Genomic DNA, 203059 nt, shown 5'->3' with positions numbered 1-203059 from the left:
GGCTGTACTCGCTGACCGAACCGGCCTGGCTCGGCGACGACGTTCCGCGAGGCGAGCGCGAGCACCAGGTGCGCCAGTACGGAGCCAGGCGGCTGTGGGAGGAGTTCGAGACCGCCTACGCCTGGTGGACCGCAGCGGGCCAGCCGGGCCAGCACCGCGCGCAGGGTGCGCTCGACAGCGGCGACCAGGCCCGGCTGGGCGCCGGTCTCGCCGGCACGCAGCTGGGCGGCGAGCAGCCCGGCGAGGGCATGCGCGGTGGCGGCCTCCAGCGGCGGCGCGGCGGCCGGATCGGCGGCGCAGAACTCGGCGTGCAGGGCGGCGAGTTCCTCCGGCGGCGGGACGGCGCAGCCGTCGGCGTCGTGCAGGGGGCAGAGCAGTCCGTAGTCCGGCAGCCGGGTCGGCGCGGGGAGCAGCTCCTCGTCGGCCGCGGCGTCCGCACCGCCCGGCAGCGGCGGCCGCAGCAGGACGGCGGCGAACGGGACGAAGGGGTCGGGCAGCGGCAACTCGGCGGTCTCGGCGCGCAGGCAAGCCGAAAGCAACTCACCTCCGGCGCCGAGGAGTTCGTCGATCCGCTCGGCGATCCTCGGGGTGACCCGACGGGCGCCGTGCTCGATCTTGCTCACCGCGGTGTGGTCGTAACCGATCCCGGCGCCGAGCTGCGCCTGGGTGAGCCCGGCCCGGCGCCGCCAGTGCCGCAGCCGGGCGCCGAACTCCCGCCAGGCGCCCGGGCCGTGGTCTCCGCGCTCGGACGGGGGCCGCGGCTCCCGCGCCGCCGCCGAGGCCGAAGGGTTCCGGTACACGGGCTGCCTCCCCGGAGACCGGCCCCGGAGCGGGGCCCTGCGACGAGTCCGACGAGCAGGACGGTACTCGACGGCTCCCGCCCCGTACACGACGTGGTCTCAACCACTTGAGCGAAACCCCAGCTTGACGCGAAACGGCACCTGCACCTTGACGGAATTTGCCAACCCTATGCCCGGCCCGCACCAGCCATTGACCCGAGCATGACGCCATGTGAGTGTTCGGGCACCCGAGCGCGGACGGCCCGCACGGCCGTCCCCCAGACGCGGCCTGCGGTGCGCCACCAGCCTTGCCGTCCGCGGTCGAGGACCCCCACATGCGAGGAGCCTCGATGCAACGCAGAGTTTCCCCAAGGCGGTTGCTGACCACGGCGACCACCCTGGCCGTGCTGGCCGGCCTGGTCGGCGCCACCGCCGGGACGGCCGCCGCCGCCCCCACCCCCTCCCCCGCACCCAGCGCCCTGGCCGCCGCCGTCAACGCCGCCGACGCGGCCGCCGCGGCCGGCACCGACGCACTGGCCAAGGGCCCCGGCGAGGCCTACGAGCGCCACACCGTCACGCCCTGGCTGAACGGCCTCTACTCCGTCTCCTACGAACGCAGTTACCGAGGCCTGCCGGTGATCGGCGGTGATGCCGTGGTACTCGCCGACGGGCAGGGCAAGGTCCGCGGCCTGCAGTCGGCGGCCACCGGACCGGTCGGCGGCTCGACGACCCCGCAGATCAGCGCGGCCGACGCGGAGAGGACCGCGCGCACCAAGCTGCCGACCGTGGACAAGGTGGACTCCCGCCGCCTGGTCGTCCGGGTCAAGGACGGCACCAGCCGGCTCGCCTGGGAGACCGTCCTGACCGGCCGCACCGCGAGCGCTCCCAGCCACCTGCACGTCTTCGTCGACGCCGCCACCGGCGAGGTGGTCGACAGCTACGACGACGTCGAGGCCGGCACCGTCAACAGCAAGTGGAACGGCCCCGGCCCGCTCACCATCAGCACCACCAACTCCGGCGGCTCGTACTCGCTGCGCGACCCGAGCCGGCCCGGACTGTCCTGCTCCGACAACGACACCGGCCAGGTGTTCACCAAGTCCTCGGACTCCTGGGGCAACGGCAACCCCGCCAGCCGGGAGACCGGCTGCGGCGACGCCATGTGGGCGGCCCAGAAGGAATGGGACATGCTCCGCGACTGGCTCGGCCGCAACGGCCACGACGGCAACGGCGGCAGCTGGCCGATCAAGATGGGCCTCAACGACGTCAACGCCTACTGGGACGGCAGCTCCGTCTCCATCGGCCACAACCAGGCCGGCCAGTGGATCGGCGCCCAGGACGTCGTCGGCCACGAGTTCGGCCACGGCATCGACCAGTACACCCCCGGCGGCGCCAACAACGAGAACGGCCTCGGCGAGGGCACCGGCGACATCTTCGGCTCGCTCACCAAGGAGTACAACAACGAGCCCGCGCCCTACGACTACCCCGACTACCAGGTCGGCCGCCAGATCAACCTGGTCGGCCAGGGCCCGATCCGCAACCTCTACCAGCCCTCGCTGGTGAACAACGACCCGGACTGCTACTCATCCTCGATCCCGAGCACCGAGGTGCACGCGGCGGCCGGTCCGCTGAACCACTGGTTCTACTTGCTGTCCAACGGCTCCAGCCCGGGCAACGGCAAGCCCACCAGCCCGACCTGCGACGGCTCCACCGTCACCGGCATCGGCGCCAAGCAGGCCGGCCAGGTCTGGTACGGCGGCATGCTGCTCAAGACCAGCGGCATGACCTACAAGCGCTACCGCACCACCACCCTGACCGCGGCCAGGAACCTCGACCCGAGCTGCACCTTCTACAACCGGACCAAAGCCGCCTGGGACGCCATCAGCGTGCCCGCGCAGAGCGGTGACCCGACCTGCACGCCGTCCGGCAACAACGACTTCTCGCTGGCGCTCGGCCCGGCCTCCGGCTCGGTCCAGCCCGGCTCGTCGACCACCGCGACCGTCTCCACCGCCGTCACCTCCGGCACCGCGCAGACCGTCAACCTGACCGCCACCGGCGCCCCCACCGGGGTCACCGCGACGCTCAACCCCTCCTCCGTGCAGGCCGGTTCGTCCGCGACGCTGACCCTGTCGGCCTCCTCCGGCGCCCCGGCCGGCACGTACGTGATCACCGTGACCGGCACCGCCGGCGCGGCCACCCACACCGCCCAGTACACCCTGACCGTCGGTGGCGGCGGCACACCCGGCGGGCCCGCGCCCGACATCGACGTCGCCAAGATCCAGGCCGACCTGGCCCAGCTGAACACCATCGCCAACCAGAACGGCGGCAACCGCCGGGCCGGCAGCGCAGGGCACAGCCAGTCCGTGGCGTACATCAAGGGCAAGCTCCAGGCCGCCGGCTTCACCGTCAGCGAGCAAACCTGCACCTCGTGCACCTACCAGTCCAACAACCTGATCGCCGACTGGCCCGGCGGCCCGTCCGACCAGGTCACCATGCTCGGCGCCCACCTGGACAGCGTCTCGGCCGGCCCCGGCATCAACGACAACGGCTCCGGCTCCGCCGTCCTGCTGGAGAACGCCCTCGCGCTCGCCCAACAGAACCCCACCCTGACCCGGCACGTCCGGTTCGCCTGGTGGACCGGTGAGGAGCAGGGCCTCCAGGGCTCGCAGTACTACGTCGGCCAGCTGAGCTCCGCCCAGCGCTCGGCGATCAAGGCCTACTACAACTTCGACATGGTCGGCTCGCCCAACGCCGGCTACTTCATCAACAACCTCACCTCCGCGGCCTCCGCGCCGATGAAGGCCTACTGGGACTCGCTCAACCTCCAGCCGGAGGAGAACGTCGAGGGCCAGGGCCGCTCCGACGACTACTCCTTCCAGCAGGCCGGCGTCCCGACCTCGGGCTACGCGGCCGGCGCCAGCGCCGTCAAGACCTCGGCGCAGGCGGCCAAGTGGGGCGGCGCGGCGGGCCAGTCGTACGACTCCTGCTACCACCAGTCCTGCGACACCACGAGCAACGTCGACGCCACCGCGCTCAAGCGCAACGCCAACGGCGTGGCCTACACCCTCTGGAAGACCTCGGTCGGCGGCACCACCCCCGCCAACGACTTCTCCCTCTCGGTGAACCCCGCCACCGCCACCGTCAAGCCCGGCGCCTCCACCACCGCGACCGTCGCCACCTCCGGTTCGGCCCAGACGGTCAACCTGACCGCCACCGGCGCCCCCGCCGGGGTGACGGTCTCCTTCAACCCGTCCTCGGTGCAGTCCGGCACCCCGGCCACGATGACCGTCGCCACCGCGGCGTCCACCGCCGCCGGCACCTACAGCATCACCGTCACCGGAACCGGCTCCGCCACCCACACCACCAGCTTCACCCTGGTCGTGGGCGGCGGGAACCCCAACCCCGGCAACGCCTGGACCCCCGGCACCACCTACCAGGCCGGCGACATCGTCACCTACAACGGCGTCAGCTACCGCTGTGTCCAGAGCCACACCGCCCAGGCCGGCTGGGAGCCGCCGATCGTCCCGGCCCTCTGGGAAGCGGTCTGAGCCACACGCTCCGACACCACCTGAACCGCTGCGCCGCGGCCCGTCGAGGGGGACGGACCGCGGCGCAGCCGTGGGCGGGGCAGCCGCCGTCACCCGGGGTGGAAGACTGGTGCGGGCGTAACCGTAGAGCTGACGCCACGCCAGTAGCTGCGAAAGGAAGAAGCCGTGACCACGGACGCCATCCCGGTACCCGAACTGGCCCCTGAGGCCGTCGAGCAGTGGCGCGCCGAGGAGGCCCAGCTGGTCGAGTTGCTCGCCCGGGCCCAGCGCGGCATCGGCGGAATCGCCGCCTTCCGGCTCGGCCCCACGCCGACCGTACTGGTCACTGACCCGGCCGCGGTGCAGCACGTGCTGGGCCGCCACCCCGACCGGTACGTCAAGCGCTCGCACCGGGCCCGGATGCTGGTCGGCAACGGCGTGCTGTCAGCCACCGGTGACGCCTGGAAGCGCCAACGGCGGCTGCTGCAGTCCCAGTTCACGGGCCCGGGCATGCGCCGCTACGAGCGGCGGATCGCCGCCGCCGCGCGCCGGACGGCGCAGCGCTGGGAGGGGTACCGGCGCAGTGGGAAGACCTTCGACGTCGGCGAGGAGATGCGCGGTTTCGCCCTGGACACCGTCTGGCGGGCGCTCACCGGCCTGGAGCTGGACGACCGGACGGACACCGAACTGCGGTCGGTGGAACGGGTGGTGGCCGCGATGCCGACCCTGCCGACCAACGCGGCCGACGCCCGGGACGCCGTCGCCGAGGACCTCGCCCGGATCGACGCCGTCGCCCGCGCCGCGATCGAGGCGGCCCGCACCTCGGACGCCCCGGAGCCGGGGGTGCTGCGCGTCCTGATCGACGCTGCCGAACAACACCCCGAGTACACCGACCAGTTGATCCGCGACGAGCTGGTCACCCTGCTGGTCGCCGGCCACGAGACCACCGCCACCACCCTCACCTGGCTGTTCCTGCTGCTCGACGGCAACCCCGGGGCGCGCGACGCCGACCCGCACGCCCTGGTCAGCGAGACCCTCCGGCTCTACCCCTCCGCCTGGATGCTCCCCCGGCACGCCGTCGAGGACGACGTGATCGCCGGCCACCGCATCGCCGCCGGCACCGACGTGCTGGTCTGCCCGTACCTCACCCACCGCGACCCGGCCCTGTGGCCCGACCCGGAACGCTTCGACCCCACCCGCTTCTCCCCCGGCGCCACCCGCCCCACCCAACTCGGCGCCTACCTCCCCTTCGGCCTGGGCGCCCGCGCCTGCCTCGGCACCCAGTTCGCCCTCCGGGAGACCACCGCCCTGCTGGAACTCCTGCTACCGCTCGGCCCCTTGGAGTTCCAGTCCCGCCCGGACGGCCAGGCCTTCAGCATCACCGTCCGCCCCGACGGCCCGACCCCGGCAGTACTGCGCCCCGCCCCCTGAGCCGTTCGCCCGAACAGTGGATCAGGACTCCTCGAACGGCCCGTTACGGCCACCGGCGCGGCGGCGTCGGCTCGACTGGCGGGCGGCCCGTCCCGCTGGCCCCCGCCGCCCAGAGCCGCCCCCGGCCAGCAGTCGGATCCAACGGTGTCGGCTCGCACAGGAATTCACGGGTGCAGCACTCCAAACGGATCTCGTCGATCGCGACGGCGGTGACGCGACGCCTGAGAGCCGGTCAGGAGCGCTTTCCCCTCCACCCTCGGGGAAGATCCCCTTTCCGCCCCGCAGATCCCCTCGGGGTTTCCCCTGAGGACGCCCCTGAGGCCGACCGGTCAGAGCAGCCCGTTGCCGGACCGGCGCCGCTCGACCGCCCGGACCAGGTCGGTGCCGATCTCCGAGAGGAAGGACGCGGCCGTGTCGAGCCGCTGTCCGGCGGGCGTGGCCGCGCCGAGCAGGTCCGCGCCGTCGCGGGCGAACTCGGCCAACAGGGCGTTGCGTTGGGCGCTGGCGAGCATCGAGCGGTACCAGACGTCCGAGTCGATCGCGTACTGCTCGCGGCGGCCGTGGCCGTCCCGTTCCCGGCGGATCAGTTCCTGGTCCTCCAGGTAGCCGACCGCCTTGGATACCGAGGCCGGGCTGACGCCGAGCCGCTGCACCAGCTCGGCGGCGCTCAGGGTGCCGCTGTCGGTGACGTACAGGCAGCTGAGGACCCGGGCCACCATGCGCGGCAGGCCGAGCTGCACCAACAGGGCGGCGAAGCGGTCGGCGAACTCCGCGACGGCCGCCTGATCACGCCCGTCCGGCACCGTCGCAGTGCCCCCGGCGGGCCGGACCGCGCCCGGTCGGCGGCGGGCCCGGCGGGCGGTGGCGCGCTGGGCGGCGTGCGCACGGTAGCGGCCGGGTCCGCCGTTGCGCGCGATCTCCCGGGTCACCGTGGAGGTGGGGCGGGCGATCAGCCGGGCGATCGCGGCGTAGTCGAGCCCTTCGGCGAGGCCGGTGGCGATCGCGACACGGTCCTGCTGGCTCAGCCTGGTGCCTGGCACGGGTGGCTCCTTTCGTCGGGCCTCGGGACGAGTATCCGGCCGCCGGGGACGATTGCAATCATGATTGCATTCATCGACAGTCTCGTTGCAATGATTGACCGTCACTGACCTGCGGATTGAGACGAATCCGGACAATCACATGTTGAGAGATTCCCGAATTCGGCCGTACGTTCTCCACCGACGACGAAAGCCCGACACACCCCGGGGGGACCCACCATGAAGAACATCACCCGCGCCGCTGTCGCCACCGTTGCGGCCTGCACCCTGCTGACCGCCGCCCCGACCGCCTCCCTCGCTTCCGCCCCTGCCACCGCCTCCGCCGGCGGACACCAGGGCCTGCAGGCCACCCTCGACCAGGCGGTCACCGCGGCCGGTCTGCCCGGCGCGATGGCCGAGGTGCGCAACGACGGCGCGACCTGGTTCGGACAGGCGGGCACGGCCGACCTGAACACCGGCCGGCCGCTGCGCCCGCAGGACCGGTTCCGGATCGGCAGCACCACCAAAACCTTCGTCGCCACCGCGCTGCTCCAGCTGGAGGCCGAGCACCGGCTGAGCCTGGACGACAGCGTCGAGCGGTGGCTGCCCGGCCTGGTGGACGGCAACGGCTACGACGGGTCCCGGATCACCCTCCGCCAGTTGCTCAACCACACCAGCGGAGTCGCCAACTTCGCGGTCGCCGACCAGGTCAGCAAGGACTTCCAGGGGCTGCCCTTCCTCCAGCACCGCTTCGACAGCTTCACCCCGCGCCAGCTGGTCCGGCTCGGGACCAGCGTGAAGCCCGACTTCGCCCCCGGCACCGACTGGCGGTACTCCGACACCAACTACGTGCTGGCCGGCCTGGTCATCGAGCAGGCCACCGGGCACAGCCTCGCACAGGAGATCACCGACCGCTTCGTGAAGCCGCTGCACCTGAAGAGCACCTACGAGCCGACCGGCGACGACACCGGGATCCACGGCCCGCACGGCCGCTTCTACTCCAAGCTCGGCTCGATGGACGCCCCCACCCTCCCCGAGTACGACGTCACCGAGCTCAACCCGTCCTGGGGCTACGGCTCCGGGGACCTCATCTCCACCACGGGCGACCTGAGCACCTTCTTCCAGGCGCTGCTGGCGGGCCGCCTGCTGCCGCCCGCCCAGGCGGCCGAGATGTTCACCATGCAGGACCCGGGCAACGCGTGGATCCCGCAGTCCCACTACGGCCTCGGCGTCGCCTCCCTCACCCTCTCCTGCGGCCAGGTGTGGGGCATGGGCGGCGCGATCAACGGCTCGTGGTCCTACACCTTCGGCACCCGCGACGGCCGCCACCTGCTGTCCGCCGAGGTCAACGGCGACTGGGCCGACAGCGAGCAGTGGGGCCCGATCTCGGTCTTCACCAAGGAACTGGAGGCGGAGTTCTGCGGCAGCACCGGCGCCTGACGCGCGGAGGGTGCCGGAACGAGCGTGGCCGCTCCCGAACCCGGGAGCGGCCACGCCGTCAGTGCAGGGACACTGCCGAGCTCAGAGCTCAGAAACCGAACACGTCACCCGTGTACTTGGTCAGCTCGCTGCCGTTGACGTAGGTGTGCGACCAGTTGACGCCGGTCGCGCCCCAACTGCCGTGCGCGGTGGCGGTGACCGGCGCCTGGAGGGCCATGACCATCCAGGTGGGGTGCACCAGCAGCTTGCTGAAGTCGCCGTTGAAGCCGACCAGTTCACGGCAGGCCGCGTCGGGGCTGGTGACGGTGCCCGTGCCGGTGACGGAGGTTAAGCCGGAGTCGCCCTGGACCGCGGAACAGGACAGGTCGGCCGAGGTCGTGGTGCCCGTGGAGTCGGTCTTGGTCAGGTGGACCGAGCCGAGCAGGACGGTGTCCGTGGTGGCGGCCTGAGCAGTGCCGGCCATCAGGATCGCCGAGGCCGCGCCGGTCGCCAGCAGGCTGGCGACCGTCATGGTGATGCGTCGCATTCGTGGTGCCTTTCCTCTGCGTTGCCCGGGTCTTGTGTTTCCGGGCAGCTGTGGGCGCTACGCAATCAACCGAAGTTGTGCGAAGCGTTTCGATGATATGAACGCCCATGTCAGGTTCATGCAAAACACTCACCGTTGTGGCGCAGCTCACGCCTCGAAAGCGACCCTGGGTACCCCGGCGTTCCGCGCGAGGAAGTGCGGCAGATCGGCGAACCCACGCGCACCGTCGATCGCCCGGCCATACCGACGAAACGCCGCAGTCGGCACCCGAGCCGCAGCCCCTCGGCGACGGGCGGGCGTCACGGACGGGACAGGAGGAAGCACTCCAGTTCCGTGCCGTACCAGCGGCTCGTCCGGCCCTGCACCCGTTCGCCCGCCGCGAGGCCGTCTCCGTGGCGGATCCGGCGCGGCTGACCGTACTGCGGATCGCCGCTTCGCTCCGGGGAGCGGGGAGCGAAGCGGCCGCCCGGCGGCACCTCAGTCCAGGCAGAACTCGTTGCCCTCGATGTCCTGCATCGAGATGCAGGAATCGTGGCCGTCGTACAGCAGTTGCACCCGCACGGCGCCCAGCGCGAGCACGCGTTCGCACTCGGCCTCAAGTACGGCCAGGCGTTCCTCGCCCACGAGCCCCGTACCGACCCGCACGTCGAGGTGCACCCGGTTCTTGGCGACCTTCCCCTCGGGGACGCGCTGGAAGTACAGTCGCGGACCGACCCCCGTCGGATCGCTGCAGGCGAACCACGAACCCCGCTCCTCAGGGGGCCGGGAATTCTCGTAGTCCTCCCACGTGGCGAACCCGTTCGGTGGCTCCGGCGGGACGTACCCCAACACCTCGCACCAGAAGCGGCCGACGCGCTCGGGTTCCGCACAGTCGAAGGTGACCTGGAACTTCCTGATCGTTGACATCGGGCCACGATACTGGCGCGTGCTGCCCACCGGACCTGCGGACCGCGCGTCAGGCCGACGCGTTCACCGCCCGGCCGAGGTGCCGGGCGAAGAACCGGACCGCACTCTCGACCTCGAAGCGCGGCAGCTCCTTGTGCTTGCCCGAGTTCACGTGCAGGGACTTCTCCGCCGAGGCGAAGGCCTCGAAGAGCGCCAGACCCTCCTCGCGGGATATGTGCTCGTCGTCCCACTGGAGGTCGAACTCGACGGGAACGGTGATCCGCTTCGCGTACTCGGCCAGCACGTGGGGCCAGTGCTGGCCGAACACCGCGGCCGTGATCCGGGGCTCGGCGGCCACGAACGGAACGCCGATCGCGGTGCCCATGTTGATGCCCCAGAAGCCGACCGGGCCGTCCGTTCCGATCTCCGGCAGCTGCTGGAGGGCGTCCAGCAGCGCCCGGTACTCGGGCACGGCGAGCTTGGCCAGGTGGTCGTTGTAGCGGACCACGATCGGCCCCTCCGGCTCACCGGCCGCCCGGGCCGCGAACAGGGCGGCTGTCTCCCGCTCGTCGTGCTCGGTGCGCGGGCGGTCACCGTGACCGGGCGCGTCGAGGACGGCCACGTGGTACCCGCAGTCGCGCACCAGGTGCGCGGCCCGGCCGGACATCGCGGGGTGCTTCTTGTGGTTGCCGCCCCCGTGGGCCTGAAGGACGAGGGGCGCGTGGTCCGCACCGGACTCGGGGGACCAGAGGACGCCGGGGACGCCGTTGACGGTGAAATCGCGTTCGACGATTCCGTCGGTGGTGGACTCGGCGGTGAGAAGGAAAGCGTTCATGGCAGTTGCCCTTCGAGAGTGTCTTGTCGAAGGGGCGCTCCCGGCGAGATCTACATCAATCGCCAGTCGTGACGGCAAGGGGGAGCACCCGTATCGGTACAGCGTTCACGGGTCTCACCTCCTCGGGTTGTGTCACGGTCGATTGAGAAGCTATCAGCTGGATCTCCGGCTCTTCCACCCATTTATGTCCCCACGAGCCGCCCCTGCGGCCCTCCGCCCCACGGAGCGAAGGGCCGCAGGATCAGGCCTGCACGACGACCTGTTCACCCTCTCCCTCCGGTGTCTGGAAGTCGGCCAGGTAGCGGTCGAACAGCGGCCGGTCCACGGTGACGGCGTTCGCGCCGTCCTCGCCGTTCCGCACCGCGAGGCGGCGCACCAGGTCCAGCGCGTAGGTGGTCTTGCCCGACCCCGGCGGGCCGCACATCAGCACCACCGTGCTCGTGCCGGATCCGGGCCCGTGCGCGGCGTGTTCCCAGAGGTCCAGTCCCGCCCGGAGGAGTTCGCGGACGGCTGCGGTCTCCTCCTCCGTCCAGGCGTCCTCCCCCGCGGTCGGGTCGAGGGCTGCGCCGCCGAAGAGCTTTTCGTAGGCGCTGTCGTGGATCGGTCCCTGGCCGGGAAGGGTCGGTCCGGCCTTCACGCTGCGGGAGAGGTCTTCGAAGAAGTTCCACGCGTCCAGCAGCTGGCCCTCCGCGGCCGGGCCGAGCTCCGGATGTTCGACCCACCGCCGCACGCGGCGCAGTTCGAGGGTGCCCTCGCCCTCCCAGGTGAGTTCCCAGCCCTTGCGATCGCAGTACTCCTGCAGCGGCGCGAGCTCCTCGAACGCAAGGAGCTTTCCGCGTTCGTCGACGAGGAGCGCATCGGGGGCGTCGCCCTCTCCTGGCCGCCAGATCAGCGTCAAGTCCCCTTTCCCGGTCACGATGCGGTACGGGAAGTAGTCAGCCATGCGGGCCTCCCTGATGCCGTGGCGCGGTACTCGCCGCCGCGTTGCCGTCCATCGGTCGAGCAGGCTGCAGCTTCCCACCCGCGAGGTTCTCGGTGGAACGGAATTCGCGGGGGCGAGCGGAGGCGAGCGGCGGCGAATGCGAGCGGGGGCACCCTCCGCTCAGTGGCGGTGGTGGTTGTCGGGCTGGGCAGGGTCTCCCGGGTGTTCCAACCCTTCGACCAGGGTGAGGCGTTGGGCACGTTCACGGTCGAGCCAGCGGACGAAGGCGACGCGGCGGGCAGCATCCCGGAGTGCCGGCGCCGGGTCGGGGTCCTGGGGAATGGCGAGGGTGGCGAGGAGCAGGGCCGTCCAGGGGCCGACGGTGACCCACTCGCCGGGTGGGGCGGTGCGGAGGGCTTCGGCGAGGGCCGTCGGGAGGGTGTCGGGGTCGGCCTCGAAGGTGCCGTCGGGGAGGACGAGGTGCCAGCGGGTGACCGGTGGGCGGCCGGTCAGCGCGCGGTAGTGGGCGACGTCGGCCGGTGAGGGCTCGACCTCGGCGGTCACGGAGTCGTAGACGGCGCGGACGGCTGCGCTGCCCTCGTAGGCGGCCGCGGTGATGGAGCCGAGTTCGACGGCGGCCCGCTGGTCGAGCCGGGCGGGGCCGGGTGCGGTAACGGACGCAGGGCCGGGTGCGGTAGCGGACGCGGCGACAGATTCGGTGCCGGACGCGGTGACGGACGCGGTGACGGGCAGCTCGCGTTCCGCGGCGACCGCCTCGCAGAGGGCCTCGGTCAGCAGCACCTGGGCGACCCACCTGATGAGCTGGCGGTCCTCCGAACTTCCCGGCCGGGGCAGGGCGGTGGAGCGTGGACCGTTCCGGAGGGCGGCGAGGCGCTCGTCGAGGGCGGTGCGGGGCAGGGGGCGCCCGTCGAGCAGGCCGAGGATCATGCTTCCACCACCAGGGCGACGGTCGGGGCGTACTGGCAGCGGCCGAACCACATGACCTTGGCCAGCGCCCAGTACGCGCCGGGGTCCATGGACTCGGGGGCGGCGACGGCGAAGTCGACGGTCACGGAGGCCCCGGCCGGGACGGTGAAGCCGCGGACCGGGTCGGCGACCGCCTCCCAGGTGCCCCAGGGGGAGACCAGCTGGAGCTCGCCCCGGATCTCGCCGCGCGTCCGGTTGGTGAGGGTGAGGCCGAGGCTGGTGCGGCCGCCGGGGGCCAGGTGCAGGGACTCGGCGGTGACGTCCACGGACAGGCCGGTGTCCCGCGCGGTCACGGCCTTGGTGCCCTGGGCGGCGGTCCAGTCCTCGGGGGTGTCCCCGGGGACGGGCAGCAGCTCGGGCAGGTCGCCGACCGCGATCGTGACCACGTCCTCGATCTGCTGGCCGTCGTGCTCGATCCGGACGGCGGCGAAGTGCAGCCCGCTCTCGGCGTCCGACGGCGGGGTGAGGGTGACCGCGAAGCGCAGGTGGCCGCCGGGCTCCAGGCGGTACGGGCGGCTGCCGAGGCCGGTCGTCCAGCCCTCGGGCGGGAGGACGACGGCCGTGCCCTCGACGGCGGCGTCGCGGAGCTGCGAGGAGAGGGCGACCGAGAAGGTCACCGCCTCCCCCGCCGTCCGCAACAGCCCCGGCGAGGCACCGACCGACACCGGCAGGTAGCCGAACGGGGCCGGGCCCCGGTTGTGCAGCCAGTAGCGGGCGTGGACGGGCTGGGCGGGTTCGGCGACCGGGCCGAGCACGGGCCCGTCGGCCGGGGCGGCCAGCGCGGGGACCGCAGGAGTCGCCAGCAGCGTGGCGATCTGGGAACCGGCGAGGTCCAGGATCTCGGCCGCCTCCCCGAGCGGGCGTTCCAGCAGGTCGGCCGGCCGCACTCCGTCCAGCCCGAGCGCGCCGCCGAGGCGGGCCGTCCGCCCGAGACCGGTGGACTCGACCAGCCGGACGGTGAGGTCGCCGCCGGCCGCGCGGTCGCTGAGATCGGGCGCGGCCGAGCCGTGGGCGATCGGGTTCCCGGCCGGCTTGAGCGCGCCCAGCAGCACCTCGCGCTGGGGCTCGACCCGCAGCCAGGACAGGGTGGCCGGCAGCGGCCCCTCCTGGGTCTCCACGACCCTCGCGTAGAGCGGGTGGTTGAACTCCTGCCCCCGGGCGGGCAGGGTCTGCGCCCGCCAGTCGCCGTCGCCGCCGACCAGCGCGTAGCTGAACTCATGGGTCCAGTGCTGCAGTTGGAAGGAAGCACCGTCCGGCAGGGTACGCCGGGGCGGGTCGATCCAGACGCCGGACGGCCAGCCGGTGCAGGAGCGCATCAGCGAAAGGTGCAGCGCACCGGTGGTGTCCACCGCGAAGCCGGGCAGGCCGAAGCTGAGCAACGCCACGGTGTGGTCGGCGAGTCGGTCCGGGACCGGAGAAGGGCAGACGGCGGTGATCCGCGCGTCCGCGAGGTCGTCCACCAGGGCCGGTACGTCGGAGACGACCAGCGCGGGCAGGGCGCGCAGGTCCCGCAGGTCGGCGTCCGGCCGCCACACCTCGGCGAGCGGCGTCAGGGCCGGCACCCACACCGCGCCGTGCGCCTTCAGGACCGCCCCGTACTCCTCTCCCGCCCGATCGATCAACTCCTGTGCGGCCTCGTTGTCCTCCGGTCCACCCACGACGATCCGGAAGTCCGGCAGGTTGGAGTCGACGTCGAGCCAGCCGTACCGGGCCCAGTCCGCCCCCGAGGTGGTGGCGGTGACCCCGACCCGAGCGAGCGCGACCACCAGCGGGCGGGCGTCGGCCGAGTCGTCCAGGGAGGGCACGACGACCTCGGCGACCCCGAGTGCCCGGGCGCCGGTCACCTTCCCCGCCGCGTCGGTGAGCACGGCCCGGGCGGTGGCGCCCAGGCTGAACCAGGTGTTGGCCGGATTGTCCAGGGTCCAGGGCGCCTGCGCCGAGTCGACGTCCGGCATCGCGAAGCCGCGCCCGATGACCGCTCCGGCGACCTCACTGACCGGCAGCCCGCCCGGCACGTCGACCGGGAAGCGCAGCCGCAGGAGCCGGTCGGCGCCGGAGTAGTCGACGAGCCTGGTCCGGCAGTCCACCCGGTCCAGGCCGCGCCACAGCGTGACCGTCTGCTCGTAGCGGACGCCGTCGACCGTCCCCCCGATCACCAGCCGCTCACCGAGCGGTCCGGTCTCCCTCCGGACCTCCCCGGCCACGGCGCCCGAGCCGAGCACCGGGCCGCTCGGCACCAGGTGCCAGGGGCCCTCGCCGAAGTCCGGGTGCTGCGGGTACTCCTCGTACACCCGCAGTTCGTTGCCGAGGCGGCCTTCCTGGATCAACTCCCTTTCGTGCAGCCGGTCGTACACCGAGCTGAGGCCGCCGCCGCGCGCCGGTTCGGCCGTCACCCGGTACCGCCCGCTGGTGATCACCGCACCCTCGGCAGCCGTCCACGCCGGGTCGGCAGAGCCGTCCACCAGCCACCAGGTACGCCAGCCGAGCGCGGGGACGTCCTCGGCGAGGAAGCGCAGCGTCCCCCGGTCGACGGCGCTCGGCACGGGCGTGCCCGTCTTGTCCAGCACCCGCGCCGACCGCAACCCGTGGGGGAGTTCGACGGCCACCAGGTCCGTCCGGTCGAAGGAGAGCGTGTTGGTCACCACCACCGCCGACCCGAGGCCCGCCGCAGAGCTACCCACCGCCGACCCGACACCCACCGTCGAGATCCGTGCCGTCAGCGCGTCCAGCGCCGACTCCCGGACGGCCGACGCCAGGTCGTACGCTTCCCGCCAGCCGCCCAGCAGGTCCAGGTAGACCTGGTCCGACTCCGAGCCGGTGATCGCGTCATGGTGCGCGCCGTAGGCGAGTTGGCGCCACACCTTGTCGAGCGCGGCCCCGGGGTAGCGCCCGAGTCCGTTCACGGCGGCGAGCGCCGCGAGCTTCTCCGCGTCCACCGCCGCGACCTCGCCCGCGCGTTGGGCCTGCTTGGTGTCGATGTACGAGACGTCCTTGCCGGTGTACACCGGGTTCATGTCGCGGGTCTGCGGGCTCGGTCGGCCGCCGGTGGCGTCGAGTTCGGCCCGGACGGCGTCCAGGAAGTCGCGCGGGGTGGCACACACGAAGCGCGGCCACAGGTACTTGGCGGCCCAGGAGCGGTGGATCTCGGTGACCCACTTGTTCGGCGGGGTGTAGTCCGTCCCCACCGGCAGCAGCAGGTTCTTCGTCGCCCCGACCGGCTTGAGCTTGCGGTACAGCTCGTACACGGCCTGCTCGGCGGTGGCGAGGTCCGGGGAGGAGTCCATCCACCAGCCGGCCGAGTAGTGGTGGGGCATGTAGTGGGTGAGCACGCCCGCCCCGCCGGGCGCGATCCACTCGAACTCGCTCGGGAACTGCATCACCCGGGCGTCGTCCTTGGCCTCGCGGAAGTTCTTCTGGATCGGTCCCCACTGGTGGAACGGGCCGCGGGCCCAGGCGCTGCCGGTGAGGCCGGCCGCGGCGAGGTGGCCGGGGAACTGCGGGTCGTGCCCGAACACGTCGAGCTGCCAGGCGGTCTGCGGGTCACCGCCGAGGATGTCACGCTGGTAGCCGATGCCGTAGACGATGTTGCGGATGGTCGTCTCGGCACCCGTGAGGTTGGTGTTGGGCTCGTTGTAGGTGCCGCCGACGAGCTCCACCTGCCCGCGCTCCAGCAGCAGGCGGAGCGTTTCGCGGCGCTCCGGGTGCTGGTCGAAGTACGGCTTCAGGTAGTCGACTTCGGCGAGCACGAACTTGTACACCGGGTCCCGCAGTGCGAGGTCCAGGTGGGCGTCCACGAGGGCGAAGCCGTTGCGCTCCCAGAGCGGCCGGGTGGTGGCGTCGGCGGAGAGTAGTTCCCAGGGGGAGGTGTAGGCGGCCTGGGTGTTCCACCACACCGGGTCGTAGTGGAAGTGGGAGACCAGGTGCATCGTCCAGCCGGGCTCCGCGACCTCGAGGACGGCCGGCTCCTCACTGGTCGATGCCCGTACGGTCAAGGGAACTCGGTCCCCCGGCGAGGCGGCGGTGATCTCCAGGGGAACGTCGACCGGCCCCGTGCCGGTCGCCTCGCCTCGGACGCCCGTTCCGCTGACGGTGATCCGGGCGGCCGGGCCCTCGAGGGTCACCCGCAGCACCTGGCGCGGGGCGTCCTCGGGGCCGACGAAGAGGTCGGTGCTCTCGACGGCGGTGATGGTGGTGACCGGCACGGGGGTTGGTCCTTTCCTCGGAGTGCCGCCGGGGCCGGGGCCGAGGCCTACTGGCCCCAGGCCTCGAACTCGTAGATACGGGCGGCCGGATCGCTCGCCTGGGTGGGCCGGGTGACGACCAGCCGGACGTAGCGGGCGGTGGTGCTCACCGGATGGGTGGTGGTGGCCGCGGTGTTGCCGGTCACGCTGGCGGCCGTCGTCCAGGGGTCGGTGGACCTGGAGCGGACCTGGATGGAGAAGTCACGGGTGTTGTAGGAGGCGCTCTCGCCACCCGCCTGGGCGTGCTTGACCACGAACCTGTCCAGCTTCTTCGCCGAACCGAGGTCCACCTCCAGCCACTTGGCGGAGGTGAGGGTGCACCACTTGTCGCTGGTTCCGCCGCTGACGCTGCCGTTGACGGCCTTGGCCGGGCCTTCGTCGGCGTTGCACTGGCCGGAGGCGGTGGCGGGGCGGTTCAGCGCCAGATTGGTGGAAGCAGGTGACGTACCGCCCCAACCCACTTCCGTGGAAGCGACGTTGGAGTGGCCGTAGGTGGTGGACACCGCCTCGACGTCCAGCGTCGTACTGGTCTCCCCGCCCGCCCGGTCGAGCCGTCCGACGAAGTAGGCGTCGTTGGGCGTGGCCCCAAGGAAGGTGCGGCTGCCGTCCGCGTTGCGCCGGTACACCTCGTAGTGGTGGACGTTGCCGCCGGGCGCGGCCGTCCAGGAGAGCCGCAGCGACTGGCTGGCGCCCGCGGTCACGTCGCTCGCGCCGAGGACGGTCAGCCCGCCCGGTGCCGCCGGTTTCTCCACCGAGCCGTCGTGGAGTGCGACTTGGCCGACGCGCAGGTCGTAGGCCGGGTCCGGGTCCGAGGTGCCGTCCACCTGCAGCGCGAGCTGGGAGATGGTCCGGCCCGCGTACCGGGAGAGGTCGAGGGTGTGCCGCTCCCAGCCCGTCCCGGCGTTGTCCCCGACGTCCACGGTGGTGAAGCTGCCCGGGGTGTCGGTGAAGGAAACCGCCGCCTTCAGCCTGGTCGGGCCGGCGGCCGGGGTCTTGACCACCAGGTCGAGCCTGGTGTTCGCGGCGACCGGCAGGCTGGTCTGGTAGAGCCGCACGGTGTTGGTGGAGTCCAGGGTGCCGCTCAGCCGCAGTGAGGAGCCTCCCTGGTAGGAGTCGGTGAAGTCGATCGACGGACTGAGCTTGCTGCCGGTGGAGTCGACCACCCATCGGTAGGTCGGCGGGACGTCCTGCAGCGAGAGGTTGTTCCAGCCGCCGGTGGCGACCCGGGTGCCGGCCGCGTTGTAGAAGTCGCCCTGGCCGGTGTCGAAGTTGGTGACGAAGGGCTTGGCGGTGATCGGCGAGGACTCGGCGACGTAGCCCGCCAGGCCCGGCCAGCTGCTGGAGAGGTCGGTGTCGGACGGGTCGTTGTTGGCGCCGACCCAGTAGCGCGCGTCCTTGGCGTAGAAGTCGGCGCGGTCGGTGGCGGACTTCCAGGTCCACTCCGGGCGGTAGAGGCCGAGCGAGGTGGTGTGCGGCCGACCGGCCGGGAAGAGGGTGTTCCAGTCGACGGAGGTGTTGTAGCCGTTCGCCTCGGTGTCGATGCCGGAGTACAGGTCGTACTCGCTGCGGCCGAGTTGACGGGCCAGGACGCGGGAGGAGTCCAGACCGGGGGCCGTCCAGCCGAAGTTGAGGAACATCGAGTCCGAGGTGCGCTTCGGACCGTCCTGGAGGAAGGGCGAGTTGGCGGAGGTGAGGGCGTCCTGCCAGTCGACGGCGCCCGAGGTGGTCATCGCGTCGTACCACATGAACTCCGTGCCGCTCTTCGCCCTGGTGTACTGCATCAGGTTGCGCACCTCGGTCGCGAGGCCCGAATCGCCGCCGCCGGTCTCCTGGTTGACGAACCAGCCGTCGAAGCCGTAGTACTGGGCGGCCTGCACCAGCTTGTCGGCGACGGGGTAGTGGTCGCCGGTCTTCTGGACGAAGTCGCGCACCCACTGGAGTCGGCCGCCGTACGCGGCGGGCGGGAAGAAGACGGTGCCGTAGACCTTGACGCCGTTGCGGTGGGCGGCGTCGATCACGGTCGGATTCGGCGCGAGGATCAGGCCCTCACCGGCGGAGCCTCCCCAGAACACCAGCTTGTCGACGTACTGCCAGTAGCCGAAGGCGTAGTAGTTGGGGTCGGCGGAGCCCTGGGAGGGGTTGTTGGAGGTGGGGGCGAAGGACACCAGCGAGGCGATCTTCCCTTCGCCCGGCCGGGCGTTGGGGTTGGCCGCCAGGGCCGGGTCGCTGGTGCGCGGCCGGAGCGGGACGCGGGAGCGGTTGAACCGGGCGTCCGGGTCGGTGGCCGGGTCCCAGTTGAGGATGGTGCCGGGGTACCAGTACGAGGCGTAGGGCTGGTTCCCGGGGGCGGCGGCAGCCGGCGGGGCCGCAACCGGAGCGGCAGGAGCGGCATGGGCAGCCGGTACGACGCCCAGCGCGGCCGTCGCGAGCGCGGCGCTGAGCAGCAGGGGGAGGCGTCTGGACATGCGGTGGCTCCGATCGAGCGGAGTGGGTGGGGCCGGACCCACCGGCAGCGGCAGGCCCGGGTGCATGTGGGCGTGGCGGTGCTCATCGAGGGGAATGCAGCAGGAGTGCAGCAGAGTGCAGCGAACATGACAGCGAGCGGTGCGCGGGCCGGACCCCCCTCGGCGCAGCGAGGCTAAACCGGTTCAGAACCCGTGTCAACGAATCGCGCAGCAACCACACCCACCGGTGACGGCGGCGAGGTGGACTCCCGTACGGTCAGCCGGGGCGTGGGCATCTGCAGGTCCCGCCCGGGCCCGGCTCCTTCCACCGCCTCCAGCAGGCTGCGCGCGACCTGCTCCCCGAGCGCGAAGGTGTCCCGGCTGAGCGCGGTCAGCGGCGGGTGGACGATCCGGGCGAGCACCGAGTCGTCGAAGGAGACGATGGACAGCTCCCCGGGCACCGCGACGCCCATCTCCCCCGCCACGCCGAGCCCGGCGACGGCCATCACGTCGCTGTCGTAGACGATCGCGGTGGGCCGCCCGGCCCTGGAGAGCAGCGTACGGGTGGCCGCCGCGCCCTCGGCGTCGCTGAAGTCGGTGGGCACCGACACCGCCTCCAGCCCGAGCCGGCGCGAGGCGTCGCGCAGCGCACGGATCCGCCGCTGGGTGTGCTGGAAGTGCGGCAGCCCGGCGAGGTGGGCGATCCGGCGGTGCCCGATGGCGGCCAGGTAGTCGACGATGGAGAGCATCGCCTCCCGGTCGTCGGCCCAGATCCGCAGCTGGTTGCCGCCCTTGCCGGGGCCGCCGAGGACGACGGCGGGCAGCCCGAGTTCGTCCAGCACCGGCAGTCGCGGGTCCCTGACCTGCAGGTCCACCACGACGAAGCCGTCGACCCGGTGCTCGGAGGCCCAGCGCCGGTAGACCTCGATCTCGGCGGCGGTGTCCTCGACGACCATCAGGTGCAGCGCCACCGAGCTGGCCGAGAGCACCGCCTGCAGCCCGGAGAGCAGGTGGCTGAAGAACGGCTCGACGCCGATGGTGCGGGCGGGGCGGGCGATCACCAGGCCGACGGCGTCGGACCGGGCTCCGCCGAGGGCGCGAGCGGCGTGGTGGGGCCGCCAGTTCATCTCCTCGGCGACCCGCAGGATCCGCTCCCTGGTCTCCTCGCTGACGCCCGGTCGGCCGTTGAGCGCGAAGGAGACCGCGCCCTTGGAGACCCCGGCCCGGCGCGCGATGTCGGCGATCGTCGGTCTGCCCACGGAATCCGACTCCTTCTCTTGACAGCCAAGTTTAGGCCGGAGCATAGTCCCTGCCAGAGCTAGACCGGTTTAGTAGTCGTCTCCGAAACACGACCCGACCGAAGAACCCACCCACCCACCCCCGAGCTCGGCGCGATCCCCACCCACCCGCAGGACCGGGAGACCCTCATGCGAAGAATCTGGGCGGCACTGACGACGACGGCCCTCACCGCCGCGGCCCTCACCGGCTGCGGACTCGGCGCCGGAGACAGCAAGAACAGCGACAGCGTGGCGAGTGCGGCCGCCACCGGCGAGGTCAAGGGCAAGGTCTCGATCCAGACCTGGGCGCTCAAACCGAAGTTCACCGACTACATGCAGGGCGTGATCGACGGCTTCAAGAAGAAGTACCCCGGAGTCGAGGTCGACTGGCTGGACCAGCCCGGCGAGGGCTACTCCGACAAGGTGCTCAGCCAGGCCGCCTCCGGCACCCTGCCCGACGTGGTCAACCTCCCGCCGGACTTCGCCTTTCCGCTCGCGAAGAAGGACGTCCTGCTGGACGTCGCCAAGGCCGACCCCAAGCTCGCCGACGAGTACGTGGCCGGCGGCGTGGAGGCCTACCGCTACAACGGCTACCAGGGCACCTTCGGCTACCCCTGGTACCTCAACACCGATGTGGACTACTGGAATTCCGACCTCCTCGGGAAGGACGGCCTGGACCCGAAGAAGCCCCCGACCAGCCTCGACGAACTCATCGCCCAGGCCCGGGTGATGAAGGAGAAGTCCGGCGGCCAGGACTACCTGATGAGCCGCAAACCCGGCCTCGGCGACCTGTACGACATCGGCGTGAAGATCATGGCCGACGACGGCAAGTCCTTCACCTTCAACACCCCCGAAGCCGCCGCCTTGCTCGACAGGTACCGCGACGCCTTCAAGGAGGGCCTGATGCCGAACGGGGTGCTCACCGACACCTACGCCGGCAACTCCAAGCTCTTCAGCGCCGGCACCGTGGCCTGGACCACCGGCGGGGGCAACTACATCACCAGCCTCGCCACCGACAATCCCACCCTCGCGCCGAAGGTCGTCGCCTCCCCCGCGATGGGCACCCCGCCGCTGTACGTCCAGGGCCTGTCCATCCCCAAGAGCACCAAGAACCCGGCCGCCGCGGTCGCCCTCGCCCGCTGGGTCACCAGCCCCGAGAACCAGGCCGCCTTCGCCCACCTGACCAGCGTCTTCCCGTCCACCAAGGCTTCCGCGAACGACCCGTTCTTCAGCAGGAGCGACGGCACCAACGCGGGCAACGCCAAGGTGATCGCCTTCGACTCGCTCGCCAAGGCCAAGCTGATCCAGCCGGTCGAGGTGGACGACGCCATGGGCACCGTCGTCAAGCAGCAGTTCGCCCTCGCCATCAGCGGCCGGAGCAGTTCCAAGCAGGCCCTGGACACGGCCGTCGCGCAGTGCGACAAGCTCCTCAAGGGCTGACCCCACCACTCCCGGAGCCCCTACCGGCGAAGCGGCGGGCCTCCCCGCACCCGCCGCTCCCGGGGAACGACCCGACCCCGGGGTCCCGGGCCCGTACCGTTCCCGGCCCGTACCGTTCCCGGCCCGTACCGCCCGAGGCCCCCACGCGGTCCGCACCTCCCCGGCCACGGGACGGCCCCGCCCCAGGAAGGCGACAGCATGACCCACCGGCGTTGGTTCACCCCCTGGCTGCTCGCCGGGCCCGCGATACTCTGGCTGGCCGTCTTCAACCTCTGGCCGGCCGTCAACACGGTGATCCTCTCCTTCACCAACGCCAAGCCCATCGGCGGCGGCCGGTTCACCGGCCTGGAGAACTACGGCCGCCTGCTCGACGACGCCCAGCTCGCCGACGCCCTGCTCAACAGCATCGTCTTCATGCTGGTCTGCCTCCCCCTCCTCACCGTCCTCCCCCTGCTGCTCGCCCTGCTCGTCCAGCGCCGCATCCCCGGCATCACCTTCTTCCGCACCGCCTTCTACACCCCGGTGATCGCCTCCGCCGTCGTGGTGGCGCTGATCTGGGGCTGGGTGCTGGACGACCGGGGGCTGGTCAACGGCCTGCTCGGGCAGAGCGGCCTCAGCCGCTCCCCGGTCCCCTTCCTCACCGACCGCTGGCTGCTGCTGTTCAGCGCGATCGCCCTGACCGTCTGGAAGGGCCTGGGCTACTACATGGTCATCTACCTGTCCGCCCTCGCCAACGTCCCGCGCGAACTGCACGAGGCGGCGGCCGTGGACGGCGCGGGCCCGCTGAGCCGCTTCCGGCACGTCACCCTCCCGGGGGTGCGCCCGACCATGGTGCTGATCTCCGCCCTCATCTCGGTGAGTTCGCTGCGCGTCTTCTCCGAGCTCTACGTGCTCTCCAACGGCCTGGGCGGCCCCGGCGGTCGCGACATGTCGGTGGTGATGCTGATCCAGATGTACAGCCGCGGCTTCAACGGCCACCTGGGCTACGCGTCCGCGCTCAGCCTGCTGCTGTTTGTCGTCACCCTCGGCCCGATGCTGTTCCTGCTGCGGCTGAACCGGAAGGCGGCCTGACCCGTGACCACCGCCCGCGAACCCGGAACCACCGCCGGTACCGAGCGCGCTCGCACCAAGCCCGTTCGCACGAAGCCCGCTCGCACGAAGCCGGCACGCGGCTTCAACACCCCCTCCCCCGCCCGGACCGCGGCCCGCTACCTGCTGCTCGTCCTCGTCCTGCTCCTGGTGACCGGCCCCTTCCTGTGGCAGCTGTCCACCTCCCTCAAGGGCGCCACCGAGGACGTCTACTCCCGCACCCCGAGCTTCCTGCCCGACCATCCCACCATCGGCAACTACGGCCAGGTCGCCGACGCCATCCCGGTGTGGACCTACGCCCTCAACTCGGTGATCGTCGCCGCCGTCTGCATCACCGGCAACGTGGTCGGCTGCACCCTGGCCGGCTTCGCCCTGGCCCGGCTGCGCTTCCGCGGCGCCAAGCTGGTCCTCGGCCTGTTCCTGGCCACCCTGGTGCTGCCCGGCGAGGTCACCATCGTCTCCCAGTACGTGCTGGTGCGCGGCCTCGGCCTGGCCGACAACCTGCTCGGTGTCTCCCTGCCCGGGGCGATCGCCATGCTCAACGTGCTGCTGATGCGCACCGCCTTCGCCGCCGTGCCCGCCGAGTTGGACCAGGCCGCGCTGGTCGACGGCGCCGGCGTCTGGCAGCGGCTGTGGCACATCGGCCTGCCGAACGTGCGCGGCATGCTCAGCGTGATCGTCATCTTCACCTTCATCGGCGCCTGGGACGACTTCCTCTGGCCGCTGATCGTGCTCAACGACCCGCAGAAGTACACCCTCACCGTCGGGCTCCAGTACCTCGACGGCACCTTCTCCGCCAACCCCCGGCTGATCGCGGCCGGCACCATGATCGCCTTCCTGCCGATCGTCGTGGTGTTCGCCCTCTGCCAGCGCTTCTTCTTCAAGGGCGTCGAGGAGGGAGCCGTCAAGGGATGAGCCCACCTCCCCTACGCCACCGCCCAGTTGAGGAAGCCCCCGTGACCACCACTCCGCAGGCTCCGCGTTTCGGCGTCAACTACACCCCCAGCGCCGGCTGGTTCCACCACTGGCTCGACTTCGACCTCGACGCCGTGCGCGCCGACTTCGACTCCATCGCCGCCCTCGGCCTGGACCACGTCCGGGTCTTCCCGCTCTGGCCGCTGTTCCAGCCCAACCGCACGCTGATCCGCCCGCGCGCCGTCGAACAGCTGACGGCCCTGGTGGACGCGGCCGGCGAACGCGGCCTGGACGTCGCGGTGGACGGCCTCCAGGGCCACCTGTCCAGCTTCGACTTCCTGCCGTCCTGGACGCGGACCTGGCACCGCCGCAACATCTTCACCGACCCCGAGGTCCTCGACGGCCAGGCCGCCTACCTGCGCACCCTCGCCGGGGCGCTGCGCGAGCGGCCGAACTTCCTCGGGATGACGCTCGGCAACGAGATCAACCAGTTCTCCGGCGGCCCGCACCCCGACCCGGACGAGGTCACCCCCGCCGAGGCCGAGGCCTGGCTGCGCCGGATGCTCGCCGCCTGCGAGCGGGGCGCGCCCGGACGGCTGCACCTGCACGCCTCGTACGACGCGGCCTGGTACCTGGACGGGCACCCGTTCACGCCCTGGCACTCGGCCCGCCTGGGCGCCGCCACCGCCGTGCACTCCTGGGTGTTCAACGGCACCGCCCAGCGCTACGGCCCCCACTCCACCGCCACCGCCCAGCACGCCGCGTACCTGGTCGAGCTGTCCAAGGCCTGGGCCGACGACCCGGGCCGCCCGGTCTGGCTGCAGGAGGTCGGCGCGCCCGCGCCGCACATCACCGCCGAGGACGCGGCCCGGTTCACCGGCGCCACCGTCGACGCCGTACTGGACTGCCCGGACCTCTGGGGCGTCACCTGGTGGTGCTCCCACGACGTGGACCGCTCGCTCGCCGACTTCCCCGACCTGGAGTACAGCCTCGGCCTGTTGACCACCGAGCGGGCGGTCAAGCCGGCCGGCGCCCGGCTCGCCGGAGCCGTCGCCGAGGCCCGCCGCGACTGGCAGCCGCCCCAGCCGCGCAGCACCGCCGTGGTGGTCGCCACCGGGGACGAGGTCACCTCGCCCCGCCGGGCGGTCTGCGGCCCCGGCGGCCCGGTGTACGAGGCCTTCATGCACCTCGCCGAGGCCGGCGCCCGGCCGACCACCGTGCTCGCCGAACGCGCCGGGGACCGGGCGCACCTGGCCGCGCGCGGCATCACCGAGGTGGTCCGCCCCTCCGACGTACGTTCTCTCTAGTCAGCGCTGTCCCTCGCCACGCAACGGAGCCTGCCGACATGCACGATGACCGCACCCTCGTCGAGTCCCGCCTCAAGCGCGTCCTGGAGGAGCGCATCCTCCCGGCGGTCTACCCCGAGTCCGTCCCGCTGGAGGTCGGCATCTGGACCGCCCCCGGCGAGCCCGTCCCGGTCGCCGAGGGCCTGGCCGCCCCGCGGACCCCGATCGCGGTGGGTGACGCCTGGGGAGCGCCCTGGGGCACCAGCTGGCTGACCGTCTCCGGCACCGTGCCCGAGGCATGGGCGGGCCGGACGGTCGAGGCGCTGATCGACCTCGGCTTCGACGCCAACATGCCCGGCTTCCAGTGCGAGGGCCTGGTCTACCGCCCGGACGGGAGCCCGGTGAAGGGGCTCAATCCGCGCAACCAGTGGGTGCGGATCGCCGCCCCGGCGGCAGGCGGCGAGCAGGTACTGCTGCACGTCGAGGCCGCCGCCAACCCGGTCATCCTGGACTACCACCCCTTCCTGCCCACCGAGTTGGGCGACCGGGAGACGGCCGGGAGCCGGCCCCGGTACAGCCTGGCCCGGATGGACCTCGCGGTCTTCGACGACACGGTCTGGCAGCTGGCGCTCGACCTGGAGGTGCTCGGCGAGCTGATGGCCGAACTGCCGGTGGACGGCGCCCGCCGCTGGGAGGTGCTGCGCGCGGTGGAACGGGCCCTGGACGCGATCGACCTCCAGGACGTCAACGGCACGGCAGCGGCCGCCCGTTCCGAGCTCACGGCAGTGCTCGCCGCGCCCGCCGTGCCGTCCGCGCACCGGATCAGCGCGATCGGCCACGCCCACATCGACTCGGCCTGGCTGTGGCCGCTGCGCGAGACGGTGCGCAAGGTGGCCCGCACCACCGCCAACATGACCGCGCTGCTGGAGGACGAGCCGGACTTCCTCTACACCATGTCCCAGGCGCAGCAGTACGCCTGGATCAAGGAGCACCGCCCCGAGGTGTACGCGCGGGTCCGCAAGGCGGTGGCCGAGGGCCGGTTCGTACCGGCCGGCGGAATGTGGGTCGAGTCCGACACCAACATGCCGGGTTCGGAGGCGATGGCCCGCCAGTTCGTGCACGGCAAGCGGTTCTTCCTGGAGGAGTTCGGGATCGAGAACCACGAGGCCTGGCTGCCGGACACCTTCGGCTTCACCGGCGGCCTGCCGCAGATCATCCGCAACGCGGGCTCCAAGTGGCTGCTGACCCAGAAGATCTCGTGGAGCCAGGTGAACAGGTTCCCGCACCACACCTTCCTCTGGGAGGGCATCGACGGGACCCGCATCTTCACCCACTTCCCGCCCGTGGACACCTACAACTGCTCCATGAAGGGCAGCGAAATCGCCCACGCCGCAAAGAACTTCAAGGACAAGGGGGTGGCCCGGCACTCTCTCGCGCCGACCGGCTGGGGTGACGGCGGCGGCGGGACGACCCGTGAGATGGTCGCCAAGGCCGCCCGGCTGCGCGACCTGGAGGGTTCGGCCACCGTCCGCTGGGAGAAGCCCGCCGAGTTCTTCGCAAAGGCCGAGGCCGAGTACCCGGACCCGCCGGTCTGGGTCGGCGAGCTCTACCTCGAACTCCACCGGGCCACCCTGACCAGCCAGGCGAGGACCAAGCAGGGCAACCGGCGCAGCGAGAACCTGCTGCGCGAGGCCGAACTCTGGTGCTCCACCGCCGCGTTGCGCACCGGCGCGACGTATCCCTACGAGCAGCTGGACCGGATCTGGAAGACCGTGCTGCTGCACCAGTTCCACGACATCCTGCCCGGCTCCTCGATCGCCTGGGTGCACCGCGAGGCGGAGGCCACGTACGCGGCGCTGGCGGAGGAGCTGGAGGGGCTGATCGGCGCCGCCCAGCAGGCGCTGGCCGGGGCGTCCGGGGGCGGGCGCGAGCTGGTGTTCAACGCGGCGCCGCACACCCGCTCGGCTGTCCCGGCGGGCGGGGCGGCCGTGGTGGCCCCCGCGGCGGCGGAGTGCACGGTGGCCGAGCGGCCCGAGGGCGGCTTCACCCTGGACAACGGCCTGCTGGAGGTCACCGTCGGCGCGGACGGCCTGATCAGCTCGGTGGTCGAACTGTCCAGCGGCCGGGAGGCCGTCGCCCCCGGCAGCCGCGCCAACCTGCTGCAGCTGCACCCCGACTTCCCCAACATGTGGGACGCCTGGGACGTCGACCGGTTCTACCGCAACACCGTCACCGACCTGACCGGCGTGGACTCCCTCACCGCCGCCGCCTCCGCGGGCAGCGCAGCTGTCCGCGTCGCCCGCTCCTTCGGCTCCTCCACCGTCGTCCAGACCCTCACCCTGCGGGCCGGCGAGCAGCGCCTCGACATCGACACCGAGGTCGACTGGCACGAGACCGAGAAGTTCCTCAAGGCCGCGTTCCCACTGGACATCCACACCGAGCGCTACGCCGCCGAGACCCAGTTCGGCCACCTCCACCGGCCCACCCACACCAACACCAGCTGGGACGCCGCCAAGTTCGAGGCCTGCAACCACCGCTTCGTCCACCTGGAGGAGCCCGGCTGGGGCGTGGCGCTGGTGACCGCCTCCACCTACGGCCACGACGTCACCCGCACCGTGCGCCCGGCCGACGGCGGGACCACCACCACGGTCCGCTTCTCGCTGCTGCGCGCCCCGCGCTTCCCCGACCCGAGGACCGACCAGGGCGCGCACCGCTTCCGGCACGCGCTGGTGCCCGGCGCGGCGATCGGCGACGCCGTCCGCGAGGGCTACCGGATCGGCCTGCCCGAGCGGCGGGTCACCGGGACCGCCGAGCGCGTCGCGCCGCTGGTCGAACTGGACAACGACGCCCTGGTGGTCAGCGCGGTCAAGCTCGCCGACGACCGCAGCGGCGACCTGGTCGTCCGGGTCTACGAGGCGGGCGGCGGCCGAGCCCGCGGCCGGCTCACCACCTCCTTCCCACTGGCGGGTGCCGTCCCCTGCGACCTGCTGGAGCGGCCCTGGGACGGCACCCGCGGCGAGGTGTCGGTCGAGGACGGCGCGGTGCGGCTGGCCCTGCGCCCGTTCGAGCTGGTCACCCTGCGGCTGAGCGCGGCCCGCTGACCGACGGACCCGGCCCGTCGACCGGCGTACCCGACCCGTCGGTCGGCCGGCCCGCCGACCGACGTACGGTAAAGGCGCCCCGGCCCCGCGCGGCCGGGGCGCCGCCCCTGCGACCCTCCTGGAGCCCGCCATGCCGCTCACCCCTCTGTTCGCCGCGGTCGACATCGGCGGCACCAAGATCGCCGGGGCACTGGTCGACGGCGACGGACGGCTGCGGCACCGGCTCCAACTGCCCACACCGGCAACCGAACCCGGCGCGGCCGTGCTCGCCGTCGTGCACAAGGTTCTGGACCAGCTCGCCGGTACGCCCGACTGGTCCGCCGTAACGGCCGTCGGCATCGGCAGCGCCGGCCCGGTCGACCTGGCCGACGGCACCGTCAGTCCGGTCAACATCCCCGGCTGGCGCGGCTTCCCGCTGGTCGCCGAGGTCACCGCGCACCCGGCGGTGGCCGCCCGCTACCTGCCCGTCCGGCTCGCCGGGGACGGCGTGGCGATGGCCGCCGCCGAGCACTGGCAGGGTGCGGCCCGGGGCGCCGACAACGCGCTCTGCCTGGTGGTGTCCACCGGCGTCGGCGCCGGGCTGGTGCTGGACGGGGCCGTCCGGCCCGGCCCGAGCGGCAACGCCGGGCACCTCGGCCACATCACCGTCGACCTGGACGGCGAGCCCTGCCCGTGCGGCTCCCGCGGCTGCCTGGAGGGCCTGGCCAGCGGCACCGCGATCGCCCGCCGGGCACTCGCCGACGGCTGGCGGCCGCCGGGCGAGGACCGCACCGCCCGCGCGGTGGCCGTGGCGGCCGCCGGGGGCGACCCGGTCGCGCTGGCCTCCTTCGACCGGGCCGCCCAGGCGCTGGCCGCCGGGATCGCCGCGACGGCCGCCCTGGTCGACCTCCACCGGGTGGTGGTCGGCGGCGGCGTCGCCGCCGCCGGGGAGGTGCTGTTCGCCCCGCTCGCCCGCCATCTGGACTGCTACGCCGCCCTCTCGTACGTCCGCGGGCTGGACGTGCGCCGCGCCGAACTCGGCACCGACGCCGGGCTGATCGGCGCGGCCGCGCTCTGCCGCTGAGCCCTGCCGGTCCCGGGCCGTACGGGCCGCGGGGCGACTTGGCGGGCCGCCGCGGCGCCGCACGGCAGCTGCCGGCCGTCGGCCCGGAGGCGGACCGATCGGCAGGCTCCTGCACCGGGTTGACCGTGCCCCGCGAGGGCGGCCGGGTCCGGCAGCGGCGTCCGCCCGGCTCAGGCCGGCAGCGGGTGCCCGAACAGCAGGTCGTAGCCGTCGGGCAGTTGCTCGATCACCTGGTCGATCAGCTCCCCCGGGACGAGGTCGGCCACGGTGCTGAGCACCGCCCCGATGTCCCACTGCGCCGTCGCCGGCGTCGCCCCGTCGATCCAGCCGACCACCGCCTCCACGAAGCGCTCGGCGGTCAGTGGCTCGGCGGCCGGCTGGGCGTCCCGGAGCAGCGAGGCGTACGTCCCGGGCAGCGCGTCGGCGAGGGCCAGCCGCTCCGCGCCCACCAGGTGCTCGCCCAGCAGGCCGAGCACGACCCGGGCGGCGTGGTCCGCCTCCGCCTCGCCCCGGTACTCACCGCGCTCCACGACGCGGGCGAGGAAGTCCTCCCAGGAGATGGTCATCGTGTTCTCCTTCCGGTCGGCGGAACCGGACCGGGCAGCGGCGGTCGATGGTCGGTGGGGCCTGCCGCGTCGCAGCCCGTGACCGCCGGGGGACGTACCGGTTCCCGTGCTGCTCAGCGTACTGCGGTCCGGCCGGGCCGGGACCACTGCCCGGGCGTGGACCGGGACCGGTCGGACGGATCGACGCCGTTGTCGACCACGCCGCCGGCCCGCACCGTCACCTGCGCGGGAACCCCCAGGTCAGCCCACCGAGGCGCGCACTCTTCTGCGCGAGCCGCGCGACGCACCCACCCCCGCACCGGAACGAGCCGCCGTCCGCTGGGCCGGCGCCATCGGCTGCGCGACGGCGACCACGGTGTCGCGACGCGTCGGGTCCGGCACCCGGCCGACGGCCGGGTCCGACATAAACGCCGACAGAAAGCGCCGCTCGCTCTGGCTGAGTTTGCGCGAGCGACCGGATTCCCGGTCCCGCGCGACCACCACGGTCCGCGCCCGCATAAAGGTGAGCGGCTCGCGACAGACATTCACCTCGACATGGGCGGAACTCCGCCCGATGCGTTCCACGGTCAACCGTACCGACAATGGCTCGGGGCGGTGGTGCAGCTGTTCCAGATAATCGATCTCGTGTCGGGCGATAATGAACCCGGAGGGGAACAGGGATTCCCGCACGGCGGTCGCGTGGTGGCAGAACAGGTCGTAAATCCCCTCCTGGATGTAGCCGACCAGCCGGGCGTTGTTGATGTGCCCGTTCTCGTCGACGTCGCTCCACCGGGTGGGGCACGACAGCACGTGCACGCCCGGGTACAGCGCGCTCACTGCTGCGTCAGCCCGGCGCCGGCCCCGGCGGGGAGCAGTGCCCGCTGCAACCTGGCGTAGTAGCCGGAGTGTTCGGCCGCCATCCGGGCGGCCGTCCAACCCTCCTCGGCGGCTTCGGCGGCCGCCTGGACGACCAGGCTGTCGAGCGCCACGTCGACCGACCGGCAGAGTTCGGCGACCGCGGCCAGACGTTCGGTGACATCGGCCGCACCGGCCGCGTTTCGGGCCGGAAAGGCCGCCAACGATTCGACTGCGAGCTGCAGGTCGTCGACGACGTCCGACCGGATCTCCTCCGGTGAGTTCCGCATTCTTTTCTCCAGGACCAATTCGGGCCGTTACGGCCCGGTAACTGACGTTCGAATACACCGCGATCGGTGCCGGCCCCCCGACGCCATCGACGCTATCCCAGTCGACGCGGGTCCGCAGAAGGTTTTCGGACGGTGACGGGAAACTGACTTCCATCGGAGTAGTTTGCGGGAGTACACAATATGCCCCGTCAGCCGAACGCGGTAAGCAGAACGGGTGGTATCGCCGACCCGCCGAGCAAGATCGACTACTGCCCGTCACAAATCTGCTACCGGGCTCCCCACCACCGCGCCTTGTACAGGAGGGTGCCGCGCAGGATCCGCACTCCCTCCGGCCGGTGCAGCCGGATCACCGAGGTGCACCAGTCGCACGGCGCCTTGTGGTCGGGCGCCACGGTGAGCAGCCGGCCGGTGCCGGGCTCGTCGCCGATGCTCTTGACGTCCCGCTCCGCCGCGGGATCGGCCAGACGGACGGGCGTGAAGCGGTCGGCGGCCGGGTCGTACTGCCACAGGCCGCGCAGCGTGCTCAGCCAGAACCGGCCGGGCGCGGCCCGCACCGGCGCGAGGTCGTGGCCGCCCACGTCCGGCAGCGGGACGGTGCGGACGGCGGTCAGCGTGGGTGCGGCCGGGGTGCCGCCCACCCGCAGCGCGACCAGCGCCCCGCCCCCGAGCGCCCAGAGCAGGCCGGACCGCCCGTCGAGAGCCACCCCGTGCGCACCGGGCAGCCCGAACTCGGTGTACGCCGTGGCACGCGGCCCCTGCGAGGCCGCGTACAGCCGCACCCAGCCGCTGCTCGCCACCACCGCCACATTGCCGTCCGGGAGCAGCTCGATGCTGTGCGGGTTGGCCCTCGGGCCCAGGTCCGCCGCCCAGCGGGTGCGGCCGGTGGCGGTGTCGACCACGGCGGCGAGCCCACCGCCCGCGGTGGTGAGCAGGTAACGCCGGCCCCGCAGGGTCCGGCTCTTCGCCTCGTCCGGATTCGACCAGCTGCGGGCCGGCGAGAGATCGGCGACGTCCGCCGCCCGGTCCGCGGACCAGGACCACACCACCGGCAGCCGGTCGGGCCCCTGGTAGGCCATCAGCTCCCGACCGCCCAGCAGCACGAACACCCGGCGGGAGCCCTGGTCCGCGACCACGACCCGCCACCTCGACGACCCGGCCTCCGCCCGGCCCGCGGGCGCGCAGAGCAGCAGGGCCAGGCCCAGCGCGGACAGCGTTCTCCTCAGCACATCCCCACGCTGTCGGCTTCCCGGCCGCCCCGCAGCCCGGCTCGGCCGAACGGCGCCCTGGCGTGGGCAGCCGCCCCGTCAGTCCTCCAGGAGCTCCAGCACCCGCGTCCAGCTGTACGCCCCCGGAGCGAACTCCGCGATCCGCACCCCCATCCCCCGCAGCCTGGTCAGACTCTCCCCGTACGCCGGATGCGCGGCCTGGGCCGCGCTGAGGCACGGCTGGACCGCCACCGGAATCCCCCACCCGTACGACTCGCAGAGGATCCCGAGCGCGAGGGTGTCCGAGATCCCGGCGGCCCACTTGTTGATCGTGTTGAAGGTCGCCGGAGCCACCACGAGCGCATCCGGATCCGGCAACGGTCGAGGCTCCCCGGGCTTCCGCCAGGCCGAGCGGATCGGGTACCCCGTCTGCCCCTCGATCGCCGCGACGTCGATGAACCCCATGGCGAGTGGCGTCGCCACCACCCCCACCTCCCACCCCCGCTCCTGCGCCGCCGAGACCAACTCACCCACCCCACCGGCAACCCCGGCCGCACACACCACGACGTACAGCACCGGCTTCCCCGCCACGGCCATCTCCCCGACTCCCCTCAACCCACCGGAACAGCACCACCCGCCATCCAGTGTGCCCGCGCCGTTCCGCAGTCGCGCACGGCCCGGAGCCCGCCCCCAGCTACGACCGGGGGCGGGCACGGCGGCTGGCGGGAACGTCAGCCGATGGTCGATCCGGTGACCGGTTCGGACAGCGAGAGGGTCTTGCCGTTCGCCCCGGACCTGACGAACTGCCAGGTGAGGCCGTTGATCACGCCCTTGCTCAGCGGGGCCAGCTTGGCGAATGCGGGCTGGCTGAGGTCGATGTGGGTGGAGTCACAGGACGGACACTGGTCCTTCACCGGGACGGTGACGGTCTTGCCCTGGTACGTGACCTTGACCGAAATGCCCTTGCAGAGAGGGTCGTTGTTGGGGTTGGCGGAGGTCCACCAGGTGTGGGAGACGGCGACCAGCATCTGGTCGGAGGCGTTGATCTGGGTGCCGCAGGCGCCGTAGCCGGCGTCGTTGTAGTAGGTGGCCTTCCCGCTCATGGGCTTGTTGACCGGTATCGCGGCGCTGGCGGAGCCGGCGGTCAGGGCGATGAGGGCGGCGGCCGCGAGCGGGGCGCCTGCGAGGATCCTGAGGTTCGTGCCGATGGCGCGCATGGTTCGTTCCCTCCGGTTCGACGAACCGGGCTAATCATGGGCATGACAGGCCGAAGTAGCCAAAGTTGCACCGCAGTTGGACGATCCGAATCGCCGATGCCCGCCCGGTGAAGGGAACGTATGCGTTCCACCTCGGCATGGTCCAGACCTCCCGGGTGTTGTCATGAACACAAGGCAAGGATCTTTACCAATGCCGCCGAAGGAGCGAAGATACGTGACCGCGCCACCACCCATGGCGTTGACGGGGCGTCATCCCGCTCGCTCCGGAGGCCGTCCCATGCGCACCACACTCGCCGCCGCCCTGCTCCCCGGCTCCGCCCTGACGCCGATCCTCGCCGTCTCCCCGGCGGCAGCGGCACAGACGACGGTGCCGCGCGCGGTGAACCAGGGCTACAGCATCCCGGTCGGCGGCATCACCGATCTCGGCGCGCTCCCCGTCCTCGGCAGCCTCGGCCTGGACTTCGCCCGCCTGCTCGGCCAGTAGGGGGCCGCACCCAGGCCGAACGGCCCCCGATTCGGGAAGATCACGAACCGGCACCACCCACTCGGGTTACGCTCGACCCGCGCGGCGCGCCGCCGCGCTGTCGACCGAGGGGGAACGCGTGATCGGGGACCTGCTGCCGGACGTCGTGGTGACCGAGGTCGCCTACCACGACCCGTCCGAGGCCCGGCTGGAGCCGGCCGAGGAGGAGGTGATCGCCCGGGCCGTGGACAAGCGCCGCCGCGAGTTCACCACCGTGCGCCACTGCGCCCGCACCGCCCTGGCCCGCCTCGGCATCCCGTACCGCCCGCTCGTCCCCGGCCTGCGCGGCGCGCCGAGCTGGCCGGACGGCGTTGTCGGCAGCCTCACCCACTGCGACGGCTTCCGCGCGGCCGCCGTCGCCCGCGCCGGCACCCTGGCCTCGGTCGGCATCGACGCCGAGCCCGCGCTGCCGCTGCCGGAGGGCGTCCTGGAGAGCATCGCCCTGCCCGTCGAGCAGGAGCGGCTGGCCGCGCTCGCCACCGAGCGCCCGGGCACAACGTGGGACCGCATCCTGTTCAGCGCCAAGGAGTCGGTCTACAAGGCCTGGTTCCCGCTGACCGAGCTGTGGCTGGACTTCCACGAGGCCGAACTCGACCTCTCCCCCGACGGCACCTTCTCCGCCCGCCTGCTGGTCCCCGGCCCGGTGGTCGGTGGCCGACGCCTGGACGGCTTCGACGGCCGTTGGGCGGTCCGCGACGGGCTGCTCGCCACCGCGATCGCCGTCGCGCCGTAGCCGCAGCCGCCGCCGTTCATCGTGGGACCGCGGCCGCAGCCGAGTCGCCCGGGCATATCCTCGACCGCGTGACGGTGACTTATGTGATCGACGGCTTCGAGATCGACACCCTGGAGGACTTCTGGGACGTGGTCGGGCAGGCGATCGGCGTCGACGGCTACTTCGGCCACAACCTGGACGCCTTCGCCGACTGCCTGGGCGGCGGCTACGGCACGCCGGACGACGGCGACTACGTCATCGAGTGGCGCCACCACGAGCTGTCCCGCCGCCGGCTCGGCTGCCCGGAGACCGTCCGGCAGCTGGAGCTGCGGCTCGCCAGGGTCCACCCCACCAACCGCGAGCAGGTCGCGGCCGAACTGGCCGCCGCCCGGGCCGGCAAGGGGCCGACGGTCTTCGACTGGCTGGTCGACATCATCGAGGAGCGCCACCCGGGCGGCCTCCGCCTGGCCTGACGCTCCCCGGCGGCCTCCGTCCGGCCTCACGCCCCGGCGGCCTCCGACCGGCCTTACCCCCGGCGGCTACATCACGTCCGACAGCCGGACGAACCGCCGACCCGCCGCCAGCAACCCCGGCACCGCCGCCGCCACCCCGGGGGCGGTGCCGCCGCCCGGGCGGTTCATGTGCCCGATGACGACCGCCCCGGGCGGTGCCGACGCCACCTCCTGCCGCACCTCCGAGGCCGGGAGCGTCGCCCCGCCGTCCCCGTTCACGCTGAACCCCACCACGCGTTCGCCCAGGTCGGCGACGACCCGGGCGGCGACGTCGTCGTAGTGCGCGGTACCGGAGCGGAAGAACCTCGGCGGGTGACCGAGCAGCCCGGTCAGCTTGTGGGCGTTGCCCACGACCTCGTCGTACACCTCGCCGACCCCGCCGGTGCCGGCGATCCCGTACGCCGAACGGCCGGTCACCGAGAGCGGGCGGTGGACGGTGCCGTGGTTGCCGATCTCGAACAGCCCGTCGGAGGCGAGATGCTCGAAGACGTCCGGGTTGGCGTCGATCCAACGGGCGTTCAGGAACAGCGTGGCCGGGACCTTCCTCTCGCGCAGGAAGTCGATCAGGTCGGCGTCGTAGCCGTTCCCACCTGGGCCGCCGCAGGCGTCGAAGGTCAGCGCCGTCGCGCGCTCGCCCTCCGGCAGCTCGGTGATCACCCCGGAGACCCGCAGCCCCCACTCGGTCGGCGCCAGGGCCCCGTAGCGCTGGACCATCCCGGCCCGGCTCGGCTCCCGCGCCGCCGCCGCCGTCGGCGCGGCAGCGGAGGCCGTGGCCGACGAAGCGGCCGACGGAGTGGCTGACGCACCCGCAGACGCCCCCACAGACGCACCCGCCCCCGTCGCGGACTCGGCGGACACCGCCCCCGAAGCGGACGCTGTCGGCGAGACCGCCCCTTCGCCCTCCGCGCCCCGCATCGCCCGGCACCCCGCCAGCGGGCCCCCGGCCGCCAGGGCCGCCAGCAGCGTCCGCCGACTCAGTGCCACACCAGCCTCCCGACCGACCCATCGCCACCTGTCATCCGAACCGACCACGTGACTATGAACCGACCATCCGTCACTCTCCGCAACTCGCCCCGCCGCTGCCCGGACACCCTTCACCGACCCGCCCCACCCCGGTGAGCCCCGCCTCACCCCCGGTTCACCCCCCGGGGTAGACGAGCCGGCGAACCCGCCCGCCCCAGCCCGGAGGCACCGATGCCCACCGACCCAGTCGACCCGGCCCGCGCCACGGACCCGCCACGCTCCACCGGCCCGACGCACCCCGCCCGCCACGACCTGCCCCGCCGCGACCTGCTCCGCACCGGCCTCGCCACCAGCGCCGCCACCACCCTCGGCCTCGCCGTCACCACCGCGACCGCCGGCCCCGCCCCAGCAACGCCCGCCCAGCCCCCACCCAACGGCGACCGCACCCTCACCCTCACCGGCCGCCTCCCCACCGGCGCCCCCGACTTCGTCCTCCTCCCGGTCGAAGTCCCCGAGGGCGTCCGCGAGATCGCCGTCTCCTACCGCTACGACAAGCCGCAGGTCCCCGCCGGCACCCCCGGCAACTCCTGCGACATCGGCATCTTCGACGAGCGCGGCACCGACCTCGGCGGGGACGGCTTCCGCGGCTGGTCCGGCGGCTTCCGCACCGAGTTCGCCCTCTCCCGGGGCGCTGCCACCCCCGGCTACCTCCCAGGCCCGATCAACCCCGGCACCTGGCACATCGCCCTGGGCCCGTACCAGGTCGCCCCGCAGGGCCTGGACTACCACGTCCAGGTGACCCTCCGGTTCGGCGCGCCGGGGCCGGAGTTCACCCCGCACTACCCGCCGGAGCGGGCCCGCGGCCGCGGCCGGGCCTGGTACCGGGGCGACTGCCACCTGCACACCGTGCACTCCGACGGGCGTCGCCTGCCCGAGGAGGTGGCCGCCGGTGCCCGGGCGGCCGGCCTGGACTTCATCGTCTCGACCGACCACAACACCAGCTCCTCGCACGCCGTCTGGGGCCCGCTGGCCGGCCCCGACCTGCTGATCGTCACCGGCGAGGAGGTCACCACCCGCAACGGCCACTGGCTGGCCCTGGGCCTGGAGCCCGGCCGGTTCGTCGACTGGCGCTACCGCTCCCGCGACGAGGAGTACCCGCGCTTCGTCCGCCAGGTCCACCGCTCCGGCGGCCTGGTGGTGCCCGCGCACCCGTACTGCCCGTACGTCGCCTGCCAGTGGAAGTTCGGCTACGAGCAGGCCGACGCCGTCGAGGTCTGGAACGGGCCCTGGACGTACGACGACGAGTCGGCCGTCGACACCTGGGACTCCGGGCTCGCCGTCGCCCTGCGCGGCGGCAACGGCAACAGCGGCCGCTCCTGGCTGCCCGCCATGGGCAACAGCGACGCCCACAGCGACCCGCAGGTCATCGGCCTGCCGCACAACGTCGTCCTCGCCGGGGACCTCACCCGGGACGCGATCCTCGACGGGCTGCGCGCCGGGCGCAGCTGGCTGGCCGAGTCCGCCACCGTCGAGCTCGACCTCACCGCCACCGGGAACGGCCGTCAGGCCGGCATCGGCGAGGAGCTGTCCGTCCCTGCTGACGCCCCGGTGGACGTCCGGCTCACCGTCTCCGGCGTGCCCGGCGGCACCGTCCGCCTGATCACCGACGAGGGGCAGATGCACCAGGAGTCGCTGCCCGCCGGCGGCTCCGGCACCGTGGTGTGGCGCACCACCGCCTCACTCGCCGCGTACGTCCGCGCCGAGGTGCGCCACCCGAGGGCCGACGGCACGCCCGGCAAGGGCAACTCGATGGGCGGGGACCTCCCCTGGGGCCCGATGGCCGCCCTCACCAACCCGATCGTCCTGCGCACCGAGGACCGCTGAGGGCCGCCCCCGGCCCACTCCCGCCCAGCCCCGCCCCGGCCGGGGACCTGCCAGGGACCTGCCGCGGACCTGCCCGGGACGGGGAGGGGGGACGACTCGGAGCACCCGTTTGGACTAGGTTGATCCCCGAAACGCATCAGTCGTAGGGACGAGGCGGTCGGCTGTCCGCATCCGGGCCGACCGGCTCCTTCGCACTCCCACCGTCTCGCCCCGGCTGCCCGACCGAACCGACCGACCCCGTCCGTCCCCGGCCCGCGAAGGGATCAGCAGCTGTGAACCGTACGACCGTAGGTGGGCCGGAGCTCGGGGGCGGCCGGGGCGCCGGGGGCGTCCTCCTCCTCGTCGACCCCTCCGGGGCCGGGAACAGCCCGGTCGCGGGGCTGCTCGCCCAGGAGCTGCACCCGAGCGTCCACCTGCGGACGGAGGACTTCCTCCAGGTCATCCGCAACGGCCAGCTGCCGCCGCACCTGCCCGAGGCCGCCCGCCAGAACGCCACCGCCCTGGCCGCCGCCGCCCAGGCCGCCTTCGCCTACGCCACCGGCGGCTACCAGGTCGTCGTCGAGTGCGCCGAGGCCCCGGCCTCCCTCGACACCTTCCGCCGCGAGAGCCGCACCACCGGCTCCGCCCTCCACTACGTCGTCCTCACCACCGCGGCCCCCACCACCCCGCACGAACTCGACACCACCCCCCTCACCCCCGACACCACCACCAAGTCCGTCCTCACCGCCCTCACCACCCGCACCCACCTCCTCGGCTGGTGACCGGGCGCGGGCGGACAGGCCCTACGCCACCCCCTACGCCCCGACCACGCCGTCGATGGCCTCGCGCAGGAAGTCGGCGTGTCCGTTGTGCCGGGCGTACTCGTGGATGAGGTGGAGCATCACCAGGCGCAGCGACACCTCGGCCTCCCAGCGGGGCTGGTAGCCGGTGACGTCGAGCGAGGGGGCGGCGAGTTCGATGCGTCGGGAGTGCTCGACCTCGGCCCGCCAGGCGGCGAAGGCCTCGGCACGGGTGGCCCCGGTCGCGTCGTAGGCCACCTGGTAGTCGCCGTCCTCGGACCAGACCAGCGGGACGTCCTCCCCGTCGATCACCCGGCGGAACCAGGTGCGCTCGACCTCGGCCATGTGCCGCACCAGCCCGAGCAGGCTCAGCGTGGACGGCGGGCTTGAGCGTTCCCGCAGCTGTTGGTCGGTCAGGCCCTCACACTTCATGGCGAGGGTCGCCCGGTGGAAGTCCAGGAATCCGCGCAGCATCTCGCGCTCGCCGCCGGTCAGCGACGGTACGGGTCGGTTGTCGGTGCTCATGGGGGGTGCTCCTCGTGGTCGGCGGTTCCCGGCGGACTGTAGCGAACGACGGGCCCGTCCCGACACCGCGTTTCCGAGCCCCGGCAGCCCCTTGATCGACACCCGACCCGTCGTCCCACACCGCTACGGCCGACCCCGAACCCCCACCGTCACGTACCGTGTTCGGACCGCCACCGGTTTGGGTACGTACCTCGGCGCGCCCGACCGCCGGGCGCCCACCGAGCAGGAGACCCGACGGCCCATGGACCACAACCACATCCCCCCGACGGTACGCCGGACGTACGGCGCCGACGATCTCAGTACCGCCCCCTCGTTGGGCGGCGGGACACCCTTGCACCCTAGCTGACCTGCTCTCATCCCAGAACCGGCATCACGAGACTCGTCCCACCCTGCTCCACAAAGCCCCCAACCACACGCCACCCCGAGGAATCGAAGGCCATGAACCAGGACCCCATCCCCCCGACCGTGCGCCGGACTTACGGCGCCGAAGATCTCTCCAAGGCGGCCAGCTTCGGCGGCGGATTTATCAACTTCGGTGACTGGCAGGGTATCGACCTCACCGCCCTCACCCCCGAGGACCGGGTGCGCAGCCAGGAGCAGTTGTACCGGCGGGTGCTGCGTGCCTTTCCGGAGCCGCGTGAGCGGCTGCGGCTGGCGGAGGTGGGCTGCGGGCGCGGGCTGGGTGCGGCCCTGGCGCTGCGGGAGTTCCGCTTCGCCTCGGTGACGGGCGTGGACATCCACCCGGACCAGGTCGAGCGCGCCCGCGCCGTCAACGCCCGCGCCCAGGCCACGTATCCGGACCGGCTCGCCTACACCATCGGCTCGGCCGACGAACTCCCGTTCCACGACGCCTCGCTGGACGGCGTCTACTCGGTCGAGGCCGCCCAGCACTTCCGCCGACTCTCCGGCTTCGCCCGCGAGGCCGCGCGCGTCCTGCGCCCCGGCGGCCGCCTGGTCGTCACCACCTTCTTCGCCACCCCCGGAGACGAGATCACCGAACGCCTCAAGCTCCTGCTCGCCAGCTTCGCCGACGGCCTCGACGTCCCCCACACCCTCAACGGCTTCACCACCGACCTCACCAACGCCAGCTTCACCGACGTCACCACCGAAACCATCGGCCCCGACGTCTGGCCGGGCCTCGACCGCTACCTCGCCGACACCGTCCCCACCGACCACTGGACCCGCAACTTCCTCCCCGCCTGGCGCCACGGCCTCCTCGACTACCACCTCATCACCGCCACCCGAGCCGCCTGACCCCGGCCATATTCCGCCACGGGCCTGTCCGCAATCACCTGGGACAGGCCCACACCGAACCAGGCACTTCACTGACCCACGCCCCTTGACCCCCAGCGGTCGAAAGGGGGTGACGGCTCGTCCGCTCAGTCCAGAACCCGCAGGTCAGGGCCTGCCACATCCAGGCCGCATGACGCCTGGTGCCACCTCATGACACCCAGTCCGTGAGAGGCGCGTGAGAGGTGGCAGACGACTGGAGCCCCGAGAGTGACGTGCCTCACAACTGCGTACGACTCGCTTCCGGCTGTTTCCGCCCGCCCGAGGACGGCCGGAGAACGACACGGTCGCAAACTTTGGTGGCGGCGATACGACATTCACCTGTCGCCGAGTTGATCGCGGCATTCGTAGACCGCCGCCCATCTCCAAGGTCCTCGCCACCCAGCCGGTCAGATCCTCTGTCGACGTCCGCTTGGATTGACACCCCCAGTTGTTCGGCTTCCGGAAGCCGGCCGGGAAGAACCACATTCCGCGTCCGATTGCCCCAGCGGCTTCGAGTGGCGCCGGGCGCGTGCACCGGGGGCAGATCAGCCGAGCTTCCAGAGCGTCAGCCCGCCGTGGTCGTCGACGGTGGTCCAGGAGCCGTCGCCGCGCAGCCGGGGCTCGGCGGCGAGACGGCCCCGGATCGCTCCGCTGGCGAGGTCGACGACGTACGGAATGTTCCACTCGTCGTCCTCGGTCTCGCCGGCGACGGTGATCACCGCAGTGGCGGCATCAAGGTAGCCGCCGCTCCACGCGATGTGGGGCTCTTCGACCTCGTCGTTGTCATCGGTGCTCCCGTCCTCGTCGGCTGCCGCGGGAGTCAGGAAGCGCTCGACGGCGAAGCGGCACAGCTCGGTGCCGTCGGGGAAAGCGTGGAAGACGGCGTCGTCCTCACCGTGTCCGACGGTCATGAACTCCCGCCCGTCGGGGGAGACATCGATCAGGCAACGGTCATCCCACGGGTAGGAGTGGACGCTGATCGCGTCTCCGTCCAGACGGCCGTGGAAGAGGAAGACGCCGTCCTGGCCTTCACCGACGTCCAGGAGCATGTGAATGCCGTCGGGGTGGGCCACCTGGTGGGCGCCCTGCCCGACCGTGGGCAGGGCGTATTCGGCGATCACCCGCCCGTCGGCGGCGTCCACGACCAGCCAGCGGTCTCCGCCGTCACCCCGGCCCAGCATGGCGTCCGGCCGAAAGATCCACACCTGCGAACCGTCCAGCGAGAAGGCGCAGTTGGCGAGCCCGATCGAAGAGTGCGCCGGCGGCGTGAAAGGGATCCGCCAGCGCACCGCGCCGTCGGCGTCCAGGCACATGGCCTCGTGCTGGGTGGCAACGACGACGCAGCCAGCGTCGGGCGCGAGAGCGGCGCCCCACGCGTCACGTGGGCGATCGCCCAGTCGGAACACCGCACAGGGCGCGACGGGCTCGTCGCCGGCAGCCGAGAAGTCCACCGCGAACAGAGTCCCGTCCAACGCCCACGACACCGGGCCGGGCCCGGACGGAACCACCGAGGCAACCGCTGGGGACGATGCCGTTTCCGGCGTCAACGGCTTGGTCGTGGCGATCGGTCGAACGGGCAGCAGCGTCATGGGGTGAAAGGTATCGGGCCGCCCCGACAGGCCAGGCCAGGCCAGGGGAGAATCCGGGTACACGGGGTGGCACGCAATGGCAGCATGCAGCCCCTGTCGGGAGCCGAACCGCCCGACCTGAGTGTCGTCGCCGTGCATGCAGTACACGGTCAGGGCGACGGTCGCCCGCAGCCAATTCGTCTCCGAGACGGCGATTGCGTACGAGCTGTCCGCTGGTGACCAGCCATCCGGCAGGTGACGCTCATGATGGATTCCTGGGCCGCCTCCACCTGCCGCAGGCATTTTCTCGGCGGCGGCGAAAATGAGATTTCGCGCTGTGCGGGATGTGCCGTAGAGTCGGTGTCACCGACGCGGGGTGGAGCAGCTCGGTAGCTCGCTGGGCTCATAACCCAGAGGTCGCAGGTTCAAATCCTGTCCCCGCTACTACGCAACAAGGCCGGGCCCGTCGCACACAGTGCGACGGGCCCGGCCTTCGTGTTGGTTCGGTCAACAATCGATGGCGGTGTCGACCTCGATTCGTCAGCGGTGAGCGGGCCGTGATCATCCTGGCGCTTTGCCCGTAATTTCCCCGTTAATGGAACGCCGGGCATGCCGACGCGAACTCCTCGACCGGACGCTGATCTGGAACCAGCGCCATCTCCTGCACGTACTGCGGGAGTTCGAGGACCACTACATCGCCCACCGCCCCCACATCACGCACTCCACCAGGACACGTCACTGACGCCACGGCCCGTCCCGATCGCCGATCCCGGGCGGATCCCCCGGCTGGACGTCCGCGGACGCGACCGTCTCGGCGGCACCCTCCACGAGTACCGGCATGCCGCATGACCTGCACGGACTAACTCATCGGCAGCCACAGGGGCGGCGCGCGCCGGAAGACCCCCGGCAGGGGCCGCATCATGCGCCGTCCGCCGTGCCAAGCGGCGCCGCCGTGCCGAGAGGTCGGTGATCAGTCCGCCGTGGCGATCAGCGGCTGGAGCAGGACGTCGGGCTGGGCGCGCTGGAAGGCGTTCAGGTGCCACTTGTCGGCGAACAAGGCCAGCAGCACGTCGTCCGAGCGGCGGGTGAGCACCTCGCCGTTGGTCAGGCGGGCTTTGGCCAGGGCTGCGGCGCCGTCGGCGTCGGTGATCCGGGCCAAGCGGTAGGAGAGCTGGTCGAGGGCGATCGGGGAAGAGAACTCGTGCTCCATCCGGTGCAGGATCACGTCGAACTGCATCGGGCCGACCGCAGCCATGACCGGCGCCTGGTCGCCACGCCGGTCGGAGACCAGCACCTGGATCACGCCTTCCTCATCGAGTTGGGCAACGCCCTTGCGGAACTGCTTGGAACGGCTGATGTCCTTGGGCCGTGCCACCGCGAAGTACTCGGGGGCGAAGGCGGGCAGCGGGGGAAACTCGGTCTTCTTGCCGGTGTAGAGGGTGTCGCCGACCCGCAGCGCGCTCGCGTTGATCAGGCCGACCACGTCGCCGGGGTACGCGGTGTCGACCACGGTGCGCTCGGCTCCGAAGACGGTGTGCGCGTACTTGGTTGCGAAGGAGCGGCCGCTGGCCGCGCGGGTGACGTGCATGCCGCGCTCGAAGACGCCGGAGCAGACTCGAACGAAGGCGATCCGGTCGCGATGTGCCGGGTCCATGTTCGCCTGGATCTTGAACACCAGGCCGGAGAACTCCTCGCCGACCTCGCGGCTGCCGCCCTTGGCCAGCGGGCGGGGCCCGGGAGCCGGAGCGAGGTCGACCACGGCGTCCAGCAGGGGCTTCACACCGATGTTGGTCAGCGCGGCACCGAAGAAGACCGGGCTGATCTTGCCGGCCTCGAAGGCTTCCTGGTCGTAGCCGGGGCCGGAGGAGAGCACCAGCTCCAGTTCCTCCAGCGCGGTCGTCCAGGCTTCGCCCTCCTGCTCGGCGGCCTTCTCGGAGGTGAGCTGCTCCTCGAGGGCGGCGTGCGTGCCGGCTGGCACCTTGGTGTAGCGCAGCATCTGCTCGGTGTTCCCCGCTTCGACCAGGCCGCGCAGGTTGCCGGCGTTGCCGACCGGCCAGACGACCGGGACGGGGGTGATCCCGAGGTGCGTCTCGATGTCCTCGAGCAGGGTGAGTGCATCCCGGCCGCGCCGGTCCCACTTGTTGATGAAGGTGATCACGGGGACGCCGCGATGGCGGCAGACCGCGAAAAGCTTGCGGGTCTGCTCCTCCAGGCCCTTGGCCGCGTCGACCAGCATGATCGCGCAGTCGACGGCGGCCAGCACCCGGTAGGTATCCTCGGAGAAGTCGGCGTGGCCGGGGGTGTCGACCAGGTTCATCACGTGGTCGCGATAGCCGAACTGCAATGCGGCCGAGGTCACCGAGATACCGCGCTCGCGTTCCAACTCCATCCAGTCGCTGGTCACGCCGCGTCGGTCACCCTTGGCGTGCACCGCGCCGGCAGATGTGATCGCCCGCGCGTGCAGCGCCAGCGCCTCGGTGAGCGTGGACTTGCCCGCGTCCGGATGGCTGATCACGGCGAAGGTCCGTCGGCGGCCGGCCTCAAGAAGGACCTGCGGGACGGGGACGGACTGTACAGTGCTCACGTGTTTCCTCGGGTACGCATCGGCAGCAGGCCGGGTGACGCCTCTCCGTACCTGGTGAGCCGGGGATCAGGTCCACAGGCCCAGGAACCGATAATAGGCCGCCGGACGGAATGACCCCGAAATTCCCCTTTGTCGACTGCTGCCCCGGCACCAGCCGGGAAAACAGCCGAACTGCCTTCCCCTGATGGCCGACCACATCGCACCGCGCGAATGGACCGAGGTCGGCGAACGCGGACGCCGCAGCGTCCCCAAGACCAAGCTCGTGATCTTCCTCGGCGCGATCCTCGAGGACGCGACCGCACAGGAACGCCAGCTGTTCCTGTCGCATATGCCCGCCCCGCCCGGGTTCTGTGGCGCACCCTCGGCACCCGCCTCTACGGCCGCACCACCACCCGCGTCCGCCGGAGCAACACCGCGGTCCCACGGGCGTAGCGACCGATCCCGCCTGTGGGAGGGCGGACGCCAACCCTTCCACACGGCACCGGCGGGGAATCAAGGTGAGCAGGTCCGGCAACACCTGTATCCGGGTGGCCGTTTTCAGGGATCGCCATCACCCCGAACCACCGCGGCTGCGCCATGTCCGGGACCGGCTCACCACCAGGCCCCACCGCCCCGGTCTCCTCCACCTGAACGGTGGTAGAGACCGGCACGGCTCCAGCCTCGGATACCGTGTTCCTACACGGGGTGCCATAACGGATGTGGCGCCCCCTACGGAGGTAGCCAGCGTATGAGTTCCAAGCGCAGCCAGAATCCAGCCCTGCCCGTCCTCGACGACGCATACCGGCTCGCGTCGGTCAAGGACACCGAAGAGTCCACCCGCGACTTGGCCGCACGGCTGGCCACCACCGAGCTGCGCCGCGTCTCCCACCCCGGCCGGGTCACCTGGGATCCCATCGATCAGGCCGATCCCGTACCGGCCCCGCCGACTGTGGTCGACGGTGACGGGGACCTGTGGCTGCGGGACCGGGGCACCGGCACCTGGACCATGCCCGAGTTCGACCCGAAGACGTTCCCGGCCCGCTGTGGCGAGGTTCTGACGTGGAATCAGCTCGCCTGTGAGTACGGCCCGCTGACCGCACTGGCCAACGACCGCCACATCGGCGGCGGCCGCCGCCGCCGATGACCGCGCCGCCCTCTGAGTAGACCGCACCCCGGAAGGACACCGACGCGGCCCTGACAGTGGCCCTTCTCCCCGACCGGGCGCGGATCGGGCAACACGGTCCGGCGGTTGTCCTGGCCGTGCGCCCGCTTCGAGGTGTTGCGTGAGCCGGCGGGCAAGCGAACCGCCGCCACGGGATGCCTGACCTGACTGGTGATGCCCTGGGAGCAGGCCCACAGCAGCGGCCGAGGCGGAGCACACCTGCTCCCTGGTGGGGCCGCTGAGCTGCACTGATCTTCGTGGAGTCCTTGAAGCCTGGGTTACGGTCCAGGCGTAAGGAGAGCCACAGCAGTGCCAGCACCACGCAAGTACTCCAATGCCGCGTAGTTAACGTGAATCCGCAGGTTGCAAGTCCGCTTCGTGTAGCGGTTCTTGCTGGTCGGGCGGGGCCCAGTCGGGTGCAAGGATGTAGGTCACGGGGGCTGGCTTGAGGAGCATGCCCTCCTTGACCGAGCGGCCGAGTGCGGCGCTGACGCCGCGGTGGCTGGAGAGGCCCAGCTGCTTGGCGATCTCAGCCGCGCGCCAGGCCCGGTCGGGGTCCGTACGCATGATCTGGAGGGTCCGGTCGAGCGCCCCCGCCGTCCCCCTGGACGCCGGCCTCACCGCCCTTGCCCAGGTCGCCGCCGCCCAGGCCGCTCTGCCCCTCGAAGACCTGTGCCGGACCCTGGCCGACGCCCACCTCGGCGACGGCCGCGACGACATCGCCGTCCTCGCGCTGCGCACCCCGCCCGCCGGGCCGACCCACGGGACACCGGTGACACACTCCCGGGCCCGGTGAGAGGACGCACCCCGCCCGCGGGTCGGCCCGCTGCCGGCGCTCAGTGGTGGTCCCTGAGCGCCTCATCCGGGCCGCCTGCACCCGTGTCCATGATCTCGGCCGCTGCGCGGGAGTGCGGCGACCCGGCTCGGCCTATCGGGTCTCCGGCGGGCGGCCATCGTGCTGCCCGGTGGTGTCGATGGCATCGCGCAGGGCGGGCAGGTCCGCGATGGCGGCCTGCTCGGCGAAGCAGGCCAGCAGCCGGCGGAGGACCCGCTCGTCCCGGTCGCGGACGGCTTCGGCGATGGCCGCCACAAGCGACGCCTGTGTATGCGGGTCGGGGGTGCGCACCTGCCGCGCGGTTTGCCGCGCTTCCAGCGCTCGCCTCCTTCTCACTCGTCCTCCTGGCCGCCTTGTGCGGCGTCCTCCGCCCTGGCGCGACTGCGGCGGCCGACCGCCCCGCCCTGTGCGGGGCGCAGAATACCTCCCCGACCGGCATCGAAAAATCTATGCCAGCCAGAGTAGACATTGCCGCGCACCGTAGTTAGTGTTTCTCTCGTAGACGAGGTCAAGTGGTACCCGCCAGACATGAACTGGCGGGCAGCAGGACAGAAGTTCGCAGATAGGAACGGTTGCAGGGTCCTGAAGCCAGGGATGGTCCATCAAGGCGACAGGGTCGGCAGCCGGGCCTGGCGGCCCGCAGACATCAGGGATCGCCACCGAGCGGTACCGCAGTTCAGCAGGACACGCCGGGCAGGTGGGCGTGAAGAAGGTGACGCAAAAGGCGGCCCGGTCACGGAGTCACGGAGCCACAGCAGGTGCAGGACGGCGACGGGACTGGCGACCGGGCCAGGTGGCCCGCAGGCATCAGGGGCCGCTACCGAGCGGTACCGAGTTCGGCAAGTGCATTACCAGCAGGTGACGTCGAGTCAGGCAATACCGGCAGTCGCAGTACGCGGTATCCCAGTGAAGGCGCCAGGCTGCCGGCGCGCGTACTGGGAGTCCGGCAGCGGGGCTCCAGGCCGAGTGGTTGAGCAGGACGGGCCACGGGGCTGGCCGCCGGAACCGGCGGACCGCAAGGACCGCAAGGACCGCAAGGACCGCCACAGCAGTACCGGATAGTTGGCACTACCACGCAGTTCGCAGTACCAGCAGTTCAGCAGGTCGCAGTACCCGGAAGTTGGAAGTACCCGCAGTTCGCAGTAATTCGGTCAGTACAGAGGATGAACGGAGGGGACAGAGCGCCATCAGGATCGCCCGGCCCGTGAAGCATCAACCGGGCGGATTCCGAAGACCCCCAAGGCAAGGACGGTGGTTTCCGGTCACGCATACGCGATCCCCGCACGCCTCCACCCCCGGGGCGAGGCGGACACAAGGAAGCCGGCCACAGGGCCGACAGATGGTGTAAAACCCTTCGGGGCCCCGGGAGCCGAAACGGCCCCGGGGCCCCTCAGCGCGTCCACCGACACAACAAGAAGAGGTGCAGTGACCACAGCAACCATCCGACCGCACACCCCCGACTCCCTCGACGACGACGACTACCCCGCCTACACCATGGGCCGCGCCGCCGAGATGACCGGCACCACCCCCGGCTTCCTGCGCTCCCTCGGCGAGCATGGCCTCATCACACCGCTGCGCTCGGAGGGCGGACACCGCCGCTACTCCCGCTACCAGCTACGGATCGCGATGCGCGCCCGCGACCTCGTCGACCAGGGCACCGCCATCGACGCCGCCTGCCGCATCATCATCCTCGAAGACCAACTCGAAGAAGCGCTGCGCATCAACGAGCAACTGCGCTCCTCCCAGCACGGCCAGGAACCCGCCGCCGACACCTGACCCGCCCACCCGCCAGGGCGACGAGACCGGCCCGCGGTGGGCGACAGCCGCGCACCGCCGGCCGCCCCGGAGACGAGTCCCCGCTCTGGTGCACCGGACGACCGTCGCGCACCGTTCCGGCCGCGCGGCACCTGCCGCACCGGTCGCGGCCCTGCTGCACCGCCCCGGCGCCGACCAGGCGCTGTGTGAGTTCCACCCCTGCGGAAGCCGCTTCCGGGCCGCGGGATTCCGGGGGTCGTGTGAGGCCGCACCGACCTGCGCGTCCACTGCCCGGAGGGCCTCCCCTGGCGGGACACGGGGCCGAAAGCAGCGGTGAGGGATACTGCGAGCGGACAGGCCGATGGCCGGCGCGTCGGCGCCGGCGGGACGGTCCTAGAAGCTGAGTAGGCCGATTGCGTGGCCGTCATGGTCCACCACCGGCCAGACGTCCAGGCCTCGGGCGCGCATGGCAGCAGCCGCCGCGTCTGCGGGCATGTCGGCGGTGGCGAACGGGGCGCGGTCGAGGACGATGTCGCGCACCGGGGTCCGCTCGGTGTACCAGGAGCGGGCCTGGAACGGCGCGAGGTGCAGGCGCGTCAGCAGCCCCGCACAGCGGCCGTCGTCGTCGCGAACCAGGAGGTGGTCGACGCCGGAGCTCTGCAGGATGTCCATCGCCATGTCGACCATGACGTCGTCACTGACCTGCAGCTCAGGGCATGTCATGAGGTCGCCGACCGTGGCGGCGGTCTCGGTACGTTCGAGGGTAATGGTCATGGGCAGACTCCTTCGCGTATCCACCGCCGGGACCGACGGTAGGCAGAACGCTGACGGTGGGACGGCCGGCAAGTGCGCCGGAGCGGGCCGAGAATGCTGTTCGCTTGGTGAGCGGTGGAGCCGGGACCACGGCGGCAGTCCCGGCCCCCACGTACGCGCTAAGCGGCGAGGGCGACACGGCGCGGTGCCCGGCGGCGGCCGGAGGAGCCCTTGCTGTCGCGGCCCGTGGCGGTAGCGCGGGTGTCGACTCCCGCGTGGGGCGGGCGGCCGCGGCGCCCGCGGCTCGTGGACGCGCTGCGGCGGGGGCGTTCGACGACGGGGACGGCGATCACGGTCGGGATGCCCGTGGGCACCCGAGCGCCGGTGATGCGCGCCAGGTCATCGTCACCGGCGCTCACGCGGGTGGTGACGGGGGTGATGGCGGCCGTGGCCATCATGCGGGCCATCGCGCGGCGCTGGTTGGGCAGCACCAGGGTGACGACGGTGCCGGACTCACCGGCGCGGGCCGTGCGCCCACCGCGGTGCAGGTAGTCCTTGTGGTCGCTCGGCGGGTCGAGGTTGACGACTAGGTCGAGGCCGTCGACGTGGATGCCCCGGGCAGCGACGTTGGTCGCGATCAACGCGGTGACCTGACCGGTGCGGAACTGCTCCAGGGTGCGGGTGCGCTGCGGCTGGGACTTGCCGCCGTGCAGGGCGGCTGCCTTCACCCCGTTGGCGAGCAGGTCCTCCACCAGGCGGTCGGCGCCGTGCTTGGTGTCGGTGAACATGATCACGCCACCCTCGCGGGAGGCGATGTGTGCGATCGTGGCGGCCTTGTCGGAGTTCTGCACGTGCAGCACGTGGTGCTCCATCGTGCTGACCGCGCCTGCGGACGGGTCCACCGAGTGGGTGACCGGATCCTTCAGGAACCGCCGGACCAGGCGGTCGACGTTGCGGTCCAGGGTGGCGGAGAACAGCATCGTCTGGCCGCCCTCGGCGACCTGGTCGAGGAGCTCGGTGACCTGCGGCAGGAAGCCCATGTCGGCCATCTGGTCGGCCTCGTCGAGGACCGTGATGCCGACCTCGTCCAGCTGGCAGTCACCGCGCTGGATCAGGTCCTTGAGGCGACCGGGGGTGGCGACCACGACCTCGGCCCCTTGGTTCAGGGCGTGGGCCTGGCGTCCGATCGACATCCCGCCGACCACGGCCGCCATGCGCAGCCGCAGTGCGTGGGCGAACGGGGTGAGGGCGTCGGTGACCTGCTGTGCGAGCTCGCGGGTGGGAACCAGCACGAGGGCCAGCGGGCGGCGCGGCTCCGCGCGCCGGCCCGCGGTGCGGGCCAGCACAGCGAGGCCGAACGCGATGGTCTTGCCGGAGCCGGTGCGGCCTCGTCCGAGGACGTCACGTCCGGCCAGCGAGTTCGGCAGCGTGGCGGCCTGGATCGGGAACGGCGCGGTGACGCCCTGCCGGGTCAGCACCGACAGCAGCGCCTCCGGCATGTCCAGCTCGTCGAACGCTTCGACGGCCGGCAGCGCCGGGGTGGTGCTCACCGGCATCGCGAACTCGCCCTGCAGGGGGGAGCCCTGACGGGAGTTGCGGCCGACGGCGGGCCGGTCGCCGTAGAAGGAGCTGCCGCCGGAGCGGGATCCGTAGGAATTTCCGGAGCGGGCGGAGCCCGAGGAGCGGGAGTTGGTGTTGCGGTACGGGGAGCGACTGGAGCGGTTCATGGGAAACCTTCCTGGGGCGGCGCGTCACGAGGCGGCTCCGCAGCGCGGGGCGCCGGCAGGAGATCGCGAGGAACGGGCCGAAAGTATGGAGAGGGCGGGGCGTGGACGGTTGAAACCGTGCGGCACGTCACCTCAGGTCCGCGCTCACCGCGAAGGCAAGGAGCGAAGATCCTCGAACCGTGGGTGTCACGGCAGGGCGCCGATCCGGACGCGGCGCGGGACGTCTCGCGTGGGGATGGCCGCCGGTGGCGGAGCCAGGGGGCCTGAACGGCCGGGGATGTGCATCGTGGCGCAATGCCGAGGGGCCCGCACCGGGCATCATGTACGCGGTGCGGGCCCCTCGCTACCAGGCGGGTGCCGTGGCAAAAAACTACAGCGGACGAATGTTCTCGGCCTGCGGGCCCTTCTGGCCCTGCGTGACGTCGAACTCGACCTTCTGGCCCTCGAGCAGCTCACGGAAGCCGTTGGCGTTGATGTTCGAGTAGTGGGCGAACACGTCAGCGCCGCCACCCTCCTGCTCGATGAAGCCGAAGCCCTTTTCCGCGTTGAACCACTTCACAGTGCCATTAGCCATAAAAGAATCTCCTTCAAGGGGCTGTCCGAAACCCGCACAGCGCGGACTTCGAGTCGCCGCGATGAGCACCCACCCGGGGAAGAGCCGGGAAACAAAAAGGCGCCTGCGAAACATCAGCAGGCGCACACAAAGTTCATGGGAACCACTACTGCAACTAAAACTACTCTAGCAGGTCCAGGCCCGCGACGGGCGGAAATTCCACCCCCGGTTCTGCAGGGCCCTTCCCCCGGGACCGCAGGTCGCGAGGCAACATGACCGTCAACACACATGAGAAACAGCCTAGTTGGCCTGGAAGCTCTGCCCTCTCGACGCCCGCGCCCCACCCTCCTCGGATGGGCGAGCCCCACGGGCGCCAAGGACGGACCTGCCCCGCCGCGCCGGCCACGCAGCGCGCCCATCGGCGCCATCCGTGATCATTGCGGACGGCGTACGCGAAATTCCTGCCGTGGCTCAGAAATTAAGCGCACCAGAAGACCAGCTCCCGCGATTTTCAGCGCATACTGCAAGGAATGACACGATCTGTAGCAGTCCGCCGCATCCTGCCCACCAGCCCCTTCAAGGCCCGGATCGAAACGCCACGCAAGCACTTCACCGTCGGAGACCGCGTCACCCACGACACGTACGGCCTCGGCCGGGCCATCGAGGTCGAAGGAGACAGCGATATCGCGGTCCTCGTCGACTTCGGATCTCGGCGCGAAAGCATCACCCAGCCCTACGCCACCATGTACAAGCTCTGACCCGAGACCGACGCGGTTCTCTGAGGCGGAGGGTACGCGCGACGCCGAGCTGGCCGAGCGTCCCCTCCGAATCGCATGGGCGCCCGCCACAGCGCCTCTGATCTACCGGCCCTTGCCGACGCCATCACCCTCATCACGAGCGCGCCTCTGCGCGACCAGCTGTCGAAGGCGGTGGACGCAGCCCTGCGACGCACGCCGTGAGCAGTCCATCCGCCTCCGTCCGGTGCCCGGGCTCTCACCGCGAGCCGCAGGTCAATGGCCCAATTCCGCTTTGGTGATCGCATGGTGGTCGCAGCCAGTCATTCGGACGCGAAATCTGTAGCCTCCCCGAGTTGATCAAGGAGTGGGGACCGCAGGAGGTAGCTGACACCCACTCAGGCCCGCCGCCCGCTGGAACAGTCCACGCCGCGGGTTCCACGAGCATGCTGTGCCGTTCGGAAACTCATCGCTGCTACTCGGAGTGGATGTGGCGAGCCGTCACGACCTCCTGGAACCCTGTCCGAGTGATCGTCTCACTGGTCTACAAGGTGGCGCGGAAGCTGCTCGCGGTTCCGGCAGTGCTGCTGCGTCGGGACGCGGCCAAGGACGCCGAACTACTGGTGCTGCGGCATGAGAACGCGGTGCTGCGCAGGCAACTCACCGCACCAGTGCGGTACGAGCAGGCGGACCGGCTGTGGTTCACGGCACTGTCGTCGCTGATCCCCCGGCGCCGGTGGGCGCAGGTGTTTCCGGTGACGCCCGGGACACTGCTCGCGTGGCACCGAAGGCTGATCGCCCGGAAGTGGGACTACAGCAAGCAGCGGGGCAGGCCCGGCAGGCCGCCGACCGCGAGCGCCGTGAAGGCGCTGGTGTTGCGGCTGGCCAACGAGAATCCGCGTTGGGGCAGCCGTCGGATCCAGGGCGAACTGGTCCGCCTCGGGCATCCGATCGGCGCGACGACGGTCTGGGAGATCCTGACGGCGGCGGGCATCGATCCGGCCCCGCGCCGCGGTGGGCCGACGTGGCGCGAGTTCCTGACCGCGCAAGCCGAGGGCCTCATCGCCTGCGACTTCGTGCACATCGATCTGGTCGACCTGCGCCGGGTGTACGCGCTGGTGTTCCTCGAGCACGGCACACGGCGGTTGCACGTCACCGGAGTGACCGCCCACCCGACGGCTCCCTGGGCGGTGCAACAGGCGAGAAACCTCGCAGTCGAGCTGGACGTCCGGCTCGACTCACTGCGCTTCCTGATCCGCGACCGGGACGCGAAGTACACCGCGTCGTTCGATGCGGTCTTCGAGGCTGAGGACGTGGAGGTCATCAAGTCGCCGCCTCGTGCGCCGCGAGCGAACGCCCACTGCGAACGGGTCATCGGAACGCTGCGGCGCGAGGTCCTCGACCACCTGCTGATATGGAACGAGACTCACGCCCGGCAGGTCCTCAACACCTATGCCCGGCACTACAACCGCCATCGCCCACACCAGGCTCGGGGACAGCTCCCTCCCCTCGCCCAGGAGCACCCGGTGCCAAGAGCCGGCCTGGCCGCTCACCGGCTCCTCCGCGCGCGAGTGCTCGGCGGCGTCATCAACGAGTACCAATATGCGGCCTGACCAGCAGCGACGAGTTTCCGAACGGCACAAGATCGGACATACAGGCAGAGTGCACACATATGGCCACCAGCGCACGACGCCGAGCAGCATCAGGCCCCGGCACAGGACCGTGAAGCCGTGAGACGAATGTGAGAGGCACACCCCGGAACACGCCGAAGGCCGCCTCCTCGCGAAGGAGGAAACGGCCTCTGACCTGCGACAACGGAGAGAACTCCAGTCGGGACGACAGGATTTGAACCTGCGACCCCTTGACCCCCAGTCAAGGGGTTCACTTATTGTCAACAGTCGAGACCCTGAGGTCTCGGCCTTCCTGTTGCTCGACCACCATGAAGTGAAAGTGAATTGGGACTTCTCTGCGAAAGCGATGCCGCAGGCTGCTGACGGTGGCTCACTGTTTACTTTGCACGCAAGTGTCCGTTTCGGATCACCAGCGCCCATAGGCGCTCATCAGGTGCGGTCCCAAAATGGTCCCCAGACCGACTACCCCACCGCAGGTACTGCCTGTGATCGATATCTGTCGTGCTTTCAGCAAGCAGCGTCACGCCTGCCCGACTGTCCTTGCGCCGATGTCGTCAGCCGGCCCACGGGGCCGGCGTCTGCGGGCGGATCATGGTCGCTTACCCCCTGGCTACGGATGGTGATCTTCCGCGCGGTGTGTCGTCTTGAGCGTGTCTTCGCCAGATGGTTCTGACGTGCCTCGCGCACCGCCCAGCGCGCTCTGCCGCCACACCCGACGTGGCAGCCACTCTTGCCCAGAGTCACCATCCAGTCCGAGAGAAGGGGAAGCTCATGGGACAGCGTGCGCAGCGGGGTCGGGTCTACCGGCGGTGTGGTTGTACGGACGGGAACGGCAAGCAGCTGGGTCTGTGGTGCGTGCGGCTGCTCGAGGAGGCGGGTCACGGGTCGTGGACATACTGCGTCGACCTGGCCCCGGAAGAGGGCGAGCGCCGCACCCGCCGGCGCGGCGGGTTCGCCACCCGGGCCGAGGCGGCGCGGGAGATGAAGGCGGTGCTGGACGGTGAGTTGCGGGGCGTCTACGAGGACCGCCGCACCACGGTGGCGAGCTTCCTGCGCCAGTGGCTGGCCACGAAGAAGGAGGAGCTCGCCCCGAACACCTACGCCGGCTACGAGGCGCGCGTCGAACGAGACCTCATCCCCGCCTTCGGCCACTACCGCCTCCCGGACCTGCGCCCCCAGCACATCGAGCGCTGGATCGCCGCCCAGCGCAAGGCCAAGCGCGGCAAGGTCACCGTCTACAGAATCGTCTCCACCCTGCGCAACGCCCTCAACGCCGCCGTCCGCGCCTGGGGACTGCGCTACAATCCGGCCAAGCACTCCGTCCCGCCCAGGCCCCGCGCCGCCGAGCGCATCTGCTGGCCTCCCGAGCAGGCCGCGGCGTTCCTGCAGCAGGGTGTGGAGCAGTACGCGGACCAGCTGACCGATCTGTTCGAGGTCATGCTCGGCACCGGCATGCGCCGCGGTGAGGTTCTCACCCTGCACTGGTCGGACGTCCACCTCATGGACCGCAAGCTGTTCGTCCGCTGGACCCTGGCCGCGATCGACAACGGGAAGATTCATCTCCGGGAGCCGAAGACCGAGGCGGGCCGGGCCTGGATCAGCCTCTCCCCCAGGGTCATGGCCGCCCTCCATCGCCAGGCCGCGATCCAGAAGCGCCACACTGCGGCCAGCATCATGATCGCCGAGAACATCCCCATCGCCGTCATCTCCAAGACCCTGCGGCACTCCACCATCGCCACCACGATCAACCTCTACGGCCACCTCCTCAAGGACTCCGCCGACCAGGCCGTGCTCGCGTTGGCCCAGGCGCTCGACCGGGCCGCCGCCGGGCAGAGTCCGGTCCCCGGGCCTGGCGAGGTCCTCCGGCGGGCGGCGTAGCCACACGTCGAACGGCTTCGGTGCTGCGGATTGGATTCGGGTGGGGCGTCTTTGGCCGGGCTTCCGGTCAGAGACGCCCGAGCGTCGCGTCGGCAGCAGGGGTCTCATCCTCGTCGGAGTCCGGGCGGAGCACGTCGAGGAGGTCGTGCGCTGCCCAGTCCGGGAGGGTCATCGCCGGCGGGACCGACAGCCGGGCTTCGCGCCGGAGGGATCCCTCCTTGAAGGCTGAGGAAGTGGAGGTCATCAAGACGCCACCTCGTGCTCCGCGAGCGAACGCCCACTGCGAACGAGTCATCGGAACCCTGCGTCGAGAGGCCCTCGACCACCTACTGATATGGAACGAGATCCACGCCCGGCAGGTCCTCGACACCTACGCCCGGCACTACAACCGCCATCGCCCACACCAGGCTCGAGCACAGCTCCCGCCCCTCGCTCAGGCGCCCCGTGCCAAGAGCCGACCTGGCCGCTCACCGGCTCCTCCGCACCCGCGTGCTCGGCGGCGTCATCAACGAGTACCGATACGCGGCCTGACCAGCGGCGACAAGATTCCGGTCGGCACAGGCATCGACACCAACACGCCGCCCCGGGAGGTCCCCAACGGGTGCCACGATGGCGCTCGAACCCGTCACTGCCCCAAGCGAAGTGAGTCATACCACGACAGCAGGTTGATCGGTGATATGACGGAGTCGAGCTGGAGGTGGTCCGTCATGACCCGGTACTGCGTCGACCCTGTTCGACACGAACTCATCGCCACCTGGGGAACCGGCGAGGGCGACCTTGCCACCCGCATCGCCACCGTCCCGACCGGCACGGACCTCGCCGCGCTGTCCCGCCTAGCCGGTGCACTCACCCAGCTGTCGACAGCGGCCTGGCGCACCTACACCCACCCGGCCAGCGCCGCCGACTCATTGGAGGTCAACAGCGAGGGCTGGCGTCGGGAAGAGGAACGCAAGGCGTTCGACGAGGTCACCGCAGCCGTGACCACGCCGAACCTCCCCCAGGGCGGCTCGATGATCGTCGAGTACAGCCCGGTGCTGGAGAACGCGCACCGCGTCGGCCGCGCCCTCATCGCCCTGGACATCCCGGATTTGACCGAGGCGATCCGCGCCGAGACCACGGTGGAGCTGGCCGCCGTCGAGAGCGCCGAGCTCGGCGACCTCACCGGACGGGCCCAGCAGGCCGTGCTCCTCAGCCGCGAAGGCGCCTCCCCCGCCCAGGTCTCCGCCGCCGACCGGCTCCTGCAGGAGGACCCGTTCGGCCCGGCCGCGCTCTACTCCGACATCGACCCCACCGCCGCAGCCGTGGCAGCCGCCCACTGGCTCTACGCCGCCGCCGAAGCCGTCTCGGAGGCATCCGGGTACGCACCCACCGAGGTGATCCGGGAAGCGGACAACATCGAGGCACTCCCCCACGCGACACCCACCCTCGTCCTGGAACTCCTCGACAACGGTGTCTCCCCCTACGACGCCGTCACCGGGCTGGTGCGCCATGCCATGCGGGTCGCCGACGGCGTACTGCCCGACCCGGCCGCTGTCCGCGAGCAACTCGACGAGGACGAGGAGATGATCATCGAGTACGACGACGATTCCGAGGAGGCGGACGACGTGCTCACCGGTATCCGCCTCACCCCGCTGGACCCACGACGCCCCGCCCACGACCTCCTCGAAGACCTCCTCACCGGCATCAACGGCTGCTGGCTCCTCCACCAGGAATACGCTGAGGACGAGGATCGGGACGACGACGAGGAAGAATCGGACGACGAGACAGCCGAACGGCACCAGCACCACAGCCGCGCCCAGTTCGCCGCACTAGTCCGCGCCATCGCCGCAGACAACCGCGACCGACTCGTCTGACACCGCATCCACCCGGCAGCCGACGGCGCTCATACCCGGACCAACCGCCGCGCCAGGGTCGACTCCACCCCGTGACAAGCAGCTCCGAGCCCACCCCGACGGCTCGGCACAACCGCGTCAGCAATCAAGAGTGTGACGGGCAGCGCGTCAGCCATCCAGCCTCTTTGGCAACTCAGAGCGACAGCACCCAACCTGACGGCAATCGGACGGCAGCCTCCAGACGATCAACGTCCGCCCCCGAGATCGGCCCGGTATTACTCAGAGTAGTCAGACCAGCCCCCCCCCGGCCCAGGGCCGTCCCAGAGCTGCCGGCAACGTGGCCAGTCGCCCGCCCCAGCCGATTCCCTTCTCGCTGCGGACGCGGGAGAGCTCGCGGCGCTGGACGGTCGGCACGTCGGGGGTGGCGGGCGTTCCTGTGCTGCCGGAGCAGGTCGCCCATGGTGCAAGTGCCGGGTTTCGCGGGGCGGTTCTCGTGCCCCAGGCCCGGCTTCCGCGGCCCGATGTGAACTGGTGCCGTTCCCGAGGAATCCTTGAGTCAACGGACGCGTGAAGCGAGATGATCAGCATGGACACACCAGCGACGGGTGAGGGCCATCCCGGTGGCTCCTTCGCCACGGGTGCGGCCGTGGCCACCGCGGCTCCGGACGGAGCACTGACGGGCTGGAGTACCGGCGCACAACGGCTGCTCGGATACTCCGACTCCGAGGCCGTGGGCCGGCCCGCAGCGGATCTGCTCGCGTCGCCCCTCCCTACATCCGCTCGCGAGCGGCTGGCCGGGCAGGAGGGCTGGGTCGGACCTGTGGTCCTGCGCCACCGCGACGGCCACCCCGCGGAATGCCGACTGTGTGCCCGTCCGCTGCCCGCCGGTGACGGCCAGGCGGGCTGGCTGCTCGAGGCCGCCCCACTGGGGCAGGATAACGACCGCGAGAACGATCCGCTGCTCCACTGGTCATTCGACCAGTCCCCGCTCTCTCTGGCGATCTACGACACCGAGGGCCGGTTCGTGTACGTCAACGAGGCCATGGTGCAGCAGCTCGGAGCCCCGGAGGGGGAGCTTCGCGGGCGCCGGATCACCGAGCACATGCCGGATCCGCTGTTCGGCGTCCCCCAGCGGAGTGTCGAGCGAGTGGCGGCGACCGGTCGGCCGGAGCACCTCGAGAACTACCTGCGGGTGCCGGGAGAGGCCTTCCCGCACGCCTGGATCGTCCACTTCACGCCGCTCAAGGACCCGGCGGGGCTGGTGCACGGCGTGCAGATGACCGCACTCGACTTCTCCGAGCAGCACGCGGCCCGCGAACGTCTGGCGCTGCTCGACGAGGCCGGCAGGCGGATCGGCAGCACCCTGGATGTGGCCCGCACTGCCCAGGAGTTGGCCGACGTGGCCGTGCCCGCCTGCGCGGACTTCGTTTCGGTCGACCTGCTCGATGCCGTGCTGCACGGGGATGAGCCCGCACCGATCCCCACCGACCGCCCCCTGGTTCTGCGGCGCGTGGCCGCCTGCTCCGATGTGCCGGGTGTCGTCGCGGTCGGCGATCCGGCCCGCTATCCGGAGTTCTCACCGCATACCCTCTGCCTGGCCACCGGCCGGGGCACGGCGCACCGGATTACCGATCCCGAGATCGTCCGTTGGCTGGCCGAGGACCCGGACCGGGCCGCCTGGATACGCCGGCACCGTGCGCACTCGCTGCTCGCGGTACCGCTGCGTGCCCGCGGTACGAACCTCGGCGTCGTCCTCTTCACCCGTCTGGACCCGTCCGCGCCGCCGTACGGGCGGGATGACCTGCCGATCGCCGAGGAACTGGCGGCGCGCGCCGCGGTCTGCATCGACAACGCCCGCCGCTACACGCGCGAGCACACCACCGCCCTCACACTCCAGCACAGCCTCCTGCCACAGGGGACTCCCGAGCAGGCCGCCGTCGACATCGCGGGCCGCTACCTGCCCGCGGACTCGAAGGCCGGCATCGGCGGTGACTGGTACGACGTGATCCCGCTCTCCGGCGCCCGGGTCGCCCTCGTCGTCGGCGATGTCGTCGGCCACGGCATCCACGCCTCCGCCGCCATGGGCCGCCTGCGCACCGCCGTACGCACCCTCGCCGACGTCGATCTGGCCCCGGACGAGCTGCTCGCACATCTGGACGACCTCGTCATCCAGCTCGGCACGGGGAAGGAGTGCGCTGACGCGCCGCCCGGAGAACTCGGAGCCACCTGCCTGTACGCGGTCTACGACCCCATCTCCCGCAGGTGCTCGCTCGCCAGCGCCGGCCATCCATGGCCCGCTCTGGTGACCCCTGACGGCACCGTGGACTTCATCGAACTGCCCACCGGCCCGCCACTGGGCCTGGGCGGGCTGCCGTTCGAGACCGTCGAAACCGAGCTCCCCGAAGGCAGTATCGTCGCGCTGTTCACCGACGGCCTGATCGAGGCCCGCCACCGCGACGTCGACACCGGCCTGCACGCGCTGCGCGCGGCCCTCGCCGGCCCTGTCCCCTCGCCGGACACGGCCTGCGACCTCGAAACCCTCTGTGACGCCGTCCTGAAGACGATGCTCGACGAGCGGCCCGCCGACGATGTCGCACTGCTGATCGCCCGCACCCGCGCCCTGGACGCCGGGCACGTCGCCTGCTGGGACCTGCCCGCCGATCCGGCCGTCGTCGCCGAGGCCCGCACGCGGACGACCGCACAGCTCCACGCGTGGAAGCTGGACGAGCTGGCCTTCGTCACCGAACTCGCGGTCAGTGAGCTGGTGACCAACGCGATCCGGTACGCCGCCCCGCCCATCCAGCTGCGGCTCATCAAGGACCGGACGCTGATCTGCGAGGTTTCCGACGCCAGCAGCACCGCACCGCATGCGCGCCGCGCCCGCATCTTCGACGAGGGCGGACGCGGCCTGATGATGGTCGCCCAGCTCACCGAGCGCTGGGGCACGCGGCACACCGGCACCGGCAAGACCATCTGGGCCGAGCAGCCCCTCCCCCGTCTGCGCGCCCAAGCCCCGACCTGACCCCGGATCCACACAGCCGTAGTCGACACGTACCGCTCTGCGGTCCTTCGAGGCCGGATCGGCGGCAAATCCCGCTGACCGGCCGGAGTGATCACCAGGTGGTCGGCAGCGTGGAGACGCCGTCCGCCACCGCAGGAACCACTTCGCGACGGACAGCACGAGCGAGGACGTCGAGCCCGGCGACCTGAACCCGACCGGTGACACCGTCGTCCCCCGCTTCGCGGACCTGCGTGTGAACGACGGCGGCAGAGCCTCGTATGCCTCCGCCATCGCCAAGCAGCACCTCGAGGTCACCCGTATCCACAAGAGCCCGCCCGGGCCCGGCACACTGGTCGGGCTCCGGGCGAGCGTGAGTCCACTCCGGTGAGAAGCGTCAGGAGAGCAGGCCGTTGTAGTCCGGCAGCTTGGAGGTCTTCTCGGCGTGGCCGCCGTTCAGGTCGGTCTTCGCCGGCGGCAAGGCCGTCAAGACCATCGTCGGCGCCCTGCCGAAGGACGAGCTCAAGCGGAACCTCGTCGACTTCATCGGCTGACCGCCCCGCACGTGGGGCCGCACCGGCCCCGGTCGTCAACCCACTCCGCGGGCCGGTGTGGGCGCCCGGCGCCCACACCGGCCTGCACACCCGCACGGCGAGCAAGAGCCCCAGAGAGGACATGAGGGCAAGGATGCGTATCGAGATCTGGGCGGACGTGGTCTGCCCCTGGGCCTACATCGGCAAACGCCGACTGGAGGCAGCCATCGCCGACCCGGCGCTGTCCGCCCGCGACATCGAGGTCGTCTGGCGCCCCTACCGGATCGACCCGACCGCCCCGCCCCAGGCCGCCCCGACGGAACCGGCCCAGCGCGACCCGATGGTCGACGACGCCGCAGCCCGGTGCGTGGTGGACCCGCCGACCACAGGGAGCTCGGGGACGGCAGACGACCGGGTGCCCATCTCCCGAATCGCAGCCACGGAAGGACTCGGACCGAACTGGGGCCCGGCCTGGCGATCCAGCAGCCACGACGCCCAGCGCCTCCTCGCCCTCGCCCACGAGCACGGCGGCAGCACACTGCAGGACACCGTGGCCGAGCACCTGATGCGGGCGCACTTCGTCGAGGGCCATGACATCAGCGCGCGTGAGACGCTCCGGACCATTGCGGCCACCGCCGGATTCGCCGAAGCCGCCGCGCTGCTCGACACCGACGCGGCCGACCGCACCGTCCGGGAGCTTCGCCTGGTCGGCAAGGCGCGGGGTATCAAGACCTCCCCGACGATCGTCGTCGGGGCCCGGGCCCTGGCCGGCGCCCAACCACCCGACGTCATCGCCGACTTCCTCGCCACCGCAGGCCCCGAACGCGACGTACCCGAAGAGGTCGGGCGCCTGCGCTACGCCGAGTCCCTCCTGGAACGCGCGACCCGCTCGGAGCGCTCACCTTGCTCCAACCGCTGCTCGACGATCACGGCGACGAGCTCAGCGTACGTCGCCTCGCCGCCCGCGCGTACTTCACCTCCGCCCAGCTCGGCCGCGCCCGGCAAGCTCTGGAACAGCTGGTCACCGACCTGCCGGACGACTCCTACCTCCGGCTCATGCTCGGTCGCACCCTTCAGCGCCTGAGCTTGCACGAGCAGGCCGCTCCGCACCTGAAGGTCGCTGCTGCCATGACGCCGGAGTTCGCCTGACCGGACGACAACCGATCACCCGCGCTTCGAGCGATGCGGGGCACGCCGCCGGCCCCGGCCGTCGGGTCAGCCATCGGTGGCGTCAGCTGCCGTAGACGCCGGCCTCGTACAGCGAATAGCCCCAGTTGGTACCGCGCTGCAGCCCGTGGATCCGCACGTGGCGCGCTGACGTTCCGGTGAACTGCGCGGTGCCCAAGCCGCCGTCACCGGCGGTCGTGGGTGACCCGCTTGACCAGGCTCGGGGCCCCGAGATCGATCCGGGGCCACATGAGCGATCAGGAGAAGGGCATCGCATTCCTCGCGTTGCGGCACCAGTTACTGGTCCTGCAACTCCAGGTGGGCACGCCATCGTTCACTGACACCGACCGCGCGACGCTCACCGGCCCGCTCCACCGCCTCCCGAGGGACAGACTGTGCCAACTCCTGACCCTGGTGCGCCCGGACACGATTCTCCGCCGGGACCGCAACCTGCCCAAACGGCGCCACACCGCAACCTGTGCGCCGAAGCGGCGCGGACGCCCACCCACCCTCCGCTCGATCCGCGCCCTAGGGCCGATGCGCAACCGGTCGGACACCGGTCCTGGCAGCCAGGAGTCCGCCCCCCTCACCGACATGGCGACCGCGGCCGGAGCCTGACCGCATCTTCGCGAGAGGCCCAAAAGCATCTTCCCCAGAGGGTCTTGGAGCCCGCCTTCGGACGCTGCCCTTGCCGATAACCTCATCCGCCCTGGTGAGGGCCGGTGAGCGGTGATCCACCAGATGTCGACCGCGTTGCCGAGTCGGCGCTCTGGCGAGACTGGCGATTGGCCCGGCATGGTGATCAACGTGCTGCTGCGACTGGCCTATCTGGGTCTAGCGGGTCGGCCTGCTGCGGCCGGCCGTCGAGGGCGGCCCGGGCTGGCAGCCGGTCCGATCCATCTCCCCGACCACGGTGATCGCCATCCGATACGCGCCCCGGGTCGCGCCGGGAACCGCCCCGGACGTATACGCCCCTCGGTGGCGGGTGAACCGTTGTTCAGCCGCCACCGATCCGTGGTGTCCTCGGAGGATGCGTTCGCGTCCACAAGCAGCGAGGCGGGGCAATCTCACGATCTGGTTGCAGGATTGCTGCCTCGAGGCTTGCGTCAGCTGGTCATGGTGACCGGGGGCGGGGTCCAGGTGCCGTCGAGGACACTGGGCTTGGGCCAGTACATACGCAGCATCAGGGAGAACTGGCCGCTGGGTGCGGGTAGCCAGTTGGACTGCTTGCCCGCCGGGGCGTCGTGCTGGATGTAGATGTCCATGGAACCGTCAGGGTTGAGAGTCGGCTTGACGGTGTGCCCGACCTCGTAGCGGTTGATCGGGTTGGGGACCAGGAAGCCGGATGCGTCGTACATCGTGAGGGACCAGAAGGCGTTCACCGGCGGGGTGTGGCCGGGGGCGAAGTGGATGACGTACCGGTCGGCTCCGGTCAGCGGCTTGCCCTGGCTGTCGGTGCGGGTCAGCGGATAGACGGCGTCCTGGGGGAGGTTGGCGCCGAGTCCGTACCAGGCCGTGACCGCGCGCAGCATGTAATCGGTGCCGTAGTCGCCCAGGTTGCGCATGACGCGCCAGCCGTTCGCATTGTTTCCGGACGTGGCGAGTGCGGCCTGGATCTGCTGCTGGGCCGCGGGTACGGCCTGGCGCAGGGCTCGTGCTGTGGCGGGGCCCTTGGCGTTGATGTCGAACGGCCGGCCGGGGACGATGCCCAGGCGGGCCAGGGTGGCCGCCATGGGGGCGTCCTTCTTCGCGGGCGGGTTGGTGGCCATGGCCGAGGCCAGCTGGGAGAAGAAGCTCTGCGCGTTCATTTCGGCGACGCGGGTGGCCGGCGCTGTGGCGGGGACGGTCGGGTCGACGTGGCCTGCGGGCGGGGTGTAGGGGTGGCCGTAGGCGCTCAGCGGTTCGAGGGTGTAGTGGCTCACCAGGGCCTCGACGGCGGGCAGGTCGGAGGGGCCGTTGTACTGGGTTCGGCCGATGATCCACGCGGTCTGGGTGGGGGCCTTGATCTGCTTGACTCCGGCGGGCAGCCGGCCGTGCCAGCCGGGACCGGTGATGGCGAAGTCGCCGGCCGCGCTGCCGGTGGTGCGGGTGCCCGGGGAGGCGAAGACGTCGGTCCAGTCGTCGAGCATGGGCATCAGGAAATACCGGCCGTGGGTGTCCGGTACATGGAGCACGGTGGGCCCGGCCTTCAGGTCCAGCCACGCCGAGGTGTACAGGGTGTCGACGTTGGGGGCCACCACGGTGTGGAACTGCGGGCTTGGAGTGGTGTCCGCCTTGGCGAACTGGTTCACCGGTGCTCGCATGGTCGCCGGATCGGGCTTGACGACGTTGGTGGACGCCTGCTCGGTGGCCCGCATCAGGACCAGCGGGTAGCCGTATACATACGCGTTGACCGCGTCGGCGGTGGTGGTGCTGGCGGCGGGAGCGGGCGAAGGCTGTGCCGCGCTCGCCTGGGCGGCGGTTGCCGGCCCGGCGGCCAGCACGAGTGCCGCCGCCCCCACGCAGGCGGCGGCACCCCAACGTCGGGGTTGACGCGTTGCGTTCATAACGGTTGTTCCTCACAAGACAGTTGTCAGAGTTGACGGCACCCCGTGGCTGCAGCGGCGACGCTCGAACTTCAGCGCCGTGCAGCGACGTTCTCGGGTACCCGGGCGCGCGGTCGGAAGGTGCTCCGCATGAGGACGGGCGGGCGTGACCGACCGCCAGGCGAGGCAAAACGTCGGCGCACCGAAGGACGGTTAGCGAGCTTGCGCGCCCCGCGGCGTACCCGGCGAGGGAGAGAACCCATGCCATCCCCATCGGCTCGTTCCAGCATTCATGACCCATCACGACCGTGCGGGACGAAGATCCGATCGCCCGCGCTTCACTGTCGCCCCCCCGAGGGGCCAGGGCAATCGGCGGGGAGGACACTCACGACGGCATATCGTTGTGACGTGTCACAACGAAGCGGGTCGCCACATGAGGCACCGGAGTCCGGCGAGGACATACGCGAGCAGGCGGTCCGACTGGTCGCCCGCCTCGAACCCCGGATCAACCAGCTGGCCAGGCTGGTCGTCGAGCGCCAGCGGGCCCAGGTCCCCGGCTTCGACCGACTCCCCGACGATCTGCAGGACCTGGAGGCCGCCTCGACCGCCCGCCAGGCGATCCGCGACTTCCTGCGCTGCACGCAGGGCCTCGCCGACGCCGAGGCCGAGGTGTTCCGGGAGCGCGCCGCCCAGCGTGCCGCAGAAGGCGTCCCCCTGATCGGGCTGATCAAGTCGTACCACGTCGGTGCCGAGGTACTGACCGACGCGCTCTGCGCCGCCGCCCGCTCCGGAGAGGACGCCGCCCTTCTCTGGCTCGTCCGCCGGCACTTCAGGGCCGTCAACGCCATGGTCGAGCAGGTCACCGAGGCGTACCTGCTGGGGGCGGCCGACCAGCAGGCGGCTGGACGCGAACTGGCCGCGGCACTGATCCGCGGTGACGCGCCACAAGAGGTGGCCGCCCGGTACGGTCTGCCTCTCGAACCCGGCTACCTCGTGCTCAGCGTCCGCTCCCCCACACCTCAGGAGCCGGTGGCCGCACGACGACTGCTCCACCAGGTCCTGGGCCGGCTCGCGCCCACCGCGGCAGGCCGAGCGCTCAGCCTGCCGGACGAACAAGGCGGCCACATCCTGCTCCCCCTCGGCACACCCCACGCCGACCTCGTCCGACACCTGTCCACCGGCCTGCCCCGCCCGGCGATCGCCGGGGCCGCCCTCGCGGCCACCCCCCAGGACGTCCCCGCCGCCGCCGAACAGGCCCGCCGGATCGCCGCCATCGCCCGCACACCCGGCGTGCACCGACTCCAGGACGTGCTACTCGACTACCATCTAGCCGGATCCAAGGACAGCGCCGCCGAGCTGTCCGCACTCCTCGACCCCCTGGACCGCCACGCCGGCCTGGTCGAGACCGTCGCCGCGTTCCTCGACTGCGACCTCGACCGGCGCCGCACGGCCCAAGCGCTCAACGTCCACCCCAACACCGTCGACAACCGCCTCGCCCGCGCCGCCCAACTGACCGGCCTGGACCCACACACCACCCACGGCGTGCAGCATTTCGGCGCTGCCCTGACCCTGCGCCGACTCGCTGAAGGCTCGGCAACCGGCCGCATACCTGGCTCAGCCGTTGAGACGAACTGGCCAGATGGAGGTCAGGGCATGCTGCCCTGGGGGCCGGCTGGTGGGTGATCACCTCTCGGTGGCGAGGTCGGAGACCGGTTGCCCCCGCCTCGAACGAGCCCGAATGACGGGGACGCATCCTTGTCGGTCAGCGTCGAGGGCGACGAGTCTCACCGGTTCACGTCATTCCCGCGGTTCGCGGGGTCAGGGCTGCACAGCCAGCCATTGATGGCGAAACGGCTGTCCGCGTACTGCTTGCTCGGGCAGCTGACCGGACGTACCTCGTGCCAGGCGGCGGGGCGGAAGAACACGATGCTGTCGTGCTCGGGCTCCCAGTCCCGCCAGGTGCGCTCCTTCCACTCTCCAGTTGTCTCGATGTGCAGCGGCAGGGCGGCGTCGAACACTCGCAGCTCACCCCCGCCGAAAGGCCGGGGTTTGCGATGCAGGTAGTAGACGAACGTGAGCAGGCGCCGGGGAGCGTACTCGGCGCTGGTGTCCTGGTGCGACCGGTAGAAGTCGCCGTCGTTGTGGACGTTGAGGCTGTAGCTGGGTTCGGTGTACTGGCAGGAGACTCCCAGCGTGTGCTCGACCGCCTCCAGCACCTCGTCGATGGCTGCCAGCAACTCGGGCGCGGCGAAGTCCTGGCGCGAGCGGGACCGGCGAATGTCCGGGACCACCTGCTGGTCTTGAATCATGGAGGGCTGCAACGCGTCGCCGGCGGAAGCGATGGCGCGTTCCAGTAAGGCGCCGGCCGTCCGCTCGCCCAGGAACTGAGTGATGCGACAGACCGTCACCGGAAGCCGCCAGATCGCGTCGGTACACACCGCCGACCGCTGATCCTTCGCCTCGGATGATCCCGTCACAGTGTCGTGTCGTGCCGAGGTGTCCTGTCTTGTCATGGTGTCCCGCCTTCTCGGTCGCGACGAGTGTTCCGCAGGGGCCGACTTCTCCAAGTCCTCCCGGGGAGCGGGCGGCGACCGTCACGCGGCCTCGGGCGTGTTCATGCTCGCGGCTTCTCGCAGACGATCCACTTCGGCCGTGAGTTCTTCCACGCGGCGGTGCAGCGCCTGGACACACACCAGGGCGACGCCGAGGCCGTCGACGACGGAGATGGTGGTGTCGTCCCGGTTGAAGCCGAAGGCAGCGTGCCAGTCCTGGGCCATCGGCCCGAGATGGCGCACGTCTTCGGGCTCCCAGAAATAGCGCCAGGTACTGACGGGCAGCGCGGCCACCGTCTCCAGGACCGCGTAGCCGTTTACCGCACCGACCGGGGCCACAGCGCCACTCTCCCGCGCGCCGGCCGAACGACGGGCCGGGACACTTTGATCACCCGCCCGGGAGCGTCGGCGGAAGACCCGCATCCTCACCGACTCCAGTCGACCGGGACCACGTCCTGCTTGAGCCCGCGGTCACTGCAGATCTGGCACGGGGAGTTCGGGACACCGGGGCCCTGGTCGGTGCCGACGGTGATCGCTCCGTGGGCCCCGACCGGGGCGTGGACGCCGTCGCCGACCAACGCGGCCTCGTAGCCGCCCAGCAACTCCTGAAGGGTTCCGGGACCCAGGTCCTCCGGAGCGGTGATCGCGGCGATTCCGGTGTCGTCCGTGTACGCCATTCCCAGCGTCCGGCCGCCCATGGTGGCGAACACGATCTTCGCACCGCGGATGGGCTCCCCGGTCACCGCGTCGGACGCCGCCGCGTTGATGTTCTCCAGTTGCATCTGGGTGACATTCAAGGTGGCCTGGCTGGCCGTGAGCCTGGTCGGCTTCAGGCTGGGGCATTGCGCCCCGCTGCTGCACGACGTGGCCGACGGGGTGGTCGCAGACGCGGTAACACCGCTCCCCGCGCCCAGCGACGCCAAAGCCGCGGCCATCACCGCGACGGTCTTACGACCTACAGAACTCATGTCCACTCCCATGGGAACTACCCGAGCGTGATCCGCACCAGCGCATGACGGCCAAGACGGCCTGGGCACGTGCAGCACGCGACGGGGTGCCGTCCTCCTTCGGACGACGCAACCGAGCGTAACCACGCCCACCTGGCCCAACCAGCCGACAAGCACGAGTTCGCACCATCTGATGAACCGCCAGCAGGACGGTGACGAAAGCGATCGACGCACACAAACCAATGAGCGAACGCCGAAGAACGCGCCGCAACCGACCCACCGCCGCACAACCGGGTGGGAGTGCCCACCCCCAAGGAGAGCGGGCCGGGCCCGACAGCACACAGGGCATGATTACGCAGTGTTTGCAAATTGGTTCTCTGGGTAGTGGCGTGAGAGAGTCGGCCGCGATCATGCGCGGCCGACGACGACCGGCTGGAGAACTCGTGGCGTACCCAAGGGACTTGCCCCCGGTCGGCTTGGAATCCACGATGCGGGCCTCCGCGGTCAACGCAGCGCTGAAGATCGGCGATCTGGGAACCGTCACCTTGGACCTGACGGGCTGGTGCGAGGTCCGAGTTGAGGCCGACCTCGGGGCGGGCTGGGCGGCGTGAGGGTCAGGGTCATCGGTTTCGGGGTGACGGCCGACACCTCCGACGTCGGCGGGGTCACCATCGCCCAGTCCAACAACGACACCGCGCCGTTGAGCCTGCTGGAGGCCGTCTCGGATCGGACCTTGCGCACCACCCCGTTCCTGGACTGGACGATGTCGATCGAGGAGCCCCCGGGCGGCGGCGGGAGGCTGGAGTTGTCCAACACCCAGACGGTCGCCCTGGTCAACGACCATCTCACCCTCTTCCCGCCGCAAGGCGATGTCTACCAGCTCCAGCAGCCCGTCGACCACACGCCGGCCGGCGGCCCGGCCGGCCAGGTCGTCGCCACGCTGCTGCAGTTCCCCGTCACCCTCACCCAGAGCACCTGACCGGCACCACCGCGGGCCGAGACCGCCACGGGCAGCCCCCGACCCGCGGTGCGCTGTCGCCATCAGCACGACATCCCATACCTCGTCAGCAGGAAGGCAGACACAATGAGCGACGAACAGGCCCAGCTGATTTACGGCCAGGGACAAGAGGCGTGCCCCGACGGGACCTTCTGCCTCTACCGCGCCACCAACTTCAACATCGGCCAGACCCCCGGGGTCGGCGACAAGATCCTGGCCATTCCGCTGGGCACGTACGTCAACGACTTCTCCGTCTACGGCTTCGACCACAGCGGTGACGGGGTGAGCAGCGTCGTCAACAACACCGACGCGGACAACGCGCTCTTCTCGGCCGCCGACCAGCGGGGGCACTCGCTACCGGTGGACCGCAGGTCTTCGATCGCGAACCTGGCGCGGATCGCCATGGCCGACAGCCCGAACGGCAGTTGGAACGACCAGGCCCAGTCAGCGCTCGCGGCCCCCTTCCTGGGGAACCTGGTCGTCGAGCAGGAATGCAAAGGCAAGTGGCAGGACTGGGAGAGCCAGAAGTGGATCTACTCCTACCGGATCACGGTACGTGCCGAGGAGACTCGCGTCGTGAAGTGGGCCCTCGGCTTCGGTGACCTGCCCGAGGGAACCATCCTGTACAAGGGCTTCACCGACGTCTTCTGGGGTCAGGTCCTGAGCGACGGCACCGACGGCAGTGTCCTGCTCGCGTCCCCCGAAGGCGGCGGGCACACGATCGACCCCGGCACCGACCTCCTCATCGACATCCAAGTCCTCTACCCGAACGAAGACCGCGCCCACGAACACCTCACAAGCCTGAACGCCCAGCACCTCGGCTAAGGAGTGCCCGGACGGGAATGGAGGTCAGCCGTCCTGCTGACCTCGCCCCCGTCCGGCGGCCACGATCGGACGCTGCCGCCTGCCGGCTGGCCTCCGACTTTCCGGTCAGACGCTCATCGCCTCGACCAAGGGGAATCCATGGAACTCCACGACATCACACCCACCCAAATGCCCGCTGAGTCCGGCCAGCCACCGACCGCGGTCAAGGTACGGGAGGTACCCGCCGCCATCGAGGCGCGCGAAGCCCTCCTTGCCGCAATCGCCCAAGAGGCCCGCACCGTGGTTGACAAGCAGCCCGGGCAGGCATCCAGCGCGCTGGTCGAACTCGCCCAGGCATACAACCTGCTGGCCACCACCTCGGTGCCGGTGACCACCGACGGCACCAGCGCCCTGACACCCGTGCAGAGCAGGGCCGGCGGCCACCAGGTCGGGATGTGCCTGGAACTCGAACCGTAGAGTCACCCCAGAGGAACGGGCCGCCCAACCAAGCCGAGCGCTGCTATGGCAACGCCGTACGGTCCGTTGCCGACCCGACGCCCTCTGGGGGCGGTGTCCACCGCACAAACCTGATATCCCTACACGCCGCCACGCTGCTGCCGCTGACCAGCGGCAGCACGCCACAGATCACGAACTACGCTGCCGGTCCGGGGCTGCAGTCTGAGTAGAGCGGGAAAGCTCAGCCTCTGAGGCGTCAAGGGTTGCAGCAGTCTTCGCCGGGTCCGTGAGGGCCTGGCGAGGAAGGGAACGCGGGGATCGGCTGCAACGGTGGTGGCGCAGCCAACACCCGAGAAGCCCCACAGGCATGTCGGCAGGTTCGAACTCCTCCTCTAGCGATCGTCCGCGGGCCATCCGATGGTCCGAAAGACGGCGACGGGTCCACGCAGTCCCGCCGGTGCCTCACTGCAGTCCTTGACAGTGATCACGGACGCGACGTCAACCACGCTGTTGCGCGCTGAAAGGAGACGCTGGCCCAGTTCTTGCTGTTCTCCGAGGACTGGCTCAGCGCTCAATGACTACAGGCGACGTACCCGAGATCGCTGACACGCCCTCAGCCAAGGAGTTGGATGGAGTGCCGAGGGTGGGGTCCCAGGGGTCGGTGCGGTGTCTGATGGAGGTGACGCCGTGTTCGTCGTGGAGGTGTTCAGGGATGGCGTACCGCATGACCCGGCCGCGGGTGAGGGAGCTGATGAGCGCTGCCCGCGGGGCCCGGTCACGGAGCACCAAACGGGATGAAGTAGAAGTCCGCCGGCCGCGCCGTCGTCCTCGGCCTGTGCGTCCTTCCCGATCCGTGTTTCGAAGTCGGCCAGGTTCTCCACGCCCTTGATCGCGAACCGCACGCCGGTAAAGGCGGTCCTCCACCGAACCATGACACGCGGCCCCGCCGCAGAAAAAGGCCGTTCCCCGCATCGCTGCGGGGAACGGCCTTCCGGCCTGCATGAGCGTAACGCCGACCGGGGCAGCAGGATCTGAATCTGTACCCCTTCCCCCCATTCACCCTGTGATCTTTCCCGCCGAAAAGGCGGACAATTTTTCGATCACGAGTCGCAGAGCCAGGGATCCTGCCTCAGTGATCTGCATATTCGCCTCCTCGCGATCGTCCTACCGGTAACTTCTCCCGGCACTTTCGAGGATACTCCTTACTGCAATAATTCGAGCCCACCATGCACATTAATATTTGAAAATTCCGCCGCGTGGAGTTAGCCCAGAAATTCCACCCGAGAGATTTCCTGCGCCTCACCCCACAGTCGCGGGATCCCCCCTGGCCGAGGTGTCGCGAAGTGCCGGTGAGTCGTACGCCGATCCGCGTGGAACCAGCCAGGCGGCGAAGTCGGCCCGACGGAGAGGACCGCTACGGGCAAACCGGGGTGCGTGGCGGAGTTCGAGACGAAGGTCGACCAGCGGCGACCCATCGACCACCCCTGCTCACCCCGCCCATCGACCACCCCTGCTCACCCCGGAGGGCGGGGCTGCGGCCGGAGTACGGTGGAAGAGCGCACCGTCCACGAGCTGCAGACTTCTTCGGCGCCCGGGCGGTAGCACGTGGCCGTCGACGAACGAGCCCGAGGCAGGTGTCTCGACATGACCGCGACCCCCGATCCCGCCGCCACCCAGCCACCTGGGCCAGGGCCGACGGTCCGCCTGTCACTGACACCCGAGGGCGCCACGCGCGGCCGGCTGGACGGAGCATGGTGGCCGCGCTCGCACGATCTCCTGCGCGAGCTGCCCCCGCTGGCGGCAGCACTGGACCCCACGTGGGGGAAGGTCACCCGTGTCACCGTGAATCCGACGCACTGGCCGGTCATCCCCCGACGCGTCCAGGTCGCAGGCCACGTCATCCACGTCGGGTGGTTCGAACAGGAGCAGGACGCGGACGAGGTGATCGTGTGCTCCTTCACCCCTCTGCGCCTGGAGCTCCTGGTGATTCCCCCCGAGGCCGAAGCCTCCGCCGCCGAGTGGCTGATGACAGCGGCGTCCGACCCGGCCAACACGCGCACCGGCACCGACCTCCTGACAGCCGCGGGCGCGCCGACCGCAGACCCGCGGGCAGACGGGTGACGCCGTTCACCAGCGGACACACCACACCGACCATCGTCGGCCCCGGCCCTCCGCCCCCGGCCGGCTGCGGGCTGCTCCGGCTACTTGCGTGACCACTCGGTCCCGGCCTGGGGCTCGCCGACCGTGTGCTGCCCCTCCCAGACCCGGACCCTGATCGCCGACCGGTGGCCGTACCGGGTCGCCCTGCCGGCACACCGGGCAGATGGCGGCGGCACACGTCGGAGGGAGAATGGGAAGTGCCCACCGACATCGGAGGTTGCCGATGTTCGAGCGGCCGACATCCGGGAATGGCGCGGCCCTCGACGCGGTGGATGCCGACCGCCACAAGATCGGCACGCTGGAACCCGTCTACGTCGACACCGCGACGGATCGGCCGGCGTTCGCCATCGTCACGGTCGGGCTGCCCATACGCCTCCGCCTGGTCTTTGTTCCTCTCGCCGATGGTCGGCGTGTCCGACGGCGGGCCTACCTGTCGAACTCGGCCCAGACGGTTTTGCCGTGGCGGTGGGGCGCGGTGCCCCAGCGGTCGGAGGTCTGCTGGACGATGAAGAGTCCGTGTCCTCCGGGCAGGCCGGGGTGGCGGGGCCGGCGCGGTGCGGGCAGTGCCGGTGAGCGGTCGCTGACTTCGATGCGCAGGCGGGCCGCCGAGGCGTGCAGGACCAGTTCGAGGGGGCCGTCGGCGTGGACCGCGGCGTTGGCAACGAGTTCGGTGACCAGCAGGACGATGTCGCTCGCGCGGTTCGGGTCGGGCCAGGACCAGTGGGCGAGGGCTGCGGCGGTGAAGGTCCGGGCGTGGGCGACCGGCCTGGGCAGACCGGTCAGTGGCAGGCGCCGCCGCTGACCGTCGATCGGCAGAGCGGCCGCGTCAGAGACCACCGGCGTGTCGCCGAGGAGTTCCCGGCTGGGGTTCATGAGCGGCTGTCCCTTCGACTCGACGCTCTTCCTGACCGGGTGCCCTGCCGTGGCCGGAGCATGCGGGGGTCATTCGATGCGATGACCGGACGGCCGGCCCGCCCGGATGGAGGCTGGTGTCACCGGGGCGCCGAGAGCGCCTCGTCAACAGAAGTATGGAGGGAGAAGACGCTGTTGGCTCCCGTGATGTCCAACAATCTCATGATCGCATGTGATGGTGCGGCAAGACGGAACGGGATGCCGGCCGTGGACGCGTTCATGCGGGTCTTCAGCAGCAGGTTCAGGCCGGAGGAGTCGCAGAAGCCCACGTGCTCGAGGTCGGCCACCAGCAGCGTGGGGCGCGACACGGTTGCTCCTTCCAGCGCCGTCCTGGCCTCGGTGAGGGTTTCGACGTCGAGGTCGCCTGTCAGACTGCACACGGCGGCCCCGTCCGCGGTGCGCCGCACCTGGACTGTCAGGCCGGTCGCAGTGGTTGGCGCCGACGGCGAAGCAACAGTCGTTTCCTGGGCTGGCATCATCGTCCCCTCCACCGGTTCTCTTCAACTGACCATATGCACGGCCGCCCGGCGAACCAAATCGCCGTTGTACGGCGTGCGTCGCGCGCGGGTGCCTTCTCGCTTCGGTACCGCTCACGCGGCATTCAGGCCGTCCCGCAGTTTCTTCAGGGTACGGGTGAGCAGTCGGGAGACGTGCATCTGGGACAGGCCGAGCCGTGCGCCGATCTGTGACTGGGTCAGTTCGTCGGTGAAGCGCAGGGAGAGGATGAGCTGTTCGCGCGTGGAAAGTCGGGCGATGAGGGGTTTGAGTGCCACGAGGTTCTCGGTGAGGTCGATCGCGGCATCCTCCTGGCCGAGGCGGTCGGCGAGGGGGCTGCCGCTCTCGTCGTCATCGGCGCTGCCGAAGTCGAGGGATCCCGTGGTGCGCGCGTTGGCGGCCGTGAGGCCCTCGATCACCTCCTCCTCGGACAGGCGGAGGTGACCGGCGAGTTCGGCGACGGTCGGTGCACGGTCGAGCCGTGTCGTGAGGTCGTCCTGGGCCTTGGCGAGAGCGATGCGAAGTTCCTGGAGCCGGCGGGGGACGTGGACCGCCCAGGTGGTGTCGCGGAAGTGGCGGCGGATCTCGCCCAGGACGGTCGGGATGGCGAAGGTGGAGAACTCCACGTCACGGTCGGGATCGAACCGGTCGATCGCCTTGATCAGGCCGACGGCACCGACTTGGAGCAGGTCCTCCTGGGGCTCGCGCTGAGCGTCGAAGCGTCGGATCACGTAGCGGACGAGGGACAGGTTGAGCTCGATCAGGGTCGAGCGGACGTAGGAGTACTCGCGGGTGCCCTCTTCGAGGGCCGCGAGCCGCCTCAGCAGCATCCGCGTGAGTTCCCGCGCGTCCGAGGGCGCGACGTCGCGGGGGCTGTCCACGCCGGCCAGTTCCGGCGCGACGTGGCGGCGGATGGCGTTCGTGGTGTCGGCCGGCCGGGCGGCCGGCGCGGGTGCTTCGGTTCGCGTCGTCATCGGTGTTCCTCTCCGAGCCGGGGCAGGCCCGTTCCCGTCTGCCCCCGACCGCCGTTGTCATGCGCGCACGCCGCGTGAAGGTCTTGCGGAGTTCTGGGGAGCACGGCTCATTCGGCTTCGCCGGTGGGGCCTTCGTCCACGCAGATGCCGATCAGGCAGGTGTCGTCGTCGGTGTCCGCAGGGCTGTAGCGCAGCAGGTGGTCCAGCGTGGCGTCCAGGGCCGCGTGGGCGCTCTGGGCGGGGCGGCTCGCCTTCTCCGTCAGGGCGACGAGGGTTTCCAGGGACGCATGTACGGACTGGTCGCGTCGTTCGATGAGACCGTCGGTGAACATGACCAGGGTGTCGCCCACGTCGAGCTGGGTCTCGTGCTCCTCGTAGTCGGCGTGGTCGAGCGCACCGAGCAGGATGCCACCGATCTGGGGGAGGGTCTCCGCGCGGCCCTTGCGCAGCAGGACGGGCGGCGGGTGGCCGGCGCGGGCCCAGCGCAGCCGGCGGGTGGCCGGTTCGTAGAGCCCGCAGACGGCGGTGGCGGTGACGTTGTCGGTGAGGTGGTGGGTGACGCTGTTGAGCCAGCTGAGCAGTTGGGCCGGGCCGGCGCCGGTGGCGGCCAGGCCGCGCAGGGCGTTGCGCAGGGCGACCATGCCGGTGGCGGCGTCGATGCCGTGTCCGGCGACGTCGCCGACGCACAGCAGAACGTTGCCGGAGGGCAGGGTGAGGGCGTCGTACCAGTCGCCGCCGACGAGGTGGTCCTTCTCGGCGGGGCGGTAGCGGACGGCGACGTGGAGGTCCGGCAGGTCGAGCGGGCCGCGGGTGGGCGGCATGATGGCGTGCTGGAGCTGGAGGGTGAGGCGGCTGCGTTCGGCGGCCTGCTGTTCGCTGTGGGCGAGTTGGTCGCGGGTGGCGGCGAGTGCGACCTCGGTCCAGTGCTGGGCGGAGACGTCCTGGTAGGCGCCGCGGACGATGCGCACACCCCGGTCGGGGTCGTGGACGGGTTCGGCCACGACCCGGATGTGGCGGGTGACGCCGTCGGGGCGTTGGAGGCGGAAGGCGGTGGAGGCGGGGCGCTGGTGGTGCAGGAGGGTGCGCAGGAAGCGGTCGATCGTGTCGCGGTCGTCGGGGTGGGCGTGCTCGCCCAGGTGTTCCAGGGGGATCGGCTGGGCGGTGGGCGGCAGTCCGTACAGTTCGAACAGGGTGTCGTTCCAGGCGATGTGGCGGTCGCGGAGGTTCTCCTCGAAGCCGCCGATGCGGCCCAGGCGCTGCGCGTGCTGGAGGAGTCGGGCGACGGGGGTGGTGCCGTCCTCGAGCCGCCAGATGACCAGCACGTGGTGGCCGTGGCGGCTGATGCTGACCTGTCCGTGGGTGTGCAGGGGCACCCCGTCGACCATGGCGGCCAGGCGCATGCGCTGGGTGCGGAAGGGCTCGCCGGTGGCGTAGACGTGCTCGACCTTTACTGCCAGGCCGCCCGGCTCGGCCGCGAGGGGATAGGCCTCCAGCAGTCGTGCGCCGAGAACCGTGTTGGTGGGCCTGCCCGCGAAGTCCACGAAGGCGGGGTTGACGTCGCGTACGACGAATTCGAGAGGTACCTCGGTACTGTCCGGTGCCAGGCACAGGATCAGGCAGGGGTCGAGGACGCCCGCGGTCAGTCTGCGCAGGGCGTCGAACTCCGTGTCGGCCGCGCCGGCGTCCGCTTCGTCGTCGGTCCAGGTCTCCAGTGTCGCGGCGGCCAGCTCCGCGAGGGCCTCGACCTGACGTTGCAGGGGCCGGGTCTGCTCGGGCAGCGCGTCGTGCCAGCAGATCTCCAGCACGCCGATCAGGCGGCCGCCGAGCCCGGCCGGTACCGCGAGCCTGCCGCCGGTGAACTCGTGCTGTCCGATGGAGGGCAGCGAAGCGCCGGCGAGCTCGGGGATCGCGGCGGTGGCGCGTTGGTCGAGGGCGTGCCGGGCCGGTGTGAAGACCCCGGGGGGTACGTGCCGCCAGCGCTGGGCCTCGGCCGGGCCGAAGCCGGCACTGCCGCGCAGTGACAGCGACTGGTCGGGGTGGGCCGCCCAGATGGCGACGGCGCCCGCTCCCAGGGGGCGCAGGGCGTGTTCGAGCATCGAACGGGCCGCGGCCTCGGTGTCGGGTGCGGCGATGGCGTGTGCCTGCGCGGTGCGAAGGCGCAAGGCGACCGGGTCCGTGCCGTCGGCGGAGGAGGCGACGAAGGTACGGGCCACGGCGGAGATCCGGTCCGATGCGGCCTGGTTGAGAAGGTCGGCGGCGAAGTCGAGGACCGGGACGCCGGCCTGCTCGGACAGAGAGGCCAGTTGGACGGACGCCTCGGTGGGACCGCACTGCAGGCGCTCGACGAGCATGCCCACGGCGAGCTCGATCAGGGAACGGCCGGCCGCGTCGGAGTGGGCCTGGGCGAGTTCCTCCCGCAGGCGCTCCACGGTTGCGGCCAGCCGGCTCAAGCCCGGGTCGCGGACGCTGCCGTCACGTTGCGGTACTACCTGCACGGCTGCGGGTGCGGCACTGCCGCCGGCCGGGACGGAGTCGAGGGGGCGGTTCATGCGTTCTCCTGCGCGCTGCTCGCGGCGCTGTTGGTGGCCTGCGCGGGGAGGTGGCTCTTGATGCGGACGATCAGCTCGTCGGCGTCGACGGGCTTGGTGACGTAGTCGCTGGCCCCGGAGGCCAGGCTCTTCTCCCGGTCGCCGATCATCGCCTTGGCGGTGACGGCGATGATCGGCAGTCCCTCGTGCTCGGGCATGGCGCGGATGGCTGCGGTCGCGGTGTAGCCGTCCATCTCGGGCATCATCACGTCCATGAGGATCACGTCGATCCCCGGATGGGCGGCGAGGCACTCGAGCGCGGCACGGCCGTTCTCGGCCTGGAGGACGTGCATGCCGTGCAGTTCCAGGATCCCGGTGATCGCATAGAGGTTGCGGTCGTCGTCGTCGACTACCAGGACGGTCCGGCCGGTCAGCGAGGAGTCGATGTCCGGGCTCCAGTCGGACTCCGTGCGGCGGGCGAGCTGGGGGATGTCGCCGGGGCTGTCGGTGCTCATGTGGAGGGCGATGCGCTCGCGCAGCTCGTCCAGGCTGGAGATGACCTCCACCCTCCCGGCGCCGCCGGGGAGGTCCTCGTCGGCGGCGATGGCGCGGCCGCGGTGCGCGAGGATCGGGACCGCGTGCAGAGCCGGGTCGGCGTGCATTTCCCGGAGCAGCTCCAGGGCGGCGCCGTTGGGCATGTCCAGTTCCAGTACGACGCAGTGGCAGGGCCTGGTGGCCAGGGTGGCCGCCGCCTCCTGGGCGCCGACCGCAGTGATGATCTCCACGCCGTGCTGCGAGGTTCGTGGCAGCTCGGCGATGGCGCTCTCGGCCACCATCCGCAGCAGGCCGTTCGGACGGCCTTCCACGACCAGCAGGCGCCGCGGCTGCCCGTCGGTGGGAGCACTCGGCGCGTGCGCCGTCTCGGCGGCCGGCGGGGCGTCGCCGTCCTCCAGGACCTCGGGGGCCGACATTGCGGTGCCGGTGGCGGTGGTGTCGGGGTGTTCGGCCGGGAGGTAGAGGGTGAAGGTGCTGCCGCGCCCCGGTGTGCTCTCCACGGTGATCGCGCCGCCGAGCAGGAAGGCGATCTCACGGCTGATGGACAGCCCGAGGCCGGTGCCGCCGTACTTGCGGCTGGTGGTGCCGTCGGCCTGCTGGAAGGCGCCGAAGACGGTCTCCAGGTGCTGGGGCGCGATCCCGATGCCGGTGTCGGTCACGCGGAAGGCGAGCACCGGGCCGCCGCGCCGTACGCCGTCGGGCAGTTCCGCGTCGGTGGCGGGCTCGATGCGCAGCTCGACCCTGCCCTGTTCGGTGAACTTGACGGCGTTGGACAGCAGGTTGCGCAGCACCTGGCGCAAGCGGTAGTCGTCGGTGAGGAGCTCACCCGGGACCCCCGCGGCCGTGTGCACGGCGAAGGCGAGGTTCTTCTGCCCGGTCAGCGGGCGGAAGGTGGCCTCGACGTAGTCCAGCAGCGCGCGCAGCGGCACCGCGTCGACGTTCAGGTCCATCTTGCCGGCCTCGACCTTGGACAGGTCGAGGATGTCGTTGATGAGCTGGAGCAGGTCGGAGCCGGCGGAGTGGATGATGCCGGCGTACTCGACCTGCTTGGCGGTCAGGTTCCTGGTGGGGTTCTGGGCGAGCAACTGGGCCAGGATGAGCAGGCTGTTGAGCGGCGTGCGCAGCTCGTGGCTCATGTTGGCCAGGAACTCCGACTTGTACTTCGAGGCCAGCGACAGCTGGTGGGCGCGCTCCTCCAGTTCCTGGCGGGCCTGCTCGATCTCCAGGTTCTTGGTCTCGATGTCGCGGTTCTGCGTGGCCAGCAACTCGGCCTTCTCCTCCAACTCGGCGTTGGAGGCCTGCAGTTCCTCCTGCCGGGCCTGCAGTTCCCCGGAGCGGGCCTGGAGTTCGGCGGCCAGCCGCTGGGACTCGCCCAGCAGCTCGTCGGTGCGGGCGTTGGCCACGATGGAGTTGACGTTGACGCCGATGGTCTCCATCAGCTGGTCCAGGAAGTCCCGGTGGACCTGGGTGAACGGCTGGACGGAGGCCAGTTCGATGACGCCGAGGACCTGGTCCTCGACGACGATCGGCAGCACCACCAGGGACAGCGACCCTGCTCGCAGCAGACCGGAGGAGGCGACGAGGTACTCGGCCGGGATGGTGTCGACGCTGATGGTCCGGCGACTGCGCGCAGCCTGGCCGACGAAGGACTCGCCCAGGCGGAAGCGGGTGGGGCGCTCGCCGTCAGGGAAGGCGTAGGAGCCGACGAGTTGCAGGACGGTGCCGTCGGGGCCCTCTTCTGCGAGGTAGAACGCGCCGCACTGCGCTTCGACCAGCGGGGCGAGTTCGTCCATGACGGACTCCGCGACGACCGCGAGGTCGCGCCGGCCCTGCATCAGTGCGGAGAAGCGGGCGAGGTTGGTCTTCAGCCAGTCCTGTTCCTCGTTGGCGCGGGTCGTCTCGCGCAGCGACTCCACCATGAAGTTGACGTTGTCCTTGAGGTCGGCGACCTCGCCGGAGGCGTCCACGGTGATCGAGCGTGTCAGGTCGCCGGCCGCGACGGCGCTGGTGACCTCGGCGATCGCCCGGACCTGCCGGGTCAGGTTGCCGGCCAGCTCGTTGACGTTCTCGGTCAGCCGCTTCCAGGTGCCGGAGACGCCCTCGACCTCGGCCTGGCCGCCGAGCCGCCCCTCGGTGCCGACCTCGCGCGCCACCCGGGTCACCTCGGCGGCGAACGCGGAGAGCTGGTCGACCATGGTGTTGATGGTCGTCTTCAGTTCGAGGATCTCCCCGCGCGCGTCCACGTCGATCTTGCGCGTCAGGTCCCCGTTGGCCACCGCGGTGGTGACCTGGGCGATGTTGCGCACCTGGCTGGTCAGGTTGTGCGCCATGAAGTTGACGCTGTCGGTCAGGTCCTTCCAGGTGCCCGCCACGTTCGGCACCCGGGCTTGACCGCCCAGCGTGCCCTCGGTGCCGACCTCGCGCGCCACCCGGGTCACCTCGTCCGCGAACGCGGAGAGGGTGTCGACCATGGTGTTGATCACACCGGCGAGCGCCGCGACTTCTCCCTTGGCCTCCACCGTGATCTTCTGTGAGAGGTCACCCCTGGCGACGGCGGTGGCGACCTGGGCGATCGAGCGGACCTGGCCGGTCAGGTTGGACGCCATCACGTTGACGTTGTCCGTCAGGTCCTTCCAGGTACCGGAGACACCCCGCACCGTCGCCTGGCCGCCCAGGTTGCCCTCGGTGCCGACCTCCCGGGCCACCCTGGTGACCTCGTCGGCGAAGGCGGAGAGCTGGTCGACCATCGTGTTGATGGTCTCCTTCAGTTCGAGGATCTCCCCGCGCGCGTCGACGCGGATCTTCTGGGTGAGGTCGCCTTCGGCCACGGCGGTGGTCACCGACGCGATCGAGCGAACCTGCGCGGTGAGGTTGTCGGCCATCACGTTCACCGACTCCGTCAGATCGCGCCACGTGCCCGACACGTCGCGCACGTCCGCCTGGCCACCGAGCCGGCCCTCGGTGCCGACCTCCCGGGCCACCCGGGTCACCTCACCCGCGAACGACGACAGCTGGTCGACCATCGTGTTGATGGTCGTCTTCAGCTCCAGGATCTCGCCCCGGGCGGTCACCGTGATCTTCTGCGACAGGTCACCCCGCGCGACCGCCGTGGCGACCTGGGCGATCGCCCGCACCTGGCCGGTCAGGTTGCCCGCCATGAAGTTCACCGAGTCGGTGAGGTCGCGCCACGTCCCCGACACGCCCTTCACATCGGCCTGGCCGCCGAGGATGCCCTCGGTGCCGACCTCCCGGGCCACCCGGGTCACCTCACCCGCGAACGACGACAGCTGGTCGACCATCGTGTTGACGGTGTTCTTCAGCTCCAGGATCTCCCCGCGCGCATCCACGGTGATCTTCTGCGAGAGGTCTCCCTTGGCCACCGCAGTGGCGACCTGGGCGATGTCGCGGACCTGGGTGGTCAGGTTGCCCGCCATGGCGTTGACGGACTCGGTCAGGTCCTCCCACGTGCCGGACACGCCCGGCACCTGCGCCTGCCCGCCGAGGCGGCCCTCCGTGCCGACCTCCCGCGCGACCCTCGTCACCTCCGAAGTGAAGTGCGACAGCTGGTCGACCATGCCGTTGAACACGGTCGCGATCTCACCCAGCACGCCGTCCGCGTCGCCCGGCAGCTTTGTGCTGAAATCACCGTCCCGCACCGCCGTCAGACCAGCCAGCAACAGACGCAGCTCCGGCTCACCGGCAGGCCCCGCCGCGTGGCTCCCTCCGTCGGCGCGCTGGAAACCCTTCGGTGGTGTCGAGCCAGCCATCGAACATCGCCTCTCTGCCGCACATCCAAGGTCGTCCCCGCCGGCCCTCCCCGGACACCGGGCGAAGACATGGCGGGCACCGCGTACCGGTCGGAGGCTACCGCTAACGGGGTGAGAGCAGAAAGAAAGCATGGTTACTCTCAGTAGCGATGTTGTGTCGAAATACTGCCCCGCCTGTCTGCGGGCAGCCCGCTGCGCCTGCCGGATCTGCAGGACCCTGCCGGTGGTGCGCGTGGGAGTACAGCTCGGCACTGACCGCGGCGGACGCGGGCCGCTCCTCCTCGCTCGGATCAGCGACCGGCCCGGCCTCGGCGGTGTACCAGCGGCGCTGGAGTTCGAGCAGGTCAGCGGGGGAATCGGTATCGGGTACCGGCACATCGTCGATCGCACACCCGTACGGGCAGCGGCACGGACCCGTTCCCCCGGACGGCGGATGCGCGGGGGCACGCGCCCGTGGCCTCTCCTAGCGTCGGTGGCATGACGACGGAGAACACGACGGTGGTGGGGGTGCGCTCGGCGGAGGAGGTGTTCACCGCCCTGGAAGAGCTGGATGCGCGGTGCCGGCCGTTCACCGACTACGAGCAGGGACTGCTGGAGGCCTACCGCTGGGCGGTGGGCACTCGGACCTCCGCGCCGGTGACAGCCGCTGCCACGGCGGGCCCGTGGGGGCCGTGCCGGGCGCAGCTGCTCGCCGAGTGCCAGGCGGCGGCCGTGGCGCTTCGAACGGGAGCGGACCGGACGGAAGCGGCGCGGGCGGCGGACACCGATCGGATGCTGGGCCTCTACACGGGGCTGGCCTGGCTGTGCGGCCACCACGACGAGCGCCCCTGACGGTGGCGCCCGCCGCCGGCCCCGGCCGTACGGGGGACGGTCCCGGCGGCGGGTCAGCCGGGCCGACGGTCCGGACGCCTACCCGCGCCGGATGCTGGTGTCCGGCAACAGCGACCGGTTCCGCAGGCGGCGGGACGCCGCTCTGACGGGCCGCCACCCCCTCCTGCTCACCACCTCCGGCGGTCCGTCCGTCACAGGTCCAGGTCGGGGTGGAGGCGGGAGACCGTCCACACCCGTCGACGACACAGGGCCAGCGAGGTGAGGGCCAGGAACAGGACGCCGAAACCCGCCAGGACTGCGAGGTCCCGGGTGAGGTGGGAGGCCGGGCCACCGCTGATCGTCACCCGGAGCCCGTCGACCAGGTAGGTCATCGGCAGGAACGGGTGGACCGTCTGGAACGGCGCCGGGGTCGTCTGCATCGGGTACAGGCCGCCCGAAGCGGTCAGTTGCAGGATGAGCAGGACCAGCGACAGCACGTCACCCGCCGTACCGAACGCCGTCCGCAGGCAGTGGTCGACGGCGACGAACGCGGCGGCACCGACCGAGAGGAGCAGGACGGTCTTCCAGGGGGCCTGCGCGTGCAGCCCGAGGCCCGCGCTGACGACGCCGTAGAGGATCAGGGCTCCGAGTACGCCCAGCGCCGCGGCCGGGAGCCAGCCCGCAACGGCGAGGGTGGAGGCCCGGGTGCGCGCGGCCAGCGCCCTGGTGTTCACCGGTCGCAGGAAGAGGTATGCGAAGAGGCCGAACACCCATAGCGCGATGCCGAAGAAGAACGGGGCCAGCCCGCGGCCGTAGACGCCGGCTGGGTGGAGGTTCGACCGGTCGATGTCGACGGGCGTCCCCAACACCTTCGACGCATGGTCCACTTGTCCGGAATCCAGAACGGGGACCTGCTTCCTGCCGTCGTCGATCAGGGTGGCCAGCGTGGTGGCGCCGGTGTGGGCCTGGTCGGCGGCGGTCTTCAGCGCCCCGGATCCCTGCTGGAGGGCGGACAGACCCGCGGACACGGTGGTGGTCCCGACGGCGATGCTCTGGGCGCCGGAGTCGACCAGGGCCAGCGGCGTCTGCGCGTTCTGGGCGGACTGCTGGGCGGCCGCGGCTGTCTTCTGGAGGGCGACGGCCTGCTGGCGCGCCGCGTGGGCGTTGCCGCTGGCGGTGGCAGCGTGACCGTCGATCTGGCCGGCGACGGTGTCGGCCGCCGTCATGTCCTGTTTGGCGCGCTGGAACACGGGGTCGTCACCCAGTCCCGGGTGCGCCTCGGCCAGGCGGTCCAGATCGGCCACCGCCTTGGCGGTTCCCTGCTTCACCGTCGAGGTTGCGGTGTGGACGGCGTCCACGCCCTGGGAGACGACAGTGGCCGCGCTGACCACGGCGTCGGTGGCCGTGCTCAGCTGCGGCGCGGCCTCGGTGAGGGCGGCGGCCGCCGCGTGCACCTGGGCCGTGGCCTGGCTGAGCTTCTGGGCGCCGTCGGCGAGCTGGGTGGAGCCGGACTGCAGCGTCGCACCGGCACCGGCGGCGGCGGAACTCCCCTGCTGCGCAACGGTGGTGGCGTTCACGAGCCCCTGCGCCGCCTGTGCCGCCGTGTTCAGCTTTCCGCCGATGTCCGCGAGCCGGCCGTAGACGCCGCGGACGTACGCCTCGTGCGCGGCGGAGTTGACCTGTTCCTGCAGCTTCGTCTGGACGACCTCGGTCATGACGCCGGCGATGTAGTTGTTGGCGTCGTTCAGCTGGATGTGGATCCGGGCCTGTTCCGGTTGTGCGTCGGGGCCGGTGGCGAGGCGGGCACTGAAGTCGGCGGGGATCCGGACGGTGAACGCGTAGCGCCCGTGCTCCAGGCCGGTGCGGGCCGCGGCGTCGTCGACGAACGCCCAGTCGAACTCCCCTGAGGCCTTGAGCTCCGTCACGACCTGGGCGCCCGCGTCCACCCGCTGTCCCTGTCGGGTCTCGGCCGGCCGGTCCTCGTTGACCACCGCCACGGGGATGTGCCCGGTCTTCCCGTAGGGATCCCAGTTCGCCCACAGGTACATGGCGCCGTACAGCAGGGGGACCAGACACAGCACGAGCGGGACGAACCGCCTCAGCGGGCCCCGGAAGCCGCGCAGTTCCAGCACGGCGAGCCTGATCGCGGTCATGTGCCCTCCCCCTCCCGGGACGCGCGGGCGTCCCCGTCCTCCGGTCCCCGCCGTCCGAGCACCCGCCGGGGGCTTCGCGCCGAGACATCCGGCTCGTCCGCCGGCGCCGGCCGCTCGGGCAGACGGCTCCGCCGGGGCAGGGCCACCAGCCCCGGCGCGGGGTCGAGGCCGACCCCGGGGTCGGGCGGGTCGAGCGCACCCGCCACGACGGTGCAACCGACCCCGAGGACCAGGCCCACGAGCTGCCACGCCCGGGTGCGCTCCTCCTCCGGGCACCCACGGTCAACGTCGTCCGCAACGATCACGGCGGGACGCGTGGCCAGAGCGAGTGCGAGGGCCACGCCCAGGGCCTCCACCGGCGGCAGGTCCCGCACCAGCGTCCGGCGGTCCACGTCGACGCCGAGGACCGAGAACGCCTCGTCCAGCCGGGCGCCGCCCTCCCGGCGGCGGCCCAACCACCGGCGCTCGGCCGCCAGTTCGCGCACCCGCAGGTCCGGGTCCAGGCCGACGGCGGGCTCCGCACGGGCCACCGCCACCAGTTCCCTGACGCGACGGCCGCCCCGGGGCAGGGCGTGACCGCCCACCCGGACCGCTCCGCCGTCCAGCCGCATCCGCCCCGCGAGCGCGAGCAGCACCGTGGTGCGGCCCGAGCCGCCCGGCCCGTGGACCACCAGCAGCCCGCCGGGGTCCACGTCCACGTCCAGATTCTCGAACACCGCTCCCCGGGGCCCGCGCACGCTCGCCCCGCGCGCGACCACGTCCACGCCGGCAATCTCCACCCCCAGCCGGTAACCCGCCCGTGCCGGGACATGTCTGTCAGACCGGTCACATTCCCGCGGCCGCGAACGCCGGGCACCCGCCGGGGGGAGTCCGCGGCGGGCCCGCGGAGCAGCGACGGAGCAATGCCGGCGACGGGTGACGCCGCCCTGCGCGGAACGGACGGTCGGGGCCGGGCGCCAGGGCCGCTCCATGACCTGCCGTCAGTCCGCCTGGTGATGCGGCGCGATGGTGATCAGGGGGTGGAAGTGGGCGGGTTCGGCGGGTTCGTCGACGGGTGCGCCGCCGACATCGATCCACGCGTGGGCACGGAACCGGGCGGTTCGCGGTGCGCCGCCCGGGCGAGCTCCGCGACCTCGTCGACGGTCCTTCCGGTGTGCAGGGCGAGGGTCCGTGCGATGAGGTCGGTGAGATCGGGCCAGGGCATGTTCCCGTGCGCGTTGTACAGCGCGACCAGGCCGTGCAAAGCGGTCCAGAGCAGCAGGCCCGCCTGCCACTCCTGCTCGGGCCCGCGCGGCCCCTGGCCTTCCTGGCCTTCCCGGCGCCCCGGCCGCTCCTGCCGGACGCTGGCCAGCGAGGCGACGACGGATCCCAGCAGTTCCTCTCCCGCACCGTGCGCGTTGGTGGGCACCAGCTCGGCGGGCATCCCGCCACCGAAGAGCGTGCGGTACTCCCCGGGGTGGTCGACCCCCCAGTGCACGTAGGCGGCGCACCGGCCCACCAGGTCCGCCAGCGGGTCGTCGGCACCCTGCGCCGCCGCGTGCATGACCGCCGCGAGTTCGTCGTAGCGCAGCCGCAGCACGTGCTGGACGAGCGCGCCCAGGTCCGCGAAGTGCCCGTAGATGCTCGCGGGGGCGACGCCGACCTCGCGGGCGACCTGCCGGAGGGTGAGCGTCTCGGGGCGTTCGAGCGTGGCCAGCAGCCGGGCGGCGGCCTCCACCAGTTCGACCTTGAGGGCCTGCCCCTGTCCCCGGGGGTTCCGTCGGCGCGGGACGGCCTCTCCGCTGCTCACAGGCGTACTCCCGGCGTTCGGCAACACCCGTTCACTCTACCGCCGCCCGCGCGCCCGCCTCCAACTCAGCCTGCCGCCAAGCCGCCCCGCCTTGACAGGCGATTACCAACACTTGTTCACTTACATAACCAACAGGTGTTCAGTCATCGGGAGGAAGCATGCGCATCGCCGTACTCGGGGCGACCGGCAGGGTCGGGCGCCTCATCGTCGAGCAGGGCCTTCAGCGCGGGCACGAGGTCGTCGCGCTGGTCCGCCGGCCGCAGACCGGCGCGGTGCACGGACGGCCTGACGTCGAGGTCCGCCGGGCCGACGTCACCGCCCCCGCCGCGTTCCCGGACCTGACGGACGTCGACGTGGTGCTCTCCGCGCTCGGCATCGGCAAGGGCGACGGCCCGGGAGCGCTCGTCGCCGGCGCGAGGGTCCTCGCCGAGGTCCCGGTGCGCACCCTCTGGCTCGGCGCGCTCGGCTCCGGCCCCTCCGTCGGCGCCGGCGGAGGGATCTACCAGTGCATCATGAAGGCGTTCGTCGGCGAGGAGCTGACGGAGAAGGCCGCAGCGGACGCGATCGCCCTCGACGGCGGCGCGACCGTCTTCCACGCCCCCGACCTCTGGACCGGCGGCGTCAGCACCGGCCGCCGCAACATCCCGCTGGAGGACTACGCCAAGCCCCTACTGCCGCCGCACGCCTCCCGGGCCACCGTCGCGGCGCTGATGCTCGACGAGGCCGAGCGGCCGACCCGCGGAGCCAGGATCCTCGTCCCGGTGGGACGCGTCTGATGCGCGGCTACATCGCAGTTGAAGAGGCCATCGCAATCCCGGGCCTCGCCGACCGACGGCCGCCGTTCCCGATGCCGGACAACATCGAACCGGCCTTCCTCGCCGACATGGCCGCACGGCTCCCCGACGTCATGCGGTACCGGCTGCCCGACATGGACGCCAACGGCATCGCCCTGCAGGTGCTCTCCCTCACCGTCCCCGGCATCGAGGCGGAAGCCGACCCGGCCCGCGCGGTGGACAACGCCCGCTACGTCAACGACAGCCTCGCCGGGATCGTCGACGCCCACCCCGGCCGGTTCGCCGCCTTCGCGGCGCTCCCGCTCCAGGACCCGGCCGCCGCCGTCGCGGAACTGCGTCGAAGCGTCGAGGGCCTCGGGTTCAAAGGCGCGCTCGTCAACGACCACATCCAGGGCCGCTACCTCGACGACCCCGCCTTCGACCGGGTCTGGGCCACCCTGGGCGACCTCGGCGTACCGCTGTACCTGCACCCCGGCATGCCGCCGGCCGACCGCTGGCACGTCCTCGACGCCCACCCCGAGCTGGACGGCGCGCTGTGGAGCTGGCAGGCCGCCACCGGCGGCCACGCCATGCGCGTGGTCATGTCCGGGGTGTTCGACCGGCACCCGGACGCGACGATGATCCTCGGGCACGCCGGCGAGTTCCTCCCCTTCCAGCTCTCCCGCTTCGATTCCCGCTACGCCACCCTCGCCGTCCCGCAGCGGCTGCGGCGCGAGCCGTCCCGGTACTTCGGGACGAACGTGCTCGCCACGACCAGTGGCGTCCTGTCCCCGGCGGCGATCGAAGCACTCGTGCGCGTACTCGGCCCGGACAGCGTGCTGTTCGCCGCCGACTACCCCTACGAGAGGACGAGCGCGGCCGTCACCGCACTCGAACGCACCCGCCTCCCGGACGCCGACAAGCAGAAGATCGCCTCCGGCAACGCCCGCCGGCTGCTGCGCCTGTGACCGTCCTCCGGTCCAACTGCCGTTCGTGCCCCAGCCGTTCACGCCTCCGGATGAGCTGGCGTCCGCCCCCTTGTCAAAGGTCGGGGGAGTTCCCTGACGTGATGCCTGTCCGAGCCGTCCGGGTACCGGAGGGGCCCACCGCACCGGGCGGCGACCGGGCTCCGCCGCCGGTACGGCGACCACCGGCCCAGGCCGGCGGCCCGTCGACTGGTCCGGTGGGCCGGCTGAGGCGGTGTGAGCCGACCACTGCATCGCGGTGCCGAAGAGCGGGGAAGGCGCCGAGGGGGCAAGGGGGTTGCTACGAGCCCCCGACCTCGGAGGACGGCGGGAAGCGGTGCCAGACCCGGTGGCCGGCGAGCAGTTCGATGAGCGGTCCCATCGCCTCGTCCGGTCCGAGGCCCGCGAGGACGCCCGGGGCGTTGGTGGGGATGCCCGCGGCCTGCAGCGCGCTCTGCCCGCCCGCCACGGCGACGAGGGGCTTGGAGTGCCGGTAGGCCTCGGTGAGCATGAGCACCAGGCGGGGGTCGATGCCGGAGGCGTCCGGCTTCGGGGCGCCGGCCTTGGCGTCGCGGGCGGGGTTCGCCCCCCGTGCCGGGCCCGGGGCGCCGACCAGGACGACCGCGTCGAACTCCACCGAGCGGGCGGTGTCGAAGGTCCGCTGCACGGCCAGGGGTTCGCCGTCGCCGGCGGTCCGGAGCTCGCCCCCGGCGCCGGCGATCACCAGGGGGACCAGTCCGGCCGAGAGCACGGCCCGGCGCACGGTGGCCAGCGATCCGTGGTCGGTTCCCGCGACGAGGCCCACGACCCGCCCGTCCACCGGCCAGGTCCGGCCGAGCTGGGAGAGGGCGGGGCTGGGCCGCACCTGAGCGGGCGGCTCGGTGGGCTCGGGCGCGGGCAGGCCGAGGCCGGCGGCCACCTGGGCGCACAGGTCGGCGTCGATCCGGGCCAGCACCTGGAGACCGCGCTCCTTGACGGCCTGCTCGTAGCACTTGCCGAGTTCGAAGGTGTACGCGGCGATGATGTGCTCGCGCTCCACCGGGCTCATGCTCGCCCAGAACAGGCGCGGCTGGCTGAAGTGGTCCGCGAACGAGGCCGGGGCCTCGCGCACCTTGGCGGCGGCGGCCACCGGCGTCGGGTACTCGATGAAGGCGCGCTCCGCGGCCCCGGCGAAGAACGGGCAGCCGCCGTCGAGCGAGTTCGGCTTGTACGGCGCGACGCCGGAGTGGACGGCGTGCTGGTGGAACCCGTCGCGCAGCATGTCGTTGACGGGCGCGTGGGTGCGGTTGATCGGGATCTGGGCGAAGTTCGGGCCGCCCAGCCGGGTGATCTGGGTGTCGAGGTAGGAGAACAGGCGCCCCGACAGCAGCGGGTCGTCGGTGATGTCGATCCCCGGCACCAGGTGCCCGGGGTGGAAGGCGACCTGCTCGGTCTCGGCGAAGAAGTTGGTGGGGTTGGCGTTGAGGGTGAGCAGCCCGACCGGGCGCACCGGTGCGAGTTCCTCCGGCACGATCTTGGTCGGGTCGAGGAGGTCGATGCCCTCGAAGGTCTGCTCGGGGGTGTCGGGGAAGGTCTGGATGCCGAGTTCCCACTGGGGGAAGGCTCCCGCCTCGATCGCGTCCGCGAGGTCGCGGCGGTGGAAGTCCGGGTCCGCCCCGGCGACCAGCTGGGCCTCCTCCCAGACCATCGAGTGCACGCCGAGCTTCGGCTTCCAGTGCCACTTGACGAGGGTGCTCGCACCGTCGGCGTTGACCAGGCGGAAGGTGTGGATGCCGAAGCCCTCCATGGTGCGGAACGAGCGCGGGATGCCCCGGTCGGACATGTTCCACAGGGTGTGGTGGGTGGCTTCGGTGTGGAGGGTGACGAAGTCCCAGAAGGTGTCGTGCGCGGACTGGGCCTGCGGGATCTCCCGGTCCGGGTGGGGCTTGGCCGCGTGGACGACGTCGGGGAACTTGATCGCGTCCTGGATGAAGAACACCGGGATGTTGTTCCCGACCAGGTCGAACACGCCCTCGGAGGTGTAGAACTTGGTCGCGAAGCCGCGGGTGTCGCGGACGGTGTCCGCCGATCCGCGGGAGCCGAGCACGGTGGAGAAGCGCACGAACACCGGCGTCTCGACGTCCTCGGCGAGGAACGCGGCCTTGCAGACGGCTGCGGCCGTCCCGTACCCGCGGAAGACACCGTGGGCGGCCGCGCCCCGGGCGTGGACGACGCGCTCGGGGATGCGCTCGTGGTCGAAGTGGGTGATCTTCTCGCGCAGGTGGTGGTCCTGCAGCAGCACCGGGCCGCGGGGGCCGGCCTTGAGGGAGTGGTCGCCGTCGGGCAGTCGGGCACCCTGCGCGTTGGTCAGGAACTGGCCGTCCTGGGACCGGGCGGTCGCCCCGGCACCCGTGTCACGGCCGGTCGCGGTGACCGGCCGGGGCGCGGCCTGGTCCGGCTTGGGGGGCAGCGGACCGGTCGGGTCGACGGGCTCCGCGACGCTCGGCGGGGCCGCGCCGGGCGCGCCGGGGACCTCCGGACGTTCCGCGGAGGCGGCGTTCTGGACGACGTCCACGACCTTGTCGGCGATCTTCTTCAGCGGGCCGGGCTCTTGCATGCGATGGACTCCTCGTTGTCGGGACTGCCCTCCTCGGGTAACCCCGGCCGTCAGTGCGCAAACGGCGCGCCGGAGATCCGGCCCCTGGCGCCCGGCGCGTTCCCGCGACCGGCGGCATCCGGGCGGAGCACCGGTGACCGCGCCGGAAGACCGGCGGAAGAACTGCGGCGGCCCCCGCCACCGGAGCCCCCGGGGAAAGCGGCCGTCGGCCGGCCGCCCGGCGGTTCAGCGGGAGGTTTCCTCGACGGTGACGCGTACGCTGCGCAGTTCGGGGTCCGCGGTCGTCCAGGCCTCCGGTGGCCAGCACGTCCGCGCGGAACACGTCCGCTCCCAGCGCCCGCAGGGTTCGGGGGTCGACGCCCCGGCCCTGCCTGTGGCCGGGCGGGGTGAAGGCGGTCAGCGGATTGTCCTGGAAGGCGGCGAGGGCCTCCAGAACGGGTACCTGTGACTGGTCCGTGGGCGGCGTCTGCCCGGGCCCCCGCGCGGAAAACGGTGCCGGCTCACCGCTCACCACCCACGGCTCACCGCTCGTCCGCGAACGCGGCGGCAGGCCCCCGGCGCACCGGTTCGAACCCGAACGTGCGGGTACGCGCAGTTCGTGCTCACCATCGGCGTGGAGGAGGAGTACCTCCTGATCGACCCCGTCACCGGCGTGCCCGTCTCGCGGGCATCGCGCGTCGTCCAGGCGGCCGCGCGTCGGTCCGCCCTCACCGAGGGTGAGGTCCAGCGCGAGGTGAGCCAGGCCCAGCTGGAGGTCGCCACACCCGTCTGCCGTTCCCTCGACGAGGTCGGCGGCCATCTGCTGCGGCTGCGGCTGTCCCTCGGGGAGGCGGCGGAGGCCTGCGGGTGCCGCCTCGCCGCCGTCGGCTCGGCGCCGTTCGTCGACCGACTCGCCGTGCCCGTCACGCCCACCCCCCGGTACCTGCGCATGCGTCGTCAGGCACCGGCCCTCACCGACGAACAGTTGATCAACGGGATGCACGTCCACGTCGGTGTTCGAGATCCCGACGACCGTGTCACCGTCCTGAACGCCCTGCGGCCGTGGCTGCCGGTGCTGACCGCACTCGCCGCGAACTCGCCGATGTGGCGCGGCCGTGACACCGGGTTCGCCAGCTGGCGGACCATCGTCTTCGACCGCTGGCCGGTGGCCGGGCTACCCCCGCGGTTCACCGACGCCGCCGACTACGACCACCGGAGCGGCGAACTCGTCCGCACCGGCCTGATCGGCGACACCGGCCAGCTCTACTGGCAGGCCCGGCTGTCCCAGCACTACCCGACGGTCGAGGTCCGCGCGATGGACGTCCAGCTCCACGTGGACGAGGCCGTCCTGTTGGCCGGTCTCGTCCGCGCGCTCGCCGCCCGCGCCCTGGAGGGCGCCGGTCCGGCCTCGGACCGGCCTCCGGAGTTCCTGCGGGCCACCGCGTGGTACGCCGCCCGCCATGGTGCCGTCGGCACTCTCCACGACCCGCTCAGCAACCGCATGCTCCCGGCCCGCGAGGTGACCGCCGGTCTGCTCGCGCACCTCGCCGGTCCGCTCAGGGAGAGCGGTGACCGCGCCCGCGTCGCCCGCCTGATCGAACAGCTCCACCGCGGCGGCAACGGCGCCGTCCGCCAGCGCCGCGAACTGCGCCATCACGGACGCCGCGGCCTGATCCGGGCGGTCGTCGACCAGACGGCGGGGGTGTGACTGCGAGCCGCCACGGAGGAGCGATCGCCTCCCCCGGACGGTCAGGCGTCCGGCTGGGTGACCGTGAGCCCCCAGTGCACGTCCGGCGCCGACGTGACCACCGCCACGTGGACCGCGCCCCCGACCAGGGACCGGCCGCTCAGCCAACGACCGCCGCCGCCGACGCCCCCGCCGACGCCTCCAGCGCCGCGAGCCGCCGCAGGCTCGCCCGGCGCTGCACCGCGGCCAGGCCGGTGGACGCCGCACCGAGCGCCAACCAGCCCGCCGGGCCCGCCGCCATCACCACGCCGGTCAGCAGCATCGGCCCCACCGACTTCTGGACCGACTGGGACATCCCCGCCACCCCCAGGTAGGAGGCCTTGGCCCGCGGCGGCGCCAGGCTGACCGCCAGCTCCCAGGAGCTCACCGAGCGCATCAGCTCCGCGAGGGTGACCAGCGCCGCGGCGGCCAGCAGGACGAGCGAGGCGGTCAACGGCCCTCCGCCGGTGGAGAGCGCGATCAACGCGCAGCTCGCGAGCAGTGTCAACCCGTACCAGCCGACCGCCGTGGTCGCCCCGCGCGGGTTCTCGGCCCAGGCGGAGACGCGCAGTTGCAGCACCACCACCAGCACGGTGTTGACGGTCAGGAAGGCCGGGACGACGGCGTGCGGCGCCCCGGTGTGGTGGATCAGCCACAGTGGCAGACCGACGTTGAGGACCGAGTCGTCCAGGCACATCGGCAGGTCCAGCAGGACGAACAGCAGGTAGCCGCGGTCGCGCCAGGGGCTCGGTACGGCCGCGGGCCCGCCGCCGGCCGCCTCCTGGGCGGGCGAGGGCACCGCCGCGACCAGGCCGCGCCCCGCCGGCTCCGCCGTGCGCCGGATCAGCGCGGCCGCCAGCAGGTAGGAGAGCGCGTTGGCCACGATCAGCGCCCGGTACGCGGTCGTGCTCCCGACCGCCAGACCGATCGCCGCGAAGCCCGTACCGACCGCGTAGCCGCCGTTGGCCACGCTGCGGAACAGCGCCTGGTACGTGGCCCGCCGCTCGCCCGCGATCCGGGTGGCGAACAGCATCTCCAGGGTCTTGGCCCCGCGCTCGGCCAGGCAGGTCAGGGCGACCGACAGCAGCAGCGCGGCGAAGTGGTCGACCACCAGCAGCAGGCCCATGGTGGCCACCCGCAGCAGGTGGCAGCCGATCAGCAGTCCGCGCACCGGCAGCCGTTCGGCCGCCCGACCGGCCAGCGGCGAACCGACGATCCCCGCGACGGCGCCCACGCCGAGCAGCAGCCCGAGCCGTCCGGCGTCCATCCCGCACACGTAGGTGAAGTACAGCACCGAGGCGGCCGCCCACACTCCGCTGCCGGTCCGGTCCACGCCCTGTGCGAGCAGCATGATCCGCGCGTCCCGCCCACCCGGCGGCCGCCGCAGCTGCGCCCACAGTCCGTTCCCCCGCATGACAGGCCCTCGTTTCGCGTCCACCATCAATCTCGACATCAAGATACTTCACGTCGAGATAGTTCCGGAACCCCGGTCTGGACCCCAGCCCGGCACCCTCGGCCCGGAACCCCAGCCGGAACACCGGACGTCGCTGCGCGAGCGCGGACCGCCCCGCGACACCCGGCAGCCCGTGCGCCACACTCCCCCCAGCGGCACCCGCGCCCCCGACGCACCGGCACCGACGTCCCGAACCACCGTCCAACGGCGGGCCACGCGCCGACCACACGCCAACTGCTGGAGACCGCGTCCTCGTCCGGCCGGTCCGGCTCCGGACCGGCCACCTGGGGCCAACGGGCCATTGGGGACGCCGTCCGCCGACTGCCCGGCCGACGCGCCGCCATGCAACATCGTCACCGCCGCCCCCCCCCCTGGACCCGGGCCCGCCCCTTGCCCGCCCCGCTCGACGCCCTTTCCGCACGGTCACCCAGTGGCCGATCCGGGTGGGCGTGGTGACGGCGGGCGGCCTGTTCCACCTCCCGGGCGCCACCGCCGAGTTCGGCGAATGGCGGAATTCCTCTACGGTGTCGAGGAGTTGTCCTCACCGAGACCTCGCGCGCCGCCCCGACGGTCCGCCCCGGAGGTTGAACCTGACACCAGTGTCAGGTTCTACGGTACCGGCATGACGACCACCACCGAATCGCTGCTCAGCCCGTACCGCCTCGGCGAGTTCGACCTGCCCAACCGCGTCGTGATGGCCCCGATGACGCGCTACCGGGCCGCCGAGGACGGTACGCCGCTGCCCATCGTCGCCGAGTACTACGCCCAGCGCGCGAGCGCCGGCCTGATCGTCACCGAGGGCATCTGGCCCAGCCGGGAGGGGCAGTCCGGCTGGCGCCTGCCCGGCCTGGAGACTGCCGCCCACGTGGCCGGCTGGCGCACCGTCACCGAGGCGGTGCACGCGGCCGACGGGCGGATCGTCGCCCAGCTGATGCACGGCGGCCGCCAGGGCCACCCCCTGAACCGGCTGCTCGGCGACGTCCCGGCCGGCCCCTCCGCCGTCCCCGCCCCCGGCCCGGTGCACGTCCGGGACGGCGGCAAGGCCGAGGCCGTCACCCCGCGCGAGATGACCCGCGCCGAGATCCGGCGCACCGTCGCCGACCACGTCACCGCCGCCCACAACGCCCTGGCGGCCGGCTTCGACGCCGTGGAGTTGCACGGCGCCAACTCCTACCTGATCCACCAGTTCCTCGCCGACAACACCAACCTGCGCACCGACGAGTACGGCCCCGGCACCCTGGAGAACCGGCTCCGCTTCCCGGTCGAGCTGGTCACCGCCGTCGCCGAGGCCGTCGGCCCGCACCGCCTAGGTCTGCGACTCTCCCCCGGCAACCCGCAGTTCGGCATGTACGAGGCCGACCCGGCGCCGGTCTACCGGGCGCTGCTGGCCGAGCTCGACGGCCTCGGCCTGGCCTACCTCCACCTCACCGACAACGACGACTACCCGGCCCTGGCCGCCCTGCGCCCCCGCTGGTCCGGCCCGCTGATCGCCAACGTGGGCGAGAACCGCGACGCCACCGACCGCGCACGCGGCGAAGCGGTGCTCGCCGCCGGACTCGCCGACCTGGTCTCCTACGGCCGCGCCTTCATCGCCAACCCGGACCTGCCGGAACGATTCGCCGCCGGAGCCCCGCTCACCCCCGTCGACGAGACCCACCTCTACGGCCAGACGGCCACCGGCTTCACCGACTACCCGAGGCTCACCGACCAGCCGACTCCCGAGCGCCCGACGCCCTCCGAGCGCCCGAAGGCCCCGCACCGCGTCTGAGCACCACGGCCGCGACCGTGGCCCAAACCGGTTGACACCCGGTCATAGCCTGGAGTCCATGCGGATCCTCGTACTCGGCGGTACCTCCTTCGTCGGCCGCGCGATCGCCGCCGACGCCCTGCACAGCGGCGCCGAGGTCACCCTCTTCAACCGCGGCAGGACCAACCCCGGCCTCTTCCCCGAGGCCCGCCACCTCCTCGGCGACCGGGACACCGGCGACTACACCGCCCTGCGCGAGGGCAAGTGGGACGCCGTCGTGGACGTCAGCGGCTTCCGCCCCCGCGAGGTCGACCAGGCGATGGACGCCCTCGGCAACCGGGCCGGCCGCTACCTGTTCGTCTCCAGCCACGCGGTCTACCGGCGGGGCGGACTCGCCCCCCACTCGGACGAGTCCGCCCCGCTGCGCGCGCCGCTGCGCGATGCCGAGGAGCTGACCGAGGCGACGTACGGCCGGCTCAAGGTCGCCTGCGAGCGGGACGTCACCGCCCGCTACGGCGACCGGGCGACGATCGTGCGCCCCGGCAAGGTGGCCGGTCCGTACGACGAAGGCCGCGGGCTGACGTACTGGGTGCGCCGGGCGGCGCGCGGCGGCCGGATCGCGCTGCCCGCACGCCCCGAACAGCCCGTCCAGGTGGTCGACTCGCGCGACCTGGCCCGGCTGGTGCTCAGGCTGCTCCAGGACGAGCGGCCGGGCGCCTTCCACGCCGTCGGCCCGGCCGAACCGACCACCCTCGGCGGGCTGATCGCCACCTGCGCCGAGGTCGCGGGCAGCGAGATCGAGATCGTCCCCGTCCCCCCGGAGACCGCCCCGCCGCCGTTCTTCCCGCTGGTCCGGGCCGAGCGGCTCTGGCCCGGCCAGCAGCGCGACCCGGCCCTGGCCCGCGCGGCCGGACTGCCCGCCACCCCGCTCGCGGTCACCGCCGCCGACGTCCTCGCCTGGGACCGCGGTCGCGGCGAGCCACCGCTCGGCCACGGGTTCACCCCCGAGCAGGAGGCCCGCATCCTGGCGGAGACGGACGGCCGGTGACCACCGGACCGACCGCCACGGCCGACGACCGCCCCAGCCCCGCGGTGGGCTGACGCAGGGTCCCCCCTCCTGACCGATTGTCAGTGCCACCCGCTATGGTCGGGCCCGAACAAACAGACCACACCGGTACGAATCCGCACCGGCACGCCCAACCGCACACCGACCGCACCCGACCGCACGCCACCGCGTGCCCCGCACCGCCACCAGGGGGGACCATGACCACTCCGGGCACCAGCCCGCTCACCACCGCCGACCTCGTGGACGGCTGGCGCCGGGTCGGCGTCCGCCCGGACATGGCACTGATCGTGCACTCCTCGCTCTCCAGCCTCGGCCGGGTCGAGGGCGGGGCGGAGGCCGTGGTGGCCAGCCTGCGCGAGGCCGTCGGGCCGGGCGGCACCGTCGTGGTGCCCACCTTCACCAGCGGCACGGTCTGCGACCCGGCACCCGACCACGCCGGCCTGCCCACCCCACGGATCGCCGAACTCCGCGACGCCGTACCGCTGTTCCACCCGGACATGCCCTCCCGGATGGGGGCGATCGCCGAAGCGCTGCGCGCCCTGCCGGACAGCCTGCGCAGCACCCATCCGCAGGCCTCGGTCGCCGCCGTCGGCGCGCACGCCCGGGAGGTGACCGCCCGCCGCTCGTTCGGCTTCGCCGTCGGCCGGGAGTCCCCGTTCGGCGCCCTGCACGACCTCGGCGGGTACGTGCTGCTGGTCGGCGTCGGGCACAACCGCAACACCTTCCTGCACTACGCGGAGACCTTCGCACCCAACCGCCGGCTCAAGCTCCGCCGCTTCCCGATGGCCATCCAGGGCGAGCGGGTCTGGCTCGAAGCGCCCGACGTCGGCAACGACAACGACACCCACTTCCCGGTGGTGGGGCGGGAGTTCGAGGCGCGGGCCGGCATCCGCGAGGTGCTGGTCGGCAACGCGCCCTGCCGGCTGGTCCCGGTGCGCGAGCTCATACCCTTCGCCGTCCGCCGCCTCACCGAGCTGCTCGCGGCGGACGGCCCCGGAGCGGCGTAGCCCGGCCGACCGCCCGGCCGGGACGGAAACCCCGTCCCGGACGGCCGGGCGACCGGACCACGCCCGTCACCTCACCGGCAGCGCCGGACAGCGGGCCGTCAGTGCGCCTCGTCGTGCACGGAGTTGGTCTCCTGGATCTTCTTCCAGGACTTCGGCTCCACCGGCAGCTGCTGCCCGTCACCCTGTCCCGCGTCCGCCCGCGCACCCGGCGCCAGCGAGGCCGGGGCCGCGGCCCCCTTCGCCACCGGCCCGACGGCCGGCTTGGCAGCGGTGAACAGCCAGGTGTTGAAGAGGTCCCCGAGCTTCTGCCCGGACACCTTCTCCGCGTACGCCTGGAACTCCGGGATGGTCGCGTTGCCGTACTTGCGCTCGGTGGGCCAGCCCTTGAGGATCCGGAAGAACTTCTCGTCCCCGACGGCGTTGCGCAGCGCCTGGATGGCCACCGCGCCCCGGTCGTAGACGGCGCCGGCGAACTGGTTGTCCGCGCCCGGGTCTCCGGGCTTGACGGACCAGAACGCGTCGTCGGCCGGGTGCGAGGCGTAGACGTAGTCGGCCAGCTCCTGTGCGGTGCCCTCGTTCTCGTGCTCGGACCAGAGGAACTGCGCGTACCGGGCGAAGCCCTCGTTCAGCCAGATGTCGCTCCAGCGCGAGAGCGAGACGCTGTCGCCGTACCACTGGTGGGCCAGCTCGTGCACGACCACCGAGGTGTTGGCACCCTTCGAGAACTGCCGGGGGCTGTAGAAGACCCGGGTCTGGGTCTCCAGGGCGAAGCCGGTCGGGACGTTGGGGACGTAGCCGCCGACCGAGCTGAACGGGTAGTCGCCGAAGTAGCCGCTCAGCCAGTCCACCAGCTCGCCGGTGCGCTCGACGCTGGAGCGGGCCGCGTCCGCGTTGTCGCCGAGGTCCTTGCTGTACGCGTTGTAGACCGGCAGCCCGTTGGCCGTGGTGTCGGTGCTGATGTCGAACTTGCCGACGGCGAGGGTGGCCAGATAGGTCGCCTGGGGCTTGTTCTCCCGCCAGTTGTAGCGGGTCCAGCCGGCCTGCGAGGTCGTGCCGGTCAGGATGCCGTTGCTGATCACCTGGTTGCCGTCGGGCACCTGCACCGAGACGTCGAAGGTGGCCTTGTCGCTGGGGTGGTCGTTGCTCGGGAACCACCACCAGGCCGACTCGGGCTCGCCCGCCGCCACCGCGCCGTCCGGGGTGCGCAGCCAGGCGGTGAAGCCGTACTTCTTCACGGTGGACGGCACGCCCTTGTAGCGGACGACCACGGTGGCCTGGCTGCCCTTGGCCAGCGGGCGGGCCGGGGTGATCTGCAGTTCCTGCTCGCCGCTGGTGGCGAAGGTCGCGGGCCGCCCGTTGACCCGCACCTCGGAGACGTTCAGCGCGAAGTCGAGGTTGAACCGGGAGAGGTCCTGGGTCGCGGTGGCGAGGATGGTGGTGGTGCCCTCCAGTTCGTCGGTGGCGGGCTGGTACTTCAGCCGGATGTCGTAGTGGGAGACGCGGTAGCCGCCGTTGCCGTAGGTCGGGTAATAGGAGTCGCCGACCCCGGCCGCGCCGGGTTGGAAGTCGGCGGCCGAGGCGGGGACGGCCAGGAACAGGCTCAGGGCACTGGCAGCAGAGACGATCAGCCTCTTGCGCAACGTGGTCCTCCAGGATCACCGGAACGATGGGTCGGTTCGATCCTTGTCCCGGCGGCCCGCGGTCCACTCCCGGATAGTGAGATGTTCATGAAAAGAAACGCGCCGAAATGACGGCGCCGCGACGCCGTCACGAACCCCACCCGTCACACCCGTGCGGCGGCTCCGGCAGCTGCCCGCCGGAGGCTCAGCCCCCGAGCGCCACCGGCGCCCGCACCAGCGAGCCGTACTCCGTCCACGAGCCGTCGTAGTTCTTCACGTGCGGGTACCCGAGCAGTTCGGTGAGCGCGAACCAGGTGTGCGCGGACCGCTCGCCGATCCGGCAGTAGGCGATCACCTCACGCTCCGCCCCGACGCCCTTGCCCCCGTACAGCGCCCGCAGCTCCTCCGCCGAGCGGAACGAGCCGTCGTCGTTGGCCGCCTGCGACCAGGGCACGTTGACCGCGCCGGGGATGTGCCCGGGCACCTGGGCCTGCTCCTGCGGCAGGTTCGGGGGCGCGATCAGCTCGCCCCGGAACTCCGCCGGGGAGCGGACGTCCACCAGCACCGCGTCGGCGCCCGGCTTGGCGAACACCTCCGCCTTGGCGAGCACCTCGTCCCGCATCGCCCGCAGCTCCGGCCGTTCCGGTCCGGTCAGCCGGTAGGGGGTGTGCTGGTAGTCCATCACCTCGTGGGTGAGCTCCCGCCCCTCCAGCTCCCACTTCTTGCGCCCGCCGTCCAGCAGCTTCACCGGCCCGAAGCCGCGCAGCCGCAGCAACCAGTAGGCGTAGGCGGCGAACCAGTTGTTGTTGCCGCCGTACAGCACCACGGTGGTGTCGTCCTCCACCCCGGCCGCCCGCAGCAGGTGCTGGACGCCCTCGCGGTCCGCGTAGTCGCGGCCGACCTGGCTGTGCAGGTCGGTGGCCCAGTTCCAGCCGACCGCCCCGGGGATGTGGTCCCGTTCGTAGGCGGTGGTGTCCTCGTCGACCTCGACGACCCGGATCGTCCCGTCGTCCAGGTGGTGGGCCAGCCACTCGGTGCGGACCAGCGCCTCGGGGTGTGCGTAGCCGTTGCCGGTCATCCCAGGCCCTCCTTCACTCCGCCCAGGCCCCCACCGCCCGACCGCGGACACCGGCGCCCGGGCCGGACAGTTCGACGCTACGCCGACCGCCCGGCCCGGGCCACCCCGCGGTCCGCGTCGCTCAGGAGAAGATCACCGAGCGCAGCTTCAGCCTGTCGCCGAGGATCTTTCCGGGGTTCATCACGTAGAAGGTGTCACCGTTGCAGTCGAAGTCCAGGAACACCGTCGCCGTCGAGGTGGTGAGGTTCTCCGGCGCGAAGGCCGGGTCCTTCTCGGTGGCCCCGAAGAGGTTGATGCACTTGCCGCTCTGCGGGTCGGCGATCCCGGCCGGCACCCCCGGCCCGACCTTGTAGAGGAACTCCCCCACGGCCGCGTTGGCGGACATCGGAACGGCGAGGACGAGGGCGACGGCACTGGCGACGGCGAGCGCGGCATTGCGGAGACGCATGAGCAAGGGCCTTTCAGGCGGTACACAGAGGTACCTGAGGAATTGGTGCGAGATCACCCTAGACGCCAAAAAACCGAAGAAACGGTTCCGCTGATTCATTCGATCGGGCGGTTTAAGCGGCAAAGCCGCTACCTGCCCAATCGGCATATGCCGCCGATATCCCGGACCGTTCGCCTTTCAGTTCGGCGGCGCCGTGAAGAGGTACCCGGAATCGATCAGCGTCGGCAGGTAGGTCTTCAGCGCCGCCACCGTCTGCGAGCGGTCCCCGCCGCCGTCGTGGTTGAGCACGATCGCCCCGGGCCGGACCTCCTTGAGGATCGTGTCGATGATCGCCGGTGTCCCCGGCCGGGACCAGTCCCTCGGGTCCACCGACCAGCCCATGTTCCGCAGGCCGAGGTCGGCGGCCACCTTGAGCGACACCGGCGACCAGTCCCCGCCCGGCGCCCGGAACCAGGTGGTCAGCCGCCCGGTGGTCCGGTGCAGCAGGTCGGAGGTGCGCTCCAGCTCGTCCCGCACCGCGCTCTCCGGCATGTGCCGCAGGTCGGGGTGGGTCCAGGTGTGGTTGGCGATGTGGTGACCGCGGTCCGCGATCTCCCGCACCAGGGCCGGGTGCTCGACGGCGTTCTCGCCGATCAGGAAGAAGGTCGCCCGGATCCCGTGCTGCTGGAGCAGGTCCAGCACGGCGGGTGTGTACTTGGGGTCCGGCCCGTCGTCGATGGTGAGCGCCACCACCCGCTGCGCCGGGTCCAGCTCGTACACCGGCCTGCTCTCGGCCTCGCTGAGGGACTTGCGGACGGGCTGAACGCTCGACTCCGAAGCCGAGCCGGAGGCGGACGGCGGCGCCGGGGACGGCACCGGGGACGACGCGGACGGCGACGGCGACCCCTCTGCGGGGACCAGGACCTCCTGCGGGCCCGCAGCGGCTTCCGGCCCCGTCGGGGCGTCCCCGCTCCAGGGGCTCCTGCAGCCGGCGGCCGCGCCGAGCAGCGACATCCCGGCCGCGACCAGCAACAACCTGCGCGAACTGAACTGAGGGCTCACCGAAGACTTAATCTGACGATCAGACAGCATTCTTAATGCTTGCCCCGCCGCTCGCCGCCGCTCCCGATCACCACTCCGACGGCCCACAAAGCCGACCGGAAGGGCCGCCGACACCCCGCTCCCCCAGCCCGTCGACACTTCTTCCCGGACCGGACGCCCGGCTTCCCGTCAGGACCGCTACGCTGTGCCTTCCCCAGTGTGATGATCTGCCATCAGAGGACGTGGCCATGACGACAAGTCAGGACTTCCCCCAGCCGGGCCCGCAGGACGACGACGCCGCCGAGCTGAGCCAGTGGGAACGTTTCGGCGTCGACACCACCGCCCCGCACTCCGCGCGCGTCTACGACTACTGGCTGGGCGGCAAGACCAACTTCCCGCCGGACCGCGCCATGGGCCAGGCCATCGAGCAGGCCGTGCCGAGCGTCAAGGAGATGGCCAAGGCCAACCGCGCCTTCCAGGGCCGGGCCGTCCGCTACCTCGCCCAGGAGCACGGCATCCGCCAGTTCCTCGACCTCGGCACCGGCATCCCCACCTCGCCGAACACCCACGAGATCGCCGAGGCCGTCAGCCCCGGCACCCGGGTCGTCTACGTCGACAACGACCCGATCGTGCTCGCCCACGCCCGCGCCCTGATGGTCTCCAGCCCCGCCAGCCGCACCACCTACATCCACGCCGACCTGCGCAAGCCCGAGGAACTGTTCGCCGACCCGGCGCTCACCTCCACGCTGGACCTCACCCGGCCCGTCGGCCTGCTGATGATCGCCGTACTGATGCTGATCGCCGACGAGGACGACCCGTGGGGCCGGGTCGCCGCGCTGCGCGACGCCCTGCCCGTCGGCAGTTGCCTCGCCCTCACCACCCCCACCCAGGACTTCGACCCCGAGGCGGTCGGCAAGGTCGCCGAGGCCGCCCGGGCCGGCGGGATGACCCTGGTGCCGCGCGGCTACGACGACGTGCTCCGCTTCTTCGACGGCTGGGAGCTGGTCGAGCCGGGCGTCGCCCCGGTCCTGGCCTGGCGCCCGGACGGCGAGCCCCCGGCCGATCCCAAGGCGGCCTACTACTGGGGCGGCGTCGCCATCAAGCGCTGATCCCCGCGCGACGCGGCTGTTGGAGCGCGCCTCACTTCAACAGCCGCGACAGCCGCCGGTCTGCCAGCGGCTTGCCCCTGGTCTGACAGGTCGGGCAGTACTGCAACGAGGAGTCCGCGAAGGACACCTCCCGCACGGTGTCCCCGCACACCGGACACGGCTGACCGGTCCGCCCGTGCACCCGCAGCCCCAGCTTCTTCTCCGCCTTCAGCTCCCCCGCCGCCAGTCCGCGCGAGCGCTCCACCGCGTCCCGCAGCGTGTCGCCGAGCGCCTCGTACAGCCGCGCCGTCTCCTCCTCCGTCAGGCTGGACGCCAACTTGTACGGCGACATCCGAGCCGCGTGCAGCACCTCGTCCGAATAGGCGTTGCCCACCCCCGCCAGCACGCTCTGGTCCCGCAGCACGCCCTTGAGCCGCCGGCGGTCGCCCCGCAGCAACGCCGCGAAATCCTCCAACCCGAAACCGGGATCCAGCGGATCCGGCCCCAGCCTGGCCACCCCGGGCACCTCCGCCGGGTCCCGTACCACATGGACCGCGAGCCCCTTCTTCGTCCCCGCCTCGGTCAGGTCGAACCCGTCCCCCGCCCCGCCCGCCAACCGCACCCGCAACGCCAGCGGATTCTTCGCCCCCGGCCGCGGCGGCTCGACCGGCAGAGCGTCCTTCCACCGCAGCCACCCCGCCCGAGCCAGATGGACCACCAGGTGCAGCCCCTCCGCCTCGATGTCCAGGAACTTGCCCCGCCGCCTCACCGCCTTGACAGTCCGCCCCTCCAACGCCGTCACCGGCGGGTCGTACGTCTTCAACGCACTGATCGCCACCGGCTGCACCCGAGCGATCACCCGCCCGCTCAACCGCTCGGACAGGAAGGCGCTCAGCGCCTCAACCTCAGGCAGCTCCGGCATGAGCCCAGTCTCCCCCACCCCCGCCGCAACCGCCCGCCCGCCCGTAACACCCCCCGGCGCGCCCACCAAGCACTCCCCACCCCCTCCACCGCCCCGGCGTCCCCCACCACCCCCCTTTGCCTCCCCCTGCTCAGAAGAGGAGGCTGGGACCGGAGGAGGCCTCCATGACCACCCTTGAGGAACAGATCGACATCGCCGCCCCCGTCCTCGCCGCCTGGGAGCAACTGCACCGGGTGCACGAGTACCCGCAGTTCGTCGACGGAGTCCGCAGCGCCCACTCCCACGGCCGCAACCTCGCCCACCTCGGAGTCCGGGTCGGCGGGTCGGAGTGGTCGGTGGACACCGAGATCACCGACCGCGGGCGGGGCCGGGTGATGGCCTGGCGGACCCTGGACTCCGTCCACCTCCGCGGTGCCTTCGCGCTGCTGCCGCTCGACCCCCGGCACACCCGGCTGCAGATCCGGGTGGAGTACGACCCGGAGGCCCTGCACCGCGAGTTCGGCGGCCCGCGCGGCTTCGCCCAGGCCGGCGCGATCGAACGCGCGGTACGCGACGACCTTGAGCACTTCCGAGAGCTGGTCGAAACCCGCGTGAGCGCCGCCGACGGCCATCCCGCGACCGACCCCCACCACCCGTAAGAACCACATAAGCCCAGCTCAGCACGGGTGGTGAGGCTGTTCACAGCCCCCGCCGACCAGACCGTTCCGCTTTCCGCCTGTGGCAGACTCGGATGCCATGGACATCGGCCCGGTCACCAGGACGCTCCGCGCGGCGGTCTTCGCCGCGCTGGTCGTGCTGCTCGCCGGGCTCGGTCAGGTGCTGGTGACCGGCCGGTCGCTGCCGGTCGGCACGATGGGCCTGGCCTCGGTCGCCGTCTTCGCCCTCGCCTTCGCCCTGGCCGGCCGCGAACGCGGCTACCCGGTGATCGCGGCGGCGTTCGTGCCGCTGGAACTCGCTGTCAGCACGCTGTTCGACTTCGCGCAGCGCTCCTGCCCCACGCTCCCGCCGGGCGCCGGGCACGGCTTCCGGCCGCTGCTGTGCGGCGGTGGCTCGCTCGGCGGGTTCCTGCTCGGCCACGGCGTGTCCGAGCAGACCGGCGTCCTGCTGCTCCTGCTGCTGCACACGGTGATCGCGCTGGCCGGGGCGTTCTGGCTGCGCCGCGCGGAAGCCGCGCTGAGCGGCCTCACCCGCGCGCTCCGGGTGCTGGGCGAGTTCCTGCACCGGCACCTGCCGGCCGCCGCCCGCTGGCTGCGGCTGCTCCTCGCGCCCGTTCCGGCCCGTCCGGTGGTCCGGGTGCCCTTCCCGAGCGCCAGCCGTTCGATGGTCCCGGCCGAGGACGCGGTCGTCCGTCCGGCCGTCCGGCGCGGTCCGCCGGTGTTCGCCCTGGCCGTCTGAGCCCGGGCCGTCCCAGGGCACGTCCCCTGCGTCTCGGCGTCCCTCAGCGGTCGTCTCTCTCCCCGCGCCGACCCGGTCCCGGACCCGGACCCGGTCGCGCCGCCTTCCCGCACGCCCGAGAGCACAGGACGACACCTCATGAGCAACACCCGCAAGACCGATCAGAAGACCAACGCCACGGAGCGCATGCGCGCCGCCCGCGCCCAGGCCGAGCGCTCGGACCGGATCCGCCGCCGGGTGGTGGTCGGCGGTGCCTCCGCCGCCGTGCTGGCCCTGGCGGCCGGTGTGGCCTTCGCCGTCGGCGGCTCCTCCGGTTCCTCCTCGGACGCCGCCGCCAGTGGCCCGCTGGTTGCCCCCGCCAACACCACCGGTCCGGACGGCACCGTGATCACCTACGGCAAGGCCGACGCGCCGCACACCCTGGAGATCTACGAGGACTTCCGCTGCCCGTTCTGCGAGCAGCTGGAAACCACCACCGGCAAGAGCGTCCAGCAACTCGCCGACAACGGCACGTACAAGATCGAGTACCACCTGGCGACGTTCCTGGACAAGAACCTCGGCGGCAAGGGCTCGCGCACCGCGCTCGCCGCGGCCGGCGCCGCGCTGAACGAGGGCGTGGACAAGTTCAAGGCCTTCCACGACGTGCTGTACGCCAACCAGCCGGACGAGCGCAGCGACGCCTTCGGCGACGTCAACCACATCCTCGACCTGGCCGGCCAGGTGCCCGGGCTGAAGACCGACGGCTTCGTCAAGGCCGTCCAGGAGGGCACCTACGCGCCGTGGGCGGCCAAGGTGAACGAGGAGTTCAACAAGAGCGACGTCACCGGCACCCCGACCGTCAAGCTCGACGGCAAGAAGCTGGACGTCCTCACCAACGGCAAGGCGGCCTCGCCCGACGAGTTCACCGCGATGGTCAAGCAGGTGACCGGGTGACGGCCGCCGCCCCGCGGTCCATCGGCGCGAGCCGTCCGTTCGCCTGGCTGCTGCTGGTCGGCGGCGTGGTCGGGCTGTTCGCCTCGACGGTCCTCACCCTGGACAAGATCCGCCTGCTGGAGGACCCGTCGTACGTCCCCGGCTGCAACATCAATCCGATCATCAGCTGCGGTTCGATCATGCGCAGCGACCAGGCGTCGGCCTTCGGCTTCCCCAACTCGCTGATCGGCCTGGTCGCCTTCGGCGTGGTGGTCGCGATCGGCGCCGGGCTGCTCGCCGGGGCGTCGTACCGGCGCTGGTTCTGGCTGGGACTGCAGGCCGGGACAGCCTTCGGGATCGGCTTCGTGACCTGGCTGATGTATCAGACGCTGTACCGGATCGGCGCGCTCTGCCCGTACTGCATGGTGGTGTGGGCCGCGATGATCCCGCTGTTCTGGTACACCACCCTGCACAACCTGCGCTCCGGCGTGATCCCGGTGGGCCGGCGGGGCCGGGTGGCGGTACGGGAGGCCGCGCGCTACCACTGGGTCGTCCCGGCGCTGTGGTACGCGGTGATCGCGCTGCTGGTGCTCAACCGGTTCTGGTACTTCTGGAGCACCCTGGTCTGAACCGACCGCCCCCGGGCGCGGCGGCGCACCGCCACCGCCACCGCGCCCTGCTCCGAACTTCAGTCCTCGACCGGCTCGAAGGTGTGGCGCTCGACCTCGGCGAGGAGTTCGGCCCGCCGCCGGTCGTCGATGAATGACGCCCGGAAGGAGTTGGCGGCCAGCCGGCGCAGGGTCTCCTGGTCGAGGGCGAGGGCCTGCCGGACGGCCCGGAAGTTGTCCTCGACGTAGCCGCCGAAGTAGGCCGGGTCGTCGGAGTTGACGGTGACCAGCAGTCCGGCGTCCAGCATCTCGCGCAGCGGGTGGTCGGCGAGGGTGTCGACGCAGCGCAGGCGGACGTTGGAGAGCGGGCAGAGGGTGAGCGGGATCTGTTCGCGGACCAGGCGGGCGACGACCTGGCCGTCCTCCAGGCAGCGCAGCCCGTGGTCGATCCGCTCGACGCCCAGGACGTCCAGCGCCTCGGTGATGTACGAGGCCGGCCCCTCCTCGCCCGCGTGGGCGACTCGGCGCAGCCCGGCCTCGGCCGCTCGGCGGTAGACCTCGCGGAACTTGGCGGGCGGGTTGCCCACCTCGGCGGAGTCCAGGCCGATGCCGGAGATCCGGTCGAAGTAGGGGCGGGCGGCCTCGAAGGTCTCCAGTGCGGAGTCGGCGGACTCGTCGCGCAGGAAGCACATGATCAGCTGGGTGCTGATGCCGTACCGCTCCTCGCTGTGCGCCAGCGCCCGGGTCAGCCCGTCGACCACCACGCCGAGCGGTACTCCGCGGGCCGTGTGCGCCTGCGGGTCGAAGAAGATCTCCGCGTGCCGCACGCCCTGCTCGGCGGCCCGGGCCAGGTAGGCGTCGGCGAGGTCGGCGAAGTCCTGTTCGGTGCGCAGCACGGCCATCAGCGCGTAGTAGAGGTCCAGGAAGGACTGGAGGTCGCTGAAGGAGTACGCCTTCCGCAGCTCCTCGGTGTCGGCGTAGGGCAGCGCGACGGAGTTTCGGGCGGCGAGGGCGAAGGCGAGCTCGGGTTCGAGGGTGCCTTCGATGTGCAGGTGGAGTTCGGCCTTGGGAAGCGGCATGTGTGGTCCGTCCGAGCTTTCGGGTGGTGAATCTGAGGATGCGGAAGGATTCATCCTATGATCTTCCCGTTCTCTGGGGGTGTCGTGGGCAGCTCCCGGAGGCTGCGCAGCGGCGAGAACAGCGGCAGGGTCCCGGTCAGCGTGAGCAGGCCGGTCATCACCCACATCGTCGCCCGGAGACCGATCAGTTCGCCCAGTGCCCCGCCGGTCAGCGCGCCGAGCGGGATGGTGGCGTGGACGGCGAACATCGCGCCGGCCGACACCCGGGTGAGCAACTCGGGCGGGGTGTAGGACTGCCGGAAGCTGCCGAGCACGATGTTGCAGAGCACCACCGCCGCGACCACGGCCAGCGACCCGATCACGTACAGCACCGTCCCGGCGCCCGGCCCGGCCAGCGGCATCAGCAACCCGAACGGGGTGACGGTCAGCAGCACGATCCGCGTCCCCCGCGCCGTCCCGAGCCGGCGGCACAGCGGGCGCGCGGCCAGCGAGCCGAGCACGCCGCCGACCGCGGCGGCGGAGGCGAGCGCGCCGACCCAGCCGGGGGCGATCCCGGCCGACCGGACCAGGAACAGCGGCAGGATCGACTGGTAGCCCATCAGGGCGAAGTTGGCGGCGGCGCCGAAGCACAGGAAGGCGCGCAGGTACGGGTCGCGCAGCAGGAAGGACAGCCCCTCCCGGACCTGTCCGAGCAGGTCCGCCTGCTCCAGGGGCGCCGGCGCCGACCGGGCGCGGATCCGCAGCAGGGTCGCGGCCGCGACCAGGAAGCTCACCGCGTCGACGAGCAACCCGCCCGCCGCGCCCAAGAATTGGACGATCAGCCCGGCCAGTCCGCGCCCGGCGACCTCAGCCGCCGAGCCGCCGCCGGTCAGCTTGGCGTTGCCCTCGATCAGGCCCTCCGGGGCCACCAGTTCGGGCAGGTAGGCCTGGTCGGCGGCGTCGAAGAACACCGAGCAGACACCGCCGAGGAAGGCCACGGCCAGCAGCTGTGCCATGGTGAGCCCGCCGAACCAGCCCGCCACCGGCACGCTCGCGAACAGCGCGGCGGAGCCGAGGTTGCAGCCGATCATCACGGCCCGCCGGGGCGCCCGGCCGACCCACACCCCGGCCGGCAGGCCGAACAGCAGCCAGGGCAGCCAGATCGCACCGGTCAGCAGACCGGTGGAGAGCGGCCCGGCGCCCAGGGTGAGCACGGCGACCAGCGGCAGCGCGACAGTGGTGACGCTGCTGCCCAGCCGGCTGACGGTCTGCCCCGCCCACAGCAGCCGGAAGTCCCGTTGGGCGAACAGCCCCCAGCAGGAACGGACTTGCGGGTGTTCGGGCGGCGGGGCGAGGGTGGCGGTCACGGCTTGGCCGGGACGCTGTGGGCGAAGGCGAGGACGGTCTCGCGGTCCTGTCCGTCCTCGGGCACCGGCCGGTGCGCCCACTTCTGGATCACCTCGTGGAGGTCCGCGGCCAGTTCCCGGGCCTCCTCCGGGGTGAGCCGCAGCCAGGCCTGGGTGGCCACCGAGGTGCCGTCCCGCCAGTCGGGCCCGTAGCCGCCGCGCCGTACGGCCCATTCCCGGACCAGCTCGACCTGGCGCTCCAGCAGGATCGACCCGGCCGCGTCCGCGACGGCCTCGGTGACCGGGTCGCCGTCGAAGTGGGCCCTGGTCCAGCTGAGTTCGCGGTCGGCCAGCCGCCACCAGCGCTCCCGCCGGTCCCGGGCGAGCCCGGGCGCCTCCTCGATCAGTCCGCTCTCGGCCAGCACCTTCAGGTGGTGGCTGACGTTGCCGACCGCCTGCTCGGTGCGTTCGGCCAGCTTGCCGACCGTGGCCGGGCCGTCGACCTTGAGCACGTCGATCAGCCGGCGGCGCAGCGGGTGGGTGAGGGCGGCGAGCACCCGGGAGTCCTGGATCTCCCGGGCGCCGCGCGGGTCGTCGGTGGTGCCGGGCGTGCGGCCCGTGGTGTCGTCCATGCCGGGAGAATATTCACAAGAACTCTTGTACGACACCGCTTTTACAACATCTCTTGTGCACTGCCGCCCGACCGAACGGGTGTACCGGCACCGGACACCGGGCACCCGGTAGAAGGGGCATCCTGTCGAGGAGGTACCGAGATGCGGCACGTCAACGACCCGCACATCCGACCCGAGGGCATCTCCCCGCACGCTCTGGGCAACGACACCCTGCTGCACGAGCTGGAGCAGCTGCACCGCACCCGCCACGAGACCTTCCTGTACGGCTCGGAGGAGGCGCTGAAGCGGCACACGCTGCGCACCGGGGAGCTGGAGGCCGAGTACCTGCACCGCTTCCCGGGCCGCCATGTCACCGCCGCCCGGACCAGGGCCGGCGCCCGGGCCAGGGAGGCGGCGGCCCGGGTGGAGTCGCTGCCGGAGTAGCCCCGGAACGGCGAACACCGCGGCCCGGCGGGACACGCCGGGCGGCGGTGGCGTGCCCGGGGCCGGGGCGTCGGGGAGGGTGTGAGGACAGACGCACCGGACCCGAACCCCACTGGGAGCCCGCATGCCCATCGCCAGCGTCAACCCCGCGACCGGCGAGATCCTCCAGACCTTCGAACCGCTCGACGCGGCCGGGATCGAGCAGCGACTGGCCCGCGCCGAAGCCGCCTTCCACGGCCACCGCAGCACCCCCTTCACCGCCCGCGCCGAACTGATGCACCGCGCGGCCGACCTGCTGGACCGGGACCAGGAGACCGTCGCCCGGACGATGACCGAGGAGATGGGCAAGCCGCTCACCGCCGCCCGGGCCGAGGCCGCCAAGTGCGCCAAGGCGATGCGCTGGTACGCCGACAACGCCGAGGCCCTGCTCGCCGACGAGCACCCGGCCCAGGCCGACGTGACCGACAGCGGGGCCACCCGCGCCTACGTCCGCTACCGCCCGATGGGCCCGGTGCTCGCCGTGATGCCGTGGAACTTCCCGTTCTGGCAGGTGATCCGCTTCGCCGCGCCGGCCCTGATGGCGGGCAACGTGGGCCTGCTCAAGCACGCCTCCAACGTGCCGCGCACGGCGCTCGCGATCGAGGAGCTGTTCCAGCGGGCGGGCTTCCCGGAGGGCTGCTTCCAGACCCTGCTGATCGGCTCGGACGCGGTCGAGGACGTGATCCGGGACCGCCGGGTCGCCGCCGTGACCCTCACCGGCAGCGAGCCGGCCGGGCGGGCGGTGGCCGCCGCCGCGGCCGACGAGGTGAAGAAGGCCGTACTGGAACTGGGCGGCAGCGACCCCTACGTGGTCCTGCCGAGCGCCGACCTGGAGGCCGCCGTGGCCACCGCGGTACGGGCCCGGGTGCAGAACAACGGCCAGTCCTGCATCGCCGCCAAGCGCTTCATCGTGCACACCGACGTCTACGACCGCTTCACCTCCGCCTTCACCGAGGCGATGCGGGCACTGCGGATCGGCGACCCGATGGACGAGGGCACCGACGTCGGACCGCTGGCCAGCCGCCAGGGCCGGGACGACCTGGAGGAACTGGTCGAGGACGCCCGCACCCACGGTGCCCGCGTCGAGTGCGGCGGCGACCGCCCGATGGGCTGGGACACCGGCTGGTTCTACGAGCCGACCGTCCTGACCGGCGTCACCCCGGCGATGCGGATCCACCAGGAGGAGACCTTCGGCCCGGTCGCCACCGTCTACCGGGTCGCCGATCTGGACGAGGCGCTGGCGCTCGCCAACGACACCCCGTTCGGGCTCAGCTCCAACGTCTGGACCACCGACCGGGACGAGCAGGAGCGCTTCGTCCGCGACATCCAGGCCGGCGGGGTGTTCTTCAACGGCATGACCGCCTCCCACCCGGCGCTGCCCTTCGGCGGCGTCAAGCGCTCGGGCTTCGGACGGGAGCTGTCCGGGCACGGCATCCGGGAGTTCTGCAACGTCACCACGGTGTGGATCGGCTGAGCCCTCCCGGACACGCCGGGACTCCCGGCCGGGTCAGGAGGCCGCCATCCGGTGCCTGCCCCGGCCGGGAGTCACCCAGCGGGCGACCATGCCGACCAGCGCGATGAAGGTCAGGAACCAGAAGAAGGCCATCAGGCCGAGCATCGGGTCCCAGCCCGTCTGGACGGCGACCATGCACAGCCCGATCGAGAGCGCGACCATGAACGTCACCACGGTCGGACTGAGGCTGAGCAGCCAGTGCCAGGCCCGCTGTCCCCGGCTCGGGTTACGGGGGGCGTCGGGGCCGGTGTCGAGTTCCTTGTAGGTGAGCAGGTCCATCTCGGGATCGCCTCCAGTGCTGGAGAGGGGGACAGCCCGGCCCGCACGGTCACGAGGCCTTGCGCGGAGCCGTGGACTTGCGGGTGGTGGTCTTCTTCTCCGAGGAGCCCTTCTTGCCGGCCCCGGTCTTCGCGGCCGTGGTCTTCGCGGCCGCCGCCTTGGAATCCGCGGTCTTCGGGGCCGTGGTCTTCGGGGCCGTGGTCCTCTTCGCCGCGGCGCGCTTGCCGGGCGCCGGCTTCTCCTCGTCCGGCTCCTCCGCTTCCCCGGGCCGGGCGCCCGGAGCCCGCCCGCCCTTGGCCTGCTTGAGGCTGCTGCGCAGCGCCTCCATCAGGTCGATCACGTTGTCGGGCGCCTCCCCGGCCTCCTCCTCGTGCGGGACCTCGACGCCCTCCAGCCGCGCGGTGATCACCTGCTGGAGCGCCTGCTGGTAGTCGTCGTGCAGCTGGGAGAGGTCGAAGTCCTCGGAGAGGGTGTCCATCAGCGAGCGCGCCATCTTCAGCTCCTGCGGCCGCACCGTCACGTTCTCCTCGGGTGCGATCCCGGCCGCCGGGCGGACCTCGTCGGGCCAGATGCAGGTCTGCAGCACCAGCGTCCCGTCGTGCACCCGCAGTACCGCGGGCGACTCCCGGGTGCGCAGCGCGATCTTCGTGACGGCGATCTGCCCGGACTCCACCAGGGCGTCGCGCAGCAGGGCGTACGGTTTGGCGGCGGCCTTGTCGGCGACGCCGACGTAGTAGGCCTTGGAGAACATCAGCGGGTCGATCTCGGTCGCGTCCACGAAGGCCAGCACATCGATGATCTTCTTGCTGGGCAGCGGCAGGTCGGCGAGGTCGTCGTCGCTGAGCGTGACCGTCCGGCCGTCGGGTGACTCGTAGCCCTTGGCGATCTCGGCGTACGGGACCTCCTTCTCCTCCCGTTCGCAGTACCGCTTCATCCGCACCCGTCCGCCGTCCTTGGCGTGCACCTGGTGCAGCGGGACGTCGTGCTCCTGGGTGGCGGAGTAGAGGTGGACGGGGATGCTGACCAGACCGAAACTGATCGTCCCCTTCCAGGTCGTCTGCATGGAGTGGCTCCGAGAACATCGAAGTGCCCCGAGACTCCCACTGTGCCCGGGTTTCCCACGATCGGCCACAGCGCGCCGTCCACGGGCCTTCGCGACCCCCGGACCTACTGACGATGTATCAGATCTGAGCTTTTCATGCCACCTCCACACCCGCCCTGACCTGGGCTTTTGTGTTCGGTAAGCGAACAGTTATCAAACCTTTGTTCCGATACTCGGGCGTAGAAGTTAGGTTGCACCGCAATGCGCGGATCTGTCCCCCACCCTGCGGCACGACGAGCCGAGGGTCATGCCGCGCCGGAAAGGCAGAGGACCCCCTCCATGAGTGCGGACACCAACAAGCAGGCGGCGGACACCACCGACGTCCCCCACCCGCTCGGCCCAGTCGGACACGGTGGCGACGGCCACCTGAAGGCCGGGCTCAAGAACCGCCACCTGTCGATGATCGCCATCGGCGGCGTGATCGGAGCCGGCCTGTTCGTCGGCTCCGGCGCCGGCATCGCCTCCACCGGCCCCGGCATCCTGCTCTCCTACACCCTGGCCGGCGTGCTGGTGGTGCTGGTGATGCGGATGCTCGGCGAGATGGCCGCGGCCGACCCGCAGAGCGGCTCGTTCTCGGCGTACGCGGACCGCGCGCTGGGTCGCTGGGCCGGCTTCACCATCGGCTGGCTCTACTGGTTCTTCTGGGTCGTGGTGCTCGCGGTCGAGGCCACGGCCGGCGCCAAGATCCTCAACACCTGGGTGCCGGGCGTGCCGCAGTGGGGCTGGGCGCTGATAGTCATGGGCGTGCTGACCGCCACCAACCTGTTCTCGGTCGCCTCCTACGGCGAGTTCGAGTTCTGGTTCGCCGGGATCAAGGTGGTCGCGATCGCCGCGTTCCTGGTGATCGGCACCCTCGCCGCCTTCGGCCTGATGCCCGGCACCCACGCGGTCGGCACCTCCAACCTGACCGGTCAGGGCGGCTTCCTGCCGCACGGGGTGGGTGCGGTGTTCACCGGCATGCTCACCGTGGTCTTCGCCTTCATGGGCAGCGAGATCGTGACCCTGGCGGCCGGCGAGTCCGAGGACCCGGAGAAGGCGGTCAGCAAGGCCACCAACAGCGTGATCTGGCGCATCGGGATCTTCTACCTGGGCTCGATCCTGCTCGTGGTCACCCTGCTGCCCTGGAACTCGGCCGAGGTCAAGGCCAGCCCGTACGTGGCCGTGCTGGACCACGTGGGCATCCCGCACGCGGGCCAGGTGATGGATGTCATCGTGCTGACGGCCGTGCTCTCCTGCCTCAACTCCGGGATGTACACGGCCTCCCGGATGGCCTTCTCGCTCGGCCAGCGCGGCGACGCCCCGAAGGCCTTCGCGACCGTGACCTCGCGCGGCGTACCGCGGGTGGCGATCCTCTCCTCGGTGGTGTTCGGCTTCGTCGCCGTCTTCTTCAACTACACCTCGCCGAAGACCGTGTTCGCCTTCCTGCTGAACTCCTCCGGAGCCATCGCACTGTTCGTCTGGCTCGTCATCTGCGCCACCCAGCTGCGGATGCGCAAGATCATCGAGCGCGAGATGCCCGAGCGGCACACCGTCCGGATGTGGCTGTACCCCTACCTGACCTGGTTCGCCATCGGCATGATCGGCTTCGTCGTGGTGTACATGTTCACCGACCACGACGGACGCCAGCAGATGTACCTGTCGCTGGTCGCCGCGGCGATCGTGCTCGGCGCCTCGGCCGTGGTGGGCCGGCGGCGGCGGGCGGCGGTGGCGGCGGAGTCCTGACCCGTCCGCGCCGCGCCGGAACGCCGGGCCCGGGAGCCGTTGCGGAGGCTCCCGGGCCCGGTTGCCGTTTGCGGCCGCCCCCGCGACCCCGGCCGGCCGCCACGGGCCCGTCACACTGCGTCGAAGTCGGCGCTGCCCGCATGTGAGCCCGCCCACAGGGGGTTTCGCATCTACGGCCCCGGATAGTGGACACGAGCGCCGCACCGGCCGGAAGACCCCGGCCGCCGCACCCCGGCCGCCCGAGCGGCAACCGTCCCCGGCCTCAAGAACGCAGGCCATCGACTCTTCCGACGCCGTCTTCCGCCGACGCGGTCGGCCCGCGACCCCCAGGGGTCGAAAACGGACAAACCTCCACAAACTCTCCGGCTCGCCCGGTCACGCCCGCCCCGCAACCACTACGGGGCGTAGTAGCGAACGCCTTTGCCACCCGTCCCCAGCCCTGCCAAGAATGGCCCGTCGCCAGGCAGCGCCGGCCGGTCAGCCCGCCGCGCGCAGCCCGCCCGCCCCGCCGTCACCGCCGGGGTGCCACGGCCGTCCCGGACGGCCTCGCGGGCCCCGCTCACCCGGAGCCCACGCGAAGCCCCGAGCCCGGTACCACCGGCACGGCCCCCGACGGAAAAGGATTGTCCGCTTCATGCAGCTCAGCCATGCCCGCCGCAACTCCCTGATCACCGGCGTCGCCACCATCGTGGTCGCGAGCGCCGCCACCGCCGCCCTCGCCATCCCGCAGACCGCGCACCACGCCGAGGCCGCGGCCCCGGTGGCCGCCGTCTCGGTGGACGGCAAGCCGGTCGGCGACCAGGGCCAGGCCGACGCCGCTGCCGCTGCCGAGAAGGCCGCCCAGGACGCCAAGGCGGCCCAGGACGCGCAGGCCGCCCAGGCCGCCCAGGAGGCGCAGGCGAAGGCCCAGGCGGACGCCGCTGCACAGGCCCAGGCCCAGGCCGACGCGAAGGCCCAGGCGGACGCCAAGGCCCAGGCGGACGCCAAGGCCCAGGCCGACGCCGCCGCCTCCCGCTCCCAGCAGCGCCAGAACCTCAACAGCTACTCCGGCACCCCGCAGCAGATCGCCGCGCAGATCGTGCCGGCCGGCCAGCTGCAGTGCTTCAGCAACATCGTCTTCCGCGAGAGCAGCTGGAACCCGCTGGCCGTCAACGCCTCCTCCGGCGCCTACGGCCTGGTCCAGGCGCTGCCCGGCTCCAAGATGGCCTCGGCCGGCGCCGACTGGCGCACCAACCCGGCCACCCAGATCAAGTGGGGCCTCGACTACATGAACAGCCGCTACGGCAGCCCCTGCTCCGCCTGGTCGTTCTGGCAGGCCCACCACTGGTACTGAGCCGACCCGGCTCTGCCCTCCGTACACGCCCCAGGCCCGCGACGCGCTCCGCGTCGCGGGCCTCGCGGCGTTTCAGGTCGACGTGTGCACGCCCAGAAGGCGACGTGAAGATATGGCGCACGCTCGTACTATTTGGTGCCAATTGTTCTGAATTACGGTCCGTCAGGCCTTTGCCACGATTCGCGCGCCCTCTTACGCTCCGGCGTCATGCCCTCACCCCTGATCAGCGTCGTGCTCCCCGCCTACGACCAGCACGGACAGCTCGCCGACTGCCTGGACTCGCTACTCGCCCAGTCCCTGGCGAACGTCGAGGTGATCGTGGTCGCCGACCGCTCCCCCGAGACCGCGGCCGGGCTCGCGGACTCCTTCGCGGCCCGACACGCGCGGGTGTCGGTGCTGCACCTGAACGCGGCGGTCGGGGTCGGGGTGAGCCGGAACGCGGGCGCGGCGCGGGCCTCCGGCGACTACCTGCTGTTCCTGGACGCCGACCACCTGCTCCCCCGGGACGCCCTCCAGGCGCTCGCCGACCGGCTCCAGCAGACCGGCCCGGTCGACGTCCTGCTGTTCGGCCACTCCCGCCGCCACAACGACCGGGACTGGCCGGGCGGCGCCGAGACCCTGCTCGCCGAGGCCGGCCCCGAGGCCTTCGCCCCCTTCGACCGCCCCGAGCTGTTCGGCGCGCCGCCGCTGATCTGGGACCGACTGATCCGCCGCGGCCACTGGCAGGAGCTGGGGCTCACCTTCCCCGACGGCCGGTACGAGGAGGTCCCGGTCGTCCACGCCGCACTGCTCGGCGCCCGGAAGGCCGCCGTGCTGGCCCGCGAGTGCGTCCAGCTGCGCCGCCGGGAGACCGTCCACCCCGCCGGCGGCCCCGGCAGCAGCGTCTTCGACCTGTTCGACCAGTACGAGCGCAGCTTCGCCCTGCTGGAGGACCAGCCGCACCTGTACGCGGTGCGCGACGCCCTGTTCGTCCGGATGATCCGGCACTACCTGTTCGTCTTCGACCTCGCCGGCTGCGTCACCCGCGCCGAACGCCCGCAGTTCTTCCACCGGGCCGCCGAGCACCACCGCCGCTTCATGCCCCCGGGCCACCGCAAGCCGGGCGGGCGGCTGGGGATCAAGTTCTCCCTGCTGGCCAGCGGCGCCTACCCGGCCTTCGAGGTCGCCAAGCTCTCCCACATCGCCCGCGGCACCCTCACAGGGCGGAATTAGCGGATCCGGGACGACGCTGCGGAGCAAGCGGGCCATCATCCGATCGAGCTACATCGAGGACACCGCGCTCCACCCCCGTCGTGCCCGGTACCCGTGCGGCGTGGCGGCTGCGATCATCGGCGGAGCCGTTGCCGCACCCGCTCGGGAGGTCCCTGGTGAGCCGTCCGTCCGCCGCCCCCGGGGCCGAACTGGCCCGTGAGCTGGCCGCCGTGCTGCGCGGGGAGGTCCGCTTCGGGGCGGCCGAGCGCACGGTCTACAGCCACGACGCCTCCAACTACCGGCACTTGCCGCTCGGTGTGGTCAAGCCCGCCGACCCGGACGACGTGCGCACCGCGCTGGCGCTGTGCCGCCGGTACGGGGTGCCGGTGGTGGCGCGCGGGGCCGGGACGAGCATCGGCGGGCAGGCGATCGGGCCCGGCGCGATGGTGCTGGACTTCCGCCGCCACCTCGGCTCGGTGCTGGAGATCGACCCGCAGGCCCGCACCGCCCGCGTCCAGCCCGGCACCGTGCTGGACGACCTCCAGCGCGCCGCCCGGCCGTACGGGCTGCGCTTCGGCCCGGACCCGTCCACCCACAGCCGCTGCACGATCGGCGGCATGATCGGCAACGACTCCTGCGGCGCCCACTCGCTCGCCTGGGGCCGCACCGCCGACAACGTGGAGCAGTTGGAGCTGCTGCTCGCGGACGGCACCGAGCTGACCGTGGGCGGGCGGCTGACCGGCGCCGAGCGCGCGGCGCTGCGGGAGGCGCCCGGGCGGGTCGGCGAGCTGCACACCCGGCTCCAGGAGTTCACCGACCGCAACCTCGCCGTCATCCGCCAGGGCATGCCCCAGCTGCCCCGCCGCACCTCCGGCTACCCGCTGGACGCGCTGCTGCCCGAGCACGGCCACGACCTGGCCCGGGCGCTCACCGGCACCGAGGGCACCTGCGCGCTGCTGCTGGGTGTCACCGTCCGGCTGGTCGAGGTCCCGCCCGCCCGCGCCCTGGTGGTGGCCGGCTACCCGGACGAGGGCGCCGCCGCCGACGCCGTCCCGGCGCTGCTGCCGTACGGTCCGCTGACCGCCGAGGGCATGGCGGCCGACCTGATCGCCGCGCTGCTGGCGGCCGGCCCGCGCCCGCCCGCGCTGGACCGGCTGCCCGCGGGCCAGTGCTGGCTGTTCCTGGAGACCGGCGGCGCCACCGCGCTGGAGGCCTACCAGGCCGCCCGCCGGCTGGCCGACGCGGTGCGCCGCGAGCGCTCGGCCGCCGTCGCGCTGGTCACCGACCCGGTCGAGCAGCGCCAGCTGTGGGCAGTCCGGGAGGCGGGCGCCGGGATCGTCACCCGGCTGCCCGGCGGGGGCGAGGCCTGGCCCGGCTGGGAGGACTCCGCCGTCCCGCCCGAGCGGCTCGGCGACTACCTGCGGGCCCTGCGCGCCCTGCTGCGCCGGCACGGCCTGCGCGGCGTCCCGTACGGGCACTTCGGCGACGGCTGCGTACACCTGCGGATCGACTTCCCGCTGGACCGGCCCCAGGGGGCGCCGGTCTTCCGGGAGTTCCTGGAGCAGGCCGCCGATCTGGCGGTCTCCCACGGCGGTTCGCTCTCCGGCGAGCACGGCGACGGGCAGGCCCGCGCCGAACTGCTGCCGCGCATGTACCCGCCCGAAGTCATCGCGCTGTTCGGCGAGTTCAAACGGATCTGGGATCCGGAGAACCTGCTCAACCCGGGCGCCCTGGTGGATCCGCGCCCGCTCGACGCCGACCTGCGCTTCGTCACCTCCCCGCGCCGCCCGCTGCCGCTGGCCCTGCCGTACGAGCAGGACGGCGGGAGCCTGGTCAAGGCGGTCCACCGCTGCGTGGGCGTCGCCAAGTGCGTGGATCCGACCACCGGGGTGATGTGCCCGAGCTACATGGCCACCGGCGAGGAGCGGCACTCCACCCGGGGCCGGGCCCGGCTGCTCGCCGAGATGCTGCGCGGCGAAGCGATCCCGGACGGCTGGCGCTCGGCGGAGGTGCGGGAGGCACTGGACCTCTGCCTGAGCTGCAAGGGGTGCGCGAGCGACTGCCCGGTGCACGTCGACATGGCGACCTACAAGACCGAGTTCCTGTACCAGCACTACCGGCGCCGGCCGCGCCCGCTGTCGCACTACTCGATGGGCTGGCTTCCGCTGTGGCTGCGGGCGGTCGCGCTCGCGCCGGGGGCGGCCAACTCGCTGGTCCGCTCGCCGGCGGGCGCGCTGCTCAAGCGGCTCGGCGGGATCGACAGGCGCCGGGTGCTGCCGGTCTTCCCGCCCGAGACCTTCACCCACTGGTACCGGCGGCACCGCGCCGCCCACCCGGCCCCGGCGGGCGCGCGACCGGTGGTGCTGTGGCCGGACACCTTTTCCAACCACCTCCAGCCGAACGTGCTCCGCTCGGCCGTCGAGGTGCTGGAGCACCTGGGCTTCGACGTCCGACTGCCCGAAGGACCGGTGTGCTGCGGGCTTACCTGGTACTCGACCGGCCAACTCGGCACCGCCCGAAGGGCGTTGCGGCGCAGCCTGGGCGCGCTGGCCGCCACCGGGGTGCCGGCCGACACCCCGGTGGTCGGCCTGGACCCCAGCTGCACGGCCACCCTGCGCGAGGACCTGCCCCGACTGCTCGGCGCGGACGGCCGCCCGCCCTCCGAACGGACCCGCACCTTCGCCGAGTTCATCGACGAGCACGCCCCGGACGCTCCGCTCCCGCACGTCCGGCTGGACGCCGTCACCCAGACCCACTGCCACCAGCACGCGGTGCTAGGCAGCGCGGCCGATCGCCGGGTCGAGGCCCGACTGGGCCTGCACAACCGGGTCCTGGACTCCGGCTGCTGCGGGCTCGCGGGCAACTTCGGCTTCGAGCGGGGCCACTTCGAGGTGTCCGAGGCGATCGCCGAGCGGGTGCTGCTGCCCGAGGTCCGGGCGGCCGGACCCGACACGGTGGTGCTGGCGGACGGCTTCAGCTGCCGCACCCAGATCGCCCAACTGGCGGACGGGCGGCGGGCCCTGCACCTGGCGGAGCTGATCGCCCGGGAGCTGCGGGCCGACGGGTAGCTGGAGCGGTCATGCGTGCGCGGCGAGGAAGGCCCCGGCGTGTGCCGCGGTCTCCCCCCGGGTCGGGTGGCCCGCCGCTGCCCGGCCGGTCTCGCCGTCGGCCCCGGTGGCCGGCCGGCGCCAGCCGCCGGAGGTCGCGTCCTGGGTCAACTCCGTGGTTCCGCCGAACAGTTACCGGCGGAACCGGTCCGAACTGAGCGACGGGTTCGAGCCCCGCCGCTCGGGCGCGAACGGGATCCCGGAGGAAAGCGCACGGTAGCCGACCACCAGCGCCTCCCCCAGGAAGCCGACGCCGATCGACAGCTGGACCGGTCGGGCCCCCGGCGCCAGGCCGTTGCGCTCGGCGAGCACCGCGAAGCCGGCCATCACGGCGAGCGAGAGCACGGCGACCAGGAAGGTCCAGCCGGTGTAGCGCTGCCACAGCACCCCGTCGCGCTCATCCAGCCGGATGGTGGCACCGCGCAGCGCACCGAAGGCGGTGCCGAGCGCGGCACCCGCCGCCACCCAGACGCAGTCCCCCGTTCGGAGGCCGTGCTCCTGCGACAGCGCCCACAAGCCGAGGCCGGTGAGCACCACCGGCGGCGCGAAGAGGTCCCTGGCGTTGAGCGGCTCACCGCGCAGCCTCCGGACCACCACCACGACCACCACGGCGGCGATCAGCGCCATGTGCATCCAGGTGTTCATCCCTGCTCCCCGAGTTTTTATAGCTTGACCGTGCTAAATCAGCAATTTAGCCCGCCCGTGCTATAACGGCAACATGCCGAAGATCGTCGACCCCGTCGAACGCCGCCAGGCCGTAGCCGACGCCGTCCTGCGCGTCGCCGCCCGGGAGGGCCTGGAACACGCCTCGCTGCGCAACGTCGCCGAAGAGGCCGGACTCGCCGTGGGCTCGGTGCGGCACTACTTCGCCGGCAGCTCCGAGCTGATGATCTTCGCCATGCAGGAGCTGGCGCGCCGAATCGACGCCCGCGTCCGGACCCATGCCCGCGTCCTGCTCGACCCGGAGCCCGCCCCCGGCGCCGACCGTCGCGAACAGACCGTACGGCTGCTCGCCGAAACCCTGCCGCTGGACGCCGAACGCCGGGAGGAGTCCGCGCTCTGGCTCTCCTTCGTCACCGCCGCCCGCACCCGGCCCGAACTACGGACCCGCGCCGTCGAGTTGCAGGCGGGTTTGGACGCGCTGGTCCAGCGGGTCCTGATCGAGACGGAACGCTCCGGCGCCCTCACGCCCGGCCTCGACCTCGAACTGGAGACCCGCCGCCTCTCCGCCCTGCTGGACGGCCTCACCCTCCAGGCCGTCCAGCACCCCGACCTGGTCGGGCCGGACGAGCTGCGCGCGGTGCTCCGGCGCCACCTGGACACCCTCGCCGGCTCCTGACATCGCGCCAACCCTCCCGGCACAATGGCGCGATGACCCTCACCCCCGCCGAGGCGGACAAGCTCCTGGCCGACAACTTCGCCCCCTGGGTGCAGGTGCTCGGGCTGACCACCACCGAGACCGGCGAGCGGCACGCCGTGCTGCGACTGCCCTGGTCCGAGCAACTCGCCCGCGAGGGCGGCGGCCTGTCCGGCCAGGCGCTGATGGCCGCCGCCGACACCGCCTGCGTGGTCGCCCTCTCGGCGGCCCGGGGCGGCTTCGCGCCGATGACCACCGTCCAGCAGTCCACCAGCTTCCAGCGCGCGGTCAGCGGCCGCGACGTCCTGGTCCACGCCGTGGTCACCAAGCTTGGGCGCCGGATCGCCTTCCTCGACGTCACCCTCACCGCCGAGGGCACCGAGGAGCCCGCCGCCCGGGCCACCTCCGTCTACGCCCTGGGATGACCTCCCCACGCGACCGGCCCCGGGCGCGAGCCCGGGACCGGTCCGGCCGGGTCAGCCCTGCAACGCCTCCTTCTTGGGCGGCTCCTCCGCGCACACCGCCGTGACGAACTCCGCGAGCCGCGCCTGCGGCAGGCCGCGCGCGATGTCGGCCTCGCTGATCATGCCGACCAGCTTGTGCTCCGGGTGGCTGATCACCGGCAGCCGGCGGACCTGGTACTGCTCCATGACGCGCAGCACCTGCTCGCAGTCCTCGTCCGCCTCCACCGTCATCGGCCGCCCGAGCGCCAGGTCGCCCGCCGTCATCTCCGCCGGGTCGCCCCCCTCCGCGACGCAGCGCAGCACGATGTCGCGGTCGGTCACGATGCCCAGCAGCTTGTCGTCCTCCCCGCAGATGGGCAGCGCGCCCACATGCCGTTCCCGCATGATCCGGGCGGCGGCCGCGAGCGTCTCGTGCTCACGGATGCACTCCGCGCCCTGGTGCATGATGTCGCTGGCTCTGGTCATGGTCCGCCTCCTGACCTGGCTTGCTCCCTCTCGTCCATCGTGGTCCGGGCCGGTGCCGCACGCCACCGGGCACCCCTCAGGACGTGCTTCCCGGCTCCGTGTGCTCCTCCGGACCATCGTTCCCGTCCGACTCCACCCGACCGCCCTCCCGGTCCCCGCCCTCCAGCGGCGAGCGGGACAACACCTCCTCCAGGGGTGGGAGTTCGTGCTTGGACTGCTCGCGGTCGAGCTCCGGCTCCGGCACCTCACCGCTCTCCACCGCCTCCTCCGCGGACTTCGCCGCGGCCGCGACCGCGGCGGCCGCCAGCAGGTCCCGCTGCTGGGACTCCGTCGCGCTGTCCAGGAACCGCAGCAACTCCACCGGGAACGGCAGCACCAGCGTCGAGTTCTTCTCCGCCGCCACCTCCACCACGGTCTGCAGCAACCGCAGTTGGAGCGCCGCCGGGGTCGCGCTCATCACCGCCGCCGCCTCCGACAACCGTTCCGAGGCCTGGTACTCGCCGTCCGCCGTGATGATCCGCGCCCGCCGCTCCCGCTCGGCCTCCGCCTGGCGCGCGATCGAGCGCTTCATCGACTCCGGCAGTGCGACGTCCTTGATCTCCACCCGGTCGATCTGGATGCCCCAGCCCAGCGCCGGGCTGTCGATCATCAACTCCAGCCCCTGGTTGATCGGTTCGCGGTTGGCCAGCAGGTCGTCCAGTTCACTCTTGCCGATGATCGACCGCAGCGAGGTCTGCGCGACCTGGGAGATCGCGAAGTTGTAGTCCTGCACGTTGACCGTCGCCTTCACCGGGTCCTGCACCTGGAAGTAGACCACCGCGTCCACCCGCACGGTCACGTTGTCCCGGGTGATGCCCTCCTGCGCCGGGATCGGCATCGTCACGATCTGCACGTTCACCCGGCGCAGCCGGTCCGCGATCGGCATCAGCGCGACCAGCCCCGGCTTGCGGACCTCCTCACGCACCCGCCCGAAGCGGAACACCACGCCCCTCTGGAACTGCTGGACCACCCGGATGCTCAGCCCCGCCCAGACCACCCCCAGCCCTACCAGCCCCCCGAGAGCCCCCAGCACCGCATCGACGATCATCGCGGCCTCCTCGCGGCCTCCGCGCACACCAGCCGGTCCGGCCACCGGCGACCGGACCGGCCGGGGCCGCCGGAGCAACTGATTCCACGCTACGCCTGCCCGGCAGCGGCCGGAGCCTCCCCGGGACCGGCCGGCAGCGGCCGGAGCGATCGGGCCGACGGCCCTAGGATCGAGACCATGCAGCTGGTCCCCGCCGACGACCCGAGCCACCCCCACCACCCCGCCGAGGCCGCCGCCCGCGCCACCGGACTCATCGAACTCGACCGCGTCGTCACCGACTGCCGGGCCTGCCCCCGGCTGGTCGAATGGCGCGAGGAGGCCGCCCGCACCAAGCGCCGCGCCTACCAGGACTGGGACTACTGGGCCCGCCCCATCCCCGGCTTCGGCCCGCCCGAGGCCCCGCTCGTCCTGGTCGGCCTCGCCCCCGCCGCCCACGGAGGCAACCGCACCGGCCGGATCTTCACCGGCGACCCCTCCGGCGACCTCCTCTACGCGGCCCTCTACGAGCTCGGGCTCGCCAACCGCCCGCACTCCGTCCGCCACGGCGACGGCCTGGAACTGTACGGCGTCCGGATCACCGACCCGGTCCGCTGTGCCCCACCCGACAACAAGCCCAACACCGCCGAACGCGACACCTGCCGCCCCTGGATCACCCGCGAGATGCAGCTGCTGCGCCCCACCGTCCGGACCGTCGTCGCACTCGGCGCCTTCGCCTGGCAGGCGATGCTGCCGGTGGTCGCCGACGCCGGCTGGGTGGTCCCCCGCCCCCGCCCGGCCTTCGGCCACGCCGCCATGGCCACCTTCCCGGCCCGCGACGGCGGCCCCGACCTGCGGCTCTACGGCTGCTACCACGTGAGCCCCCGCAACACGAACACCGGCCGCCTCACCACCGCCATGCTCCGCGACCTGCTCCGCGAGGCGGCCCTCTCGGCGGGGCTCAGGCCCCGCTAGCGCCTCAGTCGAACCGTCGGACGGCCGTGATGCCGCCGTCCACCGGCAGCGCCACCCCCGCGACATAGGAAGCCCGGTCACTCAGCAGCCAGGCCGCCGCCTCGGCGACCTCGGCGGCCCGGCCCGGCCGGCCCAGCGGGGTCGAGCGGGCCACCGGCGCGGCGAACTCCGGCCCCGCCTCGAAGTACGGCTCGCTCCCCGGCGTGCGCACCACCCCGGGCGCGACGGCGTTGACCCGGATGCCCTGACGGGCGCAGTCGGCGGTGGCCGCCTTCACCAGTCCGGTCAGCCCGTGCTTGGCGGCCTGCTGGGCGCCGTCGCCGAAGCCCCCGACGAGCGCCCCCACCCCGGAGTTGAGCACCACCGCACCACCACGCCCGCCCGCCCGCCCGCCGCCATCGCCCGCAGCCAGAGTCAGCTGCCGCGCAGGTTGAGTGCGTGGCTGTCGTCCCACTCGGCTTCCGAGCGCTCGGCCAGCGGCACGGGCGGCAGGCCGTTGCCCGCGTTGTCGAAGGCCGCCGTCCAGGCGTCCGAACGCCTCCAGCGCCGCGTCCACCGTCCGCTGAGCGCCGTCGGCTGTGATCAGGTCGGCGGCGACCGCCACCGCCCGCGCGCCCCCGGCCCGCAGCTCTGCGGCCAGCGCCTCCACCTCCGGCCCGGAGCGGGCGGCCAGCACCAGCAGCGCGCCCTCCCGGGCGAACAACCGGGCGGCGGCCGCGCCGATGCCGCGCCACGCGCCGGTGACGACCACCCCCGGGCACGGGCGCACCTCGCAGGCCGGTCACCGGCGCGCCTGGTCCCCGCCGTGCGACGCACACGTCGCAGCGCCGCGTGCCGTTCCGCCGGGATCCGCCGGGATCCGCCGGACACGCCTAGCCGAACCGGGTCAGCTTCCGCTTCGCCGCGTCCGCCCACACCTGCGTCAGCCGGGCGCGCGCCGCCTCCGCCTCCGCGAGCTGGCCCGCGTAGAGCACTCCGTAGGCGAAGGGCTCGCCGCCCTCGGTGGCCCGGTCGGCCAGGGCCGCGGCGGCGACCACCGCGTCCTGGTGTTCGCCCAGCAGTTCCTGGACTGCCTTCATCCGCTCGGTGTAGCACTCCGCCGCCGGGCCGACGGCGAGGGCCGCCGTCTCGCCCGCGTAGCGGGCGCGCTTGGCGGCCTTGCGGACCTCGTGCAGGGCCCGGTCGCGGTGCGCGGGGTCGGCGGCGAGGGCGAGACGGAGGCGTTCGGCCGTGCGGCGCTGCTCGTGGGCGGCGATCCGGGAGAGTTCGGGGGCGGCGGCGCGGGCGGCCCGGGGGCGCAGCGGCGGGTCGGCGAGCAGGGTGGTCAGGGCCGTGGCGAGGGCCCGGCGGCGGGGGCTGTCGAGGGCGGCGACCACCTCGGGCCTCACCCGGCGGTACTCAGCCTCGCCCCACTGTTCCAGCGCGTCCGCGACCCGCTCCGGTCCGCAGGCCGCGGGCAGCTCGCGGGCCCGGGCGGCCAGCCGTTCGGCGAGCACCTCGCGGTCCCGGGCGCGGCCCAGCGCGGCGCCCAGCCAGCGCAGGTCGGCGACGAGGGCGTCGGTGGCGCCGGGGGCGAGCAGGCGGCGGAAGGTCCGCAGGGCGCTGCGCAGCCGCCGGCAGGCGACCCGCATCCGGTGGACCGCGTCGGGTGCGTCCGCCCGGACGGCGTCGTCCAGTCCGGCGAGCACCACCGCCTGGGCCTCGATGCGGTCGAGCAGCACCTGTCCGACCGTGGTTTCGGGTCTCGCCATGCGCGTGCACCCCCTCGCCGGGTCGCCTTCCAGGCTAGTCGCGCGGGTGCGGCTGTCGACTCGACGCTCGGCTGAGGGGGCGTCACCCGGGCGCCGTACCGGTACGCGGTCTCGTGTCCGCCGCAAGGGGCATGGCATACTCCGGGGCGTGATGACCTCCACCCATGCGACCAGGGCCCTGCGGGCCGCGGTGTTCACCGCGCTCGCCGTGCCGATGGCCGCGCTGGGTCAGGTGGTCATCACCGGTCGCCCGCTGCCGCTGTCGCTGGTGGCCACGGCGAGCGCCGTCGTGTTCCTGGTCTCGGCCGTGCTGGCCGGCGGGGAGCGGCGGCTGCTGCACATCTCCGCTGTGATGGTGCCGGTCGAGCTGTTGCTCAACACCACCTTCAACCTGGGCCAGACCGGCTGTGGGCCGGTCCTGTCCGAGCACGTGTCCGCGCGCGGGGTGAACCTGCTGGTGTGCGGCGGCGGTTCGGTGGACGGCTCGCTGCTGGGCGCCCCGCTGGGGCACGCCGGGCAGTTGGCGCCCGCCGCGACCCAGCTGCTGCTCCTGCTGGTGCACCTGGTGATCGCGCTGGCGGCCTCGGCCTGGCTGCGGCTGGGCGACTCCGCCCTGTCCGGCCTGGCGCGGGCACTGCGCGCGCTGCGCCAGTCGGTGGCCCGCCCGCTGCGGGCGCTGCTCGTCCTGCTGCTCCCCGCCCCGGTGCGCCCGGTGCTGCGGGTGCCACTGCCGGTGTCGGACCACGAGCGGCCGCGCCGCGAGGACGTGGTGCTGAGCCCGGCGCCCCGGCGTGGTCCGCCGGTCCTCGCGCCTGCCTGCTGAGCGCGTACCCCGCTTCCGTCAGCACGTTCCGTGAGCACGTTTACGTGAGCACGCTTCCGTAAGCGCTTTCCGTACGCCCCAGGCAGTGCGCACGACTCCCGCGTCACTTGCCCCCGCCGCACCCGTGTGTGCGGCCACCCGCGCGCACCCGCGCGCCGCGTACAGGAGTTGACTTCCCCATGGCCCAGGACAAGAACAAGAAGCGCGTCAGCGCCCGCGAGCGCATCCAGGAGGCGCAGCGCCGCGAGCAGCAGGCCGCCAGGCGCCGGCAGCGGATCGTCGTGTCGGTCTCGGCCGTCGTCGTACTCGCCCTGGCGGGCGGTGTGGCGCTCGCGATCAACACGGGCTCGAAGAACGACGACAAGGGCGCCGCGGCCGCCTCCGCGGCCCCGCTGGTCGTCCCGGCCAACGCCACCGGTCCGGACGGCACGGTGATCACCTACGGCAAGGCCGACGCCCCGCACACCATGGAGGTGTACGAGGACTTCCGCTGCCCGGTCTGCAAGCACTTCGAGGCGGCGAACGGTCAGACTGTCAAGGAGATCACCCAGGACGGCCAGATCAAGGTGGAGTACCACCTGGCCGCGTTCCTGGACAAGAACCTCGGCGGCAAGGGCTCGCGCACCGCGCTGGCCGCCGCCGGCGCCGCGCTGAACGAGGGCGTGGACAAGTTCAAGGCCTTCCACGACGTGCTGTACGCCAACCAGCCGGACGAGCGCGAGGACGGCTTCGGCGACGTCAACCACCTGCTGGACCTGGCGGGCCAGGTGCCCGGGCTGAAGACGGACGCCTTCGTGAAGGCGGTCACCGACCGGACGTACGCGCCGTGGGCGGCGAAGGTGGCCGACGCGTTCAACAGCAGCCAGGTGACCGGCACCCCGACGGTCAAGGTGGACGGCAAGCCGATCAACCTGTTCACGGGCAACGCCCCGGCGTCTCCGGAGCAGTTCACCGCCCAGGTCAAGCAGGTCGCCGGCCTGCAGTAGGCCGCCCCGCACCGCACGGCACCACCGGTCCGGCCGAACTCCCGGCCGGACCGGCCCCTCCCAGCCAGCCCCGGAGTGTGCTGTCATGACCGCGACCACCGCGCACCTCTCCCGTCCCGCCCCCGACGCCGCCGGCCCGGGCCCGATCGGCGCGGGCCGGGCCCTCGCCCTGCTGCTGTTCCTCGGCGGGCTGGTCGGCCTGGCCGCCTCGGCCGTGCTGACCTTCGACAAGCTCCGCATCCTGGAGAACCCGTCGTACGTCCCCAGCTGCAACATCAATCCGATCATCAGCTGCGGTTCGGTGATGCGTACCGAGGAGGCCGCGGTGTTCGGCTTCCCGAACTCGCTGCTCGGCCTGGCCGCCTTCGGCGCGCTGGCGGCGGTCGGCGCGGGACTGCTGGCCGGCGCCGCCTACCGGCGCTGGTTCTGGCTGGGCCTGCAGGCCGGGACGACCCTGGGCATCGTGTTCACGCACTGGCTGATCGACCAGTCGCTGTACGGCATCGGCGCCCTGTGCCCGTACTGCATGGTGGTCTGGGCGACGACGGTGGTGCTGTTCTGGTACACCACGCTGCACAACCTGCGCACCGGGGTGATCCCGGTCGGGCCGCGGATGCGGACGGTCGTCCGGGAGGCGGCGCGCTACCACTGGGCCCTGCCGGTGCTGTGGGCGGCCGTGATCGCACTGATGGTGCTCAACCGGTTCTGGTACTACTGGAGCACCCTGCTCTGACCGCCTTCCCGCGGGCTCACCCCACATACCCCGCCGAATGCAGCAGCGCGGCTGCGCCGGTGCGCCGGGCCTCCAGGGCCGCGGTGAGCCGGCGCGCCGCACAGGGGTGCAGCAGGGTGGCCGCCCGGGCGGGGCCGAAGTAGCCGTGGTCGGCGATCTCCTCCGCCTGGAGCCGGACCACCGCCCCCGGCTCGACCGCGCCGCCGTCGAACATGAAGTGCACGGCCGGATGGGCGTGTTGACCCTGATCGGGGATCGCCTCGCGCCACTCCACCACCAGCAACCGCAGGTCACGCGCCACCAGCCCGGTCTCCTCGCGCAGTTCCCGGGCCGCGCACCCGGCGGGCCCCTCCCCCGGGTCCATCCCGCCACCGGGAAACTGCCACTGGTCGCGGTAACTGGCCTTCAGCAGCAGGACCTTGCCCTCCCGGTCGGTGAGCAGCACGCTGCAGCCGATGTAGGCGCGCACCATCCGGGAGAGCCACTCCTCCTCCGAGAGTTCCCAGGTGTCCGTCATCGCGCTTCCTCCGCCGGCCGTCCTCCGTCGCGGCCACCCTGCCCCGGTCGCCGCTGCGCGAAAGGTGGTTCGTACCTAATCCACCCGATCGGGTACTACGCACGCCTCACCCGAAGACGGCCCGCCGGAAGGCGTTGCGCAGATCGGTGAGGGACTGGGTGATCCGGCTGTGGTGCACCTGGTTGGTGAGCAGCAGGGCCCAGCGGCCGAGTCGGCGGGAGACCCAGATGCCGGTGCCGGTGAAGCCGTAGTGGACGAAGGTGCCTTCGGCGGGGTCGGTGCCGGGGGCGTACAGCCAGGACAGGCCTCGGGCGGGGGCGAGGCCGCCGGTCTGCTCGCGCAGCGACTCGGTGATCCACGCTTCGCCCCAGGGGAGTCGGAGCGGCGGGGCGAGCAGGGCGGTGAGGAAGCGGGCCAGGTCGGGGGCGGTGGAGAAGGCCCCGGCGTTGCCGGAGACGCCACCGAGCAGCCGCGCGGAGGGGTCGTGCACCACGCCGCGCAGGTGGGCGCCGGTCGACCGGTCGAACTCGGTGGGCGCGGTACGGGCGGTGGCCGCGGCGTCGAGCGGCCCGTAGCGGGTGTCGGTCATGCCCAGCGGCCGCCAGGCCCAGCGCGCGGCGAGTTCGTCCAGCGGGGCCCCGCCGAGGTCCTCGACCAGGTAGGTGAGCAGCACGGCGGCGCGGTCGGTGTACTCGACGGCGGTTCCCGGCGCGCGGTGCAGCGGGGCGGTGATCACCCCGGCCCGGATCGCCGCCGGCGCCCGCCCGTAGAGCTGCTCGAAGCGGGTGTAGGGAAGCATTCCGGCGGTGTGGGCGAGGAGTTGACGGACCGTCACCGCACCGACCGAGTGCCCGGCGGCAGGCGACCACCAGCGGCCGAGCGGCTCGTCCAGCGGCAGCCGCCCGTCTTGCCGGAGCGCTCCGGCGCAGGGCCAGAGCGCCACGATCTTGGTGAGGCTGGCGAGGTCGTACAGCGTGTCCGGCCCGGGGGCGAGCCGCGCGTACGGGCCTCGCCCGAGCGCGCCGTGGCTGCCGCCGCCGAGCGTGCCCCCGGCGTCACCGGCGGCCCAGACGGCGCCCGCCCCGACGGTGCGCACGCCCTCGCGGACCAGTAGGTCCAGCTCCCCGCCGGGCGCGGCCAGGGCGGGGAGCCGTGCGGCGTCGGGTGGTTGGTGGTTCACCACCGGTGTCTACCCGGCGCGCGCACCGCTCAGACCGCCGGTACCCGGACCCCGGGCTCCCGGACGGCGGCCGGTCAGACCGCCGCCGGGAGCTCCTTGCCCATGCAGATGCTCTGCGCGTGGTCCTTGTAGATGCCGAACTTGCGGATCGCCGCGTACCCCTCGGAGCCGTACAGCGCGATCGCCTCGGGCTGCTCGGTACCGGTCTCCAGGATGAAGCGGGTGCGCCCGGCCTCGACGGCGGTCTCCTCCAGCCGGCGCAGCACCGCCCGGGCCAGACCCCGGCCGCGGGCGTCGGGCACCACGAACATCCGCTTCACCTCGGCGTCGCCGTCGCGCAGCCCGTCCGGACCGGCCTGCTTGGCCCGCCAGCCGCCGCAGGCGACCGGGCGGCCGTCCAGGTAGGCGATCATGAACAGGCCGGCCGGTGCCTCGAAGTCCTCCGGGTGCATCACCGTCTCGTCCGGGTCGCCGTAGCGGCGGACGTACTCCTGCTGCACCTCCGCCGAAAGGGCCTGGGCGTCGGGGTGGGCGTACCCGGTGATGCGGAACTCGACGGTGCCGGTGTCCTTGGTGGCGGTGCTCTCCATGGTGGAAGAGCCTACGGCTTCGGTTCAGCGGCTCTCGAACCGGGCCAGCAGCTCGGTCTTGCCGAACATCGCGGCGGCGTCGACGGCGGACGGGACGCCGGCCCTGGGATCGGCGCCGTCGGCGAGCAGGGCGTCGACGACGTCGGTGCTGCCCTTGAAGACCGCTCCGGCCAAGGGGGTCTGACCCTTGTCATTGGCGCGGTTCGGGTCGGCGCCGCGCTGGAGCAGGGCTTCGACGGTGGCCGCGTGGCCGTGGTAGGCGGCGAGCATGACCAGGGTGTCACCGCTGCCGCTGGTGAGGTCGGCGGAGACGCCCGCGTCTACGGCGGCGGTCAGGGTGGCGGTGTCACCGGCCCGGGCCGCGTCGAAGAGCTTCCCGGCGAGCGCGATCACCTCGGCGTCGGGGGCATCGGTCATGGCGGACTGCCTTTCCGGAGGGCTGGCGGGGTTCGTGCGTACCGCACCGTAGCGGGCGACGCCGGACCGGGCCAGCCGGCGTCCGGATTCCGGATGACGGCCTCACCGGCACGGGACGCGGTACGACGTGCGGCCGGGCGGGCCGCACGGCCGTTCGAGCGAACTTCCGGGACCCCCCGGAAACCTCCCACCCAGCCCCCGGGAATGCCTTGCGGCACCGGATCCACGCGGCGTCCGTGCGGCACCGGGCCCCCACCCGGGCCGATCCGCCCGCCTCCTCCGACTTCCCGGCGGCATCGAACGGCAGAACCACCCATTTGCGCCGTTCCATCATCTATTACTTTTTGTCACGATAAGGGCACCTTAAGTAACACTGTCCCCCGTCCCCTCCCCGAGGAGCAGAAGTGGCCCTCTCGATTTCCGGCATCGTCCTGTTCGGCACCATCGCCTTCCTGTTCTTCCGCAGAGACGGACTAAAGGCCTCCCACGCCGTCGTCTGCTCCCTCTTCGGCTTCTACGTCGCCGGCTCCTCCATCGCCCCGAGCATCACCGCGGGCAGCGCCAGCCTGGCGAGCCTGCTCGGCGGCATCAAGTTCTAGGCGCGCCGCCACTCCCCCACCGGCCCGGGCGCGGATCCCACCGCCCCGGGCCCCGTCGTACCACGAGCAGTCCCCCTCTCACCCCACCCGTCCCACTCGACCGGGGAGTCACGGAATGCCGCTCAACCGCCATCTCACCAAGGGCCGCGAGATCGCCCGAACCGCCGGGGACCACGCCACCGACATGTTCGCCCCGCTCGCCGTGATCGGCCGCGGCCTGCGCCACCACGCAGGCTGGGCCTGGGAGCGCTGGCAGGCCACCCCTCAGGAGCGCCGCGGCCCGACGCTGTTCCTGTCCGCCGCGATGCTGCTCGGCATCTACCTGCTGCCGCACGGCCTGCTGTTCGCGCTGGTCGCCCTGATGGCCAGCGCCGCCTGGGCCGGCCGGACCCCCAAGGCGACGCCCGCCCCGCCCACCCCGGACGTGGCCGACGTCAAGCTCGGGGCCCTCTACGCGGCGCTCACGCCGTACCTGTGCGGCCTCGAGGACGCCAACCCGCTCTACCACTTCGAGGGAAGCTACCAGAAGGCCTTCAGCTCCTGGGAGTTCGACGGCGAGGGCCGGCTCTCCCGGCTGGAGCTGAGCTACCCCGCGTACTTCACCGACACCGAGCCCACCGCCCGGGCCCGGATCGAACAGGTCGTCCAGGGCAAGGCCGGGCGGGCCCGGGAGTACCGCTTCGACTGGGACGAGGAGTCCAACCGGCTGCGGATCACCGCGCTCACCCCGCTGCCCACCGACGTCGTCGCCCAGCGCTTCGTGGCCGCCCCCGGCGAGATCGTGCTCGGCTTCACCGACGAGGACGGCACCGCCCGCACCATCCCGGTCACCCGGGGCGGCGTGATCACCCAGCAGCCGCCGGTGGTCTGGCGCACCGGCCCGCGCTCCTCCGAACCCCACCTGCTGGCCCTCGGCGTCGCCGGCTACGGCACCTCCAGTCTGATCCGATCGATCGCGCTCCAGGCCCTCCCGTACGCCGACCTGGTGGTGATCGACGGCGCCGGGACCGGGGAGCACGCCTGCCTGGTCAACCGGCCCGGCGTGCACACCGTGGAGACCAGCCTGCACGGCGCACTGGCCGCGCTGACCTGGGCCGCCCAGGAGACCCAGCGCCGGCTGACCGCGGTGAACGCCGCCCGGCACACCGGCGCCAGCCTGCCCGAGGACGTCACCCGGCCGCTGTGGCTGCTGCTGGACCATCCGACCGAGCTGAGCGAGCTCGCCCACGCCGAGGGCCGCCCCGACCCGCAGGACCTGCTGGAGCTGTCGCTGCGACACGGCCGGGCCGCCCGGATCACCGTGGTGATCGCGGACGACGTCGAGGCCCGGGAGCGGATCACCCCGACCGTCCGTGCCACCACCCGGGCCCGGGTGCTGCTCGGTCCGGCCGGGCCCGAGGAGGCCCGCGCCGCGCTCGGCGCACCGCTGGACATCGCGCCCGCCGCGCACGCCCCGGCCGGCCGCGGCTACGCACGGATCGGCAACGGCACCCCCGTCCGGCTCCAGGTGCCGGCCACCGTCGACCCGCTCGACGACGACGCCCCGGCCCAGTTGCGGGACGCCGTGATCGCCCTGCTGCCGCACCGCGACAGCCGGACCGAGGCGGCCGCCGCACCGCCCCGCCCGGACCGCCCGCCGGTGGTGACGGCCGACGGAGCCGCGCCGCCGAACCACTCGGTCGACCTCGGCAAGGCCGAGCCGATGATCCGTTCCCGACCGATCTCCTGATCCCGCGGGAAGCGGGGTCGGCGGACGGCCCCGAATGCCCTGCCGGTACGCTCGTCACAGAAAGTCCCCACGATCGCCAGATGTGAAATAGGTGACACCTGGGGTGATATCACCGGCCAGATGTGACAAATCGGGCGCCGGTGGGTACAAACAGGGGCGGCACGACAGACGACGCATGTCCCGGGACGGGAATCTTCGTCGGAAGCCGAGCGTTGACCGAACGACGAAGAACAGCGACCACTAGTCCTGTGGGCCATAAGCCCGGGAGGCACGATTCATGAGCGAGCGAGCTCTCCGCGGCACGCGACTCGGGGCCACTAGCTACGAGACCGACCGTGGTATCGATCTGGCTCCCCGCCAGACCGTCGAGTACGCATGTCAGAACGGACACCGATTCGAGGTTCCTTTCTCGGTCGAAGCGGAGATCCCCCCGGTGTGGGAATGCCGCTTCTGTGGCCAGGAGGCGGCACTTCTCGACGGTGACGAACCTGAGGAGAAGAAGGTCAAGCCCACGCGCACCCATTGGGACATGCTGATGGAGCGCCGGACGCGCGAGGAGCTGGAGGAGGTGCTGGCCGAGCGGCTGGCCGTGCTCCGCTCCGGTGGGATGAACCTCGCGGTGCACCCGCGGGACACCCGCAAGAGCGCCTGACAACACCTCGCTCCCGCCGCGCGCGGGAGGACGCGAAAAGGGACCCTGGTCGCCAGGGTCCCTTTCGCGTTGTCCGGGGCCTGCGCGTTGTCGCGGGCCGTTCCCGGCAGGGTCAGCCGTTGATCGGCGGGCGGTAGGTGGTGTCCGGGCCCTGCGGGCCGCGCGGGCCGTTCTCCGGGTCGACCACCTCGCCCTGGATCACCTTGCCGTCCGGGCGGTGGATGCGCAGCTGCTCCTGCAGCCGCATCGCGTCCGCGAACGGGTCGGTGCCCACGGCAGAGGCGCTGCGCACCGCCTTGTCCGCGACCTTGCGGCCGACGGCCCGCCACAGCGCCCGGGTCGGCGGGAACAGCAGGGTCAGGGCGACCAGGTCGGACAGGAAGCCGGGGACGATCAGCAGCAGCCCGGCCAGGACGGTCATGCTGGTGCCGGTCTGCCGCTGCTGGGACTGCGGGTTCTTGCTCTGCTCGATCGCGGCCGACAGAGCCTTCAGCCCGGCCCGCTTGATCAGCGAGCCACCGGTCAACCCGCCGACGACGAGCAGCAGCAGGACGGCGAAGCCGCCCAGCCAGGACCCCACCAGGACCAGCAGCCAGATCTCCAGCACCAGCCAGGCGGTGATCAGCAGCGGCAGCACCCGGCGGAGCCTGCTGCGCGGGGCCGGACGGGCGGGGGTAGCTTGCTGGGTCACGGTACGAATCCACTCCAAGCGGTGCTCTGCGCGCCGCCCGGGAGGTCCGGGCCGGCTACGGCACCACCCGGTCCAACGCTCCCCCGGCGGCCGGTGTTCCGGCCTCCACCTTCCGGCGGCGGCCGACCAGGACGGCGGCGCCGCAGGCCAGCAGGCCGCCGACGGCCAGCGTCCACTCCGGGAGGGCGCCGACCCGGTCGGCCACCGTGGTGCCGTCGCGCAGCGGCACGGTGGCCGACAGCTCGGCCGGGGTGAGTTCCGCGGTGCGCTGCTCGACGGTGCCGTCCGGGGCGATCACCGCACTGATGCCGCTGGTGGCGGCGATCAGGACGGCCCGCCCGTGCTCGACCGCGCGCAGCCGGCTCATCGCGAGCTGCTGCTCGGGCTGCCCGGTCCTGGCGTAGGTCGCGTTGTTCGTCTGGACGACCAGGACGCGGGCGCCGCTGTCCACGGTGTCCCGGACTATCTCGTCGTAGGCCACCTCGAAACAGATCACGTCGCCGATCTTCGCCGGCCCGAGCTGCATCACGCCGTTGTGGTCGCCGGGGTAGAAGTCGCGGGCGACCCGCTGGAGGCGGGTGATCACCTTCATCAGCTGGGCGCGGAACGGAACGTACTCGCCGAACGGGACGGGGTGCTGCTTGGTGTAGGAGGCGCCGGGGCCGGTGACCGGGTCCCAGACGATGCCCTCGTTCTGGACGTGCTGGGCGTCCGGGCCGTCCACCAGGGTGCCGACCAGGGTGGGCACGCCGACGGCCTGGACCGCCTCGTCGATGCGCTGACGGGCCAGCGGATCGCTGAACGGGTCGAGGTCGGAGGAGTTCTCGGGCCAGATCACCACGTCGGGGCGCGGCCGCTTGCCGGCCTGGATGTCGGCGGCGAGGCGCTCGGTGGCCGAGGCGTGGTTGTTGAGGACCATCATGGGGCGGCCGAGGAAGTCCATGCCCGGGTTCGGTACGTTGCCCTGGACGATGGCGACCTTGACGGTGTCGTCCGCGGCGGTGGGCACCGGGACGAGGTAGCCGGCCAGCAGCGCGGCCACGGCGCCCAGGCCGCCCAGCGCCGCCGTCCTCGGGGTCCGGCCCGGCCCGCGCAGGCGCAGCGCGGCCCAGGCCAGCAGGGTGCCGGAGAGCGCGACGGCGAAGGTCACCAGCGGTGCGCCGCCGAGCGCGGCCAGCGGGGTGTACGGGGTGGCGGTGTTGGCGAAGGCGAGCCGGCCCCAGGGGAAGCCGCCGAGCGGCAGCCGGTCGCGCGCCCACTCCTGGGTGACCCACAGCGCGGCCGCCCACAGCGGCCAGCCGGGCAGCCGGGAGGTGAGGGCCAGTGCGCCGCCGAGCAGGGCCAGGAACAGCGCCTCGACGACCGACAGGCCGACCGTGGCGTCCCAGCCGACCACCCGGAGCCAGCTGAGCAGCATCAGGAAGAACGGGAAGCCGAGGGCGAAGCCCGTCCAGGCGCCCTGGCGGAAGGTGCGGCCGCGGGTGAGCAGCGAGAGCGCGGCGACGCCGAGCAGCGACAGCGGCCACAGGTCGTAGGGCGGGAAGGCGAGCGCGAGCAGCAGGCCGGCCAGTGCGGCGAGGCTGGTGCGCGGCAGCCCGGCTCGGACCTTCGCGAGCGCGCGGGCGCCGCGGCCGGGCTTCGGTGCCGGGTCCTGTGGCTCAGGAGCGGTCCCGGACCGCTCCTGGGTGACGGGAATGGCCACCGGCGCACCATCTTCCTGGGGCTTGCTGTTCGGACGCTGTGCGAAGAAGGTACCCCGGAACGTCGGTGCGGCGTGAGGTGAGGGTGGTAGCGCCCGACCGGGCCGTCAACGCTCGGCGTAGACGAAGCGCCCCAGCGGCCAGTGGTCGGTGAGCCAGGCGGAGACCGCCCGGTACAGCGGGGCGTCGAGCTCGGCGCGGTCGGCGCGGACCCAGGAGCTGACCGAGACGACGGACGGGTCCTCGCGGTCCGGGTAGACGTAGACGCAGCCGATCACCTCGTCGCGGTCCGGCTCCAGGACGGTGTAGGTGAAGCCCCTGCGGGCGTCGAAGTCGGCGGCGTGGCGGCGCAGGTCGGCAAGGTTGCGCTCCAGGGGCATGCCGTCGGCGGGCGGCCAGCCGCGGCCGGCCCAGCCGGGGGTGGCGCGGATGTGCTCGATGCTGCTCGTCCAGGCGGCGTGGTCGGAGGCGTTGTGCTGCTCGCCCAGGGACTCCAGGCGGAACTCCGGGGCGAGCAGCTCGCGCGGGACGGTGAAGTCGGCGGGTACCAGCGGGTCGGTCGTCATGTGGTCAACCTAGGGAGCACCGCCCCGCTCGCTCATCCGATTTACCGCTCGCACCGGGTTCTACCGCTGGTACACCGTGCGACCGCGGACCACCGTCCGCAGGCAGAGCGGCAGTTCGCGGCCCGGGGTGAGGTCGGGCAGGCCGGGGGTGCCGGAGCGCGGGTCGGTGGACCAGCCGGCCACCCGGGAGTCGGGGGCCTGGACGACCAGCTCGTCGGCGGCCCAGATCGCGTAGTTGGCGACCGCGCCGGGCACCAGCACGCCGTCCTGGTCGCGGCCGATCGCGCGCCAGCCGCCGCGGGTGTGGGCGGTGAAGGCGGCGCGGACCGAGATCCGGTGCTCCAGGGTCCGGTGGAAGGCTGCGGCACGGACGGTGCCCCAGGGGTCGAGCGGGGTGACCGGGGCGTCCGAGCCGAAGGCCAGCGGGACGCCGGCCCGCAGCAGCGCGGCGTACGGGTTGAGGCCGGCCGCCCGCTCGGCGCCCAGGCGCTGGACGTACATGCCGTCCGGGCCGCCCCAGGCGGCGTCGAAGGCGGGCTGGACGGAGGCGGTCAGGCCGAGCTCGGCGAAGGCGGCGATCGCCTCGTCGTCCAGGGCCTCGGCGTGCTCGACGCGGTGGCGCAGCGCCCTGACCCGGTCGGTGCCGACCCGCTCGCCGGCGGCTCGCACGCCCTCGATCACGGCGGCCACGGCGGCGTCGCCGATGGCGTGGAAGCCGGCCTGCAGTCCGGCCTCGGTGCAGGCGGCGACGTGGTCGGCGACCTGCTCGGCCGTCAGGTAGGCGGTGCCGGTGTGCTCGGCGTCGGCGTAGGCGGCGTGCAGGCAGGCGGTGCGCGACCCGAGCGCGCCGTCCACGAAGAGGTCGCCGGCGGCGCCCACCGCGCCGAGCCTGCGGGCGGTCTCGATGCCGCCCAACTCGCCCCAGTAGCCGAAGACTTCGGGTCCGTCGCCGTCGGCGGCCAGGGCCAGCAGGGCGGCCAGGTCCGCCTCGGAGGAGATCTCCGGGCCGGCGCACTCGTGCAGGGCGCCGATGCCGAGTTCGGCGGCGCGGGCCAGGGTGGCGCGCTGGGCCTGCCGGCGCTGCTCGGGGGTGAGGTGGGCGAGGGCGGTCCGCCGGACGGCGTGGTGGGCGTCCTTGGTGAGCGGGCCCTCCGCGTCGTGGCCGGGGCGCTCGGCGAGGCTCTCGGTGAGGGTGCGCAGCGCGGTGGTGGCGAGCGCGGAGTGCACGTCGGTGCGGGAGAGGTAGAGCGCGGCGCCGCGGGCGGCCTCGTCGAGTTCGGCGAGCGTGGGCGGGCGGCCCTCGGGCCAGCCCGTCTCGTCCCAGCCGTGGCCGATCAGCACGCCGCCGGTCTCCGTCCGGGCCTCGACGAAGGCGGTGACGGCGGCCAGGGCGGCGGCCAGCGAGGGGCTGCCGGTGAGGTCGAGGCCGGTGAGCGCCAGACCGGTGGCGGTGGCGTGCACGTGGGCGTCGACGAAGGCGGGGGTGACCAGCGCGCCGTCCAGCTCCACGATCTCGTCGGCGGTGCCGGCGTACGCCTCGGCGGCGCCGTCGCTGCCGACCCAGGCGATGTGCCCGCCCTCCACGAGCATCGCGGTGGCGAAGGGGTCGGCGGGGCTGTAGACGGCGCCGCCGCGCAGCAGGACGGTCCGGGAGGTGCGTTCGGTCATGCCGCTAAGTCTGCACCCCTCCCGTTCCTGGTCAGAGCTTCGGGGGTCGGGCCTCGTAGGGAGTGGAGAGGACGACGGTGGTGCGGGTGGAGACTCCGGCGGCGCTGCGGATGCGGGCGAGCAGGTCCTCCAGGTCGCCGGGGGCTCCGACGCGCACCTTGAGGATGTAGTTCTCGTCACCGGCCACGCTGTGGCAGGCCTCGATCTCGGGCAGGCCGGAGAGCCTGTCCGGGGTGTCGTCCGGGGCGCTGGGGTCGAAGGGCTTGACCGAGATGAACGCGGTCAGCGCGAGGTTGACGGCGTCGGGGTCGATGATCGCGGTGTAGCCGCGGATCACCCCGCGCTGTTCGAGGCGGCGCACGCGTTGGTGCACCGCCGAGGTGGACAGGCCGGTGGCCTTGCCCAGGTCCGTGTAGCTCATCCGGCCGTCTTCCAGGAGCAGCTGGACGATGCGTTGGTCGAGATCCTCCACAGTGCGCAAACCTACCGGGTCGGGAGCACGGGGGGCGCACGGTGGTGGCACACAGGGGGAACTGAGGTGTCACGCGGGCAATTGCCGGGTGAATGTGGCGGGCGGTGTGGCCAAGGACACAACCGGGTGCATCACGGTGCACAACTCCGCAGGGTTATGAGCCCGGGCGGCAGGGAAGTGCTGGTTGTGGCCCTGAGCGACCACGCCGGGCCCGATCCTAGGGGGATCCTCATGCCTGCTACTGACCAGCGCGTGCTGGCCGCCGACGAGACCGACGATACGACCGGCCGCAACGACCTCGCGGTCGATCACATGCCGGGCACCGACCCCGGCGAGGTCGAGACCTGGGACATCTTCCGGGTCCACTGCCCCGAGTGCCGTCGCCCGATCGCCCTGGTGGCGGACGAGGAGCGGCTGCCGCAGCACGCGCTGCTGCCCACCGCCTGGAACCCCTTCGCCCCCGCGATCTGCCCCGGTTCGGGCGCGCCGACCGACGACCTGGCCGAGGTGGAGACGCCCGAGGACGCCGAACCGCCCGGGTTCGACGCGCTGTTCAAGCTCCCGAGCGGGCTCGACTGGCGCACCCAGCCGTTCTCGCACGCGCTGGTGCACCGCCCGGTGCGCAGCGCGACGGCCGCCGTCACCGCCCCGGCCAGGGCCGCACGGACGGTCGCCGCGGCCGCGCCGCTGGTCACCATCCCGGAGCAGCGCCGACGGCTCGCGCGGCGCTGACTCCCGCTGCCCGCAGGCGCGTTGGCGTTCCGTCGAAATCGCCTCCGGCCGTCACTCCGCACCCTGGAGTGACGGCCGGAGGCCGTATCGGGGAAGGGCGCCGGGCAAGCCCTGGGGCCGTGCCCGGCGGGCAGGCCTAGCCCTTCGTGAGGTGGCGGCCGATCACCAGGCGCTGGATCTGGTTGGTGCCCTCGACGATCTGCAGCACCTTGGCCTCGCGCATGTAGCGCTCGGCCGGGAAGTCCTGGGTGTACCCGTAGCCGCCGAGCACCTGGACGGCGTCGGTGGTCACCCGCATCACCGCGTCGGTGCAGAACAGCTTGGCCATCGCCGCCTCCTTGGAGAACGGCCGGCCCGCGTCGCGCAGCCGCGCGGCGGCGAGGTAGAGGGAACGCCCGGCCTCGATCTGGGTGGCCATGTCGGCGAGCATGAAGGACAGGCCCTGGAACTCGGCGATCGGGCGGCCGAACTGGCGCCGGGTGCGCGCGTAGTCGACCGCGAGGTCGAGCGCGGCCTGGGCGACGCCGATCGCGCAGGCGGCGATGCCGAGGCGGCCGGAGTCCAGTGCGGCCAGCGCGATCTGGAAGCCCTGGCCCTCCTCGCCGATCAGCCGCTCCCGGGGGACCCGGGCGCCGTCGAAGTGCAGTTGGGCGGTCGGCGAGGAGCGCATGCCCATCTTGTGCTCCGGCGGGGCGGCCGACAGGCCCTGCTGGGCGCCGGGGACGAGCAGGCAGCTGATGCCCTTGGGGCCCTCGGCGCCGGTGCGCACCAGGGCGCTGTAGAAGTCGGCCTGGCCGCCGTGGGTGATCCACGCCTTGGTGCCGTTGACGACGTACTCCTCGCCGTCCAGGTCGGCGCGGGTGCGCAGGGCGGCCGCGTCCGAGCCGGACTGCGGCTCGGAGAGGCAGTAGGCGCCGAGCTGCTCGCCGGAGAGCATGCCGGGCAGCCACTTCTCGCGCTGCTCCTCGCTGCCGAAGGTGGCCAGCGCGTGGCAGGAGAGGGTGTGCACGCTGACGCCGAGGCCGACAGCCAGCCAGCCGGACGCGAGCTCCTCCAGGACCTGCAGGTACACCTCGTAGGGCTGCTCGCCGCCGCCGTACTTCTCGTCGTACGGGAGGGACAGCAGGCCGGCCTCGCCGAGGGTGCGGAAGGCCTCCCGGGGGAAGCGGCCGGCGGCCTCGTCCTCCGCCGCGCGCGGCTGGAGCTCGCGCTGGACCAGGTCCCGGGTGAGGCTCAGCAGTTCGCGGGCCTCCTCGCTGGGCAGCTGGCGCTCCACGGCTTTCACGGGGGAGGGGGTCATGGCGGGGGTCGCCTCCTCGATCGGGCGCCGGCCCGGGGTGGCGGGTCCGGCGCGGGTGTGGCAGGTCGGCCCGACCGGCACCGGGTTGCGGTGAACGGCCGTTCACAGGCGTGGCGAAGGCGAGTATGCCCGAAAGCCGCGCTGCCGTCACGACCAGCACAGATGAACTGTCCGCAGTGGTTGGCTACGGCACCGTAGGGTTGACGTTGTGGCTGCATCCGGAACCGCCTCCTCCCACCGCCCGCCCGTTCCCGGCAACGCGCTGACCGGGCCCGGCGCCCTCGGCTCGGCCGGTTCGCTCGGCACGCTCGGCTCGGCCGACGCCCTCGATGTGCCCGACGCGGTCGGTGCGCTCGCCGCAGAACTGCGCGCGCTGCCGCCGTCCTGCGGGTCGGTGCGGCTGGTCGCGGTGGACGGGCACGCCGGCTCCGGCAAGACGACCTTCGCCGGGCGGCTGGCGGCGGCGCTCGGCGGCGCGCCGGTGGTGCACCTGGACGACCTTGCCACCCACACCGAGCTCTTCGAGTGGACCGGGCGGCTGCGCGAGCAGGTGCTGGAGCCGCTGGCGGCCGGCCGGGACGCCGAGCACCTGGTCTACGACTGGACACTGCGCCGCTTCGAGGGCGCGGCCCGGGTGCCGCTCGCCCCGGTGGTGCTGGTGGAGGGCGTCGGCGCGGGGCGCCGGGAGGTGCGGCCGTGGCTGGCCCGGGTGATCTGGATGGAGCTGGAGGCCGCCGTGGCCCGGCGGCGCGGCGAGGAACGGGACGGGCCGGAACTCGCCGGGTTCTGGGCCCGTTGGGCCCGGGCGGAGGCGGCGCACTTCGCCGTCGACCCGAGTCGGCCGTACGCCGCGACGCGGGTCGACGGGGTGACCGGGCGGATCCTGCCGGGCACCGTCGGTGAACCTTCAACTAGCCCCTTGACCTGCGACATCACCAGGATTTAGGTTCTCCTCAGCCGCCGGAACCCACCGTTCCGGTGCCTCGGACCCGGCGCCCCCGGCTTGTTCCCCCGTGAGCCGGGGGCGCCGTCCGGTCCCCTCTGCCGACCGTTCCGGTCAGCGGTGTTTCGGCCATCCACCCGCCCAACCACCGTGCGCGCGATCGCATTTGACCCCGTACGGCACCCTTCCGGATCAGCCCCGCGCCGGTACGATTCCCTCAGGCGCATATGCGCCCCGGGGGCTTCCGACCACCGGCCCGGCTGCGCGCTGCGATCCGTCGGCCGGGCCCCGGGCCACACCGCGGGGGGCGTGAGTGACGACGGTGGACAGTTCCGACAGCACGGCGGGCGGCCCGGACCGGCTCGCCGACCGGGCCTGGCTGCGCGCCATGGACGCCTACACGGCGGGCGCCTACACCCGGGCCGAGGAGGAGTTCCGGGCGGCCGTCCGGCTGGACCCGGGCATGGCCGACGCCTGGCTCGGGCTGCACGCGCTGCGCAGCGACACCTCGGCGGCCCTGCTGGCCATGTACCGCAACCAGAAGCGCTTCGGCGAACAACGGCGGCTGCACCGGCGCCCGCTCAGCTCCTGGTACTGGCTGGGCTGGTGGGTGCAGCCGGTGCTGGAGGACGCCCGCGACCTCGCGCTGGCGCACGCCTCGCACTGGCTGGACGGCCGCCACCTGGCCGAGCTCGACCGCGCCCTGGAACAGTGCCCGGCGCCGAGCGAGGACCCGTCCGCGCAGTTCCTGTACGCCTGCCGGTCCTATCTGCTCAAGGACTGGGAGCAGTTGATCCGGGACACCGACCGGCTGCTGGACGACCCGCTGCTGGGCATCGAGGCCGGACTGTTCGCCGGCATGGCCCGGGTGCGGCTGGACATGTGCGCCCAGGCCCAGGGCCCGTTGGCCGCCTCGCTGGCGCGCTGCCGCTCCGAGCAGCCGCAGCGCAAGGAACTGCGCTACTGGCTGGCCCGGGCGTACGAGGGGGCCGGGCGCAGTGCGGCGGCGCTCCCGCTGTACCGGGCCGTGCACCGGGCGGATCCGGCGTTCATGGACACCTCGACCCGGCTGGCGGCGATCTCCGCGGAGGACGCGCTCGCGGACGGGCTGCTGGCGGGCGGGTGCTCGGGCGGGCCGGAGGCCGCGGGGGTGGACGCTCCGGAGCCGGACGTCGTGGGGCTGGACGGCACCGGGCTGGACGACAGCGGGCTCGGCGGCAACGGGCTCGGCGGTGCCGGGGCCGGCAGCGACCAGGGCTACCAGGACGACCCCGGGTACGTCGAAGGGCCGCTCTACGACGCCGGGTTCGGCACCGGATCCGCCCTCGCCGGCGGCGGGCCCTCGGTGGACGCCAGGCTGGTGGACGGCCCGCTCGCCGAATCGGAGCCGGACGCCCCCGCCCCGCCGGACGGCACGCCGCAGACGGCCGGTGAGCGCTCCGGCTCGGGCGGCCCGGCAGGCCCCGCCACGACCCTGCCGCTGCCGGTACGAGGGGAGACCCAGGCCCGTACCGCTCCCCCGCCGGCGCCCCGCCCCGCGGGCGACGAACGGGAGCTGGACGCGGCACTGGCCGAACTCTCGCTGATGGTGGGCCTGGAGCCGGTCAAGCGCCAAGTACGGGCGCTCTCGGCTCAGTTGAGAATGTCCCGGCTGCGTGCCGAGCAGGGGCTGCCGGTCCAGCCGCCGAAGCGGCACTTCGTCTTCTCCGGCCCCTCCGGCACCGGCAAGACCACCGTGGCGCGGATCCTCGGCCGGGTCTTCCACGCCCTCGGACTGCTCTCCGGGGACCACCTGGTGGAGGCCCAACGAGCGGATCTGGTGGGCGAGTTCCTCGGCCAGACCGCCGTCAAGGCGAACGAACTGATCGACTCCGCGCTGGACGGCGTGCTGTTCATCGACGAGGCGTACAGCCTCTCCAACTCCGGCTACACCAAGGGCGACGCGTACGGCGACGAGGCGCTCCAGGTACTGCTCAAGCGGGCCGAGGACAACCGGGACCGGCTGGTGGTGATCCTGGCCGGCTACCCCGAGGGGATGAACCGGCTGCTCGCCACCAACCCCGGCCTCAACTCCCGCTTCACCACCAGGGTCGACTTCCCCAGCTACCGGCCGAACGAACTGACCGCGATCGGCGCGGCGCTGGCGGGGCGGGACGGCGACGGCTGGGACGAGGACGCGGCGGAGGAACTGGCCAGCATCTGCACCCACGTCGTGCGCGAGGGCTGGATCGACGAGCTGGGCAACGGCCGGTTCATCCGCACCCTCTACGAGAAGTCCTGCGCCTACCGGGACCTGCGGCTGTCGCTGCTGCGCGAGCCGCCGGGCCGGGAGGACCTGGCGACCCTGCGGCTGCCGGACCTGGTGCAGGCGTACGGGGAGCTGATCGACGGCCGGGGCTGACGTCAACTCCCCCTCTCCCTTCAGCTCTCGAGCAGCTCCGCCTCCCGCGCGGGGTCGAGCCCGACGCTCGGCCGGTCGGCCCGCTGCGGGGCGTCACCGCCGATCGAGCGCAGCCAGGCCCAGGTGTCCTCGACGGTCTCGGCGACCGGGCGGCAGCGCAGCCCCGCGGCGACGGCGCGGGCGACCGAGCAGCCGTGCAGGTAGTCGTACAGCTCTCCGGGCGCCAGCCAGACCGGCAGTTCCGTCCACGGCTGGACGCCCGCCGCCAGGATCCGCTCGGGGTCGGTCCAACGCAGTTCGGCGTCCGAGCCGGTGGCCCGGACGCAGGCCTCCAGCAGCCCGCCCATGGTGGTGTGACCGGCCGGGCTGACCACGTTGTACGGGCCGCCCAGCCGGGCCGCCACGGCGTCCAGGGTCCAGGCGGCGAGGTCGCGGCCGTCGATGTACTGCAGCGGCAGGTCTCGGGGGCCCGGGGCGAGCACCGGGCCGCCTCGGGCGATCCGGTTCAGCCACCAGGGCAGTCGGCCGATGTCCTCGTACGGGCCGAGGATCAGCCCGGCGCGGACCAGCAGGGCGCTCCCCCCGAACTCCTCCTCCAGGGCCAGTTCGGCGCCGCGCTTGGCCTCGGCGTAGGGCACCTCGCCGGTGAGGTCCGGGGCCGCGGGCACCACCGGGGCGGTCTCGTCCGCCCCGGGGCGCAGGGGGTAGTCGTACACCGACCGGCTGGAGACGTACGCGTAGTGGCCGACCCGGCCGTTCAGCCGCCGGGCGCTGGCGCGCACCGCCGCCGGGGCCCAGGACCAGGTGTCCACCACCGCGTCCCACTCCCCCGTGCCGAGCGCCGCCAGGCCGTCCTCGGCGGTGCGGTCGCCCAGCAGCACCCGCACGCCCTCGGGGGCGGGCTGCGTGCCGCGGTTGAGGGCCGTCACCTCCCACCTCCGGGCCACCGCCTCCTCGGCGACGGCCCGTCCGACGAACTTCGTCCCACCCAGCAGCAGCAGTCTCATGCCGACCACCCTCCTCCAGGAGTGGCCGGCACGGGAACCGCTGCCTGCTGTGGGCAGAATCGCCGTCGGCGAACGGCGGCGAACGGCGGCGAACGGCGGCGAACGGCGATCGACGAACGGCGGCGAACGGGGTCAGGCTCAGTTCGTCCGGTGGTCCGGGTCGTGCATCTCGCCGACCAGTTCCTCGAGGACGTCCTCCAGCATGACCGCGCCGATCGTGCGGCCGTCCTGGTCCAGCACGGCGGCCAGGTGGCAGGCGGCCCGGCGCATCGCACCGAGGGCGTCGTCCAGCGGGAGGCTGCCGCGCAGCACCGTGATCGGCCGCCAGAGCCGGGCCGGGACGGGCGCCGACGGATCGTCCACGTCGAGGATGTCCTTGAGGTGCAGGTAGCCCAGGTAGCCGTGGCCGGCCGGGTCGCCGTCGGTGACCGGGAAGCGCGAGAAGCCGGTGCGCAGGGCGAGCTCCTCGACCTCGGCGGCGGTCACCTTCGGGTCCACGGTGACCAGTTGCTCGGACGGCAGCAGCACGTCGGTGACCGGACGGCGGCCCATCTCCAGGGCGTCCTCAAGTCGCTCCTGGCGGTCCTCGTCGAGCAGGCCGGCGTCCCGGGAGTCGACCAGCAGGTACATCAGCTGCTCGGTGGTGAACACCGACTCGACCTCGTCCTTGGCCTCGACCCGGAACAGCCTCAGCACGCCGTTGGCGAAGGCGTTGAGCAGCCGGATCACCGGGGCGAGCCAGCGCGCCAGCCGGTCCAGCGGCGGGCCGAGCCAGAGCGCGGCCCGCTCCGGGCCGGCCATCGCCATGTTCTTCGGCACCATCTCGCCCATCACCATGTGCAGGAACACCACGAGGGCGAGCGAGATCCCGTACGAGAGCGCGTGCATCAGACCGGGCGGGACGCCGATCGCGTGGAACGGGCCCTCCAGCAGGGCGGCGATGGTCGGTTCGGCGAGCGCGCCGAGGCCCAGTGAGCAGACGGTGATGCCGAGTTGGGCGGCGGCCAGCATCGCGGAGACGTTGGACAGCGCGTGCAGCACGGTGCGGGCGCGCTTGTGCCCGGCCTCGGCGAGCGGCTCGATCTGGCTGCGGCGCACCGAGACGACGGCGAACTCGGCGCCGACGAAGAAGGCGTTGCCGAGCAGCAGCAGCACGGCGAGGAGCAGTTGCAGGACGGTCATCGGACGTCCTCCGCTTGCTCGCCGAACAGGCCGGGCGCGCTGGTGCGCTCCACCCGGACCTGGCTGGTGCGGTGCCGGTCGACGCCGGTCACGGTGAGCCGCCAGCCGGGCAGCTCGGCCTGCTCGGCCACCTCGGGCAGCTTGCCGAGCAGGTCGGCGACCAGGCCGGCCAGGGTCTCGTACGGGCCGTCCGGGGCGTTCAGGCCGATCGCCTCCAGCTGGTCGAGCCGGGCGCGGCCGTCCGCCTGCCACACGGGCAGGCCGTCGACGGACGGCAGCGGGAGCAGGTCGGGCTGGTCGGCCGGGTCGTGCTCGTCCTGCACCTCGCCGACGATCTCCTCGACGATGTCCTCGACGGTGACGACCCCGGCGGTGCCGCCGTACTCGTCGACCACGATGGCCATCGGCTGGAGGCGGCGCAGCTGGTCGAGCAGCCGCTCGGCGGGCAGGGTCTCGGGCACCAGCAGCGGCGGCGAGGCCAGATCGGCGACCCGCACCTGGCCGCGCCGGGCGGCCGGGACGGCGAGGGCGTCCTTGAGCGTCACGATGCCGGTGACCTCGTCAACGGTGTCGGCGTAGACCGGGAAGCGGGACAGGCCGGTGGCCCTGGTCAGGTTGATGACGTCGGAGGCGGTGGCGTCGCGCTGGAGGGCGGAGACGTCGATCCGCGGGGTCATCACCGACTCGGCGGTGAGGTCGCCGAGGCCCAGGGTGCGGACGAACAGGGTCGCCGACTCCTCGTCTATCGCACCGGCCTTGGCCGAGTGCCGGGCCAGCGAGACCAGCTCGGCCGGGGTGCGGGCGTGCTCCAGCTCCTCCTGCGGCTCGATGCCGAAGGCCCGGACCGTACGGTCGGCGGCGCCGTTCAGGAAGCTGATCAGCGGGCGGCAGACGAAGGAGAAGGCCATGTGCGGGGCGGCGACCGCGCGGGCCACCTGGAGCGGGCGGGAGATCGCCCAGTTCTTCGGGACCAGCTCGCCGATCACCATCTGGACGACGGTGGCCAGCACCATGCCGACCACCACGGCGACGCCGCGGGCGGCCGGGTCGGGCACCCCGATGCCCGACATCACGGGCTGGAGCAGGGTCGACAGGGCCGGCTCGGCGAGCATGCCGACCACCAGCGAGGTGACGGTGATGCCCAGCTGGGCGCCGGAGAGTTCGAAGGAGAGGTGCCGCAGCGCCCGGGCGACGCGGCCGGACTTGGCGTCCCCGGCCTCGGCGGAGCGTTCGACCGCGCCGCGGTCGGCGGTCACGAAGGCGAACTCGGCGGCCACGAAGAGGCCGTTGGCGAGGATCAGGAGAACGGCTGCGAGCAACAGCAGCCAGGCGGTGATCACAGTGCCGCCTGCCTTCCGGGGGTCGGAAGCGAGGCGGCGCAGGTACTACTGGACGGATCGTCCATCGAGGGGGTGTGTCACTCCTCAAGTCGCTCGAAGCGCGGATCGGTTCGAGTGGGGTCGTTTTCGGACAGGGCTTAGCTTTGCCCCGCTTTTACCAGCGTAGACCATACCGGCGCGGTGGTAGGAAGCGTGTTCGGACCCACTGGGGACACTGGCCGGGGGGCGGTGGCCCGGAGGCGGTTGGCCCGGGCCCCGGGGGACGGTGGCCCGGGGGGGGTGGCCCGGGGGCCGGTGGCCGCCGTGTGCCGTCAGACCTGGGCGTGGTGCTCGACCAGGTCGCGCAGCGCACGGGCGTCCGCGATCGCCTGGGCCTTGCCGACTCCGGACTGGATGCCGACCGCGGCGAGTGAGGTGCCGTCGGCGAGGTCGAGGGTGGCCCACGGGTCGCCCTGGCGAAAGTTGACCCGGACGATCTCGGCCCAGGCCAGTCGGCGGCTGCGGACGAAGTTGACCACCGTCACGCCCTCCGCGTCGGCGCTCACCCGCGGACGGGCCAGCATCAGGCCCACGCCGGCGAACAGCACCCCGCTGGCGATCATCATGATCCGGTCGTTGAGCTGCCAGCTCGCCGGGAGCAGCATCGCCAGCACGACGAACAGCGCCACGAGCAGGGCGCAGACCGGAAGCAGCACCACCCGGGTGCGGCGGGGCGCCCAGGTGACGGGGATCTCGACGGGCGGGGTGGACACGTGGGGTCTCCGGTGGTTCTCGGGCCGGTGGTTCGGGATCCGGTGGTTCCGGGTCCGGTGGTTCCGGGTTCGCGACAGCACGAGGGCGGGGACGCCGGTCGGCGTCCCCGCCCCATTGAACCGTTCTTTACCCGCGGATGTGCGAGCAGGCCGTGCGAGCCGCACCCGCGCGCAGGTCGCGGGGCACCTCGTGAGAGCAGGTCAGAGGCGGCAGGCGTGGATGTTGGTGACCAGGATCGCCCGGGCGCCGATGCCCCACAGGTCGTCCATGATCTGCTGGGCCTCCTTGCGGAGCACCATCGAGCGGACGGCCACCCAGCCCTCGGTGTGCAGCGGGGAGACGGTCGGCGACTCCAGGCCGGGGGTCAGCGCGACGGCGGCGCCGACCTTCTCGGCGCGGATGTCGTAGTCCATCAGCACGTAGCGGCGGGCCACCAGCACGCCCTGCAGGCGGCGCAGGAACTGATCGACCCGGGCGTCCTCGCCCGCGCCCTTGGGGCGGATCACCACGGCGTCCGAGATCAGGATCGGCTCGCCGAAGACCTCCAGGCCGGCGTTGCGCAGGCTGGTGCCGGTCTCCACCACGTCGGCGATCACGTCGGCGACGCCCAGCTGCACCGCGGTCTCGACCGCGCCGTCCAGCTTGGTGACCGTCGCCTTCACCCCGTGGTCGGCCAGGTGCTGCTCGACCAGACCGGTGTAGGAGGTCGCGATGCGCAGGCCCTCCAGGCCCTTCACGTCCTTGACGTCCACGCCCTCGGGGCGGGCGAAGCGGAAGGTCGACCCGGCGAAACCGAGGGCGAGCACCTCCTCCGCGTTGGAGTGCGAGTCCAGCAGCAGGTCGCGGCCGGTGATGCCGACGTCGAGGCGGCCGGAGCCGACGTAGACGGCGATGTCCCGCGGGCGGAGGAAGAAGAACTCGACCTCGTTGTTGGGGTCGACGAGCACCAGCTCCTTGGGGTCCTTCCGCTGGCGGTAGCCGGCCTCATGGAGCATCTCCGCCGCGGGACCCGAGAGCGAACCCTTGTTGGGGACGGCGATGCGCAGCATGGGAGGTTGCTTCCTTACCTGTTGGGAGCGGTGTGCTCGGGGAGCCCGGGCGTTCTGCCGGCTGTTCTTCCGGGTGTTCTGTCCGCCCGGTGTTCTAGAGGTACTTGTAGACGTCGTCCAGCGTCAGCCCGCGGGCGATCATCATCACCTGAAGGTGGTACAGGAGCTGCGAGATTTCCTCCGCCGTCTGCTCGTCCGACTGGAACTCGGCGGCCATCCAGACCTCGGCGGCCTCCTCGACGACCTTCTTGCCGATCGAATGGACGCCCTGCTGGACGAGCTGGGCGGTGCGGGAGGACGAGGGGTCGCCGGTGGCGGCCTTCTGCTGGAGCTCGGCGAAGAGCTCCTCGAATGTCTTCGAAGCCATGATGGGACTCACCATACGGCGTGCGGGCTGACTGGCGGTAAACGGTCCCGGACCGTGGACGGTCGGCTGGACCTCCGCGGTCCGGGACCGGTCACCCGTGCTCAGTGGAGGTCGCGGAGGGTCACCGCGGTCGCGACGGCGGCGGTGACGGCCTCGTGGCCCTTGTCCTCGGCCGAGCCCGGCAGGCCCGCGCGGTCGAGCGCCTGCTCCTCGTTGTCGCAGGTCAGCACGCCGAATCCGACCGGGACGCCGGTGTCCACGCTGACCTGGGTGAGGCCGGCGGTGGCCGCCTGGCAGACGTAGTCGAAGTGCGGGGTGCCGCCGCGGATCACCACGCCGAGGGCGACCACGGCGTCGTAGCCGTGCTCGGCGAGGCGCTTCGCGGCGACCGGCAGCTCGAAGGTGCCGGGGACGCGCAGGACGGTCGGCTCGGCGACGCCCAGTTCCTTGAGCGCGCGGTGGGCGCCGTCCAGCAGGCCGTTCATCACCTGGTCGTGCCACTGGGCGGCGATGACCGCGACCTTGAGGTCTGCGGCGCCGTCGATGGTCAGCTCGGGGGCTCCGTGGCCGCTCATGTCGGTGTTCCGTTCTGTCGTTTCGGTGGTCGTTGAAGGGCGGGGCGGGGCGGGCGGCGGCGGAGGCAGCGGCGGGGTGCGTCAGGCGCCGAGCGTCAGGAGTCGAGGCCGGGCAGGTCGTGGCCCATCCGGTCGCGCTTGGTGCGCAGGTAGCGCACGTTGTGCTCGCCCGGCGCGATCTCGACCGCTTCACGCCCCTTGACCTTGAGGCCGTGGTCGGTGAGTGCGGTCAGCTTCTGCGGGTTGTTGGTCAGGAGGGTCAGCGAGCGCACGCCGAGGTCCGCCAGCATCTGCGCCGCGATGCTGTAGTCGCGGGCGTCGGCGGGCAGGCCGAGTTCCAGGTTGGCGTCGACGGTGTCGCGGCCCTGCTCCTGGAGCTCGTACGCGCGCAGCTTGTGCGCCAGGCCGATCCCCCGGCCCTCGTGGCCGCGCAGGTAGAGCACCACGCCGCGGCCGGCCTCGGCGACCCGCTGGAGCGAGGCCTCCAGCTGGGGGCCGCAGTCGCAGCGCAGGGAGCCGAAGACGTCACCGGTCAGGCACTCGGAGTGGACCCGCACCAGGACGTCCTCGCCGTCCGGCAGCCGTCCGTCCGCCCCGAGGCCGCCGGCCACCAGGGCGATGTGCTCGACGCCGTCGATGGTGCCCTGGTAGCCGACGGCGGTGAACTCGCCGTGCGCGGTGGGCAGGGCGGTGACGGCGGCCCGGTCCACGTGCAGCTCGGTGCGGCGGCGGTAGGCGATCAGGTCCTCGATGGAGATGATCGCCAGGCCGTGCTCGCGGGCGAAGGCGACCAGTTCGGGCAGCCTGGCCATGGTGCCGTCGTCGTTGACCACCTCGGCGATCGCGCCGGCCGGTGCCAGCCCGGCGAGCCGGGCGAGGTCCACGGCGGCCTCGGTGTGCCCGGGGCGGACCAGCACGCCGCCCTCGACGGCGCGCAGCGGGAAGACGTGCCCGGGGCGGGTGAGGTCGCCGGGCTCGGTGCCGGGCGAGGACAGCAGCCGTACGGTGCGGGCGCGGTCGGCGGCGGAGATGCCGGTGTCCACACCCTCGCGGGCGTCCACCGAGACGGTGTAGGCGGTGCCCTTGCGGTCCTCGTTGACCTGGGTCATCGGCGGCAGCTTGAGTCGGTCCAGCTCCGCGCCGGTCATCGGGGCGCAGATCACGCCGGAGCTGTAGCGGATGGTGAAGGCCATCAGCTCCGGGGTGGCGGCGGAGGCGGCGAAGACGAGGTCGCCCTCGTTCTCGCGGTCCTCGTCGTCGACCACGACCACCGCGCGGCCGAGCGCGATGTCGGCGATCGCCCGCTCGACCGGGTCGAGGACGAGCTCGTCACCGGTGCTGTCGGGGTGGGTCTGGTTCGCGGTCATGCCGTGGCTCCCTGCGGGACGTTGGAGGACGTGGCTCGCGGCTCACGGGTGCTCAGCCACCAGGAGCGCAGTCCGAGCAGCACCAGGACGAAGTAGACGGAGTAGGTCAGGCCGGAGAAGGTGTAGCCGCTGTTGAAGGCGAACGGGACGCCGACCGCGTCGACCGCTATCCAGGCGAACCAGAACTCCAGCCAGCCGCGCGCCTGGGCAACCATCGCGGCGAGCGTGCCGACGAAGATGTAGGCGTCCGACCAGGGGCTCCAGGACAGCTTGGGGTACGCGGTGAACAGCAGGGCCAGGCCGACGGTGCCGACCGCGGTGCCGGCCACCAGGGCGGCCCGCTCGGGCCAGCTGGCGAACCGTACGGCGATCGTCCCGGTGTCGCGGCGGCCGCGGCGCCACTGCGCCCAGCCCCAGGCCGCGGTGACGATGACGATCAGCTGCTTGCCGATCAGACCGGGGACGTGGCCGCCGAGGTAGGCGGTGATCAGCACGACGCCGGAGAGGAGTTGGACCGGCCAGCTCCAGACCGAGCGGCGCCAGCCGAGCGCCAGGCCGCCGAAGCCGAGCAGGTTGCCGATCATGTCGGCCCACTTCACGTGTTCGCCGAGGACGGTGAACGCCTCGCCGCTGAGCCAGCTCACTTGCTCTCCCCCGTGGAGTCGGAAACCGGAAGGTCCGGGATGTTCGGCAGGTTCGGGATGTTCGGCAGGTTGGGGAGGGTGCGCGATTCGAGCAGCCGCTCCACGTACTTGGCGAGCACGTCCACCTCGAGGTTGACGCTCTCGCCCAGCGCCTTGGCACCGAGCGTGGTGAGCGCGAGGGTTGCCGGGATGAGGCTGACGGTGAAGCTGTCGCGGGCCGCCTCCACGACGGTGAGGCTGACGCCGTCGACCGTGATCGAGCCCTTCTCCACCAGGTAGCGGGAGATGGACTCCGGCAGCGAGAAGCGCAGCACCTCCCAGCGCAGGTTGCCGTCCGCGTCGCGCTCGCCCGGCTCACGGCTCAACAGCCGTCCGGTGGCGTCGACATGGCCCTGGACCAGGTGGCCCCCGAGCCGGGCGCCGAGCGCCATCGCGCGCTCCAGGTTGATCGGGGAACCAGGCTTCAGCTCGCCCAGGCTGGAGCGGTGCAGCGTCTCGGCCATCACGTCGGCGCTGAACTCACCGGTCTCGGCGGCCAGTTGCTCGGGGGTGTCGACGACGGTCAGACAGACTCCGTTGACCGCGATGGAGTCCCCGTGGCGCGCGCCGTCACGAACAACCGGACCACGCAGGCGGATTCGCGAGGAGTCGCCGATCTCCTCGATCGACACGACCTCGCCGAGCTCTTCGATGATGCCGGTGAACACCCGGGTCTCCTCGCGCTTGGGGCGCGGACTCCGGGGCGGCAGAGGGAGATGACACGGACGGGCACCGGTGCGCGGACCCGCGCACCACCCGTCGCCGGGGGTACCGGAGCCGCCGGGAGATCGCTCACCCGGCCCGGGAGACAGTGCTCCCGCCGTTCACCTGACCGTGGCCCTGCCGATCTCACGATGGACGTCGATGGACCACGGGTACTGCTCTTCGTCCGCCCGCGCACGCCTCCCATCCGGACTTTAACCGTCGGTCCAGGAATTTCACCTGGTCAACCGGCCGCTGGCTGCGGACGGGTCGCGGACTGTAACCGCCGGTTCGGATTTTCACCGACCCCGGAGTGCGCTGAACGTCACTGCTGTTGACGACATTGTGCCACGCGGGACGCGAGCCGAGGGAGAGTGTTCCGCTGTGGCCTGTTTCACGGTCCTGCGGGGAATGCCGACGGCACTCCGTGCTCGGCACTGGTGGCGCCGGTGTGCGGGCAGGGCGAGGCTGGTGGTGGGGCAAGCTTCGGATCGGAGGCGGCGACGATGAAGTTCATGGACGTCCACCGCGGGATGACCGGGATCACGGCGGAGCAGTTCAGGGCGGCCCACGCGGCCGACGCGGCGATCGAGGGCGAAGAAGGCGTGCACTTCGAGCACGCCTGGGCGGACCCGGAGTCGGGCACGGTGTACTGCCTGTCCGAGGCGCCGTCCAGGGACGCGGTCCAGCGGGTGCACGAACGTACCGGGCACCCGGCGGACGAGATCCACTCGGTGCCGCTCTCGGCGTGAGGGACCGGGGATCCAGGGCTCGGCTCACCCCGGTTCATCCGGGAACTCACTCCCGGTTCAGGCGGTTTTCGGGGGCTTTCAGAGGGTGGCTGGTGCGGTGATCGGCATGAAGTGGGTGACCTCCGGCGGGTGCATGAGGTAGTGCAGTTCGCCCTCCGACCAGACCGGTCGGATCCGCCACATCGGCCCTGCGTATCCGCGCAGGGCCTCCTCGTCGCGCCAGCGACTGACCACGAGCACCCGGTGCCCGTCCTCGGCCACCGAGCGCAGCAGTTCACCGCCGAGGCAGCCGTCCGTCCGCCCGAGCTGCGGCAGCACCTGACTGGTCAGGTGGGCGCAGAACTCCTCGATGCGATCGGCCGTGACCTGCCCGGCCCAGATTCTGATGATCACGGCCACCACCTCCGGCTGGCTGGAGTCCCTGGCCCCATTATCAGCGGAAAACCGCTGGTGGGGAGGGGTAGGGCGGCTGTTTCACGGAGAGTGGTGGAAACCGGGGCGGGTCGAGCCGCCGTGGGCGCGGGACGGCTGCCGCGGGCGGAGCGGTGTCGGGATCACGAACCCGGGCCGGCGGCTCGGCGAACGGCCTCGGCTACATTCCCGGGATGACCCTCACACCGGACGCCACCGCACCGTCAACCGCCGCTTCGGGCAAACCGAACGGCCTGTTCGCCGCCCTCCGCGCGGGAGCCCTCACCGACCCGGCGCAGCTGCGGGAGGTCTACGAACAGCCGGGCGACCACGCGCGCCGCAAGCAGGTCGACCGCCTGCACGAGGTCGCCCAGCGGCTCATAGCCTGCTCCTCGCTCGTGTTCGTCGCCAGCTCGGACGCCGCCGGGCGCTGCGACGTCTCCCCGCGCGGCGGGCCGGCCGGACTGGTCTCGGTGCTCGACGAGTACACCCTGGCCATTCCGGACGCCACCGGCAACAAGCGGTTGGACACCCTCCACAACATCCTGGAGAACGGCCGGGTCGGGCTGCTCTTCGTCGTACCCGGCCGGGACACCACACTCCGGGTCAACGGGCGCGCCTGCGTCTCCACCGACCCGGAGCTGCTGCGGCAGCTCACCGCCGTCGGCAAGCCGCCGCGCAGCGCGATCGTGGTCGCCGTCGAGGAGGTGTACGCGCACTGCCCGAAGTCGCTGCTGCGGGCTTCGGCGTGGAAGCCGGAGAACTGGCTGGCGAAGGACGCGCAGCCGAGCTCGGCGGAGGTGACGCTGTCGCACCTGCGGGACGACTCGCTGACCGTCGAGATGATCGAGCAGGCGGAGCGGGAGGCGCTGCTGTACCGGTACGAGTAGGAGGCCGGACTTTCGAGCGGGCGTGCCGCGCTTCTCGGCGTGCGCCGCTGCCGCTGCCGCTGGGCCCGCCCCGCCGCTGGTCGCGGTGGGGCGGCGGCGCGGGTGCACCCGGTCGACGCCGGACGGGTGGAGGCCCGGCGCGCCAGGGTCTGCGGGGACGCCGGGAACGCCGCCCCTGGCTTGAATGGACGGATGGACTGCGTGTTCTGTGCGGTGGTGGCGGGTGAGGAACCCGCGCACCGGGTGCTGGACGACGGGACGGCGGTGGCCTTCCTGGACCGCCGGCCGCTCTTCCCCGGCCACGTTCTGGTGGTACCGCGCGCCCACCACCGGACCCTGGCGGACCTGCCGGCCGAGGAGGTCGGGCCGTTCTTCCTGCGGGTGCAGCGGGTGGCGGCGGCGGTCGAGCGGGGACTGGGCGCGGCGGGCAGCTTCGTGGCGGCGAACAACCGGATCAGCCAGTCGGTGCCGCACCTGCACGTGCACGTGGTGCCGCGCAATCCGAAGGACGGGCTTCGCGGGTTCTTCTGGCCGCGGGGGAAGTACCCGGACGAGGCGGGGGCGGCGGAGGTCGCGGCGCGCCTGCGGGCGGCGCTCGGGGAGGCGTAGGCGGGACCCCGCACGCCCCCGGAACCCCCAATACGCACTCCTTCGGAAGCCACTTCCGCCCAAGCTCTTGACAGGTATAGACCATTCCGCTTGAGTCGGTGCCAGCCCCGTACCGGCCCGCACCACCCCGGTCGGCCGTCCCCCACGACGCGCCCCCGCGGGGCCCGGCTCCCCTGCCCCGACCAGGTCCCTGTCTCGACGACGTGCGGCCCCCACCGCACAAGGGGTGATGACGTGTCAACCAAACGCCTGCTCGCGCTGCTGTCCGCCGTGGTCACGGCGCTCGCACTCGCGGTGCTCCTCCCGGCCTCCGCCAGCGCCGCCGTCTGCGGCACCCCGTGGAGTTCCGGCGCCGTGTACACCGGCGGCGCCGCCGTCTCGTACAACGGGCACAACTGGACCGCCAAGTGGTGGACCCAGAACGAGCCGCCGAGCACCGGCGGCTCCGGGGTCTGGGCCGACCAGGGCCCCTGCGGCGGACCCACCGGCCCCGGCCCGACCCCCACTGCGACCCGGACGACCGACCCGGGCGGATTCCCGGTCAGCCAGGCGCAGTTCGACCAGATGTTCCCGAACCGGAACCCCTTCTACACCTACCAGGGCCTGCTGGACGCGACCAGCGCGTACCCCGGCTTCGCCGCCACCGGCAGCGACACCGTACGGCGGCAGGAGGCCGCGGCCTTCCTCGCCAACGTCAGCCACGAGACCGGCGGACTGCTCTACGTGGTCGAGCAGAACACGTCCAACTACCCGCACTACTGCGACACTTCGCAGCCGTACGGGTGCCCGGCCGGGCAGGCGGCGTACTACGGGCGCGGACCGATCCAGCTGAGCTGGAACTTCAACTACAAGGCGGCGGGCGACGCACTCGGCCTCGACCTGCTGAACCACCCGGACCTGGTGCAGACCGATCCGGCGGTGGCCTGGAAGACCGGCCTCTGGTACTGGAACACCCAGAACGGCCCGGGCACCATGACCGCGCACGACGCGATGGTCAACGGGCGGGGCTTCGGTGAGACGATCCGCAGCATCAACGGCGCGCTGGAGTGCAACGGCAACAACACCGCGCAGATGCAGCACCGGATCAGCCTGTACCAGGGCTTCGTGCAGATCCTCGGCACCATGCCCGGGGGCAACCTGAGCTGCTGACGGCGGGTCCGCGGCGGGGCGGGTCCGCCGTCCGCGGCGGGCTCGGTGTCCCGGGCGGGTCCCGTGGCGGGCGGGTCGAGGCGCTGCCGGGTGCGGCGCGTCGGGCTGCCCGCCGTTCCCGCCGCGCTCTGCCTACTGCTCCGGGCGGCGTGGGGCGTACACCCGGGGGAGCATCCGGAGTGATCGAAATCGTTTTCCGGGCTGACGACCTCGCAGGTCACGGCCGCCTAGGCTCGCGCACATGAACGAACTCGCCAGCCTCGTGGAGCAGACCGCCGCCCGGCTCGCGGCTCGGCACGTCGGTGTGGTGGTCGCCGGGCTGGCCGGTGGCGCCCTGGAGATCCACGGCGCCGGGCGGACGGGGCCCGGCGGCGGGGTGCCCGGGGCGCACACGCTCTTCGACATCGGTTCCGTCACCAAGGTGTTCACCTCGCTCGTACTCGCCCGGCTGGCGCTCGACGGTGCGGTGGGGCTCGACGAGCCGCTCGCCGAGGTGCTCCACGGCCCGGCGGCCGTCCCGGTCCGGAACGGCCGGCCGATCACGCTACGGCACCTCGCGACCCACACCTCGGGGCTCCCGCGCCTGCCCCGGGGCATGGCGCTGCGCGCCCTGCTCCGGCCCAACCAGCCCGATCCGTACGCCCATTGCACCACCGAGCGAATACTCTCCGGACTCGCCCGGACGAGACTGCACTCCGCCCCCGGGCGCAGCTTCCGCTACTCCAACCTCGGCGCCGGGCTGCTCGGGATGGCCCTCGCCCACCGGGCCGGCACCGGGTACGACGAGCTGGTGGCGCGCGAGGTCTGCGCGCCGCTGGGGCTGGCCGACACCTGCCTGCGGCCGGGCACGGAACAGTCCGAACGGCTGGCGCGCGGCCACGCGCCCGGCGGGCGGCCGGTGCCCTCCTGGGACTTGGCGGCGCTCCCGGGCATGGGCGGCCTCCGCTCCACCGCGGCCGACCTCGCGGTGCTCCTGCGCGCGCAGTTGGCCGCCGAACGCGAGCCCGACGCGCCGCTGGCACCGGCGATCCTGCTCACCCGGGAAACCAGGCACCGGGTCAACCCGTTCGCCTGGGCGCACCTCGGCTGGCTCGGCCACCGTCTGCACGCCCAGCAGGGCAGGCACCTGCAGCTGTGGCACAACGGGGGGACGGGCGGGTTCAGCTCCTTCGTCGCGTTCGACCCGGAGAAGCAGGTGGGAGTGGTGGTGCTGGCCAACACCCGGCGGTCCGTGGACCCGGCGGGCACGGCGCTGCTGCGTCGACTGCAGATCGGGTCCGGCGCAGCGAGGAGCTGACGGTCGCCGTCGCTGTCGCCTCCGGTGCCGCCGCTGCCGCACATGGGCCGAACGGCACCCCCACCCCGGACCCACTTCGGCCGTTTCGGTCGAAAAGGTGTCGATTGGCACTGTTCCAAAGGGTAGTAGGCAATCGAAACTGGTGATCCGACAGCCGCAGTTCCGGTTGGGGAGACCGCCGAGTGCAAGGAGGCCGAAGTGGCGATGGTGTGGTCGCCGGGGTGGGCGCGATCGCTCGTGGAGGGCGGCCAGGCCCGGCGCGAACCAGCCGGTCCACTCGGGCCGGTGGTGCGGGTGCACCGGGGCTTCCGGCCCGTCCCGCGGCGGGCACGGGCGTGGCTGGACGCCGTTGCGGCGCTGCTGGCACTCGTGCTCTGCCGGTCGCTCGGCGAGTGGTGGCCAGCGCCCGTGGTCGCGGCCGTCGCGGTGGTGGCCGTGAGCGGGTACGGGCGGCTGCGACCCGCGCCCCGGCTGCGTTCCGTACGGCTCCACCAGGGCGGGCTGGCACTGGTCGGAGCGGACGGCAGCGAACGGCTGCTGCGCTGGGGCGAGATCGAGGCCGCCGAGTACGCCCCGGGCGGGCAGCGCGGCGAGCCCGAGCGTGGTCGAATATGGCCGGCGGGCGCGGACGAGCCCCTGGTGCTGGCACAGTTGCGCGGGCTGGACGGACTGTTCCGGGAGGTGGACGAGCGTCTCTCCCCCGGCCTCCGGGCCGCCCTGCACGAGGCGCTGCGCACCGAGGGGAGCGTCCGGTTCGACCGGGGGCGGCTGACGGTGACGGTCGGCGGGCTGGTGCACCGGCCGCCGCACCCGCTGGCCGCGACGGAGGCCTACCGCTGGGCGGAGGTGCACTCGGCCCGGGCGTCCGACCTCGGGGAGCTGGAGATCCGGACACACTCGGCCGGGTTGCCGCTCACCCTCCCGGTGCCCAACGCCCGCGCGGCTGCGGAGTTCCTGGAGGAAGTCCGGGCCCGGAGCACCGGGTGAGCGCTTAGCGGGCTTCTCGCCCCACACCCGCCAAGCCCTGATCGGGCGCCACGGCATCGACCCGGCCCGGTCGACGACCTGATCGGCGACTGACTCGCGGCGGGGTTCCCGGGGCCTCCCCGCAGGCCGTGCACTTCGCGCCGCAGGGGTGATCGTCGGAGCGGCGGCGGCCTGCGGCATCGAGACGACGAGCCGGGTGCCGATGTGGTCCAACGTGCCGCCGGGGGCGGACCCGTTCGGCGCCTCGGTCGCGGCCCGCTACCTGGGCGGGCCCGTCGCGCAGGCGTCAGCGCCGAGCTGATCGCGGCCAAGTGGTCGCTCTCACGGGAGGCGATGGACGAATTCGCGGCCCACTCGCCCACCAAGGCGGCCCGGGCCCACGTGCGGGCGGGTTCAGCGACGAACTGGTCCCGGTGCCGACGCCAAACGGCCTGGCGACCACGGACGAGTCGGTGCGCACCCCGGCACCTCGCCCGAAGCGCTGACCACGCTGGTGCACGAACCGCCCCGCAGCGGCAGGCGGGTCCTGCCACACTGCTCGACGGGCCGACCGCCGCCAACCCGGAGGTCCGGTTCCACTCCTGACCGCGCACGCGCCCTGGCCCGCGAGGCCGTCGGCTACCTGTCGACGGCCTCGCCGGCGGGGCGCCCCCGGCAGCGCCCCGCTGTTACGCCGCCGCCGAGGCGATCGGTTCGAGCAGCAGGTGCGAGCGGACCAGCGCGCGGGAGACCGGGTCATCGCGGTGGCCACCGGTGTGGGCGGGGTTCGGGCGCATGACGACCTCGGCCGGGGGGACGGGCCCGCCGCCGCACTTGGGGCAGGCGCCGACGAGGTCCAGGTCGGTGCCACAGCGCGCGTGCGCGAAGAGGTGGTGCGGGCCGCCCTCGGTGGCGTGTCGGCCGCCCCAGCGGCTCAACTGGTAGAGCGGCCCCCAGAGTTCGAGGCCGGTCTCGGTGAGCAGGTAACCGTGGCGCAGCGGCGCCTGCTGGTACGGCTCCCTGCGCAGCACCCCGGCCGCGACCAGGGCGTTGAGGCGGGCGGTGAGGACGGCGCGCGGGATGCCGAGGTGGGTGAGGAAGTCGTTGAAGCGCTGCACGCCGTAGAACGCGTCGCGGACGATCAGCAGGCTCCAGCGCTCGCCGACCACCTCCAGGGCGCGGGCCAGTGCGCAGTCCTGCAGTTCGTAGTCCGTTCCCAGCGCCATGCGGGCCAGCGTAGTCCACCGTCCAGGTGGGTTCAATGAACAGACCAGCGGTGGTAGCGTGCTGTCCGAGACGAAGGTTCATTCACCAGACCTATTGGTTCAGCCTCCGGAGGGAACACCCATGCCCCCCGCACCACCGCCCGGTTCCGCCACCGCCACCGCCACCCCGGCCGTCCGACCCGGCGCGACCCTGGCCGTCACGGCGACCGCGACCGCGCTGACCACCGTCGCCTACACGGCCCCCACCGCCTCGCTCGCCGCCACCGCCCAGGCCGCCCACCTCGGCGCCTCCGGCCGCACCTGGATCCTCACCGGCGCCCTGGTCGGCATCTCGGCGCTCCTCCTCACGGCCGGCAGCGTCGCCGACGACCACGGCCGCAAGCGGGTCTTCACCTTCGGCGTGCTGCTGTTCGCCGCCGCCGAGGCCCTCGCCGCACTTGCCCCGGGCGGCGCCGTCTACCTGGCCGCCCGCGTACTGCTCGGCGTCGCCTCGGCCGCCGTCCTGGCGCCCGCGCTCGGCCTGATCAGCCACGCCCACCCGCCCGGGCCGGGCCGGATCCGGGCCCTTGGCATCTGGGGCGCGGCCGTAGGCCTCGGCATCGCGGTCGGGCCGGTCTACGGCGCACTCGTCCAACAGTGGTTCGGCTGGCGCGCGGTCAGCGGCGGGCTCGCCGTGGTCTCGGCCGCCGTGACCGCCTGGGCCGCCGCCTGCCTCACCGAGTCCCGGGCCGAGCGGCCCCGTGCGCTCGACCCGTACGGCGTCCTGACCCTCACCACCGGCACCTCCCTGCTCATCGCCGGTCTCGCCGAGGGCCGCAGTGGCTGGGGACGGCCTGTTGTGGTGGCCCTGCTGGCGGGCGGGGTGGTGCTGCTCGCGGCCTTCACGCTGGTCGAGGCGAAGGTCCGGGAGCCGATGCTCGACCTCTCCCTGTTCCGCAGCCCCGGCTTCACCGCCGCGACCGGCGGCGCCCTGTTCACCGGGCTGTCGCTGGTCGGCTTCATGAGCTACCTGCCCACCCTGCTCCAGGGCGTGCTCGGCCTCTCCGGCCTCGCCGCGGGCGGAGTGCTGGCCCTCTGGTCCGGCCTATCCGTGCTCTCCGCCCTCCAGGCCCGGCGACTGGCCGCCCGCTTGTCCGCCACCTCCCAGGTCGCCCTCGGCCTGCTGGTCTGCGGCCTCGGCGAGGGCGGACTGTACGGGCTCACCCCCGACTCCAGCTGGCTCCGCCTGGCCCCCGGCCTGGCGGTCGCCGGCATCGGCAGCGGCGTCCTCAACGCGGCCCTCGCCCGGCTCGCGGTCAGCAGCGTCCCCGCCCACCGGGCCGCCATGGGCTCGGGCGCCAACAACACCTCCCGCTACATCGGCTCGGCCCTGGGCGTGGCCGTCACGGTTGCCGTCGCCGGCTCCGCCCGCCCCACCACCCTCGGCCCCGCAGCCGCCGCCCACGCCCTCGCCACCGGCACCGACCGTGCCGTCCTGGTCGCCGCCGCCCTCTGCCTCATCGGAGCCGCCCTGGCCCTCGCCGCCCGCACCGCCGAATCCCGTCCCACCCCGCAACCCGCGCCCACCACCCCCACCCCCGACCACGCCACCACCCGATGACGCAACACGGGAAGTCGAACCCGCCGACTTCTCAGACACAAGAACCCCTGCAGGCGGGAAAACGAGTGGATGTGTCTGCCCGCCCGACAAACCCGCACACCCCGGGTCAGCGCAGGAAGTCGAACCAACCGACTTCTCGCGCACAAGGACCCGCGCAGGAGCAAGACGGGGAAGGTCAACACCCACGGAGGCATGAAAAGCCGGGCGAGGCGCACTCCCCGTCCCAGCGAACCCGCGCGTCCCCAGGCCGAGCCGACACGGGAAGTCGAACCGCCCGACTTCCCGCGTAAGACGAACCGCGTTGCGACGCGGGAAACCGCACAGGCCACGGCTCGCGGGCCAGGCCGAACCGACTTAGGAAGTCGAACTCGCCGACTTCTCATATGAAGTCGCACAGGCACCCATACCCCATCAGCTGGTCAATCGGCGCTCTGCCCCGCCCGGTGAATCTTCTTCGGCTGTGGGCACGAGGGCCAGCGCTCAGTCAGCCGGGGCTGCGGCGACCTCGGGCGTCCGCTCGGCCGGGGGGAGACGCCGGGCCCGTGGGGGTTGTTAGAGGTCGCTTCCTCTGGTGGCCAAAGGCGTTGGGCCAATATTGCTGCCACGCTCATCTGCTTCCGTCGCCTGCTGGTCCGACTGGCGCTCACCAGGCCACAACGCTGGGTCGGATCGTGGGCAGGGCCCACGGTTCCACTGCGCCGCTGACCAGGTCGGCCAGGAACTGAACGGCCCCACCGGTGTAGTGCCACCGCGCGGAGCTCCGCGAGGCGACGGTGACCGTCCAGTCCTGGGGCCTCGCCGGGTTGGTGGTCCACAGGAAGAAGTCCCCGCGATTCGAGTCAGCCCAGGGAGGCAGACCGCCCGGGGCGGGATGGGCGTGGAGCGGCACAGCCGGCTCGGCTTCCTCGCACCACTCCGCGATAATCTCCAGCGTCTCGCGTGTTCCCTGCACCCACGAGTGCTCACCACCAGGATCCGGACCACCGACACCAAGGAAGTCGCCGAGCACGAAAGGCGGGTAGAGCTCACACAGGAGCCTGGAATCGGCCGGCAAGGCCACCCCCAGATCGGCTTCCACGACCTGCCGGCTGATGCTGCTGGGTTTCGGAAGGCGCAGTTCGGCCAGACCCGGTACCGCGCTTTCCAGCTCCCCGACTATCTCAATGGGGTCGGTCATACGCCGGACCGGTGCCTGGGTACCAGCAAAATCGTCCATGAGATCAGACGGTCAGAGCGAAGTCTCCCCATCTGGGGCGGGCTCACCTGCAGCCAAAGGAAACGACGTCTTAATCGTCCGCGGGGCTCGGCCGGAGGGCCGGCGCTGTCGCTCCGGCGGCGTGCAGGCGGCCGGTCGGCCGGGGGGCTCTTCGCGTGTGGAGGGGGGCGGGTTCGTCGGGGTTGGGAATTCCCCGTGGCGCGGTGCGCGGGAGCTGGTGGTCGGACGACAGGGGGCTGCTCGACTCCCCTGTGTTCGTGCCGGGTTGCTCCCTGAGGGCGGGGAGTTCGGCTGTCGCGGCGGAGAGACGCCTGGTTCGCGGCGCTGGTGACGCTTCGGTGTCGCGTCGTGTCCGAGTTCGATGAGCGACGCGTGGGGCCTGCGTGCGAGGATGACAGGGCTGGTGGGAACGGGTTCCCGGGTGGTTGGGCGGTTCTCTGGCCATGGTGAACGACGACGGACAGCGCCGGGCGGATCCTCAGCAGGACGCCCTGCTGATGGTACCGATCGCCACGGCCCTGATCGAGGCCGACGGGCGGATCCTGCACTGGAGCGGTGACGCTGAGGCGCTGCTCGGCTACCGTGCGGACGAGGCGGTGGGCGCGAAGGCGGCCAAGCTGTTGACCTCGGACGAGCAGCGGCCCGAGGTACTGGAGTTGTTCGGGGAGATCCTGGCCGGCCGCGAGTGGTCGGGGGTGTTTCCGGTCCGGCACCGGGACGGGCATCTGGTGAACCTGGAGTTCCGTACGCATCCGGTCCAGGGGCCGGGCGGGGCACCCTTGGTGCTGGCGGTGGCCTCCGAGGTGACGACGCTGCGGCGGATCCAGGCGGACCTGGCCGTGCTGGACGGTTTCTTCACCCAGTGCCCGGTCGGTATGGCCGTCTTCGACACCGATCTGCGCTATGTCCGGCTGAACGAGGCGCTGGCGAGGGGCAACGGCCTGCCGGCCGAGGCACACCTGGGCCGCCGGGTGGCCGAGGTGCTGCCGGGGAGCAACGCCGCGGAGACCGAGGCGGTGATGCGGCAGGTGCTGGCGAGTGGCGTGCCGGTGGTGGACTTCCGTACGCACGGCCGCACGCCGGGGGATCCGCGGCGCGACCGGGCCTGGTCCGCCTCGTACTTCCGGCTGGCCGACCAGGGCGGCCGGGTGCTCGGGGTGAGCGCGACGATCATCGACGTGACGGAGCGCTACCGCGCCGAGGCCCGGGCGGCCCGGGCCCAGGAGCGGCTGTCGCTGCTGGTGGACGCGACCGCCTCGATCGGCACCACCCTGGACCTGCGGCAGACCGCCCGCGAGTTGGCCGACGCGATGGTGCCGAGGGTCGCGGACCTCAGCGGGGTGTTCGCCCTGGAGGCGCTGATCGCCGGGCGCAATGTCGAGCCGGCCGCCCCGGACGCCCCGCACCTGGTGCGTCGCCTGGCGCTGGCGACGTCCGACCCGCTGTACCCGGCCGGCGCCCTGCCGGTGGACTCGGTCTACGAGCTGCCGCCGGACTCTCCGTACGCCCGGGCGCTGATCACCGGGCGGACGGTGGTGGTGCCGTCCTGGGAGCTGGTGCCGCTGGCCGACGCTCTCAGCGAGAGCCGCCGCCAGGCGGTCCTGGGCGACCGCCCGCGTTCGGTGCGGATCACGCCGCTGGTGGCGCGCGGCACCACGCTCGGCATGGTGGTGTACTCGCGGCGCGGCGAGCGGGAGTCCTTCGCCGAGGCCGACATCACGCTCGGTGACGAGCTGGCCTCGCGCGCGGCGGTCGCGATCGACAACGCCCGGCTGTACCTGCGCCAGCACCAGACGGTGCTGGCCCGGCAGCAGGCGTTGCGCGAGGCGAAGGCCGCGCAGGAGCGGCTGGCGCTGGTGAACGCGGCGTCCGCCCGGATCGGCACGACGCTCGATCTCGACCGCACCGCGAACGAGTTGGCGGAGGTGGCGACGCCCCGGCTGGCCGACACCGTGGTGGTGGAGGTGCTGGAGGAGCTGGTCCGGGGCGAGCGCGAGGTGCGGCCCCCGGCGGACGGTTCGGCGCTGCTGCGGCGGATGGCGTTCCATTCGGTGCGCGGCTCGACCCTGGCCCCGATCGAACGGCTGGGCGGGGTGCACCGCTTCCTGCCGGGTTCGCCGTACGCGTGGAGCCTGGCGCACCGCAAGCCGGTGCTGGTGCCCCGGATGGACGAGGAGGGCATGGCCTGGTTCGCCGAGGACCCGGTGCGCACCGCCGCCGTACGGGAGCAGAACGTGCGCTCGTTCATGGTCGTTCCGCTGATCGCGCGCGGCAGTCCGGTCGGCGTCGCGGGTTTCTACCGGACCCTGGTGGAGCGTCCGTACGGGGACGAGGACCTCGCGCTGGCCGGCGAGTTGGCGGTGCGGGCGGCGGTGTCGATCGACAACGCGCTGCTGTTCACCCGCGAGCGCGACGCGGCTGCCGCCCGGCAGCGGGCGCTGGACGAGGCCTGGGCCGCCCAGCAGCGGCTGGGTCTGTTGAACGAGGCGAGCAACCGGATCGGCACCACCCTCGATCTGCACCGCACCGCGAGGGAGTTGGTGGAGGTGGTGCTCCCGCGCTTCGCCGACTTCGTCACGGTGGACCTGCGCGACGCGGTGCTCGGCGGCGAGGAGCCGGGCCCGGTGCCGAGGGACGGTTCGGTGCTGATGCGGGCGGTGGCGGTCGGCGAGTCCGCGCCGGACGGCAGCATGACGGCGGCCGCCGACCAGGTCGGTGAGACCTCGCAGTCGGCCGAGGTGTACGCGCAGAGCCTGCGCACCCGGCACTCGATCCTGGTCTCCACGGTGACCGAGGAGGAGCTGCGGCGGATCGTCGCCTCCCCCGACCGGGTGCAGCCGGGACTGGCCGCCGGGGTGCACTCGTACCTGATGGTGCCGCTGGTGGCGCGCGGACTCGTGCTGGGCGGTGCGGAGTTCGTCCGCACCCACAATCCGGTGCCGTTCGGGCCGGCGGACCGTTCACTGGCCGAGGAGCTGGCCGCGCGCACCGCGCTGGCGATCGACAACGCCCGGCTCTACCGCCGGGAGCGGGACACCGCGCTCACCCTCCAACGCAGTCTGCTGCCGCAGGAGATCCACCGCACCATCGGTCTGGAGCTCGCCTACCGCTACCTGCCCAGCAGCGTGGTCAGCGAGGTCGGCGGCGACTGGTTCGACGTGGTGCCGCTCTCCTCCGGGCGGGTCGCGCTGATCGTCGGCGACGTGATGGGCCACGGCATCCGCGCCGCCGCCACCATGGGCCAACTCCGGACGGTGGCCCGGACGTTGATCACCCTGGAGCTCAACCCGACGCGGGTGCTGCACCGGCTGGACGAGGCCACCGTGGCGCTCGGCGAGGGCCAGTTCGCCACCTGCGTCTGCGTGGTCTACGACCCCGCCGACCGTAGCTGCACCGCCGCCTGCGCCGGTCACCTGCCGCCCGTGGTCGCCGACACCGAGGGCAACGCCCGTCTCGTCGACCTGCCGCCCGGCGCGCCGCTGGGCGTGGGCGGAGTCCCCTTCGAGAGCGTCGAGTTCACCCTTCCCGAGCAGGCCATCCTGACCCTCTACACCGACGGCCTGGTCGAACGCCGGGGCCGCGACCTCGACGAGGGCCTGCAACTGCTCTGCCGTACGGTCGCCGACCGGTGCCACTCGCTGGAGCAGACCTGCGACGCCGTCCTGACCCGGCTCACCGGGCGCACCGCCGAGGACGACATCGCCGTCATCATGGCGCAGGTCCGCCCGGAGGGAGCCGACCGGATCGCCTCCCTGCCGCTCACCGGTGACCACGCGATGGTCGCCCACTCGCGCCGCTTCACCCGGGAGACGCTCAGCGCCTGGGGGCTGACCGCACTCACCGACTGGGCCGAGCTGCTCACCAGCGAGCTGATCACCAACGCCCTGGTGCACGCCGGATCCCCCACCCAGCTTCGCCTGTTCTGCACCCGGGTGCTCACCGTGGAGGTCGCCGACCGGGAGAGCGGGACACCCCGGCTCCGCCGTGCCCGCAACGAGGACGAGGGCGGGCGCGGCATCCACCTGGTCAACGAACTGGCGCACCGCTGGGGCAGCCGCCGGACGGCCGACGGCAAGGTGGTCTGGTTCGAACTGGAGCTGCCACCGGGCTTCCCGTCTGCATGAACAACCGACCGTTGTCGGTGCGGGCCGGGGGTTGTTGGCCACCGGTACGGCCGGTGGCCTTTGCTGGTGCCACGGCGGGAGAGCCCCGACCGGACGGACCAGAGGAGCCCACCATGCAGCAGACCGACGCCCGCACCGTCGTCACCGAGTACGTCACCCGGCTCGCCGCGGGCGAACGGGACGCCGCCATCGCCCTGTTCGCCGAGGACGCCACCTGGACCTACCCGGGCAACCTCGAACTCTCCCGCACCTGGCACGGCAAGCAGGAGATCTTCGGCGACTTCCTCGGCCAGGTCGGCACCCTGTTCGCCCCTGACGGCCTGCCGACCCTCACCCTCACCCACGTCCTCGCCGACGGCCCGCAGGCGGTGGCCGAGTGGACCGCCGTCGGGAAGGCCGCCAACGGCGCCGCGTACGAGAACCACTGCCTGGGCGTGTTCACCGTGGAGAACGGCCTGATCACCGCCGTCCGCGAGTACCTGGACACCCACCACGTGGCGCAGACCCTGCTCGCCTGAACGGCCTCTGCCGGGCCGGCACCGAGATCGCCTGCCCACCCGCGGGGCAGGCCCTGCCGCTCCCCGGTGCCGTCCCCGCAAACGTGCTGCCGGCGGCGGCCTCGCCGCGCACCCGGTGACCGGCTGACCTGCTCAGTCCGGCAGCAGCAGGTTGACGTCGCCGAACTCGTGCCACAGGTACCGCTGTCGGACGGCCTCCCGGTAGCAGGCCGTCAGCAGCGGGCGGCCCGCGACGGCTGCCAGCATCAGCAGGTGGGAGGCGCGCGGCTCGTGCCAGCCGGTGAGCAACCCGTCCACCCCGCGCACCCCGCGCTCCGGGGTGATCACCAACTCCGTCCAGCCGTCCGCCTCCTGGAGCGTGCCGTCCGGCCCGACGGCCGACTCCAGGGCACGGACGACGGTCGTGCCGACGGCGATCACCCGTCCGCCCCCGGCCCGGACGTGGCCGACCAGCCGGGCGGTGGTGGCGGGGACGCGGAAGCGCTCCGCGTACGGGGCCTCGTGCGCCTCCGGCGAGGCCACTCCGGTGTGCAGGGTGACGGGAGCGACCAGCACGCCCCGACCAGCCAGCCGGGCCACCACCGTCGGCGTGAACGGGCGCGCTGCGCTGGGCATTTCGCTGCTGCCCGGCACGCTCGCGAAGACCGTCTGGTAGGCCTCGATCGGCCAGTCGCGGTCCACGTAGCCGTACCGGATCGCCCGTCCGTGCAGCCTCAGGTACGGCAACAGGGTTGCGGGCAGCGACAGTTCGGCGTACCAGAGGCGGTCGGTGAACGGCTGCACCAGCTCGGCCGCCCCGCCGGCCGGCAGTGCGACGTGCAGTCCCGGCCGGGCCGGTGACTCCTGCGGCGGGTAGTAGGAAGCTGCCGAGCCCGGCACCGGTCGGCGCAACTCGACGAGGTGGGAGCCCCGTTGGTCCGGCTGTGCGGAGGACAGGTGCAGAGCGACCGGGGTGCCGTCGGGCAGTCGGCCCGGCAGCGCGGCCGGGAGGGTGCCCGAGTTGTTGACCACCAGGAGGTCCCCCGGGCGCAGCGCTTCGGGCAGCTCGGTGAAGCGGCGGTGTTCCACGGCGCCGGTGGCGCGGCGGCCGACCAGCATCCGTACGCCGTCCCGGGCGCCGCCGCGCGCCTCGGCCGGTGCGCGGGCGGAGAGTTCGGGCGGGACGGTGACGTGGAGGTCCAGTTCGGTCAGGGTCGTCATCGCCCACCCCGGTCGGCCACCGGCGCCGCCGCGAGGTCCTCGGCGCGGTAGCGCCCGGAGGGGGCGCGGTCGCGAAGCAGGCCGATCAGGACGGGCGCGACCTCCTCGGGCAGCGGTTCGCCGGAGATGTCCTCGCCGGGACTGGCCTCCTGCAGCATTCGGGTGCGCATGTTGCCCGGGTCGACCGCCCAGACCCTCACCTGGGGCTCTTCCCGGGCGAGTACGGCCGTGGCAAGGTCGAGCGCCGCCTTGCTGGCGCCGTACCCGCCCCAGCCGGGGTAGGCCTCCACGGCGGTGTCCGAGCTGATGTTGAGGACGGCGCCGGAGTGGGCACGCACTTGGGGCAGGACGAGTTGGGTGAGGGCGATCGGGGCGAGCGCGTTGACCTCGAAGAGTTCCAGCAGGTCCGGCAGCGGGAAGTCGGCCAGCCGGGGCAGCGGTTCGGTGCCCGGAGTGACGGCGCCGTTGAGCGAACCGGCGTTGTTGACCAGCAGGCTCGCGCCGCCGAGGCCCTCGGCGGCCTCGGCCAGATGGGCCCGGTGGTCGTCGTCGACGATCGAGCCGGGCAGGGCCACCACCTTGGTGACGGCGGCCAGGGCGGTTTCGGCCTCGGCGAGTTCGGCAGCGCCGCGGGCGGTGATCACCAGCTGCCAGCCCTCGCCGGCGAGGGCGTGCGCGAGGGCCAGCCCGAGGCCGCGGGAGGCGCCGGTGACCAGTGCGACGGGCGCGAGGTGGGTGTGCTGTGCTGCGTTCATGCCCCCACGATCGCGCCGCGTGGCCGGGCCGCGGATCGGCCACCGGGCCCGGGACCCCGTCGTTCGTTCGGCCTAGTACTGCCAGGGTTCTCGTACCCGGGTTCGGCTCACCGGCTCCGCCTCGTCCTTCGTGGTGACTGACGCGGGCCTGGTCCGGCCGGACGGGACGCCGCACCCGGTGGTTGTGCCCTCCAGGTCGTCCTCGGTCAGACCGCCGTCCACGGGGCACGGGCGCCCCCGCCACTGATCAGCCCGGATGAATTACCGGCGGTGCGGCGTCTCCACCGGTGTGTGCGGCCGACCGATCGGGTACCGGTGGTCAGTCCATTCCGTCCGCCTCACCCGTCCGGCCCGCACGGCCCAGACCCGGAGGTCCGCATGTCCACCGACTCCAGCGCGCGGAGCTGCCCGTTCGACTTCGCCGAAGCCCTTGAGTTCGACCCGATCCTCCGGCAGCTCATGAACGACGCACCGGTCAGCCGCATCCGCCTGCCCTACGGCGAGGGGGAGGCTTGGCTGGTCACCGGGTACGACGACGTACGCACAGTGACCACTGATCGGCGTTTCAGCCGCCACGCCATCGTCGGCCGGGACTTCCCGCGCATGACTCCCGAGCCGATCGTCCAGGCCGAGGCGATCAACGTCATGGACCCGCCCGCCAGCGCCCGCCTGCGCAGCCTGGTGTCCAAGGGCTTCACAGCCGACCACATCGAGCGGATGAGGGACCGTACCCAGCACGTGGTGAACGAGCTGCTGGACCGGATGCGGGACCAGGGTCCCCCCGCCGACCTGATGGAACACCTGGCCCACCCGCTCCCGCTGATCACGATCTGCGAGGTCCTGGACATCCCCGAGAGCGACAGCGCACAGCTGCGCGCCAACGCCCGGACGATGATGAACATGGACCTGGACAACAAGCCGGCCGCGGTGCGAGCCAAGGCCGACCTGCGGGCGTACTTCGCCGAGCTGACGGCCGAACGGCGCAGGAACCCCGGTGACGACCTGATCAGCGCGCTGGCCACGGCCCGGGACGGGGACGAGGTCCTCGACGAGCAGGAACTCACCGTGATGGCCATGGTCCTGCTGATCACCGGCCAGGACACCACGACGTACCAGCTCGGCAACCTCTCGTACACCGTCCTCACCCGGCCGGACGTGCGCGCCGTCCTGCGCGAACGGCCCGAGATGCTCACCCAGGTGATCCATGAGATGCTGCGGCTCATCCCGTTCCGCAAGGGCGTCGGCATCCCCCGGGTGGCCCTCGAGGACGTGGAGCTGAGCGGGGTGACGATCCCGGCGGGGGACATCGTGCACGTCTCGTACCTGACCGCCAACCGGGACGCCCGCAGGTTCGAGCGGCCCGACGAGCTGGACCTGGAGCGGACCGGCCCGTCCCACATGACCTTCGGCTGGGGCGCGCACCACTGCCTCGGCGCACCGCTGGCCATCACCGAACTCGAAGTCGCCATCGGGACCCTGCTGGAGCGCTTCCCCAGGATCGCGCTGGCGAAGCCGGCCGCGGAGCTGGCGTGGAACACCTCGTCGATCTGGCGCTATCCGCTCGGGCTGCCGGTCACCTGGTGACGGCGCCGCACGCCCCGGCGCTCGCCCGCCGCCACCTCGCTTCCGGCTTACCGCGCACCTCGGCACGCACCTCGCAGTGTGCGGGTCGAGGTGCGTGCCGGACCCACCTTCCATAGATTGGGCTGACGTGGCCCGAACCGACTCGCGGTCGGCGCAACCACCCGCTCAGCGAGCATCCGATCCTCGCTCTGCCGACTCGTCCGCCGCGCTTTCGGGCCCCGCCCGGTGAGTCCCGCCGCCGCGCCGGTCCCCATGTGTCCGGCTACAGCGGCTGCCGTCGAGTGCTGGAACTCCCCGCCCCGCCGGGGGCTCACCGGGAACTCCGCCCGTCTGGAGGAAGTCCCATGGCCGTTCTGTGCAAGCCGGCGATAGCTGTGCCGGAGAACGTCATCACCAACGAGGAAACCCTCGAACTGGCACGCAGGCTCCACCACGACCATCCCCAGCTCGATCTGGCGTTGCGCCTCATCAAGAACACCGGGGTGCGGACGCGGCACCTGATCCAACCCATCGACGTGGTGCTGAAGCACCCGGGCTTGGACGAGCGCAGCGCCATCTTCGAGGCGGAGTCCAAGGCCCGCGTCCCGGAGGTGGTGGTCAGGGCCCTCGAAACAGCCCAAGTGGAGCCGTCCCAGATCGACCTGATCGTCTACGTGTCGTGCACCGGCTTCATGATGCCGTCGCTCACGGCGTGGCTGATCAACAAGCTGGGCTTCCGGCCGGAGACCCGGCAGCTGCCGATCGCGCAGCTGGGCTGTGCGGCCGGCGGCGCGGCGGTGAACCGGGCTCATGACTTCTGCTCGGCCTACCCGGGCGCCAACGTGCTGATCGTGGCCTGCGAGTTCTGCTCGCTGTGCTACCAGCCCACCGACCTGGGCGTGGGGTCGCTGCTGTCCAACGGCCTGTTCGGCGACGGGCTCGCCGCCGCCGTGGTCCGGGGCGAGGGTGGCACCGGGATCCGGCTGGAGCGCAACGGCTCGTACCTCATCCCGAACACCGAGGAGTGGATCTCCTACGCGGTCCGCCCCACCGGATTCCACTTCCAGCTGGACAAACGGGTGCCAGGGACGATGGAGCCGCTCAGCCCGGCCCTGCGTGCGGTCGCCGAGCAACACCAGTGGGACGTGGGCATGCTGGACTTCTACATCATCCACGCCGGTGGTCCGCGGATCCTGGACGACCTGAGCCGCTTCCTGAAGGTGCCGCCCGAGGCGTTCCGCTTCAGCCGAGCGACCCTCACGCAGTACGGCAACATCGCCAGTGCGGTCGTGCTCGACGCCCTGGCCAGGATGTTCGACGAGGAGTCGGCCCTCGACGGCCACCACGGGCTGATGGCCGGGTTCGGCCCGGGTATCACCGCCGAGATGTCCCTGGGCACCTGGGCCTCGCCCGGTTCCTGACCACGAAGTCGAACCGTTCCCCCATCCGATCGTTCGTCCGGCCGCCGGCACACCCCTGGCGGCCGGCCCGGACGGGAGCCGGCCCCCGCGCCGCCGGAGCACGACGCGGGGACCGGCTCCCGCCCTCGCTCCGGGCTCTGGAGGTGCCTGTGAAGACCGAAGACGCGACCCCCGGGAACCCTGTTCCCCCCGCCCTACCGCGACGACCGCTGCTGGCGGCGGCCGGACTGATGCCAGTGCTGGCCGGTCTGGTGGGGGCTGCGTGCACGACGTCGGCCGCGGCCCATGGTTCGGGCGGCATGGGGCCCGCCCCCACCCCGGTGACCACCAGCGAGGCGGACTGGAGCGACGTCGTGCGCGCTCTCGGCCGCCCGGGCGGCCTCATCCGCTCGACCTACCACCACACGCCCTTCCCGCGGCACGACCTGCACGTGGTGAGTCGCGGCGTCGTCATCACCCCCGGGCTCGCTCTGGGCTCGCACGCCTCCTTCGCCCGGTACGACGACGGCAGCACCCTGATGATGGGCGACCTGGTGGTGACCGCGGAGGAGCTGCCGGCGTTCACCGACGCGCTCCAGGCTCAGGGGATCGCCCTGACCGCCCTCCACAAACACCTGCCGGGGCAGCGGCCGGAGGTCTGGTGGACCCATGTCTGCGCACACGGCCACGACGCCGTGGCGCTGGCCCGCGGCCTGCGGACCGCGCTCGACCGCACCGGCACGCCGGCACCGCGACCGCACCGACCGCACCGACCACACCGACCCCTCGATCTGGACACCGCCGGCATCGACGCCGCACTGGGTGCTGCGGGCAACAGCAGCGAGGACGTCCATTCGTGCATCTTCCTGCGCCGCGAGACCGTCGTCGACGAGGGGCACGTCCTGCCACCCGGCCTGGGCGCGACCTCGGCCTTCAACTTCCAGCCGCTCGGCCGGGGACGGGCCGCGCTCAGCGGCGACCTCGCCATGGTCGCCACCGAGGTCCAGGAGGTCCTCGCGCTGCTGCGGCGGGGAGGCATCGAACTCGTCGAGCTCCACAACCACGGCCTGACGGACGAACCGCGCCTCTTCTTCATCCACATCTGGGCCGAGGGCGATGCCGTGGACCTGGCCAGACGGGTCCGTCCCGCGGTCGCGGCCACCAATGTCGTACCGGCCACCACCTGACCGACCGGTGGGGATTCCCGGCCTTCTCCGTCGGGTCCGACGCGTGTCGGGCCCGACGCGCGCGGCCGGACGCCCAGCCCGCGCCAGGCGCTCGCCGCCGCACGAGTTGGCCACCGAACGTCCCGGGAACGCCGGCCGCCCCGGGGATGCCGGGGTTCACGCGCGGATGCGGTCGCGGTGCAGAGCGCGCGAAGCCCGCTGATACTGAGCCAGCGGGGCGGTTACCGAGCGCGGCGTGAGCCGCACGGTCAGCCACCGTCAGGCCCGCGCCCCCTCATGTGCGCGGCAGCCGCTGGGCGGGGCGGCCGGCGACCACGGCCGGCGATCATCTGCCCGGCGGCACACCGACCGCCGGGTCCCGGACAGAGAGACCGAGGATGCTGAACCGACGAAACCTCCTCAGGGCCGCCACCTTGGGCGGCCCGGTGGCCCTCTTCCCATGGGGCCTCATACCGAACCTGGCCCAGACCGCGCCAGCCGCACCGACGGCCGCTCAGGCCCGCTCGGGAGCCAGGGGGCGGGCCGCCCGGATCGTCCCCTTCGCCCACGCCATGCAGGTGCCCCCGGTGCTGAGCCCGGTGTCGCGGACGGATTCCTCGGACCTGTACCAGCTCCGGATGGCCGAGACCGAGGTGGAGATCGTCAAGGGGCTGCTGACCACCGTCCGGGCCTTCGGCGGCTGCTTCCCGGGGCCGACCATCCGGGCTGTCAAGGGCCGGGAGGTGGTGGTCCAGCAGACCAACGACCTGGACGTGCACACCTCCGTCCACCTGCACGGCGGCCACGTCCGGTCGCAGTACGACGGCCTGCCGATGGACCTCGTCGAGCCCGGCGAGACCCGCGAGTACCGCTACCCCAACGAACAGGTGGCCGCCTCGCTCTGGTACCACGACCACGCGCACGGGCTGGAGGCCGAGAACGTCTACCGGGGCCTGGCCGGCGCCTACCTGCTCAGCGACCCGCACGAGAGCGGCCTGCCGCTGCCGGGCGGCGAGTACGACATCCCGCTGCTGATCCGGGACGCCCGGATCGAGACGGACGGCAGGCTGGTCTACACCGACCCGTACGAGTGCCCGCACATGCTGGTCAACGGCAAGGAGCGGCCCTACTTCGAGGTGGCGGCGCGCAAGTACCGGCTGCGGGTTTTCAACGTCTCGCCCAACCGCCACGTATCGCTGCGCTTCGCCGACGGCGCGCCGTTCACCCAGATAGCCTCCGACGGCGGACTTCTCGCCGGCCCGGTGGAGTTGCACGAGCTGACCCTGGCCGGCGCCGAACGCGCCGAGATCGTGGTCGACTTCGCCCGCTACCCGGTCGGTGAATCGGTGGTGCTGGAGAACACGGCCGCGCTGGAGACCGAGCGGCCCGAGGTGCTGCGCTTCGACATCACCCGGACGGCCGAGGACCGCAGCCGGGTACCGGACGTCCTGGCGACCCTGCCGCCGATCCCGGAGGCGACGGTGCACCGGGACTTCTGGCTGACGACCTTCCCTGACACCAGGATCAACGGGCGCAAGTACGACCCGGACCGGACCGACGTGCGGACCACCGTCGGCACCAGCGAGATCTGGACGATCCACAACCACCTCACCCGCCGGCCGGCCGGGGTCTTCCACGCCCCCCACTCCTTCCACACCCACCTGGTGCGGTTCCGCGTCCTGGACCGTGACGGGGAGCCGGTCGGCCCGGCCGAGGCAGGGCTGAAGGACACCGTCGCGATCCATCCGGGCGAGAGCGTCCGGATCGCCATGACCTGGGGCGAGTACCCGGGCGAGTACGTCTATCACTGCCACCACCTGGTGCACTCCTCGCACGGCCAGATGGGCCGGATCGACGTGCTGCCCTGAGCACCGGGAGGCCGCGCCGAGGAGTCGGACGAGTCCTTCGCCGGCGCATCCCCGTCCTCGTCCCCGGACGCCCCGGCGTCCGGGACCGGCCGGCGGCAACGCGGTGCCACAGCCGGCACCACCACCGGCACCGCGTCGCCCTCCGGGTCAGCCCCCGTCCGGGATCCCCCTTAGCTGCCCGTGATCACGGTGGCCCCGTCGTTCGCCGAATCCGGGGTCCGTGATCGAACTCCCGTCCCCGGGCGGTCGGGAGGAGTTCGAGGACGGACACTAGGACGCGCCGAGGGCCCAGCCCTCGGGGTCGGTCCAGGCGGCCAGGGTGCGGCGGCTCTCGAAGCGGCGCTCGCGGCCGGTCAGGGGGTCGGTGAACTCGACGACGGAGGAGAGCAGCTGGAGCGGCCGACGGAAGTCGTCCGGGGCCGGTTCGGTCAGCACCACCGGGTAGACCGGGTCACCGAGGATCGGCACGCCGAGGCCGCACATGTGCAGCCGCAGCTGGTGGGTGCGTCCGCTGAGCGGGCGGAGGCGGTAACGGGCGAGGTTGTCGCGGTGTTCGAGCAGGTCGATCCCGCTCTCGCTGTTCGGCGGGGCGTCGACCTCACGGGCGGCGATCACGCCCCGTTCCTTGACGATGTGGCTGCGGACGGTGCGTGGCAGGCTCAGCGCCGGGTCGTAGCGGGCGACGGCCTGGTACTCCTTGCGGACCAGCCGATCGCGGAAGAGCGTCTGGTAGGCGCCGCGGTCCTGCGGCCGGACCACGAACATGGCCAGGCCGGCGGTGAGCCGGTCGAGCCGGTGGGCGGGGCTGAGCGCGGGCAGGTCGAGGGTGTGCCGCAGCCGGGACAGCGCCGTCTCGACGACGTGCCTGCCGCGCGGGGTGGTGGCCAGGAAGTGCGGCTTGTCGACGACGACCAGGTGCTCGTCCCGGTGCAGTACCTCCAGCTCGAACGGGACGCGGACCTCGTCCGGCAGGTCCCGGTAGAACCACAGGTGCGCGCCGGGCCGGAAGGGCGCGTCGGGCGCGACCGGCCCGTCCTCGCCGACGATCTCCCGCCCGTGCAACGCCGCGTCGATCCGCTCGGCCGCCACCGTGGGCAGCCGCTCGACCAGATGGGCACGAACGGTCCGCCAGGGCCCCTCGGCCGGGAGCCGCAGGTGCACCGGGTCCACGCCGTTGCGCTGCGGGAGGGGGGAGGCCGGGCGGCGGCTCTTGCGTCTCATCTCGCCGCCCAGCCTAGTCGGGTACGCCCGGCCGTCTCCCGTCCGAGGTGCCGCCTGCGGGGGCACGGACCAGAGTGGACCCTAGGACCGCTCTGCCCTGGAGGACGCGTGACCGCCGACGACGGCCCGGCCGGTGTGCCGCCGCTCCATCTGCCGCGACGCACCCGGCTGCTCCTGTACGGCGCCATCGCGCTGCTGGTCGGCGCCGTCGTGGCCGATCTGGTGACCGGCCCCGGCACTACGCTCTCCCCCGTCCTCGCGGTAGCGCCGGTGCTGGCCGGAGCGACCACCCGGACGGCCCGGGTGCCGCTGATCGCCGGGGCGATCGCCGTCCTCGCGGTCGGGCTGCTGGAGACCACCAACACCGACCTACCGACCGAGGTGCACGTCACCGCGCTGATCACGGTGCTCGCCGCGACGTTGGCCAGCGCCGCCAACGTCGTCCTGGTGGCGGCCCGGGAGCGGCAGTTGTACCAGGTCCGGACGGTGGCCGAGGCGGCGCAGCGGGCCCTGCTGCGACCGCCCGCCGGGCGGATCGGACCGCTGAGACTGGCCGTGCGGTACGTCGCGGCGGCCGCGGAGGCACGGATCGGCGGGGACCTGTACGCCGTAATGGAGACGCGTTTCGGGGTGCGGATCCTGCTGGGGGACGTGCAGGGACACGGGCTGCCGGCGGTGGAGACGGCGGCGGACGTGCTGGGCGTGTTCCGGGAGGCGGCACGGACCGAGCCCGACCTCACCCGAGTGGCGGAGCGGATGGACGCGGCGCTCGCCGCGCGGTCTGAGGACGGGCGGTTCACCACCGCGCTGCTGCTGAACGTGGCGCCTGACCGGGACACGGTGACGATCGTGAACTGCGGCCATCCCGACCCGCTGCTGCGCCGCGGGGGCAGGGTGAGCGATCTGGAGCCGCCATTCCCTGCGCCGCCGCTGGGCCTGCTCGGTCTGACCGGCAGCGGCTACCCGGCGGGCCGCTTCGAGCCGCGGCTCGGCGACCTGCTGCTCCTGCACACCGACGGCGTGTCCGAGGCCCGGGACGCCGAGGGCCGGTTCTACCCGCTGGCGGAACGTCTGCCCTGCCTGCCCGCGGGAAACCCGCAGGACCTGCTGGACGCCCTGCTCGCGGATGTCCGCGGCTGGGTCGGGGAGGCCGGACTGGCCGACGACGCGGCCCTGCTGGCGCTGCTCTGGGAGCAGTGAGGCCCCGCACCGGCGGCGGGCGACGGGCTGGGGCGCGACTGTCAGTACCGTGTGCCAGGCTTCACGCAGGTCGACGATCTGGCGACCGTCCGCCGCGACGGTGCGGACGTACGGGCCGACGAGGGGAGCGTGTCATGGGTGCGGTGGCGAGCGGGTCGTTCGAGCTGACGGCGTTCGAGCCGGTGGAGACGGAGGAGCACGAGGGCGCCTCCTTCGGGCGCGTCAGGATCGCCAAGACCTTCACCGGCGGGCTGAACGGGCGCAGCGAGGTGCGGATGCTGTCCGTCGGCGGCGCGTCGGGCGGGCCCGCCTCGTACGTCGCGGTGGAGCACGTGACGGGCGAACTGGACGGGCGCGCCGGCTCGTTCGTGCTCCAGCACGCGGCCTGGGACACCACCGGGGTGACGATACGCGTGGTGCCGGGCACGGGGGCGGGCGGGCTGGCCGGAATCACCGGCGAGTTCCGGTTGGCCGTCGACGAGTCCGGCACCCACACCTACGTGCTGGAGTACGAGCTGGGCTGACGTCCGCCGCGGCGGGCGGGCGGTGGCTCACGCGTACCGGATCGGCTGGGTCGCCTCCTGGCGCTGGATCGCGGTCCGGACGGCCGTGACGAAGCTCCAGAACAGCGGCAGCGTGTTGGCTCCCGCGTCGGCCCGGGCGTTCCTGGTCGGGGCGAACATCGCGGTCCGCAGCTCGGTGGTCAGCTCCAGCTGGGCGCCCGTGCCGAGCAGTGTGCGGTTGCAGATGTTCTGTGGGTCGTCTCCGGCGAGCTGCTGCCCACCGGAGACGTTCACGGCCCGGATGCCCGCTGCGGCGAACTCCTCCATCAGGTACAGGCGGAGGCCGTGGTTCAGGCCGCCGAGCAGCACCGCCCGGGTACCGGCCTCCAGGCCGGCCGTGGCGGTGGTGCAGCCGTGCAGCGACAGCACGTTGAGGCTGTCGGAGCACATCGCGCGGGCGACGGTGTCGTCGCAGTGGTTCGAGCTGACGTGCAGCGCGCGGTTGCCGGAGGAGCGCAGACCCTCGAACATCCAGTAGTCGTGCACCGGCCCGGTGGCCGGGGTCGGGGCGAGGTCGGCGGGGTGGTAACCGGCGACGGCCAGGCACAGCTGGGAGGTGCCGCCCTCGATTCCGCCGCCGTGCGGGGCGACGACGGTGGTGCGGACGAAGGCCGTACGGCCCTGCGGGCACTGGTTGTCCAGGTGCCGGCGGTAGCGGAGACCGTAGTCCACGCCCTCGGCCAGGGTCGGGTCGGCGTACAGAGCCGCGTTGGAGGGGTACAGGTCGGCGGCGATCCGGGTACGGCGGGTGATCGGGATCGGAACCATGGCAGGAGGTGGGGATGTACGGGGCAGGCGAGGCACAACCGCGGAGCGCCGCCCGGGTTCAGGTTCACGCCGCTTCGAAGCGGCGTCGGTCGGCCTGATCGTGTGACAGCGGCTCGACGAACGCGCGCCGCGCCGACAGGCATATCTCCACGCTGCCACGATGATGCGATCAGTGCACGATCAGCCTCGGAGGGTGGCGTATGCCCGGTACAGCGACGGCCCGAGCGGTGACGGCCCGGGCGGTGACAGCCCGTACAGCCACGGCACGGACACCGGTGACGATCGAGGAGGTGGTCGACCGGCTGCGGGAGATCGCGGCGGCCCTGCCCCTCGCCGACGGGGTGGCGGTCTTCAACCGGCTCTACCTCACCGTCACCGAAGCGGTCCGTGACCGGCTCGCGGACGGGTACTTCGCCGACCCGCCGGCGATGGCCGAGCTGGACGCGGTGTTCGCCGGGCGGTACCTGCTGGCCGTGGCCGCCGACGGGGCCGGGCAGCAGCCGCCCGCCTGCTGGCGGCCGCTGTTCGCGCTGCGCGCCCACCCGGGCGTGCATCCGCTGCAGTTCGCGCTGGCCGGGATGAACGCCCACATCCAGCACGACCTGCCGCTGGCGGTGGTGGACCTCTGCCGCCGGCGGGGCTGTGAGCCCGCCGACGTCGAGCGGGACTACCACCGGATCAACGGGGTGCTGGCCGAGGTGGAGTCGGTCGTCCGGGAGCAGTTGCTGCCCGGGCCCGAGCTGCTGGACTGCGCCGAGCCGCTGACCCACCTGCTGGGGGCCTGGTCGGTCGAGGCCGCCCGGGAGGGGGCCTGGTCCGCCGTCCGGGCCCTCTGGGAGCTGCGCGGGCTCCCGGCCGCCACCGGGGCTTTCACCGCGGCGCTGGACGGCTCGGTCGGCCTGCTCGGCCACGCCCTGCTGCTGCCGCTGGTGCCGTACGAGCGCTGCGCCGGGAGAACCGGGCAGAACGAGCAGCACGGCAGGAGCGACGACGCCCCCGGCACGACCGCGGCCGCCCGGCTCCCCGAAGCGGGGTGCCGGGCGGCCGCCGGGACGGGCGCGGGCGATCAGGCCCAGCTGGAGTGCAGCGGCTTGCCCTCGGCGTAGCCGGCCGCGCTCTGGATGCCCACGATCGCCTTCTCGTGGAACTCCTCGAGGCTGCTGGCGCCCGCGTAGGTGCAGGAGCTGCGCACACCGGCCACGATCGAGTCGATCAGGTCCTCCACGCCCGGGCGGGCCGGGTCGAGGAACATCCGGGAGTGCGAGATGCCCTCCTCGAACAGCGCCTTGCGGGCCCGGTCGTACGAGGAGTCCTGGGCGGTGCGGTTGCTCACGGCACGGGCCGAGGCCATGCCGAAGCTCTCCTTGTACTGGCGGCCGTCGGCGGTGGTCTGCAGGTCGCCCGGGGACTCGTAGGTCCCGGCGAACCAGGAACCGATCATCACGTTGGAGGCGCCGGCGGCCAGCGCCATGGCGACGTCGCGCGGGTGGCGCACACCGCCGTCGGCCCAGACGTGCTTGCCGAGCCGGCGGGCCTCGGCGGCGCACTCCAGGACGGCGGAGAACTGCGGGCGGCCGACGCCGGTCATCATCCGGGTGGTGCACATGGCGCCCGGGCCGACGCCGACCTTGAGGATGTCGGCGCCCGCCTCGACGAGGTCGCGGACACCGGCGGCGGAGACCACGTTGCCGGCCACGATCGGGATCTGCGGGTCCAGGCCCCGCACCGCGCGCAGCGCGCTGATCATGCTCTCCTGGTGGCCGTGCGCGGTGTCGACGACCAGCACGTCCGCGCCGGCCTCGATCAGCGCCTTGGCCTTGCCCGCGACGTCACCGTTGATGCCGACGGTGGCGGCGATCCGCAGCTTGCCGTTCGCGTCCACGGCGGGGGTGTACAGGGTCGCGCGCAGCGCGCCCTTGCGGGTGAGGAGGCCGACCAGCTTGCCCTCGCGGTCGACGACCGGGGCGAGCTTGCGGTGGGCCTCGGTGAGCTTGTCGAAGGCCGCGCGCGGGTCGATGTCCTCGTCCAGCACCAGCAGGTCGCGGGACATGATGTCGGCGAGGCCGGTGAAGCGGTCGACGCCCTGGCAGTCGGACTCGGAGACCACGCCGACCGGCTTGTCGTCCTCGACCACCACGAGGGCCCCGTGGGCGCGCTTGTGCAGCAGCGAGAGCGCCTCGGCGACGGTGGCGCCGGGGGTCAGGGTGATCGCGGTGTCGACCACCAGGTGGCGCCGCTTGACCCAGGAGATGACGTCGGCGATGACCTCGGTCGGGATGTCCTGCGGGATGGCGACCAGGCCGCCGCGGCGGGCGACGGTCTCGGCCATCCGGCGGCCGGCTATGGCGGTCATGTTGGCGACGACCAGCGGGATGGTGGTGCCGGTGCCGTCGTTCGAGGAGAGGTCGACACCCTGCCGGGAGCCCACGGCGGAACGGCTGGGGACCATGAAGACGTCGTCGTACGTCAGGTCGTACGAGGGCTTGAGGTCGTTCAGGAAACGCATGAATGGGCTCTCTGGCTGGGAGAAATTACACCTCGGGTGCGGGTGCGGCAGGGCCGCCGGGGCGCACTCGGGCGCCCTGCACCCAGCATTCGATTCTCCGTGAGCACCGGCTCAAAAGCCAGTTCGAGGAGCATTGCTGGGGGTGTGCACAAACCATGATCAATGCTTCGCGTGTAGACATGGACGAACCTCCAAACGCCCTGGCCCGCCCTCCCCCACGTCGGTCTTTCGCCCCGGACCGGGCCGCTCCCGTAGCATTCACGCGGTAACGGCGAGGCGACTGGGAAGCGGCAGCGGGCGTGAGCATCGAGCAGACGGACATCGAACAGGGTCAGAACGAGGAGGAGATCGACTACGGTCCCGGCCTCGACCCCGAGCGGCTGCGGCTCTGCCTGGAGGTGCTCGCGGACCTCGACGAGCTGCACGTCGACCACCCGGACGCGATCACCGTCCGCAAGGCGGTCGGCGGCATATTCCGGACGCTCAAGCAGCGCCGCCGCCAGGAGACCCGGGCCCGCAAGACGGCGAACGACCGCGAGGTCACCGCCCGCACCGCCACCGGCGCCCCGACCCGGATCGACGACGAGACGGCCGGCGCCTTCGGCCTGACCACCGTCACCACCACCGAGATCGCCGGCATCCTGGAGCGGCCGCGCTCCTGCTACACCTGCAAGACCCGCTACGTCGAGGTCGACGCCTTCTACCACAACCTGTGCCAGAAGTGCGCTGTCCTGAACCGCTCCCGCCGGGACGCCCGGGCCGACCTCACCGGCAAGCGCGCGCTGCTGACCGGCGGCCGGGCGAAGATCGGGATGTACATCGCGCTGATGCTGCTGCGCGACGGCGCCCACACCACCATCACCACCCGGTTCCCCAACGACGCGATCCGCCGGTTCAAGGCGATGCCGGACAGCGCCGAGTGGATCCACCGCCTCAAGATCGTCGGCATCGACCTGCGCGACCCGGCGCAGGTGATGGCCCTGGCGGACGAGGTCGCCGCGGACGGCCCGCTGGACATCCTGATCAACAACGCCGCGCAGACCGTGCGCCGCCCGCCGGAGTCCTACCGCGAGCTGGTCAACGCCGAGTCGGCCCCGCTGCCGGCCGGCGAGCTGCCGCAGGCCACCACGATCGGCCGCTTCAACAGCGGCACCGTCGACCTGCCCGCCCTCCCCCGCCAGGCGAGCGGCGGCGAGCAGCGGCTGGCCGCCGAGGACGTCACCTCGCTCGCCCTCGTCACCGGCTCCGCCACCCCGGCCCGGATCGAGGCCGGCACCGCGATCGACGCCGGCGGCCTGGTGCCCGACCTCGCGCCCACCAACAGCTGGGTGCAGACCGTGAGCGAGGTCGGCCCGGTCGAGCTGCTGGAGGTCCAACTCTGCAACTCCACCGCGCCGTTCATCCTGATCAGCCGACTGCGCCCGGCGATGGCGGCGTCCGCGTCGCGCCGCAAGTACGTGGTCAACGTCTCCGCGATGGAGGGCGTGTTCCAGCGCGGCTACAAGGGCGCCGGCCACCCCCACACCAACATGGCCAAGGCCGCGCTCAACATGCTGACCCGCACCAGCGCGCAGGAGATGTTCGAGACCGACGGCATCCTGATGACCGCCGTCGACACCGGCTGGATCACCGACGAGCGGCCGCACCCGGACAAGATGCGGCTGGCCGACGAGGGCTTCCACGCCCCGCTGGACCTGGTCGACGGCGCGGCCCGGGTGTACGACCCGATCGTGCGCGGCGAGGCCGGCGAGGACCTGTACGGCTGCTTCCTCAAGGACTACGAGCGCGGCAACTGGTGACCGCCCGAAGGAGATGACGGCGAAGTGACGACCGCACCGGTGCTCGGCGCCGGGATCATCGTGCCCACCGGGGACGGCCGGGTGCTGGTCGGCCGGCGCACCACGACCGGCGAGCCGCCGACCTGGAGCCTGCCCGGCGGCAAGGTCGACCCGGGCGAGTCCTTCGAGCGGACCGCGGCCCGTGAACTCGCCGAGGAGACCGGCATCGTGCTGCCCGCCGAGGCGATGCGGGTGCTCGCCGTGCACCTGGACCACGAGCTCGGCCGGCCACGGCTGACCGCCGCCGTACTGGCGCCGCCCAGCCTGGCCGAGGCGGTGGTCACCGAGCCGCACGCCTGCGCCGGCTGGGAGCGCTTCCCGGTGGACGCCCTGCCGGAGCCGATGTTCTACCCGTCCGCGCTGGTCCTCGGCAGCTGGCTGCCCGGGCTCGACGGCGTGCGGCGGGAGGGGACGCACGGCTACCCCGTCGCCCGCTGATCCGCGGGCGGCGAGGTCACCGCGTCACCAACTCCGGTGCGGAGTTCAGCCGTTGCGGGCCGACTCCGGCCCGGTGATCCGCCCGAGAAGCGGCAGCGTGGAGGCGATGATCGCCAGCGATGCGGCCAGCCCGAAGCCGACCAGCCCGAAGTACGTCAGGCCGGGCGACACCAGGTCGTAGCTCATCTGGGCTTTGAGGAACATCGCCGCCGCAGCGAAGCCCGTCCCGATCGCGAGCGCCGACACCGCCAGCAGTGGCAGCGCGCTCTCCAGTCCGACCACCCTGCGCAACAGTTGCAGTGGCGCGCCGGTCAGTCGCAGCATCGCGAACGGGCGCCTGCGGTCGGACAGTCCGGCCACCACGCTCACCGCGAGGCTGCACCCGGCGATCGGCAGGGTGGTCAGCAGCACCACGTTCGCCAGCTGCCGCCAGCTCTGGAGCTTCTTCTGCCCCTCGGAGGCCCAGTCCTCGGCCAAGCGGGGCTCGTAGGTGGGAAACTCCTTCATGAACAGGGTCCGCAGCTGTTCCTTGGCCGTCTCGGAGCCGTCGGTGGTCGCGTAGAGCATCCGCACCGGGAGCTCGGCCACCTCGGCCCCGGAGATCGCCGCGGCCGGCCACTCGTGCCCGCTGCTGTCCGTCAGGTCGACCAGCTGGTAGGGGTCGACCGCCGCGACGGCGGCTCCGGGCGCACAGTGGCCGATCACGGGGATCCGCGCGAGTTCCGCGCAGTCGACCAGGCTGGGCACCATCCGCCGCTCGCCCTGCTGGAACGCGCCGATCCGGGCCGGGTTGTCGTGGATCAGGGCGATCCCCTGGAACCCGGGAACGGCCCGGGCCCGGGCCAGCACCCGGTCGGGCACGGAGGGCAGCGTGACCGCGTCCTCCTTGTTGCCGAACGGGACGTCCACGATCGCCTTGCGCACCTCGGGGGCGCCGTTCAGCGTGCTCTGGTTGGCGTTGATGGTGCCCATGATGGCCAGGGTTCCGGTGGTCACGAACAGCGCCAGCACCAGGCCGGAGACCGAGCGGAAGCCCGCCCTCGGGTCGTCCGAGAGGCGGCGCATCGCGATCAGTGAGGCCGGCCGGCCGGTCCGCCGGGCCACCGCCTGGGCGGTCGCCATGGTGAGCCACGGACCGGCGGTCATCAGACCGAGCATCACCAGCACGAAGCCGGTCAGGTACGCCGCGGACTGCCCGTTGGTGGTCGCCGGCTTGCTGCCGACGAAGTAGCCGAGCTCGGCGAGGCCGGCCACCAGCGGGATCAGCCGCCAGGGGCTCGGCGGCTTCGGGGTGACCCGGCGGGAGACCCCGAGCGGCGAGATGGTGACCCGGCGCAGGGCGAACCGGGCCGCGAGGGCCGCCGCCGCAGGCACGCCCAGCACCGTCACCGCGACCTGCGGCAGGGTCAGGCTCAGGTCGGAGGCGAAGAAGCGGTCGCCGGTGAACGGCACCTCGGCCACCACCGGTTTCAGCGCGAAGTACAGACCGAAGCCGACGGCCGTGCCGATCACCGCGGCCACGGTGGACTCGACGGCCGACATCACCGACACCTGTCCCGGCGTCGCGCCGACCAGGCGCATCGCGGCGTAGCGCTGCTCCCGGGTGGCTGCGGACAGCCGGGTCGCGGTACCGATGAAGATCAGCACCGGGAAGATCAGCGCGGCGGCCACCACGGTGAGCACCAGGACCATCCGGTCCCCGTGCACGCCCGCGCCGTAGCAGGCGGACTCGCAGTCGGTGGGCAGCGCGGTGGCGACGCCGGTGACGGTGGTGGCCCGCGGCAGCGCCCCGACCTCCTCCACGGTCCGGCCGACGACCACGGCCAGGCTGTCCGGGGAGGGCAGCCCGTCGTCGCCGAGGGTCCCGGCGAGCCGCCCGGGGAAGCGGTCCCCGAGCTCCACGGCCGGGGTGTCGCGCATCAGCTTCTCCAGCGCGGGCGAGGCGTAGTACTCGCCGGGCGCGGGCAGTCGGCCCAGGCCGGGCACCACCGGCGAGTTGGGCCCGGTCGGGGCGAGATCGGCCCGGAAGACGGTCTTACCCCGGTAGTAGTCCACCCGGGCGCCCCACCAGAGCGGGTCCGCCGAGGTGGCCGCCGTCGCGCCCTGGACGCCCGTGTTCATCCAGACCTGCCGCTCGTTGGCGCGGTCGATCGCGTTCATGCTGGAGAAGGTGGACAGCAGCAGCCCGACCCCGATCGCGACCGCCGCCGCGATCATCAGTAGCCGGGCCACGGCCTCCCGGCCGCCGCTGAAGGCGAGCCTGAGCGCGAAGGGGATCACGGGGCCACCGGTCCGGCGGAGAGCGTACGGGCCTGGCCGTCGCGGACGATCGCCTCGCGGTCGGCGTAGGCGGCGACCCTCGGCTCGTGGGTGACCAGGATGACGGTGGTGCCCTGCTCCCTGGCCGCGGCGACCATCAGCTCCATCACCTGCTCGCCGGTCAGCGAGTCCAGCGCGCCGGTCGGCTCGTCGGCGAACAGCACCTGCGGACGGGCCACCAGGCCGCGGGCGAGCGCGACGCGTTGGGCCTGACCGCCGGACAGCTCACCGGAGCGGCGGTTCTCCATGCCGTCCAGACCGAGCCGGGCGAACCAGGGGCGGGCCTGGGCCAGCGCGGCGCCCCGGCGCACGCCGTTCAGCAGCAGCGGCAGGGCGACGTTCTCCTCGGCCGTCAACTCCGGAACCAGCTGGCCGAACTGGAAGACGAAGCCGAACTGGTCCCGGCGCAGGGCGCTGCGTCGCGCCTCGCTCATGCTGTCCAGGCGCTGCCCGTTGAACAGCACCTCGCCCGCGTCGGGCACCAGGATGCCCGCCAGGCAGTGCAGTAACGTCGACTTGCCGGAGCCGCTGGGGCCCATGATGGCGAGCACCTCGCCGGCTCCGACGGACAGGCTGGCCCCGCGCAGAGCGGGCGTTTCGCCGAAGGCGAGGGCGAGGTCGCGGGCCTCGATCACCGGGGTCATGCGCGCACCTCCGCGGCGAGCGCGTCGAGCCGGGCGACCGTGAGGTCGATCCAGCGCAGGTCGGCCTCCAGGTGGAACAGGCCGTGGTCGGCGAGCAGGGCGTCCACCAGCGGTCCGCCGCGGCGCAGTTCGGTGAGTTCGCGCATCCGGCGCAGGTGGGCGGCGCGCTGGGTGTCCAGGTACTGCTCGGCGTCGCGGCCGAGCATGAGGGCCAGCACCACCTTGGTGAACAGCACGGACTGCAGGTTGGGTTCGGGCGCGACCGGGTCCCGGAGCCAGGTCTCGAACTCGGTCGCCCCCGTCTCGGTGATGACGTAGCGCTTGCGCTCGGGCCCGTCGCCGGGTTCGGCCTCACCGGCCATCACCTTGCCGTCGCGGGCCAGCCGGCCGAGGGTCGCGTACACCTGGCCGTACGGGAGGGGCTTGCCCCGGCCGAAGAGGGAGTCGTAGTCGCGCTTGAGGTCGTAGCCGTGACTCGGCTCCCGCTCCAGCAGCCCGAGGAGGGTCAAAGGAACACTCATGGGGAGGACCATACACCAGGGATATACACCGAGTGTATATCTGCGAAGGGTACGGAGCCGACCTGGCGAAACGTCAACTCGCTGCAAGCGGAGGGCAGGAGGCGGCCGCACGACCGCCCCCTGCTCCGCACCACCGGCCGGAACCCCCACGGTCCGACCGGGCCGACGCCGCGCCCAGGCACGGGGGCGCGACCGGACCCCAGCCTGCCCGCCCTGGGGGCGGCTGCCGAGGGCCGAACGTCCCGGGTGATCAGGGCCCGAGGTGCTACGAACGCGCACCACTCTTGTGCGAGGGGGGCGATCGGGTGGAAATTGGGTGACGAAACCCCGTACGCGCCCGCGTCCTTGAGGAGACCTCAGCGTGTCCAGCACATCCCGCCCGGCCAGGCCCGCGTCGCTCCCGCGGCGAACCGGCCGAGGGCTGCGGCGGGCCTTCGGTGCCCGGCACGAACCGTTGGCCCGCCCCCTCGACCGGGCCCGCGCCCGCGCCTGGCTGCTCACCGTCCTCGGCGGCTTCCTCGCCACCGCCCTCGCCGTCGGCGGAGCGCTGCTGTTCTACCGCTCCACCGCGCCGCAGGCGGACGCCGACCGGGCCCGGCTGCACCGGGTCGACGCCGTGGTGACGGCGGCAACCGAACACGGCGTCACCACCGGCAGTCGCTTCTCCGGCGGCTACGGCAGCCGGGTCGACGCCGAGGCCTCCTGGACCTACCCCGGAGCCACCCGGCACACCGGCATCGTCCAGGCCCCGCGTGCGGCAACCACCGGAACCGTCGTCCCCATCTGGGTCGACCCCGCCGGGAACGCCAGCACTCCCCCGGTCGACCGCGGCGCCCTCGCCGTCTCCGCCGCCTGTACCGGCACCGGCGCCCTCCTCACCCTGTTCGCCTTCCTCGCCTTCGCCCTGCGCCTGCGCCTGAACGTGCTCGACCACCGCGCCGAGGCGGAGTGGACCGCCGGCTGGGCCCGCCTGGAACCGCTCTGGAGCGGCCGTGCGGGCAACCGCCTGGAGGACTGAACCTCAGCGCCGTCGCGTCCAGGCCGGCGCCGGGTTCGGCCTGGCCGCGTGGTGGGTGAGGGCGGCGACGGCGACCAGCAGGGCGAAGGCCAGGGCCAACGCGACGGGGACGGAGGCGTGGAGGACGAGCAGGGCGCCGAGGAGGGCGCCGGCGAACATCCAGACCGCCGAGGCCAGGCGGCGGGAGCCGGTGAGGTCCGCGGCGAGGGCGGTGAGGGTCATGGTGAGCACGGTGGTGGGCAGGTCCGGGACCTTGAGCGAGCGGGCCACCGCGTTCTGCCCGCCCATGGCGAGGGCCAGCAGCCCGATCAGGGTGTAGCGGGCCGACTCGGAACTGTGGCCGACCGCGGCCGCCAGGAGGACGCTCACGGCGACGAAGACCGCCTGGACGGCGATGGCGACGGTCAGCAGGCGGCCCCGGTGGCCGGGCAGGTGCCGGGAGAGGTGGCCGCCGGCCAGAGCGCCGAGCAGGAACGCGGCCAGGGCGGCCAGCGAGGCGGTGGCGGACAGTCCGGGGGCGCCGGCCAGGGCGAAGCCGAGGAACACCACGTTGCCGGTCATGTTGGCGACGAAGACGTGCCCCAGCGCCAGGTAGCTGACCGCGTCCACCACCCCGGTGACCACGGTCAGCACCAGCAGCATCGGCACCAGCGGCCCGTGCTCGGGGTCGACTTTCAGCATCGGGCCTCCCGGAAGGTTCGTGTGACGGTCCTTCCGTTCTACACCGACAGGCCCTGGGGCCCGTCTCCGAACTCCTGTCGTCCGCCCCGCGGACGCGAGTTCGAAGGCAGACCCTACGCCAGCGCCGGGTTGCCCGGCTCGTCCGACTCGTCGTCCAGGTGCCAGTGGAGGTCCCGTACGCCGGGCTCCAGGGACAGCCGGGTGACGACCTGTTCGAGGGCCGGGGCGACCTGGCCGTTGATCGCCACGGTGGCCCGCAGGCTGGTGGCGTCACCCTGGTCGGTGCGGCGGGCGCGCAGGCCGGTGGGGGCGAGGCCGGAGGCGGCCAGGGCCTGGAGCAGCAGGGCGCGGATGTGGGTCTCGGACTTGCGGTCGCACTCCAGGTGGACGGTGGCCCGGGAGGTGGAGTCCGGGTCACTGCCGGCCTGCGGGGCCCGGTCGAGCAGCCGCCCGGCGGGGCGCAGCACCAGGTGGACGGCCAGCACGGCGAGGGTGCCGAGGACGGCGAGGTCCAGCTTGCCGGAGGCGGCCAGCACCCCGACGGCGGCCGAGCACCACAGGGTCGCGGCGGTGTTGAGGCCGCGCACGCCGGCGCCGTCGCGCAGGATGACGCCACCGCCGAGGAAGCCGATGCCGGAGACGACGTAGGAGGCGACCCGGGTGGGGCTGCCGGTGTCGCCGACGGCCTCGCTGTACAGGACGAACAGGGTGGCGCCGGCGGCGACCAGGGCGTTGGTGCGCAGGCCGGCCATCCGGGCGCGCCACTGGCGTTCGACGCCGATCAGCGCGCCGCAGGCGACGCCGGTGGCGAGCCGGACCAGGAACTCGACGGTGGTCAGGGTGTGCACGACGGCACCTCCTCCAGGTGGTCCGCGAAGGACTCGCGGAGGTCGCGGGGACCGCGGAAAGGGAACGGACGGGTGGCGAGCCGCCGCTCACCACCCGTCCGTGGGAACCGTGACCGGTGGCTCAGTGGTTCAGCGCGGTCTGCACGATCTTGATGATGACCATGATCATCGCGATCAGCAGGTAGGCGCGCAGGGCGCCCATGCCGACCTTGCGGGCGGTGGACATCACCGGACGGCTCAGCGTCTCCAGCGGGGGCATCCGCCAGTCCTCGCGGCCGGTGCGGTCGATCGGGTCCTCCTTGGCGGCGGTGCGGCCGGCCGTGAAGAAGTACCCGGCGACCAGGACGCCCACGACACCGCAGCCGCCCATGATCCACAGGATCGCGTCGGAGCTGATGTCCGGCCAGACCACCGAGGCGGTCAGGATCAGCGAGAGCATCACCAGCACGCCGACCACCGTCGAGGTGAAGGCGTTGGTCCTCGGCCCGTTGACCCAGGGGCCGAGCACGGCCCGGTCGTTGCAGAGCAGCAGCAGGAACACGGTGGCGGAGGGCAGCAGCACTCCGGCCAGCACCTGGACGAACTGGGTGATCAGGCCCTGGGTGTAGTCGTCGGACAGCAGGGTGATCGCCGCCGCGACCACCACCAGGCCCGCGTACACCGCGTAGAAGCCCTTGGCACCCTTGACGCCCCGGTGCAGCGAGTGCTTGATGCCGAACACGTCGCCTATCGCGTAGGCGGTCGAGAGGGAGACGGCGAAGGCGCCGATGATCGAGGCGTCCAGCAGGGCGATGGCGAACAGCACGCCCGCGAGGTGGCCCGCCTTGTCCTCGATGCCCTTGGCCACGGCGGCGGTGTCGGAGAACTGCCCGAAGCCGTCGGTGCCCGCGAAGGCCGCCGCCGTGAGGCCGATCAGCGCCGCCGCGCCGACGATGACCACGACGATCCCGATCCACAGGTCGACCTTCTCGTACTTCATGAAACGCGGGGTGATCCGCTTGTCGATGACGTACGACTGCTGGAAGAACAGCTGCCAGGGGGCGACGGTGGTGCCGACGATCGAGATGATGACCAGCATCACGGCGGCCAGCCGGCCGGCGCCGCCCGGCATGGTCGGCGTCACGAAGTCGTGGGCCATCTGCGAGGTCCTGGGGTGGACCATGAAGTAGATCGGCACCAGCAGCAGCGAGCCCACGCACAGCGTGATGGCCACGCGCTCGAAGCGCTGGAAGGAGCCGGTGAAGGCCGAGGCGATGATGATCGCCGCCGCCAGCACCACCGAGACGGCCTTCGGCAGGCCCAGGTACCCGGCCGCCATGGTGACGCCGATGAACTCGGTGACCAGGGTGAGGGCGTTGAGCAGGAAGAGGTCGATGACGCTGAACGCGCCCCAGAACTTCCCGAACCGCTCCAGGATGAGGCGGGCGTGGCCGACGCCGGTGACGGCGCCCAGGCGCAACACCATCTCCTGGTTGACGTACAGCACCGGGACCAGCATCAGCAGGGTCCACAGCAGCTGGGTGCCGTAGTTCTGCCCGGCCTGGCCGTAGGTGGAGAAGGCGCCGGCGTCGTTGTCGCCGACCATCACGATCAGGCCGGGGCCGACGATCGCCAGCAGGGTCTTGAGCCGGGCGGAGAGTCCGCTGCGGGGGGTGGTGTCGTCGAGCCGGATGGTGCCGAGCGCGCCCTTGATGTCGCCGACGTGGGCGTCGTCGAGCACGGCGGCCCGGGCAGCGGTGGGAGCGGTGGGGACCGTGGGAACCTTTGGGTCCAGCATCACGTTGGTCATGGCGGGGCCTCCCTGCCCTCTTCCTAGAGAGGGCGACAGGGGGCACGCAGCAGCGATCCTCCCTGCGGGCGCACGACGTCCGCTCCGTACGGCGACGCTGAGCGGCGGCGGCCGTGCGGGCATGACGAAGCGTCAGGCGGCTTACGTCCGGGCATGGTTGAGCGCGGGACGAAGCGCCGGGTGAACGCGCAGGGAAGGTTGTTACCGCGTGCCGGAGGTGTTCGAGAGCATGCGGGGGCAGGGGCTACTGTGGCCCGGACTATTGCAGTCCATTTCTCTCCCCTCCTCCCGGTCGGGGGCGCACCGACTGTGCGCCGCGTCGCGACACGGCAAGGAGCACACCGGCCGACGATGGACCGGTACACCCCAACTCGTCAGAGCTTTGGCACTCCACGGCGTGTCCAGCCGGATCGGCCGGAAGCCACTTGGGGTCAACCCTTAACTCGGGAAGACCTGTCCTGAACCTGGGCGTCTCTCGACGTCGTCGGGTCAGTGGCCTGTGTCCGTGAAGACGCCTCACCGAACGAGGTGCCTTTTCAAACCTCCAAAAGCATAGACCCGCCACGGCCACGCGGTGTCACCTTTTCGGCTGATCTTCGACAGCTTTGTAGAAGCTTGACCAAACCCGGGCCGGCTTGCGCATCCGCTCGCGACATATATAGTTCACCGACATATGCAGCTGAACAGCTCACGAGGGGGAACTGTGTCCCACATCGATCCGAGCCGGCCCGCACCCGTCCTGCAGCTGTCCGGGGTCTCCCGGGTGCACGGGCACGGCGCCGCAGAGGTGCACGCCCTGCGCGGAGTCGACCTGACCGTTCACGCGGGCGAGTTCGTCGCCGTGATGGGGCCGTCCGGCTCCGGGAAGTCGACCCTGCTGACCCTGGCCGGCGGGCTGGACCTGCCCAGCGACGGCCAGGTGCTGGTCGAGGGCGTGGCCCTCCGCGGACTCAGCCGGGGCCGCCTCGCCGACCTGCGGCGGCGCTCCGTCGGGTACGTCTTCCAGGACTACAACCTGATCCCGGCGCTCACCGCCGCCGAGAACATCGCCCTGCCCCGCGAACTCGACGGCGTCTCCGGCCGCACCGCCCGCCGGGAGGCCCTCGCCGCCCTGGAGGAACTCGGCATCGGCGAACTCGCCGACCGCTTCCCCGACGACATGTCCGGCGGTCAGCAGCAGCGCGTCGCCATCGCCCGCGCCCTGATCGGCGAGCGCCGGCTCGTCCTCGCCGACGAACCGACCGGCGCCCTCGACTCCGCCACCGGCGACGCCGTGCTCGCCGTCCTGCGCGCCCGCTGCGACGCCGGCGCCGCCGCCATGATGGTCACCCACGAGGCCTCGCACGCCAGTTGGGCGGACCGGGTGGTTCACCTGCGGGACGGAGCGGTCGCCTCGGAGAGCGTCGGACGCCGCTCCGGCGGCTGCCGGGCCGCCGTCCACCGGCCCAACTCTCTGGACGAGGTGGTCCGGTGAGGTTCGGAGCGTGGAAGGTCGCACTGCGGCTCGCCCGGCGCGACGCGCTGCGGGCCAAGGGACGCAGCGCCCTCATCCTGGCCATGGTGGCACTGCCCGTCCTCGGGGTCACCGGCGCCGACGTGGTCCACCGCAGCGGTCAACTGACCCCGGCCGAACGGGTCGAGCGGGTGGTGGGCGGCGCGGACGCGCTGGTCACCGCGCTCAGCCCGGGCCAGAGCGTCGAACAGGCCCCGGTCGCCGAGGACGGCGCCTTCGCCGTCCAGCCCCGCCCGGGCCGGCAGCCGACGCCCGAGCAGCTGAAGGCCGCGGGCGCCGATCCGGCCGCCCTGGTCACCTCGCTGCTGCCGCCCGGCAGCACGCTCACCCCCGCCCGGACCGGCCCGGAGACCGGCGCGAGCTCGCCCGAGGGGCTGGTCCGCACCCTCACCACCGAGGCCGACCTCGGCGACCCGGTCTGGCGCGGCCGGCTGGACCTGGTCAAGGGCCGCGCCCCGACCGCACCGCACGAACTGGCCGCCACCCAGGCCTTCCTGGACCACGCCGGGCTCTCGCTCGGAAGCACCACCACGGTCCAGGGGCTGGAGGGGACCCCGTACACCCTCACCGGCGTCGTGGAGCACCCGGGCGAGCTCGGCCGGGTCGAACTCGTCGCCAGGCCCGGCGAGTTGCTCGACCAGCTGGCCGCCGCCGCGGAGCCCGGACGCCCCGCCGCCGAGCGGGCGCAGAGCGCACACCCGTCCTGGCTGGTGCACCTGCCGGGCGGGGCCGCCCTCGACTGGGCGAAGGTCCAGCTGTTCAACGCCCACGGCTACACCCTCACCGCGCGTTCGGTCGCGCTCGACCCGCCGCCGTACGGGGCCGTCCCCTACTTCAGGGACTCCGCCACCTACCGCGATCCCGCCGCCGGCAACAGCACCAGGGTCGTGGTCGCCACCGTGACCGGGATGGCGCTGCTCGAGGTCGCCCTGCTCGCCGGGCCGGCCTTCGCGGTCGGCGCCCGGCGCTCCCGCCGCCGGCTCGCCCTGCTGGGCGCGGCCGGCGGCCGGCGCACACACATCGGCGCGGTCGTGCTCGGCGGCGGCCTGGTGCTCGGCCTGGCCGGCGCGGCGCTCGGAGTGGCCCTCGGCACCGGGCTGGTCGCAGCGCTGCGGCCGGTGATCGAGGAGGTCGGCGGCGCGCGCTTCGGCCACTTCGCGCTGCCGGTGCCGGACCTGCTGGCGATCGCCGGGATCGGCCTGCTCACCGCGCTGCTCGCGGCCGCGCTGCCGGCCTGGCAGGCCGCCCGGCGCAGCGTCACCGCCGGGCTCACCGGGCGGGACACCGTCCGGGCGCCCAACCGCCTGGTCACCGTGCTCGGCGTGGCGCTGATCCTCGGCGGCGGCGCGATCGCGGTGTACGGCGCCGGCGCGGTGCGGCGCGGACTGCCCGTGGTGAGCACCTACGACACCCGTACGCTCACCGTGCTCGGCGGCTCGGTCACCGCCGAACTCGGCCTGCTCGCCTGCACCCCGCTGCTGGTCGCGCTGTTCGGCCGGTTGGCCGGACGGCTGCCGCTCGGCCCCCGACTGGCGCTGCGGGACTCCGCCCGCAACCGCTCGCGCACCGCCCCGGCCGTCGCCGCGGTGATGGCGGCGGTGGCCGGGGCCGTCGCCATCGGGGTGTACAGCACCAGCACCGATGCCGAGAACCGGCGCGACTACCGGCCGCAGGCCCCGTACGGCGCCGTCCAGCTGATCAGCCACAACGACGGGCCGAAGGCCGCCCAGCTGCCGGCCGAGGTGGAGAAGCAGCTGACCGGGCTCGGCGGGCGGGCCGACGTCGGCCAGCTGGTCTACCGGTTCTGCGACAACTGCTCCAGCACCGTCGTGCTCAAGGGCCCGGCCGACGTGCGCAGGCTCGCCGACCTGCCGCACGTCGCCACCGGGGACGTCGCCGTGCTGCACAACCTGTTCGACGTCCGCGACGCCGCGGCCGAAAAGGCCCTGGCGGCCGGGAAGTTGCTGGTCTTCGACCGCTCGCTGATCGGTGCCGACGGCAAGGCCGTGCTGCTGCTGCGCGGCGGCGGCGGTGCGCCGCTGCAGCCCGGGCAGATCCCCAGGACCGACCTCCAGGAAGTCCCGGTCGACGCGGTGCTGGTCGACGACCCGGCCGCCGCCCGCTTCGCCCAGGGGCTCATGCCGACCACCGCGCTGACCGGGCTCGGCCTCGCCTCGGCACCCCAGGGCGCGGTGTGGCGCCCGACCACCCCGCCCGACCGCAAGGCGCAGCAGCGGGCCGCGGCCGCCGCCGTCCGGCTGGACCACTACGCCGAGCTGACCGTCGAGCGCGGCTACCAGCCCAAGAGCGACGCGATCACCCTCGCCCTCACCGGCTTCGCCGCACTGGTCGTGCTCGGTGCGGCCGGGATCGCCACCGGGCTCGCGGCCGCCGACTCCCGGCAGGACCAGGCCACCCTGGCCGCCGTCGGCGCTCCGCCGCGGATCCGCCGGACCATGGCCGGCCTGCAGTGCGCGCTGATCGCCCTGCTCGGGGCGGTGCTCGGGGCGGCCAACGGGTTCGTCCCGGCGGTGGGGCTGCTGAAGTCCCGGGCCAGTGGGGCCGGTTCGCAGCCGGCGCTGATCACCGCGCCCTGGGGAGAGCTACTGCTGGTCGTGCTGGTGCTGCCGGTGGTGGCGGGGCTGCTCGCGGCCCTGTTCACCCGCTCCCGGGTGGCACTGGGGCGGCGGCTGTCCTGATCGGTAGTGCTGACCGGTCGTCCTGATCACCGCTTGAGCACGTCCGGCACGCGCTGAGCACCGATCGGGCACCCTCCGGGCACCGTGGGCGCCCGTTCCCGTCACCCGGGAGCGGGCGCCCGGCGCGCGCCGTAGCATGGGCCGCGTTCCAGCGGGCGAAGGGCGCCGGCGAACGGTTCGGCGAGGGAGACGAGGGCGGTGCTACGGGGTTTCGGCGATCTCGAAGCCGAGATCATGGACCGGCTGTGGTCCTGGGGCCGTCCGGCCACGGTGCGCGAGGTGGTCGACGACCTCCAGCAGCAGCGGGCGGTCGCCTACACCACCGTCACCACCGTCGCCGACATCCTGCACACCAAGGGCTGGCTGCGCCGGGACAAGGTCGGCCGCGCCTGGGTGTACGAGCCGACCTGCACCCGGGAGGCGTACACCGCCCAGCTGATGCACCAGGCGCTGGAGACCAGCCCGGACCGGGCCGGCGCGCTGCTGCACTTCGTCGACCGGATCAGCGGAGACGAGGCGTCCGCGCTGCTCGCCGCCCTCGAACAGGTGAAGGCCCGGGACGTCGGGTGACGCTCGCCCTGCTCGGCCTCCACCTGGCCGTGACCGGCGTGCTGCTGCCCCGCCTGCTGGCCGGCTCGGCCCGGCTCCAGGCCCGCCCGGCCCTCGGCGCGGCCCTGTGGCTGGCGCTGATGGCCTCCTTCACCGTCGCCCTGGTGCTCGCCGGGCACCACGCCGTCGAGCCCGCCGCACACGAGCCGGCCGGCCTGCTCGGGCTGCTCGGGCCGATCGGCCTGCTCCCCCACCTCGAAACGACCGGGCCGGTGCTGCCCCACACCCACGACTGGTGGCTGCTGGCCGCCGCCGGGGCGGTGCTCGCCGCGCTGGCCACCTCCGGGGGCACTCCGGGCGGCACGCTCGCGGTCGCCTCCACCGGGGTGCTCGCCCGGGTCCGCCGGCTGGCCCGGCCCGGCAGCGGCCGGCGGCGCCGACCGGTCTGGTGGCTCGGGCTGTTGACGCTGCCCGCGCTGCCGTACCTGCTGGCCTGCGCGCCGCATCCGTGAACCGCCCGGCCGACGCCGGGCTCTCGATGCTCCGGGGCGGGTGTGTCGGCCATGGCGCTCTCTCCGTGACAACCCTGGGCTGTGCGGGGAGGCCGAGCCGATGCCCCGTACGGTTGAAGGGCCTTGAGGGCCGTTCAACCGTACGGGGCAGACCCATTGGGCGAGGCCGAGATGCGCATGCCCGTCCCGTACCGGGTGGCTGAGGGCGTCGGCTGACGGGTGGTCACCCCACGGCGACGGCTACGGCCGGACGGCACCCATGTAGGGCATCGCGGAGATCGGGAGGACCTCGACGTTCTTGCCGGTGCGCGGGGCGTGGATCATCTTGCCGTCGCCGATGTAGATGCCGACGTGGTGGATGTCGTTGTAGAAGAAGACCAGGTCGCCGGGCTGGAGGGCGTCGCGGGAGATGCGCGGGCCGTCGTTCCACTGGTCCTGCGACATCCGGGAGATCCTGACGCCGGCCGCCTTGTACGCCTGGCTGGTGAGGCCGGAGCAGTCGAAGCTGTCCGGGCCGCTCTTGCTCCAGCCGTACGGCTTGCCGAGCTGGGCCTGGGCAAACGCGATGATGGTGGCGGCGCGGCCGCTGGCGGGCGGGGCCGGGGTGTTCAGGTCCTGGCGGGCCGAGGAGCGGGAGGCGCGGTCGGCGGCGGCGGCCTGCTGGGCCTCGGCCTTGGCCTTGTCGGCGGCCTGCTGGGCGTTGACCTTGACGCGGTCCTCGGCGCCCAGCTTGTTGAGCACGGCCTGCGCCTGGGACAGCTTGGTCTGGATCTCCTGCTTCTTGGCCACCAGTTCGGCGCCGACCGAGTCGAGCTGGGCGAGCGTGGCGGTGGCCTCGGCGCGGTCCTGGTCGAGCTTGCGCTGCTCGTCCTGGGCCTGCCTGAGCAGGGCCGCCTGGCCGTCGGTGACCTGGTTCTGCACCGCGGCGCGCTCCAGGTAGGCGGCCGGGTCGGAGTCGAGCATCAGCTGGACGGACGGGTCGATGCCGTTGTTGCGGTACTGGTCGGCGGCGACCGCGCCGAGCCGGGTGCGCAACTCGTTCATCGCATCCTGGCCGCGTGCGACCTTCTCCTGGATCTTGTTGGCCTCGCCCTGCAGCTTCTGCTGCTTGTCCTGGAAGCCGTTGTACTGCTCGACGGACTGCTCGGCCTCCTCGTTGAGCTTGTCCACCTGCTCCTTGACGGAGGCGAGGGTCGGGGTCGGCTCGGCGTGGGCGGTACCGGCGGCGAGCACCGCGCCGCCGGCCATCGCCGTGGTGAGGACCGCCATGCGGGCCCGGCTCGGGGGGCTGGGCTTGCGGCGCTTTCCCATCGCGGTGGGCTCCTTCGAGGGGCTTCGGACTGCGTCGGGGACGTCCGGGGTGGCCCGGGGGCGTCTTCGGACGGCGTCGGGGACGTCTTCGGGCAGCGTCGGGGGACGGCGAAGGACGGGCGGGGCCGTACGGGGATGCCGTCCCCGCCCGCCTTCTTCGAAGTAACTTAATAGATGAGTGGCCGGGTCCCGCAATCCCCCTCCCGGCAACCCCCTTTGACCCTCGCCCGGCATCCCGCGCGTCGCCCCTCTTGACACTCCACGGCGGAGCGAGTGCAAAAGGTTCGCCAAAGCGAGAACAAGCTCACACGCGCCGCCCCTCCTGCGAGCATGCAAACGGGCGCTAACCTGCGCACATGAAGGTCCCGCCCGAAAGGCTCCCCCTCGCCGCCGAGTTCCCGGCCGCGCACCGTGAGCAGTGGCAGCAGCTCGTCGAGGGCGTGCTGCGCAAGTCCGGTGCCCAGCCCGAGGACGGCGCCGCCGCCGAGCAGGCGCTCACCACCGCGCTCCCGGACGGGCTTCGCGCCCGTCCGCTGTACACCGCCGAGAACACCTCGGCCGAGCCCGGCTACCCCGGCTTCCCGCCGTTCGTGCGCGGCGGCCGCCCCCAGGGCTCCGCCGTCTCCGGGTGGGACGTACGCCAGCGACACGCCGACCCGGACCGGCGGCGCACCAACGAGGCGGTGCTCGCCGACCTGGAGAACGGCGTCGGCTCGCTCTGGCTGGAGCTGGGCGGCACGGGCCTTCCGATCGCCGACCTGCCCGAGGCGCTCAGCGGCGTGTACCTGGACCTGGCCGCCGTCGCGCTCGACGCCGGGGCCGAATTCGCCGACGCCGCCGAGCAGTTGTTCAGGCTGTACGAGGAGCGCGAGGTCTCCCCCGGCTCCGCCGCCGGCAACCTCGGCGCCGACCCGCTCGGCCTCCAGGCCCGCACCGGCGACGCCGACCGCACCGACGCACTGCTCGCCGGGGCCACCGCGCTGGCCGCCCACTGCGCCGCCGACTACCCGAACGTCAGGGCGCTCACGGTGGACGCCCTGCCCTACCACGAGGCCGGCGCCTCGCCCGCCCAGGAACTGGGCTGCGCGCTCGCCACCGGCGTCGCCTACCTGCGCGCGTTGACCGCCGCCGGGCTGTCCGTGGACGCCGCGCTCGGCCAGCTGGAGTTCCGCCTCGCCGCGGACGCCGACCAGTTCCTGACCATCGCCAAGTTCCGCGCCGCACGCCGTCTGTGGGCCCGGGTCGCCGAGGTGTCCGGTGCCTCCGCCGAGGCCTCGGCCCAGCGCCAGCACGCCGTCACCTCCCGGGTGATGATGACCGCCCGCGACCCGTGGGTGAACATGCTCCGCACCACGGTGGCCTGCCTGGCCGCCGGGGTCGGCGGCGCCGACGCCGTCACCGTGCTGCCCTTCGACAGCGCGCTCGGCCTGCCCGACGCCTTCGCCCGCCGGATCGCCCGCAACACCCAGTCGATCCTGCTGGAGGAGTCCCACCTGGCCCGGGTGATCGACCCGGCCGGCGGCTCCTGGTACGTCGAGCAGCTGGGCGAGGAGCTGGCGCAGGCCGCCTGGGCCTGGTTCCAGGAGATCGAGCGGGCCGGCGGCCAGCAGGCCGCCCTCCGGTCCGGCCTGGTCGGCGAGCGGATCGCCGCGACCTGGGCGGAGCGGTCCGGGAAGCTCGCCAAGCGGCGCGAACCGGTCACCGGCGTCAGCGAGTTCCCCCACCTGGACGAGCAGCCGCTGGTCCGCGAGCCGGCCCCGGCGTCGCCGAGCGGCGGCCTGCCCCGGGTGCGCCGCGCCGAGGCCTACGAGGCGCTGCGGGACCGCTCGGACGCCTTCCTGGCGGAGACCGGTGCCCGTCCGAAGCTGTTCCTGGCCTCGGTCGGCACCGCCGCCGCGCACACCGCGCGCACCACCTTCGCGGCCAACCTGTTCCAGGCCGGCGGCATCGCGACCGTCTCCGCCGAGGGCCTCGACCCGGCCGCGTTCGCCTCGGCCTTCGCCGACTCCGGCGCTACCGTCGCCTGCCTGTGCTCCAGCGACGCCCTGTACGGCGAGCACGCCTCGTCCGTGGCCGAGGCCCTGAAGGCGGCCGGCGCCCAGCGGGTGCTGCTGGCCGGGCGGCTCGGCGAACTGCCCGCCGGAGTGGACGAGTTCATCTACGCGGGCGGGGACGCGATCGCCGTCCTGACCTCCCTGCTGGACCTCATTGGAGTGGCGCGATGATCCCCGACTTCACCGGAATCGGGCTGGACGGCGATGCCGCCGGGGTTTCCGAGGCCCAGTGGCAGGCCGCCTGGCGCCGGTCCACCGGCAAGGACGCCGACGAGCAGGTCTGGGAAACCCCCGAGGGCATCGGCGTCAAGCCGCTGTACACCGCGGCCGACCTGGCCGGACTCGACTTCCTGGAGACGTACCCCGGCATCGCCCCGTACCTGCGCGGGCCGTACCCCACCATGTACGTCAACCAGCCGTGGACCGTCCGCCAGTACGCGGGCTTCTCCACCGCCGAGGAGTCCAACGCCTTCTACCGTCGCAACCTGGCGGCCGGCCAGAAGGGCCTCTCGGTCGCCTTCGACCTGCCGACCCACCGCGGCTACGACAGCGACCACCCGCGCGTCACCGGCGACGTCGGCATGGCGGGCGTCGCCATCGACTCGATCTACGACATGCGCCAGCTGTTCGACGGCATCCCGCTGGACAGGATGTCGGTGTCGATGACCATGAACGGCGCGGTGCTGCCCGTCCTGGCGCTGTACATCGTCGCGGCCGAGGAGCAGGGCGTACCGCCCGAGAAGCTCGCGGGGACCATCCAGAACGACATCCTCAAGGAGTTCATGGTCCGCAACACGTACATCTACCCGCCGCAG

At 72.4% G+C, this 203059-nt stretch carries 179 protein-coding genes, 1 tRNA gene, 3 pseudogenes and 2 riboswitches (1 of these 185 running past the window's edge); of the genes and pseudogenes, 92 read left to right on the top strand and 91 right to left on the bottom strand.

Translation table 11 applies throughout. From position 1 onward, the window contains the following. A partial coding sequence (locus HS99_RS44370; protein WP_170066680.1) for a helix-turn-helix domain-containing protein occupies positions 1–800 on the bottom strand: 800 nt, incomplete at its 3' end. A 329-nt stretch (positions 801–1129) separates the two neighbouring features. Between HS99_RS44370 and HS99_RS36815 the strand changes: the two genes are divergently transcribed. Further along, positions 1130–4324, top strand: coding sequence for a M28 family peptidase (locus tag HS99_RS36815; RefSeq protein WP_050366940.1), 3195 nt, complete (start codon positions 1130–1132; stop codon positions 4322–4324). Between the two features lie 165 nt (positions 4325–4489). Then, entirely contained in the window at positions 4490–5734 is a 1245-nt protein-coding gene (locus HS99_RS36810) for a cytochrome P450 (RefSeq protein ID WP_030550910.1), read from the top strand. Between the two features lie 329 nt (positions 5735–6063). Here HS99_RS36810 and HS99_RS36805 read toward each other — a convergent pair whose 3' ends face one another. Next, positions 6064–6774, bottom strand: coding sequence for a GbsR/MarR family transcriptional regulator (locus tag HS99_RS36805; RefSeq protein ID WP_030550912.1), 711 nt, complete (start codon positions 6772–6774; stop codon positions 6064–6066). Between the two features lie 216 nt (positions 6775–6990). Between HS99_RS36805 and HS99_RS36800 the strand changes: the two genes are divergently transcribed. Beyond that, entirely contained in the window at positions 6991–8190 is a 1200-nt protein-coding gene (locus HS99_RS36800) for a serine hydrolase domain-containing protein (RefSeq protein WP_030550914.1), read from the top strand. 88 nt (positions 8191–8278) lie between these two features. On the opposite strand, the gene HS99_RS36795 is transcribed toward HS99_RS36800, so the two are convergent. From HS99_RS36795 to HS99_RS36760, 8 genes are all read right to left on the bottom strand, one after another. Further along, positions 8279–8716: an SSI family serine proteinase inhibitor gene (locus tag HS99_RS36795; protein ID WP_050366939.1), complete on the bottom strand. Its 438-nt coding sequence runs from the start codon at positions 8714–8716 to the stop codon at positions 8279–8281. Between the two features lie 477 nt (positions 8717–9193). Next, the gene (locus HS99_RS36790) at positions 9194–9622 is read right to left on the bottom strand and encodes a VOC family protein (RefSeq protein WP_030283505.1); all 429 of its coding nucleotides are present in this window, start codon (positions 9620–9622) and stop codon (positions 9194–9196) included. A gap of 49 nt (positions 9623–9671) precedes the next feature. Beyond that, complete coding sequence (locus HS99_RS36785) at positions 9672–10436, bottom strand: alpha/beta hydrolase family protein (protein ID WP_030550916.1); 765 nt, start codon at positions 10434–10436, stop codon at positions 9672–9674. Positions 10437–10677: 241 nt separating this feature from the next. After that, positions 10678–11379, bottom strand: coding sequence for an ATP-binding protein (locus HS99_RS36780; RefSeq protein WP_232543008.1), 702 nt, complete (start codon positions 11377–11379; stop codon positions 10678–10680). A 159-nt stretch (positions 11380–11538) separates the two neighbouring features. After that, on the bottom strand, positions 11539–12306 hold the full coding sequence (locus tag HS99_RS36775; protein WP_030550920.1) for a DUF7158 domain-containing protein: 768 nt from the start codon (positions 12304–12306) through the stop codon (positions 11539–11541). Next, complete coding sequence (locus HS99_RS36770) at positions 12303–16547, bottom strand: glycoside hydrolase family 38 N-terminal domain-containing protein (RefSeq protein ID WP_030550922.1); 4245 nt, start codon at positions 16545–16547, stop codon at positions 12303–12305. The genes HS99_RS36775 and HS99_RS36770 overlap by 4 nt, the downstream gene beginning before the upstream one ends. 47 nt (positions 16548–16594) lie before the next feature. Continuing rightward, complete coding sequence (locus tag HS99_RS36765) at positions 16595–19051, bottom strand: endo-beta-N-acetylglucosaminidase (protein WP_030550924.1); 2457 nt, start codon at positions 19049–19051, stop codon at positions 16595–16597. A 173-nt stretch (positions 19052–19224) separates the two neighbouring features. Further along, positions 19225–20289: a LacI family DNA-binding transcriptional regulator gene (locus tag HS99_RS36760; RefSeq protein ID WP_046386844.1), complete on the bottom strand. Its 1065-nt coding sequence runs from the start codon at positions 20287–20289 to the stop codon at positions 19225–19227. Between the two features lie 168 nt (positions 20290–20457). Here HS99_RS36760 and HS99_RS36755 point away from each other — a divergent pair, with 168 nt between their 5' ends. From HS99_RS36755 to HS99_RS36730, 6 genes are all read left to right on the top strand, one after another. Next, complete coding sequence (locus tag HS99_RS36755; protein WP_030550928.1) at positions 20458–21747, top strand: ABC transporter substrate-binding protein; 1290 nt, start codon at positions 20458–20460, stop codon at positions 21745–21747. 198 nt (positions 21748–21945) lie between these two features. After that, positions 21946–22818 (top strand): carbohydrate ABC transporter permease, encoded by an 873-nt coding sequence (locus HS99_RS36750; protein WP_030283487.1) that lies wholly within the window; start codon positions 21946–21948, stop codon positions 22816–22818. A gap of 3 nt (positions 22819–22821) precedes the next feature. Next, positions 22822–23751, top strand: coding sequence for a carbohydrate ABC transporter permease (locus tag HS99_RS36745; protein WP_078938869.1), 930 nt, complete (start codon positions 22822–22824; stop codon positions 23749–23751). A gap of 41 nt (positions 23752–23792) precedes the next feature. Further along, positions 23793–25058 carry a glycoside hydrolase 5 family protein gene (locus HS99_RS36740; protein ID WP_030550932.1) on the top strand — a complete coding sequence of 422 codons (1266 nt, stop codon included), beginning with the start codon at positions 23793–23795 and terminating at the stop codon, positions 25056–25058. Positions 25059–25096: 38 nt separating this feature from the next. Further along, on the top strand, positions 25097–28138 hold the full coding sequence (locus HS99_RS36735; RefSeq protein ID WP_030550933.1) for an alpha-mannosidase: 3042 nt from the start codon (positions 25097–25099) through the stop codon (positions 28136–28138). A gap of 130 nt (positions 28139–28268) precedes the next feature. Then, on the top strand, positions 28269–29201 hold the full coding sequence (locus HS99_RS36730; protein WP_030283479.1) for an ROK family protein: 933 nt from the start codon (positions 28269–28271) through the stop codon (positions 29199–29201). A 170-nt stretch (positions 29202–29371) separates the two neighbouring features. Here HS99_RS36730 and HS99_RS36725 read toward each other — a convergent pair whose 3' ends face one another. The 6 genes from HS99_RS36725 to HS99_RS36700 all read right to left on the bottom strand — a co-directional run bounded on the left by HS99_RS36725 (position 29372) and on the right by HS99_RS36700 (position 33313). Continuing rightward, positions 29372–29767 (bottom strand): DUF2267 domain-containing protein, encoded by a 396-nt coding sequence (locus tag HS99_RS36725; protein ID WP_030283477.1) that lies wholly within the window; start codon positions 29765–29767, stop codon positions 29372–29374. A gap of 240 nt (positions 29768–30007) precedes the next feature. Next, positions 30008–30583: an acyl-CoA thioesterase gene (locus HS99_RS45540; RefSeq protein ID WP_050366938.1), complete on the bottom strand. Its 576-nt coding sequence runs from the start codon at positions 30581–30583 to the stop codon at positions 30008–30010. Then, complete coding sequence (locus HS99_RS45535; RefSeq protein WP_030283473.1) at positions 30580–30891, bottom strand: hypothetical protein; 312 nt, start codon at positions 30889–30891, stop codon at positions 30580–30582. Before HS99_RS45535 ends, HS99_RS45540 begins: the two co-directional genes overlap by 4 nt. A gap of 266 nt (positions 30892–31157) precedes the next feature. Next, positions 31158–32117 (bottom strand): DUF6528 family protein, encoded by a 960-nt coding sequence (locus tag HS99_RS36710; RefSeq protein WP_030283470.1) that lies wholly within the window; start codon positions 32115–32117, stop codon positions 31158–31160. 78 nt (positions 32118–32195) lie between these two features. After that, complete coding sequence (locus tag HS99_RS36705) at positions 32196–32693, bottom strand: flavoprotein (protein ID WP_050366937.1); 498 nt, start codon at positions 32691–32693, stop codon at positions 32196–32198. Positions 32694–32827: 134 nt separating this feature from the next. Further along, on the bottom strand, positions 32828–33313 hold the full coding sequence (locus HS99_RS36700) for a cysteine/serine endopeptidase inhibitor (RefSeq protein ID WP_046387311.1): 486 nt from the start codon (positions 33311–33313) through the stop codon (positions 32828–32830). A gap of 277 nt (positions 33314–33590) precedes the next feature. On the opposite strand from HS99_RS36700, the gene HS99_RS36695 reads away from it, so the two are divergent. The 3 genes from HS99_RS36695 to HS99_RS36685 all read left to right on the top strand — a co-directional run bounded on the left by HS99_RS36695 (position 33591) and on the right by HS99_RS36685 (position 35021). Further along, positions 33591–33797: a hypothetical protein gene (locus HS99_RS36695; RefSeq protein ID WP_030283463.1), complete on the top strand. Its 207-nt coding sequence runs from the start codon at positions 33591–33593 to the stop codon at positions 33795–33797. A gap of 118 nt (positions 33798–33915) precedes the next feature. Beyond that, a complete protein-coding gene (locus HS99_RS36690; RefSeq protein ID WP_030283461.1) occupies positions 33916–34569 on the top strand; it encodes a 4'-phosphopantetheinyl transferase family protein in 654 nt (217 codons plus the stop codon). Positions 34570–34637: 68 nt separating this feature from the next. Continuing rightward, positions 34638–35021, top strand: a complete 384-nt coding sequence (locus HS99_RS36685) for a barstar family protein (protein WP_030550937.1) — start codon at positions 34638–34640, stop codon at positions 35019–35021. Positions 35022–35087: 66 nt separating this feature from the next. Here the strand turns inward: HS99_RS36685 and HS99_RS48030 are convergent, their stop codons facing one another. Continuing rightward, complete coding sequence (locus HS99_RS48030; RefSeq protein WP_107083571.1) at positions 35088–35774, bottom strand: polysaccharide deacetylase family protein; 687 nt, start codon at positions 35772–35774, stop codon at positions 35088–35090. 561 nt (positions 35775–36335) lie between these two features. On the opposite strand from HS99_RS48030, the gene HS99_RS36675 reads away from it, so the two are divergent. Beyond that, entirely contained in the window at positions 36336–37907 is a 1572-nt protein-coding gene (locus HS99_RS36675) for a CehA/McbA family metallohydrolase (protein ID WP_043387642.1), read from the top strand. Positions 37908–38179: 272 nt separating this feature from the next. After that, positions 38180–38668: a hypothetical protein gene (locus HS99_RS36670; protein ID WP_050366936.1), complete on the top strand. Its 489-nt coding sequence runs from the start codon at positions 38180–38182 to the stop codon at positions 38666–38668. A gap of 33 nt (positions 38669–38701) precedes the next feature. Here HS99_RS36670 and HS99_RS36665 read toward each other — a convergent pair whose 3' ends face one another. Then, the gene (locus HS99_RS36665; RefSeq protein ID WP_030550943.1) at positions 38702–39211 is read right to left on the bottom strand and encodes a DinB family protein; all 510 of its coding nucleotides are present in this window, start codon (positions 39209–39211) and stop codon (positions 38702–38704) included. Between the two features lie 438 nt (positions 39212–39649). Here HS99_RS36665 and HS99_RS36660 point away from each other — a divergent pair, with 438 nt between their 5' ends. Continuing rightward, the gene (locus HS99_RS36660) at positions 39650–40465 is read left to right on the top strand and encodes a class I SAM-dependent methyltransferase (protein WP_030283446.1); all 816 of its coding nucleotides are present in this window, start codon (positions 39650–39652) and stop codon (positions 40463–40465) included. 563 nt (positions 40466–41028) lie between these two features. On the opposite strand, the gene HS99_RS44365 is transcribed toward HS99_RS36660, so the two are convergent. Beyond that, positions 41029–42210, bottom strand: coding sequence for a hypothetical protein (locus tag HS99_RS44365; protein ID WP_141763888.1), 1182 nt, complete (start codon positions 42208–42210; stop codon positions 41029–41031). A gap of 211 nt (positions 42211–42421) precedes the next feature. Between HS99_RS44365 and HS99_RS36650 the strand changes: the two genes are divergently transcribed. Both HS99_RS36650 and HS99_RS47395 read left to right on the top strand, forming a co-directional pair. Further along, a tRNA-Met gene (locus HS99_RS36650) sits at positions 42422–42495 on the top strand. 151 nt (positions 42496–42646) lie between these two features. Beyond that, positions 42647–42793: a hypothetical protein gene (locus HS99_RS47395; protein ID WP_223886135.1), complete on the top strand. Its 147-nt coding sequence runs from the start codon at positions 42647–42649 to the stop codon at positions 42791–42793. Positions 42794–43021: 228 nt separating this feature from the next. Here the strand turns inward: HS99_RS47395 and HS99_RS36645 are convergent, their stop codons facing one another. Further along, a complete protein-coding gene (locus HS99_RS36645) occupies positions 43022–44635 on the bottom strand; it encodes a peptide chain release factor 3 (protein ID WP_030283442.1) in 1614 nt (537 codons plus the stop codon). A 727-nt stretch (positions 44636–45362) separates the two neighbouring features. On the opposite strand from HS99_RS36645, the gene HS99_RS36640 reads away from it, so the two are divergent. Then, entirely contained in the window at positions 45363–45758 is a 396-nt protein-coding gene (locus HS99_RS36640) for a hypothetical protein (protein WP_030290324.1), read from the top strand. A gap of 363 nt (positions 45759–46121) precedes the next feature. Here the strand turns inward: HS99_RS36640 and HS99_RS46000 are convergent, their stop codons facing one another. Continuing rightward, a complete protein-coding gene (locus HS99_RS46000; RefSeq protein ID WP_157846518.1) occupies positions 46122–46343 on the bottom strand; it encodes a hypothetical protein in 222 nt (73 codons plus the stop codon). On the opposite strand from HS99_RS46000, the gene HS99_RS44360 reads away from it, so the two are divergent. Beyond that, positions 46342–46572 (top strand): hypothetical protein, encoded by a 231-nt coding sequence (locus tag HS99_RS44360; protein WP_141763887.1) that lies wholly within the window; start codon positions 46342–46344, stop codon positions 46570–46572. The two genes, HS99_RS46000 and HS99_RS44360, sit on opposite strands and share 2 nt — an antisense overlap. Positions 46573–46704: 132 nt before the next feature. Here HS99_RS44360 and HS99_RS45530 read toward each other — a convergent pair whose 3' ends face one another. After that, positions 46705–46866 carry a hypothetical protein gene (locus tag HS99_RS45530; RefSeq protein ID WP_157846519.1) on the bottom strand — a complete coding sequence of 54 codons (162 nt, stop codon included), beginning with the start codon at positions 46864–46866 and terminating at the stop codon, positions 46705–46707. 1239 nt (positions 46867–48105) lie between these two features. Here HS99_RS45530 and HS99_RS36630 point away from each other — a divergent pair. Further along, the gene (locus HS99_RS36630) at positions 48106–48387 is read left to right on the top strand and encodes a helix-turn-helix domain-containing protein (protein ID WP_079184141.1); all 282 of its coding nucleotides are present in this window, start codon (positions 48106–48108) and stop codon (positions 48385–48387) included. 372 nt (positions 48388–48759) lie between these two features. Here HS99_RS36630 and HS99_RS36625 read toward each other — a convergent pair whose 3' ends face one another. From HS99_RS36625 to HS99_RS36615, 3 genes are all read right to left on the bottom strand, one after another. Continuing rightward, a complete protein-coding gene (locus HS99_RS36625; RefSeq protein ID WP_050366934.1) occupies positions 48760–49140 on the bottom strand; it encodes a CBS domain-containing protein in 381 nt (126 codons plus the stop codon). A 158-nt stretch (positions 49141–49298) separates the two neighbouring features. Then, a complete protein-coding gene (locus HS99_RS36620) occupies positions 49299–50846 on the bottom strand; it encodes a DEAD/DEAH box helicase (RefSeq protein WP_030550949.1) in 1548 nt (515 codons plus the stop codon). A gap of 370 nt (positions 50847–51216) precedes the next feature. After that, positions 51217–51420, bottom strand: a complete 204-nt coding sequence (locus HS99_RS36615; protein ID WP_035850027.1) for a cold-shock protein — start codon at positions 51418–51420, stop codon at positions 51217–51219. 509 nt (positions 51421–51929) lie between these two features. Between HS99_RS36615 and HS99_RS36610 the strand changes: the two genes are divergently transcribed. The 3 genes from HS99_RS36610 to HS99_RS36600 all read left to right on the top strand — a co-directional run bounded on the left by HS99_RS36610 (position 51930) and on the right by HS99_RS36600 (position 55642). Further along, positions 51930–52157 carry a hypothetical protein gene (locus HS99_RS36610; RefSeq protein WP_030290331.1) on the top strand — a complete coding sequence of 76 codons (228 nt, stop codon included), beginning with the start codon at positions 51930–51932 and terminating at the stop codon, positions 52155–52157. 503 nt (positions 52158–52660) lie between these two features. Beyond that, entirely contained in the window at positions 52661–53746 is a 1086-nt protein-coding gene (locus HS99_RS36605; protein ID WP_030558003.1) for an integrase core domain-containing protein, read from the top strand. Positions 53747–54535: 789 nt separating this feature from the next. Next, positions 54536–55642, top strand: coding sequence for a tyrosine-type recombinase/integrase (locus tag HS99_RS36600; protein WP_141763886.1), 1107 nt, complete (start codon positions 54536–54538; stop codon positions 55640–55642). A 67-nt stretch (positions 55643–55709) separates the two neighbouring features. Here HS99_RS36600 and HS99_RS45525 read toward each other — a convergent pair whose 3' ends face one another. Further along, on the bottom strand, positions 55710–55886 hold the full coding sequence (locus HS99_RS45525; protein ID WP_167344895.1) for a hypothetical protein: 177 nt from the start codon (positions 55884–55886) through the stop codon (positions 55710–55712). Between HS99_RS45525 and HS99_RS48620 the strand changes: the two are divergent. The 7 genes and pseudogenes from HS99_RS48620 to HS99_RS36575 form a co-directional block, all read left to right on the top strand. Continuing rightward, positions 55876–56010 (top strand): annotated as a pseudogene (locus HS99_RS48620) (integrase core domain-containing protein); the annotation flags it as partial. The gene HS99_RS45525 and the pseudogene HS99_RS48620 overlap by 11 nt on opposite strands. A 339-nt stretch (positions 56011–56349) precedes the next feature. Beyond that, positions 56350–57495, top strand: a complete 1146-nt coding sequence (locus tag HS99_RS36595; protein WP_030290338.1) for a hypothetical protein — start codon at positions 56350–56352, stop codon at positions 57493–57495. Positions 57496–58060: 565 nt separating this feature from the next. Continuing rightward, on the top strand, positions 58061–60496 hold the full coding sequence (locus HS99_RS36590) for a SpoIIE family protein phosphatase (RefSeq protein ID WP_046386307.1): 2436 nt from the start codon (positions 58061–58063) through the stop codon (positions 60494–60496). A 404-nt stretch (positions 60497–60900) separates the two neighbouring features. Further along, complete coding sequence (locus tag HS99_RS48025; RefSeq protein ID WP_267885598.1) at positions 60901–61026, top strand: hypothetical protein; 126 nt, start codon at positions 60901–60903, stop codon at positions 61024–61026. A 121-nt stretch (positions 61027–61147) separates the two neighbouring features. Further along, positions 61148–61750 (top strand): annotated as a pseudogene (locus tag HS99_RS47390) (DsbA family oxidoreductase); the annotation flags it as partial. 158 nt (positions 61751–61908) lie between these two features. After that, positions 61909–62154 (top strand): hypothetical protein, encoded by a 246-nt coding sequence (locus HS99_RS47385; RefSeq protein ID WP_232543007.1) that lies wholly within the window; start codon positions 61909–61911, stop codon positions 62152–62154. 267 nt (positions 62155–62421) lie between these two features. Then, positions 62422–62790, top strand: coding sequence for a hypothetical protein (locus tag HS99_RS36575; RefSeq protein ID WP_051835668.1), 369 nt, complete (start codon positions 62422–62424; stop codon positions 62788–62790). Positions 62791–63278: 488 nt separating this feature from the next. Here HS99_RS36575 and HS99_RS36570 read toward each other — a convergent pair whose 3' ends face one another. Next, positions 63279–64718 carry a DUF1254 domain-containing protein gene (locus tag HS99_RS36570; protein ID WP_030558009.1) on the bottom strand — a complete coding sequence of 480 codons (1440 nt, stop codon included), beginning with the start codon at positions 64716–64718 and terminating at the stop codon, positions 63279–63281. A 387-nt stretch (positions 64719–65105) separates the two neighbouring features. Here HS99_RS36570 and HS99_RS36565 point away from each other — a divergent pair, with 387 nt between their 5' ends. Next, positions 65106–66380, top strand: coding sequence for a PucR family transcriptional regulator (locus tag HS99_RS36565; protein WP_030558010.1), 1275 nt, complete (start codon positions 65106–65108; stop codon positions 66378–66380). 101 nt (positions 66381–66481) lie between these two features. Here the strand turns inward: HS99_RS36565 and HS99_RS36560 are convergent, their stop codons facing one another. The 3 genes from HS99_RS36560 to HS99_RS36550 form a co-directional block, all read right to left on the bottom strand. Then, positions 66482–67210: a 2OG-Fe(II) oxygenase gene (locus HS99_RS36560; protein WP_078938794.1), complete on the bottom strand. Its 729-nt coding sequence runs from the start codon at positions 67208–67210 to the stop codon at positions 66482–66484. Positions 67211–67291: 81 nt separating this feature from the next. Next, entirely contained in the window at positions 67292–67588 is a 297-nt protein-coding gene (locus HS99_RS36555; protein WP_223886134.1) for a tail fiber domain-containing protein, read from the bottom strand. A gap of 86 nt (positions 67589–67674) precedes the next feature. Next, positions 67675–68031: a hypothetical protein gene (locus HS99_RS36550; protein WP_223886133.1), complete on the bottom strand. Its 357-nt coding sequence runs from the start codon at positions 68029–68031 to the stop codon at positions 67675–67677. Between the two features lie 772 nt (positions 68032–68803). Here HS99_RS36550 and HS99_RS36545 point away from each other — a divergent pair. The 5 genes and pseudogenes from HS99_RS36545 to HS99_RS47375 all read left to right on the top strand — a co-directional run. Continuing rightward, complete coding sequence (locus HS99_RS36545; protein ID WP_030290345.1) at positions 68804–69175, top strand: hypothetical protein; 372 nt, start codon at positions 68804–68806, stop codon at positions 69173–69175. 105 nt (positions 69176–69280) lie between these two features. After that, positions 69281–70018 (top strand): peptidase inhibitor family I36 protein, encoded by a 738-nt coding sequence (locus tag HS99_RS36540; RefSeq protein WP_030558012.1) that lies wholly within the window; start codon positions 69281–69283, stop codon positions 70016–70018. Positions 70019–70156: 138 nt separating this feature from the next. Further along, complete coding sequence (locus tag HS99_RS36535) at positions 70157–70474, top strand: hypothetical protein (protein ID WP_141763885.1); 318 nt, start codon at positions 70157–70159, stop codon at positions 70472–70474. Positions 70475–72097: 1623 nt separating this feature from the next. After that, complete coding sequence (locus HS99_RS36530) at positions 72098–72574, top strand: DUF5994 family protein (protein WP_046386302.1); 477 nt, start codon at positions 72098–72100, stop codon at positions 72572–72574. Positions 72575–72853: 279 nt separating this feature from the next. Further along, a pseudogene (locus tag HS99_RS47375) lies at positions 72854–73010 on the top strand (PRC-barrel domain-containing protein); the annotation flags it as partial. Positions 73011–73039: 29 nt separating this feature from the next. On the opposite strand, the gene HS99_RS36525 reads toward HS99_RS47375, so the two are convergent. The 5 genes from HS99_RS36525 to HS99_RS36505 all read right to left on the bottom strand — a co-directional run bounded on the left by HS99_RS36525 (position 73040) and on the right by HS99_RS36505 (position 81844). After that, positions 73040–73486, bottom strand: a complete 447-nt coding sequence (locus HS99_RS36525; protein WP_046386301.1) for an ATP-binding protein — start codon at positions 73484–73486, stop codon at positions 73040–73042. Positions 73487–73605: 119 nt separating this feature from the next. Then, positions 73606–74004: an STAS domain-containing protein gene (locus tag HS99_RS36520; RefSeq protein ID WP_051747311.1), complete on the bottom strand. Its 399-nt coding sequence runs from the start codon at positions 74002–74004 to the stop codon at positions 73606–73608. A gap of 111 nt (positions 74005–74115) precedes the next feature. Further along, the gene (locus HS99_RS36515; protein ID WP_078867717.1) at positions 74116–74994 is read right to left on the bottom strand and encodes a SigB/SigF/SigG family RNA polymerase sigma factor; all 879 of its coding nucleotides are present in this window, start codon (positions 74992–74994) and stop codon (positions 74116–74118) included. A 107-nt stretch (positions 74995–75101) separates the two neighbouring features. Then, positions 75102–77543: a SpoIIE family protein phosphatase gene (locus HS99_RS36510; RefSeq protein WP_050366930.1), complete on the bottom strand. Its 2442-nt coding sequence runs from the start codon at positions 77541–77543 to the stop codon at positions 75102–75104. Further along, entirely contained in the window at positions 77540–81844 is a 4305-nt protein-coding gene (locus HS99_RS36505; protein ID WP_050366929.1) for a HAMP domain-containing protein, read from the bottom strand. The genes HS99_RS36510 and HS99_RS36505 overlap by 4 nt, the downstream gene beginning before the upstream one ends. A gap of 477 nt (positions 81845–82321) precedes the next feature. On the opposite strand from HS99_RS36505, the gene HS99_RS36500 reads away from it, so the two are divergent. Next, on the top strand, positions 82322–82675 hold the full coding sequence (locus HS99_RS36500; protein ID WP_030290622.1) for a hypothetical protein: 354 nt from the start codon (positions 82322–82324) through the stop codon (positions 82673–82675). A 191-nt stretch (positions 82676–82866) separates the two neighbouring features. On the opposite strand, the gene HS99_RS36495 is transcribed toward HS99_RS36500, so the two are convergent. From HS99_RS36495 to HS99_RS36485, 3 genes are all read right to left on the bottom strand, one after another. Continuing rightward, positions 82867–84807, bottom strand: a complete 1941-nt coding sequence (locus tag HS99_RS36495) for a YhgE/Pip family protein (RefSeq protein ID WP_030552394.1) — start codon at positions 84805–84807, stop codon at positions 82867–82869. Continuing rightward, positions 84804–85586: an ATP-binding cassette domain-containing protein gene (locus tag HS99_RS36490; protein ID WP_244888883.1), complete on the bottom strand. Its 783-nt coding sequence runs from the start codon at positions 85584–85586 to the stop codon at positions 84804–84806. The genes HS99_RS36495 and HS99_RS36490 overlap by 4 nt, the downstream gene beginning before the upstream one ends. A gap of 233 nt (positions 85587–85819) precedes the next feature. After that, positions 85820–86596 carry a TetR/AcrR family transcriptional regulator gene (locus HS99_RS36485; RefSeq protein ID WP_063738000.1) on the bottom strand — a complete coding sequence of 259 codons (777 nt, stop codon included), beginning with the start codon at positions 86594–86596 and terminating at the stop codon, positions 85820–85822. A 158-nt stretch (positions 86597–86754) separates the two neighbouring features. On the opposite strand from HS99_RS36485, the gene HS99_RS36480 reads away from it, so the two are divergent. Then, complete coding sequence (locus HS99_RS36480; RefSeq protein ID WP_030290629.1) at positions 86755–87372, top strand: NAD(P)-dependent oxidoreductase; 618 nt, start codon at positions 86755–86757, stop codon at positions 87370–87372. Next, positions 87372–88337 carry an amidohydrolase family protein gene (locus tag HS99_RS36475; RefSeq protein WP_030290631.1) on the top strand — a complete coding sequence of 322 codons (966 nt, stop codon included), beginning with the start codon at positions 87372–87374 and terminating at the stop codon, positions 88335–88337. Before HS99_RS36480 ends, HS99_RS36475 begins: the two co-directional genes overlap by 1 nt. A gap of 298 nt (positions 88338–88635) precedes the next feature. On the opposite strand, the gene HS99_RS36470 is transcribed toward HS99_RS36475, so the two are convergent. Then, positions 88636–90930 carry a catalase gene (locus HS99_RS36470; protein ID WP_030290633.1) on the bottom strand — a complete coding sequence of 765 codons (2295 nt, stop codon included), beginning with the start codon at positions 90928–90930 and terminating at the stop codon, positions 88636–88638. Positions 90931–91528: 598 nt separating this feature from the next. Here HS99_RS36470 and HS99_RS36460 point away from each other — a divergent pair. Then, positions 91529–92617, top strand: a complete 1089-nt coding sequence (locus HS99_RS36460; RefSeq protein ID WP_030552401.1) for a carboxylate-amine ligase — start codon at positions 91529–91531, stop codon at positions 92615–92617. A gap of 139 nt (positions 92618–92756) precedes the next feature. Here the strand turns inward: HS99_RS36460 and HS99_RS36455 are convergent, their stop codons facing one another. Beyond that, entirely contained in the window at positions 92757–94049 is a 1293-nt protein-coding gene (locus tag HS99_RS36455) for an MFS transporter (protein ID WP_043387575.1), read from the bottom strand. A gap of 661 nt (positions 94050–94710) precedes the next feature. Between HS99_RS36455 and HS99_RS36450 the strand changes: the two genes are divergently transcribed. The 3 genes from HS99_RS36450 (at position 94711) to HS99_RS36440 (ending at position 97908) form a co-directional block, all read left to right on the top strand. After that, the gene (locus HS99_RS36450) at positions 94711–95856 is read left to right on the top strand and encodes an alkene reductase (RefSeq protein ID WP_046387183.1); all 1146 of its coding nucleotides are present in this window, start codon (positions 94711–94713) and stop codon (positions 95854–95856) included. Positions 95857–95914: 58 nt separating this feature from the next. After that, a complete protein-coding gene (locus HS99_RS36445; RefSeq protein WP_030552405.1) occupies positions 95915–96883 on the top strand; it encodes an NAD-dependent epimerase/dehydratase family protein in 969 nt (322 codons plus the stop codon). 215 nt (positions 96884–97098) lie between these two features. Next, a complete protein-coding gene (locus HS99_RS36440; RefSeq protein WP_043387577.1) occupies positions 97099–97908 on the top strand; it encodes an AAC(3) family N-acetyltransferase in 810 nt (269 codons plus the stop codon). A gap of 98 nt (positions 97909–98006) precedes the next feature. On the opposite strand, the gene HS99_RS36435 is transcribed toward HS99_RS36440, so the two are convergent. The 4 genes from HS99_RS36435 to HS99_RS36420 all read right to left on the bottom strand — a co-directional run bounded on the left by HS99_RS36435 (position 98007) and on the right by HS99_RS36420 (position 102094). Further along, positions 98007–99548 (bottom strand): M1 family metallopeptidase, encoded by a 1542-nt coding sequence (locus tag HS99_RS36435; RefSeq protein WP_030290643.1) that lies wholly within the window; start codon positions 99546–99548, stop codon positions 98007–98009. 184 nt (positions 99549–99732) lie between these two features. Further along, positions 99733–100605, bottom strand: coding sequence for a sulfurtransferase (locus tag HS99_RS36430; protein ID WP_030552408.1), 873 nt, complete (start codon positions 100603–100605; stop codon positions 99733–99735). A 121-nt stretch (positions 100606–100726) separates the two neighbouring features. After that, positions 100727–101053, bottom strand: coding sequence for a hypothetical protein (locus HS99_RS36425; RefSeq protein ID WP_030290648.1), 327 nt, complete (start codon positions 101051–101053; stop codon positions 100727–100729). A 177-nt stretch (positions 101054–101230) separates the two neighbouring features. Continuing rightward, positions 101231–102094, bottom strand: a complete 864-nt coding sequence (locus HS99_RS36420; RefSeq protein WP_141763884.1) for a polysaccharide deacetylase family protein — start codon at positions 102092–102094, stop codon at positions 101231–101233. Positions 102095–102321: 227 nt separating this feature from the next. On the opposite strand from HS99_RS36420, the gene HS99_RS36415 reads away from it, so the two are divergent. Beyond that, positions 102322–103182 carry an SAM-dependent methyltransferase gene (locus HS99_RS36415; RefSeq protein ID WP_078867748.1) on the top strand — a complete coding sequence of 287 codons (861 nt, stop codon included), beginning with the start codon at positions 102322–102324 and terminating at the stop codon, positions 103180–103182. A 31-nt stretch (positions 103183–103213) separates the two neighbouring features. Here the strand turns inward: HS99_RS36415 and HS99_RS36410 are convergent, their stop codons facing one another. Further along, the gene (locus HS99_RS36410; protein WP_030552412.1) at positions 103214–104083 is read right to left on the bottom strand and encodes an Fpg/Nei family DNA glycosylase; all 870 of its coding nucleotides are present in this window, start codon (positions 104081–104083) and stop codon (positions 103214–103216) included. 164 nt (positions 104084–104247) lie between these two features. On the opposite strand from HS99_RS36410, the gene HS99_RS36405 reads away from it, so the two are divergent. From HS99_RS36405 to HS99_RS36390, 4 genes are all read left to right on the top strand, one after another. Beyond that, on the top strand, positions 104248–104721 hold the full coding sequence (locus HS99_RS36405) for an SRPBCC family protein (RefSeq protein WP_046387061.1): 474 nt from the start codon (positions 104248–104250) through the stop codon (positions 104719–104721). A gap of 97 nt (positions 104722–104818) precedes the next feature. Next, the gene (locus HS99_RS36400; RefSeq protein ID WP_030279717.1) at positions 104819–105478 is read left to right on the top strand and encodes a hypothetical protein; all 660 of its coding nucleotides are present in this window, start codon (positions 104819–104821) and stop codon (positions 105476–105478) included. Positions 105479–105616: 138 nt separating this feature from the next. Beyond that, the gene (locus tag HS99_RS36395) at positions 105617–106411 is read left to right on the top strand and encodes a DsbA family protein (protein WP_030552414.1); all 795 of its coding nucleotides are present in this window, start codon (positions 105617–105619) and stop codon (positions 106409–106411) included. Beyond that, positions 106408–107019, top strand: a complete 612-nt coding sequence (locus HS99_RS36390; protein WP_030279721.1) for a vitamin K epoxide reductase family protein — start codon at positions 106408–106410, stop codon at positions 107017–107019. The genes HS99_RS36395 and HS99_RS36390 overlap by 4 nt, the downstream gene beginning before the upstream one ends. A 59-nt stretch (positions 107020–107078) precedes the next feature. Here the strand turns inward: HS99_RS36390 and HS99_RS36385 are convergent, their stop codons facing one another. The 3 genes from HS99_RS36385 to HS99_RS36375 are packed head-to-tail and all read right to left on the bottom strand — an operon-like array spanning position 107079 to position 110034. Continuing rightward, complete coding sequence (locus HS99_RS36385) at positions 107079–108077, bottom strand: adenosine deaminase (RefSeq protein ID WP_030552416.1); 999 nt, start codon at positions 108075–108077, stop codon at positions 107079–107081. 50 nt (positions 108078–108127) lie between these two features. Further along, positions 108128–109423, bottom strand: a complete 1296-nt coding sequence (locus HS99_RS36380; protein ID WP_046387062.1) for an MFS transporter — start codon at positions 109421–109423, stop codon at positions 108128–108130. After that, positions 109420–110034: an ArsR/SmtB family transcription factor gene (locus HS99_RS36375; protein WP_046387063.1), complete on the bottom strand. Its 615-nt coding sequence runs from the start codon at positions 110032–110034 to the stop codon at positions 109420–109422. The genes HS99_RS36380 and HS99_RS36375 overlap by 4 nt, the downstream gene beginning before the upstream one ends. 141 nt (positions 110035–110175) lie before the next feature. On the opposite strand from HS99_RS36375, the gene HS99_RS36370 reads away from it, so the two are divergent. Both HS99_RS36370 and HS99_RS36365 read left to right on the top strand, forming a co-directional pair. Further along, complete coding sequence (locus tag HS99_RS36370) at positions 110176–110457, top strand: DUF6158 family protein (RefSeq protein WP_046387064.1); 282 nt, start codon at positions 110176–110178, stop codon at positions 110455–110457. Positions 110458–110581: 124 nt separating this feature from the next. Further along, entirely contained in the window at positions 110582–111970 is a 1389-nt protein-coding gene (locus tag HS99_RS36365) for an NADP-dependent succinic semialdehyde dehydrogenase (RefSeq protein ID WP_030552418.1), read from the top strand. Positions 111971–112003: 33 nt separating this feature from the next. Here the strand turns inward: HS99_RS36365 and HS99_RS36360 are convergent, their stop codons facing one another. Both HS99_RS36360 and ku read right to left on the bottom strand, forming a co-directional pair. Then, positions 112004–112288 carry a hypothetical protein gene (locus HS99_RS36360; protein WP_030279734.1) on the bottom strand — a complete coding sequence of 95 codons (285 nt, stop codon included), beginning with the start codon at positions 112286–112288 and terminating at the stop codon, positions 112004–112006. A 49-nt stretch (positions 112289–112337) separates the two neighbouring features. Continuing rightward, positions 112338–113351 carry a non-homologous end joining protein Ku gene (gene ku / locus HS99_RS36355; protein ID WP_030552419.1) on the bottom strand — a complete coding sequence of 338 codons (1014 nt, stop codon included), beginning with the start codon at positions 113349–113351 and terminating at the stop codon, positions 112338–112340. Positions 113352–113669: 318 nt separating this feature from the next. Here ku and HS99_RS36350 point away from each other — a divergent pair, with 318 nt between their 5' ends. From HS99_RS36350 to HS99_RS36335, 4 genes are all read left to right on the top strand, one after another. Continuing rightward, positions 113670–115112, top strand: a complete 1443-nt coding sequence (locus HS99_RS36350; RefSeq protein ID WP_030279738.1) for an amino acid permease — start codon at positions 113670–113672, stop codon at positions 115110–115112. 634 nt (positions 115113–115746) lie between these two features. Then, positions 115747–116445: an aggregation-promoting factor C-terminal-like domain-containing protein gene (locus HS99_RS36345; protein WP_043387581.1), complete on the top strand. Its 699-nt coding sequence runs from the start codon at positions 115747–115749 to the stop codon at positions 116443–116445. A 207-nt stretch (positions 116446–116652) separates the two neighbouring features. Further along, positions 116653–117657 carry a glycosyltransferase family 2 protein gene (locus tag HS99_RS36340; RefSeq protein WP_050366927.1) on the top strand — a complete coding sequence of 335 codons (1005 nt, stop codon included), beginning with the start codon at positions 116653–116655 and terminating at the stop codon, positions 117655–117657. Positions 117658–117812: 155 nt separating this feature from the next. Beyond that, complete coding sequence (locus tag HS99_RS36335; protein WP_167344897.1) at positions 117813–120704, top strand: FAD-binding and (Fe-S)-binding domain-containing protein; 2892 nt, start codon at positions 117813–117815, stop codon at positions 120702–120704. Between the two features lie 9 nt (positions 120705–120713). Here HS99_RS36335 and HS99_RS45520 read toward each other — a convergent pair whose 3' ends face one another. Next, the gene (locus tag HS99_RS45520; protein ID WP_157846520.1) at positions 120714–120854 is read right to left on the bottom strand and encodes a hypothetical protein; all 141 of its coding nucleotides are present in this window, start codon (positions 120852–120854) and stop codon (positions 120714–120716) included. Between the two features lie 21 nt (positions 120855–120875). Next, on the bottom strand, positions 120876–121388 hold the full coding sequence (locus HS99_RS36330) for a CcdC protein domain-containing protein (RefSeq protein WP_030279746.1): 513 nt from the start codon (positions 121386–121388) through the stop codon (positions 120876–120878). Between the two features lie 73 nt (positions 121389–121461). On the opposite strand from HS99_RS36330, the gene HS99_RS36325 reads away from it, so the two are divergent. Both HS99_RS36325 and HS99_RS36320 read left to right on the top strand, forming a co-directional pair. Then, positions 121462–122082, top strand: coding sequence for a TetR/AcrR family transcriptional regulator (locus HS99_RS36325; protein ID WP_030552426.1), 621 nt, complete (start codon positions 121462–121464; stop codon positions 122080–122082). 32 nt (positions 122083–122114) lie between these two features. Beyond that, positions 122115–122525: a PaaI family thioesterase gene (locus HS99_RS36320; protein ID WP_030552428.1), complete on the top strand. Its 411-nt coding sequence runs from the start codon at positions 122115–122117 to the stop codon at positions 122523–122525. 51 nt (positions 122526–122576) lie between these two features. Here the strand turns inward: HS99_RS36320 and HS99_RS36315 are convergent, their stop codons facing one another. Together HS99_RS36315 and HS99_RS36310 are read right to left on the bottom strand one after the other, a co-directional pair. Continuing rightward, complete coding sequence (locus HS99_RS36315; RefSeq protein ID WP_030279752.1) at positions 122577–123029, bottom strand: CBS domain-containing protein; 453 nt, start codon at positions 123027–123029, stop codon at positions 122577–122579. A gap of 76 nt (positions 123030–123105) precedes the next feature. Next, positions 123106–124116, bottom strand: a complete 1011-nt coding sequence (locus tag HS99_RS36310; protein WP_078958615.1) for a slipin family protein — start codon at positions 124114–124116, stop codon at positions 123106–123108. Between the two features lie 177 nt (positions 124117–124293). On the opposite strand from HS99_RS36310, the gene HS99_RS36305 reads away from it, so the two are divergent. Then, positions 124294–125067 carry a uracil-DNA glycosylase gene (locus HS99_RS36305; RefSeq protein ID WP_050366926.1) on the top strand — a complete coding sequence of 258 codons (774 nt, stop codon included), beginning with the start codon at positions 124294–124296 and terminating at the stop codon, positions 125065–125067. Positions 125068–125071: 4 nt separating this feature from the next. Here HS99_RS36305 and HS99_RS36300 read toward each other — a convergent pair whose 3' ends face one another. Both HS99_RS36300 and HS99_RS36295 read right to left on the bottom strand, forming a co-directional pair. Next, complete coding sequence (locus HS99_RS36300; protein ID WP_198429353.1) at positions 125072–125836, bottom strand: SDR family NAD(P)-dependent oxidoreductase; 765 nt, start codon at positions 125834–125836, stop codon at positions 125072–125074. A 103-nt stretch (positions 125837–125939) separates the two neighbouring features. Next, the gene (locus HS99_RS36295) at positions 125940–126818 is read right to left on the bottom strand and encodes a CHAD domain-containing protein (protein WP_050366925.1); all 879 of its coding nucleotides are present in this window, start codon (positions 126816–126818) and stop codon (positions 125940–125942) included. A gap of 151 nt (positions 126819–126969) precedes the next feature. Between HS99_RS36295 and HS99_RS36290 the strand changes: the two genes are divergently transcribed. The 3 genes from HS99_RS36290 to HS99_RS36280 all read left to right on the top strand — a co-directional run bounded on the left by HS99_RS36290 (position 126970) and on the right by HS99_RS36280 (position 129360). Then, positions 126970–127641: a hypothetical protein gene (locus tag HS99_RS36290; protein ID WP_033347271.1), complete on the top strand. Its 672-nt coding sequence runs from the start codon at positions 126970–126972 to the stop codon at positions 127639–127641. 179 nt (positions 127642–127820) lie between these two features. Next, positions 127821–128627: a DsbA family protein gene (locus HS99_RS36285; RefSeq protein ID WP_030279762.1), complete on the top strand. Its 807-nt coding sequence runs from the start codon at positions 127821–127823 to the stop codon at positions 128625–128627. 85 nt (positions 128628–128712) lie between these two features. Then, positions 128713–129360 carry a vitamin K epoxide reductase family protein gene (locus HS99_RS36280; protein WP_030279764.1) on the top strand — a complete coding sequence of 216 codons (648 nt, stop codon included), beginning with the start codon at positions 128713–128715 and terminating at the stop codon, positions 129358–129360. Between the two features lie 16 nt (positions 129361–129376). On the opposite strand, the gene HS99_RS36275 is transcribed toward HS99_RS36280, so the two are convergent. From HS99_RS36275 to HS99_RS36260, 4 genes are all read right to left on the bottom strand, one after another. After that, the gene (locus tag HS99_RS36275; protein WP_037828443.1) at positions 129377–129877 is read right to left on the bottom strand and encodes an NUDIX domain-containing protein; all 501 of its coding nucleotides are present in this window, start codon (positions 129875–129877) and stop codon (positions 129377–129379) included. Between the two features lie 106 nt (positions 129878–129983). Continuing rightward, on the bottom strand, positions 129984–131057 hold the full coding sequence (locus HS99_RS36270) for a serine hydrolase domain-containing protein (RefSeq protein WP_232543005.1): 1074 nt from the start codon (positions 131055–131057) through the stop codon (positions 129984–129986). 74 nt (positions 131058–131131) lie between these two features. Next, on the bottom strand, positions 131132–131647 hold the full coding sequence (locus HS99_RS36265; protein WP_030279770.1) for a GNAT family N-acetyltransferase: 516 nt from the start codon (positions 131645–131647) through the stop codon (positions 131132–131134). Positions 131648–131671: 24 nt separating this feature from the next. Continuing rightward, positions 131672–132064 carry an ankyrin repeat domain-containing protein gene (locus HS99_RS36260; RefSeq protein ID WP_030552434.1) on the bottom strand — a complete coding sequence of 131 codons (393 nt, stop codon included), beginning with the start codon at positions 132062–132064 and terminating at the stop codon, positions 131672–131674. Positions 132065–132468: 404 nt separating this feature from the next. On the opposite strand from HS99_RS36260, the gene HS99_RS36255 reads away from it, so the two are divergent. From HS99_RS36255 to HS99_RS36245, 3 genes are all read left to right on the top strand, one after another. Next, the gene (locus HS99_RS36255; protein ID WP_030279774.1) at positions 132469–132663 is read left to right on the top strand and encodes a hypothetical protein; all 195 of its coding nucleotides are present in this window, start codon (positions 132469–132471) and stop codon (positions 132661–132663) included. A 115-nt stretch (positions 132664–132778) separates the two neighbouring features. Next, positions 132779–134392: a hypothetical protein gene (locus HS99_RS36250; protein ID WP_078938532.1), complete on the top strand. Its 1614-nt coding sequence runs from the start codon at positions 132779–132781 to the stop codon at positions 134390–134392. A 277-nt stretch (positions 134393–134669) separates the two neighbouring features. Continuing rightward, positions 134670–135044, top strand: a complete 375-nt coding sequence (locus HS99_RS36245) for an RNA polymerase-binding protein RbpA (protein WP_030279777.1) — start codon at positions 134670–134672, stop codon at positions 135042–135044. A gap of 112 nt (positions 135045–135156) precedes the next feature. Here HS99_RS36245 and fxsA read toward each other — a convergent pair whose 3' ends face one another. The 5 genes from fxsA to HS99_RS36220 form a co-directional block, all read right to left on the bottom strand. Continuing rightward, complete coding sequence (gene fxsA / locus HS99_RS36240) at positions 135157–135735, bottom strand: FxsA family membrane protein (RefSeq protein WP_030279779.1); 579 nt, start codon at positions 135733–135735, stop codon at positions 135157–135159. A gap of 55 nt (positions 135736–135790) precedes the next feature. Next, complete coding sequence (gene lnt, locus HS99_RS36235) at positions 135791–137431, bottom strand: apolipoprotein N-acyltransferase (RefSeq protein ID WP_370863335.1); 1641 nt, start codon at positions 137429–137431, stop codon at positions 135791–135793. Positions 137432–137542: 111 nt separating this feature from the next. Beyond that, positions 137543–138001, bottom strand: coding sequence for a hypothetical protein (locus HS99_RS36230; protein ID WP_030279783.1), 459 nt, complete (start codon positions 137999–138001; stop codon positions 137543–137545). A gap of 60 nt (positions 138002–138061) precedes the next feature. Further along, positions 138062–139669, bottom strand: a complete 1608-nt coding sequence (locus HS99_RS36225) for an amidohydrolase (protein WP_030552440.1) — start codon at positions 139667–139669, stop codon at positions 138062–138064. Positions 139670–139700: 31 nt separating this feature from the next. Beyond that, complete coding sequence (locus HS99_RS36220) at positions 139701–140141, bottom strand: Lrp/AsnC family transcriptional regulator (protein ID WP_030279787.1); 441 nt, start codon at positions 140139–140141, stop codon at positions 139701–139703. Positions 140142–140372: 231 nt separating this feature from the next. Between HS99_RS36220 and HS99_RS45995 the strand changes: the two genes are divergently transcribed. Beyond that, entirely contained in the window at positions 140373–140873 is a 501-nt protein-coding gene (locus tag HS99_RS45995; RefSeq protein ID WP_191898799.1) for a hypothetical protein, read from the top strand. 136 nt (positions 140874–141009) lie between these two features. On the opposite strand, the gene HS99_RS36210 is transcribed toward HS99_RS45995, so the two are convergent. Continuing rightward, complete coding sequence (locus HS99_RS36210; RefSeq protein ID WP_030279792.1) at positions 141010–142173, bottom strand: acyl-CoA dehydrogenase family protein; 1164 nt, start codon at positions 142171–142173, stop codon at positions 141010–141012. 331 nt (positions 142174–142504) lie between these two features. Here HS99_RS36210 and HS99_RS36205 point away from each other — a divergent pair, with 331 nt between their 5' ends. Then, complete coding sequence (locus HS99_RS36205) at positions 142505–143119, top strand: uridine kinase family protein (protein WP_033347322.1); 615 nt, start codon at positions 142505–142507, stop codon at positions 143117–143119. Between the two features lie 385 nt (positions 143120–143504). Next, the gene (locus tag HS99_RS36200) at positions 143505–145517 is read left to right on the top strand and encodes an AAA family ATPase (protein WP_046385584.1); all 2013 of its coding nucleotides are present in this window, start codon (positions 143505–143507) and stop codon (positions 145515–145517) included. A 20-nt stretch (positions 145518–145537) separates the two neighbouring features. Here HS99_RS36200 and HS99_RS36195 read toward each other — a convergent pair whose 3' ends face one another. The 10 genes from HS99_RS36195 to HS99_RS36150 all read right to left on the bottom strand — a co-directional run bounded on the left by HS99_RS36195 (position 145538) and on the right by HS99_RS36150 (position 154508). Continuing rightward, positions 145538–146524 (bottom strand): NAD-dependent epimerase/dehydratase family protein, encoded by a 987-nt coding sequence (locus HS99_RS36195; protein ID WP_030552442.1) that lies wholly within the window; start codon positions 146522–146524, stop codon positions 145538–145540. 138 nt (positions 146525–146662) lie between these two features. Beyond that, positions 146663–147706, bottom strand: a complete 1044-nt coding sequence (locus tag HS99_RS36190; protein ID WP_033347263.1) for a hemolysin family protein — start codon at positions 147704–147706, stop codon at positions 146663–146665. After that, positions 147703–149046 carry a hemolysin family protein gene (locus tag HS99_RS36185; protein ID WP_030279801.1) on the bottom strand — a complete coding sequence of 448 codons (1344 nt, stop codon included), beginning with the start codon at positions 149044–149046 and terminating at the stop codon, positions 147703–147705. The genes HS99_RS36190 and HS99_RS36185 overlap by 4 nt, the downstream gene beginning before the upstream one ends. Before the next feature lie 311 nt (positions 149047–149357). Next, a complete protein-coding gene (locus tag HS99_RS36180; RefSeq protein ID WP_030279803.1) occupies positions 149358–149798 on the bottom strand; it encodes a PH domain-containing protein in 441 nt (146 codons plus the stop codon). Positions 149799–149999: 201 nt separating this feature from the next. Next, entirely contained in the window at positions 150000–150848 is an 849-nt protein-coding gene (hisG, locus tag HS99_RS36175) for an ATP phosphoribosyltransferase (RefSeq protein ID WP_030279804.1), read from the bottom strand. 94 nt (positions 150849–150942) lie between these two features. Continuing rightward, positions 150943–151215 (bottom strand): phosphoribosyl-ATP diphosphatase, encoded by a 273-nt coding sequence (locus tag HS99_RS36170; protein WP_030279806.1) that lies wholly within the window; start codon positions 151213–151215, stop codon positions 150943–150945. 101 nt (positions 151216–151316) lie between these two features. Beyond that, positions 151317–151790 carry a 6,7-dimethyl-8-ribityllumazine synthase gene (gene ribH, locus HS99_RS36165; protein ID WP_030279808.1) on the bottom strand — a complete coding sequence of 158 codons (474 nt, stop codon included), beginning with the start codon at positions 151788–151790 and terminating at the stop codon, positions 151317–151319. Positions 151791–151885: 95 nt separating this feature from the next. After that, the gene (locus tag HS99_RS36160) at positions 151886–153157 is read right to left on the bottom strand and encodes a bifunctional 3,4-dihydroxy-2-butanone-4-phosphate synthase/GTP cyclohydrolase II (protein WP_030279816.1); all 1272 of its coding nucleotides are present in this window, start codon (positions 153155–153157) and stop codon (positions 151886–151888) included. Continuing rightward, positions 153154–153801, bottom strand: coding sequence for a nicotinamide mononucleotide transporter family protein (locus HS99_RS36155; RefSeq protein ID WP_030279818.1), 648 nt, complete (start codon positions 153799–153801; stop codon positions 153154–153156). The genes HS99_RS36160 and HS99_RS36155 overlap by 4 nt, the downstream gene beginning before the upstream one ends. Then, positions 153798–154508 carry a riboflavin synthase gene (locus HS99_RS36150; RefSeq protein ID WP_030552444.1) on the bottom strand — a complete coding sequence of 237 codons (711 nt, stop codon included), beginning with the start codon at positions 154506–154508 and terminating at the stop codon, positions 153798–153800. Before HS99_RS36150 ends, HS99_RS36155 begins: the two co-directional genes overlap by 4 nt. A 226-nt stretch (positions 154509–154734) precedes the next feature. Beyond that, positions 154735–154862: riboswitch (FMN riboswitch) on the bottom strand. 186 nt (positions 154863–155048) lie between these two features. On the opposite strand from HS99_RS36150, the gene HS99_RS36145 reads away from it, so the two are divergent. Further along, complete coding sequence (locus HS99_RS36145; protein WP_030552446.1) at positions 155049–155294, top strand: SCO4226 family nickel-binding protein; 246 nt, start codon at positions 155049–155051, stop codon at positions 155292–155294. 78 nt (positions 155295–155372) lie between these two features. Here the strand turns inward: HS99_RS36145 and HS99_RS36140 are convergent, their stop codons facing one another. Beyond that, entirely contained in the window at positions 155373–155687 is a 315-nt protein-coding gene (locus tag HS99_RS36140) for an antibiotic biosynthesis monooxygenase family protein (RefSeq protein ID WP_157846521.1), read from the bottom strand. A gap of 212 nt (positions 155688–155899) precedes the next feature. On the opposite strand from HS99_RS36140, the gene HS99_RS36135 reads away from it, so the two are divergent. From HS99_RS36135 to HS99_RS45515, 6 genes are all read left to right on the top strand, one after another. Further along, positions 155900–156595: an MSMEG_1061 family FMN-dependent PPOX-type flavoprotein gene (locus HS99_RS36135; protein ID WP_072656423.1), complete on the top strand. Its 696-nt coding sequence runs from the start codon at positions 155900–155902 to the stop codon at positions 156593–156595. A 192-nt stretch (positions 156596–156787) separates the two neighbouring features. Beyond that, on the top strand, positions 156788–157204 hold the full coding sequence (locus HS99_RS36130) for an HIT family protein (RefSeq protein ID WP_030279828.1): 417 nt from the start codon (positions 156788–156790) through the stop codon (positions 157202–157204). A gap of 234 nt (positions 157205–157438) precedes the next feature. Beyond that, positions 157439–158353 carry a glycoside hydrolase family 19 protein gene (locus HS99_RS36125; protein WP_030552448.1) on the top strand — a complete coding sequence of 305 codons (915 nt, stop codon included), beginning with the start codon at positions 157439–157441 and terminating at the stop codon, positions 158351–158353. 241 nt (positions 158354–158594) lie between these two features. Then, positions 158595–159650: a serine hydrolase domain-containing protein gene (locus HS99_RS36120; protein WP_046386842.1), complete on the top strand. Its 1056-nt coding sequence runs from the start codon at positions 158595–158597 to the stop codon at positions 159648–159650. Positions 159651–159848: 198 nt separating this feature from the next. Next, positions 159849–160637, top strand: coding sequence for a hypothetical protein (locus tag HS99_RS36115; RefSeq protein ID WP_030552452.1), 789 nt, complete (start codon positions 159849–159851; stop codon positions 160635–160637). Between the two features lie 148 nt (positions 160638–160785). Further along, the gene (locus HS99_RS45515; RefSeq protein ID WP_157846522.1) at positions 160786–160938 is read left to right on the top strand and encodes a hypothetical protein; all 153 of its coding nucleotides are present in this window, start codon (positions 160786–160788) and stop codon (positions 160936–160938) included. A 367-nt stretch (positions 160939–161305) separates the two neighbouring features. On the opposite strand, the gene HS99_RS36110 is transcribed toward HS99_RS45515, so the two are convergent. Continuing rightward, positions 161306–161842 (bottom strand): winged helix-turn-helix transcriptional regulator, encoded by a 537-nt coding sequence (locus HS99_RS36110; RefSeq protein WP_030279833.1) that lies wholly within the window; start codon positions 161840–161842, stop codon positions 161306–161308. Positions 161843–161963: 121 nt separating this feature from the next. On the opposite strand from HS99_RS36110, the gene HS99_RS36105 reads away from it, so the two are divergent. Then, positions 161964–163442 (top strand): MFS transporter, encoded by a 1479-nt coding sequence (locus HS99_RS36105; RefSeq protein ID WP_050366921.1) that lies wholly within the window; start codon positions 161964–161966, stop codon positions 163440–163442. Between the two features lie 643 nt (positions 163443–164085). Here the strand turns inward: HS99_RS36105 and HS99_RS36100 are convergent. Further along, entirely contained in the window at positions 164086–164619 is a 534-nt protein-coding gene (locus HS99_RS36100) for an SMI1/KNR4 family protein (protein WP_232543004.1), read from the bottom strand. A gap of 482 nt (positions 164620–165101) precedes the next feature. On the opposite strand from HS99_RS36100, the gene HS99_RS36095 reads away from it, so the two are divergent. After that, positions 165102–168782: a SpoIIE family protein phosphatase gene (locus HS99_RS36095; protein WP_050366920.1), complete on the top strand. Its 3681-nt coding sequence runs from the start codon at positions 165102–165104 to the stop codon at positions 168780–168782. A gap of 113 nt (positions 168783–168895) precedes the next feature. Next, the gene (locus HS99_RS36090; RefSeq protein ID WP_030279839.1) at positions 168896–169300 is read left to right on the top strand and encodes a nuclear transport factor 2 family protein; all 405 of its coding nucleotides are present in this window, start codon (positions 168896–168898) and stop codon (positions 169298–169300) included. A gap of 132 nt (positions 169301–169432) precedes the next feature. Here HS99_RS36090 and HS99_RS36085 read toward each other — a convergent pair whose 3' ends face one another. Then, positions 169433–170500 (bottom strand): S-adenosylmethionine:tRNA ribosyltransferase-isomerase, encoded by a 1068-nt coding sequence (locus HS99_RS36085; protein ID WP_030279841.1) that lies wholly within the window; start codon positions 170498–170500, stop codon positions 169433–169435. Continuing rightward, positions 170497–171255, bottom strand: a complete 759-nt coding sequence (locus HS99_RS36080) for an SDR family oxidoreductase (protein WP_043387591.1) — start codon at positions 171253–171255, stop codon at positions 170497–170499. The genes HS99_RS36085 and HS99_RS36080 overlap by 4 nt, the downstream gene beginning before the upstream one ends. Before the next feature lie 378 nt (positions 171256–171633). Here HS99_RS36080 and HS99_RS36075 point away from each other — a divergent pair, with 378 nt between their 5' ends. The 4 genes from HS99_RS36075 (at position 171634) to HS99_RS36060 (ending at position 177252) form a co-directional block, all read left to right on the top strand. Continuing rightward, positions 171634–172839: a cytochrome P450 gene (locus HS99_RS36075; RefSeq protein ID WP_030552462.1), complete on the top strand. Its 1206-nt coding sequence runs from the start codon at positions 171634–171636 to the stop codon at positions 172837–172839. A gap of 344 nt (positions 172840–173183) precedes the next feature. Continuing rightward, complete coding sequence (locus tag HS99_RS36070) at positions 173184–174239, top strand: type III polyketide synthase (RefSeq protein WP_030279847.1); 1056 nt, start codon at positions 173184–173186, stop codon at positions 174237–174239. A gap of 299 nt (positions 174240–174538) precedes the next feature. Next, positions 174539–175405 (top strand): DUF1259 domain-containing protein, encoded by an 867-nt coding sequence (locus HS99_RS36065; protein WP_223886128.1) that lies wholly within the window; start codon positions 174539–174541, stop codon positions 175403–175405. A 377-nt stretch (positions 175406–175782) separates the two neighbouring features. After that, entirely contained in the window at positions 175783–177252 is a 1470-nt protein-coding gene (locus HS99_RS36060) for a multicopper oxidase family protein (protein WP_030279851.1), read from the top strand. A 270-nt stretch (positions 177253–177522) separates the two neighbouring features. Here HS99_RS36060 and HS99_RS36055 read toward each other — a convergent pair whose 3' ends face one another. Next, the gene (locus HS99_RS36055) at positions 177523–178473 is read right to left on the bottom strand and encodes a pseudouridine synthase (RefSeq protein ID WP_030552464.1); all 951 of its coding nucleotides are present in this window, start codon (positions 178471–178473) and stop codon (positions 177523–177525) included. A gap of 108 nt (positions 178474–178581) precedes the next feature. Here HS99_RS36055 and HS99_RS36050 point away from each other — a divergent pair, with 108 nt between their 5' ends. Together HS99_RS36050 and HS99_RS36045 are read left to right on the top strand one after the other, a co-directional pair. Continuing rightward, on the top strand, positions 178582–179673 hold the full coding sequence (locus HS99_RS36050; RefSeq protein ID WP_037828450.1) for a PP2C family protein-serine/threonine phosphatase: 1092 nt from the start codon (positions 178582–178584) through the stop codon (positions 179671–179673). A gap of 134 nt (positions 179674–179807) precedes the next feature. Continuing rightward, entirely contained in the window at positions 179808–180197 is a 390-nt protein-coding gene (locus tag HS99_RS36045; protein ID WP_030279854.1) for a DUF3224 domain-containing protein, read from the top strand. Positions 180198–180224: 27 nt separating this feature from the next. Here the strand turns inward: HS99_RS36045 and HS99_RS36040 are convergent, their stop codons facing one another. Then, a complete protein-coding gene (locus tag HS99_RS36040; RefSeq protein ID WP_046385424.1) occupies positions 180225–181004 on the bottom strand; it encodes a poly-gamma-glutamate hydrolase family protein in 780 nt (259 codons plus the stop codon). Between the two features lie 275 nt (positions 181005–181279). Between HS99_RS36040 and HS99_RS36035 the strand changes: the two genes are divergently transcribed. Next, positions 181280–182110 carry a DUF5995 family protein gene (locus HS99_RS36035; protein ID WP_063737998.1) on the top strand — a complete coding sequence of 277 codons (831 nt, stop codon included), beginning with the start codon at positions 181280–181282 and terminating at the stop codon, positions 182108–182110. On the opposite strand, the gene HS99_RS36030 is transcribed toward HS99_RS36035, so the two are convergent. Next, positions 182071–183510: a GuaB1 family IMP dehydrogenase-related protein gene (locus HS99_RS36030; RefSeq protein ID WP_030279857.1), complete on the bottom strand. Its 1440-nt coding sequence runs from the start codon at positions 183508–183510 to the stop codon at positions 182071–182073. The two genes, HS99_RS36035 and HS99_RS36030, sit on opposite strands and share 40 nt — an antisense overlap. Positions 183511–183815: 305 nt before the next feature. Between HS99_RS36030 and HS99_RS36025 the strand changes: the two genes are divergently transcribed. Further along, a complete protein-coding gene (locus HS99_RS36025) occupies positions 183816–185309 on the top strand; it encodes an SDR family NAD(P)-dependent oxidoreductase (protein WP_094742915.1) in 1494 nt (497 codons plus the stop codon). A 24-nt stretch (positions 185310–185333) separates the two neighbouring features. Then, a complete protein-coding gene (locus HS99_RS36020; protein WP_046385422.1) occupies positions 185334–185786 on the top strand; it encodes a nucleotide triphosphate diphosphatase NUDT15 in 453 nt (150 codons plus the stop codon). Between the two features lie 45 nt (positions 185787–185831). Here the strand turns inward: HS99_RS36020 and HS99_RS36015 are convergent, their stop codons facing one another. From HS99_RS36015 to HS99_RS36005, 3 genes are read right to left on the bottom strand one after another with little or no spacing between them, the layout of a single operon-like run. After that, the gene (locus HS99_RS36015) at positions 185832–188066 is read right to left on the bottom strand and encodes an FtsX-like permease family protein (protein ID WP_030552468.1); all 2235 of its coding nucleotides are present in this window, start codon (positions 188064–188066) and stop codon (positions 185832–185834) included. Next, positions 188063–188749, bottom strand: coding sequence for an ABC transporter ATP-binding protein (locus tag HS99_RS36010; RefSeq protein ID WP_030279861.1), 687 nt, complete (start codon positions 188747–188749; stop codon positions 188063–188065). The genes HS99_RS36015 and HS99_RS36010 overlap by 4 nt, the downstream gene beginning before the upstream one ends. Continuing rightward, a complete protein-coding gene (locus HS99_RS36005) occupies positions 188746–189270 on the bottom strand; it encodes a PadR family transcriptional regulator (protein WP_030279862.1) in 525 nt (174 codons plus the stop codon). The genes HS99_RS36010 and HS99_RS36005 overlap by 4 nt, the downstream gene beginning before the upstream one ends. Positions 189271–189631: 361 nt before the next feature. Between HS99_RS36005 and HS99_RS36000 the strand changes: the two genes are divergently transcribed. Then, positions 189632–190288, top strand: coding sequence for an Rv1733c family protein (locus HS99_RS36000; protein ID WP_141763883.1), 657 nt, complete (start codon positions 189632–189634; stop codon positions 190286–190288). 3 nt (positions 190289–190291) lie between these two features. Here HS99_RS36000 and HS99_RS35995 read toward each other — a convergent pair whose 3' ends face one another. The 3 genes from HS99_RS35995 to HS99_RS35985 form a co-directional block, all read right to left on the bottom strand. Continuing rightward, a complete protein-coding gene (locus HS99_RS35995) occupies positions 190292–190969 on the bottom strand; it encodes a YoaK family protein (RefSeq protein WP_046385421.1) in 678 nt (225 codons plus the stop codon). A 113-nt stretch (positions 190970–191082) separates the two neighbouring features. After that, complete coding sequence (locus tag HS99_RS35990) at positions 191083–191817, bottom strand: MgtC/SapB family protein (RefSeq protein WP_030279865.1); 735 nt, start codon at positions 191815–191817, stop codon at positions 191083–191085. 121 nt (positions 191818–191938) lie between these two features. Further along, complete coding sequence (locus HS99_RS35985; RefSeq protein ID WP_030279866.1) at positions 191939–193606, bottom strand: NRAMP family divalent metal transporter; 1668 nt, start codon at positions 193604–193606, stop codon at positions 191939–191941. A 358-nt stretch (positions 193607–193964) separates the two neighbouring features. Continuing rightward, positions 193965–194141, bottom strand: a riboswitch (M-box (ykoK) riboswitch). Between the two features lie 177 nt (positions 194142–194318). On the opposite strand from HS99_RS35985, the gene HS99_RS35980 reads away from it, so the two are divergent. From HS99_RS35980 to HS99_RS35965, 4 genes are all read left to right on the top strand, one after another. Beyond that, entirely contained in the window at positions 194319–195080 is a 762-nt protein-coding gene (locus tag HS99_RS35980; RefSeq protein ID WP_370863334.1) for an ABC transporter ATP-binding protein, read from the top strand. Continuing rightward, entirely contained in the window at positions 195077–197818 is a 2742-nt protein-coding gene (locus tag HS99_RS44355; protein ID WP_030552471.1) for an FtsX-like permease family protein, read from the top strand. The genes HS99_RS35980 and HS99_RS44355 overlap by 4 nt, the downstream gene beginning before the upstream one ends. A gap of 234 nt (positions 197819–198052) precedes the next feature. Then, entirely contained in the window at positions 198053–198388 is a 336-nt protein-coding gene (locus HS99_RS35970) for a BlaI/MecI/CopY family transcriptional regulator (RefSeq protein ID WP_030279869.1), read from the top strand. Beyond that, positions 198385–198879 carry a hypothetical protein gene (locus HS99_RS35965; RefSeq protein ID WP_030552473.1) on the top strand — a complete coding sequence of 165 codons (495 nt, stop codon included), beginning with the start codon at positions 198385–198387 and terminating at the stop codon, positions 198877–198879. Before HS99_RS35970 ends, HS99_RS35965 begins: the two co-directional genes overlap by 4 nt. Before the next feature lie 240 nt (positions 198880–199119). On the opposite strand, the gene HS99_RS35960 is transcribed toward HS99_RS35965, so the two are convergent. Then, positions 199120–200190, bottom strand: a complete 1071-nt coding sequence (locus HS99_RS35960) for a C40 family peptidase (protein WP_030552475.1) — start codon at positions 200188–200190, stop codon at positions 199120–199122. Positions 200191–200546: 356 nt separating this feature from the next. On the opposite strand from HS99_RS35960, the gene HS99_RS35955 reads away from it, so the two are divergent. Both HS99_RS35955 and scpA read left to right on the top strand, forming a co-directional pair. Further along, complete coding sequence (locus tag HS99_RS35955; RefSeq protein ID WP_030552477.1) at positions 200547–202415, top strand: methylmalonyl-CoA mutase subunit beta; 1869 nt, start codon at positions 200547–200549, stop codon at positions 202413–202415. Then, positions 202412–203059, top strand: partial view of a methylmalonyl-CoA mutase gene (scpA, locus tag HS99_RS35950; protein WP_030279876.1) — the beginning only. It continues 1554 nt past the right edge of the window; the window shows 648 of its 2202 coding nt (coding positions 1–648); the start codon lies at positions 202412–202414; its stop codon lies off the right edge, out of view. Before HS99_RS35955 ends, scpA begins: the two co-directional genes overlap by 4 nt.

Origin of the sequence: Kitasatospora aureofaciens, assembly GCF_001188955.3 — a bacterium.
Lineage (GTDB): Bacteria > Actinomycetota > Actinomycetes > Streptomycetales > Streptomycetaceae > Kitasatospora > Kitasatospora aureofaciens.
Note: the sequence above shows the minus strand (reverse complement) of the source record. Positions and strands in the feature narration are given on the sequence as shown.

What these genes read in the sequence shown, in the direction of transcription:
- HS99_RS36200 (WP_046385584.1), top strand. Translation starts at nt 143,505, where the DNA reads ATGGACGCCTACACGGCGGGCGCCTACACCCGGGCCGAGGAGGAGTTC.
- HS99_RS36010 (WP_030279861.1), bottom strand. Translation starts at nt 188,749, where the DNA reads ATGACCCCGGTGATCGAGGCCCGCGACCTCGCCCTCGCCTTCGGCGAA.
- HS99_RS44360 (WP_141763887.1), top strand. Translation starts at nt 46,342, where the DNA reads ATGATCTGGAGGGTCCGGTCGAGCGCCCCCGCCGTCCCCCTGGACGCC.
- HS99_RS36510 (WP_050366930.1), bottom strand. Translation starts at nt 77,543, where the DNA reads ATGAACCGCCCCCTCGACTCCGTCCCGGCCGGCGGCAGTGCCGCACCC.
- HS99_RS36030 (WP_030279857.1), bottom strand. Translation starts at nt 183,510, where the DNA reads ATGCGTTTCCTGAACGACCTCAAGCCCTCGTACGACCTGACGTACGAC.
- HS99_RS36095 (WP_050366920.1), top strand. Translation starts at nt 165,102, where the DNA reads ATGGTGAACGACGACGGACAGCGCCGGGCGGATCCTCAGCAGGACGCC.
- HS99_RS36045 (WP_030279854.1), top strand. Translation starts at nt 179,808, where the DNA reads ATGGGTGCGGTGGCGAGCGGGTCGTTCGAGCTGACGGCGTTCGAGCCG.
- HS99_RS44365 (WP_141763888.1), bottom strand. Translation starts at nt 42,210, where the DNA reads ATGCACGGCGACGACACTCAGGTCGGGCGGTTCGGCTCCCGACAGGGG.
- HS99_RS35995 (WP_046385421.1), bottom strand. Translation starts at nt 190,969, where the DNA reads ATGCTGAAAGTCGACCCCGAGCACGGGCCGCTGGTGCCGATGCTGCTG.
- HS99_RS36295 (WP_050366925.1), bottom strand. Translation starts at nt 126,818, where the DNA reads ATGGCGAGACCCGAAACCACGGTCGGACAGGTGCTGCTCGACCGCATC.
- ku (WP_030552419.1), bottom strand. Translation starts at nt 113,351, where the DNA reads ATGCAGACGACCTGGAAGGGGACGATCAGTTTCGGTCTGGTCAGCATC.
- HS99_RS36085 (WP_030279841.1), bottom strand. Translation starts at nt 170,500, where the DNA reads ATGACGACCCTGACCGAACTGGACCTCCACGTCACCGTCCCGCCCGAA.
- HS99_RS36385 (WP_030552416.1), bottom strand. Translation starts at nt 108,077, where the DNA reads ATGCCGCTTCCCAAGGCCGAACTCCACCTGCACATCGAAGGCACCCTC.
- HS99_RS47395 (WP_223886135.1), top strand. Translation starts at nt 42,647, where the DNA reads ATGGAACGCCGGGCATGCCGACGCGAACTCCTCGACCGGACGCTGATC.
- HS99_RS36425 (WP_030290648.1), bottom strand. Translation starts at nt 101,053, where the DNA reads ATGCGTCTCCGCAATGCCGCGCTCGCCGTCGCCAGTGCCGTCGCCCTC.
- HS99_RS36755 (WP_030550928.1), top strand. Translation starts at nt 20,458, where the DNA reads ATGCGAAGAATCTGGGCGGCACTGACGACGACGGCCCTCACCGCCGCG.
- HS99_RS36195 (WP_030552442.1), bottom strand. Translation starts at nt 146,524, where the DNA reads ATGAGACTGCTGCTGCTGGGTGGGACGAAGTTCGTCGGACGGGCCGTC.
- HS99_RS36320 (WP_030552428.1), top strand. Translation starts at nt 122,115, where the DNA reads ATGACCCTCACCCCCGCCGAGGCGGACAAGCTCCTGGCCGACAACTTC.
- HS99_RS36445 (WP_030552405.1), top strand. Translation starts at nt 95,915, where the DNA reads ATGCGGATCCTCGTACTCGGCGGTACCTCCTTCGTCGGCCGCGCGATC.
- HS99_RS36105 (WP_050366921.1), top strand. Translation starts at nt 161,964, where the DNA reads ATGCCCCCCGCACCACCGCCCGGTTCCGCCACCGCCACCGCCACCCCG.
- HS99_RS36075 (WP_030552462.1), top strand. Translation starts at nt 171,634, where the DNA reads ATGTCCACCGACTCCAGCGCGCGGAGCTGCCCGTTCGACTTCGCCGAA.
- HS99_RS36280 (WP_030279764.1), top strand. Translation starts at nt 128,713, where the DNA reads ATGACCGCGACCACCGCGCACCTCTCCCGTCCCGCCCCCGACGCCGCC.
- HS99_RS36430 (WP_030552408.1), bottom strand. Translation starts at nt 100,605, where the DNA reads ATGACCGGCAACGGCTACGCACACCCCGAGGCGCTGGTCCGCACCGAG.
- HS99_RS36560 (WP_078938794.1), bottom strand. Translation starts at nt 67,210, where the DNA reads ATGACAAGACAGGACACCTCGGCACGACACGACACTGTGACGGGATCA.
- HS99_RS36160 (WP_030279816.1), bottom strand. Translation starts at nt 153,157, where the DNA reads ATGACCGCGAACCAGACCCACCCCGACAGCACCGGTGACGAGCTCGTC.
- HS99_RS36310 (WP_078958615.1), bottom strand. Translation starts at nt 124,116, where the DNA reads ATGATCGTCGATGCGGTGCTGGGGGCTCTCGGGGGGCTGGTAGGGCTG.
- HS99_RS36450 (WP_046387183.1), top strand. Translation starts at nt 94,711, where the DNA reads ATGACGACCACCACCGAATCGCTGCTCAGCCCGTACCGCCTCGGCGAG.
- HS99_RS36705 (WP_050366937.1), bottom strand. Translation starts at nt 32,693, where the DNA reads ATGGCCGTGGCGGGGAAGCCGGTGCTGTACGTCGTGGTGTGTGCGGCC.
- HS99_RS36100 (WP_232543004.1), bottom strand. Translation starts at nt 164,619, where the DNA reads ATGACCGACCCCATTGAGATAGTCGGGGAGCTGGAAAGCGCGGTACCG.
- HS99_RS36725 (WP_030283477.1), bottom strand. Translation starts at nt 29,767, where the DNA reads ATGACCATCTCCTGGGAGGACTTCCTCGCCCGCGTCGTGGAGCGCGGT.
- HS99_RS36620 (WP_030550949.1), bottom strand. Translation starts at nt 50,846, where the DNA reads ATGAACCGCTCCAGTCGCTCCCCGTACCGCAACACCAACTCCCGCTCC.
- HS99_RS36630 (WP_079184141.1), top strand. Translation starts at nt 48,106, where the DNA reads ATGGGCCGCGCCGCCGAGATGACCGGCACCACCCCCGGCTTCCTGCGC.
- HS99_RS36800 (WP_030550914.1), top strand. Translation starts at nt 6,991, where the DNA reads ATGAAGAACATCACCCGCGCCGCTGTCGCCACCGTTGCGGCCTGCACC.
- HS99_RS36535 (WP_141763885.1), top strand. Translation starts at nt 70,157, where the DNA reads ATGGAACTCCACGACATCACACCCACCCAAATGCCCGCTGAGTCCGGC.
- HS99_RS36735 (WP_030550933.1), top strand. Translation starts at nt 25,097, where the DNA reads ATGCACGATGACCGCACCCTCGTCGAGTCCCGCCTCAAGCGCGTCCTG.
- HS99_RS45995 (WP_191898799.1), top strand. Translation starts at nt 140,373, where the DNA reads ATGCCTGCTACTGACCAGCGCGTGCTGGCCGCCGACGAGACCGACGAT.
- HS99_RS36290 (WP_033347271.1), top strand. Translation starts at nt 126,970, where the DNA reads ATGACCTCCACCCATGCGACCAGGGCCCTGCGGGCCGCGGTGTTCACC.
- HS99_RS36730 (WP_030283479.1), top strand. Translation starts at nt 28,269, where the DNA reads ATGCCGCTCACCCCTCTGTTCGCCGCGGTCGACATCGGCGGCACCAAG.
- HS99_RS36250 (WP_078938532.1), top strand. Translation starts at nt 132,779, where the DNA reads ATGCCGCTCAACCGCCATCTCACCAAGGGCCGCGAGATCGCCCGAACC.
- HS99_RS36330 (WP_030279746.1), bottom strand. Translation starts at nt 121,388, where the DNA reads ATGAACACCTGGATGCACATGGCGCTGATCGCCGCCGTGGTGGTCGTG.
- HS99_RS36005 (WP_030279862.1), bottom strand. Translation starts at nt 189,270, where the DNA reads ATGAGTGTTCCTTTGACCCTCCTCGGGCTGCTGGAGCGGGAGCCGAGT.
- HS99_RS36070 (WP_030279847.1), top strand. Translation starts at nt 173,184, where the DNA reads ATGGCCGTTCTGTGCAAGCCGGCGATAGCTGTGCCGGAGAACGTCATC.
- HS99_RS48030 (WP_107083571.1), bottom strand. Translation starts at nt 35,774, where the DNA reads ATGGTCCAGCGCTACGGGGCCCTGGCGCCGACCGAGTGGGGGCTGCGG.
- HS99_RS36080 (WP_043387591.1), bottom strand. Translation starts at nt 171,255, where the DNA reads ATGAACGCAGCACAGCACACCCACCTCGCGCCCGTCGCACTGGTCACC.
- HS99_RS36550 (WP_223886133.1), bottom strand. Translation starts at nt 68,031, where the DNA reads ATGCAACTGGAGAACATCAACGCGGCGGCGTCCGACGCGGTGACCGGG.
- HS99_RS36790 (WP_030283505.1), bottom strand. Translation starts at nt 9,622, where the DNA reads ATGTCAACGATCAGGAAGTTCCAGGTCACCTTCGACTGTGCGGAACCC.
- HS99_RS36190 (WP_033347263.1), bottom strand. Translation starts at nt 147,706, where the DNA reads ATGACCGTCCTGCAACTGCTCCTCGCCGTGCTGCTGCTGCTCGGCAAC.
- HS99_RS36515 (WP_078867717.1), bottom strand. Translation starts at nt 74,994, where the DNA reads ATGACGACGCGAACCGAAGCACCCGCGCCGGCCGCCCGGCCGGCCGAC.
- HS99_RS36695 (WP_030283463.1), top strand. Translation starts at nt 33,591, where the DNA reads ATGCGCACCACACTCGCCGCCGCCCTGCTCCCCGGCTCCGCCCTGACG.
- HS99_RS35955 (WP_030552477.1), top strand. Translation starts at nt 200,547, where the DNA reads ATGAAGGTCCCGCCCGAAAGGCTCCCCCTCGCCGCCGAGTTCCCGGCC.
- HS99_RS36325 (WP_030552426.1), top strand. Translation starts at nt 121,462, where the DNA reads ATGCCGAAGATCGTCGACCCCGTCGAACGCCGCCAGGCCGTAGCCGAC.
- HS99_RS36480 (WP_030290629.1), top strand. Translation starts at nt 86,755, where the DNA reads ATGCGCATCGCCGTACTCGGGGCGACCGGCAGGGTCGGGCGCCTCATC.
- HS99_RS46000 (WP_157846518.1), bottom strand. Translation starts at nt 46,343, where the DNA reads ATGCGTACGGACCCCGACCGGGCCTGGCGCGCGGCTGAGATCGCCAAG.
- HS99_RS36415 (WP_078867748.1), top strand. Translation starts at nt 102,322, where the DNA reads ATGACGACAAGTCAGGACTTCCCCCAGCCGGGCCCGCAGGACGACGAC.
- HS99_RS36145 (WP_030552446.1), top strand. Translation starts at nt 155,049, where the DNA reads ATGAAGTTCATGGACGTCCACCGCGGGATGACCGGGATCACGGCGGAG.
- HS99_RS36520 (WP_051747311.1), bottom strand. Translation starts at nt 74,004, where the DNA reads ATGATGCCAGCCCAGGAAACGACTGTTGCTTCGCCGTCGGCGCCAACC.
- HS99_RS36640 (WP_030290324.1), top strand. Translation starts at nt 45,363, where the DNA reads ATGAGTTCCAAGCGCAGCCAGAATCCAGCCCTGCCCGTCCTCGACGAC.
- HS99_RS36060 (WP_030279851.1), top strand. Translation starts at nt 175,783, where the DNA reads ATGCTGAACCGACGAAACCTCCTCAGGGCCGCCACCTTGGGCGGCCCG.
- HS99_RS36340 (WP_050366927.1), top strand. Translation starts at nt 116,653, where the DNA reads ATGCCCTCACCCCTGATCAGCGTCGTGCTCCCCGCCTACGACCAGCAC.
- ribH (WP_030279808.1), bottom strand. Translation starts at nt 151,790, where the DNA reads ATGAGCGGCCACGGAGCCCCCGAGCTGACCATCGACGGCGCCGCAGAC.
- HS99_RS36370 (WP_046387064.1), top strand. Translation starts at nt 110,176, where the DNA reads ATGCGGCACGTCAACGACCCGCACATCCGACCCGAGGGCATCTCCCCG.
- HS99_RS36225 (WP_030552440.1), bottom strand. Translation starts at nt 139,669, where the DNA reads ATGACCGAACGCACCTCCCGGACCGTCCTGCTGCGCGGCGGCGCCGTC.
- HS99_RS35970 (WP_030279869.1), top strand. Translation starts at nt 198,053, where the DNA reads ATGGACCGGCTGTGGTCCTGGGGCCGTCCGGCCACGGTGCGCGAGGTG.
- HS99_RS36275 (WP_037828443.1), bottom strand. Translation starts at nt 129,877, where the DNA reads ATGACGGACACCTGGGAACTCTCGGAGGAGGAGTGGCTCTCCCGGATG.
- HS99_RS36540 (WP_030558012.1), top strand. Translation starts at nt 69,281, where the DNA reads ATGAGCGACGAACAGGCCCAGCTGATTTACGGCCAGGGACAAGAGGCG.
- HS99_RS36410 (WP_030552412.1), bottom strand. Translation starts at nt 104,083, where the DNA reads ATGCCGGAGCTGCCTGAGGTTGAGGCGCTGAGCGCCTTCCTGTCCGAG.
- HS99_RS36265 (WP_030279770.1), bottom strand. Translation starts at nt 131,647, where the DNA reads ATGGAGAGCACCGCCACCAAGGACACCGGCACCGTCGAGTTCCGCATC.
- HS99_RS35960 (WP_030552475.1), bottom strand. Translation starts at nt 200,190, where the DNA reads ATGGGAAAGCGCCGCAAGCCCAGCCCCCCGAGCCGGGCCCGCATGGCG.
- HS99_RS36170 (WP_030279806.1), bottom strand. Translation starts at nt 151,215, where the DNA reads ATGGCTTCGAAGACATTCGAGGAGCTCTTCGCCGAGCTCCAGCAGAAG.
- HS99_RS36785 (WP_030550916.1), bottom strand. Translation starts at nt 10,436, where the DNA reads ATGAACGCTTTCCTTCTCACCGCCGAGTCCACCACCGACGGAATCGTC.
- HS99_RS36780 (WP_232543008.1), bottom strand. Translation starts at nt 11,379, where the DNA reads ATGGCTGACTACTTCCCGTACCGCATCGTGACCGGGAAAGGGGACTTG.
- HS99_RS36765 (WP_030550924.1), bottom strand. Translation starts at nt 19,051, where the DNA reads ATGTCCAGACGCCTCCCCCTGCTGCTCAGCGCCGCGCTCGCGACGGCC.
- HS99_RS35985 (WP_030279866.1), bottom strand. Translation starts at nt 193,606, where the DNA reads ATGACCAACGTGATGCTGGACCCAAAGGTTCCCACGGTCCCCACCGCT.
- HS99_RS36040 (WP_046385424.1), bottom strand. Translation starts at nt 181,004, where the DNA reads ATGGTTCCGATCCCGATCACCCGCCGTACCCGGATCGCCGCCGACCTG.
- HS99_RS36500 (WP_030290622.1), top strand. Translation starts at nt 82,322, where the DNA reads ATGACGACGGAGAACACGACGGTGGTGGGGGTGCGCTCGGCGGAGGAG.
- HS99_RS36375 (WP_046387063.1), bottom strand. Translation starts at nt 110,034, where the DNA reads ATGGACGACACCACGGGCCGCACGCCCGGCACCACCGACGACCCGCGC.
- HS99_RS36230 (WP_030279783.1), bottom strand. Translation starts at nt 138,001, where the DNA reads ATGACGACCGACCCGCTGGTACCCGCCGACTTCACCGTCCCGCGCGAG.
- HS99_RS45525 (WP_167344895.1), bottom strand. Translation starts at nt 55,886, where the DNA reads ATGACCTCCACTTCCTCAGCCTTCAAGGAGGGATCCCTCCGGCGCGAA.
- HS99_RS36055 (WP_030552464.1), bottom strand. Translation starts at nt 178,473, where the DNA reads ATGAGACGCAAGAGCCGCCGCCCGGCCTCCCCCCTCCCGCAGCGCAAC.
- HS99_RS36400 (WP_030279717.1), top strand. Translation starts at nt 104,819, where the DNA reads ATGGACATCGGCCCGGTCACCAGGACGCTCCGCGCGGCGGTCTTCGCC.
- HS99_RS36120 (WP_046386842.1), top strand. Translation starts at nt 158,595, where the DNA reads ATGAACGAACTCGCCAGCCTCGTGGAGCAGACCGCCGCCCGGCTCGCG.
- HS99_RS36365 (WP_030552418.1), top strand. Translation starts at nt 110,582, where the DNA reads ATGCCCATCGCCAGCGTCAACCCCGCGACCGGCGAGATCCTCCAGACC.
- HS99_RS36615 (WP_035850027.1), bottom strand. Translation starts at nt 51,420, where the DNA reads ATGGCTAATGGCACTGTGAAGTGGTTCAACGCGGAAAAGGGCTTCGGC.
- HS99_RS36665 (WP_030550943.1), bottom strand. Translation starts at nt 39,211, where the DNA reads ATGAGCACCGACAACCGACCCGTACCGTCGCTGACCGGCGGCGAGCGC.
- HS99_RS36530 (WP_046386302.1), top strand. Translation starts at nt 72,098, where the DNA reads ATGACCGCGACCCCCGATCCCGCCGCCACCCAGCCACCTGGGCCAGGG.
- HS99_RS36090 (WP_030279839.1), top strand. Translation starts at nt 168,896, where the DNA reads ATGCAGCAGACCGACGCCCGCACCGTCGTCACCGAGTACGTCACCCGG.
- HS99_RS36600 (WP_141763886.1), top strand. Translation starts at nt 54,536, where the DNA reads ATGGGACAGCGTGCGCAGCGGGGTCGGGTCTACCGGCGGTGTGGTTGT.
- HS99_RS36470 (WP_030290633.1), bottom strand. Translation starts at nt 90,930, where the DNA reads ATGCAAGAGCCCGGCCCGCTGAAGAAGATCGCCGACAAGGTCGTGGAC.
- HS99_RS36815 (WP_050366940.1), top strand. Translation starts at nt 1,130, where the DNA reads ATGCAACGCAGAGTTTCCCCAAGGCGGTTGCTGACCACGGCGACCACC.
- HS99_RS36700 (WP_046387311.1), bottom strand. Translation starts at nt 33,313, where the DNA reads ATGCGCGCCATCGGCACGAACCTCAGGATCCTCGCAGGCGCCCCGCTC.
- HS99_RS36610 (WP_030290331.1), top strand. Translation starts at nt 51,930, where the DNA reads ATGACACGATCTGTAGCAGTCCGCCGCATCCTGCCCACCAGCCCCTTC.
- HS99_RS36405 (WP_046387061.1), top strand. Translation starts at nt 104,248, where the DNA reads ATGACCACCCTTGAGGAACAGATCGACATCGCCGCCCCCGTCCTCGCC.
- HS99_RS36660 (WP_030283446.1), top strand. Translation starts at nt 39,650, where the DNA reads ATGAACCAGGACCCCATCCCCCCGACCGTGCGCCGGACTTACGGCGCC.
- HS99_RS36210 (WP_030279792.1), bottom strand. Translation starts at nt 142,173, where the DNA reads ATGACCCCCTCCCCCGTGAAAGCCGTGGAGCGCCAGCTGCCCAGCGAG.
- HS99_RS36345 (WP_043387581.1), top strand. Translation starts at nt 115,747, where the DNA reads ATGCAGCTCAGCCATGCCCGCCGCAACTCCCTGATCACCGGCGTCGCC.
- HS99_RS36495 (WP_030552394.1), bottom strand. Translation starts at nt 84,807, where the DNA reads ATGACCGCGATCAGGCTCGCCGTGCTGGAACTGCGCGGCTTCCGGGGC.
- HS99_RS36285 (WP_030279762.1), top strand. Translation starts at nt 127,821, where the DNA reads ATGGCCCAGGACAAGAACAAGAAGCGCGTCAGCGCCCGCGAGCGCATC.
- HS99_RS36595 (WP_030290338.1), top strand. Translation starts at nt 56,350, where the DNA reads ATGACCCGGTACTGCGTCGACCCTGTTCGACACGAACTCATCGCCACC.
- HS99_RS36130 (WP_030279828.1), top strand. Translation starts at nt 156,788, where the DNA reads ATGGACTGCGTGTTCTGTGCGGTGGTGGCGGGTGAGGAACCCGCGCAC.
- HS99_RS36625 (WP_050366934.1), bottom strand. Translation starts at nt 49,140, where the DNA reads ATGACCATTACCCTCGAACGTACCGAGACCGCCGCCACGGTCGGCGAC.
- HS99_RS36575 (WP_051835668.1), top strand. Translation starts at nt 62,422, where the DNA reads ATGAGCGATCAGGAGAAGGGCATCGCATTCCTCGCGTTGCGGCACCAG.
- HS99_RS36135 (WP_072656423.1), top strand. Translation starts at nt 155,900, where the DNA reads ATGACCCTCACACCGGACGCCACCGCACCGTCAACCGCCGCTTCGGGC.
- HS99_RS36360 (WP_030279734.1), bottom strand. Translation starts at nt 112,288, where the DNA reads ATGGACCTGCTCACCTACAAGGAACTCGACACCGGCCCCGACGCCCCC.
- HS99_RS36315 (WP_030279752.1), bottom strand. Translation starts at nt 123,029, where the DNA reads ATGACCAGAGCCAGCGACATCATGCACCAGGGCGCGGAGTGCATCCGT.
- HS99_RS36525 (WP_046386301.1), bottom strand. Translation starts at nt 73,486, where the DNA reads ATGAACCCCAGCCGGGAACTCCTCGGCGACACGCCGGTGGTCTCTGAC.
- HS99_RS36260 (WP_030552434.1), bottom strand. Translation starts at nt 132,064, where the DNA reads ATGACCGATGCCCCCGACGCCGAGGTGATCGCGCTCGCCGGGAAGCTC.
- HS99_RS36455 (WP_043387575.1), bottom strand. Translation starts at nt 94,049, where the DNA reads ATGCGGGGGAACGGACTGTGGGCGCAGCTGCGGCGGCCGCCGGGTGGG.
- HS99_RS36505 (WP_050366929.1), bottom strand. Translation starts at nt 81,844, where the DNA reads ATGGCTGGCTCGACACCACCGAAGGGTTTCCAGCGCGCCGACGGAGGG.
- hisG (WP_030279804.1), bottom strand. Translation starts at nt 150,848, where the DNA reads ATGCTGCGCATCGCCGTCCCCAACAAGGGTTCGCTCTCGGGTCCCGCG.
- HS99_RS36795 (WP_050366939.1), bottom strand. Translation starts at nt 8,716, where the DNA reads ATGCGACGCATCACCATGACGGTCGCCAGCCTGCTGGCGACCGGCGCG.
- HS99_RS36775 (WP_030550920.1), bottom strand. Translation starts at nt 12,306, where the DNA reads ATGATCCTCGGCCTGCTCGACGGGCGCCCCCTGCCCCGCACCGCCCTC.
- HS99_RS36570 (WP_030558009.1), bottom strand. Translation starts at nt 64,718, where the DNA reads ATGAACGCAACGCGTCAACCCCGACGTTGGGGTGCCGCCGCCTGCGTG.
- HS99_RS36750 (WP_030283487.1), top strand. Translation starts at nt 21,946, where the DNA reads ATGACCCACCGGCGTTGGTTCACCCCCTGGCTGCTCGCCGGGCCCGCG.
- HS99_RS36305 (WP_050366926.1), top strand. Translation starts at nt 124,294, where the DNA reads ATGCAGCTGGTCCCCGCCGACGACCCGAGCCACCCCCACCACCCCGCC.
- HS99_RS36110 (WP_030279833.1), bottom strand. Translation starts at nt 161,842, where the DNA reads ATGGCGCTGGGAACGGACTACGAACTGCAGGACTGCGCACTGGCCCGC.
- HS99_RS36590 (WP_046386307.1), top strand. Translation starts at nt 58,061, where the DNA reads ATGGACACACCAGCGACGGGTGAGGGCCATCCCGGTGGCTCCTTCGCC.
- HS99_RS45535 (WP_030283473.1), bottom strand. Translation starts at nt 30,891, where the DNA reads ATGCGGAACTCACCGGAGGAGATCCGGTCGGACGTCGTCGACGACCTG.
- HS99_RS36065 (WP_223886128.1), top strand. Translation starts at nt 174,539, where the DNA reads ATGGGGCCCGCCCCCACCCCGGTGACCACCAGCGAGGCGGACTGGAGC.
- HS99_RS36350 (WP_030279738.1), top strand. Translation starts at nt 113,670, where the DNA reads ATGAGTGCGGACACCAACAAGCAGGCGGCGGACACCACCGACGTCCCC.
- HS99_RS36475 (WP_030290631.1), top strand. Translation starts at nt 87,372, where the DNA reads ATGCGCGGCTACATCGCAGTTGAAGAGGCCATCGCAATCCCGGGCCTC.
- HS99_RS36395 (WP_030552414.1), top strand. Translation starts at nt 105,617, where the DNA reads ATGAGCAACACCCGCAAGACCGATCAGAAGACCAACGCCACGGAGCGC.
- HS99_RS36245 (WP_030279777.1), top strand. Translation starts at nt 134,670, where the DNA reads ATGAGCGAGCGAGCTCTCCGCGGCACGCGACTCGGGGCCACTAGCTAC.
- HS99_RS36440 (WP_043387577.1), top strand. Translation starts at nt 97,099, where the DNA reads ATGACCACTCCGGGCACCAGCCCGCTCACCACCGCCGACCTCGTGGAC.